Origin of the sequence: Vibrio vulnificus NBRC 15645 = ATCC 27562, from assembly GCF_002224265.1 — a bacterium.
In the GTDB taxonomy this organism is placed as follows: domain Bacteria; phylum Pseudomonadota; class Gammaproteobacteria; order Enterobacterales; family Vibrionaceae; genus Vibrio; species Vibrio vulnificus.
Window position 1 is genome coordinate 807,401 of record NZ_CP012882.1, and the last position, 230,686, is coordinate 1,038,086.

A 230,686-nucleotide genomic window follows, 5' to 3' on the forward strand; every position below is an offset into this window, starting at 1 on the left:
TCATGCTGGACATCCAGCCGTTTGTGATTGGTGATGCTATTGCGGATTTTACTCGAGAAGATCATTTACGAACCTTGGAATACGTGGCCAGTCGTAGTGGCAGCGTAAAGCGTCTCGATGAGGCATTAGATGAAATCCGTTCGCAAAAGCCGCTAACGCTGGAAAAGATCCAGCAGGACGTTGCGACGAGCTTAGGAATACAACCAGACGAGGTTGATCTTGATGAGGATTTAATGTTCGTTGGCTTGGACTCGATGCGGGCGATGGTGCTGGTGGAAAAATGGCATCAACAGGGTGAGAACATTTCGTTTGGTCAATTGATGGAAGCGGCTTCGCTTAGAGAGTGGTGGCTGGTGATTGAACAAGCGAGAAATGAAGAACAAAACATGGCCGTCGCCTAAGTGTGAAGGTCAAAGATAACAACGTCAGCTAGGCAAAAATAACAAAAAAGATTAGGTGAAAGAATGAGTGACAGCCCAGAGCGCGTCTATCCAATGTTGCTGGATTTTGTACGCAAAGAAACCATCTCAAAAAACTTACTCCGAGTAACGTTAACCGGAGAGGATTTAATCGGCTTCCCGGAAGACCAAAATGGTTCGCACATCAAAGTGTTTTTCCCCAACCAAGCAAGTGGCATTCTCCAGTTGCCGGTGCGAGAAGGGGACAACGTCATTTGGCCTGAACACAAACCCGTTCCGAGAGCTTACTCGGTCAGACAATATCGTGCGGCGGTGAATGAGCTGGACATCGATTTTGTGACGCATGGGGAGGAGACTCCGGGCGGTGGTTGGGCACTAAAGGCAGACATCGGCTCGCAGATTGGTTTAATTGGGCCAGCAGGGCCTGATCCGCTCATTGAACCCGCGGATTGGCATATAATCGCGGGTGATCTCTCGGCGGTGCCTGCGATTAGTGCCATCTTGGAAAAGTTGCCCAGTGACGCCAAAGGCTATGTGTTTATTGAGGTGGATGAGATTGAAGATATTCACGATCTTGTTCATCCAGAAGAGATGGCCATCAATTGGTTAATGCGCAATCCTCATGATGCCGAGCCCGCATTAGCTAAGGCGATTAAGCAACTACCCGCCCCGGAGAAATCGACCTCGCTGTCTGCTTTTATCGCGGGTGAAAACCAGAGTGTGATCAACTGCCGTAAGATCTTGCGCAATGACTATCAGATCGCGCGTGACAAGCTCTACGCGATTCCTTACTGGAAAAGAGGTAAGACGGAAGAAGCGTATCACGATGAACGTCATGATGTGATGGATGCAGCGTATTAGTCCACTGCCGTTGTTCATCGATAGCGCCTCGAAACAGAAGAAAGCCGATTTCATTGAAATCGGCTTTCTTTTTATTCCGTTTCTTTTATTCCGTTCTGTTCACGACTTACTTTTCGCTACTAAGCACTCAAACCAAGCTGGGCGTAAGATTCACGTAAGCGTTTCTTGTTGATCTTTCCTACGGATGTTTTGGGCAGAGTATCGGCAAATTGGATCACATCGGGGATCTTATAGTCCGCCAACCCTTTGCTGCGTAAGTAGCGTTTTAGTTCCATTCCTGTGATATTGAGATGACGTTTGGTGACGATCACTGCGCAGCTTCGCTCACCCAACAAGCGGTCGGGAATGGCAATCAACGCCACATCATGAATCGCACTGTGGCCCAGTAAATGATTCTCCACTTCTTCCGCCGCGATTTTTTCACCGCCACGATTGATCTGATCTTTGTCTCGGCCTGTGACGATGATATTGCCTTGCTCTGTTATCTTCACAATATCGCCAGTGCGATAAAAACCGTTGTGAGTGAACGAACGCTGATTGTGCTCCGGTGCTCGGTAGTAGCCGCGAATCGTATAAGGCCCTTGGGTAAGGAGAAAACCTTCTTCTCCGCACGCAACCTCTTCACCAGCTTCATTGACCACTTTCACTTGGTCATGGGCGGATATAGGGCGACCTTGCGTTTCGATGATCACCTCCAGCGGATCGTCTAGGCGAGTATAATTCACTAGCCCTTCTGCCATGCCGAACACTTGTTGAAGCTGGCAATTGAGTGCTTTTGGCAAAGCTTTTGCCGCACTTTGGCTCAACTTAGCACCACCAACTTGGATTAACTGTAAGCTCGATAAGTTGTAGCGTGCGTGTGGCGCCGCATCCATCCACAGCAAAGCTAACGGGGGAACCAGAGCCGATACGGTTACTTTGTGACGTTCAATCAGAGGAAATGCCGCTTTGGGCGTTGGGTCTTGCGTCAGGATAACGGTGCCGCCAGCGAAAAATACCCCAAGCGAACCTGGGGAACTGAGCGGAAAATTGTGCGCAGCGGGTAGCGCGCAAAGATAGCGTGTGTACTCATTAAAACCACAGATAGCGTTACTGCCGACCACACTGTAAGCATAATCATTGTGCGTACGTGGGATCAATTTGGGAGTGCCCGTCGTCCCGCCGGAAAGTTGAAAAAAGGCAACCTGACTTGCGTTACTGACAGGGGGCAGTTCTCGTTCATCGCGAAAGTCGTCAAATGAGATGAAATGAGATTGCAGCAGCTCGGAGTGCTTGGCTCTGACGATAACATGGCGCAAACATGGGTTCTCTTTGAGGAGTTTTTCGGCCAGCGTTTGGTAGTCAAAACCACGAGTTTGGCCATCGATCAGATACGCTTTGGCTTGGGCATGTTGGCAGAAGTAGCTAATCTCAGCGTGACGATGGGCGGGTAACGCCAATATTGGGCGAATGCCTTGATGAATCAGCGCAAAGTAACTGATATAGAACTCGGCGATATTGGTCATCTGCAGAATCACGTTATCGCCTTCAGAGAGGCCCAGCGAACGAAACCCGTTGGCGGCCGCATGGATTTTTCGCTCAAGCTCAGCGTATGTGATGCTTTGTTGGCCGCATACAATGGCAATATTGGTCGGGTAGCGAATAATGGATTGCTTGAGATACTGATAGAGCGTTTTATCTTGCCATAAGCCAAGGCGGCGATAATCGTTCGCCATCTGCTCTGGCCATGGTGTGAAATCAGATTGTACAGAGTTCATGCCGATACCTTACGCCGTTAACATTTCGTTCAGTTGAATCCCTGCGGCTTTTAAGATGGTGTTCATTTTGGCCCCTGTTTCATCAAGTTCACTTTGAGGTTGTGACTCGTTGACGATGCCCGCTCCAGCAAACACCTTCATCCTACGCGGCTGCACTTCTGCGCAGCGAATCGTCACAACCCACTCCCCATTTCCACGCGAATCACACCATCCGACCATGCCGGTAAAATAACCGCGATCAAACTGTTCCAATCTTTTGATCGCTTCATAGGCTTTCTCGCGAGGGTAGCCACAGACCGCTGGGGTGGGATGCAGCTCCGCAGCCACTTGCAACACATTGATGGCAGGATCCAATACTTGTCCTTCGAGTTGTGTAGAAAGATGAAGCATCGTCTGGGTCTCGATGACAGACGGAACCATCGGGGTGTACAAATTGCAGCAATACTTGCTCATGACGCGCTCAACTTCTTCCACTACCAAGCCGTGTTCATGGAGATCCTTGCCCGTATTGAGCAGCGATTGAATGGACGCCTGATTTTGTTGCTCAGACTCTGAACGTGGTCTTGAACCAGCCAGCGGATTGGAAATCAGGTGGCTGCCTTTTTTGGCCACAAGCAGCTCTGGGCTGGCTCCCATCAATTTTTGGTTGTCGCCAATTTGCGCAGCAAAGGTGTAGCCTTTGGCGTTAATGGAGAGCAAGTTTCTTAGTAAGGCTTGCTGTTGAATGTCGGTTTCTGTCGCCACTTCTATCGCACGAGACAGTACGACTTTCGAGAGTTCCTGATTGGCAAACATCCCCAAGAGATCATGCACCCCCTGCTTATAGTGGTGGCCACTTGGCGAAGAAATAAGACGAGCTTGTGGTGCTGAGGTGGCGGACGTTTGCGAAGCGCGGGTGCTACTGGAGATGTACAACGTCTGTGGAATAACAAATCGAGTCATGTTTTCCTGATTAAATGGCACAACACCAAACAAAACTGGATTGTCTGATTCGCTAGTTTTGGCGTTTTTGAGCATGTTATTTGCCACATCAGCCAGTTCAGAAAATGGCAAGGTTTGAAGACGCTCTTCTTGAACACCAATGCCCATCATAGTGTTATTTGGAGAAGCGAAGAAAAATGGCGACGATGGTAGTTCGTTATCCAACAGTTCGTTTGCCATTTTGGTATAGCCAATCACTTCACGTTTCATAACAGATCCCTCTAGATATTTAGATCGTGGTATACGAAAGAGTACTCTTTTAGCGGCGCAAGGTGCGGATAAAGGAGTGCACTCTTTTCCCAACTGAATCGACCTTGCGGTGGTGGCGACGGACTGATCTCAATGCCATAGACTCGTTATGTTTTTGAGTCGACATGTGTGTCTGGCCTGCAATGTCATCGGTTGGGTATAGGTTGCTTATTCAGTGGAGTAAGATTACAGTTATCATGATTTAAATGCTAACGATAATAATTATCATTAATATCTAAGTTTGTTTTTGTGCATTAAATCACGAATTTATAGCATGGGTGCAGATATCCATGACGGGATAAGTGGACACAGATTAAAGAGATAACGTTTTTTATGTTTAACCAATTTCTTGAAAAACAAACGGTTTTTCTGACTGGTGCGGCGAAAGGCATTGGTTTCAGTGTGATGCAGCATCTACTTGAAGCGGGTGCTCGAGTGGTCGCCACGGACATCGATGAAGTACGACTCAAGGCAGACAGTGACGCATTGATGAACCGCTATCGCGAGCAGTTATTTTGCTATCACTTAGATCTTTCTCAGCCGGAGTCTGTTGCTTGTCGTGTGGCGCAAATGGTTGAACAACATGGCCCGTTTGATCACCTGGTGTGTTGTGCGGGCGTGTTGCATCTTGGCGCCATTGCGAGCATGCCTCTGGCTCAAATTGAGCACACTTTCAATGTGAACACGTTTGGTACCTTGGCGGTGATGCAGGTCTTGGCAGAAGGAATGAAAGCACGACGCGCAGGCAGTATGGTGATTGTTGGTTCTAATGCGGCCAATACACCTCGTCCAAATATGGGGGCTTATGGGGCATCTAAGGCGGCGTTGCACATGTTGGTTAAATCGATGGGAATGGAGTTGGCGGAATATGGGGTACGCTGCAATATCGTCAGCCCCGGTTCAACGCGCACAGACATGCAGATGCAATTGTGGTCGGAAGAATACGGTGAACCTCAAGTCATTGCAGGGAATTTAGAGCAGTTTCGTTTGGGAATCCCGTTAAGAAAAATGGCTGAGCCACAAGACATCGCTCGGTCGGTACTGTTTTTACTTTCCGAGCACGCAGGGCACATTACCTTGCACGATCTCAGAGTCGATGGCGGTGCGACATTGGATAATTAATTGCTGGGATAATTAATAACTTGCCGAAGTAAAAGAAAAGGAATGGTGGATGGTTACCATTCCTTTGATATGGTTGCTAGTTTTCTAGTTTTCTAGTTTTCTAGTTTTCTAGTTTTCTAGTTTTCTAGTTTTCTAGTTTTCTAGTTTTCTAGTTTTCTAGTTTGCTAGTCCCTAGTCCCTAGTCCCTAGTCCCTAGTCTCTAGTCTCTAGTCCCTAGTCCCCACCTTCCTACATCTCTATCTCTATCATTTTGACCTAAACCATCTCAACGAACCCGCTGTCCATTGGTGATTTAGGCAACGGTGGAAAAGTGCTCCATCATCACGACATTCACCGCTTCCGCAAAAATATTGAGAATACTTTCCGTCTCTTCCCAACCCAAACATTCATCAGTAATCGACATGCCTTTGACCAACGGACGATCGGAGATCTTTTGTGCGCCTGCAACCAAGAAGCTTTCCGCCATCACGCCAGCAATGCACTTTTCCCCGTCGATCAACTGACAGGCGATGTTTCTCGCCACATCGAGTTGGTTCTTTGCCACTTTCAGGCTATTGCCATGGCTACAATCGATGATCAGGCGCGGGTTAAGATCGTTGGCTTCCAGTTGTTGGCTCACTTGGCAAACATGCTCGGTGGTGTAGTTAGGCTTTTTGCCACCTCGCAAAATGATATGGCCATTGGGGTTACCATGGCTGATGGCGGTGAGAGTACGTGCCCCAAATCCTGGCACACAGATGAGATGGGGTGAGTTTGCCGCGTGTATCGCGTCGATAGCGATATCAACATTGCCGTCGGTCCCGTTTTTGAAACCAATAGGGCAGGGAAGTGCCGAGGCCATTTGGCGGTGAATTTGAGATTCAGTTGTCCGTGCGCCAATGGCACCCCAGCAAATTAGGTCAGAAATATAGGGGTAAGTCGTGGTGTCTAAATACTCGGTTGCCGTCGCGAGGCCGAGCTTGATGACTTGCTGTAAGAATTGTCGAGCGAGCAGCAACCCTTTATTCATGTCGTGGCTGTTATCGAGATCGGGATCGACGATCAGCCCTTTCCATCCGGCGCGTGTGCGTGGTTTTTCAAAGTAAGTACGCATCACAATCAGAAGTTGCTTTTCATGCTGACGCTGAATGTTGGCCAGTTTCTGCGCATATTCAAGGCCTGCTTGTGGATCGTGAATTGAGCATGGGCCGATGATCACCAGTAATCGAGGGTCTTGGCCATTCAGAATTCGAGTGATCTCTTGGCGGCGTTGTCGAATAAACGCTTCGCTCTCTTCGTCCAGTGAGGCATGTTGAATGATCTCTTCCACAGAAGGGAGTGTTCCACAAGGAGTGGAGTGAATCAATTTGCTGAGCGTAGGCATGTTTCCCCCTGAGCCATAATCGGTAACTGAGTTTTAAAAATAAATTATGTAATGATAATTATTATCGTTAATGGCGGGATTATTAAGAAAGAGGAATCGATATGTCAAGCCGAAATCTTGCTCAAGTCACCCTATGCTAACCAGTAAAATCAACAAGATGAACTGACATTCTTTCACTACAAGCACCGTTGTTTGACATTTTAAATGCTTTACATGCAAATGATAATGATTATTATTAATGTAAATTTGGGTGGCAAAATGCTATCAAATTGTGCGCCGACAGACCGACAGGCGAAGTGAATGGACTATGTTTGGATTTTAACATGAAAGAAATGACGGCAATGCAGGCCGCTTATTGGTTAGGAAGGCAAAAAGGCAATGCGATGGAAGGCTTGGCTGCCCATCTCTATGCCGAGTTCGATGGACAAGATTTAAATCGCGAAGCGTTATCAATGGCGGTGCGGGCACTGTATGCGAAACATCCCATGTTGCGTTTAACGATCACTGCAGAGGGGCAACAACACATTCTCCCTCTTTCTGCTTGTCACCAACTGACGGTGGAAGACATTACGCGCTATTCCAAGCAAGAGGCCGAGCAATTCTTGCATAACAAGCGAGAGCGAATGAGCCACCAAATCTTGGATTTGAATCAAAGTAGCCCCATCGAGATCAGTGTGACCTTGCTCGCCAATAATGAGCATCGATTGCACATTGATGCGGATATGATTGCGTGCGATGCGCAGAGTTTCCGAATTGTGGTCGAAGACTTAGCGCGACTTTATCTGTCTGCACAAGAATCCGATTTAGCCGTGAGCGAAGAGCCTCAGCTAACCTATTTTCATTACCTTGACCATCAGCAAACGGATCGCTATTTAGCACAGCGCAAGGCCAGCGATAAACAGTGGTGGCAAACACGTTTATTATCATTGCCCCCTGAACCTCCATTGCCGTATTTGTCCTGCCATGGTAACGAAGCTCGTCCACAAACTCAGCGCTTGGCGCATCAGTTTACCCATCAAGAGCGCGTTGCGTTGGAGGCATTGGCGAAAGAGCACCATCTCACGTTAACACAGCTATTTCTTGCCCTGTTTTCGCAAGTGATTGCCACTGGTGCGCGTGAGCATCGTTTCCGATTAAACGTACCGACTTTTCACCGTGGTATTTATGATCCTCAGATAGAGCAGTGCGTAGGCGATTTTTCCAACTTACTGATCTTTGGTGCTCACGTCGACAAAACACAGACGCTGCTGTCGCATTGCCGCCAAGTAGCGAGCCAACTGAACCTGTTGCTGAGCCATGAAACATACTCAGGTGTGCAGGTCATGCGTGATTTGTCACGCTTGGCGGGTCAGGTGCAACGCTCGCCCGTGGTGTTTACTTCCGGTATGGATATCGACGGTGGCGAGCTCTTTTCTCAGCGAGTGACGGACAGTTTAGGCCACATGAATTGGGTGATTTCGCAAGGGGCACAGGTAACGCTAGATGCGCAGATTGCCCCTGCTTATGGCGGCATTTTGGCTAACTGGGATGTTCGCGCGGATCTCTTGGAGCAAGAGGTGATTGAGCCCATGTTTGCTCATTACGTTGCGTTGATTCGTCGCCTTGCGACGTTCCCACAAATCATGCATCAGACGCTCGAACAGCTAGACGCAGCATTGGGGCTATCCAAGTCGGAAGATATAGCGGCGACGCCATTGAGTAACTTGCAGAAATCGTATTTGTTGGGGCGTTCAACTCAAATTGCCTTAGGTGGCGTTGCGATGCATGAGTTTCGCGAATATCGCGGCAACTTGGCAACTGAGACGGTGCGAGAAAATCTCACCCGCTTGGTTGAACAGATCCCGGCATTGAGGACGCACATCGATCAAGATAAATTGCTGCAGTTTGTTTCTCCCATTATTGAACTCAATTTAAAAACGTTTGATTTTCAGCACCTTTCTCGTGAAAAAGCACTTTTAGCGGTGGAGCCACTTCGCGAGCACTATCGACATAAAATGCACGATTTAAGCGGTTCGCCTTGGGAAGTGTGTGTCGTTCAATTACCCCCAGAGTACGCCAGTCGAATAAACACCATTATTTTCACCAGCTTTGATGCCTTGATTGTTGATGGGCGCAGTCATTCGATCATTCTCGCAGCGCTGCTTGGTCAGCAAGAAGATGGCATTCAAGGTTTGATGGCTCCTCGCTCACCAAAGCGTCAAGGTGCCGTCATAGATACTGCGAAACGAGCGCAAGACGAACGCTATTGGCAAGAAAAATTGCATCGTGACTGCTTGCCTCCAGCATTGCCTTGGAAGCAACCGCTGGAGACCATCCGCACTTCTCGTTATGCGCGAGAAAGCTTGCAAATTCGCCGTTCTGAGCTGCAACAACTGACCCAGATGGGGGCGGAAAATGGTCTGTTCGTCAACTCATTGTTGACTGCCGCTATTGTGCAAGTGTTGGCTTGCTGGACAACCGAAAATGGTATGCGAATTGGTTTTCCGGTGGTGATACCGCAGCAAGATGAGTTGGCGGGCAATGAATCGACTTTTGTGATTTTGGAGCATGACAAATCGGACGCCTCTGTGCTGAGTCAAGCACTTGATTTGCAATCGGATATACTGGAAGCGCTGGAACACCTCGATTTTTCAGGGGTGGACGTAAACCGCCTATTGATGAATGGCTCTTCACCTGCATTAGCTTTGCCTGTGGTGATCACTAATGGCTTATCGTGGCAGACGCTCAAAGAAACCGACGATGTGGCGCTTTTTTCTGGGGTGACTCAGACACCACAAATGGCATTGGACATCCGACTGACTTACGATGAGCAGAAAAATCTCATTATCAGCTTCGATTACGCGGTGGATGCGCTGGAGACGAACGTTGTGTGCGATATTCTCAATGCGCTCAAAACGCTGTTGCGACAACTGTCTGAATCCCAGCAAGGACTCTTGCCAACCTCGTCTTTTCTTGATCTTTCCCACTATCGCCTCAATAGCGATGAAACGCACTGTTACCCTTCGGATTTCTTGTCGCACATTGCGCGTCAACTGTTTGATGAAACCAATGAAAAAACGGCGATCATTTGTGGTGAAACCGCGGTTTCGTATGCAGAATTGGGCTCGAAAGTCACTTGTGTAATGCGCCACCTTAATGCCAGAGGGTTGCAGCAAGGCAGCGTGGTGGCTATCTGTCTTCCACGAAGTGTGGAGCACTTGGTGATGACGTTGGCATGCTCACTGTCGGGCATGGTATGGGTACCCATTGATGCCTCCTCACCTCATGACCGATTGGCTTATTTGCTCAGCAATTGCAACGCGGAACTGGTGGTCACGCAACACGGTGACGTTGTGGAATCCGTCACCTTCTCAGAGCTCCTCTGCCCCATCGCAAGTGAGGCTCCGTTGCCGAGTTATGAACAGTTGTCGCGTTTAAGTCAAAGCACCCAAACGGCCTACTATCTGTATACCTCAGGCACCACTGGCAAGCCGAAATGCGTGGTGGTCAATAATCAAGCGACGTCCAATGTCATTGGTCAAACCTGCCGTGAGTGGTCGATTTCGTCTCAGGATGTGATCATGTCCGTGACACCGTATCACCACGATATGTCGGTGTTTGACGTGTTTGCGGCTTTTAGCTCCGGGGCGACGCTGGTGCTTCCTGGCGCCGATGGTGAAAAAGACGCGTTGAAATGGAACCAATTGATCGAGCAGCATAAGGTGACGATTTGGGTGTCAGTGCCGGCGATTTTGGAAATGCTGCTTTCTTGCACGCAAGGCTCGCAACTGCAATCGCTGCGTTTGGTTGCCCAAGGTGGCGACTACATTAAACCAGCGACCATTGCTCAACTCCGTGCACTGGAGAGTTCGACCCGTCTGATTTCGCTTGGCGGACCGACAGAAACCACCATTTGGAGTATTTGGCATGAACTGACGGATGCGGATGTGTCGACCATTCCTTATGGACGGCCACTGCCGGGGAATCGCTATTTCATTTTGGATGAGAGGCAGCAGCATGTGCCTCAAGGGGTGGTCGGGCGCATTTACACTGTCGGGGTGAACTTAGCGCAAGGCTATTTAGAAAACGGCGAACTGAAGCAGACGGATTTTGTCACCATCTATGATGATCGTGGCGAGCCTGTACGCGCGTTTCGAACCGGTGACCAAGGTTACTACCGACAAGATGGCAACATCATTTTCGCTAGCCGAGTGAATGGTTATGTCAAAGTTCGCGGGGTGCGAGTCTCTTTGCCGGATATTGAAAAAGAGCTGTTGAAGCATCCTTTGATCGCCAATGCGGTTGTCGTCGATCATCTCGATGGCAATGGGGATAGTGCTTTGGCGGCGCTCTTTACTCTGAATTCAGATAAGCCGCTGACTGCTCAGCAACTGCGCCAGTTTGCTCAGCAATGTTTACCTCAATCGCACATCCCAACCCACTTTATGCCGATGACCGTTCTGCCTCTTTCCGCCAATGGCAAAGTCGATAGAAAGCAGTGCCAAGCGCAAGTGGCGGCCTCTTTACTGCCAAGCAAATCCACCATGCATACCAAGCGTGAGCAAGGGGAGGTGCTGAAGCCAACTCTACTTGCACAGATTGAACAGATTTATCGCCAAGTGATCGCGACAGATGAGCCTTTCGATGATGCGCAAGAGTTGGCATTTTTGTCGAGGGGATTACTTCCGTCTCACCTTGTCAGCATTGCTTCACTTTTGAATCAACGCTTTGCTAGCCAGTTGAGCGCCTCGCAGTTGCTTCGCTGTCAATCTGCGCAACAGGTTGCGGCTTTACTCGCATAGCCAGCCTTAATTTATTAACCGATTTTATCGCCGTGAAATGGCGCAATGGCGCCTTTTGGAGAAAGGAATATGACGCTTAACCTGGATGTTTCCAAGCTGGAAGCCTATCGAGACGGTATCCCACAACAAACCATCGAGCCATCGCTTAGCGTGAGCGAGTTTGAGCAACGAGTTTGGCTGTATCACCAACAACATGGTGATGGACGTAGCCAGTATGCTTCCGCTTACTATCTGACTGGTGAAGTGAACATGGGTAAATTGGTGGCTGCGCTTTCTCAGTTGTCGCAAGATTTTCCCATTTTCAATCAGCGCTACCTGTTTAATGACGCGTTAGGTCTGACTAAGCAAGGGGTTGAAGCGAGTTTACTCCGTGTTGATATCGAGAATGTTGTTTCACTCGAACAGGCGATGCAGCATTTAATGGCGTTGCAAAACCAACCCATAGCCCTAGATGACGATGCGCCGATTCGTTTTGTCTTGTACAGCGGTGACATTGACGGTGTCGTGCTTGGCGTCGTGACGCACCAGATCCTCAGTGAGCGAATGGATTGGCAAAGTGTGTTCCAGCGTTTGAGTGCGCGCTACAACCAGCCGTCGTTGAAGCGCGATTGGGAAGGGGCTTCACCGGGCCGAAGTGCTCATGTCGGCTATACGCCTCTCACCCCTCAAAGGGATATCGGCAATACTTGCTTTGCATGGTTGCAAAGTGCGCAGCCTGACATTGTGATCGAGCAAAGTTGGCCAGCGACGCCAACGCATTCACCCGAGCGCTCGTTACTTGCTCGTAAGTATCGTGTTTCTCTACAAGGCAGTGTGCTGGATGACTATGGGGTGTCTCAACCGAATAAAAAAGAGGTGCTTTCTGTCATTGCCGCACTGTTTGCTCGCTATTTAGCGGTCAACGCCCACGCTCAACAGTTCGACTTATATCTGCCTTATGATGTGGAACGTCGAGCGTTTGAGCTTAATGGCGCGATGATTGAAACGGGGTTAATCGCGGTTAAGGTCACTGATGTATTCGCCCCGATTGAGCGCAGCAGTGCGGAAATACTGGCGCAGCTCAACCTAAGCCGCGAACATTATTCAGCCTCCTATCATGGTCAACAAGGGGCAGCCCTCGTTACTTGGCTGGTGGACCCTTCGGTGCATCTGCAATTGGATCAGGTCAACGCCGAAAAGCGTTTGTTTGCCGCGGCACATCCCAAGTTTGCGGTAACGTTAGGTGTGGGTCTCAATTGTCAGGGAGCATTGGTGCTGGAGCTAACACTGGCCGCTGATGCATCGCCACACATTGGCGCCTTTATGCTTGAGCAGTTTGTCGCCCTGATTGGAGGCAAAGCCGCCAGATCGTTGCATTTGCATGAGTCTGACAACCGCGAGCCAGCAAACATCAGTAACACCACGATGCAAACTCATGAGCAAACGCAAGCTGCGGTGGAAGCGGCGATCTTGGCAGAGTTTCGTACGGCGCTTGCGAGTCAAACGATGGCAGCTGACGATGACTTTTTTGATTTTGGTGGCCACTCCCTCATCGCGACCAGAGTGATTGGTCGACTGCTATCGGATCATGGCATAGAAATCCACATCAACGACATGTTCAGCTTCCCGAGTGCGAAACAGTTGGCGCAACAGGCGAGAGTATATCAGGCGATAGTGCATCAGCCGTCTCACTTCGACGCCAAGGCAGCAGTACCATCGCAGCGCAACCCCATCGCATTGGACAAAGCGCCTTTGTCATTGGCACAAAATTCTTTGTGGAAAGCGATGAGCAAATACGCCAGCGTTGGTCTCAACAATATCTTCAATTTGCCGTTTGCGCTGAAGTTTTTGGATCGTGTTGATGAAGCGGCATTTGGCCGGGCTTTCCATGCAATTTTGCTGCGCCACACTGGGCTGCGTACGCGATTTTCCACCGAAGACAACCAGCCATATCAACAAGTGATTCCGGTAGAAAAACTGGCAGACTATCAATGGTTTTGGACCTCGCAGCAAAGTGAAGGATTGCCGATTAACGACCTTTTGGCGCAAGAAGCCGAGTACGCGTTTGATCTGGACAACGAATTGCCCCTGCGGCTGAGGTTTGTGACGGACGATGCTGACGGAGCCCAGTACTTGTCTCTGCTGTTCCACCACATCGTACTGGATGAGTGGTCGTTGAACACCATGATGGATGAATTGGCGCTGGCTTATCGGTGTTATGTTCAAGGTCGCGAACCGCAGTGGCCAATGCAGCCACGACCGTTCCATGAGTTCGCCAGAAAACAACGTGCTTCCGATGTTAACCAAGCGCATTTATCCTACTGGCTGAACAAATTTGAAGGGCTGCCTTGGGCGGAGCCGATCTTTCCCGCTCATCATCCGTTAAGTGTTGAACAACAGGTCGAATGTGGTGAAGGCGGTTGGGTAGAAATAAAAATTCCTCAGCGCGTCAGTCGCCAGCTGTATGTTTTGGCTAAAGCGCGCAGTGCGTCGTTGTTCAACGTGGTGTATGCCGCTATTACCGCTTCATTACGCTTACTGGGTGCGCCTGAAAAGCTGATCGTCGGCACACCTGCCGCTGGCCGTTTGGATGCAGACTATTTTGATACGGTCGGGTATTTCACTACGCTAGGCGTGCAATTGGTCGATTTCGCTGGGGTCAAATCCATCTGGCAGTTGATTGAGCAGGTAAAAAACAGCATCAATGACTCTATGTCTTACACGGATATTCCTATTGATCTGATTGAAGAGGGCTTAAAAGGGGTTGACCACGGCACCGAAGGACATATGTTTGAAGTCTTCATTCAATTGCACGCCAAGAACAAGTTTCATGGTGCGTTTGAACTGTCTGAAAACGAGCGTGTCCGCTTCCAGCAAGTTGATCCAGACAAAAGTGAATCGGGTTTGGGGCTGCAGTTTGAAGTCATGGAAGAGAGCATTGATGGCGAGCAAACTCTGCGCGTGATGATGAGTTACATGAACAAAAATTACAGTCCAGCTCAAGTGACACTGCTTTCGGACGTCAATCGTCGCTTGTTTGAGGTGTTCGCTGAGTGTGTCGCGCAGGATCAGGATTTGGATCAGCTACAAGAACAAGTGGCGGTGTTAGAGGCAACAGCCTGTCTGGCACATAAAGGTGCGTAAACCGATGTGGATCTCAGAACCCACCACATTGAGTTTAGGCGGATACACGGTTTGGCAACGTCAGTTTGAGGCGTCTAGCTTTCTGCCCAACAGTGCGCAAGCGTGGCAGATCGCGTTGCCAGATTCACTGCAGCAGGCAAGTAGCAAGCGTCGGGCGGAGTTTGTGGCTGGGCGCGTGGTCGCGCGTGATGCGTTAGTGGCGCTTAAAAGTCCTTCATATCATGTTTTGGTGGGGGAACACCGAGCACCGCAATGGCCGTCAGGCTGGCTTGGCAGCATATCGCATACCAATCACACTGCGGTTTGTGTGGCAAGAAAAATGCACAAACATGCAAAACTTGGTATTGATATGGAGAAGTTTGTAAGTGAACGTGCAGCAAAGGAAATTATGCCGCTGATTTTGGTGATACCACAAGAGCGGGCTTTGGTGGCATCGACGGATTGGCCAATCCATCGTTTGGTGACCTTGATTTTTTCTGCCAAAGAAAGCTTATTTAAAGCGATTTATCCGACAGTCGGTCGTTACTTGGAATTCGCCCATTCCTACGTAGAGGAGATCGATCTTCATCGCGGTAAGCTGACGTTACGTTTGTGTCGAGGGGCAGAACAAAACATGCTTCAGAAGCGGTTTACGGCTTTTTTTCATCTGTATGATGACAGGGTGGTTACCCTAGTGAGTGAAAACGATCAAACACTTTAAGCCAAAACAAAAACGGCCCATCATGGGCCGTTTCTTCATTCCGCTGCGAATTATAAGTAGTTCGCATCTGCTAGGTCACTTACCAATACAGATTTCACTTCTGCACGTGCGTTCAACCATTCTACAACGGCGGCGCGCTGTTCTTCAGTTGCGCTTTCGTAACGCTCTTTCGCACAGATGAAACCTTCAAAGTGCTCAAGACCGCCACCACCAAAACACAGGCCTTTTGCGTCAATAAAATCAATGAAGTCATCAACGAACACGTCGTAACGATTAAAGTCGTGAATATCGGTTTCACAGCTGATCTCGAAACCGAGAATAGCGAATTCACCTAAAAAGAGTTTTTTACGTAGGCGGCGATTTTTGTTTTCCACTTTATCTAGTTTCATGGTCTTCTCTCGATTTATATTGACTAAAATGTGCTTGCTTGTGTTGCGTTTCACTCAGCAACTCTAGGGGGAAGTTCTAGACTTAAAAGATGACGACCTCAAGCATAGGCGAGCTCTTTATACTCTTGATTGCCCATGAAACCAAATACAATTGCGTCAATATTCAATGAATTGACCAACTGACAACACAAACACAACAAAACATTCATAAAGATAGACCTGTTTTGTCATTTTTCTAGCCTATCTTGGGTCGCGCTCAACTTCATTAACCCAAGAGATAAACATCATGAGTAAGGAAACCTTCGACGCGACTCGCTACAACCAAAGCAAAAACAAACCTTTTGAGGAGGTGTTAGAAGCGAGTTTATCCCGTCGCAACATTTTGAAAGGTGGTTTAGGCATTAGTGCTATGACAGCCTTTGGCGCATTTGGCCTCGCCGGTTGCAACAGCTCTTCAAACAGCGGAAGTGTCGCAGGTGGTGCTTCTGGTACTCAATCTCAAGCTGTTTTGAATTTTGACTCTATTGCAGGATCACTCACCGATGCCGTGAGCGTTCCAAATGGCTACAAAGCACAAGTGTTGGTGCCATGGGGTACACCTTTAAATGGCAATGCCAGCGCGTGGCAAGCGGATGGCAGCAACACCGCAGAAGACCAACTCAATGCATTGGGCATGCACCATGATGGCATGCATTTCTTCCCGATCAATGGCAATCCAAACGACGGTTTGCTGTGCGTGAACCACGAGTACATCGATCTCGCGGCTTTGCATCCAGCGGGTCCGACGGTGCTTAACGGTGCGCGTACTGTTGTTGATGAAGTACGTAAAGAGATCAACGCTCACGGGGTCTCAGTGGTTCGAATCCAACTCGACAATGATGTGTGGAAAATGGTCGACAGTGATCCATTGAATCGCCGTTATACCGGTGCAACGGTCATGGACATCTCAGGCCCAATGGCTTATTCCTCTCACCTCGTTACCCGTTTTTCACCCGACGGCAGTCAGGCGCGCGGCACACTGAACAACTGCGGCAACGGTTATACCCCTTGGGGCACTTACCTTACGTGTGAAGAAAACTGGCCTGGCTATTTCATTAACACAGGAACGCGTACCGCAGAACAAGATCGCATTGGTATTGATGGTTCCGGTACCACTCGTTATGCATGGGAAACGTTGGCAGGCGATGCCGAGGAGCGTTTAGACGAGTTCACCCGATTCAACTTGTTGCCAACGGGCGCCTCTGCGCAAGATGATTATCGTAATGAAGCCAATGGTCACGGCTATATTGTGGAAATTGACCCTTACACCGCCAATTCACGCGCGAAAAAACGCACGGCACTGGGCCGTTTTCGCCATGAAGGGTGTACCTTTGGCAAGCTTGTTGCGGGCAAGCCGGTGGTGTTTTATTCCGGCCACGATTCTCGTTTTGAATACCTCTACAAGTTTGAATCAAAAGCGTTGTGGGATGCTAGCGACGCCAATCCAAGCCACCGTTTAGCGACCGGAGACAAGTACATGGACGAAGGAATCTTGTATGTCGCGCGTTTTAATGAAGATGGCAGTGGCTCTTGGTTGCCACTCACTTTAAGCAGTGTGACCATCTCGGGCGGTACTTTGGCCGACCATTTTTCAACGCTGGCGGACATTATTTTAAACACCGCGGGTGCGGCAGATCTGGTTGGTGCTACGCCAATGGATAGACCTGAGTGGTGCACGGTAGATCCATTTACGGGTACGGTATACCTCACGCTGACCAACAACAGCAAACGTACCGAAGCGAACCCGGCCAACCCACGCCTAAACAACAAGTTTGGTCATGTGATTCGTTGGGATGAAGGGGCGAGTGCCACAGAATTTAGTTGGGATATCTTTGTCTTTGGTTCACCAGCGAACGGCGATGCAGAAACAAACCGTTCTGGGTTAACCGATTTAAACCAGTTTGCCAGCCCTGATGGTTTGGCGTTTGACGGCCGCGGGATCTTGTGGATTCAAACCGATAACGGTGCGGGTGAAGTGACCAGTTATACCAACGATCAAATGTTGGCGGTGGTGCCTTCACGCATGGTGGATGAAACGGGCGCGCAAACACAAGTCAATGCGTCTAACCAAGCGCAGTTGAAACGCTTCTTTGTTGGACCGAATGGTTGTGAAGTGACTGGCTTTGCCATCAGTCCAGATTACAAATCGCTGTTTGTGAATATCCAACATCCAGGCAATTGGCCATACAGCGATAATGCGGCTGAAGAAACGCCAGCAGGTATGACCTTGCGCCCACGTGCAGCGACGGTGGTGATTCGCCGCGAAGACGGTGGTGAGATCGCACTATAAACGTGAGCTTTACTAAGAAGTTCAATAACAGCCCAGAGTGATCTGGGCTGTTTGCGTTTTGTTGGCGTGAAAGGCAAGTTATTGGATGCCGTATTTCATCAGGATTTTGTCAAAGGTGCCGTTTGCTTTGATCTCTGCGAGACCCTTATTAAATGCCTCAATAATTTCACCATTTTTGGCGTTGGCTAAACCTGACGTAACGTGTAATGGATTGACTGAAAGGGCGTTATTGGTAAAGTCAAAATCACTTAAATTCATGCCCGCACCGGACAGAGTGGCTTTAGCCACCAGTTCATCTTCCAAGGTTAAATCAATGCGTTTGGCCAGCAATTTTTTTGCGTTTGCCACCAAGTCGTTCGCTTCGGGTTTGTTGAAATTAGTGGCTTTTAGGAACTCGTCCCCATAACCGTAGTTGCGAATAATACCAACGTTTTTTCCACTTAAACTGTCCATGCCATTGTATTCAAATCCATCACCACTGCGTTTGATAAACTTGAGTGAATTTTCCAGATAGGGCTGACTGTAGTTGAGGTATGAGGTGCGTTCTTGGGTAAACCAAGTGGCGACAAGGACATCAACCCGTCCGTCTTTGACTTCATTCAAGGCTCTGGTCCACGGCATGATTTTAAAATCCACATCGTGCCCTTGGGTTTTAAAGGCTTCGATAACAATTTCCACCGAAATACCTGGGTTGGCGTTGTTTTGTTGCACAAACGGAGCCCAAGGGTCTTGGGCGGCAGTGATGGTTGCTGCGTGACTCAAAAAAGAGAGCAATAGAGTTGTCACAACAAATAAGAGCTTATTCATGAGTTATCCTCTTTGGTTTATCCAATCTGGCCTATTGTTTTGGGGCTTAGGATGTTCCACAGCCATCCATGAGCTAGGTTCTGAATTTTTTCATGTGCTGTGCGATGTTTTTACTCAGGCTGAGCACCTCTTCTGTTCGTTGCGCGGTTTGGACCGCTCCTGAGGAAACATCATTGGAAGCTTCAGACGCTTCGACGATCGCTTGGCTGATCTCTTCCACAGCTTGCCTTTGTTCCTCGGTGGCTTGGGATATTTGCCCATTGCGATCCGAGATAATGCTGATCAACTCCTGTACTTGATTGACCGAGTGTTGCGATTCACTCACACGACTGGCGGTCTTTTCCAGCAACGAGGCGATACGGCTCAGCTCTTGTTCTACCGAGTTGGTGGCGTTGCCCAAAGCAACGATGTTCTTTTGGATCTGTTCGGTGGATTGACTGGTTTTCACTGCCAAATTACGCACTTCATCGGCGACGACCGCGAAGCCTCGGCCCTGTTCACCTGCTCGGGCCGCTTCAATTGCCGCATTGAGCGCCAGCAGGTTGGTCTGCTCAGAAATGTCGTTGATGACATTGAGGACGGTGGTGATCTTGTCACCTTCTCCAACAAGAATGTGCATTTCTTGATTCACGTGATCCATTTCTTCACGCATATTGACAATTTCGCTGGCAGATTTTTCGATCGCCTCATTAACGCTGTGGGTAAGATCGGTCGCGGTATGGGCTTGGTCAGCGGTTTGCGCCGCTGTATCGGCAACGATAGAGACCGAATGGTTTAGCTCTGTCGCGGCGGCGGCGACGGTCGTCAGCTGGTGGCGTTGCTGGTTAAGCTTGTCGGCATTGGTTCTGGCCGCTGTACCGTTAGCGCGGGCTTTCTCTTCCAACGTCACCGATGACAAACTGACGTCTTGCACAATCACGCGAAGCGATTCAGTGAAGGTGTTGATACCATCGGTAATGTCATCAAACTCTTTGAAACGGGCTGGTGCGAGCTTGTTGGATAAATCGCCATCCCCAGAAGAGAGGTCGTGAATGACCTCCGTCAACTGACGAATTGGCCGTAGCACAGTGGCCGCGAGTACCGCGACAATAACGATGGAAATGATCAGATCTAAAACGACGAGCTCAATGATGTTGAGTAATAGGGACTCACGCAGTTTTTGTTCCAAAATGGCCGTGTCAAAAAAGACTTTCACCGTACCGACCGGCTTTTCTTCGCCATAATCGAGAAAGGTTAACTCGCGTGACAAGCTCTGTTGTTCAGAATAGCGTTGTTTGTTTTTGACATCGGTGAGTTTTTTGTTTTCCCCTTGCCCCTCTAATCTCAAAAACAGCAGTTCTGCCCCTTGGGTATCGGTCAATTGAATCGCTGATATTTCAGGAAGATTGAGTTCGGCAGAAATGGCAGTGCGCGCCGTGTCGAGGTCGAAATCCCATACTGCTCTAGGTAAGCTGACGGACATGCGCTGGCTGGTGTTTTGTACACTGGTATGCAGATCGGCGGTGAGGCTTTGCTTAAAATCTTGATACTTGATGAAAGCGGAAACAAGTAACACCAGTGTCACTGCAAATATGACTTGAAGCAGAAAGACGACTTTTAAACTTTTCACTGCAGCTACTCTTCTTTTGGGCGTTAATAATAGAAAAGTAGTAATTGATTAAATAATAATCAAATTGGCCTATTTTTGTGATTGGTGTCTTGTTTGTTCTTGTGTGCGACAAAACAAAGAGTTAGCGCTAAACCTATTTTATTCGTTTATTTTTTGCTTTAACCATAAAAAATAAACAGTTCTTCAGTATCAAATAGTTGAAAGAAATTCATCTTAGTACTCCTGCAATAACAAAAAGGATAAAAAAGCCGGAGCAACGGGTTTTCGGACAAGCACGACTAACAATGCACAATGTTGCTCCGGCAATGTCCACAGATTAATTAGGTATTACGCAACAATAAAATCGATTGTATATATTGTTGATATAGGTAAATCCGATGTAGGGAGATCATCGTGAAAAATAAATTCCTATTGATTATCTCAGTGTGGCTGTCGTTTGGCGCGATGGCGAATGAAAAGCGTGTGTTAGAAATCGTCACACTAGAGTACCCGCCTTACATAGAAACACGAGACGATGTGGTTTCGGGCGTTGCGGTCACTTTGGTAGAACATGCCTTTGCTAAACTGCAACAGCCGATAAAAATCACCGTGCTGCCTTGGGCAAGAGCATTGAACTATGTTGAATCGGGCCAAGCAGATGCCATTTTTACTATTTTTAAAACCGAGCAGAGGGAACGTTTTGCTGATTTCAGTGAACAAGTACTGTTCAGGCAAAATATCAGTTTAATTCAGATGGACAACGGGCCTGTTGATGCTAGCCAGATTGAGCAAAGAGCCTTCAAACAACGGACATTGTGTGTGGTGAACAAAGTCAGCTATGGGGCGATCATGGATGGCGCGATCAATACCAATCAGTTTAAATCGGTGATACGGCAAAATTCCGCTGAGCAGTGTGCGCTGATGCTCAGTGCAGGCCGTGTTGATTTGTGGGTGTCTAATGAGTTTGGTGCGCGAAGCGTGATTGCCTCTTTAGGGCTGTCGCAACAACTTGAGATTCTGATGCCACCGATGCAAACCACCCTCAGCTACATCGCGTTTTCCAAGCAAAATCAGCATAGTGAACTGCGCCAACGCTTTGACTTGGAGCTGCTCAAGATGAAACAAGATGGCAGTTACTTCCAGTTAATTGACGACTATTTTGCGGCTTTAATGGAAAAATAAACTCTTGATTTAGCAGGCTGGTGGTGCGGAGGAGCAGTAAGCTCACAACCACGTCTCTCGCGGCTGTGAGCGTTGATTTATCCATTAGTATGGGGGCGTCAAAAGTGCTTGTTGACGAATAAACTGTGAAAGTTGTGTGGCAATCTCGCGGTGTTCTTGCGCCGTAGGGTGCCAGATGCAGCCTTCAAGTGGTGAAACAAAGGTATGGCTATAAACCTGATGGATCTCTTGTTGTGCCAAGGTTTCTATGGCGTCCTGAGTTGCAGGAATAATGTAGTCATACGGGTACGCAGGACGCGGCATGAGAATGATCGGCGCCTCATGATAGCGGTGTTTCAACTCACTCACATATTCCACCATACGTTCGGTCCACGCTTGTTTGACCTCTTCAATGTTGCTCCAAGGTTCATGGGCTTGCGGATCGGTACTAAAATCGTTGGTGCCCACTTCCACCACAATCAGATTGGGAAACTTGTCTTCATAATCGAGTGTTAGCCCATAGACTGCGGATACTTTGTCTGTGTAGGTGGTGAGGTTATGGTGTGGTTGGTTTCCTCCCCAGTTACGAATTAACCCTAACCCAGAGAACGACACCTGAGTAATGGTTGTGTTGAGCTGCTGGCCCGTTTGGTAAGGAAAAGCCAAACGCGCATTGGAGGTGGCGTAGACTTCTTCCCATGTACATTCCCTTTTTTCTGATTCACTGCCAAAGCCAGCGCTGATGGAATCTCCAATAAAGAGAATATGCGGCTTATGTCCCCACACTCCGTCTAGTGAACCGTTGTGTTCAACCGAGAGAAAACGGCTCATGCTGGCGTAGTTTTCAGTTCGTTTAACCACTTCGAGCAACACATGTTGCGCGCTTTCCGATGCAAAGATCTCGAAGGTTTCCGTCACGCCATTGGGTTGCGTCATCAGTGTTTTGCTCAGCTTACCGTCAACCAATACATCAAAATAGTCGCCATTCCCTTGCATGGTGAGGGCAAAGTGGCTGCCGATGAAGCGTGTTTTCAGCGTTGAACCTGGCCAATTGACCTCAACGGAACCGTCTTGATAATTTTTGCTGTTTCGCCCTTCAAAAGTGAGATTGTGATGAGTGGCTGGCAGTGATTGTGCGAGTGTGCTTGCGGCGCAAAGTCCTAGCGCTAAGCTGCATATGAGTCGATGAAACATGTCCTTTCCTTGGCTGTTGATATACCCAAACAACCTCAAGACGTGAGTTAAGATCTGAATCCTGCATCTTGAAGTTGCTTGGGTATATTGTGCAAATGAGTATGGTCTAGCAATGTGTCAGGTAAAGGCGATGGCAGGGGGAGAGGCAACTTTTGAGCAAGCCTTTCGACATACTTCATACAATACACGTTTTGTGCAACATCCTTGTTGCATCAGAGGATGATCACCTTACGACAAACTCAGTGCTTAAGTTGATTTTGTAAATAGAGTTCTTATTTATAACGTGGCGGTTGCACTTCAACTTGGTTATCATGTGTAAGCATTCATAAGAGGCTAAATCATGCAACCAAAAATAGTAAAACTGCCCAATATTGGGATTGGTGTGGCCGCTTACTTTGCTGTCCTGCTGGCATTTTGGACGTCAAGTCAATTCTCTATTCATCATGAACAGTATCAGTTGATTTCTTTCGTCGCGTCTGTCGTGATTTCGGCTGTATTGGTGTTTCACCTTAAAGTACTGCTGCCGATTATTCTCGCTTTCTTCAGTTATTATTTGCACGTTGGTCGGCCATTCGAAGTGGCACTCTTGTACGCGCTGTTGTTGCCACTTTTGCCGATTGCCACTGCGCTGCTGTTCATCCAAATAGAAAAACGTCTCGAAGGCTATTCAGCCATGAAGCGACTGTTGGCTTATTCGGTGACGTTTGGCTTGTTCTATCCATTGATGAGTACGTTGATGATCAGTGTCATCAGTGCTTTGAGTGAACAACTGCATATGACGCGCGAGTTCTTGCTTTATTCGGTGTTAGGCAGTGCATTGACTCAGCTAACGGTGACGCCAGCGTTGGTGATTTTGCTTGCCATGCTGCTCAAAAATGAACGGCATGAATATCTGATTCTCGATAAGTTACTGCGACGCTCTTCGAAAACATCGCCTTCGTATTGGTTGTGGCTGTTGTGCTGTTTTTCATTGATGGCTGTCGCAATTCAACATCCTAGCTCCTTTACGCTCTATTCTTCCTGCTTTGTCTTGTTGGTACTGGTGATTGTTGGGTTTGGCAAGCACGGCTTGATTCGCCCGTTATTCATGGGAACGTTAGCCATCCTGGTGATGGCGAACGACAGCCTTAATCGGGTGAATACCTATCAAATACTGGACGAGCAGTTTTTTGGCTTATTGTTGATTTTAAATGTTGTCACGGTATTGGGCTATTTTGTCGGTGGGTACGCGATAAAGCACTATGAGCTGGCACAACAGCAGATTCGTGCAGAGCGAATAGACCCTTACACAGGGTTGTTTAACCTCTCTCAACTTGAGGAAGACCTCACGACGATTCCCAAGGCCGTGTTGATTTATCTCGATTTGTCACCAACGTTGTCTCGTTTAAGTGAGTTAGGGCACGATGGCAAAGCGCAACTGATTAGACAGATTTTTCAATTCGTCAATCGAAACCAAGATGAGAACGCCAAGTGTTATCGCCCTCCATTTTCGACTGGCGTATTGGGATTTATTGAAGGTGATGAACGAATGAAACCGTTTGTGGAGGAGATGGCTCAGCAGCTCGACAATTTCCAGTTTTATTGGCGAGGAACGTCGATCTCACTGGTTTCTCCGACACTGCATTGTGTCGTGGTAAAACACGGAGAAGACTTGACCGATGTCGTCTCGCATCTGTGTGAACATCAAGGCAGCAATCAGCAAGTGAACTGGATTGATGGTGAGGCGATCGCGGAATCTCAGATTGACAAACTCGCCTACATTCAGCGCGTATTTAAAAATAACGAGTTTGAACTCTATTGCCAGCGCTACATGAAATTGGCAGATCCTAGTTCTCAGCAATTAAGCTTTGAAGTGCTAACGCGAGTGAAAACGTCGCAGGACAACCGTTTGCTGCCATCAGAGTTCTTTCCTTTGATTAACCAGTTTGGGTTAGAAGTGCAGTTAGATCAGTGGGTGGTGGAGCAGACATTCCGTTTATTGAGCGAGCAAGTGCGTCATTGGTGCCGTGTGGAAAAATGTGCGGTGAACTTAACCGCCCGATCACTGGCGATGGCTGGTTTGAGTACGTGGATTATCGAAAAAGCGCACCAGTACCGAGTGCCCCTAGATAAAATATGTTTTGAAGTGACCGAGTCCTCTGCACTGCAAAATGAAGAGCAGGCGATTGAAACACTCAAAGTGCTGCGAACTGCAGGGTGTAAAATTGCGTTGGATGATTTCGGTACTGGTTACGCGAGCTTTGCTTATTTAAGGCGTCTACCGCTTGATATTGTCAAAATAGACGGGGAGTTTATAAAAGATCTGCCGTTCAATGAAACCGACAGATTAATTGTTGAGTCAATAAGCAATGTCGCCAATGATATTGGTTTGGAAACCGTGGCTGAATTTGTCGAAAGTGAACAACACATTGAGATGCTTAAACAATGGCATATTACTTATGCGCAAGGTTTTGGAGTTTATAAACCCAAACCATTAGTGCAAGTTTTGCGAGAGTTTGAAACATCGAGTGTCGTTTAAATCCTCGACCTCCTCCTCCTTCATTCTTCATGCTTGAGTTATGAGTGTGATAAGTAGGGAAATGCCGAGCCTATTTATCGCCGATTGGCTCGGCTTTTTCCTCTTGTTCATCAAGAATAAATGCTCTAAAAATAGTAAGTTATAGACAGTATTGGTGGTCATTATCAGAACGTTGGATAATCAAGTTGATCATCAATGATTGCAATTCGCCCATCTTGTAACAAAATGTTTCTCTGTAATTTTAAAATGAAAAATAACAATGTGGGAATATTCTTACATTGTTATTTTTCGTTGTCGTTTTGAAATAAATTATTTTCAATCGGTTATCAATTCATTCAATTTATAGGAAGCAATCTCTAAGTTTAATTTTCTATGGTGAGTTTGATGAGAAAATATTAATGAATTACGTTCGATTAAAATGTGTATTTTCAGAAATATTTTGTTACATGCGTTGCGTGCCTTATTTCTTTTGCAAATTTATATAATGAAGATTCTAATTTTTCTTCAATAAAAAAGTTGTCCAATTATGAATAATAAAGCTCTAAGGTTAGTGCCTACTGTCCTTGCGCTCGCAGTGAGTATGGCTTTTCCTGTCGCACAGGCGGCAGTAAACAGCGAGATTTCAATTGTTGGTTCCGAAAGCCAATGGTGGAACACCTACAAGGTTAGCCTTACCAATACAGGCTCGAACGCCATTGAACTTCGCGATGCCAAAATTGTGTTTGATTCAAACCTAACGATGTCCTCGCCTTCTTGGTCGGCGGCCGGAATCAGTTACCCCAATATGAGTTTCACCAGCAATGCGCAAGGTAATGTGTTCAAAAACACGCTGGCTTTGGGTTTCGATAATGGTAGCTGGGTGAAATCTCAACTGCCTTCAGGCCAGAGCATTGTGCTCACAATCGGTGTGAGCGGCGTATTGGATATGACTCTGCTACAGGATACCATTCGTCTGATTGCTGACGATGAAGGTGAAGTGGGGGATCCTGAACTTTCTCTGAAAATCGCCTCACCAATGAATGGCGCGGAGTTTGAAGAAGGTCAAACCGTTACCATGCTCGCAAACGTAACCGCAACCAACACCACTGTTAAAGCGGTGACTTTCTTCGTTGACAACCAACAAGTCGCACGTGTAACACAAGCACCTTTCCAAGCAAATTGGCTGTCAGCGGGTGTGGGGCCACACACGATTAAAGCGATGGTGGAAAGTCACTCTGGTCTAAAACAAGAGCAAGCCGTCAGCATCACGGTGAAAGAGAAGCAGGTTGAGCCACCTGTTGATCCTGTTGTGCGTGAACTGGCGTTTGTCGCACCAACACAAGGTCAAACGCTTACCGTCGATCAGGCGACAACAATCCAAGCGCGTGTTGAAGGCGATTCGATTTCCACTCTTGAGTTTTGGGCAAACGACCGCAAACTTGGTCAACGGAATATCACGCCGACCCAAACAACATACTCGCACTCCTGGACGCCAAGCGAAGTGGGCAACGCAGCCCTCAAAGTGGTGGTGCTAGACCAGAACAACCAACTGGTTGAGCAGCGCAGTATTGCGGTTTCTATTCAAGATGAGCCAAGCTTTGTAAGCCCGGAAGTGAGCTTTATTTCGCCAGCGAATGGCTCTAAGTTTGAAGAAGGCAATACCGTTGCGATCACCGTTCGTGCGACAGACGCAGATGATGACTTGTCACGCGTTATCGTAAAAGCAAACAACCAGCAAATTTGTGCGTTTAACGCGTCAACGGAAAGCCAATACTCATGCAACTGGACGGCATCTCAAGTGGGTGATGTCACTCTTGAAGCGCTGGCCACCGATGCGGAAAACTTAACATCGACTGCGCGTGTGAAGATCACCGTTGAAAAAGTAGAAACGCCGACCCCTCCGCCTCCGGGTGATTTGTGCGCCGATTTCAACGTGTACCCAGATTGGACTCGCGGGGATCACGCCACGGGCGGTGACATCATGGTCCACAAAAACATCGCTTACTCAGCGGTATACTGGACGCAATCTGTTCCTGGCAGCGATAGCTCATGGTCATTGCATCTAAACTGTGATGGCACAGATCCGGGCACTGCTCCAGCACTGTCACTACGTAACCCAATGGACCCAGTACGTCTAGAAGTCGCTGGCTGGCCAAACACATTCGTGGTGGCGAGCCCATCAACTCAGGCACCAAATACTCTGGCGGTCGAAGCAAGCAGCAGTGATGCCCTAGCCGATGTAGAACAACTAACGCGTGCGTTTGTGTCAGTTTTGGAGCAAGCAGAGAATGCAGGTACCGCATCCATCGTGATTCAATCGGATGTTCTGGATCTTGCCACGCGAGACAAAGGTGCATCGTTTGGTACCGTTGCGGTGAAACAAGCCTTGACGAACGCCATTGATATCACGGGTAGCCGTATTGATATTGATGCGATTAATGAACTGAGTGACGATGTGAAAGGCTGGGCGAATGCGCACAACTTGATCTTCACCACGCTTGCACCACAAGCGACATTCGGTTGGTCACTGAGCATTGGTGAATTCGCTTACGATACGCATTCTGGCCGTCAATCGGTATGGGATGAAGCGTCTGTTTTCACGGCGGATTTACTGGATAACTTCGAGCTTTACAAAGTGGATTCTGCAAACAAAGCGGACTTTGTCGCCTTTACTAAGTCGAGCGAGACGGCTGCGCTAACCAGCGAGCAGTGGCATCACGCGCTTGAGTTCGTCAAACAGGTTACAGATTACGTTGAAGCGCCTGCAATGCTTAGCAATATGCCGACTGAGCAAAGCGCTAACTATTTCATGGGCAACACACAAAGTGAGCAGCAAATTCGTAAAGCGGCTTACAGTAACGTGTTTGCACTGATGTTTGACCAAGACTCTCCTGTATTAACCAGCAAGATTGAACTGTATCAAACGGCAAAAGTACCACTGTACTACGTAGGTGAAGAGTTAGAGAAAGGTTCATTAACTCGCATTGAAGCGCTCAACCAAGAGTTGACGAACGCGGAAAATGTCATGAACAACGAAGTCTTCTTATACGAAACGCCTCAATCTCAGTGGGTTCCGTCAACCGTTTATAAGTGGAACGATTTCCTCGATGGTTTGAACGCAATGCACAACATTGGTGTGGCGGGCAACAAGTTCTGGCTAATGAACGATGAAGATGATGACGCGACCAACATCAAATACGCGAAAGTTGCGATTGCTGCGTTCCTTGCACAAAGTATGCAAGAGACGATTCGTTACAACGCCTGTGATGAAAACAACTGGTCTGAAGTGAAATACGGCGCGCCAGCGGATTACCCAATGACAGCCAGCTGTGGGCAACTTGGTCAAAAATACGCAGATTACGGTGTCAACCCAGTCTCCGGTTTGGATTATGCGTACTCTTGCCCTCGCGATGACAAGATGGAAGTGAGTGCTCTGACTCATGCGAAATGGTATGGCGCACCGGCTCCTGTCTTTGCCGCGCCAGATGCTGTGCTTGAAGAGCGCGGTCTGCTGGTGAACGGCGCAGTAGGACGTTGGACCAACAACGGCCACTGTAACGATGTTCCTGAAAGCGTGGATACCTCTAAACAAGTGTGGGAACGCGATGAGTGTAAGACTTACGTTGGTCAGAAAGCCGGTAAGTTCATTTGGGACGGTAGCAGCCAAGAAAGCGTGGAAGGCTGTGGCTGGTGGGGGCGTGGTGTTATCCAAACCACAGGCCGTCAAAACTTTGGTACGCTCAACCACTACTTAGGTCGTTCACACGTTGACCCATCAACCATTGGTAAAACGATTGATGGCGTCACGGTAGAAGCGCCACCGGAGAACCCACTGTACGCAGAGTTGGATTTTTGTTCTAACCCAGGTCTGATTTGTAGCTCGGAAGAGAACAAAGAGATCAAGTGGATCGCAGGCCTGTTCTACTGGGTCACCTCAGTACAAGCCTACAACGATGAGGGCGGTAAGTACGGCGATTGGAACTACTACAATGAGTTGAAGAAGTACGTGGACAGCGGTCTGCAAGGTTCTCAATTTATCGATGACGTTTCAGGTATCGTAAACCGCGGTTGTCCAGATTTGAGCTGTTCAACAGGTGATGTTCACAACGTGAAAGAACGCCGCGAGAACTTCAAACTGGTATTGCAAAAGCTGGGCCTTGACCCTCGATAATTAAGACAGAGTCATCTCGACAAGCGAAGCCACCACTGAAAAGTGGTGGCTTTTTTGCTCAACTATCGATGCCCGTACGAATGACAATTTCCGTTTCAAACCCATCAATACTTTGCTGATTTTTCTTTCGCCAATAGGCCTCAATGCCTTCTTTGCCTTGCTTCTCTGACCATGCTGCAAGTTCGTCTCGATCACCTTGATAATCAAACAATGGGACCGACATTCCACAAGAGGATTGCACGAGGTTGATGTCCAACACAAACAGTTGCCGCGTAGCGACGCTGGCCGGGAAAAGGGCAAGGTACTTTTGCCATTGTGGGTCAGTTTGATGAAGTACGGTGGCGTTGCCGTAAGTGCGAAGAATCAGCGGTGCGCCTTTAAACGCACACCACATGAGAGTCATGCGTGGGTTTTTAATCGTATGAGCCGCGGACTCGTTGCCACTGCCCGTTAAGTTTTGACAAACAATGGTTTTATGGTCGATAACTCTTAGCGAGTCCCCTCCTTTTGGGGAGAGATTGACGCTGCCTGTTTGCGCGGCGGTTGCGACGAAGAAAATCTTTTGCTGTTGAATAAAGTCGATGTGCTGCGGCGTTAACTCCAAATACTGTTTTCCCATCTCTTCTCCTAAAAAATTGGCATTGCGATAGCATTACTGTAGAGCAAAAGATAGGCAACGAAGAGGGGAAAAGTGAGAACGCGGTGAGTTGTCGTCAGAAAAGCGACCGAATAGAACATTTAGCGGCTAAATGGCCGAAAAGATGGAAATTTTTCGGCCGAAATGTGATGCAAGATAGGCTTTTCAGTGTGCTTCAAACGCGAGCGCTTTTTTCTCTACCTGGCGGAAAATCAGCGTCATGATGGCATTGATGGTGAGATAAAAAGCACCCGCCACACCAAATACCGTCAAGGTATCGTAGGTTTGCGCATTAATGCGTTGCGCGTATCCCATCAGATCCATGATGGTGATGGTGCTGGCTAACGAGGTGCCTTTGAACACCAAAATGACTTCGTTGGAATAAGCCGGTACGGCACGGCGCAGTGCGTAAGGTAGCAACACCTTCAATGTCACGAATTTGTTCATCCCAAGCGCGCGACAAGCTTGCCACTGCCCTGATGGAATGGCGTTAAATGCGCCTTTGAACAATTGAGTGCTGTAAGCGGCCGTGTTTAGCGCCAGTGCCAGCATGGCACAAAACCAAGGCTGACTTAGCCATTGCCAAACAAAGCTGTCGCGAATGGCGTCAAACTGGCCTGGGCCGTAATAGATCAGGAAAATCTGCACGAGCAGTGGCGTGCCAGTAAACAAGGTAATCAGGCCGCGGCTGAACCAGTGTAAGAGAGGTGTGCGTAGAATCAGCGTTGCTGTCATCAGCAACGATAAAATACAGCCCACCAACAGTGAAACCGCCGTTAGCTCAAGACTGGTGACTAAGCCTTCTAACAGTTGCCAGAGATGTTGTTCTTTCATGCTTTGGCTCCTTGAACAAGACTCAATCCTTGTGCGGAAAATTTGGCATCGATGATTTTTACCACGCGCTGGGTGACAAGCGTGATGACTAAGTAAATGGCCGCTGCGGTGGCATACCAAGTAAAGGCTTCATGAGTGGCCGCCGAGGTCAGTTGTGCTTGCTTGAGAAGATCCGTCACGCCGATTAATGACACCAAAGCCGTGTCTTTCAATAATACCAACCATTGGTTGGTCAGCCCTGGCAGCGCATGGCGCACCGCTTGTGGTAACACAATTCTAAAAAAAGTCCTGCTTTTGCTCATGCCAAGAGCACTGGCCGCTTCACGTTGACCCTTATTAACGGCTTTCAATGCGCCGCGAATGGTCTGAGAAGCGTAGGAAGCAAAAATCAAAGAAAGAGCAATCACACCAGAAAGAAACGGGCTTACTTCGATAAAATCGCCAGTCAGTAGAAACAGAACTTGTGTTGAGCCAAAGTAGATGAACAGCACCACCAAAAGCTCAGGCAAGCCGCGTAGCACCGTCACCAGTGCGATAGTTGGCCATTTCACTAGGCGATGACGAGTCATCTCGCCCCCGGCGAAAACAACCGCTAACACTAAACCGACGGCTAAGCTGACCAGCGCAAGCTGGATGGTCATCCAGCTTGCTTGGGCGAGAGAAAGAGAGTAACCCGTTAATGCCATATTAGTTACCGAAGTACTTATTGAAGATTGCTTGGTATTCGCCGTTTGCTTTTACCGCTTTTAGAGCGGCATTCAGTTGGTCGACCAAGGCTTGGTTGTCTTTGTTGACCGCAATACCAAAGCCATTACCAAAGTATTGTGCGTTGGTGACGTGCTCGCCGACATAAGCGAGATTGTTTTCCTTCTTAAACCATTCAGCCACAACAGCAGTATCACCAAACACGGAATCGATACGGCCATTTTTCATATCAAGAAACGCATCTTGATAGCTTGCGTATGGTACGGCAGTGACACCGGCCATTTGTTCTAGCAAAAAGCTTTGGTGAGTAGAGCCATTTTGTACGCCCACACGCTTGCCTTTCAGTGCGGCTTGGTCGGCAACCTTGCCTGCAAATGACACGAATGCCGCTGAGTTGTCGTAGTATGCATCGCTAAACGCCACTTGTTCTAAGCGTGCATCAGTAATGTCCATTGCTGAGATTGCTGCGTCATAACGTTTGAATTTCAGAGCAGGAATCAAGCTGTCGAAGGCTTGGTTATGGAAGGAACATTTCGCCTCGATCTGTTTACACAGCGCGTTAGCCAAATCAACATCAAAACCCTGAATTTGATTGTTTTCATCCATGTATTCGAAGGGGGCGTAGGTGGCTTCCATCGCAAATTTAATCTCTTGTTGTGCCGCTGCATTGGCAGAAACAAGGCCGATAAGGGACGCCAGTAAAATCTTTTTCATTGCAATACTCCGTGTCAATTTGTGCGCTGACGTCAAAGACGAACAGTCAGCTTATCGTCATTTCCGTTCTGATTAGGTTGGGCGGAATTTGCCGCCACAAAACTAAACTGATTGGATGGGTTGTTGTTAGTGTTTTAAATATTCGGCAAACGCGCGGGTTTGCGGTTCGCTGAAAGCTTGTTTGGTGCCGTGCTCAACGATATGACCTTTTTCGAGATACAGGACATGGCTTGCGATCTTCTTGGCGAAATCGACTTCGTGAGTGACGACAACTTGGGTGATGCCAGTATCGCTCAGGCCTGAAATGATCTTCACGACTTGATTCGTGATTTCAGGATCCAAAGCGGCGGTGGGCTCATCAAACAGCAGCACTTCCGGTTTCATCATTAACGCTCTCGCGATAGCGACACGCTGTTGCTGACCACCAGAAAGTTGCAACGGCCATGCATCCGCCTTATCCGCGAGCTGCAAGGTCGCCAAAATTTCTTTTGCTTGCTCAACCGCCTCTGTTTTCGCGACGCCGAGTACTCGTATCGGCGCTTCAATCAGGTTCTCAATGACAGTGAGATGTGGCCATAGGTTGTATTGCTGAAACACCATGCCGACTTTTCGACGCAGCAGCAGGCCATCGGCTTCACTTGGAGAAGAAGCAAAATCAAAGGCTTGATTCGCAATGGTCAGCTGACCGTTGTCTGCGGATTCAAGTAAGTTCAGCACACGCAGTAGAGAACTCTTACCCGCACCGCTTGGGCCCAGTAAAACCAATGTTTCGCCTTTCGCACATTCAAAGCTAATGTTGTGCAAAATTTGGTTGGAACCATAAGATTTATTAACGCTTTTTACTTGAATAGACATGCTACTAATCTGCATCGGTTGTCATTTTGGCTTATGCTAGCATTTTTGCAGATCTATGCAATAAAAATGTATAAAAATTTATTTTGTTAAATTATTGTTCACTATTTAATCGCTTTGGTAGTGTCTCCTACTGGTGTGAGCAGTTGGTATTTTCTAGGCAACACAATATTGACATTGCGGAGAATTTCTAACCGGAAACGATCACAGCATGACTTTCTATTGACGTGAAAATTGAAAGGCTCGCTACTATAGAGTGACAGTGATGGATATGGAGAATATCAAATGAAAAAGACAATGTTAGCGTTAGGTGGTGTGGTGATTCTTTTAGCGGGCTGCCAAGATGACAAGCAAGCACAAGCCCCTGCAGCCACGCCTAGCGAAGAGACACAAGCCGTTGTCGTGGTGGAGTCAAACCAATCTGCGGGTACGGATGTTGTAACCACTGAAACGTTTGTCGATAGTGCGCACAATGCGAAAAACGCATTGGACTGGAATGGTACGTATACTGGCACTCTACCTTGCGCCGATTGTAGCGGTATCGATGTGACCTTAACATTGAACAACGATGGCAGTTACGTTTTAGAAGAAACTTACCAAGGCAAACAAGATGGTACGTTCAAGTCTGAAGGCCACTTTAACTGGGATGAGAGTGGCAGTGTGGTGACATTGGAAGGAGAGGGGTCACTGAACCAATACTTCGTTGGCGAAAATACGCTGATGATGCTCGACATCAACGGTCAGCAGATCACGGGTGATTTGGCCGACTTCTACCGTCTTAAAAAACAATAAGCAAAAGTGTACCTGATCCCCCATCAGGATCCATGTTGAATGCTCTAATCTAGTCCGAGGGTGATAACCTTCGGACTTTTCTTTCTCTTGATGCGTATAGCTTTGATGTGGATGATACCGCCTAGATCCCAGCATTTTAAAGTCACTTGGGTGTATACTCTCTATTCATTCACCCAAATTAAAACGCACATCACCCATCGTCACGACAATCTTTGATTCGCCAAGCGTTACACGTTGAACCACGTTAAAAAATCGATGGTAGAAAAAAGCAGGAACACAGAGCATGAAATACGGACTTTTAATCATTTCTCACATCGCGATGTTGGTTTGTGGTATCGGGTTAGGGATTTATCTTCTGCCGATTTTGATTCAACCTACGAGTCCCTCTCAACAGGCGGTTGAAAGCGTCGTGCTTGCTCCAAATTATCAAGGGGAATTTAGCCGTGATCGTGCTGATAGCGATTTCTTACATTGGGGAGAGGGCAAGCTTGTGATTGATGCACAAAGTATTGCTTTTTCGGGTGAACTCGCCCCAGGTCCCGACTATAAGCTTTATCTATCGCCAACGTTTATTGAGACAGAAGCTGACTTCTTAGCCAACAAAGAGCAGTTGGTCCGCGTTGGAGATGTCAAAACATTTGACCGTTTTATTCTGCCCATTCCAAGTGATGTGGACGTGGCAAACTACACAACGGCGATTGTATGGTGTGAAAGCTTCGATCAATTTATCTCGTCAGCCAAATATCGTTAACACCGCGTTGCTTATGGTGACACCAACAAGTGTCAAGCGATGGCGAGATTGACTGATTTTCCCAAAAGTTAACGTTTTTATCACTACCAATTTCCATTAATGTCGGTTTTTTTATAGAGTAGCGCGCTAAAGTGCAGAACATCATTTACACACCGGGGTTTTAGAGTGGAAAAAGTACAGCTGATCATTGAATTCTTATTGCAGCATAAGCTTTTCTTCACAGCATTGATCATCATCTTTGTTGTTCTAGTGAGACAAGTGATCTTGGCTCGTATTCGTGGCGAAGTGGCCTTCATCACGGAAAAGCAACGTAGCTGGATGTCTCGCACCAAGAATGGTGCCTTTGCCATCACCAGCTTAATTCTGTTTGTTTTGTGGCAATCGGAAATCAACCAGTTTGCGCTATCGGTGACCGCCATTGCCGTTGCGATTGTGGTGGCGTCAAAAGAAATTATTCTCTGTTTTACTGGTTCGATACAGCGTGCTAGCTCACGCTCATTTCGTGTAGGGGATTGGATCGAAGTAGGAAAAATATCAGGTCAAGTGATTGATCATAATATGATGGCAACGGTGATCCAAGAAATAGACTTAAACCACGGTCAATATCATTACACTGGAAAGACAGTGACATTGCCCAACAGTATGTTTTTTACTTATCCGGTAAAAAACCTTAATTTTATGAAGCGGTACGTATACCATAATTTTCTAATTGTTGTGCCTGACTTTGTGAATTTATATCCATTATTGCCAGATCTAGAGAATAAAATAGAGGAACATTGTCACTATTTTTCAGACGTTGCAAAACGATATAACGCGATGATCGAAAAACATGCGGGTGTGGATTTACCAGGTGCGGAACCTCATATTCATATCACGAGCTCGGCCGCAGGCGAGCAGGTGGTGAATTTTATGATTTTTTGTCCTACGGAAAAGGCTGTTCATCTTGAAAGCTTGATTCGTCAAGATTTTATGTCCCTTTATGAAGAACGTTATCCTCGTTCAATTAATTGAGAATAGCTATCGTCAGGATTGAAATCTTGAATGGACGATGTCAAATTAGGGGCGTAATGTTCACGCCCATAATTGTGGCGTTGTCATAATTTGGAATGATGATTCATCGCGTAATATTTACCCTTTGTTTATTTTGAATATAAATGTAACACGGGTTGAAATAATAGTGGTGAATGTATTTTGCCTCAGTTGAACGATCAACTTTCTACTGTTTTCAGTTGAACTTAAATGGAATTTCAGGTGGCTAATTCTTCTAAATTTGTCTTGGAATTCAATTCTCTATAAAAATAAAGAAAAGATGACTTAAGACCTGGTGTTTGGAATAATCTGGTCTAATGAAAAAATCACCCTTAATTTCTCTTCTAACAACGTTATCCAGCAATGCTTATTTAAACGGGTTATGTAATACATTTGTGATGCTATTACCAATCTCGTTGATTTCTGCATTTAGCATCTTGATCAGCAACCTGCTCAATATCACTGGATTCACTCAGGCCGCAGAGCACATTTTGGTCGCGAGCGACATTATTTGGCGTCTTTTCCCGATTCTTTTGCTGGTTTACTACAGTTTATTTCTCGCTTCGTTGCACAAGCTGTCAAAAGTCACGGTGATCACGCCAGCCATGGTGATCTATTTTGTCATTTGTCATAACTGGGGTTTGTTGCAAGTAGGCACCATAGTGCCAAGCAATTATCCTCTGGCTATCATCATCCCAACCTTGGTGAGTTTGTCGATTCGTTTTGTCTCCAAGCGCGATTGGTTTGTTCAATCCAAGCTACCGAGCGTTGTCGACCAGTCAATTAACCTCGTACTGTCGACATTCTTGTTGGTGTTGTTCTACACCTCATTAGCTTACGCCTTAGAGTGGTTAGTTGATTTCACCCATCTCTCAGAGTGGGCATTGCCGAAGTTGACACTCGAATGCCTTTCGCACGGCGTGATCTATGAGGTGGTCAGAAATCTCTTTTGGAGTGTTGGCATTAATGGCCATATCGTGCTCGCACCTTATAAAGCGGAGTTGTATGAGTTGACTCACAATGCTTTGCAGGTGAGTGCGCAAACCGGGAGTGAACTCCCCATCCTGACAAGTAACTTCTATGACATTTATGCAGGAATGGGTGGCGCAGGTAATACCTTGAGCTTAGTAATTTGCATGATTTTACTCACCAAGAACAAAGCGTATCGTTCTCTGGGGATCGCGGTATTGGTATTAAGCATTTTTAATATCAATGAGCCTGTGATCTTCGGTTTGCCAATTATGTTTAATCCTATTTTGATCATCCCTTTCCTGTTGGTACCGGTTGTAGGGTTAGTGACCGCATACTACGCCACGTTATTTGGGCTAGTACCACCAGTGTCAGAGATCATCAGTTGGATGAGTCCACCACTATGGAGTGGCTATATCGCAACCGGAGGGCATCTTTCTGCTGCTTTATTGCAAGCCATTATTATCTTGGCGGGTATCTTGATTTATTACCCTTTCTTTCGTCGTATGGACCAAATCGCCAACGCTGATACCACGTTGTTTAAATCCGCTTCGGACGATTTTTTTGACTATGAAGCGTTGGACAATGGCAAAACGGCGGGGGCACTATTTCCTGAAATGATGGAAAAATTTTCAGCACAGCAGCGCGTCGCGAAGTTGAAACTGAATGGTGATTTTGTGCTCTTTTACCAGCCGCAGTTTGATACGGATAAGCAGCAGATCAACTCTGTTGAAGTGTTGATCCGTCATCAAGACCATTTAGGGAAGATCACTCCGCCTTACTTCCTTGATGATTTTCGCTTGTTAGGGCTCTCATCTGAGTTGGATTTATGGGTCGTGAAGACCGCTTTATGCGAAGTGTCACCTTTAGCGAGCAATCCGTGTTTCAAGGTATCGATTAACATCTCACCAGAAACTTGCTTAGTTGCGGATTTCGCCAGTCGCATCATTAACATGATCGAAGAGAGTGCTCTGGATTTTCATCAAGTGGAACTGGAGATCACCGAAGAGCTGCTGATTCAGGATGCCAAACAAACACAACGTGTGTTGGACAAACTAAGAGGAAAAGGGGTACAAATTGCACTCGATGATTTTGGTTCTGGCTACTCATCCATTGGATACCTCTCTAAGTTCGATTTCGACAAAGTGAAAATTGACCGTTCGTTGGTGCTTAATCTTGATAACCATAAGGGCAGAGAGCTCTTTCGTTTGACCACTGAGATCGTGAAAACCACTGGAGCAGAAATTGTGGTGGAAGGGGTGGAAACCAAGATTGAGCTGAACTTTGTCTCCCAACTAGGGATACATCTTGTCCAAGGGTACTATTTTTACAAACCGATGCCATTTACTCAGTTGATTGCATTGACGTTTGAGCAAGATTGTTTACGCGCTTCGTAAGCGCGTGACATTCATCGCTATTAATCCATCGCTATTAATCGCGGCAGTAATGCCGCTTTTTTGTGCGCCTCTCCCCGAGTCTTACTTTTGCTTACGCCTCAAGCTTGCACTTCGCTCATAGACTGACACAATCAGCCAATACTAAGAATCTTAAGGAAAAGCTGTTTATGTTACGCTCAAAGGCGATAGGGTTAGTTTTGGCATCAGTGGCTGGCGCGATGCCTGCCCCATTGTTGGCGGAAGTGGGGAATACGCCGGTGTTCGGTGGGCTGTTTAACTCCAGCGAAGTGCTGAAAAATCAGGTGGTTTCATCGCTCAGTTACTCCACGCGTTTTGCCCGTGATGTCACTCTATTTACAATAGGTGGAATGACGTTAGAAACTTATCTTCTGACGCTTCCTCTTGATGCCTCTGTGAAAGCGCGAGTGATGAAGCAGGTTGCCGATCCCAGCTATGCTATTCCTCTAGGCTACTTCCTTTACCAATACTACGACCGTTACAGCGGCTTGGGGAATGAGGATGAGTTTCGCAACTATCTGTTCCAAGTGTATGACAAACAAGCTCTCACCGGATTCCAGCATTCGTTATTCCAAGTTGAACAAGCTACGTTGGTTGAAACCAAGCAACATGAAAAAGATCAAGCGCACCAAGAAGGCATCAAAGTGGATGGTGATTTTATCGCGGCGTTGGTGACGGTTTATGATGCATTGGTGCAAATTGGCGAGTGGCAAGATCAAGAAACGCTCCCTGAACAATATCGCTACTTAACGCAATCAGCGGAAGATCTAGCGTTGGTGGCGAAGATAGAACCCATTGTGCTGAATATTTTGCAGCAGGTGGCATCGGGTATGGATGAGAGCGAAATGAAACATGCGCTCAACGCCATTATCGAAGATGGGAAACCCGAGCACAAAAACAGGGTCAACAATAAGGCACAAGCGATTACGGTGACCCTAATCGATTTCGTGCGCCTCAATGTACTTAAAGCGTATCGTCAGTTTGTCTATCAAGATGAAAGGCAACAAGCGTTGGATCATTGGCTACAAGAAGCGTTTGATGATGATCCCGAGGTTCTACTGGCTTTTCTCGCTTCTCAGCAGCAACGTCGACTGGCAGTGCAAGTGACGGTGGATGGCCTACAGCAAGGCTTGTTGGAGGGTTTGGTTTCACCAAATAAGCCGTTTGTCTCTACGGCCTATGATAAACATCTTGAGTGGCAAGCGGTGAGTGATCAGCGACCAGCTGGTCAGAAACCTGCCCACAAGCAGCAAATGCGTTTTTTACAAACCCTTGCGACACAACCGTATCAAGATCCTTATTATCTGCCTTTCTTCAAACGTTTATACCAAAACCATGAAGATTCCATCGCCAGAGTGGGTATCTCTTCAACGCCAACCATCAGCGTAAGAAACTTGCCTATCATCAAAACGGGGGCAAGAGTGGAAGGGGAGGGCGGCACTGGCATTCCCAACTTCCACTTTGTTGATCGCCATGAAGATCGCGCGTATTACTTTTTTGGTAATGATGCCCTGCAGCTTGACCGCATAATGCAGAAAAATCGCGTGCAAACCATGTTTGACCGCTTGGTTTACCTGAAAACACTCAATTGCAACGCGCAGTACGACTGGAATGCGCACACCACGTATGATGGCTTGGTGAATCTTGGGGCAGGAGAAGCGTTGCGGGATTTCGGCGAAAAACGTTGCTTACGTGAGCTCAATGAGCGGGCGAAAGTGGAAGTCGTGTTGCAGCAGATGCGCAGTGATTTAATTCGAGATGTTGTGGATTATCAAGAGATACCGTTTTGGGATATCTATACACGTTTAACGAGGAAGTGGAAAATTGAACAAGATTTAACCTTGTTCTCTAAGCTTGATGCGAAAGGGATGCCTGATTACACCTTAGTGTACAACCCATGGCCGGATCATTTCGCACACTTTGTTGGCCCGTTTAGTGATGAAATCATCATGCCGACGGGGGAGCTTAATCGACTTGATTACTGGCTTGGTGCGTTAGAAAACGCCTATCAACAGGCAGGGGTTTACGAAAGAACGTTATGGGGAATGGCTGGCGATCATGGCCTGTCTCCAGTCTACCGAACGCTTAACCCAGAGAAAGCGATATTCGATCCGCTTCAAAGCACTTTAGGCTATCCACTGGTGATGAGAAAGATTTCATCCGATGAGGGAGAAGGGCCGAAGATGACCAATGCTCTGAATTTCCCTTCCAACAAAGGCGTTGATGTGGTGGTGGCTTCCACCGCTGGTGGGAACTTTATGCTCGACTTTTTCAATTCCAACCAGAGCTGGCAAACTCAGCCTCTTTATCAAGAGTTGACCCAATGGCGCCCTGTGAATGCAGGGAGTGAGCCAGTGATTGATATTGTCAATTGGAGCGTAAACACCTTGGCTGACAGCTTAGATTATCTCGCTGTGCGAGAAACCGCTTGTAGTGCAGAGCATTGTAAAGTTCGCCTCATCGCGACTCGCGACGGCAAGCGGGTGGACGAGTTTGTTGAGAAGGCGGGTGAGAAATACGCCTATTTTGCAGCAAAAGGTAAACCTTCGTTATTGGAGGTGTCTACGCTTAATCCCTATTTACCTACATTGAGCGATAATGATGAAAAACAGCGCACTCTAGCACTCCAACGTTGCCTAGACGTTGACAGCCAACGCCCTGAAACATGGTGTGATAAAGCGCAGTGGCGAGCACTAACCCGCTTTACGACTCGACCTGATTCGGTGGTTCAACTGGCGCACCTCTATTTGGAAGAAAGAGCGGGCACCATCAACCTTTTCCCCAAAGAAGGGGTTGGTTACAACACCAAAGTACCAGGGAGACACGCTGGAGAAAGCTATCTTGAAAAAGACGCCTTTATTGGTTTTTGGGGAGCGCCAATTGGCAACAATACGACGCCTTTAACCAGTGAGGAAAATGGTTCTCTCGCACCAACATTATACGAATACCTGACAGGAGAAAGCGTAGCCGTCGGAGAAAATGGTTGGGGATTCCCTTCTTTACTCAACAAGCTTGGTATTGAATCGTTTTGATTGGTGTCTCTCTATCAAACTTCTCTATCAGACCGCTCTACTAAAATAGACAATTGCGGCTAAGATGCCACGAATGAAAAAGGTGCTGAAACGTACCTTTTTCTTTTTGCTTTCTTGCCTGTCGTCAACTCTCATCTAGACTGATTATGTATGGAAACAGATTTCTCGAGGGGATTATGGCAGGCCAAATCATTCAGGAATTTCATCATGTCGCGTCAGGTACCATCAGCTATGTGGTGTCAGATGTCGGGACAAAGCAAGCCATAATTATCGACCCTGTTGCAGACTATTGCCTCGAATCTGGGAGGATCAGTTTTGAATCTGCAGATAAACTTTTGCAATATGTCAGAGAGAATCATCTTCATGTCGTGGCCATTTTTGAAACACACATTCACGCCGATCACCTAACGGGTTCTTTTTACCTTAGTGAATTGTTGCAAGCACCCATCAATGTGGCTGAAGGGGCGAAGAAAGTCTACGCATGTTGGAAAGATGAGTTAGCTCTTAAAGAGCTGTATGAGTTTGAACACTTTCTTATGGATCAAGAACATCTAGAGTTTGGAGAGTCTGACTTAGAAGTGATCAATACGCCTTGTCACTCAGCCTCTGATGTGACCTTCAAAATTGGTGAGGCAATTTTTATTGGTGATGCGCTTATTCCAGAAAGCGATTGCCAGTTATGGGAAGAGAAAACCAATGTCGATCACCTGCTGCACTCTCTTTATAGCCACATTCAAACCAATGGTGTTGAAGTTTATCTAGGGCATGAAGAAGACTGCCATGGCGAGGATCGGGAGTTGATCGACGAACGTTGTGGCCACGCAGTTAGTGAAGAGCTGGTTGCATCGGCGATCAGCTACAATCTCACGGCACGTTTGCCCACTTGAGTGAGTAAACGACAAATAGCAAAAAGCCTCATCAAATGATGAGGCTTTTTAAATGTGGCTCCTCCTGCTGGGCTCGAACCAGCGACCTGCGGATTAACAGTCCGTCGCTCTACCGACTGAGCTAAGGAGGAACTATTCTGTTGTTGTATCTGGCACAACTTAATAAGTGGTGCCTCGAGGCGGAATCGAACCACCGACACGAGGATTTTCAATCCTCTGCTCTACCGACTGAGCTATCGAGGCAAATTGTTCAGCATCAGCTCAACAATGCAATGTGGCGGAGAGATAGGGATTTGAACCCTAGGTACGCTATTAACGTACGCCGGTTTTCAAGACCGGTGCTTTCAACCACTCAGCCATCTCTCCATGGGCCGAGATAATAGGGGGAAGCGTGCTTGATGTAAAGTGGAAAAAGTTCAATCGCTTGATTTGTCGCCGTTTTATGTTTTGTTTGCTCTGTTTTTGCGCGCTCGGTCTCTTTTTTATTCAATCTATTCTTCCAAAACGAAAAATAAAAAGGGCCGTAAGGCCCTTTGAAGAAAGATTGTGCACTACACATTAGAACTTGTACGTGGCACCTGCGTAGAACGCACCTAGGCTGTAAGCAACGTCTTCCGTTACTTTGGTGCCATTTAGGTCATATTCGGTGCTGATACCAAAAATTTCAGTATCGTAACCCACACGGAACGCTAGGCCGTTCAATGCTGGTGGCGCGTACTCTAAGCCCAAACCAAAGTGGATAGCGGCACCACTGTCACTTTCAAGTGTTTTGGTTGACTCGCTAAGATCTAATGCTGAAAGGCCAACAATACCATAAGGACGAAGACCATTCGCAAAGGTGTAGCCAAGGTTGGCATTCAAAGAAAGTGCAGTCGGAGTCCAAGTATTTTGCGGTGTAGAAAATTTCACATCACCGTATTTGCTGTATTGTGCTTCGATACCAACGATACGGTTGAACTGATAACCGGCGATCAGTTTTAGTGCGTTACCATCGGCTTTACCGGTGACAGACTGGTCACTGTCAAATTCCGTAGAACCAGCACCAGCACCAAGGTAGAAGCCGTTTACTTTCGTGTCTGCGTGTGCTGCTGAAATAGCGCTTAGGCTCAATAACGTCAGAGCGATCGCTTTCATTTTCATTGTTATTTCCTATGTTTTATTAGGATGTCAGGCGCTTTTTATAGTGATATGTATTTCAAATCAGAATGACAGCAAGCATTGAGCTTGCGTTTCGATTTGTGGTCTTTTCATGAGCGCTAACAACAGTTTTCTATGCATGGTTTCAAACAACTTAGTTCTTAACTGCTTTGGTCTAGCATTGGTTTTGAACACTGTTTTATAACCGTGAGAGATAATATATAAATTTCATATTTATTGCTAGTGATATATTTGCATTATTGGGCGCTGTTTTTTTGTTTTGATTTTGCTTATTCAGATAACCCTTAATTAACGCTCTCGGTTTGTCTGAAGTGAGAATGCAGGATGAAATGATCGATCTGATCTGGAATATAACGGCTATATATCATGCTGGTGTGGCTATTTTTCGTCAAAACGTGGTCAGTCATACCTGAGATCTTTGTTTCCTCCACCGTGACCGTCCCATCGGACATTGTCTGTGTATCCATTAGTAAGAAGGGTCTTGCACCCAATGGAATAGTGCCTGCAATACTGCCAAGCTTCTGAGGGAAATCCCAAATATCCTCATGCATATTGAGCCCATGTTTTGGCGAATTGCCAAGCATCGCACCTAAACCAAGCTCTTGAATTTTCGTTACGATGGAAGCGCCTTTGAGCGGCGAGCCAATGGCCACCACATGTGAGATCTGCTGAAGGGCAGGGCGACGAGAGGCAAGATAATGTTTGATCATCAAGCCTCCCAAGCTATGGCCAACTAACACATTCCCCGTCGTAGTGCTGAGCGCTTTGTCTATGGATTGAAAAACTTTTTCTTCATCAATATTGACTGTGTTGTAGGTGAGCGTTTGTGTTTGATAACCCAATTTTTTTAGGCGCAAGCTGAGAGGCTGCATCACTAAGCCATGCATATATAAACCGTGCAAAATAATGATTTTCATTGCTTTACTCTCCATCCCTTACTCCCTCGCTACCGGTAATACCAAGCGACTTGGGGCGACCTAATGTTTAGATTATCTCATGAAAAATAATGGCTTACTGTGAACAGGGTACAGCAACCAACTTTTGTACCTCTTGCTGCAGTTGATGTCGGTTGGCTTCTGTACCTTCTATCGCTTCGCCAACGTTAACGCTGATTTTCGACCAGAATCGACGAGGTAAAGAGGTGAGCGCATGTCCATGTTTGTGGCTGAAAAAAGATCCCCACAGTCCAACTAGCCCAACGGGAATAACAGGCACAGGGTTGTCTCTGAGAATGGTTTCCACACCGGGTCTAAACTCGCCCAAATTGCCGTCCGATGTCAGGCGACCTTCTGGAAAAATGCAAACGAGCTCGCCTTGCTCTAATGCTTGAGCAATCTGTTTAAATGCATTTTGATAGGTTTTTTCACATTTTTTCGGAGAGCAGATGGGAATCACGCCTGCATGGCGGAACACATATTTCAGTAGTGGAATCTCAGCAATGCCTTTTGCCATTACAAAGCGAATCGGCCGTGGTGAAATCCCCATTAAGATTAGAGCATCGACGTAACTCACGTGGTTGGCAACCAGCAGCGCAGCTCCTTGTTGGGGAATGCCGCTACGGCCCTTAATCGTCACTCGGTACATTATGTGGCTAATCAGATAGCTAATAAATCGCTGGGTAAACTCTGGTACTTGGCGGTAAACATAAATGGCGACGGCCAAATTCATCAGTGCCAACAAGGCGAACAATTGTACAATGCTCAGTTCTACTACGGTTAAGACAAAAATGGAGAGTGCTGCCGATGCCACCATAAATAGCGAGTTCATGATGTTATTGGCCGCGATTGCTTGCGCACATTCGCCATCCTCTGCACGAGATTGAATGAAAGCGTACAGTGGAACGATGAAAAGCCCACCGCTGACTCCCACCATAAAAAGATCCGCCATCACGCGCCAGTGTTGAGCGTGCTGCACGAAATCAGCCGCTTGCCAATAGGCGGATGGAAACTGTGCCGCGTTAGGCAGAGCAAAAAGTAGGTCACCACCAAACAGAGTGAGGCCGACAATGCCAAAAGGCAGAATACCGAGTTCCACTTGATCAAAAGAGAGTTTTTCACACAGCCATGAACCCGTAGCGACGCCAATGGAAAACAGTGCCAGCAACACAGAAACGACCGTGCTGTCTGCATAGAGGTGCGTTTTTGCGAAGTTGGGGAACTGAGTCAGGTAGGTGGCGCCTAAAAACCAAAACCAACTGATGGCTAAGATCGCCATCCAGATTCCACGATTTTTCTGCGCATTCTTCAGCGTGCTGACTAAGCCGGAAATAGGTTTGAACTGTACTTTTTTAGCAGGCGTTTGCAATGGTAGTGCGGGCATTTTTTGGCTGCTGACAACGCCAAGCAACGCCAGTACCAATACTAAGCCTGCGGTAATGTAGAGCCCATTTTCTAACGCAATCAGCACGCCTGCGGTGAGTGTGCCAAGCAAAATAGAAACGAAGGTGCCCATCTCTACCCAAGCATTGCCTTTGACCAATTCGTTGGCTTTGAGTGCTTGTGGAAGCAGGGAGTATTTAACCGGGCCAAAATAGGCCGATTGAGTCCCGGTGAGAAAGAGCAGAATCAGCATCGCGATGTAGCTTTGCGTCAAAATGGCGATGGCGGCGCAGCCCATCACCAACAGTTCAATCTGTTTTAGGCGCTTAATTAATCGTGCCTTGTCCATATTGTCAGCGACTTGCCCAGCATGGGCTGAAAAAAGAAGGAAAGGTAAGATGAATAAGCCCGCCGCGAGATTCACAAATAAGTCAATGGGCAGTGGAAGCTGTTCCACTTGGCTATAAGTCACCATCAGCAGTAACACATTCTTATAGACATTATCGTTGAGGGCACCCAAGCACTGAGTGCAGAAGTAAGGAAAAAATCGACGCGATAAAAACATGTTAGCCTCTTTGATGTTGTTTAGTGCCTTGCTGAGTTCATTACTATCATGAAGAAAAGAACGAAAGCGCAGCCACAATCCTTTGTGTCTAAATATTCAAAACGAGTACAGAAAAATGCCTCGGTTTCTTTTGTCTTTTGTGAATCAGAGCGGGAAGGTTATTCCCGCTCATATTGTGCTTTTTAAGCGTTTGTTTTACGGCGTAGCATCAATGCACAGCCAAGAACGACGATAAGCCACAGAGTCATTGAACCACCACCGCTACCGCCGCCACCATGCGAAGGAGCTGGTTGGGTGAACATTGGCTGCTGCTTGTCTGCACGGTTATCCGTTATACCTTGTTGTTGGCGAAGCTCTCTTGCCGCTTGTTCTTTTTCTACACGTTGTTGGTTTGTTTTACTGATGCCATTTTTCTCAAACACCGCATCTTCAACCACAAGTAACGAGGTGTAGTCCGTGAGCAAGCCATATTCCAAGGCAATAGATTCGATTGCTTGTTCGCTTTCGTTATCATTTTGCTCCAAGTACTGCATCTTGGACTCAATATCTCTAATGGCTGAGAAGGCCCATAAACGCTCAATTTCTGGATTTTCAAGCTGCTGCTCTGGCAACTGAATGGTCGTTTGGTACTTGCGTGTGATGCCATCGACCTTGGCTGACAGTGTAATGGTGCTGTTACCCGCTTTGGTATAGTGACCAAAGACCGTAAGTTGCTCACCTCGATAAAGAGAGTGGATGTTCTCAGGTGTCAGATCGTTGAGTTTTACCCCATCTACGTCTAAGCGGATGTTGCGATACGCTTGGTGGGTTAGTTTACTGGTGACATTCATAATGTGGCCAAGAATGTCATCTGAATTGGAGATGCTGGTCGCAAAGCCATTGGATACTTGCGTCATTGGTTCAAGCAGCGGTGTGTTGGCACTGTTACCCATGATGAAGGTGTAGAGACGAACGTCGTAGCGCTGCATCAGTTTCAGGAACTGCTTTTTCTCCGTCACACCGACATTGGCAACCCCATCGGTGACCAAAATGATCCCTGTCGTTCGATCACTGTCTAGGCCAGATACTGCGCGCTCCAGTGCATCATAGAGATTGGTGCCGCCGCCAGTGGCGATTTGATTGATGGTCTCAATCGCTTGTGTCACGTTATTTTGATTGACGGCGATGAAACCGTTGGTGATCTCTTGGACTCGATTATCGAACATCAAAATTCGGAATCGATCTCCAGAGGGGAGTTTGCCTAAACCACGTTTAACGCCCTCTGTTAGGGTGGCATGCTTGCCTGACATTGAACCTGACTTATCGAGTACAAACACCCAATCACGACCTTGTTGAATAGCGGAAAGGTCATCGCCTGGGGTGAAGGTCAGTTTGATGGTTCCGCGCTCACTTTGTTGAGGGTCACGATAGCTAACTGCTTCTAAACGACCGGGTAAACCTTCCTGTAAACGCCAATAAACGGTGATGTCTTTGTCGAGTGTAAAGGCGGTTTGCTTGGCGCTAGAGCTCTGTTCTTCGACGTTTTGCTGATTGGTCACACTGGCTTGCCAAACAAGATGCTCACCTTGTGGGGTTTGTGAAATGATGGCGTTAGGATGCGCAGGCAGCCTTAAACCATCAATTGGATAGGCCGAACGTACTTCCAAGTTGAAAGAAAAAGCTTGCTCAACGTGGGTATTACGAGACCAAAATGCATCCGCTGCCGCATCGACACCACCTTCTTCCATTGGGTAAACGTAGCGGCCGATGCCATGATCGATTAAGGCATCTTGAAGATAAACCAGCTTAATTTTCACGCTTTGGTTGGGTAAAACAGGGAAAACACGGATATCAAAGCTTTTGAATTCGTTTTTGTCTGTAATGGCGGTCGAGGCCCCTTGCGCTTTTTGCTCTTGATAGATCGTTTGCGCTTTTGCTTTACTGACGGCTTCTGCAATCACTGGGCGATCATTGATCCAATAGATAAATTCGCCCACCACCGCCTTTTCAGGAATAGGAAAGGAGTAAAGTGCTTCTAAGCTTTGATCGTTAGGGTTAAAGAACTCTTGTTCAATGGATGTCGTAGCGTAACCATCTTCAATGACGACATTAACGTGTTGAGACTGAATGGTTAGTGGTTGAAAACGGCTATCGGCAGGGGTTAACAATCCGCTAGCCAGTAAGCTTGGACTAACGAGCACCGATAAGATGATGACAAGGAATGCCAGCAGTTGTCTCAGTGCCGCTTTATGGTGATGTTGAATGCTCATTTTGTTGCCTCCATGAAATAACGGTGTTGCACCGTTCCTATGGCAGGCAGAATGGCAGAAGTGACCTTTTGAGGCGATTTTAATGATGAAAGTAACGTATATTGTTACCTTTGGTGTAATCGGTGTTACTTTTCTCGCTCGGTTGGTCTGTTTTCTAACTCAGAAAACATGGGAAAGGTCCAACGTCGGATCGCGAGAACCATCGAGGTACCGTGACGATCTTCAATCGCGAGTTCACTGTCATCTTGGCAGGCGGCATAAAACTCAGTGATCAATTTTTGCAGTTTTTGCTGCATTTTTTTGTTGGTCGGCGTCGACATCAATCCGGTTGCCATAACCAATTTTTCATCCGAAGCAGAGAAGTAACTGTGGAAAAACGCCTGTTGTACCTGTTGTTGGAAAAATCGTTGGATAGGACCACCAGCAATCCAAGAAAACTCTTTGGAAATCTTGAGTTTAATTCGGTTGTTTGGTTGTAACTCAATGATACTGAGCCGATCTAACTGCGCGAGTTTTTGAATCAACTCTGGTTGACTAAATTGATATTGTTGGCGGATTTCCTCAAAGGTGTAGCCATTCACCACGCAAACAGAGATCAGCAGCAGGGCTTTGTCGTCGATAAGTTGCTTTTCTTGCTCATAGGTCAGTGCAACAATGCCTTGATCGTGCTTGGCCACCAGTTTAAAAAGCTCACTCATTTCCAAGCCTGCCAACTGACAAATACGTTCCAGCCGTTCTAAGCTAATCTGGTTGCCTTCTGCGAGGAGCCGTTTCACGGAGCCTTCACTGAGTGCCAGTGAGCGAGCAATGTCAGAATAGTGAACGCCTTGCAACTTGAGTTGTTTTTTAAGCTCGGCAATCAATAAGTTACATTCTGACATGGGGGTTTTCCTTTGCGTTGGAGAAGGGCTCAGTATGCCTTGATGAAAACCAAATTGCGACAGGGACGAGTGAAAAGGGCTCCAATAACGGGAGCCCAGAAGAGGAGTAGCTATCCTCGCTATTCTTAACGAGGAGATGAGGCATCATCAACCAAATAGAGAATGGATTGATAGGGAATGCCACTGTGATGCGACAAACCAATTTCACAGGTTCGGCTATTGCTAAAACCCCGTTGGCAATCACTCGGCACTTGCGCTTTTAACGGATGAACCGCGGCTGCGTTGAGTTCTGGGGTGGTGAATCCTTTATCGCCAGCCCAACCACAACATTGAATATGCTCAGGAACAATGACGCGGGATGTGCACGCGTTGGCCAACGTTATCATGGCATTTTCCAGCCCCATGCGCCTTGAACTGCAGGTGACGTGTAACATGACGGTTTCGTTGAGTGGGGTAATATCGAGATGTGGTAAGAGATACTTGCTGACAAAGCCTGTCGGTTCAAGCACTTCTATTGGTTGGCTAAACTGCTCAATGCTGCGTTTGGCACAAGGGCTGGTATCCATCAGCACAGGATAGGTTCCTTCTCGACTCGCCTGCCACAACACTTCTTCCAACTGTTTGGCTTTATTTGTTGCTATTTCGTTCATCCCTTTGCTGTCGTATGGCATGCCACAACATTGGTTGCTCAATTGCGCAGGGATGATCACTTCGTATCCTGCTTTCTTTATAAGTGACAATGTCACCTCTGTCAGTGATCGTTGATCAGGGGCATCTGCCTGTTGCCCCATGTTACGGCTGGCGCATGAAGGCATATATACCACTTTCTTTTCTGTTGCAGTGATAGGAAATGCGGTGTTACCGAGTGAGTGTTGATTTGCCGTGGGGTACTCTGGATACCAAATGGGTGTTGATCCTTTAGTCAGTGAGCGTAAGCCATTAGTCAGTTTGCCCACCGTTGGCGCGCCAATCACCTGACTTGCTAATTGGTTAACACGTAGACCACTTCTGGCAATGGCGGTTGTGGTGCTGAAATGGTCCGCAGTCCATTTGGCAATGGGGGTAAACTTCTCATACTTAGCGGTACGAAGTTTTTTCACCAAATCGCCTGTATTAATGCCAACGGGACAGCGATCGGCACACAAACCGGTTGCGGCACAAGTATCAATACCTTGATATTCAAAAACTTTCTCTAATTCAGAGGCTTGTACTTGTTCTCCCGCACGCACTCGGCGCTGCAACTCTCGATAAAGCACGATGCGTTGACGAGGAGAAAGCGTCAGTGTTCTCGAAGGACAAACGGGTTCACAAAACCCGCATTCAATGCAGCGATCCACCAACGGATCGGCAGCAGGCATGGGCTTGAGGTTTTCTATATGCGAATGGGGATTGTCATTGATGATGACACCTGGATTGAGCAGACCTTGCGGATCGAAGATCGTCTTGATCTGTTGCATCAACTGGTAGCCCTCACGGCCCCATTCTAGCTCAACATAGGGGGCCATGTTACGCCCTGTACCATGTTCTGCTTTGAGTGATCCTTGATATTTAACCGCAACCAACTCCGCAACCTCATCCATAAATTTACCGTAGCGGTCAATTTCTGTTTGGCTGTCAAAACCTTGGGTGAAAACAAAGTGCAAGTTGCCTTCGAGAGCATGGCCGAAAATGATCGCTTCACCGTATTGGTAGCGATCAAACAGGGCTTGTAAGTCACGCACGCCATTAGCTAAGTTTTCCACTGGAAAAGCAACGTCTTCGATAATTACCGTGGTGCCGACTTCGCGTACCGCTCCCACGGCAGGGAACATGCCTTTGCGAATTCCCCATAGTGTCGCAACGGTCGCAGCATCGCTGGTAAACGGCACAGATTCAATGATGGTGTACTCTGCTAGTGCATCCATAACAGATTTACATTGTAAATCTAACGTCGTTTGGCAGCTTGCATGAGACTCAACCAAAATGGCCGCGGCTTCGAGATCCAACGATTGAATAAAGCTGGGCATGCCCGCTTTGTCGGCAACAGAGCGCAGGGCGCGTCCATCCATCAGTTCCACAGCTGCCACGGGTAATTTGGATAGAGTCGTTACGGCGCGACAGGCTTCTTCGATGGTCGCAAAGACCAACAACGCCGAGGCTTTATTGGGGTGCTCAATGACGGTGTTATAGGTGATCTCGGCAATAAAACCTAAGGTGCCTTCTGAACCAATCATCAAGTGTTCAATGACTTCAATCGGATCTTGGTAATCCACCAGGGCATTAAGAGCGTAACCTGTGGTGTTTTTAAGACGATACTTGTGCTTAATTTTATCTGATAATTCTTTATTATCAGCTACTTGCTGGCAAAGTGCTTCGATGCCGGAAATGAGCGAAGCGTGGCTTTGCTTAAAGGCAGCAATGCTGGCTTCATCTGCGGTGTTCAGTATGGTGCCGTCACTAAAAACGATCTTCATACTATCTACGGTGCGGTAGGAATTTTGCGCGGTGCCGCAGCACATGCCACTGGCATTATTGGCGGCTATGCCGCCGATTTTGCAGGTATTAATCGAAGCGGGATCGGGGCCAATTTTGCGCTGAAAAGGGGCCAAATATCGGTTGGCATCCGCGCCGATCACGCCAGGTTGAAGAATGATCTTATTGCCATCGTCGACAATTTCATGGCCTCGCCAATCGTCGGTTAGGGTGATGAGCACAGAGTCAGAGACCGCTTGCCCAGACAAGCTGGTGCCCGCTGCGCGAAACGTGCAGGGAACATGGAGCTCTCGGCAACTTTGAATGGCAAAAATGACTTCTTGCAAATCCTTGAGTCGTAAGACGATCTTTGGCACTAAACGATAAAAACTGGCGTCGGTACCGTAGGCTAAGCGTTTGGCTTCTTGGGTAATGATGCGCGCTTGCTCAATGCGGGTAGCAAACACCGCAGCCAGTTTTTGATAGGTGGCGTTATCTAAGTTATTGACCATCATTGCTTCCTTTGTTTTGCAGCGTTTTTCGGTTTATCCCCTTCCTACTTGAAGCTGCAGCGGCGTTGGCTACGCTCGTTCACTGGCACGCCAGCCCGGCCCAATCACATAGTCTGTCTATGTTCATGGGGATAACCTCACTGGCCGCCTACCTGTAACGCCAAGTAGTTTGGGTATATGTTTTTACATTGCTGCGACGTATTTGCTCTTATTGTTTTCTATTTGGGTTAAAGCATCGTGCCATGTTTGTATGAAAACGTCTCAATGGCTGAGAAACAAAACCTCAACGATGAGGCTGAGGTTACGTTTTTCGCTTATTGATCGGTAAGTAATAGCACCACGAGTTCACTTGGTCCGTGCGCGCCATAGGCCAGCGTTTGTTGGATATCCGCCGTTTTGGACGGGCCAGAAATCAACAGTGCGTTGGTTGGCATGTGATGCGCCCACTCTTGCTCTAGCATGACCTCAAGGAAATTGCACTTAAGAGTCGACTGTTTGATCACCGCGATGTGCTTAGGAGGCACCAAGGACAAGGTTCTGGGCTCATATTCGCTCGGCCACAACACCAAAGCACCAGTGTCGGCAATACCGGCTAAAACATGAGTAATACCGACATCGATTTGGTTAAAAAGCTCACTCTTCCATTCTTCAATGTGGCGTTCAAATTCCACCACTTTCACTTGAGCGAGTCCGTTGCGAAAGGCGTGAATGTATTCTCCATCCGTGCCAATAGCGGCGGTTTGACATGCTTTGTCTGACACAATACGCGCGATGGTGGATTCGAGTTGTGACGCTTCTATGGTGTGCATTTCGGCGTGGCTGGCTTCCATGGCAGTGATGAAGCGGTGCACTTTTTCATTCTGAGTGACATTCTTTTCGTGTCCCCACGGTTGATAACTCAAGTGCGCCGAGCTTTTTTCAATCGCATTGGCGGCTTTGAGGCGATTGAGTATGTTGTTTTTCGCATGGCTCATGATTCACCTCTTTTGCGTTTTTCTGCCATCAATTGGTGTAAGGATTTTTCTGCCGGTTTTGGCGCAGTGCGGCATTGGGTCCAAGGCCCGAGATTTGCCGGAAGCAGGTTACGCATTTTGCTGGCGATGGCCGTGCCAGCATGGTAGAGCGAGGGATGACGCGCCGCGTAAGCAAAGCCTTTCATCGCCGCCGTTTCCAAACCACTGTGCGCCGCGTTTTGGCCGCGAAGTGGTGCATGATCGGGCATGGAATCATTTTTCGCTTCTCGTCGCAGGCGTTGCAACATTTCAGGAATGGGGATGCGTACCGGGCATACTTCTCCACAAGCGCCGCAAAGGCTTGATGCGGTAACGAGATCCTGTGTTTTTTCCAACCCTAGTAAATGAGGAGAGATGATCTTACCAATAGGACCGGGATAGACGGTGCCATAGGCGTGGCCGCCAATTTTGGTGTAAACAGGGCAGTGATTCATGCAGGCGCCACAGCGAATACATTGCAGCGTTTTGCGTAATTCTTCATCTTGGTAAGCTTGTGAGCGGCCATTATCAAGCAGCACCAAATGCACTTCCTGCGGGCCATCTTTTTCACCATTCTTACGTGGTGAGGTAATCATATTGAAATAGGTGGTAATCGCTTGTCCGGTCGCACTGCGGGTTAATGCGCTGTAGAGCGGCGGCACATCGGTCAAAAACTCCACCACCTTCTCAATGCCAGTAATCGCAATGTGCACATTCGGCACGGTCGTGGACATGCGCCCGTTCCCTTCATTTTCCACCAAACACAAGGTGCCTGTTTCAGCAACGGCGAAGTTGACGCCAGATAAACCAATATCGGCATCGTGAAATTTTTGTCGTAAGCGCTGGCGGCCAGTTTGAATCAAAGCATCCACATCGGTTGTTGGCGTGAAGTTGTCGAGATTTTTCTCGAAGGTATCACTCACTTCCTGCTTATTTTTGTGGATGGCTGGCATGATGATATGGGAAGGTTTGTCGCCGTCGAGTTGGACGATGTATTCCCCCATATCACTTTCCAAGCACTCAATCCCCAGTTTCGCCATCTCATGGTTCATCTCAATCTCTTCACTGACCATCGATTTACCTTTGATGATCATTTTCGCCTGATGAGCGTTAGCAATGCTGGCAATGATGCTATTGGCTTCGTCAGCATTTTCTGCCCAATGGACATGAATACCGTTGCGATAGCAGTTGAACTCAAGCTTTTCTAGCAGTTGCGGTAACTTGCTTAAGCAGCGTTGACGAATGGCTTCTGCCAGATCTCGAATCGCTTTTTCCTCGGCAGGGTCAGCAAAGGCGAGTTTACGTTTGTCGCGCAGATAATCCATCGCACCGCGGAAGTTGGCTCTGAGTTGCGGGTCCGCGAGTGCGACTTTAGCTTGCTGATGGAACTGTTGTGGAGTTTGTGACATTAGGCTTTCCCCCCAATTCGTTCGAGTAGAAAACTGGCCAAGTGGCGACCTTTGATCGCTTTACCTTGATACTCAAATGCCCCGTTGATATTGAGCAAGCAGCCCCAGTCTGCGCTGACGAGTGTCTCAGCGGCAGTGGCCTCGATATGGCGAGTTTTGTCTTCCACCATGGCTTGAGAAATATTGGGATGACGAACAGAGAACGTCCCGCCAAAGCCACAGCACTCGCTTTCGTAGTCTTGCATGCGCAGTTCAACATTATCGAGTTGTGAAAGCAGCTCTGTTGCGGTGACATGCACATTCATTTCCCGACGAGCCGCGCAGGACGTGTGCATGACCACTGAGGTTGGTTGACCTTGGTCATTGAGCTTGACGCGACACACATTGACGAGAAATTCGGTGAGCTCAAAAACTCGGTCACAGAATTGGCTCACTTGGGCTTCTTGCGAATCGCCTTTAAAAAGACGGCGGTAATGATGATGCATCATGCCGCCACACGAACCTGATAACACAATCACGGGGTAGCTTTGTGGAAATAACTCAATTTGACTGAGGGCAACTTGCTTGGCTTCCTCATCGTATCCCGAAGAGTAAGCCGGCTGGCCGCAGCAGGTTTGTTTTTCGACAAAGATAACGTCAATGCCTTGTTGCTCAAGTAGCGTCATAGCATCGAGCCCTGCTTCTGGGTCAAACATGTCGACGAGGCAAGTGGCGTAGAAATAAACTTTGTCAGGTTTTGCCGGATAAATACGCATTGGCAGTGCTCCCGTGTAAAGAATGGCGTAGTGGTAGCGGATAGCGCAGTGACTACGCTATGGTTGTCGGGGTATGCGACCGCTACGCCATATTGGTTTGGCAGCAGGTTACGCCTGCCGCTCGTTGTCTTTATGAATCTGGTTATCTACGGTGTCATGAGTGCATCGGTGATCTGCAAACCGTAAATCAGTGTTAAACCGATGATGCCCGTGACTACAAGGTAGTAGAAAGTGGGGATAATGGTTTTGCGCAGTGTCGCACCTTCGCGACCGAGCAGCCCAACAGTAGCGGAAGCGGCAACCACGTTGTGAATGGCGATCATGTTACCCGCTGCCGCGCCCACCGCTTGCAGTGCCACCACAACCGCACTGGAGATGGTCAAGGTTTGTGCCACTTCAAATTGGAACTGGCTGAACATCATATTTGACACTGTATTGGAACCGGCGATGAATGCCCCCAAGGCACCAACGGTGGCACTCAACGCCGGGAATGCAGAGCCAACTAAGTCAGCGGCAAAATTGGCGGTGGTGACGGGCATACTGGCGAGATCCGCCGCATTGACGCCCGAGTTGATAAATATGCGAACCATTGGAATGGTGAAGACAAGTACAAAGCCAGCTCCGACAAGGGTTTTACTGGATTCGCCCAGCGCTTTTGCCATTGGCTTGAGGCTGCCGGCTTGAATGAGCACGGCAAGTAGCGCGACAAACACTAAGATGCCACCAGGTAAATAGAGCGGTTGGAACGACGTACTGATACCAGCTTCGCCTAAGATAGTCCCAGAACTGATGCTGATACCCGTTAACAAAGCTTTGAAGTCAGCACTTACGCGGCTGGCGACGAGAATCACTGCCAAAAGCACGTAAGGTGTCCACGCTTTTACCAGGCTCATCGGTTTGCCTTGCACTTGTTCAAGATCGATTTTGAGTGAGCCTAACCATTCTGCTGGCCATTTGTCCTCGGCTTCAAAATCCCATTGTGATTTTGGCACGAGAAAGCCTTTTTTGGCTGCCGTGACCACAATAGCAAGACCGACTAAACCACCGATCAAAGAAGGAAACTCAGGGCCTAAGAAAACGCCAGTTAACGCATAAGGCACAGTGAAAGCGAAACCAGCAAATAGGGCGAAAGGAAGAATATCTAACCCTTCACTCCAACTGCGGTTTTTGCCAAAGAAGCGTGTCAGCATCATTGCCATCAGCACCGGCATGATGGTGCCAACAGTGGCGTGGTTCAGCGCCACGCTTGAGGTGATTTGTTGTAGGTAAATATCCCAACTTGAGCCGTGAGCGATCAATGCTTCGCTGATGTTATGCGTATCAAGACCTTTGTTCACACCGACAATAATGGGTGTTCCAACGGCACCAAAAGAAACCGGTGTGGATTGGATCATCATTCCCATCAGTACCGCCGCAAGCGCGGGAAAGCCAATGGCGACCAGAAGAGGCGCGGCAATCGCAGCGGGCGTACCAAAACCAGATGCGCCTTCAATAAAAGAGCCGAAACACCAAGCAATAATGATCGCCTGTACGCGGCGGTCAGCGGAGATATCGGTAAAGCCGTTGCGAATGGTGGTGATGGCTCCGGTGTGTTTCAACGTGTTCAACAGGAAAATAGCGCCAAATACAATCCACAACACGGAGACGGTAATGCCAAGGCCTTGTAGCACAGAAGCGATCACGCGGGTAGTGGACATGTCCCAACCAAAGAGGGCAATCACCACAGTGAGTGCGAAGGCAACAGGCATGGCTTTTTTAGCCGGCCAGTTGAGACCGACCAGTAGGATGGCAGCGACCACAATTGGCGAAAAGGCCAAAAGGGCTAACATTGTTTCACTCATAAGTACTTCCTCGTACAGCTTGATCAACCTTGATGGGTAGGGTTATCAGGTTGGTCTGACTTCCAATTGCAGTGTTCAACTGACACGGATAATTGAAAAAAGCTTATTGTTTTTGTAATGGGCTTGTTAATTTGGCGTGAATTTACCCCTTTATTTTTTATTGATATAGGGAAATAATGAAAATCATTCCTTCCAAAAATGACATAATCCAATGCGTGCAGATGACTTAATCTTATTTAGCCAAGTGGTTGAACAGGGCAGTTTTAGTAAGGTGGCTGAAGAAAATAGCCTTACAAATTCGGTGGTTAGCAAAAGAATTGCGCGACTTGAAGAAGAAATTGGCGCTCAATTATTATATCGAACAACGCGAAAATTGACGTTGACCGAGGCGGGCAAGGCGTTACTGCATAGTGCCAAAAATGTGAAGCAAGCCACTCAGGAGGCTATGGATGCTGTTGCAGGCTTTGGAGAGAATGTCAGTGGCCATATCAAAATGTCGGTACCGACGATTTCGGGTGACTTGATATTGGCGGATGCGGTTGCCGAATTTTGTAACCAGCACCCAGGATTAACCGTCGATATGTCGTTAGATAACCGATTTGTTGACCTCGTGTCAGGTGGCTATGATTTGGTCATTCGCACGGGTTATCTTGAGGATTCCAGCTTGATTGCTCGACATATTCTCGATTCCCAATGGGTGGTGTGCGCATCCCCTTCCTATATTGCCAAACATGGAAAACCGCTCGTTCCTACCGATTTAACTCAGCACAACTGCTTGCAGTATGCCTACCAAACCACAGGGGCGTCAGAGTGGGAGTTTAAAGGGGATAAAGGCAACTACATTGTACGTGTAGCAGGGTGTTTTTCGACCGACAACGCGACGGCTTTGCGCAAAGCCGCGTTAGGTGGCCATGGTATTGCCTATGTTCCTCGCTGCTTGGTGTACCACGATTTTCGTAATGGTCAGCTGGTGGATATTTTTCCAGAGCAAGTCGGCAAAAAATTGGGCATCTACGCGGTCTATCCGTTTACTCGCCAGCCACCGAACAAAGTGCGTTTACTGATTGAGCATATTCGGGAGCGTTATCTGACCATTTCCCACTATTTTTGAGTGTTGCTGATGTTGAGAGGCGCTGACTTTGATTGATGATAGGTAATAAATTGCGATTGAGTCATCATTTCAAGAAATGTTGCAATCTTTAGCTTGAAAACAGCGCAGTAAGCCCTAAGTTAAGGGGTGAAAATTATTCTCATTACAACCATAAGCAAACCCTAAAGCATCAAGGCCCAATGGCCTTGATGCTTTTTATAGAAAGTGCTTTACACAAAGAGTCACAAGGACGTTATGCAGTACATCAAAACACGTAAAGACCCAATTGTTGATCATTACTTTGGGCATCAAGTTGCTGATCCCTATCGTTGGTTAGAAGATGATCGTAGTGAAGACACCGCTGAATGGGTCGCTGGGCAAAACTCAGTGACTTTCGATTACTTAGGACAAATTGGTTTTCGCCAGCAGCTCAGAGAGCAAATCGCAGCAAGTCAAGATTACGAAAAATCGTCTCAGCCTTTTGTGCATGGGGAATACACCTATTTTTATAAGAATGATGGTTTGCAAAACCAAAGTGTGCTTTACCGTCGTAAAGGCCAAGAGCCAGAACAGGTGTTTCTTGACCCGAACGGGTTTTCTGAAGATGGCACCACGTCACTTAGCGGTGTTTTCTTCTCGAAAGATGACTCGTTGGTGGCCTACACCATCTCAGAAGGGGGAAGTGACTGGCGCAAGATTTTTGTGATCGATGCTGAAACAGGTGAGCAAATCGAACCTGAAATCGTCGACGCGAAATTCACCGGTGTTTCTTGGCTAGGCAACCAAGGTTTCTACTACTCACGTTATGACAAACCACAAGGCAGTGAGTTGTCAGCCAGAACAGAACAACACAAGCTCTATTTTCACCAATTGGGCACGCCACAATCCGATGATGTGTTGGTTTTCGGTGAAGGTGAGGGTGAAGTACATCGCTACGTTTATGGACAGACAAGCGAAGATGATCGCTATCTCGTCATCAGCGGCCATGAGTCGACGTCAGGTAACCGTTTGTTCTATGTTGATCTGCAAAGTGAAGATCAATCGGTCTACACCTTGTTGGATCATGTGGACTCTGATACTGAACTTTTAGACTCAACAAGTCGCCATTTTATTCTCTATACCAACTTAGACGCACCAAACGGCAAAGTGGTAAGTGTGGATATTGAAAGTGGTCAATGGCGTGATTTAATCGCCGAGCAAGATCAGCCTCTCGAGGTGGTGGCGGCAGGTGGTTACCTTTTTGCGACCTACATGGTTGATGTGCTGTCAAAAGTCGTGCAGTACAGCTACCAAGGGGAAAAAGTTCGAGAAATTACGCTACCCGGTGAAGGCACCGCAACGGGGCTCGAAGGGAAGAAGAGCCAAACTACGCTCTACTACACATTCACCAATTACGTCACACCGCCGACGATTTTCTCATTGGATGTGAAGAGTGGCGAGTCTCAGGTGTTCCAAGAGTCAAAAGCGCCTTTCGATCGCACTCAGTTTGAATCACAGCAAGTGTTCTACCCATCGAAAGATGGCACCTTGATCCCGATGATCATCTCCTATAAGAAAGGGATTGAACTCAACGGTAAAAATCCGACAATTCTTTATGGCTACGGCGGTTTTGATGTCAGTTTGACGCCTGCCTTTTCAGGTATGGTAGCCAGCTGGCTTGAGTTGGGTGGCGTTTACGCGGTCGCTAACTTACGTGGTGGCGGTGAATACGGTAAGGCTTGGCACAATGCTGGAACGCAATTGCAAAAGCAAAATGTTTTTGATGACTTTATTGCTGGCGCCGAGTTCTTGATTGAACAGCAGTACACCAGTTCGGATTTTCTTGCGATTCGTGGTGGCTCGAACGGCGGTCTGCTTGTTGGTGCCTGCATGACTCAGCGACCAGAGCTGTTCAAAGTAGCACTGCCTGCGGTTGGTGTGCTAGACATGTTGCGCTACCACACTTTCACCTCTGGTGAAGGTTGGAAATATGATTACGGCACATCGGCACAAAGTGAAGAGATGTTCCAGTATTTGTTGGGCTACTCTCCAGTACATAACGTCAAGGAAGGCACTGCTTACCCAGCAACCCTTGTGACCACGGCCGATCACGATGATCGTGTCGTGCCTGCGCACTCTTATAAGTTCATCGCCGAACTGCAAGATAAACACCAAGGCGTGAATCCGGTGTTGATCCGAATTGATGTCAATGCCGGACACGGTGCAGGTATGCCGATGAGCAAAATGATCGATCTCTCTGCGGATATGTATGCGTTTACGTTGTTCAATATGGGAATCACCGCATTAAAGTAATCCGTTTACTCATCAAAGTGATGTAAAAATGCCGCGATATGTTCGCGGCATTTTTGTTTGTGACTCTTATTTTAAGCCCAAGTCACTATTGGGTTGGCGGCCAAGCCAAGAACAGCCATGTTCCACTTATTCCATTGACGTTGTATGGTGAACTAGCGAGTTGGTCCTCGTTTGAGTCGATTTAAGCGACTTCTTCAATCATTGGCTCATCGAGATCAAACGACGCGCTGATGAGTTTTTTGGTGTAGTCACTTTTTGGCTGGTGGAAAATATCGTCAGCACTCCCTTGCTCCATCACTTCGCCTTTTTGCATCACCAGTACGCGATCAGACAAGGCCTTAACCACCGAAAGATCATGACTGATAAACAGATAGCCGATGTTGTATTTTTTCTGCAGATCTTTAAGTAAGTCGATGACCGTCAATTGGACAGAGCGATCCAGTGCCGAGGTGGGTTCATCGAGCAGAATAAACGCAGGTTTGAGAATCAACGCCCGTGCAATCGCAATGCGCTGACGTTGGCCACCGGAAAATTCGTGTGGATAACGGTTAATCGACGTCGGATCCAAACGCACTTCTTTCAGCGCTTCACGTGCCATGCTCATACGTTGCTGCTTGCTTAGCTCAGGGCGGTGAACCGTCAATGCTTCGGTGATGATTTCGCCCACTGTCATGCGGGGAGACAACGAACCATACGGGTCTTGGAATACCATCTGTACTTGTTTCTTGAGGTCAAAACGCGCTTTTTCACTTAACTGAGCAAGTGATTGACCTTGAAATTCGATCTCACCAGTGGAAGGCAATAAACCGATGAGCGCGCGCCCGAGTGTCGATTTTCCAGAACCCGACTCACCCACGATACCGAGTGTTTCGCCTTGTTTTAATTGCAGCGAGATGCCTTTGACTGCTTCGAAATATTGGTTTCGACTCGGTAAAAAGTGAGGTTTGACGAGAAACTTAACACGAATATCTTGCGCTTTGAGCAGCATAGGAGCAGATTCATCAACCGCTTCTTTGCTTCCCTTTGGAATGGAATTGATCAGCATCTTTGTGTAGTCGTGCTGCGGGTTGGCAAACAGCGCTTGTGTGCTCCCTTCTTCAACGACTTCCCCTTTGCACATCACCAGCACGCGATCGGCAAAATGTTTCACCACGCCCAAATCATGGGTGATGAACAGAATCGCCATGCCCATCTTGGCTTGAATCTCTTTGATCAGATAGAGCACTTCCGCTTGAACGGTAACATCTAGTGCAGTCGTGGGTTCGTCGGCAATTAAAATTTCTGGTTCATTGATCAATGCCATCGCGATCATAATGCGTTGCAATTGGCCTCCAGAAAATTCATGAGGGAATTTTGTGTACGCCTGTTGCGGATTCGGTAAATGAACGAGCTCGAACAACTCCAGCACTCGGTGTTTCGCCTGTTTTTTCGTCACCTTGCGGTGACACATCATTGCTTCTGCAACTTGGATGCCCACACGCATAAATGGATTGAGTGACGTCATTGGTTCTTGGAAAATCATCCCGATGCGATCGCCTCGGACCTTGCGCATCGCTTGTTCCGATTTCTCAAGAATCGATTCCCCTTCAAACAAAATTGATGATTCCGAATGGACAATCGCGTTATTGGGTAACAGTTTCATCAAAGCACTGGAAGAGACAGACTTGCCGGAGCCAGATTCACCGACAATCGAGAGGGTTTCTCCGGCTTGGAGATCGAAGCTAACATTCTTAACTGCATCGACGATTCCATCGTTGGTCTTAAAACTGACCGAGAGGTTGTTCACCGTAAGAATGGTTCTTGATGACATTGTAATTCCTTGTCTTAGTTAAGGACGCGAGAAGCGTGCTGTGGAGCGCTACCATTAAAAAGCTGTAGCGTTGCAAACTGCGCGTGAGCGCGGTTGACATGATCTAACTCCAGCATCCATTGCGCATTACGTTGTGCTCGGCAAAACGCCGTCATGTACGAGAGCAAATCATCGCAATGTTTGCTTAACATGGAGTGCACACGTTGAATGAGTTCACTTTGCTCAAGTGCCACAAATTGGAACAGAGCATAGGTGTTATTGAGGGTAGAAAAAGCGTCTTGATAGAGCCCCATGCGGTTATACAGTTCAGACTGCATGATACTGGCGTCACGCAATCCACTGAGCAAACAAACGAGCTGACACGGTTTGAGTTCACAGCCATGCGCGGCTGACTGAATATGGGTAGGCAAGTAAGTGAGCACTTCACTAAATAAGTGATGAGCTTCCGGCCAATGACCTTGTTCCATTAACTCTTGGGCTTTAAGAAAGCGCATCCAGCATTGTTCGATGTTCACTTTACTCTCCTGTCTAAAACGCGATTTCTGGAGTTTAAATGAAACTTATTATCAAATGCAAGTTTATATCATTTGCCTTATTTTGTTTAACAATTGCTGCATTTATGCTCACTTGCGCTGGCGTGTTGCATAAGTCACTAAAAATTCTATTATTTCCGACTAGACTTGAGGTAGTGTGGAGTAAAGAACCTCCTGAGAGCTCAATATAGCGAAGAATGGATTGAGCTAACTGGGAAGAATGACAAGAACAATAAACAAGGAGGCAGCTATGGCGATTCAAAGATTATCCGCAGCACAACTCTATTCTGTGGCTGAATTAGAACAACTGCCATGTAAGTCAACCAAGGAGTTGGCTCCGATTGACGAGATTGTGGGGCAAGAACGCGCTCAAAAAGCGGTTGAGTTTGCTATGTCAATCAAGGAAAAAGGTTACAACATCTACGCCATTGGCCAGAATGGCCTAGGTAAGCGTACGATGATTTTGCGCTATTTAAACCGCCATCAACATGACGTGAATGCATTGTATGATTGGTGCTATGTCGCGAACTTCGAAGATATTCGCACCCCAAAAGTGCTCAAGTTACCGCAAGGGGTGGGCGTTCAGTTCCGTAATGATATTGAGAAGCTGATGACCAAGTTGGTCAACGCAATGCCGCTGGCGTTTGATAATGAAATGTATTATTCACGCGCCGATAAGCTGAAAAACCAACTGGTACAAAAGCAGGAACAAGAACTCGAGCGCATTACGAAAGATGCCAAAGAAAAAGGCATTAGCCTGACAATTACCACACAAGGTGATTACCAGTTTGTCGCGTTGAACGGTGAAGAACTGCATACGGAGGAGACTTTTGATGCTCTAAGCCGTAAAGAGCAGGAGTACTTTGGAGCAAGTATCGACGAACTTGAGGTGAACCTTCGTTCGATGGTGCGTAACTTAACCGAATGGGAAGAGTCTTACAGCGAGAAAATCAAAAAGCTCAATGACGATGTCACTCGCGATGTGATTACGCACTTTATCAAGCAACTTAAGCTCGATTATTCACAATATCCAGAGATCAAAACCTATTTAACGGAACTGCAAAAAGACATCATCGAAAACGCCGATATCTTTTTGGAGGAAACGGGTGAGCAAGGTGAAGTGGCCACCGCTTCTCTTGATAAGAAACTGCCGCGCCGTTACAAAGTGAACGTGCTAGTGAGTCGCAAGACGGGTGAGTTTCCTATTGTGGTAGAAGAAACACCAAACTATCACACGCTGTTTGGCTCAATTGAAACCGCGACATTCAAAGGCACGGTATTTACCGATTTCTCCTTAATTCGTGCGGGTAGCTTGCACAAAGCCAATGGTGGTGTGCTGTTGATGGATGCACAAAAAGTGCTAGAGCAGCCGTATGTGTGGGATGGTCTAAAGCGAGCGCTTCGTTCTCGTCAGCTCAGCTTTACCTCGTTGGAGAAAGAGGTGACTCTCACAGGCGCGGTGTCACTTGATCCGGAACCGATTCCGCTCGACATCAAGATCATTTTGTTTGGTGACTATCGCACGTATCAGTTGTTACAACACTACGATCCAGAGTTCAGCGAGCTGTTCCGTGTCACCGCCGATTTTGAAGATGAAATGAAGCGTACACCGGAATCTGAACTTCAGTACGCGCGCTTTATCTCCAGTGTAGTGCACGACAATGGCATGTTGCATTGCGATAAGAAAGCCATTGCGCGCATCATTGAGCACAGCTCTCGTTTGGTGGGCGACCAAGGCAAGCTCTCATTGCATTCCGCGCACATTGCCAATTTGCTACGTGAGTCGAACTATGTGGCCAAGCAGTCTAACTCTAACATGATCCGCATCGGCCACGTTGAGGAGGCTCTGAGCAATCAAGAAATGCGAGTGAGCCGATTGCAAGATGCTGTGATGGAAGGATTTATTAATGGCACCACGTTAATTCGTACCGAAGGCAGTGCGGTGGGCCAAGTAAATGCGCTTTCTGTTTTGAGTACCAGCGATCACGCATTTGGCGCGCCAAACCGTATTACCGCCACTACTTGTTATGGTGATGGTGAGGTGATCGATATTGAACGTAGCGTGGATTTGGGGGGCAGCATTCACTCTAAAGGCGTGATGATATTGTCGGCTTACCTCTCATCGGTATTTGGCCGCAACGCTAAGGTGCCCCTGACGACGACGATTACGTTTGAGCAATCGTATGGCGGTGTGGATGGCGACAGCGCCAGCATGGCGGAGTTGTGTGCCGTCGTGTCGGCGTTTTCTAAACAGCCAAACCGACAGGATATCGCGATCACCGGCTCGATGAACCAATTTGGTGAGTCACAGCCGATTGGTGGCGTGAACGAGAAGATCGAAGGCTTCTTTGATGTGTGTGCTATCAAAGGTCGTCATGATCAACAAGGGGTGATTATTCCACGCTCGAATGTGCATAATCTGATGTTGAGACCAGATATTGTTAAAGCCGTAGAAAAAGGCGATTTCCATATTTGGGCGATTGACCATGTCACCGAAGCCATTGAGATCTTTACCGGCAAATCGGCGGGCGAGCCCACCGATGATGGCAGCTACCCAATTGACACTATCTTTGGTATTGCTCAAGCAAAACTCAACGCGCTGAGAAAGTGATAACGAATAAAATCAATATCTTATGTTTTGATTTTCTAGTAACAAAGACGGCTCCTAAGGGAGCCGTTTAATATTGAATTATTATCATTGATATGAGAGTTGTGAGTGTGACGTTGTTAGTGAATTCTGAAAATTCGCTATCTCTTTTCAGGTTCACTGGGTTGTATTAACACTAGTCTTGATTTTTTAAGTGCGCAAATATTCCACAATTTATTATTAAATTACTTAATATTTATGTGATATTGATTCCATATCAATGGGATTGAATGAAAAAATTGGCCCAATAGGCCAATTTCGTCTTCAATGGCATTTATCACCAATGTTAGCGCTGAAAAGTGACTTGCTCACGTTCACTAAGGTGGATGTGCGTTGTCGCAGGTTGTGTTTCTGCAATCACTTTACCGTGACGAACAGAGTAGCGAACCGGTACTTGGCGACGCACGGCATCAAAACCATTTTCCGCAGGAAGGATCAGTAAGCTCCCAGGTTTACCTGCTTCAATGCCGTGTTTGTCTTGAATGTTCAGCGTACGCGCTGAGTTGGTGCTGATCAGATCAAGCGAGTTGTTGATTTGGTCGTACCCCATCACTTGGCAAACATGCAGACCCATGTGCAGCACTTGCAGCATGTTTGCTGTGCCGAGCGGATACCAAGGGTCGAAGACGTCATCGTGGCCAAAACAGACGTTGATGTTGGCGTTGAGCATCTCTTTTACGCGAGTCACACCACGACGTTTCGGGTAGTCATCAAAGCGACCTTGAAGGTGGATGTTGACCAGCGGGTTCGCCACGAAGTTGATGCCTGACATGCGCAGCAAACGGAAGAGGCGAGAGGCGTATGCACCGTTGTAAGAGCCCATTGCCGTTGTATGGCTTGCGGTTACCTTGTGGCCCATGTTGAACTTGTGCGCTAACGTCGCCAGAGTTTCAACAAAACGTGACTGCTCATCATCAATTTCATCACAGTGCACATCGATCAAACGGTCGTATTTTTGTGCCAGTTCAAAAACGTAATGCAGCGACTCAATGCCGTATTCACGAGTAAACTCAAAGTGAGGAATCGCGCCAATCACATCCGCACCTAATTGAACCGCTTCCTCTAGCAACTCTTTGCCGTTCGGGTAAGAAAGAATGCCTTCTTGCGGAAACGCAACGATTTGGATGTCTACCCACTCTTTCATCTCTTCACGCACTTCCACCATCGCTTTTAAGGCAATGAGTGTTGGGTCCGATACGTCAACGTGAGTACGAACGTGTTGCACACCGTTGGCGATTTGCCACTTAAGTGTTTGCTTCGCGCGTGATTTGACATCTTCAATCGACAACGTCTCTTTGCGCTCAGCCCAACGCTCGATGCCTTCGAAAAGTGTTCCAGAGATATTCCAGCTTGGCTCACCCGCGGTTTGCGTGGTGTCTAGGTGAATGTGCGGCTCACAGAAAGGGGCGACCGCCATGCCGCCCTCGGCATCAAGAACATCACCGGTGTAATTGAGTTCGACATTGTTGTCTTCAATGCGCGTGAATTGACCATCCTCAATCAAAATTTGCTGGAGACCTTCCTGTCCTTTAAGCGTTGCATTCTTGATCAATAGTGTTGTCATGATGGTTCCTTACGCTGGCAGCTCGGCCAGTCTCTTTTTATTTAGAATAGGATTGAGAATTAGGTAGCTGATTGTGCCGCCGAGTACCGCATTGACCGGCACTACACCAGGAAGGAAGTGACCTGCGGCCACACCAATCGCTACGGCGATAATGCCAGCCCAGTTGACCGTTTGGAACTCTGCTGCGGCGAAATTGGAATAACGTTTACGGTTGATAAAGAAATCCGCAATGATGACGCCACCAATGGGTGGAATGGCAAGCGACAGGAAGGTTAACCAGCCGACAAAGTTATTGTACAGCCATAGCGCACATAACGTGCCGACCAAACCGTTCACCATGGAGATGTATTTGCTTGGCAAGCCTGTGATGTTTGAGAAGCCTAGACCGGATGCGTAAAGCGCGTTGTCGTTGGTGGTCCAGATATTCAAACCAAGCACAATGATCGCCGGGATAAGCAGACCTTGCGCAATCATCACTTCAGAGATGTCGGATTGACCAGTGACCGCTGCACCTGCCGCACCAAAGAGGAACATCAGTGAGTTACCGATAAAGAATGCCACCATAGTCACCATCACCGCGCCTTTTGGCTTTCTGCCGAATCGTACGAAGTCTGCGGTTAGCGTCCCTGCACTGATGAAAGAGCCAACCACCATTGCGAGGGCAACAGAGAAGTCCAGCGGTTGCGCAGGTTGTACTTTTTGCAGCTCTGCCACACCACCTACGCTGTTGACTGCTTCGAGCACTGAATATCCGCCGAGCAGGGCAATCGCCGGTACGGCAATGGCAGATAATATCATCAGTGCAGAGATACCGAAGTAAACCGTCGCCGTCATTAATAAACCAGAGATGACGATGAGGGTGTTGGTATCAATGCCTGTCGCTTTGTTGACTGGAATCGCAAACATGGCCACGCCAACACCAAACCAACCGACTTGTGTGCCGCCAAGCAGTGCGGAAGGAAGCCAAGAGCCTTTAGAACCAAAAGAGAAACGAGCGAGAAGGTGAGTAGAGAGACCAGTAGAAGCGCCAATGTAACCAAGAAAAGAAGTGTAAATACCGAGGATGAGGTTACCAATGAGAACAGCGAGGAAGAAATCGTTAAATGAAAGTCCAGTACCGAGTGAACCGCCTGTCCACATACTCGCGGAGAAGAAGGTGAGCCCTAACATCACCATGGTTAAAGACGCGACGCCTTTTCTGGCTGAGTTGGGAACCGGGCCCAAACTGAAGTTATTATCGGCCGCCATTTTTACCTCCACGATACAATAGAATAGTCATTATAGACCCAAATTTTGGGTAAACGGCGCGTATTATGGTGATGAAAATAAGGCTGTCAATGATGTTTTTGTTAATAAAACGTTTGCATTTTACTTTTTTGTTTTTTTATTTAATAAAAACAAACGGATGTGATTTTCAATAAATGAAAAATAAAGAGTGGTATCAAGTTTGTTTTATCGCTTGTTTTTATGAATTATCTGACATTAATACGTTTTGTTTGTGAGCATGGGTGAGCAGTCGCTCACCCACTTTCGATCTAGGCTGTGACGGCAGTGCAGAAACTGACATCCGCGTGCTGGGTCTGCGGATCATAGGAATGATACAACTCAAAGCAAGGACGCTCATCCGACTCCAAGCCACGCTCGACAAGCTGTGCCATCAACTCGTCCCATGCAGTGGCATATTGCGCGTTATCGGTAATGGTTTTACGGATGAACGCATACTCGCCGCCAGGAAAGTCTTTGATTTCGATCTCGCCATTTCCCTCTGCCTTTTCACAGTTAAGCAAGCAGATGTCCGTTCGACATTTGTCCGCAGGGGTAATCTCAGGGTTATCGTGATAAATGAAAATACAGGTGTTGCCCGCCAAACCACGCGGTCCTGCCCATTGATATAACTTTTGTGTGGCTGGTTCGTAGTTTTTGCCGTACTCACCAGTGACACGAATATAGGCAATTTTACTGGCTGGGAATGTTTGAATATCCATTGTGCTACTCCATGTTTGTGATTCCCCTCCAGTGTATGAGGGTTCTGTGAGTGCTTCGTGTCCATTCTTGCGTAGCGTGTGTCCAATCTTGCTCTCTTGCAGTACCAGAGCAAACTGTTCAAGCGTTTCACACTGTCGAATTTGTGAGGGCGTAAGTCCAAAATGCTGCCGAAATGCTTTCGCTAAGCTTTGTGAGCTGGAGAATCCATAGTCTAGCGCCACCTCAGTCACGCTGGGTTTGCTGTAAAACAGCAGATTGGCAATCTTTTCCAGTCGAAGGCGACGCAAGTATTCATTAAGCGTCTCACCAGTGACCGCTTTAAAGATGCGATGGAAATGGTAAGGAGAAAGGTGGGCCAGCCGAGCAACTTCTTCTAGATTTAGAGGCGTGTCAAAGTGGTTCTCGAGATAGCGGATCACAGGGATCAAACGTTGTTGATAATTGGTTTTCATAATCATGACGGATGGATTGCAATGATGGATTTTGAATAATGAATCTTTCGATAGCCTAAGAGAATTTGACAAAGAAAGGAAAGTGTTTCGTAGGGAAGTTAGAGCGGACAGATAAAAAAAGAGCCAACCGCAAAAGGTGCGATTGGCTTATATATATGTGAACAAATCAAGTTCACTAACAACGTCAGTTGGCTAGGTGACCCTCGGCTTAATAAGGGTCGTATTTATATAAGCAGAAAGCGTGCCAACTTTTTTTAGCGCTAAATTCCGCGTTTTTACCATGGTTTCTGTGATATTGGTTGCCTAGCTTGCTGGGGTGGTTGCAAATTGCAATTGCGTTTTGCGAATTATAATTAAAACGCTATTGATAGGGTGGTGTAATAACTAAATCTAATAATAAATCTATTTATAAATTGGGTGAGGTGTGTCGCCCTGCGAGTGTAGTGTTATGTCAGTGTGATTTGGGTTGATAAAGTCAAAAGGCAGAATAACGGAACTAAAAACGGAAGCTTCGAGCTTCCGTTTTCTTTCACCTTGAGGTCAAGGTACTAAATGCGGTGATGGCTGCCTAAAGCAAAACCAAACTGGCTGTGCCAAGAAAGGCAAAGAAACCAACCACATCTGTGACGGTAGTGAGAATCACGGAACCAGCCAGTGCGGGATCCAGATCCAATTTGTCGAGAATGATTGGAATCAGCACGCCAAACATCGCCGCGGTAATAATATTAACGATAATCGCTAATGCGATGGTTCCGCCAAGGAGAGGGGACTGGAACCAAAGAGCCGCAAGCCCACCGATGATGATCGCCCAAAGCAAGCCATTTATCGCACCGATGCCGAACTCGTTTTTGAACAAGGCAAAGCGGTTACCTGGTGTGATCTGATTGAGCGCCATAGCACGAACCATCAGTGTTAAGGTTTGACTACCGGCAATGCCCCCCATGGAAGCGACTATCGGCATCAACACTGCCAGCGCCACCACTTGCGCTATCACATCTTCAAACAGACCAATGGTGACAGAGGCAAGTATCGCGGTGAGCAAGTTAATCCCGAGCCATACACCGCGTTTTTTCGAACTTTTGATGACTGGTGCGAAGAGATCGTCCCCTTCGTCCATACCCGTACCAGCCATTAAACGCGCTTCGTAAATTTCCCTTTGTGTGGTGAGGGCAAACTGCCAATCGACCTCGCCAATCAGTGTTTGGTCTTCATCAACCACAGGAAGTGCAGGTAAGGAACTGTGCTCGACGGCTTCGACGGCTTCCGCCAGCGCCATCTTACTACTTAGCAAAATGACAGGGTCGATCACTAAATTCTTGAGTACGGTATGGCCTTCGCTACGCAAAATTTCGTAGTAATTCACAACACCCCGAAACTGTTTCTTTTTATTGATGAGATAGACTTGCTGCGGCGTGTCAAAACTGTATTTTTCCATCAATCGTTTTGCGCGATCAACGGAGATATTAAACGGTAAGGTAATGATTTTTCGCTCAGCCCAACGGCCTAGCTCGTCATCACCGTATTTGTTCGCCAAGTCGAACAGTTCAAGTTCATCTTTTTGAATCAACGACAGTGCTTCGTTGATGATCTCTTCAGGCAATGAATCTGCCCATTCGATCAACGAAAGGTTATCAAGTTTCGCTAAGGTGAGTTTGAGTTCTATCTCAGATAAGGCATTGATGACGGAATAGCGCGCGTCGGCACGCATATCGGTTAGCACATCAATGTGCATTTCCAATGGCAAAGCACGCCACAAGCGCACACGATCATCAACGGGTTGCGATTCTAAAATCAGTGCAATCGAGCCGGATTCGAGACCATGCTCGATGGAATCGTTGAGCAAAACGATCTGCTCAGCATCTTCTGCTTGTGCAATCTGCTCGATCAGTAAGGGTAGATCCTGATACTCGCTCACAAAGTATCCCCCGAAAAATAAAAACAATGAAAATTATAATGTTGGATAAGGTACTGGAAAGTGCGGGGATTTCAAAGGAGGTCGAGAAAATAAAGTGTTGAGAAGGAAAGAGGTAAGACCGCTCAGGGCGGTCTTAATGGTTAGATGGAGTAGAAAAAGTACAACTGAGACTTCATACGGATAATGATGCCGCGAATCACGTCTAAGAAAGCGAGGAAACCAATGGGTTTTTCACCGCTGACCCATGCCAAGCCCACTGAACCGACAGGCAAGTCGTAGCCTTCTGGTTCATCAATTTTTAAACGCACAAAGTGATGCTTGTTGGCGAGGTTTTTGCCTGTGGTCATGCGCACTGAGTCATCCCAACCGAGCAGGTTGCCTTGCGCTTCTCCAGTCGCCTCCACAATGCCTTCGACTTCTGCAGAGAAAATTTTTCCGGGGTAGACCGAAGATGCGAACTCCGCCATTTGTCCCGGTTTGATATTGCGAATGGCTTGGTGATTAACACGCATCAAAACGTATTTTTCGTTGGTGTACATTTGCAGCCTTGGCATCATGGAAACACGTTGCCCTTCACGCAAGATGAAGTTGGTGACAAAGCCATCGGCTGGGGCGTAAACCAAGGTGCTGTCCAGATCCCATTGCGCGCGTGCAACTTGCTCTTTCGCCTTGGCAAGATCGGCGGTGCGGGTTTCGACGGCTAACTCTGCCTTGGTAATGTCGAGTTTTGCGCGGCTTGCATCGACTTCTTTCTTCTTCAAGGACGATTGCAAGGTCGCAATGTTCTGTTTCGCCAGTTCCACCGCCGTTGTCTGCTTATCGATGTCATTCTGCGTGATGGTGTTCTTCACCACTCGGTTTTGTTCGACGTATCGCGTTAATGTTTTGGCTTGCAACTGATGATCGGCTTTCGCTGCTGCCAACTGACTTTTTGATGTTTCTAGGTCTTGCAACGCCGCCTCATAGCTCGCCTGAGCAATGGCGATGTCTTCTTGTGCGACTTTGAGAGCCACTTGCGCAGCTTGGCTTGTCACTTGGGCTTGGTTGAGCGCAATTTGATAGGGCGTGTCATCCAGTTGGTAAATGAGCTGACCTTTACTGATCTCTTGATTGGGCGAAATGTAGATTTGTTCAACTTTACCGTTGACGTTGCTGGAGTCTGGGCGCAATTGTATGTGTGGCGATTGCACCACCGAGCCGCCAGAAATGTCCATTGGCGTGAAATTGATCAATCCAACCCAAACAAACATCAACCAAGAAGCCCCCCCTAGGTACGCAAACGACTTGGTCGCTTTGTTCCAAGGCATACCCACCATGCGCAGCAAATAGATGAACAGCGCCCATACCGCTAAACCTTCAATCATTGTGCGTTCTCCTGTTGCTGGGCGTCCGTTTCGGGTGTGCCTTTCCAGGTATCACGTAAATGAATGATCGCTTTGTCCATGTCGACGAAAGCAAGGATGACAGCCAATACCCATACCCAATGCCATAAAAATCCAATCCAGGTAAGGGCGGTAATGAGGCCAATTTGATGATGATCTTTGCTGTGTGCTTTGTTGATCGGAAGCTCGTGAATCTTCCAAAAGCCAAATCCTGCTGCCGCAACACTCGCGACCAATACGACGGTTGCCATCACATGTAAGGCAGTATCCGCGCCTGTTCCAACAAAAGGGACACTAAGTAGACTCATTCATTTCTCCTTTAATCTTTTCGCGTCATTGTGATCAGGATTTGAAAGTCGTCTTTCTTTGTGACAGATTAATTCAAAATTTAGCTCTAATTGACGTGATCTGTTTATGGATATCAAATCTGTGCGCTTCATCCGCGCCATTTCTATAGTGAATCTCTACTTCAATGCGAAGCAGATGTATGGCTTGGACAACGAGCAACTGGTCATTCCGCACTCTGTGTTTAAGCAACCGATGAACCTGATCCCGCTTTCTGAAGTGAACCGGATGTACGCCCAGTTGGAGCAGGTGACCGAACCCGATTTCATTCTTAATTTGACCAGTGGAGTGGACATAGCAAAATTTGGTGCGGTAGGGCGTTGGCTTTTTTCGGGGCATGATCTCTCCACAACCATCCGCCGCATCAACTATGGCGTTAGCTGCCTGCAATCGGGGGCGTTTTTGGCGGGAGCGCAGATTGGCGCCATCCTCAAATGGACTTACGACAATCCTTTTATTCACTCCGATGTGAAAGTTCACGATAGTATTCGCACCGCAGTGTTTATGACCAAAGTATTGCGTGAATATCTTGGCGAAGACTTTTGCCCAAAACGGGTGATGATTTCAGGCTCACGACAAAATCGTCAGCGTTATCAAGATTTTTTTGGTTGTGAAATCGGTTGGAATCACAAGCGCACGGAAGTTTGGATTCATTCTGACGAGCGTTTGGCCGTTAGGCAGAAAAAAACAATAGCCAACAAGCGGCTGGCAATGAACTTTGCTGATCTGGATGATTTACTCAACATGCCAGTACCTGACGATGAGCTAAAATCGATTTACGAGCTGGTCAACTACAGCTGTCATTATGGTTTACCAACGCTCAATCGAGTTGCGGAACTGATATCTATGTCAGAACAGCAACTGCAGCGGCGATTGCATGCACTAGGGCTAAATTTTTCGACGGTTTGTGGATATGTTCTTAGTAACCAAGCGGTCAATGCGCTCACTCAAGGGGTTACCATTGAGGACGTTTCTCGGCGATTAGGTTATACCAATATCGCCAGCTTCAACCGCATGTTTAAGAAACATCGTGGAGTGACGCCCAAAGAATATCTGCAGCGTTTCCACGATGTTCGTTAGTCGTTCAACGGGGTAGAAAACCATCGTTTCCCATACGCTGATGCGTAATTTGGTTGTGGAATTAGGCCCTCTTGTTCATCCACACCCACTAATGGCCCCACAACGGTTCGATAGGGTAAGATACCCGCCCAAACGGGGCGATCGAGATCGCTGCTATCGTCATTGACACCAAATGCACTGATTTTCACCGACGCTTCTTCCAATCCGATGGCGAGCAGCTCGGTGGCATTAAGCTCTTTTTCGTTACTTAAGCGAACCTGCTCGGTGCGACCGGGGGCAATCTGCTCAATAAAATGATTCAACAAGCGATCCTTTTCTGTATTCTCTTCTATCACGTTAAATTGACCAAAAACCACCGCGCTTCGGTAGTGCGCACTGTGGTGAAAGGCAGAGCGTGCCAACACCCAGCCATCGAATAATGTAAAGGTGAGGCAGGTGTTTTGCCCTGATTTCAGTGCTTTGATTAAGCGGCTGTTCCGTGCGCCGTGAATATAGACTTGATTGTCGACACGCCAAGCAAGCATCGGGATGACAATGGGTCCCGAGGCATCCGAAATGGCGATGTGAGCGATCAAGCTTTCATCAATGATCCGATGTAACTGCTCGACGTCGTGCACTGCTTTACGTGCCGCTTTTTTAATTTGAGTCCTGTCCGTTGCTGACAACATACTTCTCTCCCTTTAGTGCTCGTGCGAAGTGCTTAGATGACAAGCACAATAAATACAAATTGGTCTAGCTATAAGGTCCAATTTTGATTTATGTTTAGATCCAATTGGAAAAGGGACTGACCATGCTACCGATTGAAATCGGCGATCTGACACTGACGCCAAAAACAGGAGTGTTACAGCAAGATCTTTACGACGCCATTCGAGAAAAAATCACGCGTGGGCTTTGGAATAAGCAGGGGCGCTTGCCTGCCACGCGTAAGTTAGCTCAGGCGCTCAATGTGAGCCGCAACACCGTCATCGCGGCGTACGAGCAACTCAGTGCGGAGGGTTACATTGAAAGCCGAGCTGGTTCGGGCTACTACGTCGCGGTTGAGTTACCAGAGCACTATCTGGGAGAGATGGCGATTTCGCCAGCTCAAGAAAAGAGCATTGCGGAATTCACAGCAGAACTTGAACCCATCAAGATCAACCGAGCTTTTGCGCCCGGCGCGCCGGATCTGGAAAAATTCCCGCTGCCTGAATGGCAAAAATATCTACAACGCCAACATTCGCGGCGCACCATCTTAGGCAATCAAATCGTCAAAGGGGATTACGCCCTCAGGTGCGCCTTGGTGGATTACTTGGCGTCGAGTCGCTCTGTTCAATGCCAAGCGGAGCAAATCATCATTACCTCTGGCGCGCAGCAGGCACTAACCATTGCTATGATGTGCGCAAAAGAAGCAAGCGATCGACTGTTAATGGAGCAACCGGGTTACAGTCAAATACGCAAAGTGGCCTGTTTATTGGGTATGCCGATGGAGCCCCTTAACGTCGCAGTGAGAAGCGGCATTGATGTTGCCGATGTGCTCGCTTCTGAGTGTCGTTTTGTCTACCTGACGCCGAGCAATCAATACCCGATGGGCACCACCTTAAGCACCGAGCAGAGAGTGCAAATCATTGAGTGGGCCCGAGTGAAACAGCGCTGGATTATTGAAGATGACTATGACAGCGAATTCCAGTTTGCGCATCGACCATATACCAGTTTGCAAGGGCTAGCCAGCCAAATTGGCGCCAGTGATCGCGTTATGTATATTGGTTCATTTAGCAAGATCATGTTTAACGGTTTGCGACTTGGCTACCTTGTCTTGCCCCCTGAGCTGGTGGATAGGGGCTGTGAAATCAAAGATGCCTTGAGTGGCGATTCGCCTACCCATACTCAGGCTGCGTTGGCGGAATTTATCGCCGATGGCGCGTTAATGCGTCATATCCGTAAGATGCGTCGCCTCTATGCACAGAAGTACCAAACGATGGTGACGAGCATTGAACGCCATTTTGCTCAGCGCTTGGAAGTGATCAGCCAAGCCGCAGGGTTGCATGTGACCGTACGTTGGTTCGAAGGGCCTTCGGAGCAACAGTGGGCCGCCGCAGGTTTAAAGCAAGGCATTGTGATTCGTCCTTTAAGCTATTATGAAAGTGAAGCCTGCGCGCCACGAGATTGGCAGGGCGCGGTATTAGGATTCGGTAATGTGGCAGAGGAAGAGATTGACGCCAAGCTCGCTCTACTGGCAAGCTTGTTTAAGCAAATATCGTCCCATCAATAAGGAAGCAAATCTATGTGTCGCTGGTTGGCCTACCAAGGAGAGCCTATCTATCTCGACAAACTGGTTTATGAGCCAGAACATTCATTAGTGCATCAGAGCCTTGAAGCGAGAAAAGCGGTGACCCGCGTCAATGCCGATGGTTTTGGTTTAGGTTGGTATACCGAGCGGGCAACGCCAGGGCAATTTCATGAGGTGCTTCCCGCTTGGGGGGACGAAAATCTGCGTTCATTAGCGCATCACATTCGCTCTCATCGCTTTATGGCTCACGTTCGTTCATCGACGGGCACTTCGGTATCACGTTCTAACTGCCACCCATTCATCCTTGAGCAATGGATGTTTTTACACAATGGTCAGATAGGTCAGTTTGCCGCGGTGAAGTTTGCTTTAGAGCGATTACTGCCCGAAGCGATTTACCTCAAACGTCGCGGTACCACAGACAGCGAGCTGATCTTTTTGTTGATGATGAAAAATGGGCTTCAGCATGATCCCTTAAACGCCATTCGACAGACGATTGACGAAGTGAACCAAATCATGCAGGAAAAAGCGATCACGGAGCCGTTTAAAGCGTCGATGTGCATCTCAAACGGTGACGAGTTTTGGGTCGTGAGATACGCCTCGGCAGGCGACCCGCCAACGGTGTTTATTCAAGATTGCCAAGATTCGATCATCCTCGCGTCGGAACCGTTGGACGGTCAGTGCCGTTGGCAAGTGGTTGCGCCCCAAACCATCACCCACATTCAAGGTAGCGCGGTGACTAGCTATCCGGTCGCGTAACTTATTGGCTGAGTTAAACCGACTCAGCCTTGTTCATTTGCTTTTTCGCTTGCAGAAAAAACAGAGCAAAAACGCTCAGTGCATACAGCATTGACCAACCAAGACAAACAAACACCAAGGAGCAGAGTATCAATGAGACGCCTGCAAGCCACTTCGCATGGCCATTCAGCAGTTTGAAGGCGGCCAGCATAGCAAGCAGATAGACTAAGACAAAAACGCTATTGGCCAATTTAAGGAAAAACTCTAAATCGAGCCCAGAGATTTCGCCAACAAGACAGGCGAGTGCCAAAACCAACCCCACCACTAAGGCTGCGTTGATGGGCACGCCGCGACGGGAAATTTTTGCCATTTTTCCACTTGGATTATGTTCTCTTGCTTGCGCCCAGATCATGCGTGAGAGGCTCTGGGTATAGAGATTGATGCTGGCAAAACAGGCGGAAAAGCCAATCACGCTGATCAGTGTTTTGACTTGCGTACCAAACAGTTGCTCACTTAGCCAAGGGATCGAAGCACTGTCAAACTCAGCACTACCGTAAGCGCCAAATTTGAGTATCACCACCGAACAAGCCCAGTACGTCACACCCGCGACAAAACAACCAATGACGATGGCGATGGGAAAATCGCGTTGTGGATTTTTAAACTCTTCCCCCATATGAGCAAAGGCTTCGATGCCGACAAAGCACCAAAACATCACCGCCAGTGCTGCGCTAATAGGCAGGAGCGAGTCACTGGTAAGAATGGGCATGTGCAAATCCTCGATACTGACTTCCCCGCGCTATAAGAAAGCGCCAACAAGCGCGAAAATAGCCAGAGCAATCAGCGTTTGTAAGTGTCCGGAAGAGCGTGCGCCGAGCAAGTTGACCGCCACTAATAACGAGACGGTGATCAACTGAGCCATCAAGGCGTGATTGAGTGCGCTAGGCAGTAACTGCTGCAAAAAGCCAGCGGCGAGCGCAATCGCAGCGGGAACCCCGACGGGAATCACCGAGACAAACAGCCATGCCACCGCGCTTTCTAGGCGTTTATCAAACGCTTGGCGAACAAAATAAGCTGTACCACCGGCGTTGGGGTAGCGCTTGCCAAGTTGAGCAAAGGTGAGGGCCACTGGGCAAATAAGCACAAACAGAAACAACCAAGCCCAGAGGGAATATTGACCGGCAATACTGGCGGCGATGGCGGGGATCATAAACAATCCGGTTCCCATCAAGGTGGTGGATAACTGGCCAATTCCTGACAACAGTGTAATTTCTTGTTTGAGTTCACTCATGACACGCTCCCTGTGCCGCTTCCATAGAAAATGAATAATTATGGAAATGGAAGCGCTAACCAAGCATATCGACTTTTGCAGAAAATGGCAGCTAGCAAAGTGATGTTGCGCACCGACATTTTGACGCTTTTGTTGCCAATTGCCGTCAAAGTGGCGGTTCGGGCAAATAGAGCCAAGTGGATTTTCACTGCTTCACTAATTGAGCGTTGTGAGTAGAATGGGAGAGAGATTAGGGATGCTAACCACAGAGAAGAAATGGATAAATTTGATAAACAGCTCCTCACCATACTGAGAAACGATGCACGTAGCTCTGTGACTGACATGGCGAAGGCGGTCAATCTGTCGCGTTCTGCCGTGACGGCCAGAATCAAAAAGTTGGAAAGTGATGGGGTGATCTTGGGCTACCACGCCGATATCGCGCAGGAGAAGGCCAGCGAAAAAATTGCCGCCTATCTGGCGTTGAAGTTTGATACTTCGGCTTCGAGCCATCATTGCGAAGCGTATGCCAAGGAAATTTATCTTATCGATGGGGTGAAGTGGTGCCACGCGATCAGTGGTGAAACGGATATGATGCTCTATGTGGAGGTGACGACCATGACACGGTTGAACCAGATCAGAGAGCAGTTACAAGCCTTCCCAGAACTGAAACACGTTATTACTCATACGGTACTGACGGAGTTCTTTAATACCACCAAAGTGTCTGATTATGCTTAACAACATCAATCTCAATTTACTGCGTTCTTTGCTCGTGTTGCTCGAAGAGTGTCATGTTAGCCGAGCGGCCGACAGATTACACATTACGCAATCTGCGATGAGTCGTCAGTTGGCCCAGTTACGAGAGCTTTGCGCTGACCCTCTGTTGGTCAGAGAAGGTAACCGACTTGTTGCGACGCCACACGCAGAAGCGCTGCGTCCTAAATTAGTGCAGTTACTAAGTGAGTTTGAACACCTCTTTGATCATCAGGCATTTAACCCGCAAGATTGGCAGGGGCAATTGGTGCTCTCGTCGAGCGATTATGTTGCGCAGTTCATTGTACCGACGCTCTCCAGCATTCTGATAGAGCAGGCCCCGCGTCTGACATTGTCCTACCGGCTTTGGCAGCCACAATATTTAGACAGCCTGCTCGACACGGGCATTCATCTGGCATCGACCATGTTGCCATCTCCTCCCAAAGAGCTTTCCTACACGAAAATCGGTGAAGATTACTCGGTGTGTGTGATGCGTCAAGGCCATCCGCTATCGGGCAAAGTGGCGTTGAGCTTGGAAGAGATGCTGAGCTACTCGCACATTAAAGTGACTGGTGGCGGAGACAAGGACTCGGCAACCGACAGTGTATTAAGAAAACTGGGCAAAACACGTCACATTGCCTTACAAGTGCCTTTCTTTTCCGCTGCGGTGAACGTCCTGATTCAAAGTGATTACTTGATGGTGGTGCCCGAACATATCGCAGTGAACTTGGCGAAGAGTCAACCTATTTACCATTGCCCATTGCCGTTTGAAACGGAAATTCATCAATATTGGTTAATGTGGCACCCTAAATACGATCATGACTCAGCTCATCGATGGGCACGAGAGAAGGTAACCCGCTTCATGCTGAGTTGCGAGTATTCAATAGGTATGATTTCAAATCATGGCAATCATGATTAAGTTTGATTTCAGTTCATTTGAAAATTGACTTACTGTGAATCATCACAGGAGAAGATTATGACATTCACAGTTTGGTTATCACTTTTTACGATCTGCATTTTGGGCGCGATGTCGCCGGGGCCAAGTTTGGCGATTGTCGCGAAGCATGCGTTAGCGGGTGGGCGAGCCAATGGTTTGGCCACCAGTTGGGCACACGCTTTTGGCATAGGGATATACGCTTTCGTGACCTTAATTGGTTTGGCGGTGGTGTTACAGCAATCCCCACTCTTGTTCAAAACCATTAGTTACGCAGGTGCGGGCTATTTAGCCTACTTGGGTTACAACGCGTTGCGCTCTAAAGGTGGTGTGGCGGCCAAGTTGGAATCGGGGGAGCAAACGACGGTTTTGCAGTCGGCCAAAGAAGGCTTTTTGATTTCTATTCTCAGTCCGAAAATTGCGCTGTTTTTCATCGCACTGTTTAGCCAGTTTGTGGCGCTGGGGAATGAGTTGAGTAATCAAGTGATTATCGTCGCGACGCCATTTATCGTTGATGGCCTCTGGTATACCTTTATCACCTTGGTGTTATCGAGCTCAAAAGTAGTGGACAAAATTCGCTCCAAAGCACAGTTGATCGATCGCCTGTCAGGCGTGGTGCTGATTTTGCTGGCAGCGCGTGTGGTGATGACGGTGTAATGGCCGAGTAATCGTTAGCTACCGATGAGCAACAAGAAAAACGCAAGCGTCAGAGCTTGCGTTTTGTTTTGGATTTAAGCGGCTTAAAGCGCGGCTAGAATAGTTTCAGCGTTACTCACTTCAAATGATTTTGGCGCTTCCACATTCAGGGTGGTTACCACGCCGTTGTCGATAATCATCGCGTAGCGTTGAGAGCGAAGGCCACCAAACCCAGCGGTATCCATTTCCAAGCCGAGCGCTTTGGTAAAGCTCGCGTCGCCATCCGCCAGCATCAGAATTTCTTCCGCGTTTTGTGCATCACCCCAGGCTTTCATCACAAACGCATCGTTGACAGAAACACAGGCAATCAGATCGACCCCTTTCGCCTTAAGTTGATCAGCCAGTACGATATAACCTGGTAAATGTGCTTCTGAACAGGTTGGGGTGAATGCCCCTGGTACGGCGAAAAGCACGACTTTTTTGCCAGCAAACAGCTCTAAAACAGGGTGATGAACCATTCCCTCTTTGGTCAGTTGGCTCAGTGTAGCGTTAGGTAAAGTTTGGCCTTGAGCGATCATGTTATTGTCCTTATTTGACGAATTAAGTTCTCAAGCAGTGTAGTACGAAATCAATAAGTTAAACACGGATGAAAAGCGGGGTTAATCGAGATAGTGATCTTCACTTAGTTGAGCGCGTTTGGGGAGGGTAGATATCGGTAGAGACAAAAAATCCGGGCGAGCCCGGATTTTTTAAGTCATTGACTATCGATTAGCGAAGGATCATTTGCTCGCGACCAGGGCCAACAGAGACCATACTCACTGGAACGCCCATCAGTTCTTCAATACGCAATACATATTGCTGAGCGGCTTGAGGCAGATCTTCAAAACGACGGCAGGCAGTGATGTCTTCGCTCCAGCTTGGCATTTTCTCGTAAACCGGTGCTAACGCTGCGGTTTGAGGCCAAATTGGGTTCTCACTGTGATCGCCTTGATAAGCCACACAGATTTTCAGATCGTCGAGGCCAGTCAAACAGTCGAGTTTGGTCAGCGCAATTTCAGTTGCGGCTTGCAGTTCAACCCCATTTTTGGTGGCTACGGCGTCGAAGTAACCCATATCACGAGGGCGGCCAGTTGTTGCTCCGAACTCGTTCGCCGCTTCACGGAACGCATCTTGCTCTTCCATTGCGGTGATCAGCGTACCTGTGCCCACCGATGAGCTGAAGGCTTTAGCAACAGCAATAACACGCTCTGGGCGAAGGGCTGGTAAGCCACTACCAATGCCTGCGTAGGCAGAAACTACGTTAGAAGAGGTTGTCCATGGGTATTCGCCATACACTAAATCACGACCTGCACCCAGTTGGGCCTCGAAAAGTAGATTTTGGTTTTCTGCTTGCAGTGCTTTTAAAGGAACAGACACGTTACAAATCGCATCACGCCAAGGGGCAGATACCTCAAGTAGCCAATCGGCCATCTCTTGCGCCGTTTGCTCAAATTTGAACTCAGGGTAGAGCGCGCGTAGTTGAGGCAGTTTCCAATCCAACATAAATTGCAGGCGATCGACCAACACTTCTGGTTGTTTTAGCCAGCCCAGCAGAATGCCTTTTTTCATCACGCGGTCACCGTAAGCCGGAGCAATACCTTGACGAGTGGAACCGTAAGCCTTGTCGCCTAGGCGTTGTTCTTCTAGGGTATCTTCTAGTGCGTGAAGCGGTAGACACAGCGTTGCACGATCAGAAATGCACAGATTCACTTTCACGCCAGATTGTTCAACTTCCGCCAACTCTTGAGTAAGCAGTGCTGGGCTAATTACCATGCCAGGGCCAAGCACCGCAAGGCAACCTGGGTTGAAGACACCACTAGGAAGTTGATGAAGTTTGAATGTACCAAAATGGTTCACTACGGTATGACCTGCGTTGTTCCCACCTTGGAAACGTACGCTAGCCGCTGCGTTTTCTGCTAGAAAATCAACGATGCGGCCTTTACCTTCATCACCCCAGTTTGCACCCACAACAACGATAGACGTCATGACAATTCCTCCGAAATAAGACCAAAGCATCTTAGGGTGATAGTATTAATAAGAGAAATTAATTATACTCATCAAGTCAATAAGAAACTCATATGGAGTCGGCGGTGTTGGATCTGAACTGGTTGAAGACGTTTATTACCTTGGCGGAAGTGAAACATTTTGGTAAAACCGCTAATGAACTGCACATGACACAACCCAATGTCAGCCTGCATATCAAACAGCTAGAGCAGACAACCAAAGCCAAATTGATCGAACGAAACCCAGTTCAGTTAACGCCAGCGGGGCGTCGACTGTTAAAGTCTGCCAAGTTGATGCTCAATGAGCTGCAAATTTGTCAATCCGATCTCAATGCCATCAATGAATTAACGCAAGGGACACTCTCAATTGCAGCCAGTGACATTGTTTCGCGTTTGCTGCTGATTGAACCTTTTCAACGCTTCAAAAATGACTATCCGGGTATCGATTTAGCCTTGTTTAACACCACCTCTTCTCAAGCTGTCGAATTGGTCAAAAGTGCCCGTGCTGATATTGGTTTTGTGATCGCACAAAAAGAGAGTCAACCGCTACACTTCACGCCTTTGACTCAGATTAAATGGTGTGCGTTTGGTGATGATTTGTTGGATAAAGCATGGGAGGTGCAAGATAAGCCCACACTTATCTTGCTTGGGCACGATACTCGTACACGGGAGCTGATTGATGCCTCTTTGCCGAAATTGAATCTGCCTCGTTTTCGAGTAATGGAAGTGGGGAGTGTCGAAGCGCAAATCGATTGGGCAGAGGCTGGATTTGGTACTGCAATTGTGCCGGATTTTTCTTTGCATACCAAAACCACGTTAAGCAGGAAAGTCACGCACTTGGAGGATTTTCCTGCAACCGACTTTGGCTATATCGTGCGACAAAACCAAGTTCTGTCGAAAGCGGCGAAGCAATTACTTGGGTGGGTTGAAGAGTATGCGCAATCGACCGATTGGCATTAACGCGAGACTTCTTCGAACTCACCATCGATGACTCGGTGCTGCTGGCCGTCATCGTGTTGTGTGCGCTGTGCTTGCGCTTGTTGCGCGGCTTGTTTTAGCTGCTTTTCGATTCTTTTTCCGGTGATCAGAGCGACGATGGTCAACGGAATTGCCAAGAGCAAGCTGAACATGAGCGTGAACAGAGCGGTAATCGCAGTCAGTGCAGTCATAATAATGCGGTTCATAAATATTGCCTCTTTGGTTGTTCTATGGAGTCATACTGCGGTGGTGAAGATGAACGAAATATGAATATGATTCAAAAAGTACAAAGCGCTGACATTTGACCAAGTTGGCTCGTCGATGAGGAAAGCCAATATGTGCTTCCACGGCCACAAGGTAAGATCAACACAACGATATGATGGTTAAAAGGCACCTGTATCAGGGGGTACAGGTGCAATGGGGGAGAGATTATTATTGTCGTTATAAGAGAACAAATATTTGAACCAGCGGCTTTGTCGTAGGTAAACAAACCCGCTGGTGGCTTCGTTATCAAGGTGTCGTTAGTTGTGGAGCAAGCTAATTACACACGAGGGAAAGTCTGATAACGAACACCCATCATTTGTTCCATACAGTGAACAACTTGGCAGCTATAGCCAAACTCGTTGTCATACCATATATACAGCACTGCGCGGTTATCTTGTGCAATCGTTGCTTGACCATCCACAACACCCGCATGACGTGAGCCGACCAGATCGCTAGAAACAATCTCTGTCGAATCGGTATAGTCAATTTGTGCAGAAAGTGGTGAAGCCAGCGCCATTTCACGCAGATACTCGTTAAGTTCTTCTTTTGTCGTACCTTTTTCAAGGTTGAGATTAGCAACTGCCATCGATACGTTCGGGGTTGGGACGCGAATCGCATTACCAGTTAAACGCCCGGCGAGTTCAGGCAGTGCCTTCGCTACTGCTTTGGCTGCGCCCGTTGAGGTCAATACCATGTTCAGTGCCGCACCTCGACCACGACGATCGCCCTTGTGGAAGTTGTCGATCAAGTTTTGATCGTTAGTGTAAGAGTGCACCGTTTCGATGTGACCTGAGATGACGCCATATTTGTCGTTAATCACTTTCAGCACTGGTGTGATGGCGTTGGTGGTGCAACTTGCGGCAGAGATGATGGTGTCGTCTGACTTAATCACATCTTCGTTCACCCCAAATACGACGTTTTTGATATCACCTTTACCTGGTGCAGTCAGCAGGACTTTCGCAGCGCCTTGGCATTGCAAATGTTGGCCTAAGCCTTCTGCATCACGCCACACGCCAGTATTGTCAACCACTAAGGCGTTTTGAATGCCATATGCGGTGTAGTCGACCTCTTCAGGTTTGTTCGCATAAATGATCTGAACGAAGTTGCCGTTGATCACCAATGCGCTGTTTTCTTCATCAATGACGATACTGCCGTTGAATTGGCCGTGTACAGAGTCACGACGAAGCAAACTTGCGCGTTTTTGCAAATCACCATCTCGTCCACCACGGACAACAATGGCACGCAGTTTTAGTGGATAGCCAGGGCCACTCTTTTCAATAAGAAGGCGGGTTAATAGACGGCCAATTCGGCCAAAACCGTACAACACAACATCTCGTGATGCGAGCGAAGAACCTGCATCCAATGCGCCAATTAACGCGGTTTGTAAGTAGTCATCCAGTGCAGACGCATCGTCATGGCTTTCCCAATATTGATGAGCAAGTTGGCCAACATCAACACGACAAGCAGAAATGCTCATGTCACATACTTTTTCGATGATAGGTAGTGTTTGCTCAAGAGAAAGAGGAGTGCCAGTGTAGTGTCGAGCGACACGGTGAGTTTTGAGAATGTCGATGGTGGTTGCATTGATCAGGGTTTTACCAAAAAGAATGATTTCGACACCTTTTTGGCGGTACAGCTTGCCGATAAGTGGAGTGATGGATTCCGCAATCGTTTGGCTGGTTTGCCAGTCTTGGAGATATTTCTCTGGACTCATGTTTGTATTAGACCTTTCACGTTTTTGGGGCTGACCTTACTTTCTGAATGTAGGGGGAACAGAAAGCAGGGATAAGGGTTGTAATAGTCTTGTAATATTTATGTGGCGGGAGTTTACACGGCAAGTTGTTATTCTGCTAGGAAAAATAAAACAGATAAAATGTCTGTAACTGATTGAAATTAAGCCGTAATCTGGTTGGTTTGAACAACGAAATACGTATTGACATTTTCATTCTCAGAAACTTATTTTGTGAAAATAATGTATAAAAGCACTCATGAGTTGTAACGCAATTCAATTATTGCACTTTAAGTAAGACATGGATCTACTTTAACACTCAAAAAGTAAACGATAAGCCGAGGCTAAATAGGTTTACCTCACCAACCAACTCGTTTGGTGGGAGTTGAGGCTGAGTAAAGTGGCCGCTAATCACAGTTTTAGAGCTTTGTATGTAAAGCCATTCGCCATAAACACTCAAATTAGGCAATAGAGAGTATTTCAAGCCTATGCTGTATGTTTCGTTTTCGACAGATTTTCTCCTTTGGCTGTAGGTGATATAGGGTGTGAGATCGTTCCATTGGTAGTTAACGCTGACATACCAATTGGAGTGATAGCGACTGCTTGTAAGCAACTCAGCAATAAATTGCCACTGTTGCCAGTTGTAAATGGTACCTAGACTAAACAAGGTTAACGCTTGCTCACCTCCAGGAATGATGATGCTCGCTGGATAGGTTTGTTCAAACACGGTGTGCATGATTGCAGCCCTAACCAGATTTTCATCAAAATCGATTTCGGTGGTGATGCCATAAGCAATGTCGGTGTCGATGATGAGCGGTTCACCATAAAGCACGTAGTCATCGCGGCTCGACTTCGCAACAAAGCTCGCTAGGCGAATCGGAATGTCTGGAGTGAGCCACTTTTGCATGTCCAGTGACAAGCCATCGTAATTGGAGATGCCTAACACGCTTTCATAGACATCGATAGGAGGACGAAGCCATGGGTAAGCCTGTGAGACAAACAAGTATTCAGACATAAGAAAAAGAGGAATCCGCTGACGGCCTATTTTGGTGCTCCAATCATCCCAGCGATATTCCACAAAAGCCCAAGCCAGTGAGGGCTCAGAGAAGTGATCACGAGGTTGCTTGACGACTTGTAGCGATGCTCGCCAGTTTTCATTCATCGACCAATCCAATTGCAGGCCCAAAGTGGTTTCACAGTCGTAGCACCATTCATCAGTAAATTCTTTTTCTTGGATGATCGGCGTCGTTTGATCGCTTTTGCTCGCAGAAAGTGAGCCAAATCCGCTGATGGTGAGTTGGTCCGACAGCGTCCATTCTCCGTAAGCCGGAGAGCAGAGTAGGCACAAGGGTAAAATAAATTTAAGCCTCATTTATTCTTCCTCAGTCGTAAATTGGTAGAGCACATGTACGTCACTGGGTACCTCATTCGCTGGGAAATAAGCAATGCCGGAAGGAGTAATGGCTAGCCATTCCATTACCTCTTTAATGCTTTGTTCCGATAGCTGAAAAGGTTGTTTTGTGCGTCCTGAAAAGGTTTGTTTGGCCCAAATAGCGGCCATTTGTGACGGAGTTTTGTTCAATAAAATTTGATAAAACTGGTTACGTTGTTGCGACGAAGCGGGCAAATCGAGCAGTTCAAAAGGAATGCCATCGATTTGCGTCATTTTGCCGCGATAAATCATCTTAACTTGGCTGGTGCTTAAGGTGGGTAGCTGAGGGTTGAGCGAAAAAATGATGTACTGGTCTGCGGCTCTCACAGATAAGGATGAGAGCACACTAATTAATACAACAACGATCACCAACAGACTGAATTTAGGCATTAACCTCACACCGTTTCACCGGTTTCCCGCGATTTAATTAACTTTTATTTTGTTGCTATGAAATTGGTCTAGTATTAAGGATAGGCTAGGTCCCAATGCTTGCAAGGACGAAACAAATATGATGAAGATTTCTATAAAAACTCGTCTCGCCCTGCTTTCGCTGCTACCCGCTATTTTTATATTGGGTTTTACAGTGCAGGAGTTATTAAATAACCGTCGTCAGTTAGACTCTCTTGATAAAACCATCAGTCGAATACACATACAAAATGGGATTGCTGAAACGGCTTTTAGGATTTATCAGGGGGTTCAAGGAGAAATGCGTTATTTGGATGAGTTATCGCAAAGTGACTCATTCAACCAGTTTATGTACTCGCTGGATGTTTCATCGGAATTAAGTGGGTTAAAAAACGATTTAATTGAAGCGTTGTCGGAAATAAAAAGTCAACCAGCGCAAGAAAGATTGATTTCATCAGAGTGGGGGTTTGATGTTTTGCGGGAGATGTTGGAGGCCATCGAAAATGAGCATCTTCATTTGTCTCTTAATGATGCAGAAACGACGCAAAAGCTCATTACTCAGCTCATCTCCCTTTCCTATTGGGCGCAAAAAGAAGCGCTGCTCACGTACAAATTACAAACGCAAGGAACGTACAGCGTTGACTATGCTGCGTTTTATCAGGCAATTGAAAGGCAACAGCAAGCGCTTGAGCGTTTTCTTGATTTAGGCGCAAGTCATCATCAAGTTGAAAAGCTATTGCAGTTTTTTTCATCAGAACGTTATCAAAGCAGTGTGCAATATCGAGACAGCATTGCCGCAGGAACGCTCTCTTTGGATCAGCTTAAAGCGTACAGTGTTGAGCTAGATTATCGTTTGCAAACGCTACTGTTGTTGATCAATAGTTTTTCGATTCAAGCGGAAACCAGCCTGCGCAGTCAAATAGAGCATCAACAATGGTATTTCACGGGCATGACAGGTGCGGTATTTGCCATGCTATTCGTGTTGTTTATGTTGGGTACGTCCACATGGCTAAGGGTTTACAATAAGCTCAATGCCATTTTGAATGCGTTACAAAGTTTGACCAAAGAGGATGAGAAAAGTCAGCAAACACGAGTAATCCCTGACGGCAATGACGAGTTCACTGTGTTTGCTAAACAGATAAACCAAATTATTGATGAGAAGCAGCAGCAGATGGTGGAGATTATCCATGCGAAAGAGTCGGCCATTTCTGCTAACCGAGCGAAATCGGTCTTTTTAGCCAATATGTCTCATGAAATTCGCACGCCTTTGAACGGGATTATCGGAATGACTGAAATCTTGTCTCAAAGTGAACTTAGTAGCCAACAAAAGGAGATTTTAGGGGATATTGATACCTCTTCACAATCTCTGCTCATCTTGTTGAACGACATCCTTGATCTATCCAAGATTGAATCGGGTAACTTGAACATTTCACTTCAGGAAGCGGATATTCGAGAAACGGTCTACCAAGCCATGACTCTGTTTCAATCGAAGGCGACAAGCAAAAACATCGAACTGCACATCACGATGGGAGAGGATATTCCTGCCAAAGTAATGGCGGATGATCACCGAATCAAACAAGTTCTGACCAACTTAGTCGGTAATGCAATCAAGTTCACCAAAGAGGGCTACATCTCGACATTCGTCAACTATCAAGCAGATGATCACGATCACCAAGGCTATCTGACCTTCAAAGTGACGGATACTGGTATTGGTATCGATCAAGCAAAACTAGAAACGATTTTCGAGCCGTTTACGCAAGAAGATGACAGCATCACGCGGCAATTTGGTGGAACTGGCTTAGGCTTAGCGATTTGCCGTCAGTTGGTTGCCATGATGGGAGGCGAGTTAACGGCCACGTCAACAAAAGGTTTAGGAAGCTGCTTTTCATTTACGATCCCAGTGGAAACTCTCGATACCGAAAACTGGCGTTCACCAGTGATTAAGAAAGGCTTATTGATCGCGGATAACTATGGTTATACCAACCAACTTATTAATGAAAGCCGGTTATGTGGTATTGAGTTGACGATCGCGGAAGGGGTGGAGCAAGTTCAGTTATTGAAGCCCGATTTTGATGTGGTTTTCTATTGCCACAGCCTGCACCAAAATGCGACTCGAGACTTAGAGCAACTTGAGCAGGTGATCCCTCTTCAACGCGTCGTGGTTTGTCAGCATCATTTGTTCAGCAGTCATATTAACATCGAACGAGTTCATGCTCTTTTGACCCAGCCATTCTTAGGGAAACGATTCAAAGCGTGCATTGAGAGTCTGGCGCAAAACATGTCACATCCCTCCGCTTTCTCAAGTGAGAGAATATCAACCAAACAGGAACGTCCTTTCGACACACGAGTTAGCGCATCATACGGCCGCAACCATCGCCGAATCCTGATTGCGGAAGACAATCTAATGAATCAAAAAATTGCCAGTTTTTTCTTAGAAAAGGCCGGGTTTGACTATTTGATTACCAGTAATGGGCAAGAAGCACTTGATGCTATCACTCAAGGAGGAAAATTTGATGCGGTCTTAATGGACTGTATGATGCCCGTGATGGATGGTATTACAGCAACAAGAGAAATCCGACGTTGGGAAACAGAACAAGGCAATGGAAAAACGCCAATTATTGCCTTAACAGCAAGTGTGCTTGAAGAGGATATTCAAAGCTGCTTTGAGGCCGGGATGGACGCCTACCTACCCAAACCATACAAATCTAACCAGCTTTATGACCTGTTTAGTGAACTGAAAATAGCTTAGGCGTCTCGCCTATTTTTAAAGTGGCCAACCTATGGGGTTGGCCACTTCTTATCAAGAGCGGAGTGATTCTAACTCGGCTAACTGATTGATGGCTGAGCGATACGTTAGCCATGCAACAAGCCCTGCCAAAACATTGCCAATCGCAGCGCCAATAAAGAGACCTTGGATTCCGCCTAGCTCTGCGCCTAACCAAAGCGCAGGAAGGAAAAAGGCAAATAAGCGCAATGCGGAAATACGCAGCGCAGTGTAGGAGCGTCCTAGCGCGTTGCAAATAGAAACCATCAACATGCAGATGCCCAAAGCTCCAAGGCTGATAGGGATAATGGTCAGATGAAGATTGAGGATCTCTTCAACTTGGTTATCGCTGGTCATCAAAGAAGACAACCAAGCAGACACGAATAGACTGATAATGGCTAAGCTGGTTTGAAAAAACAGAATAAAGCGACAAGCAATGGAGACCAAGCTACGAATATCTGCAAAGTTCTTTGCACCGAGAAGTCGGCCGATCATTGGAGGCATGGACATCGTTAGGGCCAATACGGAGACCAGTGTGAAGAATTCAAAACGAGATCCTAGCGCCCATGATGCAATTGCGGCTGTGCCAAACCCCGCGATGAGTTTGGTCGCCAGCATCGAAGAGAGGGGTGGGAGCAACTGGCTGATCATCGCCGGTCCCATAATGTGGCCAACGGCTTTCACACTGTTAACGACATCCAGATCATGACGATCAAAGCTGACCCATGAGTGGCGATGCACTTTCGGAGCGACGATCATAATCCCGACACCAAAAGCCACAATGGTTGCCAGGGCGGCGCCATTGATACCGAGATCGAAAGTAAAAATAAAGAGTGGATCTAGAACTAGGTTTAAGCCGCTGGTGAGCATCATCATGGTGCCTGGCAGCATAGTGTTGCCATTCGAGCGGCAGATACTGTAGAAAAAATAGAGCATAGCGCCGACCCAAGCGCTGATAAGCCAATAGGGCCAATACGCGTCGATGACGGCATAGACACTTTCAGGTGCCCCAAGTAGGGACAAAATCACATGCCGTAAAAACCAGATGATCACACAGACCAGAGCGACCCCTACGGCACCAATGAGCAAAATAAGCCCTGCGAGTTGACGAGCGTACTGAAGTTTTTCCGCACCTAATGCTTTGGAGATGACGGCAGTCGTCGCAATACCTAAACCCACTTGAATACCGATGATGACCATCTGTAGCGGTAGGGTAAATCCTTGTGCGGCCAATGGAAGTATACCTAATTGCCCGATGAAGGCACTGTCAACCAATTGAAAGCTCATTAAAGAGAGCACACCAAATAACATTGGCCATGTCATGGTAAAAAGTTGGCGAGCGAGAGAAGTGTTAGAAGTTGTCATATCGAATGTTTGAATCAGAACCCATCGCTAGTCTAGCGCAAGACAAATTAATAACCTAATAGTTAGGAAAGGTATTCATTGGGGATGAATACCTTTTGGGGTAGCAAAACGCGACAAAGAAAAAGCCCCGCAAATGGCGCAATGTAGTTCACTTAAGCGGAGCTGCTTTGCGATTAACTGGGTAGCGAGTCTTTGACATTTTTACCGCCCTAGGCCGATTAGGCTTAGGGCGTTTGTCTATAAAGAGGATTGATAAGTCTCCCCTGAGACTCTTTAAACGCTTAGGTGTATTACCTAGCGACAACGCTTTACTCATCACTTTCAGTTGACTCGCTATAAACTGACAAGCGTATTTAAAGCTAATTTCATTCGGCATTCTTCCATGCTCAACTGCTGCCTGACTCGCTTCACGTCTTACTAAGTTATAACCAAGCAACAGCCCCCAGAGTTCTTGATAAACAAGGTCTACTGTTTTACTACGTATGCATTGATATAAAACTCACCTAAAGTAAGGCATCACCACGATAAATTGCAGGGAAGGCAATGACGCACAAAGTATTTTGGGATGACCCGTATCAAGTCGAGTTGGAATCTACCGTTTCTCGCGCAGACGGGCCTTGTATCGAGCTAGAAGAAACCATCTTTTACGCCGAGTCTGGAGGTCAAGAAAGCGATGCAGGCACCATCGGTGGTATCCAAGTGATAAAGGCTGAAAAGCAAGGTCTATCGATTGTTTACACTCTGGAACGTGAGCCAAAATTTCAAGCTGGCGCAGTCGTGACCACGCAGATTGATTGGGCGCGTCGTTATGCTCTGATGAAACTGCACTTTGCAGCGGAAGTGGTTCTTGAGGTCGTAACCCATCGTTTTCCTAAGATGACCAAAGTCGGTGCGCACATTTCTGCCGACAAAAGCCGGATTGATTTTGAGTGGCACGAGAGCGTTAAACCATTGCTGCCAGAGCTGCAACAACAAGCTCAAAGTGTGATCGATTCTCACGATGACATCATCAGTGACTTTTCTGATACCAGAGAACAGCGTCGCTACTGGAAAGTTGAGGGTTTTGCGCAAGTTCCGTGTGGTGGCACTCATTTAAAGAACACATCGGAAGTTGGGCGCATTCAACTTAAACGAAAGAACATCGGCAAAGGCAAAGAGCGTATCGAAATCAGCCTAGTAGAAGAGTGATGCTCGGCTCAACAACAGAGTCGGCTGTTGCATCATGATAATAGGCTTCGCTGTTTCGCTCACACTTCTTCTCATCCACTCGTCATCATCTTCCATCCTCTCTTACTGTTTAAACAAAGGTTATCAATAAACAAGGAGAGGATTTTGAAACCGATTCAAACCGCAGTGATTGCACTTTCATTGGTGTTTAGCTCTGTTTGGGCAGACACCCATTTGCCAGATTCAGTAGAGGCTGATGTAGTCCTAAAGACGACAACCAGTTGGGATGGCACTACGTTGCCAGAATACCCAAAAGGCCAACCGGAAGTCACCATTTTGAAAATTACTGTCCCGAAGGGCGTACAGCTTCCCATGCACCAACACCCGGTCATTAATGCAGGCATTGTGCTGAAAGGGGAAATCACAGTCACGAAAAAAGATGACGAGAAGATCGTACTGAAAGCCGGAGATGCAATTGCGGAAGTCGTCGACCAATGGCATTTTGGCGCAAATACGGGTGATGAGCCGGTAGAGATTTTGGTGTTTTACGCTGGAGTGAAAGATAAGCCGATAGCGGTGAAGTGAAGAACCGTGGTGAAATAAAGAGAGTAGGGCAAGGTGACTAAGCTTGCCCTGCCATCAACCCGCGGGAACTTAAGGTGCTAAATGATGGTGTTTGGTTTTCGAAGTCTACTCTGAGTCGAACTTCTCTTTCAGAGCTAGGTATTCCAATCTTCCTAGCTCATATTGCGTTTTAAAGTCTTGCGACACGTCGTCACAAATACCGTGATAGGTGTTGCCACGCATGCCTAGGTTGTAAGCATCTTGAGAACAGTAGGCTTTCTTGCCGATCTCATAGCCTTGCTTGTAGAGTGCAAAATCATCAGCGGAAATTTCGGAATCAGATAACATCACGTTACCTTTGTTTGCCTGCTCAAATCCGTATTTTTGCCAATTAGTAATTGTCGTTAAATCCACGGGTTCTGAAGCACAGCCCATCATTGCCGCGCCAGATACCAATAGTAGTAATTTAATTTTCATTGAATAATCCTTGTCTTATGAGGACAGGCCAAGAAACGCTGCGCCTTTCACTCCGCTGTCGTCACCCAGTTCCGCTTTTAGAATTGGCGTTTTGCAATAACCACCAAAAACGTACTGGGGCAGATAAGCCGGCAAATCATCATAAATAGATAGCACATTCGACATACCGCCACCGAGTACAATGGCTTGTGGGTCGAAAAAGTTGATAACCTGCGAGAGTGCACGGGCGAGTTGATCTAAGTAGAGCTCATAGTGGCGTTTTGCTGATTCGGAGTCACTTTTCAGTGCGATAATTTCTTGGCTGGTGAGGTTGGTCGCGTGCTTGTCGTTGTACTGTTTTGCAAAACCAGTCCCTGATAGGAATAGCTCATTGCACGCATCGCGACCACAGTAACAGTCTTCGGTTTTACCATCTTTCACTTCATCGTAAAAAGCGAGTTGATTGTGTCCCCATTCGCCAGCGACATTATTCGGCCCTTTTACTAACTGCTTATTGTAAACCACGCCACCACCACAGCCTGTACCTATAATGACACCGAATGCTGAGCCATGATTTTTTGCTGCACCGAAAAGTGCTTCGCTCAATGCAAAACAATCTGCGTCATTGGCAATATGTACCGTTGCCTTTAAATGCGCTTCCAAATCTTCTTTTAGAGCCTGTCCGTTTAATACCAAAATGTTGGAGTTCTTGATTTTTTGCGTACCTGGACAGATTGCACCGGGAAGTCCGATACCAATAGAAATCGATTCATCTGCACATGATGCTGCTTGCTCTATGATGGTGATAACGTGAGTTAAAAACGCGTCGTAATCACTCTTTATTGTGTTATGGCGTTGATAATAAAGCTGTTCTCCAGCTTCGTTAAACAACGCTGCGGCAATTTTGGTTCCACCGATATCTAAGCCTAGGTACTGCATAAACTGACTCCTATTTACCTAATGGGACATTAAATGTAAGGATTGCAATCGTCTCGCTACGACCATAGTCGCCACCCACATACATGCTGTCGTTGTAGTGGTAATCCCATAGATCTTGTCCCACCAAGCCTTTAATTGTGACGCCGTTTTCTAGCGTTTTGCTGTAGCTTGCCTCTAAACGTGTGTAGAACTCGACGAACTTATCGCGAAGTACTTCACTTGAATCGTCCATACCTAGATAAAACTCTAACTTGTTATGCCAAGTGACTTTGAATCCACCTTCTTTGTACAAGTCGAGCCACGTTTCGTTTTCTGAACCGTAATGGTATTTGATGCCGTCTTTAGCCATCGTATCTAGGTAGTTACGGAAACTAAAAATAGACGAAAATCGCTCATTCCACTGTGACACAAGGAAGAAGTTCATCACTTGCTGACGATGTCCGCGATAATGACCACCATTGTGGAACTTACTCGTTTCTCCCAGAACAATGTATTCAGTTAAAAGTGGACGGAAGTTAAGTGTGTGTCGACCATTATCCCAAGGCGTTAAACCCTCTGGGAATGAGGTCAGAAGATCGAACTGTAGATAGTAGTCGTTAGAGCTCCAGTTGAGGTCACCACTGGTGTTTTTGAAGTTCCAATCACCCTCCCAAGCTAAAGCTGGGCGGAACTTCCAATCACGGCCGAGGAACTTAATACCGTCGTAGTGAAAGCGTAAATGCGCCTCGTGATCCCAGTGATAACCGTTTTTAAACCATCCATCGCCATTGTCAGTGAAATAATCGATTCGACGTAAATCGAGCCAAAGATCACTGCCTTCGGTGAGTTGCAACATGCCTTGTAAGAGTTTCTTATTTACTTCGACTTCATCACGACTGAAAGGATTAGGAGCATTGTCGTAATCATACCGGAAGTGTCTGAATTCGGTTTCGTTTTGAATCCAGCCTCCGTCTGCCAAAGCTTGAGTAGAAACCACAGAACATAACGATAGAGTAAGTAGGGTAAGTGTTTTATTTCTCATTATTGTCTGATGTCCGTGAATGAATTTCGACACGGATTGTTGAATAAAAATTCTCCACAAAAGGGATTCACACAGAGAATATTTAGAGAAGGCGATTAAAGTCACTCAAAATCGACATTTCAATTCGATGAAATGTGGATGACATCACATTGGATATTTTGTGATCTTGGTTGGTTTTTGGGCTTGGTGGCTAATTTAATTATTAAAATACAGATAGATATAAAGAGTTGGAGGTCATTAGTAAAATCCATTCTGAGAGCGAATCAATTAGTTAACGAGGTATTTTCCATGTTCGATAAAACTCGATGTGATCTTGATCGTTCATAAACGACAAAACTATCAAAATAAAGAGATCGTGATCACATCAATGACAAAATTGGTCACCAAATGACGTTTGCTTGAAAAAAATAATTAATCTGACCTCAACGCAAAAACTTAAACATTTCAAAATTCCGAGCAATCTTTAACTTATTGAATTTCAATGTGTTAATGAGTGTAAGGTAATGTAACAAGGCTCGTTGAGGTCAATATGTTAGTGGCACTTAAAAGCGAACTTATCGCTTCAGTACAAGCATTACCGCATGAACCGTTATTTGGTTCAGACACCATCGTTAAGATGGCAAAAGCCGTTCTTGAAGGCGGAGCAAAAGCACTTCGTATTCAGTCAGTTAATGATATTAAAGCGGTAAAAGAAGCGTTTCCAACCGTCCCTGTGATTGGCTTAATCAAGCAAGATTACAGTGACTCTGAGATCTTTATTACTCCAACTGCAAAAGAGGTACAGGCAATCATCGATTCAGGTGCGGACATGATTGCTCTTGATATGACAGGTCGATCTCGCCCATTTGGTGAGTCTGTTGAAAGCCTGATTCAACAGATTCGCCGCACTTCTTGTTTAATCATGGCGGATATCGCGACATACGAACAGGGTATTGAAGCTGAAAAGCTCGGCGTTGATTGTGTGTCGACCACTTTATCAGGATATACGCCGGATACGGCACACCAAGGTGAAGCGCCGGATCTGCCTCTTATTCGTCGTTTGAGTCAATCACTGGCCATTCCGGTCATTGCAGAAGGTCGAATTTCGACACCTTTACATGTTTCCCAAGCGATGGCTGCGGGTGCATGGACTGTCGTAGTTGGCTCTGCAATAACGCGTCCGCAATTGATCACACAAAAGTTTGCGCAAGCAATTCAAGCAGAGAAGGAGCTGACCTGATGACAGAACTCGCGCTTGGTTTGGATTTAGGTGGTACGAAGATCCGCGCAGGTCTTGTGGATAGTGAAGGGAAGCTCATCGTAGCAAACACCTCAGCGACCAACATTCGTGAAGGTCGAGAAGGAATTATGAATAGCATCATCTCGGCGATTGTGCCTTTGCTTACACGCGCTCGTCGAGAAAAGAAGTTACTACTTGGCATCGGCGTCTCGGCTGCGGGTGTGATTAACGTTCGCTCTGGCTCGGTGTTGGATGCAACAGACAGCTTGCCGAATTGGAAGGGGACGCGTCTGGGTTACTTGCTAGAGGAAGAATTCGGCATTTATGTGGGTACGGATAACGACGTGAACTGCGCTCTTTTAGGCGAGCAATGGCTAGGCGGAGCTGAAAGCTACAACAGTGTTGTGATGCTCACTCTTGGGACCGGTCTGGGCGGAGCAATGCTAACCAATGGTCAAATGCTCCACGGTTCAAGTTACTTAGCGGGTCACTGGGGACGAATGGAAGTTCCTCATCCTTACCGACCACAAATGAACGTGCCGTTGGAATCGCTGCTATCAGGAACGGGGTTACGCGAAACGCTGTTGTTCCAATTACCGGAAACGGAGCATAAAAGATACCCAGATGGTTTGAGTGTTATGCAAGCGTATTCCGAGAGAGATCCAAAAGTGATAGCAACGGTGGAAGATTTCATGCGCTTACTATCACGAACCATCAGCAACATTCGTTGGACGATGGATCCGCAGTTGGTTCTGCTCGGAGGCGGAATGATTAACTCGCGTGAATACTGGTGGGAATTGATGAACCAGTACCTCAAAGAAATGGGTGTGATGACCCCGGTGCGACCAGCCACATTAGGTAATGACGCTGGTATGTATGGCGCTGCAAAAATGGTGTTCAACCATTTTGAAGAACTAAAACAACAACGTGACTAAAGCGGAATGCTGCTTTTAAAGGTCTGAAACTATGTCGAAAAAAATCTGTTCTGTTGTATTTCAAACTCACTGGGATCGTGAATGGTATTTACCATTTGAGACGTTCCGAGCAAGACTTATCCGTGTAATGGAGCGTGTTGTTGATGCGTTAGAAAAGCATGAACTTGAAAGCTTCTTATTTGATGGTCAAGTGGTCGCCGCTGAAGATCTATTGGAAGCTTGTGAACCAGAATTGGCAGAAAAACTCTATCGCCAGATGCAAGAAGGACGTTTGGTTCTGGGCCCATGGTATGTCATGGCCGATGAATTTTTGTGTAGCGGAGAGAGTTTAATCCGTAACCTAGAGATTGGGCGTAAACTGGCGAACTCGTTGGGCAATTATCAAAAGGTGGGGTATCTGCCAGATACGTTTGGCCATATCGGTCAGATGCCTCAACTATTAACTGGTTTCGATATTAACAACATCGTTTTGTGGCGAGGAATTGATGCGGACCAATCTGAACTGCGCTGGAAAGGTGCCGACGGCAGCGAGATTTTCACTCTCTTCCTGACTGAGGGTTATTACCAACACCCACTTAACACAGATGACTTCGCTACCAACATTGATGTGTACCTGAACAAGATCACTAAACGTGCAACAACGGACAACTTATTGTTGACGCAAGGTGGTGATCATCTGCGTCCAGCAAACGGCAACATGGCGGAGCGCGTTGCCGAGTTTAACCACTCTCGTAATGACATTGAGCTTAAACAGAGTGACTTGGCGACATACTTAACTACGCTGCAAAGCGAGGTTTCAAACGATTTACCCGTTGTGAAAGGCGAGCTTCGTGGAAATGACCGCGCATTTGTTTTACCTGACGTGCTTTCCACACGTCGCTACCTAAAGCAGATGAACCAAGAAGCGGAAGACACATTGACTCGCAAAGTCGAGCCGTTACTCGCGATGTCGCCAGTTGAGCACTACCCAACTCGTTTTCTAGAACAAAGTTGGAAAACACTGCTTACCCAGCATGCTCACGATTCCATTTGTGGTTGTTCTGTTGATGAAGTGCATCGTGAGATGGTCACTCGTTACGAGAAACTTGCTCAACGTAGTCAAGCCATGATGGACATGGCATTGCTTTCACTAGGCTGCACAAATGATGAGATGAGCGCATCAAACGAAGTAAATCCGTTCGCTGACCACACTCAATTCTCTATCTTCAACCCTAATCCAAAAGACTTTAATGGTTGGGTGACTGAGCGAGTGTTCTTGAAAGGTGAGGAAGCGTTCGGCTTACAGCTTGTTCTGGAAAATGGCGAGTTGATCGAACCGGTGATCACCAAAGCTGAACCGGGTTTTAGCTTTACGTCACCAATTGATGATTTCCCTGATCGAATTGAAGGCGTTTGGTACAACATTGCTTTCCAGACGGAAATTGAAGGCCTGTCTTTTAAAGCGTTCACAATAGGAAAGTTAGCGACTTCAGAGCCTCTGGTGACCAGTACAATTCGCACTATCGCTAATGATATTTATCGTGTCGATTGGCATGAGGATGCAACCTTCATCGTTACCGATTTACGTACTCAGCAAGTATTCGATGGACTAGGCAGAATCGAATCTTCTCTAGACTGTGGTGATAGCTACAACTTTGCTCCGGCGATGAATGATCGCTTTAGCATTGCTCGCACAGTAGGAGAGGTTCAAACGCGCAATCATTCTAACTACTCAGAGATGAGCGCAAACATCGAGCTTGTTCAGCCTGCTTCCTTATCGAACGACAGAAGAAGCGCAAGTGGTGACAATGTCACGAGCTTTGGTGTGTTGACGATTAAGCTGTACCAAGATTCAGATTTTATCGATATCGACTTGAAGTGGCACAACCAAGCGAAAGATCAGCGCCTATCTATCCATTTCCCGACGGGCGTGACACTAACGGAAACCCAAGCAGACAGTGCGTTTGAAGTCGTCAGTCGCCCAGTTGTTTACCAAGACAATCAACAAGTCCTAGCGAACAAAGAAGCGAAAGTGTCAGTTAACCCAAGCCAATCTTTTGTTGCTGGTGGCGACTTGCAAATTACTCACGCTGGTGTCCCTGAATATCGAGTAGTTAAAGGCCGCAGTGACGAAATCGCACTAACGCTGTTACGCAGTGTTGGTTGGTTATCACGTCGTGATTTTTCTACTCGCGGTAATGGCGCAGGTCCGGATTTACCAACACCAGAAGCGCAATGCTTAGGTGAGCATCAATATCAACTTCGCTTGCACCTTGGTCAAGAGTCCTCAGAGGTTCAATGCCAACGAGCAGAGCAAGTTCGATATGCGCCATTTATGGTGAAAGGTCACAGCGACAAGTGGTGTAAGCCGGTCCGTTTAGACAACGCTTCTCTGCAAGTTTCTTGTGTGCGCCGAATAAAAGGTGAGCTAGAGATTCGCGTCTGGAACCCTTCAGCACAGTCACAACCGATTGTAATTTCTGAGCAATATCGCGTGGTGAATTTCATTGGTGACGAGCAAGCGTACCAATCGAATATCGAACCGAATCAGATTTTAACTTTGCGTCTACCTGCGTAGTAGAGGCTCCAATACAACACGCCGGAGCGTGCTCTGGCCTCATAACCCTACACATATCGAGAATAACCATGACGAATATAGAAATTCTTCGTTTACTGCTTATTTCTGGCGTACTGATATTTTTCGTTTACGCCATGATCACTAAGCGTATCTCCACTCTGATTGCACTGCCAATTATGGGTGTTTTAACCGCTGTAATTGCAAGTGTTGGCGAGCTGCCTTTATTAGGTTTGTTTGCCCATGAGAATGCGAACGGTGAAGAAGTACAAGGCATCATGAACAGCGTACTTGGCGACGGTGCTCGCATGATGGCATCTACCATCGCGGCAACCATTTTTGGTGGTGCGTTTGCAGTGCTTTTACGACGTGTCGGCATCGCAGAAGCCATTATCAAGAAAGCCGCAGAACTAGCGGGTGACCGTGTTCGAGTGATTGCCTTTATCTTTTACGTTGCCACTATGGTGATCTTCTCAGCGATTGGTGGCTTAGGTGCGGTAATACTGATTGGTTCAGTGGCACTGCCTATCATGATGACGGCCGGTATTTCTGGTGTCGTTTCGGGCGCGATTATCCTGCTTGGTCTGACAACGGGTGGGGTGATGAACCCTGCTGGTTTTGCCTTCTTCGCGACCATCCTTGAACCAGTTATTGAAGGTGGCTATGAGGCGGCGTATGAAATTGTGGCGCGCATGGCAATCACACTATTCATCATCTCGTTCTTAGTGTCAGTTGTTTACATCATGCTGAACGTGAAGAACAACCAACGCAGCGCATGGCACGCAAGAAAAACGCAATCGGCTTACGAGCTAAGTAACTGGGCGCTAATTGCTCCGATTATCCCGGTACTGCTTGTTTTAAGTTCTATCTATGTGATGCCACAAGTGATCACGGCGGAACTGGCCATCATTGCTGGCATCATCTACACGGTTTACGTTTGTAAAATCAAAGATAAAGTGAACGCGATTGCTCAATCGTTCGTGCAAGGTACACAAGAAGTCGCGGGCGCAATCGTTCTGCTTATTGGTCTAGGCATTCTGATTCGCGGTGTTCAGTTCTACACAGTAACGCCGGTTATTGCGCCTGCGATTGAAATGCTGGTTTCCATGCTACAAAGCCCAATGACTTATGTAATCGGCTTCACTCTAGCGACTCCACTTGTTCTGTACCGTGGTCCTCTTAATTCTTGGGGGATCGGTGGTTCACTTCCGGCTATCTTTGCAACCGCAGGTTTCTCTCCAATTGCCGTAGTTTGGGTACTTCGCTCTACGGGTATGATGCAAGGCTTTGGTGACCCAACAAACTCTCAAAATATCTGGATTGCCGACTTTGTGCAGGTGGACCCGAACGACATCACGAAGAGCTTATTCTGGGTCGGCCTTATCATTACGTTCATCGCACTTGGCTACGCCATTTTAGTTGACCAAATCCCATTGATTTAACCACGGAGGGTGGGGCAACCCACCCAAATGAAACAAGCGAAAAACAGGTACAAAGTTATGCGTAAAGTACGAATTGGTATTGATGTTGGCGGTACGTTTACTGACGCCGTGGTTATCGATAACACAACGGGTGAAGTGATTGCTAAGGCGAAAAAGCCAACCACTCACCATCACAAAGATGGCGTTGCACAAGGCATCGTGGAAATCATTAACGAAGTGTTGGACAACAACGGTATTTCTCCAGAGCAAGTGGTGTTCATTGCACACGGCACTACTCAAGCAACCAACGCGTTGCTAGAGGGTGATGTAGCGAAAGTTGGCATTATCGGCATGGGTAAGAGTAAAGCTGCGTTAAATGAGCTGGATGTCAAAGACATCGAGCTTGCGCCAGGTAAGTTCCTACAAACCGAGTTTATCTACTTTGACGTTGATGAAATCAACCAAGAAAAAGCAGACAGTGCGATTGATGAACTTGTTGCTAAAGGTTGTGATGTTATCGTCGCGTCAGAAGCTTACGCCGTGGATGACCCACATCTAGAAAAACTGGTAACAGCTCTAGCGAAAGAGAAAGGTCTGTACGCAACAAGTGGGCACGAAATCTCCCAGTTATACGGCCTAAGAATGCGCACTCGTACTGCTGTTGTTAACGCGTCATTGATTCCAAAGATGATCGAAACCGCGAACATGACAGAACAAGTCGTGAAAAAAGTCGGCATCCCTTCAGAGCTGATGATCATGCGCGCCGATGGCGGTGTGATGTCGGTAAATGAAGTACGCCAACGTCCAATCTTGACCATGCTGTCTGGCTTGGCAGCGGGTGTTGCGGGCGCATTGATGTACGAAAAAATCTCTGACGGTGTGTTCTTCGAGGTCGGTGGTACGTCGATTGATATCTCGGTTATCAAAGACGGCAAAGTTATCGTTAACAACGCGCAAGTCGGTAAGCACAAGACTTACTTGAAGGCACTGGATGTACGTACACTGGGTATTGCTGGTGGCTCGATGATCCGCGTCGGTGATGGAAAGATCATTGATGTTGGCCCACGTTCTGCGCACTTAGCTGACAAGCATTATGAGTGTTTTGTGGACGCGCCAGTGACTAATGCGAAGCTTCTACAAATCACACCAATGAAAGGTGATAGCCCTGATCATGCCATCATTACTTCCGACCAAGGTGAATATGCGTACACACTGGCGGGGGCGGCGAATATCCTAGGTTATGTGCCAGAAGACGACTACGCACATGCGAATGTTGAGGCGGCTCGTGTCGCATGGAAGCCACTGGCTGAATACTGTGGCAAAACCGTTGAAGAGGTTGCACGCGACGTGATGGACATTGCGTGTGAAAAAATCTGGAACATTGTCGAACCAATGATCAAAGAGTACGAAGTTAATCCTGAGTACATTGAATTTGTTGGCGGTGGCGGTAGTGCGGCGATTACGACTTTTGCGCTTGGTGAGAAGTACGGATTCAAATCGAAAACGGCAAAAAATGCGCCATACATTTCAACCATTGGTGTTGCGATGGCGATGGTTCGTGAGCAAATTGAACGTTCTGTCGTAGATCCATCCGCTTCTGATATTCAAAAAATTCGTTCCGACATCATGGACCAAATTGTTGCTCAAGGTGCAAAGGAAGAAAGTGTTGAGATTGCCATCGAAGTGGATAAGCAACGCAACATCTTAATCGCGACGGCGACAGGTGCAACGGAGTTTAGCAACAATTCGTCGCAAGATAAGTTGAGTGAGCAAGACATCATCACCAAAGTTGGCGATGTGTTCTCTGTTGAAAAATCGGCGGTGGAAGCCAAAGACGCAGTAGGTGCATTCCAAATCGTTAAAGCACGTAAAGAAAGCCGCAAGTTCTTCAACTTATTGAAGAAAGAAGAAGACCACTTCGCTGTCGTGAAATCAGACGGAATGATCCCTCTTAAAATCAAAAACGCACATCACATCAAAGTTCCACGTAGTGGCTATGGTGAAGCGATGAAGAGTTTGGTGAGTGAATTGTCTTCGTACTCTGATGCGGGTCAGTCGATTCCGAAAGTGTTCGCGTTTACGGGCTCTCGAATGTTTGATTACTCAGGTTTGTTCAGTTCAGAGCAATTGACCTCAATGATCGCGATGGATCTTGACCATCTCGATGCTGAGCAAGAAGTGTTGCTAGTTGCAGCTAAAAAATAACCAAGTGAGGTCACAATGAAGAGCGATATTGAATACGCAAAGATGCAACTGAGCCTAGACAAGTACTTTGGCAAGATTCCTTCGGACATGCATTCGGACATTATCGAGGGCGGTTTACAGCTAGGTGAACGCGTAGCGAAAGAGTATCGCTCTGTCGACCTCAAACAAGCTTTTATTGAAGCGGGCTACCGTATTGAATACACCAACAATGCCAAGCAAGTGTTGAGTCAAGGTTTGCTAATGCGAGCAGAGATCATTGAAGACAACCTTGGTAAGAGAGTGCTGATTTACAAAGATAGCATTGAACAAGCGTTAACAGACTTGAGGCAACAAGGAATCAACTCATCGACATCTCAGATTGAACAACTCTATTTAGCGCATGAGTTCTTTCATTTACTTGAGATAGATGAGCATATCCAAGATGAAGTGCTATCGCTCAAAGTTGAGCGACTCAAAGTCTTAGGAAAAACCTTCTATGGACGACTGCAGTCTCCTTCGGAAATTGCTTCGAATCGCTTTGCTCAGTTGGTATGTGAATGCGAGTTTAACCCGCTTTTGATTGACGAATTATTTATCGGAGGTTGTGATGACTCCAACTAAAACTTATTCAGATTACGATGTTGTAGTGGTCGGTGGTGGCACATCTGGTGTTGCAGCGGCGCTGTCAGCGGCAAGACAGGGCTTGAAGGTTGCCTTGCTAGAAAAGCGCATCGCACTTACTGGCACGCAAGCCAACGCGATGGTCACACCGTTTATGCCTTCTCATGTCCATGGTTCACAAACTGCTGATCTATTGACAGAACGCTATCATCAAATGATGGAAGGGAAAGGCAGGTTAACACTTCCTGGAAAAATGGAGCTTTACTCGCCAGAGTCTTTCAAGTTACTCAATGACCAAGTACTACGTGAGTTTGGTGTAGAGATCTTTTACGACGCGACGTTGGTAAGCACAAAGACCGAACTAGGGAACATCGAATCCGTTACGGCTTTGATTTTTGATGATTTCTACGCATTTGAAGCGAAACACTTTATCGATGCTTCGGGTGATGCGCTACTTTCACGTTTTGCAGGTGCGAAGACAGAGAAGGGCGATAAAGATGGCACTCGCCAATCGGTATCCTTCCGCTTTGAAGTAACGAATATTGACTTCGCTCGTCTGCGTCATTATCTGAAAGAGGCCAATTACAGCTTCTGTGACCCAAGCGACGCCACGTTTATGGAGTTCGTCCATGTTCCGGGTGTTGCTGCGTGTGGGGCTTTATTAGACGTCTTCCAAACGGCGATTGAAGCGGGTGAGATGACACCAGAGATCGCTCGATACATTCAAGGTTTCTCAATGCCGGGTAAGCCAAACACTTTGTCATTTAATAACCCGCAAATGCCAAACCTTGGCAATATTGAGGATCCTAAAACGTTTTCTGAATACGTCCGTTATGGTCGTGGCATGCAGCATCAGTTGTTAGCGTTTTTAAATCGACATATCCCGGGTTTCGAGGATGCTTTCATCTCTCAAGAAGCCAACATGTTAGGTGTCCGCGAATCAAACCGTGTGATGGGTAAATACATTATGACGGGTAGCGATTATGCCGCTCGACGTAAGTTTGAAGATGGCGTTGCGCGTGGAGATTGGTACATCGACATCCATAGCGATGATCTTGAAGTCGAAGATGAATCGTTCAAAAAGAAATACGACAAGGGTGAGTACTACGAAATCCCATATCGTTCGTTGGTTTGTGCAGAAGTAAGCAATTTGATTTTTGTTGGTCGCATCATCTCTTGTGATTTCAAGATGCAATCCAGCATTCGAATTCAGCATACGTGCCGAGATATGGGGGATGCAGCAGGGCGAGCATGCGCATTGGCTAAGCAGCTTAATGTGGCGTTAAACGCTTTAGATGGCTCACTATTAAAACAGGGGGCATGCTAAATGAAGACCTTGTTTATTCCTTTAGATGAGCGTCCGTGCAACTACCTCTATCCGCAGTACATTGCCGAGACATCAGACATTGAACTGATTACACCGAGCATGGAGCAATTGAGCTGCAAAAAACAAGCGGCGAACACAGATGCTTTGTGGAACTTCATGTTTGAAAACATTGAAGGGGCAGACAACGTCGTATTGTCGATGGACATGATGATGTATGGCGGTCTGATCCCTTCAAGACTTCATTATCTAGCGATGGAAGATGTTGCTCGCTTTGAAGATAACCTTCGCAAGCTAAAGCGCATCAATCCATCAGCAAAGATTTATGCTTATAACTGCATTATGCGCTGTCCTAGTTACAGCAGCAGTGATGAAGAGCCGGAGTATTACGATCAATATGGTCATGAAATTTTCCGTCGCAAGTACCTACAAGATAAGCAAGAACGTGAAGAGTTGTCTGAAGAAGAACAAGCAGACTTAGCCCCTTTGGAGCACTTCGTTCCCGCTGATATCCTGACTGATTTTGAATCTCGTAGAGCATTCAATTTACAGGTGAACTTGGTTGTCGCACAGTTAGTGAAAGAAAAGGTACTCGACTTTTTAGTGATTCCGCAAGATGACTCAAGCCCGTTTGGTTATACGGCAATTGACCAACAGAAAGTGATTGCGTTTATAGAGCAAGAGTCTCTGTCCTTCGATATTGCGATTTATCCTGGCGCGGATGAAGTTGGCGTGACGTTATTGTCTCGTGCTTACAACGAATTCAAACAGCGTAAACCGAAGATTTATCCTTTCTATGCATCGACACTAGGCCCTCAGATCGTTCCTTTGTATGAAGATCGTCCGATGAACGAGTCAGTGAAATCTCATATCCGAGCGGCTGGTGGCATATGGTGCGACAACAGTGCAGAAGCAGACTATGTGCTTGCGATTAACTCGCCGGGCAAGTTCATGCAAGAAGCGGCGAAACAGTCCCAGAAAGATCTCACTTACAGCTCTGGACGAAACCTTTCTGATTTTGCACTACGAATCAGTGAGTACATTGAATCTGGAAAGCCGGTCATGGTGGCTGACTGCGCCTTTGCTAACGGTGGCGACCTAGAGCTGGTGAGTTTTCTCGATAAGCTTCAAGTGCTTGATAAACTTGTCTCTTACAAAGGCTGGAACACCAACTGTAATACGCTCGGAACGACATTAGGGGCAGGCATGATTGCCGATGTTTTGAATGCCGCCACGGTAAGAAACCTCTGTTATCACGTGCTTGAGGATGCATGCTACCAGTCAGCTGTGCGAAGCCAATTATTGGAAAAATACTTCGGTGACGCAGCGTTTGGTCACACCAACTATGCAGATCAAGAGGTCGAGCAAGCTATGGTATTTGCTCAGCAAGCATTACAAGCGCAATACCAACGTCTTACTGCAAACTCATTACCGCAAGACATTGAACTAACGGCATTTTCACCTTGGCAACGCACCTTTGAAATTGGTTTGAATTTAAAGGTGAATCGTGATGCATGAATCCACGCCACTGCTTGCTACGTTACGTTTAATTAAGCCGGGTTTGAGCCCAGCATTGACTCAACTTGCGGAATTTATCGAAGACAACTTGTCATCAGTATCAAGAATGACAGTCACAGAGCTTGCGGAAGTTGCAGATGTTAGCGTTTCTAGTGTTAGCCGTTTAAGCCGCGAATTGGGCTACCGCAATTACGGTGACTTTAAGATGGCTGCTCACTCTTCTATTTCCTTTGTTCCCAATGTGAACAGTGGGGCAGAAGTCGATGTGTTAGATGAAGCTGAGCAGTTGTTCTCTCTCACTAAAGATCTATTGCGTGACTTTAACTTTGATGAGTTTGGAGCATATTTGCGTCGTAGCAAAGGCGTGTTCGTGGCTGGTGAAAATACATCGTTAACTCAACTGTTTACCGATGCTTGTCTAAATCACGGTAAACGCGTCGTGCCTTTAACAAGCACCGCGCACTGTGAAGCAATTCAGCCAGAGGTTACGTACAAAGACATCTTTATGTTCATCTCCGATTGTCCGCCTAGTGCAGAATGGCTATCGGTACTCCAAGGTCTATCGCAAAGTGATTGCGTAACCATTGCTGTCTCTCCGATAGTGCCCGAAGCACTTGGCCAAACGTATCTGGATTATTGGGTTCCTATTATCGGTGAAGGGAGTTCAACCTTTTCCAGAATCAACACATTACTGACGTTAGAAGTGCTTACTCAGCAACTCAACCTAGATACCAACGTCAACTAATCACGGAGCGTTGTAGCCATTGTCGTTACGGCGCTCGTATTTACAACACTGGCACGCTGGCTTCTTCTCGCTAAGTCTCAGTTAAATAGTTCGGATTGATGATTAAAACCTATCGCCTTCAGCAAAGAAGGTGAGGGACTTTTGCATCCTGAGTTTGGCTCGTCACCTATTTAATGACGCTAGAAGCGAAGTTTTAGCGACTCAGATTCTCTGTGCAGGAACAAGAAATGGCGCAAACCGTAATAACGAAATCGAGATTCTTCAAACTCAAAAATACGATTCAGAACTACGTTTGGGGAAGCCCAACACTCTTACCTCAATTGTTCTCTTTCAATAATGATAAATCTATCTCTATTGCTGAGCTTTGGATGGGAGCAAACTCGGGAGGATGCTCATTAGCTCTGATAGATGATCATGACGTGCTGCTTTCTGACTTGATTGAACAAGATAAGTCCTCATTCCTATCAGAAAAAACAGCCTTAGAGTTTGGTGAACTCCCATACTTGTTAAAAGTGCTGACAGCAGAACGTGCGTTATCCATTCAAGTTCACCCAGATAAACCCTCAGCTCAAATCGGTTATCAGCGTGAGCAAGAAGCAGGTATCAAGCTGAGTGACTTCAATCGAAACTATAAAGATCCAAACCACAAACCGGAGCTTGTTTATGCGCTTGGTAACTTTCAGGCGATGAACGGCTTTCGCCAGTACAAAGAGATTCTAACTTTGTTCACTCGCGTCGATGTTTCTGTCTTACGCGACTTGATGTTAGCCTTTGAAAAAAATCAAACTGCACAAGGGCTTGAGGCTTTTTTTGTTGCACTGCTGCAGTTGGAAAATGACCAGAAACAACAGGCCATCAGAGAACTTGCTCAAAAGTCAGAAAGCTTTATCGGCGAGGAAACGTTTGAGTTGGTTCTCTCTCTCATTGAGCAATACCCTGAAGATGTTGGTGTGTTCTCACCTTTGTTTTTAAATGTGATTACCTTACAGCCCGGTCAAAGTATGTACTTAACAGCAAGAACACCACATGCCTACATAAAGGGCGCTTGTATAGAGATCATGGCTAACTCAGATAATGTGCTGCGCGCGGGCCTTACCAGCAAGCATATCGACATCACTGAGTTAGTAAGCTGCACGAGTTTTGAACCGAAACCGTTTGATACTTTGTTGTTAGAGCCAGAGAAACATGAGGGGCGATCATACTACCCAGTCACTGTTGATGATTTTGCATTGGAAGTCATTGAGCAAGAAGCCCAAGAAGTCGCGATTGAAGTTTCCAGTGCTGAAATCATCTTGGCATTGGAGGGAGATACGGTGCTATGCGACAGTTCTGGGCAGGCTATAACCTTGCAACTTGGGGAGTCAGCGTTTGTTCCGGCGTACACGAAAAGTTATAAGATTCGCTCCAAAGGTAAAGTGATACGAGCGTTTAACCGTTAGTTTGAACCAAAAAGCCCGAGCATAAACTCGCAATGTAGATCAGATAAGGACCGGTTGACCGATCCTTCTACTGAGAGATAATCGGAAGCCTGTATCTAAGCTTCCGATTTTTTATGTCTATCCAAAACTGTTTTGCCGATTTCCTCGAAGAAAATCCTGTTGATGTAGCTCAACTCACTACTTTCTCTGAACATATTCCAGATTAGTGGATTGTTAAGGCGGCCAGTCTTTCTGATAAAGCGACTATTCGTCGACGTCGATTACCAAGTGACATGGTCTTGTGGTTAATTGTCGGCATGACCTTCTTTCGTAATGAACCTATTGCCGAAGTTGCACGAAGAATGAATGTCTGTACGGATGGCTTAGCTGATGAAGAGTTATTAGCAAAAAGTGCTTTAACTCAGGCAAGACAACGTTTAGGTAGAGCAGCACCAGAGTGGTTGTTTAAACAATGTGGGCGGACGTGGGGTCTTGAACGATACCGTGATGATACGTGGCAAGGATTACAAGTTTTTGCTGTAGACGGAGCTCTTTTTCGAACCGCGGATACACCCGAACTTAGAGAGCACTTTGGTTCAGGTAATACCTCTAGCAACAGACAGACACCGCATCCAGTGCTAAGAGTTGTGACCATAATGAATGTCCGCTCTCATGTCATCGCTGATGCCGCCATAAGTCCCTATCGGCGTGGTGAAATCCCACTTGCTATGCCCTTCATCGACTCTTTGCCAGATAACTCTGTGACGTTACTAGATAAAGGGTTTTACGGTGCAGACTTACTTCTCTCTCTTCAAAATAGCGGTATTAATAGACATTGGTTGAGACCAGCAAGGAAGGGGTTGAAATACACTCTTTTAGATGAAGAAGAAAGTAATGACATGGTCATCGAAATGAACGTCTCACCGCAAGCTCGCAAAAAGAATCCTAGTTTACCTGAAAAATGGCAAGTCAGAGCGGTGACCTATGAAGTACAAGGTAAGCAGAAAACTGTTTTTACCTCCCTTCCTAGGACAAACTACGACGCGAAAGCGGTAGCTGAGCTTTATCACGAACGTTGGGAAATCGAATTAGGTTATCGTGATATCAAAAGCTCAATGCAACACAATGCCTTAGTATTACGTAGTAAAACAGTAGACCTTGCTTATCAAGAACTCTGGGGGCTGTTGCTTGGTTATAACTTAGTAAGACGTGAAGCGAGTCAGGCAGCAGTTGAGCATGGAAGAATGCCGAATGAAATTAGCTTTAAATACGCTTGTCAGTTTATAGCGAGTCAACTGAAAGTGATGAGTAAAGCGTTGTCGCTAGGTAATACACCTAAGCGTTTAAAGAGTCTCAGGGGAGACTTATCAATCCTCTTTATAGACAAACGCCCTAAGCCTAATCGGCCTAGGGCGGTAAAAATGTCAAAGACTCGCTACCCAGTTAATCGCAAAGCAGCTCCGCTTAAGTGAACTACATTGCGCAAATGGCGAGGCTTAGATGTTATCGCTGAAGCGGTGGCTTATTTCTTGCCACTTGCTTGCTTGTCTTCTTCGGTTAGTTCGCGAATACGACGGCTGATGTCACGGCGTGCTTTAGAAATTTCTGCACTTTTGATGATGTGGTCATCAACGCGATCTTCGTAATCGGCTTTCATGTTTTTAATAATGGTCATGATCTCATCTTGAGACATGTTTGGCTTGATGTAGTCCAGTAGGTTCTCAAGTAGCTCAACACGCTTACGGTTATCGCGAACTTTCTTTTCATTGTCTAGTAGTTCACGTTTCAATTTGTTCTTGCGGCGCGCCTGAGAAACAATTTCAAATACGGTATTCATAGGTCCCTTACCTTCAATAAAAGTGAATGATAAATTGCAAAATAACTTCAGGATGCGTGTTTGATCATTCTTATCAGCATCTTGAAGTGACTCTCGAACATACCCTGCAGAGATTAAAGCACATCATACATACTCATAACAGTCTTTAGATCAATCGAATGCTTGTCTGGTCAAGAAAAAACCACTTCAAAGCAAGGCAATTGTCTTTCTGACCCATAAAGAGATATTATCTGCGCCAACTTAGTAAACCTGCATGATAGACAAGTAGTATGAAGTCCGATGGTTCCCAACTTGATGAGCAAATCTTCGATGAGCAAGTGCCCAAAGAGTGCCCCAAAACCAGCTTCAAGCTCAAATCTGCTTACATCGATGAACGAGTGAAGCTCGAAACCATCGAAGTCGAATTGAATCGTTCCAAAATTGTCGTTGTGGATGAAAACGGCAAATTGACCAAGTTCACTCTCATACCCGAGCATTAACCCGTTGCAATGTGGGGTTAGAAACGTGCTATGGTGAAGCAAGAAAATTTATAAGGAGAAGCAACATGAGAACTGAGTTGACCCCCATTGAAGCCCGTGTCATTGGTTGTTTAATCGAAAAAGAAGTCACGACGCCAGACCAATATCCATTGAGCTTAAATGCACTGACCAATGCTTGTAATCAGAAGAGTAATCGCGAGCCTGTGATGTCCTTGTCGGAATCCGAGGTTCTTGATGCTGTCGACCAACTGATTTCTCGTCGTCTAGTCAGTGATGAAAGTGGTTTTAATAGCCGTGTGAGCAAATATCAACATCGATTCTGCAATACGGAATTTGGTGATCTCAAGTTGTCTGCGCAAGAAAAAGGCATTGTTTGTTGTATGCTGCTGCGTGGGCCACAAACACCGGGAGAGTTGAGAACGCGCACCAATCGTTTGGCGACTTTCGCAGATGTTAAAGAAGTCGAAAGCGCACTAGATAAGTTGGCGAGCGAAGAGCGTGGGCAACTTGTGGTTAAGCTACCTATTGAGCCTGGTAAGCGTGAATCACGTTATATGCATCAGTTCTGTGGCGAAGTGGATCTCGATGCATTTCAAGGTTCGGCTCTAATGACACCATCCAGTGCTGCGCAGTTTGATGATGAGCGTGTTGCTCATTTAGAAGCAGAAGTGGAGGCATTGAAGCAAGAGCTTGCTGAACTGAAGTCACTTGTGAACTCACTTCTCTAATGTCTCTTCCTACACCGTGCCCTGATTGGTCCGTTTATCTGATCAGGACACGACTTAACGCGCTCTATTGCGGCATCAGCAATAATGTAGAGCGACGCTTTTGTATGCACCAACAAGGCAAAGGGGCAAAAGCGCTGAAAGGCAAAGGCCCATTAGAATTGGTTTGGAGTGTACCTGTGGGCAGCAAAAGTATGGCGCTGAAACTAGAGCGCCACATCAAAACTTTGCGCAAACAAGATAAAGAGCGCCTAGTAAAAGGTGATCTATTACTGCAATTAGATAAATTTTGCGATTGATATCATTAATCTGAATGTAATTTTGTTAAGTCTTTACTAATATTTAGACGGCAAATAACTACAAGGATTGAATACAATGCAACGTCTGAACAAAATTGCAGTGGCAGTCGGTTTGTCTATGATGGCGCTCCCTTCTTTGGCGGCGAATCATGTTGCAGATGGACGCGGTAGTGGTATGGGAAATACCGGTGTCGCCTCCGCTGATTATCTTACCGCCCCCTTCTATAATCCCGCTTTGGTCGCCAGTTTTGAAGAACATGATGATTTTGGCCTGCTTTTACCCGCTATTGGTGTCAATGTTCGAGACAGTGACGAAAGCTTGGCAACCATTGATGATCTCCAAGACTCAATTGACGAATTTGAGGCGGCCCCCATACCTTCTCCAGGCCAAATTGACCAGTTAAACCGTTATCTTGATGATCTTCAAGGAAATGCTCCTCTTACCGCAAGCAGTAGCTTAGGATTGGCAGTGGCGATTCCCACCAAACGATTCTCAACCAACCTATTTGCACGTGGCTATTTGGAGTTGATAGCGAGGCCAAACATCGCTGACTACGTGGATACTGGCAATCAAGCCACAGATACTGAAACTCGATACAAAAACTCGTCGGTGACGATGGCGGCTTTCGGTTATGTCGAGTACGGTGTGGCTTTGGCAAAAGAGTTCGAGATTAAAGAGCAACGAATCTCTTTCGGTGTCACACCCAAAATCCAACAACTGACTACCTACTATGTTGTTCCAACTGTGGCTGACTTTGAGTTGGACGATTACGAAGAGAGCGAGCATAAAGAAAGTGCTTTTAACTTGGATTTCGGTGTGGTGTGGTTAAAGGACAAATTTCAGGTTGCGCTTGCGGTGAAAGATTTATTGAGCCAAGAGATCGATTTGAAAGACAAAAATGGCCAAAAGCAGGATGTGTATGAGCTGAATACACAAGTTTCTGCTGGCGTGGCTTACCGCTCAGATTTCTTTACCGCTGCGATGGATTTGGATTTGACCAAACAAGAGCGTTTTAAGTCGCTTGATGATGAAACCCAGTTTGTGCGTTTCGGGGTTGAAGGCAATGCATGGGGCTGGGCTCAACTACGCGCGGGTTACGAAATTGACCTAGAAGATACGGTCGAAAACGCTTTCACTGCAGGTATTGGTATTAGTCCCTTTGATGTCGTTAGCCTCGACATTGCGGGTAGCTATGCAGGTGAAAACCAATTTGGTGTATCGGGTAATTTGGCGTTCACTTTCTAAGCAAATTTATGGGTGAGAGCCGCCGAGCAAAACCGTCAATATTTGGCGGTTTTGTTTATTGATAACACTAAGCGTCAAAAACGCAAAAGTTTTGAAACCCAACTGAAATCCAATCTGGTATCGGCTTACAATTCGCGATACTCTTTACACGGTCAGGCTACACAGAAAAAACAAAAAAGATAATTAAATGAAAAAGATATTACTAACTTGTTTATTAGCGTCAGCAAGTTTTCATGTAAGCTCACATACGTCAGAAGTCCTCAGTGGGTACTGGGCTTATCAAGAATTTTTGGAAAAATTTCCTCAACAAGGCGTGCTCACACGAGAACTGTCTCAGGTGGTTAGGAATGCGCCTGTGCCTTTAAAGCGTCATCAATCCAAGCCGATACGAATTTCAGTGGTATTTCCTGGTCAGCAGATCTCCGATTACTGGGTAAGAAATCTTTCCGCGTTTGAGAAACGCATGGATAAGCTGCAGATCAGTTACCAAATCAATCAGGTTTTCACGCGGCCAAATGCCGATGTTAAGCAGCAAAGCGTTTCCTTGATGGAAGCGTTAAAGAGCAAATCGGATTACCTCATTTTTACGCTCGATACGACGCGCCACCGCAAGTTCATTGAGCATGTATTAGACTCTTCCGAAACCAAGCTGATCCTGCAAAATATCACCACACCAGTTCAAGCCTGGGACAAAAGACAGCCATTTCTCTACGTCGGCTTTGACCATGCAGAAGGGAGTATTGCGCTGGCCGATAAGTTTAAACAGCTCTACCCACAAGGTGCAAATTACTCGGTTCTCTACTTTTCAGAAGGTTATGTGAGTGATGCTCGCGGTGACACCTTTATACATCAGATGAATCACAGTGACCGATTTGCCCTAAAAAGCTCTTTTTACACCAAAGCGACCAAGGCCTCAGGCTATGAGTCCGCAATAAACAGTTTAGAGCGCTATCCTGATGTGGATTTTATCTACGCCTGCTCTACCGATGTGGCCCTTGGTGCCATTGATGCATTGAAAGATCTGGGGCGCACAAACATCAAGATCAATGGATGGGGTGGTGGTTCTGCTGAGCTTGACGCAATCGCGGCAGGTGATCTTGATTTGACAGTAATGCGCATGAACGATGATACAGGAATCGCTATGGCTGAGGCGATCAAATGGGACATTGAAGGAAGAACCGTCCCGACCGTCTTTTCTGGCGACTTTGAAGTGGTGACAAAAGAGGATTCGCCAGAACACATCGAACTATTGAAAAAACGCGCGTTTAGATATTCAGATCAGCCATGACAAACGAACAGTTGCCACGCAAGCATCAATCTTTAGCAACGCTGATTACGCGCATCATTTTCTTGGTGCTCGGACTTATTACCATTGGTATCTTTATTCAGAGTTACTACTTCAGTAATAAAATCATCAAGCAGGAAGTGATGCTCACCAAACAGCAGACCTCAGCGTTGGTTAAGAGTCTGTTTAATAATCACCTCTCTATTTTGCAAATTCATCATGACAGCAATTCAAAAAATGAGGCGATACGAAGTTTTTTCCTCGATGGGGACGACGAGACGCTGGAGTACTATTTCCTGAGCATGGATCAGGCCGATCCCACTCATACGCCAGAGTTTCGCTTTTTAACCACTGGAGAGGGGCTGCTGTGGGATGACGGCAATGCGCATTTTTACGGCGTTAATGAAGTGCTGTTGGAAAAAATTTCGCAAAGTGTCCTGTTTGGCAACAACTGGCATTTTATGTCATTGCATACCCTGATGGGGCTACGCAATATGTTGGTGAGACGCTCTCCTGTTATCGATACGACAACGGGCGAAGTGCTGGGTCAGTATTACATTTCAGTGGTATTGGACAATAACTTCCCATTGGTCGAAATGCTGGAGTCTGGCAGCAACAGTGACAATATCGTCATGCTCGTTGGGGATAGGGTGATTTCTCATTCTTTGAGTGGCAATGAGCCGTATGATTTAGACAGCTTGCTCGCCATGCGTGATGAGCCGAGCGCATTTGATGATTGCTTGATTAGCCAAACGCCCATTGAGATCAATTCCACTGATACCTTAGTCAGTATTCTCGCGATCCAAGAAAATAGCCATGTCGCTTCGCTTCAAAGACAACACTATTTGGGGTTGGCCACCTCTGTCGTGCTGATGTTGATGCTTTCCTTAGCCATTCGCTCTTGGATCCAAAATCGAGTTGCCAATGCACTAGAGTCACTGATGGCTTACAGCCGCTTTGCTGGGACGGGGGAAAAGTATGAGCGCTTCAATGGTTCAGACATCTTAGAATTTGCGCATATTGGCGACACCTTGGAAAACACCTTTGAGCAGTTGGAGTCGCAACGTCGCTCGTTCCAAGATTTGTTCAATTTTGCTCTCTCTCCGATGATGGTTTGGTCGGAAAGTGGCCTTCTGATTCAGATGAACCCTGCTGCAATGAAAGAGTTAGGCATTGAACACGCCTCACCTCAGGATTTCTCTAATCCGTTATTTCAACTGTTTAAACTTAAGCTATCACCGCACTTGAAAATGGCCGCTCAAGGGGCAACGTTGACGGGCATTAATGTGCCAATCGGAGAGAAAATTTTTCGCTGGAACTTATCTCCCATTGTGGTGGAAAACGGCATCAGCGGCATCATTGTGCAAGGTCAAGATATTACAACCCTGATTGATGCGGAGAAGCAGAGTAACCTTGCTAGGCGTGAAGCAGAACAGTCTGCCAAAACCAGAGCCGATTTCCTCGCTAAGATGAGTCACGAAATTAGAACACCACTCAACGGTATTCTAGGCATTGCTCAGCTTCTAAAACGTTCGGTGAACGATGCAGAGAACTTAAAACAAGTGGATGTGCTGTGTAATAGCGGAGAACATTTACTGGCAGTGTTAAATGATATTCTAGACTTCTCTAAGATTGAGCAAGGCAAGTTCAATATCAAAAAACGCGACTTTAACTTTTACGATACCCTCAATACTTTGGAGAATATTTATCGGCCAATTTGCCGTGAAAAAGGGGTGAGTTTCGAAATCCATAACCAGATCCCACTCGATTGCCAATTGCACACTGACCAAGTCAGGTTGAATCAAATTATGTTTAACCTGATCAGCAATGCGGTGAAATTTACCCCTGCGGGCCGAATTGAGGTTTCCTTTAAGCTTGAGCAGTTTGCGCGCTCGGAGCACTCCATTTTATCGATACAAGTCAGTGATACGGGCATTGGTATTGACGAAAGTAAGTTAGAAAGTATTTTCGAACCGTTTGTTCAGGCGGACTCACTGTCGACAAGGGAATATGGCGGTAGCGGGCTCGGATTGACTATTGTTAAGAACCTTGTCGAGATGCTGGAAGGCGAAATCTCGGTGCACAGTGAGCTTGGTAAAGGCTCAATCTTCAACCTTTCTATTCCTGTAGAAAAAGGAGAGTGCGAGGAGCAGAAAACACCAACAAATCCTAAACCGGAGAAGTTGTTTGGTCAGGGACTAAAGGTTTTGTTGGTGGAGGATAATCATACGAATGCCTTTATTTTAAAAGCATTTTGCCAGAAGTATCAAATGAGTGTTGAGTGGGTACAAGATGGCACCCAAGCCCTAGAGAAATTAAAAGAGCATGCATTCGATTTGATTCTAATGGATAACCAATTGCCTAAGATGGGGGGCATAGAGGCCACTCGCGAAATTCGGGAAACACTCAAACTAGGAACGCCTATTTATGCGTGTACCGCCGATGCACAGGAAAGTACCAAACATGAGTTTCTGTCGGCAGGAGCCAATCGAGTGATTGTAAAACCCATCAAAGAGCAAGAGTTGCATGATGAGTTATTGCACTTCAAAGCGCACTATTGGGTAGAACATTAGCCTAATAATCCGGCATGAAAAGAGAGTTCAAGTAGCTCTCTTTTCAGCTCTTGGCTAAGTAAAACCGACTTCTCGAACTTAATTCCGATTGACCAACCATTGGCAAGTTTACGAATGCTGGCCACTTTTGCTCCGTTGTCTGCTGAAAGAAAACGATTCAGGGTGGATTCAAGCTTCACGATGTCGCCTTTTTTAAATTCGGGTTCGACAAGCGTGAAGAAAGCACAACCAGAGAGTGAAAAATCACTCATACGGCCTTCATACAAGTTGCCATTGTGATTGAGGGTACATGCAAGATCGATCTTATACCGTTCGTGCTCACGAATGGGTTTGGTTGCCAACGTGGCCGGAAAGCGAAGAAACAGCAAGAAGTCGGGTTTGCTGATGGTCGATAATACGCTGGTTTTAAAGGCAACCACATGGCCAAGTTCTGTATCCGCGATCCCGCGTAAAATCACATCAACGTTGTCGAGTTTCCGTAGGTGCAGTTCTTCTTTATCCGCTAAGTCGATGATCAAATACTGACCGGCTTTTAGGCCAACAAAAAATGCAGGCAAGGTTAATGAGTCTTTTGGGCCAAATTCAAAGGTCGCATTGAGTCGCATCCCCGGTTTTATAAAGCGGGGGATATCATCCTTGGTGTAAGTCGAAGGCATCTTTCTTCACTATCAAAATCAACTTCCTAAACTATAAACCTCGGAACCTGATATACAAAGGCCATCACTGCGATGTGAGTGACTTTTGTTATGTTTCGTGAGCTGTTACGAAGCCGAGAGCTAACAGCTAGCAGCTAAGAGCTAAGGCACCGACCTTTCACTTGATGGCTTGACTTGATGGTGCTGTGGTGGTCGGTAATCCATTGATGCGTCATATCGCATAAATACATTACTTGCAATGAGACTTCCGCAGCTGACCACGAACAGGGCAATCCAAGTTAGGGGATCTGGATACTCGCCAAAAATAGGAATCGCTAAGAGAGTTGCTAATACCGGGGTCGCACTGCCAAATGCCGCACTACGCTCTGCGCCGAGAACCTTAACGGCGTATAGGTAAGTGAACGCGGCTAACAAACCTGCTCCAATACCCTGAACAAGCAGATGTCCAAAGAGTTCATACCAAGGCCATTGGCGGATTGGTGTGTTAAGGAGATAGCTATCCAGCATACCCAAATTAACCAATATGGCTAGTAACAGCATCGAAGCGAAAGCGATCACACCAGATGCAACAAGAGGATTGAGGTTAGCGACTCGAGCGCAAATGGTAAATACTGCCCACATAAAACTGCCAGCTAAGAACAAGAAATGCCCTGTGGTTTCCTGACCGTTGGCGTTAAGCTGATTTTGGTAAAGCCCCAAATGAGGGACAAGAAATAAACCAATCCCAACGATCACCAAGCTAAGACCGATAATACGGTGTTGGCTTAACGGTTGCTTAAAGAGCAAGACAGCAATACCAGTGACAAATAAGGGAAGAGTACCTGGCACGAGCGCGCTGCCGTGGGATACAGGAACGAACTGCATCGCAGTTCCTGCCACAAGCAAATAAGGCAAGCCGCTTCCTATAAACATGCCGAGCCAATAACGAAATGGCACAGAAGCGACGCTTCGGCGTGCTCTAACGACAATTGGCAACAGGCAAATCATAGGAACAACAAAGCGAGTAAATGCGATATCCGCAGGTTGTAATGCAGAGATTGCTCCACCTTTTAGAGAGAGAAAAAAGCCCGACCAAAGTAGTAAGGTGACACCAATAGCCAGATACCCAAGCAACATAAAATACCTTGCGAAGAAACAAGTTAAACAAATGTTAATTATCGGCTATTGTTAGTAATGTTTTTTGGCAAAATATGCCTTTATTTATTTTATAAATGCCAAAAATTGCTAATTTCTCTTGGTTTAATGATGGTAAATGGCAGGACGATGGATAGGATTGATAAACGAATTTTGGAATTGCTGCAAAAAAATGCCCAATTGACGGCGGCGGAAATTGCCGAGGAGGTAGGGCTCTCTCCCTCGCCTTGTGCACGTCGCATTAAGAGGCTAGAGAAAGATAAAATTATTCGTGGCTATCATGCTTCAGTGGCTCGTGAACGAGTTGGGATTGCTATGAGTGTGTTTGTCGAGGTGAGTTTAAACAATCATCAAGTCGCTTCGATTGACGATTTTGAGCAAGCTATTGTGGCCATGGATGAAGTGGTCAGTTGCCATGTGGTGTCTGGCGCGTATGATTATTTGCTGGAAGTGGTGGCGAGGGATCTGGAAGGTTATGAGCTTTTTACTCGTAAGCTACAACGTCTACAAAACGTTAAGGATATCCATACGCATTTGGCTATCCGCAAGGTAAAAGAATCACAACGAGTGCCGATCTATTCATTAAGTTAACTGAGTTGATTGTCGAACCACAGTGATGACGGCATCGATAGACCAATAAAAAACGGAGCCTTTTGGGCTCCGCTTTAGTAACTCTTTCTTAATAGCTGCGAATTTGAGAGATCTCGCAATTGCCGGTTTGTTGATCAATTCGGAATGAGAAAGCAGCTGAATGATATTCGCCCCCATCACTCCAAATAGTCTCGCCAAAGATCTTACATAACTCGAGATCGTTAATTGATCCATACTCTTTGACGTGCCTAACTACTGAAAGTAACTTGCTCTTTGTAACGTTTTGACTATCCATGTGACTCAACCACTTGAAAACCATGTCGTTTTGCATTTTCACCAGCCAATTGTTATGTTTTATGAAAATTTATGAATAGTAAATTACTCAAAAATTCAGCATAAGTAAAGGATTATTGTGAGCTGTGTCGCTATTTTGTATCTGATTGCTTAAATTTTGTACATATTTGGGTCGGTGATCTTCTAAGTTACTTTGCCTGCTCAGCATAGAGTTGTGCGGTCTCTAGTTGGTGTGCTTCTTTCTCATAGATTTTTCCGAGCTGGGTGAATTTTTGTTCTAAATGAGAGAAGTCGTTAGCCAGATCGTTGGACGAGGCGCTATACCATAACGCGGAATTAAAGTTGGCGGTTCTCTTAGCTTGTTTACAGGCGTTGGCCATGGAGGACCACTGGCTTCCTATGTTTAGTGCTTGCGTTTTTTTCTCAATCAACTGATCTTTGAGAGAGCTGACGGCGTTGGCGTATTGCCGCGCGCTACGTATCTGCTGCTCAAATTCACGATAGTGGACTCTGTCCGCATGGTTCCACAACTGGACCAACTCATCTAAGCTAAATTGTTGTGAGAGTAGCCGACGTTGTTTATGGATGGCGAGTAACGTGTTGTATTGCGTGGCTCTTGTATTGTAATAGCCCTCAAGTTCGATTTGATTGTCCTGCAATGTTTTCCAGCCATGCGGATTACACTGACTCGCTGCAGTGAGAGGGATAGAAAACACCATCAATGATAATGCTATCAGAGCACACTTAACCATAATCGAGAGTAAATGGTGGGCTGTGCTATACAGTATATGTGATTTTGTGAGAACTATTTGTGTGCTTAATTAGAACGATACTCAAATAACTGGCAATATAGACATCCGTTTAGCAAGCCCAAACCATTGAGTCATAAGAAGGGTGGTAAGAATTCATGAAGAAAATCATGATCATATTGATTGTTGTTTTACTGCTGATTGGTGGTGGGGCAGGTTACTACGTTTTCTTTATGGAGGCAGGTAGCGAAGAAAACGTTAAAGCGGTAGAGGAGCCAATTGTTCCCGAGAAACCACAGCCAATCATGGAACTGCCAGCCCCCGAGCCTGAAATCACCGACTATTACGTTATTGAGCGCCGAATTGACGTGAGGAATAAACCGGATCCGCAAGCGCTGATTATAGATGCGTTGTATAAAGGCGAGAAGATCACCATTCTCGAAAAGCAAAATGGCTGGGGAAGAATTTCCGACTATCTAGTTTACGAAGAGGGTGGTGAAGAAAGGGCAGAGTGGGTCGATATGACAAAGCTCTCTGATGCGAAACCGATCATCGAAGAAATGGAGCGCTTGGAGATCTTAGATGGTTATCTTGTTAAGTCTGATGATTTAAAAGAGCACCGCGACGTTTATCGAAAATACACGCAGATGTTGCTGAACGATGGTACTTGCAAACCAGAGGATTTTGAGGAGTTAGGCGGTTGGGTGCGATCGGTGACGTTTCAAAATAGGGATGTCTACTTCATCTACTGTGGCGGTTTAGCCCAAGAAAACAAGATTTACCTCGACGTTCAAACAGGTGAGATCTTTTATCGATAATTAACGTACCTTATTGGTCGGTAGGCTTTTATAGGGTTAACTTTTAGAACTTTTTAGTTGAGCTAAATCACATCTGGGCATACTATGCGAGAGCAGGCAAACTTGCCTGCTCTTTTTGATCTTCAGAGAAGAGTTATGCACAACAGCTTACTGCGATTATTTGCTTTACTGCTTACATTGGTGATGATGCCAGTGGAAGTGATTGCATCTATTGCAGAGAGCAATCAGCGTAATCATGCAGCAAATGGTCAATTTACGGTGCTCAAACACCAAATTGGCCCCACAACACAAGAAACAACCCAGCGCGAAGAATCAGACTCTTCACCACTGCCAGTCTCAGAATCCCACTTCAAAACAGACGCTGCAGGTATTCTCAACGCTGGTCGCTGGAACGTATCTCAGCGAGAAGAAAACGCATCCGACACAACGCCTTTGATGTTTGGCGATGGGCACGAAAGCCCAGATGCGCTACCGAACGTTCATGTCAATGTTGTCTGTGCCATAGCTCGTAAAGCTCTACAGACTCAGTATCACTACGTTGCCAATCATCGCTTAGCGGGTTGGAAAGAAACCAATGCCATGTATGTGGCACTTAATAGTCAGTTCTCGTAACTCAGTCCAACAAAAACACATTTTATTTTGACTGTATTAACTCTGTCTTTTGCGACGGAGGGGAACTCTATGACAAAAAAACACAAAGCAGCGCAGAAGTTGCTTAATCACTATTCCGCTTGGAAATACGTGGTGTTGATGACGACACTGGTTATTTTAACGTTAAGCGCAATTCCAACATGGTTTGGTGAACAGCCTTCAATCCAAATTTCTTATCAGAATAATGCCAAAGGGCCGACAAGCGAGCATTACGACGTTGTACAGCTAAAAGGCTTGCTTGAGCATCAATCGGTTTCAGTCGACAAGGTGACAGAAAAAGAAGGCGTGACGACCTTAGTTTTCTCTGATGAAAATGCGCAAAGCCAAGCGAGAAAAATTTTAGACAACACTCTTGGTGATGATGCCAACATCAGCTTTTCTTATGTTTCTGTGGCACCGCAATGGCTTTCTGATATGGGATTCAACCCTATCAAGTTGGGTCTAGACTTACGCGGTGGTGTGCAGTTTTTACTTAACGTCGATGTAGATAAAGCGTTCGACGAACAACGTGATGTTTTATCAGATGAAATTCGTGCAATGCTGCGCACGGAAAAACTTCGTGGTGTTCAGGTTCGCAATACTGGCACTGCCCAACTGGCCGTACAAAGCGATAATGCGGTGGCGTTGGAAAAAGTGAGCAACTATCTACGCAGCAACTATCCTAACTGGCAAGTTCGCACCCATTCCGACTCATTGGAAGTGAAACCTTCGGATGCTTATGCGGCGGAGTTTCAAACCACAACCCTTCAGCAAAACTTGAAGATCATGCGTGGTCGAATTGAAGAGCTTGGTATTACTGAAGCGTTGGTTCAACGTCAAGGCGCTCACAGCATTCGTATTGAACTGCCAGGCGTGCAAGACCCTGCGCAAGCGAAGAATGTGATCGGTGCAACGGCAAGCCTAGCATTCTATTCCGTCAAATCACCAAGTGATGCCAGAAGTGGTGATGATTTGGTACTGCAAGACGCCGATGGCCGTTCCGTCGTGCTTGAAAAGAGACCGGTGTTAACGGGTGAACATATTGTCAATGCACGAGCAGGTGTCGACAAGATGGGCATGTCGGAAGTCAACATCTCTTTGGATCATGCTGGTGGCAAGATGATGAGCGATTTTTCCGCCACTCACATTGGTAAGCCAATGGCGACCGTTTATCGTGAATACACCACCCAAGAAAATGGTGACATTGCTCGTAGTGAGCGCGTGATTAGCGTTGCTACCATTCAGTCACAATTAGGCAGTCAGTTCCGCATTACTGGCGCAGGCAGCATGGATGAAGCGCAACAACTTGCGTTATTGCTTCGTGCTGGTTCGTTGACTGCGCCAGTTTCGATTGTTGAAGAGCGTACCATTGGCGCGTCATTGGGGGCTGAAAACATCCAAAATGGCTTTGCGGCACTTGCTCTCGGTATGGGCTTAACACTGACGTTTATGGCGTTGTGGTATCGCCGTTTAGGCTGGGTTGCAAACGTTGCACTTGTTGCAAACATGCTCTGTTTGCTTGGCCTAATCGCCTTGCTACCGGGTGCCGTATTAACCTTACCAGGGATCGCAGGCTTAGTGCTGACCGTTGGTATGGCCGTGGATACGAACGTGATTATTTTTGAGCGAATCAAAGATAAGATGCGTGAAGGAAGAAGCATGGCACAAGCGATTGATAGCGGCTTTGACAGCGCGTTTGCCACCATTTTGGATGCAAACATCACCACGATGATCACCGCCGTTGTTTTGTATGCGATTGGTAATGGTCCGATTCAAGGCTTCGCTTTGACGCTAGGACTCGGCTTATTAACCAGTATGTTTACTGGGGTATTTGCATCACGCGCCATGATCAATTTGGTGTGGGGTAAAGATAGTCGTCGTAATGTGAGGGTATAACCATGGTTGAATTTATGAAAAAACACATCCGCGCTATCCGCTACCTAACCAGCGTGATTTCCTTGGCGTTGATGGTGGTCTCTTTAGTGGCCTTGGGCCTGCGTGGCTTAAATTTGGGTTTGGACTTTACTGGCGGTATGGTGACCGAAGTCAAGTTGGACACAGGGTTAACCAATCACCAACTTCTGGATCAATTGAAACCCGTATTAGGAGAGTCAACAACGGTCACTAAATCGGGAGAAGAGGGGAGATGGATTATTCGTTACTCCCTGCCTGAAGGGGAAACTCAAGCGCCGAACATTCAGCAAGTGTTAGAGGGTGTGTCCCATCATGTCACCACCATCAGCAACAGCGTAGTCGGCTCGCAAGTTGGCCAAGATCTTGTTGATCAAGGTGGTATGGCGTTGTTGATCAGCATCTTGTGTATTCTTGGATATCTTTGTTTCCGTTTTGAATGGCGCTTAGCGAGTGGTTCTCTACTCGCACTGCTTCACGATGTAGTGCTTGTGTTGGGTTTTTTTGCGATCACACAAATGGAGTTCAACCTAACGGTATTTGCCGCCATACTCGCTATCCTTGGTTATTCATTGAACGACTCAATTATCATTGCGGACCGGATACGAGAATTGCTGATTGCCAAACAGAATGAAACCACGGAAAACATTAACGACCAAGCGGTATTAGGAACCTTCTCGCGCACAATGGTGACATCGGGAACCACCTTAATTACGATTGCCGCACTATGGTTTATGGGCGGTAATGCATTGGAAGGCTTCTCGACCGCGATGTTTATTGGTGTGCTATCGGGTACATGGTCGTCTATCTCGATCGGTACCGTGTTGCCAGAATGGCTGCATTTAAAACCGGAGCACTATTTACCAGTACAAGTGGACACTGCACCATAAAAGAGCAGCATCTTTATTCGAAGTTAATAATAACTTTGGAATAAACCAACAAGACATAAAATAAAAGCCACAGATAATTGTGGCTTTTATTTTATGCGAGCAAAAAAATGGAAATATATATATGTTCCATTGGCATGAAAGAGAACTTAATTTTTTTGTTTATCATTAAATAGCACTGTGCTTATTGATTTATTTATACTTAAGTATAATGTCTGAGTTTCTGTTCATATCTGTTATGTAACACGCAAAAAAGAGAAAATCCCTTTCCTAACAAATGCTTATAATTGCATATCTCAAAATCGAGCCATCGTAAGTTGTTGTTTTAAATTGCTTATTGCAATCGTTAACCTTTTTATAACATTTCATTCCTTATGGGATCTAGCTCAACCTTACGCGCAATTTTTCAAATTTTATTTGAAATGTCACATTTCTAAGTTAGCTTAAATATATAGATAAGTGTCAGTGAAGACACATTGAATAATATTTAATTTGTCAGTTGGTAATTATTTGCCAATGGATGTGCGCTAAATTTTTGCTGTTAAGAATGGAGTTCTTAGATGAAAAAAGTCGCTTTGATCACTGGATCAAAAGGCGGGATTGGTTCTGCAATTTCTTCCCAACTTGTTGAAAATGGTTACCGTTTAATTGCTACTTATTACACGGGAAATCATCAATGTGCGTTAGATTGGTTTAATGAAAAAGGCTTTACCGAAGATCAGGTCCGCTTATTTGAACTGGATGTGACGAATACAGAAGAGTGTGCCGACCGCTTGAGTAAATTACTGGAAGAAGAGGGGACGATCGACGTCGTCGTCAATAATGCCGGTATTACTCGTGATGGGGTGTTTAAGAAAATGACCCCGCAATCTTGGTTTGATGTCATTAATACTAACCTCAACAGTGTGTTCAACGTGACTCAACCGCTCTTTGCCGCCATGTGCGAAAAAGGGGGTGGTCGAGTGATCAATATTTCTTCTGTAAATGGCCTTAAAGGTCAGTTTGGCCAAGCTAACTATTCTGCGGCTAAAGCTGGCATGATCGGCTTTTCCAAAGCCCTCGCTTACGAAGGTGCCCGCAGTGGTGTGACGGTCAATGTCGTTGCTCCTGGTTACACCGCTACACCGATGGTCGAGCAAATGCGCGATGAAGTGCTCGAAGGCATCAAATCTCAAATTCCTATGCAAAGACTGGCAACACCAGAAGAAATCGCCAAAGCGGTTGCTTTCTTGGTGAGCGATGCAGGCGCATACATTACGGGTGAAACGCTGTCGGTAAACGGCGGCTTATACATGCATTAAAGGGATGTTGAGATGGAAAAAGTATTTATTGTTGCGGCCAAACGCACCCCGATTGGCGCTTTTGGCGGCTCGTTGAAAACGGTCGCGGCTGGTGAATTGGCATCTGTCGCCATCAAAGGTGCAATTGAACAAGCCAAAGTGGATGCTTCACTGATTGATGAAGTGATCGTGGGTAATGTGGTGAGTGCTGCACAAGGTATGGGCATTGGCCGTCAAGCCGCAATCCTAGCCGGCATCCCAGCAGAAGTGCCTGCTTACACCCTCAATATGGTGTGTGGCAGTGGCATGAAAACCGTTATGGATGGCGTTTCTCATATTCGCAGTGGTGACGCAAAAGTGGTGGTAGCAGCTGGTGTCGAAGTGATGTCACAAATTCCATTTACAGTGCCTGCAAACGTTCGTGATGGTAACAAGATGGGTCATATGGCACTGCAAGATTTGCTGATTGCTGATGGTTTGACTGATGTTTTCAATCAATACCATATGGGCGTTACAGCAGAAAATGTCGCGAAAGAAGTGGGCATCACTCGTGATCAGCAAGATGAATATGCATTGGCGAGTCAACAGAAAGCCGTAGCGGCGATAGAAGCTGGCAAATTTAAAGACGAAATTGTGCCCGTTGAAGTGACCGTACGTCGCCAAACAGTGACGTTTGATACCGATGAATATCCAAAAGCCAACGCAACACTTGAAGCGCTAAAAGGGTTACGCCCAGCCTTTGATAAAGAAGGCACGGTCACCGCGGGCAATGCTTCTGGCATTAATGATGGGGCGAGTGCCGTCATTCTGGCATCCGAGCAAGCGGTGAAAGAATACGGTTTGCAACCTATCGCAGAAGTGGTGAGTTACGCACAGTCTGGCCTTGACCCCAAAATCATGGGATTAGGTCCCGTAGAGGCCGTTAGCAAAGCGCTTGAAAAAGCACAACTGAATACAGCAGACATTGATGTGTATGAGTTGAATGAAGCCTTTGCTGCCCAAGCACTAGGTGTGATTCATCAACTTGCCGATAAACACCAAGTGCCAGTGGCATCGATTCAAGACAAAGCGAACCCGAATGGTGGTGCAATCGCATTAGGGCATCCGCTAGGTGCGTCGGGTAACCGAATTCTCGTGACGTTAATTCATGAGCTTCAAAAACAAAACGGTCAGTATGGCGTTGCGTCACTATGTGTTGGTGGCGGTATGGGAACGGCAGTGATTGTGAAAGCAGTTAAGTAATACGGATTAAACAACATCTACAATTGTTAGGAGACACACCATGTATACGGATTTTTTCAAAACTTTCAGTGACCAAACAGAAAAAAATCTTCAGCCATACTTCAAGTTCAACAAGCTTGTGACAAAAAATGTTGAAGTACTGACCGAGCTTCAGCTAAACGCTATTCGCACATACAGCGAAATGGGGCTAGCGCAAATGAAAGCGGCATCTGAAGTGAAAGATGTGACGTCATTGGCTTCTTTTAACGGTCAACAACTGAATGTACTGACTAAGCTTTCTCAGCAGATGCTAGACGACAGCAATAAACTTCAAGCGATTGCTAAAGAGTTTAAAGACGACGTTGAGAAGCTAACTTCGGAAAACCTTAAGACTGTTACCCCAGCGTAACTAGTCCCACTATTACGCCGCCAATAGGCGGCGTTTTTTTCCGAATCAGGGAGTACCATTATGTTACAGCACTTCTTTTCGGACTATCTTGTTAAGCTCCAAGAGACCAATCAACAGTGGTGGCAGGATTTTGAAGTTGGCAAGGCAGCCGTCAATTCTCCTTTAAACAAGGCAATGCAAGAAGTGAACTTTGAGGATACCGCGAAATTCTTTGAAAAAGCGGCGAATCAACCACAAGCCATTCTGCAACTGCAAACGCAGTGGTGGGAGCAACAACTGCAAATTTGGCAGAATGTTGCGCTATCTGGCAATACTCAAAGTATCATTGAAGCGGACAAAGGGGATAAGCGTTTCTCAAACGAAGCGTGGCAGTCCGAAGCTATGTATAGCTTTATCAAACAGTCTTACCTTTTATTCAGCAAGACCTATATGGATACCATTGACGCCATAGAAGGTCTGGATGAAAAAACCAAAGAGCGCATTAGCTTTTTCTCTCGTCAAGCCATTAACGCACTTTCTCCATCAAACTTCATCGCGACCAACCCAGAGTTGTTGAAATTGACGATCGAAAAAAATGGTGAAAACTTACTCGCGGGGATGGAACTGCTCAGAGAAGACGTTGAGTCGAGTGCAGACATTCTCAAAATTCGCATGACCAGCAATAATGCGTTTCGCATCGGTGAAGATATTGCGACAACGGCGGGTGACATCGTTTTCCAAAATGATCTGTTTGAACTGATTCAATATCGCCCGTTGACAGAGCAAGTGAACGCAACTCCGCTTTTGATCGTTCCTCCTTTCATTAATAAATACTATATCCTTGATCTCACAGCCAAAAACTCCATGGTTCGCTGGCTGCTAGAACAAGGCCACAGCGTGTTTATGATGTCGTGGAAAAACCCGGGTAAAGCGCAAGCCAATGTCGAGTTCGGGGATTATGTGACCGAAGGCGTCGTCAAGGCTGTGACTGCGATTGAAGAAATTACGGGTCAAGAGCAGATTAACGCAGCGGGTTACTGCATTGGTGGCACTGTATTGGCGTGTACGGTTGGTTACTATGCTGCGAAGCGCATGAAAAAGCGCATAAAGTCAGCGACCTTCTTTACAACGCTACTCGATTTCTCCCAACCAGGCGAAGTGGGTGCTTACATTAATGACACCATCATCAGTGCCATTGAGCTGCAAAATAACGCCAAAGGTTACATGGATGGTCGTTCGTTAAGTGTGACGTTCAGTCTGCTACGCGAAAACAGCCTCTACTGGAACTATTACGTCGACAACTACTTAAAAGGCAGCAGCCCTGTTGACTTTGATTTGTTGTATTGGAATAGCGACAGTACCAATGTGGCGGCGGCAACCCACAATTTTATGCTGCGTGAGCTCTATTTGAACAACAAACTTGTTCAAGACAAAGGCGTGAAAATTGGTGGTGTTTGGATTGATCTCGATAAGATCCGTATACCGAGTTACTTTATTTCAACCAAAGAAGACCATATCGCGTTGTGGCAAGGCACTTATCGAGGCGCGCTTAACATGGGCGGCAATAAAACCTTTGTACTAGGTGAATCAGGTCATATTGCGGGTATTGTTAACCCACCGGCTAAGAACAAGTACGGCTTCTGGGTGAACGACAATCTCGATGAGTCAGCCGACGAGTGGCTCTCCAATGCACAGCATAAAGAAGGCTCTTGGTGGACGCATTGGGATCAGTGGTTAGCGCAGTTTAACCCTGATGAAAAAGTCCTTCCATATCGACAAGGCTCTGAAGCCAATCCGGTTATCGACATTGCTCCAGGACAGTATGTCAAGCAGGTACTACCGATTACAGAGTAACCTTGGTTCTAACCTCAGCGCACTGCATGTAAAACCGGCAGTGCGCTTTTTCTTCTTGTCACCTTTGAAAGACACTCAAGTACTTTTGTGGTGGTTGATAACTCTACGTTGGCATGCACCTGCATAAATCGCGCATCTTTTTCTATTAATTATTCCTATTTTCGTTGCTCGGAATGAGCGACACTGCACGTGTGTTTACCTGATTTGGGTAAAAAGGCTTTTCTTTTTGAACAAAGACGCTAGTCGATCAATGTTCTTACTGTAGGGGACAGCTATTATCTACCGTACCCACTTTCACAGAGGCTCCATCTAGTTGGAGTCTCTGTGCTATTTTAATAACTATAAATTACCCAATGTTTTGATGAGTCTGCATAAAGTGGGAGCAGACACTGACAGGCTTTATGGTCATCTTTCATCCATTGGCAAAACATAAAAAGCTATTGTGAGCGAAATAAATTTAAGACGATTTCATCAGCTGCTGTCGCGATATGAGTTGTACACCTGCCACTCTGTCAATATCGACGACTTGGAAAAAACACTGTCGACTTCAAGAAGAAACACCTCCATTGTGATGAAGAACCTTTCTGAATCGGGATGGATTGAGTGGCAACCTTCAGTCGGCCGCAGTCGCACGAGCCAACTAAAAGTGGTTTCTTCATTTGATGAGGCATTGTGTGATGTCATAGCCGAAGAGTTAAAGCATGGTCGATTTGCACTCATCACCCGTTTGCTTGAGGTCTATGGACAAGCCACGATTCGCGCTCTGACACAAGCGACAGAAAGACAAAATCAAGCGAATGAAGAGAACAATCAATTATTAATCACCCAATATCCTTGGGTCGATACGCTAGATCCACTCTGGACCATGCGTTTGGCAGAGCTACAGGTGATCAAAAGCGTATACGATACCTTGTTTAAACAGGATGAGTACGGAGAACTGAAACCTTCACTTGCGCACGCTTGGCACATTGAAGGAAGAAAACTGCACATATGGTTGAGGCCCGATATTGTGCGTCATGATGGAAAAATACTTTCTGCGCAACATGTCGCGTGGAGCCTAGAGCGACTAAGCCATTCACAAGGGCCGGTACTGCATCTGTATGAAGAGATGGAACAGGTCTTGGTGAAGAGTGCGACACAAATTGAAATATCACTAAGGCATGCGAATCAACTTTTTCCTTATCTTCTTGCGATGCCTCATTCTGCCATTGTCTGTCCTGACTCTGTTAAGTGCGATCAGAGCCATTGCTATTTTGTTGGCACCGGACCGTTTCGCATCGAGCGTTGGAATCGCGACCGACTCATTTTGATGCGCCATAACGAATATTTTGCGGAAAAAGCGTTATTACACAAAGTAACGCTGTCCCATGCTCAAGAGTCTTTGTTCAACGCGATGAGTTTCAATAACGAAGAGGGTGATAAAGAGGTTACTCAAATTAGTGCTTTCTCTTACTTAACCTACCATCGCCGTCAGCAAAGTGGCATCTCATCAGACACATGGCAACAGTTGTACCATTTTCTTGAGCGAGCCAAAGTGCATTTTGATCGGCAAAACGCGGTTGATGGTGTTGATTTTCAGCTGTCTGCTCATCAATCACGGTTACAAAAGGAGGCGTTTATCGCGCCTCCCTCTTTGTCTGGCAAATTAGTACTGGCTGAGCCCAAATGGACCATTCCATATCTCGCCGATATTGCCGCGTGGTTACATGACACGATTCGCTCAACTGGATTGGAACTAGACGTCGTTGAGCTAACAGAAATCAGTAGACCAGAAAGCGTACGCGACATCGCTGACGTATTGTTTATTGAAGAGGTGATTGAAGCGCCTCTTGAATACGGATTGTACGAATGGTTGCTCATCGCATCGGGTCTGCGCTTTGCACTCAATGAGGAACGGTGGCAATCGCACAAAGCAGAGATTGCGTTGGCCGTGGAACAGTCTGAACCTTTGCCTTCACTACAAACTATTGAGCGAGCGTTATACCAAAGCCACCGTTGTTTGCCTTTGTTTGTCGGGCGAGAAGAAATCACCAAAGCCCAGCAAGTCCAAGGTATTCAAGTGCGTAAAACAGGCTACAGCGATTTCTACAAACTGTGGATTGTCGAAAATAGGCAAGATGAACTTTTGAAGTGAACCAGAGCATAAGACGCTAAATCCAGTCTCTTGAAGTTACTAGGGTATAGTTACTTTGTTTGCTTCTTTTTAACGCCTTGAGCCAAAAAGAAAACCCCAGATGGGAAGCCATCTGGGGTTTTGTCATCAACAAAATAGGCAAAAGAGTTGACGAATTCTTAGATGTCTTTGTCTTTACCCAAAGACAATAACCAGAGTGAGACGGCGGCAACGCCAGCAAACCCAGTTAGAATAATGACAGGCATAGCGCTATAACCAAGAACATGCCAAATAACCGATTCCAGTGTACTCATGCTTGTTCTCCTTATTGCCAGCCTTCAACGCCGTGCATGTCAGGCAGTTTGTGAGCGATACCTTTGTGGCAGTCTACACAGGTTTTTTCGCCAGAAGCCAGTGCCGTCGAGTGCTGTTTTGCACTGCGCGAACCTTGTTCTGAGAAGTCCATGTATTCAAACTCGTGACAGTTACGACATTCCAATGAGTCATTCTTTTTCAAGCGAGCCCATTCACGCTCAGCAAGGTGAGCACGACGCTCTTGGAATTTCTCAGGGGTATCGATAGTACCGATGAAGTGGGCAAACAACTCTTTTGATGCTTGCACTTTACGGACGATCTTATCTGTCCACTCATGAGGGACGTGACAGTCGGAACAAATCGCACGAACACCAGAACGGTTAGAGTAGTGAATTGTTTCCTGGATTTCCGCAACAATTGGAGCGTGACAACCAGAACAGAATTCTTCTGAGTTAGTCGCCTCCATACCCGTGTTGAATGCGCCCCAGAATAGAAGACCACCAGCAAATCCCATGAACAGCAAAATACCTGCTGCTGCTTTACTAGGAGTGCTTAGTCGCTTCCAAAACGCTTGAAGTAATTTCATAGATAGCCTCTTTGATTCTGTTGTTGGCTATTACTTGCGCAGTGAGTCAACGCGCTCGAAATCGTTCTCTACAAGCGGTTTAGCATTCGCTTGAGGAACGTGGCACTGCAAACAGAAGTAACGACGAGGTGATACGTCAGCCAATACAGCGTCTTCACGGTTTACAAAGTGAGTCACACTGATTTTGGTTGCGCCCATTTCTTTAGCGTTTTTCCAGCTATGACACGCCAAACATTTGTTCGCGTTGAGTGTTACTTCGTAGCCACGAATATTGTGTGGAATCAATGGTGGCTGATAGATGTAATCACTGTCTAGCGCTTGTTCACGAGGGAACTTCTTAAAATCATCTGCAGGACGCGTGTCTTCAAGGTTGGTTGCACCACGTAGTGATTCTAAACCACCGATGCCGCCTGGGTTATCCAGCTCAGCTTGTGCAACACCTGCTACCAATGTCCCCAATGAAAGTGCACTTACAGATAACAGTGCCATTAATAGTTTTTTCATCATGTAATCTCCGCCTGATGGCTTAATTCTTTTCAAGCTGCCCTTAATATCTAAGAGCAGCCTGTGCATTTCGGTCTGTTAGGCAACTTTGGTGATCTTAACGGGACATTTCTTGAAGTCTGTCTGTTTAGACAGCGGGTCAGTCGCATCAAGGATCAACTTGTTAATCAGAATTCGTGCATCAAAGAATGGTACGAATACCAAGCCTTGAGGTGGACGGTTACGGCCACGAGTTTCGACACGAACACGTACTTCACCACGTTTGTTCGAGATAAGAACCTCGTCACCACGGCGCAGACCGCGTGCTTTCGCATCTTCTGGGTGGATGTAACACACCGCGTCTGGAACCGCTTTGTAAAGCTCAGGAACACGACGAGTCATGGTGCCAGTGTGCCAGTGTTCAAGAACACGGCCAGTACATAGCCACATGTCGTATTCAGCATCTGGAGACTCAGGTGGCGCCTCGTAAGGGGCTGAGATGATCAGTGCTTTGCCATCAGGTTTGCCGTAGAAGTCCCAGCCAGAGCCTTTCTTCGCATATGGATCCGAGCCTTCTTTGTAACGCCAAAGTGTTTCTTTGCCGTCAACCACTGGCCAACGTAAACCGCGAACAGTGTGGTAAACATCGTATGGTGCTAGGTCGTGACCATGGCCGCGGCCAAACTCAGCGTATTCTTCGAACAGACCTTTCTGTACGTAGAAGCCAAAGTGGTGTGAATCATCGTTAAGCTGGCGAGCTTCTGACAGTGGGAACTTATCCACTTGCCCGTTAGCGAACAGCATGTCGTACATGGTTTTACCACGGTACTGAGGCGCTTTCGCTAGAAGCTCTTCTGGCCACACTTCTTCCATCTTGAAGCGTTTAGAGAACTCCATGACTTGCCACAAGTCAGATTTCGCTTCACCGACTGTGCCAACTTGTTGGTACCAAGCTTGAGTACGGCGCTCGGCGTTACCGTAAGCCCCTTCTTTTTCGATCCACATTGCTGTTGGAAGTATTAGGTCAGCCGCTTGCGCTGTCGCCGTTGGGTATGGGTCAGACACGACGATGAAGTTTTCTGGGTTGCGGTAACCTGGTAGACGTTCACCATTGATGTTCGGGCCAGCTTGCATATTGTTGTTACACTGAACCCAGTAACAGTTCAGTACACCGTCGTGCAGCATGCGGTCTTGAAGAACCGCGTGGAAACCTGGTTTTGGTGGAATGGTGCCTTCAGGCAGTTTCCAAATTTTCTCAGCGATAGCGCGGTGTTTTGGATTCGCAACGACCATGTCTGCAGGCAGACGGTGTGCAAATGTACCTACTTCACGAGCGGTACCACAAGCAGATGGCTGGCCAGTCAACGAGAATGGGCTGTTGCCCGGAGTTGCGATTTTTCCGGTTAGTAGGTGGATGTTGTAAACAAGGCTGTTCATCCACACACCACGAGTATGTTGGTTCATACCCATTGTCCAAAGTGACATCACTTTGGTGTTCGGATCCGCATACTGTTTTGCAAGTTCAATCAGCTTGTCTTGCGCAACGCCAGACATCTCTGAGGCTTTTTCAACTGTGTATGGTGCAACCGATTTTTTGTACTCTTCGAATGAGATTGACGTCATATCGCCAGAGTTCGGGTTTTTCGCTTGTTTCTGCAGCGGGTCATCGTCACGCAAGCCGTAACCGATATCGGTAGTCGCTTGTTTGAAGTTGGTATGCTTGTTAACGAAATCCCAATTTACAGCATCGTTTTGGATGATGTAGTTTGCGATGAAGTTTGCGATCGCCAAATCAGATTGTGGATGGAAAATGTAGCCGCTGTCAGCCAGCTCAAAAGAACGGTGGTAGTAAGTAGAAAGTACGTTTACTTTAACATGCGGGTGGCTTAGTCGGCGGTCAGTGATACGAGTCCAAAGAACAGGGTGCATTTCGGCCATGTTCGAACCCCAAAGCACGAAAGAATCTGCGTGTTCGAAGTCATCGTAACAACCCATTGGTTCATCGATACCAAAGGTACGCATAAAACCGACCACTGCAGATGCCATACAGTGACGAGCGTTCGGGTCGATGTTGTTCGAGCGGAAACCCGCTTTCATCATTTTCGCCGCCGCGTAACCTTCCATTACCGTCCACTGGCCAGAACCAAACATACCGATGCTTGTTGGGCCTTTCTTCGCCAGAGAAGCTTTCCACTTCTCAGCCATGGTGTCGAATGCCACATCCCAAGACACTGGTGTGAAGTCACCTTCTTTGTCGTATTTGCCATCTTTCATACGTAAAAGTGGCTGAGTCAGACGGTCCTGACCGTACATGATCTTCGATAGGAAGTAACCTTTGATACAGTTCAAGCCTTTGTTTACTGGTGCTTCAGGGTCACCTTGTGTTGCAACGACTTTACCGTTCTGAGTACCTACGAGTACAGAACAGCCTGTACCACAGAAACGACAAGGAGCCTTGTCCCATGTGATTTTGGTTTGGTCTGAGCTAGCGATCAGGTTTGCTGCTGAAGCAGGCAGTGTAATGCCAGCTACTGCCGCCGCTGATGCAGCTGCGTTTGCTTTCACAAACGCACGTCTTGTCATTTTCATACTTCACCCTCGATTTGGGAATGTTGTGTTCCAGTGTCTTCGTCCGTGTCATCCAGATCGGTTTCAATTTGGTGGTAAACCAGAACCGTGCTGAGAACGTTCGGTAAATTGTTGATGGTTTCAATGGTGTCGGTAACGAAACCTTGGTTTTCGGTTTCCAGAACCACGACGATTTTGCCTTCTGGGCTATCACCATAAATTTCCGCGTTCTCGATGGCTTCGATCTGCGTCTTTATCGTGCCTAAGTGCTCAGGGGCCACGTGTACCACTAAACTTGAAATATGCACTTCATTTAGTGCCATAATTCTCTCTCATTATTCTTTTATTCGTTTATGCTCACATTGATGGATGAAGAGGGGCAAACCGAAACACAAGCGCCACATCCACTACATTCATCAAGGTTTATCTGAGGTTGTGCTACCTTGCCGATTTCCAATTTGAATTGGATAGCCATGGGTTCACACATCTCGCCACAACTGCGACATTCCACGTTGTGGTACGACAAACAGGACTCATTGATTATTGCCCTAGCTTGCCAAGGCTGCGCATCTTTCGCTAAAAAAAGTGACTCGGGACAGATTTCTGCGCAACGGTAACAAAACGTACATTCATCAATAGAGAAATCGACGGTAGGAAAGCCTCCGTCGCCTTTAACAATGATTTGAGTTTCACATTGCTCAACGCATTTACCGCATCGAGTGCATTGATCGGTAAACTGCATGCGATCAGCCAACCAGGGAAGACGAATTAAGCCGTCATCGACTTTTTTTCTGGAAAATAAACGTCTTCTTGAAAGGTCTACCACTGTACTATCCTGAGTTTAAGAAACATGACTTAATGTTAGTTCACATTTCTCATTAATAAACTGTCATTTAAGCGCACATAAATTGTAGTTTTTGACATATTTGTATAAATACCCCTTAGGGGGTAATTAAGCGGCAATGTTGTTTTAGATCAATAAATTCCGGCGAGAGTGATCACATATTGATATTGTTAACAGAAAAACGTGAAACGGAGAGGCTTCGCTGCCGTTTTGTTAGTGAAGAGGTTATAAATTGCTAAAAACGGTGAAAAAGTCGGTAACACGCACGATTGCGAAGGCAATGGGCTTGATCTTGCTGCTATCTATTGCAACAACCAGTTTTGCAATTATCAACCTAGCTTCTAGCTTGAATGATGCAGAGGCGGTTAACGTGGCAGGCTCTATGCGCATGCAAAGTTACCGTTTAGCCCATGATATTCAAATCAATGCACAGGATTATTCCTCTCACATCTATTTGTTTGAGCGTTCGATATATTCGCCGTCCATGAAAGCACTGCAAAATTGGACGGTGCCTGATGATATCACCCACGACTACTATCGTTTGATCATGCGCTGGCACGAATTAAAAGAAGTGCTGCAAAGTAAAGATAGAGAGCGCTATTTGGTTTTGGTCGCTGGCTTTGTTTCACAAATTGACGCTTTTGTTTTTAAGCTGCAACATTTTTCTGAACAGAAACTGATCAAGCTCGCTTGGGTTGGTGGTTTAGGCTTGGGCGGGATTTTATTGGTGAGCATTTTCGTTGTTCACTTTGTGCGTCGTGAAGTGGTTACGCCACTCAAGGCGATGGTCACGGCCAGTGAGCAAATTCAATCGCGCTCGTTTGATGTTTCTCTCAATGTCACCAGTGATAATGAAATGGGTATTCTCACCAGAACCTTCAACAATATGGCGGCTGACCTGGGTAAACTCTACCGAGGGCTGGAACAAGCGGTGAATGAGAAGACGCACAAGCTGCAACACGCCAATCAGTCTCTTCAGGTGCTGTACCATTCTTCTCAAGAGCTGACGGCATCACGCATCAGCCAAGAGAACTTCCAAGCGATTTTGAGACACATTGTGAGTATCGAAGGCATTGTGTCCGCCAAATTAGAGATTGAAGAGATCGGCGAGCGTAACTTGGTGCTCACTGAAGGCCCTAAATGCGTCGGGCGTTGTAATCAAAAAGCGTTAACGCTCGATGGGCAACACTTAGGGTATTTGCATTGGTGCAGCGGTTTGCCATGCCCTGATCAAGCGTTGATCGACAATTTCGTGCAAATCCTATCGCGCGCGGTTTACTACAATCAGGCGCAAAGACAAGCAGAACAGCTGCTTTTGATGGAAGAACGAGCAACGATTGCGCGTGAGTTACATGATTCGTTGGCACAATCTCTTTCTTACCTCAAGATTCAGGTATCATTGCTAAAACGCAGCGTCGCGAAGTTGAACGATGAGCCTCAGTTAGCGCGCACCAATCAAGTGATTGCGGAATTAGATACTGGGCTGTCGTCGGCATACACCCAATTACGTGAACTGCTGACGACTTTCCGACTCACGATTAAAGAAGGCACCTTTGGTCAAGCGCTACAAGAAATGGTGGTGCAACTGGGGGATCAAACGGAAGCGGAGATTCATTTAACCAATGATCTTTCGTCGGTGGAACTGGACGCTCACCAACAAGTGCATTTGTTGCAATTGATTCGTGAAGCCACCATCAACGCCATTAAACACGCCAAAGCCGCCAACATTCGGATCGAATGTTGTGAAGAAGGGGAGTGGGTCACGGTATCCGTGAGTGATGATGGGGTAGGGTTTGATCAGTGTAACCAGAAATTGAATCACTACGGCATGTCCATCATGCAAGAGCGAGCGGCGCGTTTGAACGGATCGTTATCGGTCTCCGCATCGCCACAGAATGGTTGTGCTGTAGTGTTAAAATATCAACGTATTAAGGAAACACGAATTTGACGGTGTGTAGAGTAATGTTGGTGGACGATCATCCCTTGATGCGTCGTGGTATTAACCAACTATTGAGCTTCGAAGAGCAATTTGAAGTAGTCGCAGAAGCCAGCAATGGCACAGAGGCCGTTGCCAAAGCGCATGAAAACGAACTAGACCTCATCTTGTTGGATCTCAACATGAAAGGCATGTCTGGTTTGGATACCTTAAAAGCATTGCGAGCGGATGGCTGTGAAGCAAGTATCGTTATCTTAACCGTTTCAGATAGCCCCGCTGACATCGAAGCCATCGTAAAAGCCGGTGCGGATGGTTACCTTTTGAAAGATACCGAGCCCGATGAGCTGGTGGAGTTGCTTGAGAAAGCGCATTTGGGCGACAAAGCCTACAGCAGCGTTGTCGCGAAATATCTGCTTCAACGTGAAGAAAATACAGATGTCTTTGATGAGCTGACCGATCGTGAGCGTCAGATCTTACAAGAAGTGGCGCGTGGTTTTCGTAACAAGCAGATCGCAGACCGACTGTTTATCTCTGAATCGACGGTCAAAGTGCACATGAAGAGCTTGTTGAAAAAACTCAAAGTGCCTTCGCGCACTGCGGCGACAGTGCTGTTTCTTGAACGCTATGGTGAACTAAAGTAACGCAACATGCTTGGTCGATGTTGACGTTTATTGGGCTTCATCTTGCTCATCAGGTTAACTAAGACTTAAGTCCAAGAGATCTCTTTGCCTCATACCGCTACTATGATACCAAGCAGTAACAATAGCGGTAGATGAGAGGGATCACATGGAAGCGGGTTTATACATGCTTGAAAAAGCCATACTGTTGCTAGGCATACTTTTTGTGCTAACAGGCGTTATTCAGTATGGAAAACGCAGCCAAGATTGGCGAGGAATTGCAACGATGTTCTACAAACGCATTCCGATGTCGATCAGTGAGTTTAAATGGTATCGCCTTGGCATTGGTTTGTGTCTGTTTGCGGTGGTCATGCGTTTTGGCCTAATGATCATTTTCCCTGTCTACACTCTTTAATACATTCTCAATCAAAAGCGCCTAATTCGTTGGGCGCTTTCTCTTTTTGTATGGAAAACGAACAAAAGTTAAACGCTTTTCCTTAACTAATTCTTATTTAAAAGATTTTTGTTACCGAGGCCATAGAAAATCGTTCCCACCCTAGAAGTTATTTCGTATTCTCGTTAAATAACGTTCATACTTATAGCGAACAACAATAATAAATACGTCAGTTTCCGTACGTCATTTAGTATCTATCTGTTAAACTTGTTGCAGTGGAATACCTGTCAAAAGGGTGGTTGAATGTCTTTTCCTGTACTCATCTGTGATGACTCAGCGCTTGCTCGAAAGCAAATGGCTCGCTCACTACCTGCTTCTTTGAATGCGGATATTACATTCGCAGTGCATGGTCTTAACGCGTTAGAAGAACTGAGCCAAAAACAATTTAAATTAATGTTCCTTGATCTCACCATGCCGGAGTTGGACGGTTTTGGAACATTAGAAGAAATGCGAAAACGTGGCGACAATACGCCCGTTATCGTTGTCTCCGGCGATATTCAACCCAAAGCGAAAGAACGCGTTTTCGCGCTGGGAGCCAAGGCATTTATTCAAAAGCCGATTGGCCAAGATGAACTGAAAGCCACACTCAGAGAATTAGTTGAGCCAGCTTCGGTTCCTCAAGTTGTGACGCCTAGAACCATCGAATTGCCAATTTTGCGCCGCCGTGACATCTACATGGAAGTGGCGAACGTTTCCATTGGTCGCGCTGCAGATGCGTTGGCAAGGCATTTTGATGTGTTTGTAAACTTGCCGCTACCGAACGTGAATATCTTTGAGCTCAGCGAGCTGCACATGGCACTGCGCGATTTGGCGGAAAGTGACAACGTTTCCGGCGTATGCCAAGGTTTCAGTGGCGAAGGGATTGCGGGAGAGGCACTCGTCTTGCTCAGCGATTCCAGTGTTGCCGACCTGAAAAAACTGATGAAAGTACCGGCAGACAGCGAAGAACTGGAAGAGCTCGAGCTTCTTATGGACGTTTCCAATATCTTAGTTGGGTCTTTCCTCAATGGCTTAGGGCAGCAAGCGGAAGTGCGTTTTTTCCAAAGCTCTCCTGTCTTGCTAGGTCAGCACATTTCAATTGATTCTGTGATTGAAAATACTACCGGTTCGTTTACCAAAACCATGACGTTTGAAGTGAGTTATACCATTGAAAATACGTCGATTCGTTGTGACTTACTGTTTATGTTTGTTGATGAGTCACTGCCGTTGTTAGACAACAAACTCGCCTATCTGATGGAGGACTTCTAATGCTTAATCTTCCTGCAGAATTTGAACAGTTCCACTGGATGGTGGACATGGTACAAAACGTCGACATGGGGTTAATCGTGTTGGATACCGATTACAATGTGCAAGTGTGGAATGGATTTATGACGCACCACAGTGGCAAACAAGCGCACGACGCCATTGGCAAATCGATCTTTGAACTCTTTCCAGAGATCCCCCAAGAGTGGTTCAAATTAAAAACCAAGCCAGTGTACAACTTGGGTTGTCGTAGCTTTATCACCTGGCGTCAGCGCCCGTATCTGTTTCGCTGCCGCAACGTTCGCCCAGTGACACAGCAAGCGGAGTTCATGTATCAAAACGTGACTCTTAACCCGATGCGCACACCAACAGGGCAAGTGAAATCACTGTTTCTCTCCATACAAGATGCCACCGCAGAAGCGATCATGGCGCAGCAACATCAATAGCATTTTGTCGCGTAATTTGTGCAAACTCTCTTTTAAGCCAAGGTTTTCCTTGGCTTTTTCGTCTACAGTCATCGTAGAGCTTTCAGTAACGCGCAAAATAAGGTGACTGCCATGGATTTACGCAACGCACTGTATACCGCAAAGCAAGTAAGAGAAGGGGAAGTGGGCGCTGCCGCCAACGCGGGCGTGACACTCTATGAGCTGATGGAAAGGGCAGGGCGCGCCACATTTGCTGTGATTCTTAACTATTATCCAGCGGTATCACGCTTATGTGTGGTGTGTGGCAAGGGAAATAATGGCGGTGATGGCTATGTGGTTGCTCGGTTAGCTCTGCAGCAAGGTTTGCATGTGGTGCTGATTCAAAGTGGTGATGCAGAGAGTTTAAGCGGAGATGCCAAACAAGCACAGCAAGCGTGGCGAGATGCTGGAGGAGAGATATCTGACACCACCAGCCTCAACGGGGCACTTTCAGACTGCGATTTGGTGGTGGATGCTCTGCTGGGTACAGGCCTAGCAGGCGCTGTTCGTGAAGAGATGGCCAAGGTCATAGACATGGTCAACCTCGCGGGAAAACCGATTGTGTCAGTGGATATTCCGTCCGGGCTTTGTGCTGATACTGGCCAAGCGCTTCCTGACGCGATTCATGCCGATCACACCGTCACCTTCATTGGCACCAAACAAGGGCTCGTCACGGGAAAAGCGAGAGCCTTTTGCGGATTGATACATTTTGCTGATCTTGGCGTTGGTGCTGAATTTTCCAAATTAGTCCCGAGTTTCAAGATGACGATTGAGCGTGATGAGATTGCTCAATGGCGACTTACCAGAGACCGCTGCGCTCATAAAGGTGATCATGGACGTGTTGTGTTGCTCGGGGGCAACCGCGGCATGTCTGGGGCAATCTCATTAGCGGCAACGGCTTGCGCGCGCAGTGGCGCAGGTTTGATGGCCGCGCTGACGCATCCAGAATCCGCATTGCCGCTGCAAATCCATTGCCCTGAAGTGATGACGCTGGGCTATAACGAAGACAAGAAAGAGCTCGAAAAGAAACTCGATTGGGCCGATGTACTCGTGGTGGGGCCGGGTTTAGGGACCGATGAATGGGCAAAAAAACGTTGGAACGACATTGCCAATTACCAAGGGCCAATGGTGTTAGATGCCGATGGTTTGAACTGGCTTGCGCGCTACCCAAACCACAATGATCAGCGCATTATTACCCCGCATCCGGGAGAAGCCGCAAGGTTGCTTGGCTGTAGCGTCAATGAAGTCGAAGCCGATCGATTTGCCGCGATTTTAGTGCTGCAAAGCCAATACGGAGGCGTGGTAGTCCTTAAGGGGGCAGGAACCCTGATTTGCGATGGTACACAGACTTTCGTGTGTAATGCTGGCAACCCTGGAATGGCTACTGGGGGAATGGGCGATGTGCTTTCCGGTGTGATCGGTGCGTTATTAGCCCAGAAGCTGCCATTATTGAGAGCCGCATCGCTAGGCGTGCTTTTACACAGTTGTGCCGCGGATATTTGCGCGGAGCAAGATGGGGAGATAGGTTTACTGGCTTCCGACTTGTTCGACAAAATCCGTCAGTTGCTGAACGCTGATTGAACCTATCCCGCTGCAACGTATCCTGCTACATTGTGACGGCTTATGTTTCAACGAGTTTACCCCATTTGTCTCTGCGTTAAGGTGAGGCAGAGACAAATGAGGATACGCTCAAACCATCCACGATGGTGGTTTGAGCACATTGAACAGGCAGAAAGTTCTGCCGCTTGGAACGAAAACGGCTTAGAACGAGAACTTCACGCCAGCACTCACTGAGGTGGCGTGCTCATCATTCGGCAGCATCTGATAAGTGACAGCGGCATCTAGCGTTAAGCGTTGATCAAACGGAGAGGCTAAGCTCACCCCTGCACTTGCATAAGGTTTAAAGCTGTCATCCGTGGTGGTTTTTTCCGCAGACGTCACCGTGTCCCACTTCGTCAACTCCGATTCAATGTAACTTGCCCCAGCTTTTCCGTAGATACTGAGCGCGCCAAGGTGTTGATCGACCCTCAAGCCCACACCATACGCGTTATAGGTTTGTACAAAATCTTTCGAGTTGGCCGCCACACTGCTGTTTACCGTTTCTACCTTTTTATAACTCACGTCAGCGGAAAGAAAATCGGTAATGCGGTGGTTGTAGCCGACTTGGAAAAAGTAAGCGAGTTCTTCTTCGTTGCCATTGCTTACCATTGTTGCTCCCACGTTGGTGTACATGGAGCCCATTTCCCCTTTTGCGTATGCCGCAGCAGGAAGCGTAGTCACGAATGCAAGAGTGATTAAAGAGAGTTTTTTCATTATCGACACTGCCTTTGTTGTTCATTTGCCGAGCGGCAAACGTGTTCCTTGTTTATTCCTTAATACCTTACTAAGCAAAAAACAGTCCGCTTTTCATACTAAAAGTTTAGGAGGGTTAACAAAAAAGTGAGAAGGTTGATCGGCAGTGACCACCTTGTTTAGGTCACATCTTGAGAAAAAAACGGACATGGGTGAGCAAATAGCCAAAGCATTGCGCAAGCGTTTGCGAACGATTTCTTTACTAACGGCATGAATTAAAAGATAAAAAAGAAACTAAGGGGAAAATCGAGGGGAGTGGGTATGGAATCTCTGCGATGGTAGCACAAAAAAATTTAAAAAATCAGACTTGTCGAAAAAAAATCGCGACCTATAATGCTGAAAACCGGAGCGTCTGCCAACGCTCCGGTTTTTTTGTGTCCGAAGAACAGTAACCTCGTCTGCCAACTTGGTTACTACGCACTCTGCGATGACACATACAAGTTATGAATCAAGGAATTACACAATGCGTATCGAACAAGAACTTAAGTTAGGTTTTAAAGATGTCCTGTTTCGCCCGAAACGTTCTACCCTGAAAAGCCGTTCTCAAGTAAATTTAACCCGCGAGTTTACATTCAAACATAGTGGTCGTCAATGGTCTGGCGTGCCTGTCATTGCCGCCAATATGGACTCTGTGGGCAGCTTCGACATGGCGAAAGCTCTTTCTCAGCATGGTGTAATGACCGCCATCCACAAACACTATACCGTTCAAGATTGGGCCGATTTCGTCAAAGATGCTGACAGCGAAACCTTGAACAAAGTAATGGTTTCAACCGGCACGTCGGAAGCTGACTTCCAGAAAACCAAAGATGTCATGGCGCTTTCCGATGAGCTGATTTTCATCTGTATCGATATCGCCAACGGCTATTCAGAGCACCTAGTGCAATACGTTCAGCAAGTTCGCGCCGCGTTCCCAGACAAAGTGATCTCAGCAGGTAACGTCGTCACTGGCGATATGGTAGAAGAGCTGATCCTTGCTGGCGCAGACATCGTTAAAGTGGGCATTGGCCCTGGCTCTGTGTGTACTACTCGCGTGAAAACAGGCGTTGGTTACCCTCAGCTTTCTGCCATCATCGAGTGTGCCGATGCCGCGCACGGTCTTGGTGGCCGTATTATCGGTGACGGTGGCTGTGCGTGTGCAGGCGATGTAGCGAAAGCCTTCGGCGGTGGTGCAGATTTCGTGATGCTAGGCGGCATGCTCGCTGGCCATGAAGAATCAGGCGGTGAAATCGTTCTAAAAGACGGCGAGAGCTACATGAAGTTCTACGGCATGTCTTCAAAGAGCGCGATGGACAAGCACTCTGGCGGCGTTGCAGGCTACCGCGCAGCGGAAGGAAAAACCGTACTATTGCCTTACCGTGGCAGTGTTCACGGCACGATTCAAGACATCCTTGGCGGTGTGCGCTCAACCTGTACCTACGTAGGCGCAGCGGAGCTTCGCGAGCTTACCAAACGCACCACATTCATCCGCGTTCTCGAGCAAGAGAACAATGTATTTGGTAAAGAGTAAATAGCTATTGGCTAGCAACTATGTAAAAACAACTAAACGTTGAATTTACGAAGCCATACGTTGAAATAAAAACAACCATACCTTGAAATAGCTTATTTAGTGTACAACACTTAGGTAAGTTTACTACAGGTATGGTTGTTTATTATGAAAAAACGGATTCTCAGAAACTCGTCAGTTAAAAACTTTTACTAAGGCACATTTCGTGTGTATGCAAACAAAGAATCAGTGTTATTGACAATTCAACTGTCGTAGCCAGTTACGCTGTATGGTGTTGAGCTCGATTTGTACTACGCGGAAAGTTTGGTAAGTGCTTGTATCTTTTCTAGCAATCTAGATCTTAATTGCTGGTAGGTGAGAGGCTTGCGTCCACGTTTAGGCTTTCGCTCTGACTCTGCGGCTAAAATTGCTTCTTTATTGCGTTCTAATTCACGCAATTGTTCCTCTAGTTTTTTCCGTTTTCTTAGTGCTTTTTGGCGCTCACTCAATGGTTTTCGGCCCACTTTTTTGAGTTTGCTATGTTGTTGGTTTCGCCAAACTTGTTCTGGTGTCAGTGGTAGTATTTGTAGAGCACGATAAGTTACGGCTAGCTCTTGATAATCATCGATCAAGGATTGCTCCGCCCTAACAAGATCAACCGGCGTTGGTAGCTTAGGGCGACCTGCGGTTTTGGCGCTGTGTATCGGGTAAATCAAACCAATGCGTTTTTCAATGATGTGGCCTAGCCCCTTTCTGATCAATGTTCGCCAAGTTTTAACAGCACACTTCTCTTCATACTCAGCACACTGTGCTTTGAGCCAAAGAGCAAAACCATAGAGCGTAACAGTTTGTTCGTTAGCTGGCTGATAACTTAAATATGAAATCGCCTTATTGATTGTTTCATTGTTAGCATGTCGCCAGTACTTTTTACTGGGTAGGATAGGTTGATTACGCTGACAGAGTATTAACTGATAAGTCGTCTGCAACTGGACTAAGTCCTGCTGGAGTTTCTCCGACTGGAGAAAAAATTGAGTTTCTGGGTCTTTGTGCCTCTGAATGGCGAGCAGCCGATTGTCGATTTCTGACCATAAGCGATATTCTTCCGCGGTAGCAAGAACAAGTTGGGCGACATCGCTGAGTTCCGCAGGATTTAAATCTGGGTAGTGCTGTTTCAGCTCTAAGTTGAATTGCTGACGCACGTTAAGTAGATCTTGATAGCGTTTAGCTACACGACGTTGCTGTTTTATTAATGGAGCGCTTTTGGGCCTTCCTCGTTTATTGTCAGGCGCAGACGTTACCGATACCGCATCCGTCATAGTGGGATCACTGCAGTGGCGCGAAAGCCACCGTCGTCAGGTGTTTCGATTTCTATGTAAATTCGCTGCCCAAGGGCTAATTCCATGTTGGCCAAGTTGATGCTGGAAAGATCAATCAACACATCAATGGGAACGACATCGGGCACCGCAAAGCCAAATTTTTTCTCAGAGTTAAACCAGGTTACTTTCGCTTTCAGTCCCAGCATTTCTAGTGTCTCTCTCCTAATTAATAAGTAATAAATTAAATAACAAAAAAAGCCGAGCGTAGCCACGCTTTTCCTTTCTTACCGCCGCGAAAGCTGATCTGAAACAATTCCTGCTCTTCCAAGCCTACGTTTCGCACTGGTTTCTCAGTAAAACAGCGTCATTAAACACGATTAATCACGTAATTACGTTGTAAAACAGCGAGTAAAACTATGAACAGACTATTGTTATCAGCAGTTGGGGTCAGTTTGACACTTAGCGGCGCGCCCGCAGTGGCACATACTGTTGACTTGCAGCGACTCTATCTAGACTCACTAGAGAACAATCCGATATTGGCTAGTGCGGCACTGGAAATGGATAGTGCGCGTAAAGGCAGCGCCATCATTGATGGTCAATACCGCCCACAGGTGGATGTGAGTGTTCAGTATGGTGCGCTGCGAAATGATTGGACCACGATGAACGAAACCGATGGCCAAGGCGCAGAAGTGTCTGTATCGGTTGGGCAAAATATTTTTAATGATCAGCTTAATCGAGCGAGTGCCATTGCTGAGCAGCAGCATGAACTCAGCAAGGTTAGTTATGATTACGCTCTAGCGACGATGCAGATGAGTGTGGTCAATGGCTATTTCAATGCGCTTAAAGCGCAAGAGAAACAAAAACAGGTTAAAGCCACCAAGAAAGCGATAGGTGAGCATTTGGTTCAAGTGAAGCATCGTTTTAATAACGGCCTCGTGCCAGAGAATGATGTCAAAGAAACCCAAGCGCAATATGACCTAGCGGAAACGGCGGTGATTTTTGCTCACAACGAGGTGGAAAAGGCGCTCGACTATCTGTACGAATTAACGGGTCGCGAATATACACGAGTAGCCTCATTGGGTGCCAATCTGCCTAAGGTTTCGCTCCCCCAACCCAATGGTTACATCAGCTGGCAAGAGCTTGCTCAGCGAGAGAGCCAGCAAATGGAGATTCAACGTCATCTGGTTGAGTTATCGCGAGAGCAGATTTCCCTTGCTCAAGCGGGTCATATGCCGACGATTGGCTTAGTGGCAGAGTATCGCTATGCGTTTGCTACTCAATCCCGTAGCAACGGCCCACAACAAGCCAAAGGCTCGTTTCAAGACCTAGATAACAATGCCACTGTGTTTGCCGGAGTGGCAATGTCTCTGCCAGCTTACCGTGGTGGCGCGACGGAAAATCGAGTCGAACAAGCCAATATTCAGTACCAACAGGCACTTGAACTTCAAAGCCATACTTGGCGACAGGTCGCACGCCAAGTGCGCAGCGCAGAAAAAGATTTAGTGGCACTTGAAAGTGCGCAATCTGCTTATCAACAAGCGGTGATTTCTGCCGAATCAGCTCTAAAAGCGACGGAGCAAGGGCTAGACATTGGCACGCGCACTATCGTTGATGTGCTTGACTCGACGCGTCAACTTTACTCAGCGAAAGAGCAGTTAACTGCCGCTCAGATCGATTTCTTAGTCGCAAATCTACAACTGCATTTCCTAGCAGGTGTTCTCGATGACGACGCGCTAAACGCAATTAATCGCCTGCTAGATGTTTAGTGATTACACCGCACCCACTCAATCAAATTAATTAATAAAGAGAAACTCATGAGAAAATTGCCCTTATACACAGCGATTGCCCTTTTGCTATCTGGTTGTGGTAGTTCAAATGAAAGTGACCAGCAAAACGTGGCTCAAGCAACCCCTGTTAGTGTGGTCACTGCAAAGGCACACCTCCACAGCCCAACTAGCTATTACGTCGGCCGAATGCAAGCGATTGAGTCCGCCAATTTGACGCCAAGAACCACAGGTTACTTACTCAAGAAAAACTTTGAAGATGGGGCTTTAGTCGAGAAAGGTGACGTTCTATTTGAGATCGACCCGACCTCATACCAAGCCGCTTTGGATGCCGCTAAGGCTTCTATGAGCGAGGCGAAAGCTGCGCTAGCACTTACAGAGCTGAACCATCAACGTAATGCAAATATGTTGAAAACCGGTGGCGTATCTCAAGCGCAGTTTGATTTAAGCTCAGCGGAACTCGCACAAGCGAAACACCGCGTTGAATCAGCGCAAGCTAACCTAGTTGTTCAGCAAGATAACCTAGAACAAACCCAAGTAAGAGCGCCGTACAGTGGCAAATTGGGTAAGAGCCTGTTCTCTATCGGCGATATGGTTGGACCTAACTTTGGACCACTTACCGACTTGGTGCAAATCCATCCGATTGAAGCGAGTTTCTCACTCAAGCAAACCGACGTCGCTGTACGTGATTTTTCGCGCCCAGACTCAACACTGGTTTCACTAGAAATTGCTGGTGAAGTTGTTGACAGCGAAGGCGTTCTTTCATTTGTTGACAACAAGATTGATCCACAAAGTGGCACGATAGATCTCGCGGCAACATTCAACAACGAGCAAGGCTTGCTGACAGCGAATCAGTATGTACGGGTTGGCCTAGCGCCGACTCAAGCGCTTACTGGTGTAAAAATTCCGCATGCGGCAATTCACCAAGATTACAAGGCGCAATACGTCCTGACGATTGAAGATGGGATTGCGGTTCGTCGAGATGTGGAAGTGTCAGACCGCATTGGTCAAAACGTCTTTATTACACAAGGTTTGGCCGTGGAAGAGCCAATCATTATCGGTGGTCTACAGCGCATTAGGGAAGGTGCTCAAGTAGTGGTAGCGGAGTAGGTCCATGCTAAGTCAATTTTTCATCAATCGACCAAAATTTGCGTTTGTTATTTCGATCTTCCTGACCTTGATCGGCCTGATTGCGATTAAAACCATGCCTGTGGCTGAGTACCCTAGTGTGACGCCTCCGCAGGTTCGTGTGATCGCCGTTTTACCTGGAGCGAGCGCAGAAACAGTGAAAGAGGTGATTGGTAACCCGATCGAAGAAGAGGTCAACGGCGTGGATGGCATGGTGTACATGCAGTCGCGTTCAACCAACGATGGCCGTTACTTCCTCAATATCACGTTTGATAACAGCGTTGATTCTGACATGGCGATGGTCAACGTTTCAAACCGTGTCGCGGTAGCGGAAAACATGCTGCCGTTCGAAGTGCGTGCCCGTGGTATTCGTATCCGAAAAGCGACGCCTGACGATCTGCTTGCGGTAGCGTTCTATTCTGAAACCCAGTCAATGTCTGAGCTTGAGCTTAACTCTTGGGTGGAATCCAACTTCATGGAGCGTATTGCGCGTATTCCAGGGCTGGCGACCAGTGACCTAATTGGCGCGACGTATGGCATGCGTGTGTGGCTTGATATGGATCGTATGGCAGCTCTAGGTGTCAGCACAGTAGAAGTGAAGAACGCGATTCGCGAGCAAAACGCGGTTGTCCCTGCTGGTCGTATTGGTCAAGGTCCAAGCCGTGAAAATGCCGCACTTCAGTTTAACTTGATCACACAAGGGCGTTTAACCAGTGCTCAAGATTTTGAGCAAGTGATTGTCAAAACATTGGCTAATGGTAACCATATTCACCTTGCGGATGTGGCCGATATCGAAATTGGCAGTCAGTTCTACGATGCGTACGCTAACTATAATGGTCAAGAAGCGGCGCTAGTGATGATGCAAGCTAACCCAGATGCAAACGCATTGGAAACGGGTGAAGCCGTAAAAGCGGTGCTGAAAGACATTGAATCTATTTTGCCAGCCGGCATGTCGTATGCAATCCCTTACGATACAACGCTTGCGGTAGAGGCATCGATTAAGAGTATCGTAGAAACGCTGCTAGTTGCGGTTCTGCTGGTTATCGCGGTGACCTACTTATTCTTGGGTAATGTTCGTGCAACGTTAGCGCCTGTTGTGGCCATTCCTGTCTCTTTGATTGGTACCTTTGCCTTCATGCAAATGGGCGGCTTTAGCATCAACACAGTCACGCTATTTGGCTTGATTCTCGCGATTGGTATTGTGGTAGACAATGCGATCTTAGTGGTAGAAAACGTCGAACGAATTCTCGAAGAACAGCCACAGTGGTCAAGCAAGGAAGCGACCATTCAAGCGATGAAAGAGGTTACGGGGCCTATCATCGCGTCGACGCTGGTGATGCTGGCGGTGTTTATTCCGGTTGCGATGCTGCCGGGTATTGCCGGTTTGATGTTCGCTCAGTTCTCAATCACGATTTGTATCGCGCTGGTGTTGTCTGCGATTAACGCACTCACCCTGTCGCCAGCTCTGTGTGCCATGGTGATGAAGCGCAACAGCCAGCCGGCGAAATGGTTTGTCGCGTTTAACCGCGTGTTTGATCGCGTGACCAACGCTTATGGTAAAGCCGTAGCACTGATGGTGCGTAAGAGCTTGGTGTTGGGTACGGCTTTCATTGTGGCGATTGGTGCTATGGTCGCGATGAACGCTAAGCTACCAACTGCATTTGTCCCTGCTGAAGATAAAGGGGTATTGGCACTGGCGATGTTCTTGCCGGACAACGCGTCTAAAGAGCGTACTCATGCGCTGATCCGTAAAGCGGAAGCGATTTTGAATAACGATCCCGCGATCGAAGATTATGCAGGTGCGATTGGTTTTAACGCCGTAACCGGCAGTGTGGCGTCAAACTCGGCGACCATGTTCATCAACTTAAAGCACTGGGATGAGCGTCTTGAGCTTGAGGGTGACCATACTCAGGCAGCGGTTGCACAGCGTTTGAATCGTCAACTGCATGGTATAGATAAGGCAATGACGTTTACCATGGGTATGCCAGCGATTCCGGGCGTAGGTGCAGGTGATTCACTTGAATTCATGCTGCAAGATACGGGCGGTCGCAGTGCACAAGAACTGGCTCAGATGACTTACGCTATGGTCGCAGCGGCGAACCAAGCACCAGAGATTACCCGTGCGATGACAACTTATCGTGCCAATGTGCCTCACTATCACGTAGACATTGACCGCGAAAAAGCGCGTCAAATGGGCGTAACGCTCGGCGCAATCAATGATGCGATGGCCACGCACCTTGCGTCTTCTTACGTCAATGATTTCGCACTCAATGGTCGTAGCTACCGCGTGTTCGTTCAGGCAAAAGGTGAGCAGCGTAACGATCTGGATGATGTTCTTCGTATTCATGTGCCCTCAAATAGCGGAAAGCAGGTTCCATTGTCAACGGTAGCGACGATTTCACCGACACTTGAGCCAGACTTGGTGACCAGCTACAACATGCTACCAGCGGCGCGTATTCAGCTAAACGCCGCGCCAGGATACTCTTCGGGTCAAGCAATTGAAGCGATGGAACGCATTGCAGGCGATGTGCTTGAGTCGGGTTACACGTTTGAATGGACCAATATGGCATTCCAAGAGAAACAAGCGGGCGGTACAGCACAAATTGCCATGATTCTCGCTTTGGTGTTCATCTACCTGTTCTTAGTGGCGCAGTATGAATCTTGGGCACTGCCAGCAGCAATCATCATTGTTGCGCCAACAGCGGCGGTCGGCACATACGCTGCACTACTAATGGGTGGTCAAGCGCTGTCGATTTACGGACAAATTGGTTTGATTCTGTTGGTATCGCTAGCGGCGAAAAACGCCATTTTGATGGTCGAGTTCTCCAAAATTAAGCGTGAAGAACAAGGCCTGTCGATTGAAGAGGCAGCGATCCAAGGTGGTAAAATGCGCTTTAGAGCGGTGAACATGACGTCGTGGTCGTTTATTCTGGGTATTTTACCGCTTGCGTTTGCACAAGGTGCGGGTGCGACCGCGCAAAACACCACAGGCCTTGCCTTGTTGGGCGGTATGTTGATGGTACTGGCGGTGGGCTCGATTATGACCCCGGGTTTCTACGCCGTGTTCCAAAAACTGCGTGAAAAAGTAAAAGCGTAACAAATAGCAATATTAAGGTGTAAAACGGAGCTCAACTGAGCTCCGTTTTTTTGTGCGTGATATTTCGTTGTCATTGCGGTTGGAACGTAAAGCCGATGGCTCGGTGAGGGGAGTAGACGTCGGGAAGATGGCAAAAAGTTGCTTTATTGCTTGAGTAACTAGATAGGGTGACAGAATCAATGGAAGGTCAAACAACAAGGTTTTTTTGACTAGGCAGGGGGGCGTTGAAAGGAAGAAGAAGCTTATAGAAGATGCAAAAAAAGGTGCGTCCGTGCACCCTACATTTTATTAGTGAGGTAACACTATTTTTCCATGATCTTAAGGATGATGTCTGACGCCACTTTGGTTCCTTTACCGATCGCGTCAAGGTCGACTTGGTAGTCAGGGTTGTGGTTCATAAACGGGAAATGCTGACCATTCTTATGTGCTCGCTCAACCAGCTTAGGCTCTGCTGAACCAACGGCTAGGTAAGACACTTTTACCCCTGGAATATGGTCAACTAAAGTTGTTGCGTCATCCGATGCTGGTGCTTGGAACTGAGGCACGACTTTGTTGACATAATCAGCGTCACGCAGCTCTTTCTGAATCAGACTCGTCAGTTCTGGATCGTTAACCATGGCCGCAGCGAAGCCTTTGTAGGTGATCGTCGGCAGGTCTTCTTCCGTCACGCCGTTTGAGCGAGCGATGTTGTTAACGATGTTGGTGATGGACTCGTGCATCTGCTTGCGAACTTCGTTGTCTGAAAAGTGAAGCTTGAGCTTTAGTGTTGCTTCTTCAGGAATCACGTTGTTGTCGACGCCCGCTTGCACTGAACCAACGGTTAATACCGAAACATCCGTTGGATCTATGTGACGTGAAACCACGGTTTGCAGTTGAACAATCGCTTGTCCAGCCATGAGCACTGGATCTTTTGCTAAATGCGGAGAAGAACCATGGCCACCAACACCGTGGAAAGTGACGTCAATATGATCAGAGCCGGTACTTACCCGACCTGGTGAGGCCAGTACCGTACCCGTTGCAAATGGGAAGGTATGCATCGCGATGAAGTAATCTGGCTCAGGTACGCCATGAGTGGTGTACATGCCATCTTGCACCATAGACTGTGCGCCTTCAATCGGCTCCTCTGCAGGCTGAGCAACCAATACCAGCGTGCCTTGCCACTCAGATTTCATTTCGGCCATCACTTTGGCTAAACCGATCAGCCAGGTGGTGTGTGCGTCATGACCACACATGTGCGAGACGTACGTTTCCTCTCCGTCTAGGTTGGTGACTTTAACGTTGCTGGCATAAGGCAGTCCGGTTTCTTCTTTGACCGCGTTGGCATCCATATCGGCGCGGAACATTACAACCGGGCCTGGCCCATTTTCTAAGATTCCCACCACGCCCGTTTTACCAATGCCTGTCTTTACCTCAAAGCCGAGTTTGGTCAGTTCATCGGCTACCACTCCCGCAGTGCGGTATTCCATGAACCCTAGCCCTGGGTTAGCATGCAGGTCTTTGTAAATTTCTTGCAGACGCTCGGTTTTGCTATCGACAAACTGGGTCATTTCAATAGATGAGGCATTAACTGTTGTCGCGAGTGCCATTGTAACGGCAAGCACTGAAGCTTTTCGAAGAATTTTCATTGTCTTATTCACCTTATTTAAGTGTTGTTTGATAGGTTTTGTTATCTTTCGTGTTGATATTAAGATGGATTGAGAAATCAAAGAAATGCATAATGATAGGGAAGTGCGTACATTTTTGCTGGGGGCGACGATGTTTACTCTTGAACAAATCCATTGTTTTAATCAGGTCTTCGTGACGAACTCTTACAGTCAGGCTGGCAAAGTGTTGGGTAAGACACGTACAACGGTTAGAGAGCAGATCGTGGCGTTAGAAGATTCTACTGGGCTAGCTTTGTTTGAACTTGAAGGTAAGCGATTAACGCCGACCAAAGCCGCAAAAGCCATTTATGAGCGCACAGTGCTTTTGGGCAAGCATGCTAGAGATTTGCAGGAAACGCTTCTGTCACTGCATGATTCGACATTAACGGAGCTGGTTATTTGCCATGACCCTTTGGTGCCTATGAACTTGCTTACTCGCCTCCATGCCGCCATATCGAGTCAATTTCCGCACCTAAATGTCCAGTTTCTTGATCGTGTGCGAGAAAACGCGTTTGTTGAGGTAAAACAAGCAAGGGCGCAAATCGCTTTGATGGCGAGTGAAAACCTGATAGCGACATCCCACGAGTTGGATGTCATCAATCTAGGAACGATGCGATTTTCAGCTTACCTATCAAAACAGCACCCATTGGCGCAGGCGAAGTCTGTTAGCCTCAATGATCTGCGCTTGGTAAAACAATATATGACAGAGAGCGCTGCAAATGGGGGGTTGGGGGCTTATCCCATGTCGGTAAACAAGCAAATTGTTACCGATACCAACCTGTTATTAGAAATGGCCGCACAAGATGGCTGGACCATTATTCCGGAATGGTTGGCAAAATCTCACGCGTCACAAAAAGGACTCATTAAACTTAAGCTTGAAGAAGTTCTCCAGTCACAATCACATAATGTGTGTGCGTTTTTTCCTAATCATTATCGCAGTAATGAGCAGTTACGCGAGATTGCCAATATTGTAGGTCAAGTCGGCAAAAACAACCTGAGTTAAAATAACGCTCCATCGTGTTTGATGGAGCGTTTTGTCGATGATTAAAAGCGAATATTGGTGCGAAGACCTGCCAACCACGCTTTATCTTGTGTATTGAGCGCTGAAGTGACGTATTGAACATCAGCGGTTACTGTTAACCAAGGTACTGGCTCATAAGCATAATAAGCCTCAAACCCTTGTTCATTGCGCAGTTTGTAAGGAGTAGGTAATGCATTGATGCTGTCTTGTAGATCGTCAGACAAATCGTAGTAGTAATAACCTAAGCCCCAAGTATCCATCGGGCGATCGAAGAACAGTGCTTTACCGCCGAGTCCGCCTGCGAAGGTCGCGTTAAAGACATTCGGGTTGCCATCAGCCAGTGAACCGCGCAGGTGCAAGCCCCAAGATTCCGCCGGATTACCCTCTCGCTCAACTAAATTGTGCGATAGTTGGAAACGTGCGTTGTATTTATATTGTGCAGTCGCCTCGAAGTTTAAATCTGGTGTCAGTGAGCTAAAGTCTGCGCCTTTCTCAGTGCTGTAAGCATAGTTAACTGACAGCAGAGTTTGACGGTCAAACAGCTTGGTAAAGTGCACAAAGCCTAAGCTAGCACTGACGCCATCATCAAACAGACCTTTAGCATTCAAGTTTTCGGTGTAGCGATCTCTTGGGTCGAACACCATCGCGTTCCAAAGGGTGTTGCCAACTCTGTGATTCGCAATGACCCCGACAAACGAAGGCGGTACTACGCCACTTGGTGGCGCAGTAAACGCCAAGTTCATAAAGCCATGACGTGTGCCACCACCATAGAAACTGGCTGGGCGCATCATCTCAATCGCATCAAACTTACCGACCATAAGTTGGGTCGAAGGGCTAATCTGATGGCTGTAACTGAAACTCGTTACCATCACTGAATCATCATGGGCGAACAGTGTTGAATTTGGGCTGGAAATCTGTACAAGACCAAACTCATTCGCCTTACCACTGCTGGCAACCACTTGCGTGTTGAGCTTGCCCTCTTGCCAAAGACCAAGTGCCTCAAAATCAAACTGGGTAAATAGATCAAAACGGTGAGAGGTGTTTGAGCGGTCGTTTGGTGTCGAATTAAGCGGTGTTTGATAGACGTTAGTGTACTCCGCGTTCACGATGATTCCGGAGTCGGCAAGATCGGTTCTTACACCGCTCCAATCTTGACTGAGTGTGTTGTCAAAGGTCGAATTAGCGACAGCGTTATAGTTGGCAAATATCGCTGTTAGCGCGAAAGCGATCGGTGAGCGTTTCATAAAAGTTCTCTGTGGTTGCGGTATGGGTTTACGTGCTTTAAGCCGTTTCTGGCCTTTCAAGGTTGCAGTTGAACAAATTGCAAGCGATGCTGACATGCAAACTGTGCGCGATAGGCGTCAATTGCTTCACTGAGGTTGAGCAGACCTTTTCGGTATGCGGTTGCAATGTGGAGGCCATTGCCTTCGGTGAGTTGGGTTGGCTGAGAGACCATTTGTCGGTTCTTAAGGTAAGAAAACAGCAGATGCATTTTCTCTTCATCTTGGCAAGATAGAGGTTCTTCATGGTTAAGCAGATAAGTCGCAATTTTACGAGCTTGCTCAAGTAGTAGATTGAACTGGCCATAGCGCTCAAGGTTGACTACAACGGATAAGCGTTCAACCAATTCAAGCGCTTGTTGAATGTGTCTGACTTCGACTCGCTGCTGTTCAAGCGTATCTGAGATCAACTGCTCGACAAGTTCGATAATACGGTGTTTCTCTTTTGGGAAAATTTTCACTGTGTTGTCCCTAACATGAGCAATAATTTCCTGAAATAGTGTGACAAAATCTGTCAGTTCAGGGTGTTTTATGATCATGGTTTTTGTATTGCCTGTTGGATTAATAATGCTTGCCGGAGTTGTGCGAGAACAATGATGCTCAACGCTCGGACAGTAAGGTGTAAACATGGTTTAGCTCGGTCTGGCTCAACTCTCTTTCAAAAATGGCTGGGCTCACACAGTGGTGAATCAGCCGAGAAAATGCAATTGGTGCTGATAGCACAACAATAAAAACGACTAAAATGGCGACATGGGCATGGAGCATATCTGAACGTGCCTTATGGTGGAGAAAGAGCGTGGCCCCAAAATAAGAGCAGCGTGTTGTATAGTGTTCTTATTAGAGCCACTCTCTTTTGCCTCTAACTAGAAGAACCACTTCATGCCGATTTCGACACGTAGCTCAGGGTCGTTATCAATCGCAGTACCGTCTGGTAGTACTACATCAGCTGAGCCGTATTCAAAACGCGTCATTAACCATTGAGTACGATCCGAGCGAGTGGGTGCGCTAATAAAGAAGCTCATCTTGCTTGATTCCATCGATACCACATCGCCTTCGGCTTTGAAGTACTCTGGAGAGAACTGAATGAAGCTGCCCGAATCACCAATCTCTTTGGTCAGGAACATGTTTAACATGTAACCATCAGCACTTTGACCAAAAACTTTACCTGTTGTGTAAGCAACGTTAGGGAACACTTTGGCACCAAAGGTGTAGGCAGGGTTAATAAGACCGATCACACCCGCTGAAAACAGAGTCGTATCTTTTAAACCAGAATCTTTAGCCGTACCTGCTTCGCCGTTTTGGTGGATCAAATCTGTTGAGAAGCCGACACGTGGCATTAGGTGGTTGTCTAGCGCGTGAACTTGGAAGTACTGCGCGCGACCTTTCTGGTAGTCGGTGCCCAGTTTATGCTTTCCATCAATTTTCGCGTTGTCGTTGCCAAATGTGCCTTCGGCAAAGCCAGCAAATTGAATATCGTCTGACCATGCGCCCGTCATCATTCCCGACATGCGAACGTCGGCATTGGAATCTAGGAAGACAGCCGCTTGGGTATAAACGCGTGTTAAGTCAGAAGGGTTAATTACTTCACTCTGTTGCTCTTGTTCCGAAGCAATGGCAGTGCCGGAAAATGCTAAGAGTAACGCAGTGCTAAGCGTTGCTTTTTTCATGATTTCACCTTGTATCAAGACTGGTCAAACATCCCTTCTGTGAGTAGAGGTGCGTCCCTGCATAGCTTTTTATTGGTTTTTGGAGATAGTACGAACTGAATAAAGTAACGATTGAACATCGCTTTACCTTACGTCGATCAGTGGTACTGAAACCATGGGTATTTAACCAAGACGACATGTCTTTAGCTTGGCATTTTAGGTCACTAGGTTAGCCAGCTAGGACAATGGGTAAATTGTTGATGCAGGTCATCCTTTCTGATGGCGGCAGTTTGCAATGCAGGCAAAGATATTAAGCAAAGTTGAGAAATGCTGGTGAAGAATGCGACTAAAAGAGAGATAGGAGGTTGTTGTGGTATGAAAAAGCCGGCTGAGTAGGCCGGCAGTTGATTCACGCTAAGTACGGATGAGCATGTCGATTAAAGCGATCCAGCGCAAAGCTAATTTCATCTCTGTTTTTGCTGGTTAAGCCAAAAAATAGACAAACACCTCGCATATAATTGCGTGTTGCTTCGTTCAAGGTAAGTTGTCGGAGAACGCCTTGCTCAACTAAGGGGGCTGCTAATGAACAGGACAAGGCAATCCAGCCGCCTTGTGTGAGCAGAGCGCTAGCAAGGCTGAGTGAACTGACTTTTTCAATCGTGTTTGAAACGCGAAAGCACCCCAAGTCACCTTCTTTCGTGTGGGGCAGTTCATACTGGGTTTCGAGCCTGAGTTGCTCAATTGACACGATATCTTGTTCGGCAAGCGGAGAGTCTGGGCTGACATAGGCACCAAGGGCTAGGTTGCCAATATAGTGTGTGTCAATTCGAGCTTGAGTTCTGGGTGAGTCTTCGGTGGCCATGATTGCTATGTGGCATTCGCTCTTTTCAAGGCAATCATAAGCGTGCTCTCTTGACGCGCAGATAATATCAATCATCAGTTGAGGGTACTGCTGCTTAATCTCCAGAATGGCAGAACTCATCCAGCCACTTGGGATCTGGTCATCATGCATGACGATCAGTTTTTCTAGTGGCTCATCGAGCAGGGAGAAAGCGGTGAGCTCAAAATCTTTGGCTTGTTTGCTTAAGTTGGTTGCCCGAGAGATGAGCTGGTGGGCTGCATCGGTGGGCTTTGCTTTTCGCCCTTCAATTTGAAACAACTCTACCCCGACAATGTCTTCTAAGGTCACCACTTGCTCCCTTATTGTGCTGCGCTCCTTGTTTGCTGCGCGTGCCGCTGCACTGTATGAGCCATGCTGGTAAACCAGAGTAAACGCGTGAATCTGTTCAATAGAGATCATAGAGAAACCTTGTCGAGGTATTTTTGTATAAGATACTGGTTTCTTTGGTCATTGTCATGGCTACAACTCAGACTAAAAGGGGCTCAAAGGATCCGGAAAAAAAGCCTAAACGTTTCCGCCTAGGCTTTGGTCTTATCCCGATAAATGTATGTGCTTACTTTGCGTTATCTAATTGCTCAGCTACTTTGCGGAAGTATGCCGGTGCTTTGATCTCACCGTATGGTGGCACATAAGGTGTTGCTCCGAAGTAAACGGCAGCAAAGTCACGCGATGGATCGACGTAGATACCTTGGCCAGAGTTACCGTGTTTGTACATCGCACCGTCTTCAAAGATGAAGTCGAACTGGTAAGCACCTTTTACAGGTTTCTCGCCAAATAGACCCACAGCCTGACCTTCTTTACGGCCGCCTACAAATGCGTCTGCGCTGCCTGCTGAGCGAATACGGTCAAGTAGTTTAGGTGTAACGACTTGCTCGTGTGCCACTTTGTCCCAGCTTGGTGTGTACATGGTGGCGTACTTAGCAAAGTCTTCCAGTGTAGACGAGATAATTGCTAGGTTTAGTGGTGTGCCGTCTGGCGTTAGGTGAACTTGTAGCGGCATACGCGCACCTAGTTTGCCCCAAATGCGCTCTTCAGCAACGTCAGTCCAGCGTTTGTTGGTCACGTTTTGAATCACTTGACCCAGTACGTGTGTATTCAGTGAAGAGTAACGGAAGCGATCGCCCGGCTTTTCGTTTTCTAGCGGTTTTACATCTTTTAATACGTCACGCCATGTTTCACCTGTTTCGCAACGTTCAGTCGTGCCAAGTGCAGAGCTGATGAAGCGCACGAATACGCCTTCTGGATCGAGAATTGACGTGTTGTTCTCTTCGTGGTCAAGGCCTGCAGTATGGTTAACTAAGTCAAGGATAGTCACTTTATCCCATGCTGTGCCTTTGAGCTCAGGGACGTATTTGGTCGTTGAAGCGCTCATGTCGAGCTTGCCTTCTTCAGCTAGCATGGCTGTGATAAGGCCTGTAAGCGTCTTTGATGATGACATCCAGATGTGAGAATCGGTTGGTTTCATACCTGGGTAAGCTTCGTATACCACTTCACCTTTGTGGATCATCATTACGCCTTGGTGGCGGAAGGTTGGATGTACGAAGTAGTCATCCATTTTCAGGTCACCTTCGCTGTCTGTTTTGACCGTGATGTTACCGATTTCGTTGTTGATATTACGTGCCAATATTTTTTGCTCTGCCGCTGGATTAACATTATCAGTGCGCATCACAGTGCTGAAGTTGGTCATGTAATAAAGTGCATGGTCGCCACCCATTTGCGCATGGAAGCTTTCAAAGCTGTCGTAGGCGCCCTGAACGAAATCTAGATCAAAAGACTGTTTTGCTGCAGTCACAGGCAAGTTAACCGACGCACCTGGTGCATTAAGGTACTTAGCCAGTGGGTGTTCCGCTGGTACATTGGCGTGAACAGAAGCTGATGCAAGTGCGAATGTTAGCGTGGTTAAGGCAAATTTTTTCATCATTTTCCCCAAGGGTTGTTATAGGAACAGAATGTTTGTTTCGTTGACCATAATAGCGATTCTAGCGAGGCAAAAAACTCAATTATGTAGGGGATGACCATCCAAACTAGCTGGCGGTAAAAAAAAGAGCTCTGGGTAGGACAGAGCTCTTTGACTTAGGCTGACTTTAATTTTCGTTATTCAATACGTTCAATGATGGTCGCGATACCTTGACCCATGCCAATACACATGGTCGCAAGTCCGTAGCGTCCGCCACGTTGTTCCATGATATTGATCAGAGAGCCGACAATACGTGCGCCTGAACATCCAAGAGGGTGCCCCAACGAAATAGCGCCACCATGGAGGTTAACTTTGTCATCACGCTGCTCCCACAAGCCAAGATCCTTCAAACAAGGAATCGCTTGAGCGGCAAATGCTTCGTTAACTTCAGCAAAGTCGATTTGGTCAATGCTGAGTTCGGCTTTCTTCAGCGCTTTTTGTGTCGCTGGCACTGGGCCGTAACCCATGATCGCTGCAGGAACACCTGCACTGGTAGCAGCAATGACGCGTGCTCTTGCTTTCAGACCGAGTTCGATGGCTTTTTCTTCGCTCATCACGAGTAGACATGACGCGCCATCAGACAGTGCCGATGAGGTACCAGCCGTTACTGTGCCGCGAGGGTCAAACACCGGGCGAAGCGTCGCAAGTGATTCTGCTGTCGTTTCTGGTCGAATCACTTCATCGTGTTGGACTAGAGTAGGTAAACCCGCCGCATCATGACCCATTGTTGGGACGATCTCGTTATCAAAGCGACCTTCAAGGGTAGCTTGATGAGCCAGACGATGAGAGCGAGCGCCTAGCTCATCTTGTTCTTCACGAGACACGTTGTGCATCTTGCCAAGGGCTTCTGCTGTCAGTCCCATCATTGCTGATGCTTGCGCCATATTGCGGTTGTATGGGTTCATGCTGATGCCTTTGGTCATCGGCACGTGACCCATGTGCTCAACACCGCCGACAAGGACCACATCTGAGTCGCCCGCTTTAATAGCGCGGGTTGCCATGTGCAGTGCATCCATCGATGAACCACATAGTCGGTTGACGGTTGTCGCTGGCACGGTTTCCGGAAGGCCCGCTTGCAGAGCAGCAACACGAGCTAGGTTAGCACCTTGCTCCTCAGTTTGTTGCACACAACCCCAAATCACATCGTCGATCAGTGTCGCATCAAGGTTCGGTTGACGCTCAATCATGCTTTTCATTAGGTGTGCAGACAGGTCGTCAGCACGGACGTGGCGAAAAACACCATTCTTTGATTTACCCATAGGAGTACGGATAGCATCAACAATCACTACATTTTTCATTTTAAATCTCCTAATTAGGCGTAAAAGCTTTGGTTGTTATTCGCACGTTCAAGCAGACCTTGAGGTATCGCGTAAAGTGAACCCAGTGCTTCGTATTTCTGCGCGAGTTCGACTAAGTTATCGAGGCCAAGAGTGTCCATGTAGTAGAAAATGCCGCCGCGGAATGGCGGGAAGCCTGTGCCATAAACAAACGCGATATCGCCTTCTTGAGGAGAGCTGATAATGCCTTCATCTAAACAGCGAATTGCTTCAAACATCATTGGCAGCATCATGCGCAAAGTCACATCTTCATCGCTAAATACCGCAGGAGCAGCACATTCGCTATCAAGTAGCACTTGGGTGTCAATGCTGAGTGATGGCTGTAAACGACCTCTACGATCTTTTTGGTAGCTATAGAAGCCGTGTTCCGATTTCTGGCCTAGCTGCCCACGCCCACATAGCATTTCAATCAGGTTGACTTGAGGTTTACCTAGACGAGCAGGGAAGGCTTCATCCATCACATCCATGCAGTGTTTCGCCGTATCAAGACCGATAACATCCGCAAGGTGCGCAGGCCCCATCGGCCAACCAAAGCCTTTGCTCATGACTTTGTCTGCCTGAGCGATGCTGCCGCCATCAACTAACAGTTGGTTGAACGCGAGGAAGTAAGGGGTTAAACAGCGGTTGACTAAGAAACCGGCACAATCGTTGACCACAACCGGCACTTTGCCTAATTGCAGAACATAGTTAACCGCTTTGGCGATGGTTTCTTTTGAGGTTTTTTCGCCACGAATCACTTCCACTAGCGGCATACGGTGTACCGGGTTGAAGAAGTGGATACCACAGAAGTTTTCAGGCTTTTTCAGTGCCTGGGCTAAACCGCTGATCATCAGCGTCGATGTGTTTGATGCGATGATGGCGTTCGGTGCTGTCTCTTCAAGTTGAGCCAGTACTTTCTCTTTCACCATTGGGTTTTCAACCACCGCTTCGATGATCATATCGGTGTCTGCCAGTGTCGCGTCGTGCAGAGTCGGCACGATGCGATTTAGCACATTGCCCATCTCGCGCGGGGTTTTCTTCTTACGTTCAACTTGCTTGGTTAGAAGGTTGTTTGCTTCTGATAGACCTAGGTCGAGCCCTTGCTTGTTGATGTCTTTCATCACCACATCAATGCCACGGTCAGCACTGACATAAGCAATGCCGCCCCCCATGATGCCTGCGCCGATCACGCCGACTTGCGCTGTTTTGCTCACTTCAGACTGTTCAGCGTGCTTTTTCGCTGCCGCTTTTACCGCCATATCGCTTAAGAACACATTCACCAGCGCATCGGCCACGCCGCTTTCTGCACAAGCGACGATGCCTTTTGCTTCGACTTTTAGCGCTTCATCACGAGTACAACGCGCAGCGTTAAATACGGTATCAAGGATAATCCCTGGAGCAGGGTAGTGAGGACCTGCCGCTTTTGCCACCATACCTCGCGCGACATTAATCGACATCGCCAGTTCTAGATCGTTCACTGGAAGTGCTTGACGCTTTTCTGCTTGACGCGCTTGCCAATTCAGTTCACCACGCTGTGCACGTTCGATGACGCGCAGCGCTTGCTCAACTGGGTTATCTTGGCTTGGATCAATGATGCCATCAACCACATGGTCGCTTAGTGCTTTTTCGGCTGAGAAGTTTTTGCCCGTGGTTAGCCAACCCAGAGCAGTATCAACGCCAACAATACGTGGAAGACGCGTAACGCCACCCCAACCCGGCATAATGCCAAGCTTCACTTCTGGCAAACTGATTTTCGCGTCGGCCGTTGCCAAGCGGTAGTCAGCCAATAGAGACAGTTCGACACCGCCACCCGCTGCTACGCCATTGATGATGGCCACTTTAGGGCAATCGAGATCTTCAACACGGTTGTAGATAGAGTGTACCCAGTCAAGGAACGGTGTGATCGCTGCGTCACCGTCTTTAAATAGGCTACGAAACGCTTTAACGTCTGCACCAGCACTAAATAGAGCTTTGCCAGAACGAATGATTAAGCCTTGTGGCTTTTCTTCCTCAAGTCGAGTAATACAGGCTTCCAGCTCAATTAGCGCAGCGTTACGTAGGGTATTCACCGGATCTTTTTCAGCGTTAAAAACCAGTTCAACCGCCTGATTGTCGCCCAGGGTGTTTAGGGTGAAGAATTGACCTTTGTACATAATATGGGCTCCTTATTTAGCCAAACCAAGTTTTGTTGCTTGCTTTAGAAGCTCATCTCTAAACTCTGGGTGAGCAATGTTGATGAGGGCTTTGACACGTTGTGGGGTGGTTAAACCACGTAGGTCAGCTGCACCGTATTCGGTGACAACAACTTGTGTGTCGTTGCGAGGCGTGGTGATCGGTGTACCTGTCGGCAGTGCGATACGAATGTTTGACTCAAGGCCTTCTTTGCCATCACGAGTTGAAGATAGGGCAAGAATGCTCACGCCACCTTTAGACATGCCCGCCGCACGAACGAAGTCAAGCTGACCGCCAGAGCCAGAAATTTGAGAGAAGCCCACACCTTCAGACGCCACTTGACCAACCACATCGACCATCACACAGGTGTTGATTGATACGAAGTTGTCGTTTTTGGCGACTTCATAAGCGTCGACCACATCGGCCATGCCACCCATTTCAATTGCGTCGTTGTTGTGCAGGAAGTCCATCACTTCTTGAGGACCAGCGGCAAACGCAGTCACAATTTTGTTTGGCTTGTAGTTTTTCAGCTTGCCACTCACCGCACCTGCTTTACACATTTCCATTAGAGATTCGGTAAACATTTCAGTGTGAATTCCGAGATCTTGGTGGTTACGTAGTGCCATGCCCATAGCGTTGGAGATGGTGCCAATACCGATTTGCACTGTCATGCCATTTTCAATGAATGGACTAACGTGCTGTGCGATTTGTTGTTCAAGTTCACTTGGCTCGCCCGCTTTTGGCATGGCAATACTGTGGTGACCTTCGACAACAAAATCTGCGTAGTCAATGTGAACAAGGTTGTCTTTGTTGCCAATAAATGGTTGTTGGTCGTTAACCACAAAAAGGACTTTTTTCGCGTACTTCAGCGCTTCTTTGCTGCCCACACCGCCACAAGCACCAAGACTTACATAACCGTCTGAATTTGGTGGCGTCACCTCAATGATGACTGTGTTTGGTTTTAGCGCAGCAAACGTCTGTTTGAAGTTAGAGAAGTGGAAGTTCATCACTTCAATGTTACCGCCATGCTGGCATTTACGCTCAAGTGGGCCCATGAAAAGGCTGATGTGTTTGAAGTTCTCTTTATATTGAGGTTTTAGGAATTCGTATGGGTAAGTCATTAGGCCTGTGTAAAGCTCACAGCCGTGGAATTGAGTTAGGTGTTTGTCTAACTCTTGAAGGAAGATAACTGGCATCGACAACAAGCCACCAGCCCAAATTTTATCGCCCGATTCAATTTTGCCTACTGCCGACTCTAATGAGATTATTTTTTCGGCGAATTTATTTTTCCAGTCAGTCATAGTGACGCTCTCTGTTTTCGCATATTGAACCATTCGACCTCGACTTCTCAACCGTGAAAATGTCCGATGTATCGTGTCCAATGTGATTTATGTAGGGAAGAAAGTCCGTTTCACTGCATACAGCTTACTCTGTTGATGGAGGTCAATATTTGGCTTTTTAAGACAGCTAGTATGCAAGTTGAGACAGTGTCAACCTTTGTGTATTGAGTCACAAATTTAGGGTGTTAAGTGATATGAATCATAAAAAATCCGTTTTTGACAACGCGCTTTCAGTTCATGCTGGCTGGCTAAAGCTATTGAAACCGATAGGTGAAGAGTCTCTAATAGAAGCGATTCGCTGTAATGAAGAAGGTAGGGTTAATGTGCAAGATTTGCGCTCCTTGCTTTATCAAGCTTACGAGCAAAATGAGACACCAATCATGTTGGCTCACATTGCCGATACGGTAGAGTCATTGACGTTTGGCAGCTTTTCGACTGCGTTATGGACGGCGCGAGATCTTGATAGCTTGTTGAGTGTGTTACAAGAATACGTGATTGTATTAAGTGCGCCTGTTCGACTCGTCTATAAGCGAGATCGCCAAGGCAATGCTGAGCTCTGGGTTCTGGATACGGAGTCGCTGGGAAACGATTCAAAAGTCAGTTACCTTGGGATTACTTTGTTTATCGCCGTGGTGATCAAAATCATTCACAAGGTGCTGAGTGATACCAAAGTCACGCTCGATGTTTGTTTAATTGAGCATCGCTATAGTGAGAAGGAAAATGCGTTACTAGAACAGGTAATGCACTGTACCGTTAAGGAAGGGGCACCTATTCGTAAACTGGTTATTCCCAAGCGTTTTCTCCATATTCCTCTCACTGATAGTGACAAGAACCTTCATTTCTCTTGTGTGAATTTATTGCGAGAAGAAGCGGAGCGCCTGAAAAAAGATGACTTGATTCTTCAGATTTATCATTTCCTCAATCAGCAGAGTCACTTAGTTGATATTAATGGCCGTGCCATCGCCGACGCGCTGAATATGAATTTACGCACCCTAAATCGACATCTTTCACAGCAAAACACCAGTTATCGAGGGGTGGTCGAAAAGTACAAGCTTGAAAAAGCGCTACATCTACTTGATGCCGGAAAAGTCAATATGACCGAAATTGCCTACCAACTTGGCTTTTCAGATTTGAGCACTTTTTCGCGTGCGTTTAAAAGGTGGACGGGCGTATCGCCAATGTCTATAAGGCAAGACACTAGGGTAAAAGGTTCCCTAATATGATGCATGTCAAAAAAACTCTGGATGTCTTGAAAGGTTAATGAGATGTCCTGTTTTGCCAAGTAATGAGCGTTGAGGGTTGTTTTAATACTCGCAGATTCTGTCACTAACTATTTTGGTGGCATACCAATAATGTGGAGTGTTCAATGTTAAAACAACAGCACAAAATCCTTTTTGAGCCAATGCAGATTGGTTCATTAAAACTGAAAAACCGTTACTCGATGGCGCCAATGGGCACACTGGGTTGTGTCGATGGTGACGGCGCCTACAATCAGCGTGGTGTCGAGTATTATGTCGCGCGTGCACGTGGCGGCGTTGGCTTAATTATTACTGGCGTACAAATGGTCGAAAACGAGTTGGAACAATTTCCGATGCCTTCTCTTCCTTGTCCGACCAACCACCCTACAGCGTACATTCGCAGTGCCAAAGAGATGACTGAACGTGTGCATACGTACGGTGCGAAAATCTTTGCTCAGTTGACCGCAGGTTGGGGACGTTCTTGTATCCCAGGTTTTACTCCGGAAGATAAATCCATTGCGCCTTCTGACGCGCCAAACCGTTTTGACCCTTCTATTCAGCATAGAGAGTTAACGACGGATGAAGTGAAATACTTTATCGGTAAGTTTGTTGAATCGGCTGCGATTGCGCAAAAAGCAGGCTTTGATGGTGTCGAAATTCACGCGGTACATGAAGGTTATTTGCTTGACCAGTTCACCATGGAGTTTTTCAACCAACGTACTGATCAGTACGGCGGTAGTTTTGAAAACCGCTACCGTTTCGCAGTAGAAATCGTCAAAGGCATTAAAGCAATCTGTGGCGATGATTTTCCAGTTTCACTGCGTTACTCAGTCAAAGGCAACATGAAGGGCTTTGGCCAAGGTATTCTTCCGGGTGAAGTAGCTGAAGAAGTTGGCCGTGATATGGAAGAGGGCCTGAAAGCAGCCAAGTACCTTCAAGATGCTGGCTTTGATGCGTTGAACGTGGATGCGGGCACTTATGACTCTTGGTACTGGAACCATCCGCCTAACTACTTTGCACCTGGCATGTACAAGCCTTACTGCAAGGCAGTGTCAGAGGTGGTCGATATTCCAGTCTTAATGGCAGGACGCATGGAGAATCCAGATTTAGCTGCGCATGCCGTCAACAATGGCATCTCTGATGGTATTTCACTAGGTCGACCACTGCTGGCAGACCCAGATACCGTTAACAAGATTCGTCGCGGTCGTTTTGAAGAGGTGCGTCCTTGTCTCTCGTGTCATTTAGGTTGTTTAGGCCGTATGGCAGAAGTGGGCAACTTGTCGTGCGCTGTAAACCCAAGTTGTGGCCGTGAAGAAGAGTTTCGCTTAGTGCCAACCCATCGCAGCCAAAACGTCGTGGTCGTTGGTGGTGGTGTCGCAGGTATGGAAGCAGCGCGTATTGCCTCGGAGCGTGGGCATAAAGTAACGTTACTTGAAAAATCAAAACAACTTGGTGGTAACGTTATTCCTGGTAGCCAGCCTCCATTTAAACACGATGACAAGCTGTTGATTGAATGGTTTGCAGGTGAGATGGAGCGTAAGAACGTGGATGTGCGTTTCGATACTACGGCAGATAAAGAGACCATTGAATCGTTCAATCCAGACAGCGTTATCTTTGCTACGGGTTCGCGTCCAGTGAAGCCCAAATGGTTATCAGGTCAAGATAAGCCACATGTAATCGTTGCAGAAGATATGTTGATGAATCCAGACAAAATCACTGGTGATAAAGTGACCGTGATTGGTGGTGGTCTCGTCGGTGCTGAAGCGGCGTTGTGGATGGCACAGCAAGGTAAAGCCGTGACCTTAATTGAAGCCAGTGACGACATCATCGGTGGTCCTCACGGTACTTGTTTTGCTAACTATCAGATGCTTAAAGAACTGCTGGTTAAAGAGCAAGTGAGCGTATTGACCTCAACGATGCTGCAAACCATCACTGATACAGGGGTTATAGTTCAGCGAGATCAAAGAGACATGGAAATCTTGTCGGATCACGTCGTATTAGCTTTGGGTTACCGAGCCGAAGATCATCTACATGAAGCACTTGCTAATCAGCTTGATGTCGAAAACGTGTTTAACATTGGTGATAGCCAAAAAGCGCGAACCATCATGACCGCCATTTGGGATGGTTTTGAGGTTGCCAGAACACTTTAATCGTTAAACAAAACAGAGAAGCAGCAATAGGCTGCTTCTTTTTTTCGTTACAGATTGATTGGCGACTCGATCATTTAAGTCGCGCCGGAGATCTGGGAGTCGCTAAGTTTTAATCACAACTAGACTAGTTAGAGGCTTTGATGTGATGGACGCACCTCCCTTCTAGCGTCGTTGTACCAAACTAATAGTACAACCATTGAGAGCAGGAGTAACAAGTATGCCTATTAAAGTTGTCGGTATTGATATAGCGAAAAATCTCTTCCAAGTATGTGTGCTGGGTACAAATGGACAAATTTTATCAAACAGAAAGGTAAAGCGAGATAAGCTTCTAGATACTGTCCGCCAACTACCTGAGCAAACTGCTCTTGCAATGGAGTCATGTGCAACTTCTCATCATTGGGGCAGAATATTTCAAGAGCTAGGATACACAGTGGCTCTTATTCCAGCTCAGCATGTAAAACCATTTGTTGGGCGGCAAAAGAACGATGCTAATGATGCAAGAGCCATTTGCGAAGCCTATTCTAGACCTAATCTTCACTTCGTTCCTGTTAAGTCTGTTGAACAACAAGACCTCAAAGCGATACGCAGTGTCCGTAAACGTTTGGTAGAGAACAGAACTGCCTTGGCGAACCAGATCAGAGGATTGGCTGCTGAATACGGGGTAGTATTTCCTCTCTCCATTAAAGCTTTACGAAGTCATTTACCGCTAGCTCTTGAAGACGCAGAGAATGCTCTTTCCCCAGTAATGAGGAACTTACTGCAAACTTTATACTGTGACTTTGTCAGTCTTAGCGAAGAGATAGATGAAATGACCCAAAGTGTCACCATGTTGAGTCAGCAAAATCCAAAATATGAGGCTATTCGGAATATTCCTGGTTTTGGTCCGATTTTGACAGCGGCTCTGATTAGTGAGGTAGGTGCTGGAAACCAATTCCAAAATGGTCGCCAGTTCTCAGCATGGTGTGGCCTAGTTCCAAAACAAAATAGTACAGGTGGAAAAAGTAGTCTCGGCTCTCTATCGAAGAATGGCAATCGCGAATTGAGAGCATTACTTATCCACGGTGCTCGCGCAGTGGTTCGGTGCGGAGCTAACAAAGCGGATGCTATGGGAGTATGGTTGAGAGGACTCATTGCACGCCGAGGCAAAGCAAAAGCGATTGTCGCTCTTGCAAACAAGCTCGGTCGGGTAGCATGGCACATCTTGGCGAAAAATAGCGAATACGATATTAATCAGGCATTTAAGCCTGTTTGATTAAAAATACTAAGTTCTAAGGAGATATCCTCAAGAAGCAACTGAGTTTGCAATAGCTGATGAATAAACGGTGAACCATCCTTACTACACTCTGATAACGCAACGAGGTTATTGAAACCGAGGCTTTGAAAAGACAGTGAGGAGCGGATTACATCATGGCGCAGGTCACGTAGTAGACCTAGAAAGACGTCGGATATATGTTAGCGACCGTATCATTGAATCAGTCATTGCATCCTGAGGTGCGTCCATATATGTTGCTTAAATCGATGGAACTAAATCAAGAAGCTACGATCTGATCGGCTACACCCATCAGTCCCCGTAGCCTCATGCCTAAACCTTGGTACAAAACAACAAACTGGAAGCAGTACAATAAAGCCTTAATCAACCGTGGTTCTCTGACTTTTTGGATTGATGAGGAAACGATAGCCGAGTGGAAGCAAAACAAACAAGGTAAGCGTGGTAGACCTCGCCGATTCAGCGACTTAGCCATTACTACCGCACTAACGGTGAAACGCGTTTTCTCTATGCCATTGAGAGCGCTGCAAGGTTTTCTAGACTCAGTATTTAAGCTAGCTAACATCCCGCTTGTTTGTCCGCACTACACCTGTATAAGCCGCCGAGCTAAGGAAGTTGAGGTTTCATTTAAAACCAAAACCAGAGGTGCGATACAACATCTGGCAATTGATGCCACGGGCCTCAAGGTTTATGGCGAAGGTGAATGGAAGGTCAAGAAGCATGGAACTGATGGGAAGCGCAGAGTGTGGCGAAAGTTGCATATCGCAGTAGATACAAGCACCCACGAAATAGTCGCAGCAGAACTGAGCTTATCTAATGTAACCGATGCCGAAGTGCTTCCAAACTTACTCAAGCAGACACGTCGTAAAATCATTGAGATATCGGGTGATGGCGCTTATGACACAAGGGATTGCCATGATGCTATACGGATCAAGCAAGCAGCTCCACTTATCCCGCCACGAGAAGGGGCGGCCTTCTGGGAGCAAGGACATCCTCGCAACTTAGCAGTAGGTTGCCAGAAGCTCTACGGTTCCAACAAGAAGTGGAAAAAGCGGTATGGCTATCACAAACGCTCGCTATCAGAGACAGCAATGTATCGAGTGAAACAGTTGTTAGGCGGGAAATTAAGCCTGAGAAACTACAACGCTCAAGTTGGCGAGACTTACGCTATGATCATGGCGCGGAATAAGCTTACAGGGTTAGGTATGCCTGAAACTCAGTGTGTTGTATGAGAATTGTTCAATTTCAGGCAATTTGGCTCTCTGACCAAATTACGCAACATATATGGACGCACCTCAGGATGCAATGACTGATTCAATGATACGGTCGCTAACATATATCCGACGTCTTTCTAGGTCTACTACGTGACCTGCGCCATGATGTAATCCGCTCCTCACTGTCTTTTCAAAGCCTCGGTTTCAATAACCTCGTTGCGTTATCAGAGTGTAGTAAGGATGGTTCACCGTTTATTCATCAGCTATTGCAAACTCAGTTGCTTCTTGAGGATATCTCCTTAGAACTTAGTATTTTTAATCAAACAGGCTTAAATGCCTGATTAATATCGTATTCGCTATTTTTCGCCAAGATGTGCCATGCTACCCGACCGAGCTTGTTTGCAAGAGCGACAATCGCTTTTGCTTTGCCTCGGCGTGCAATGAGTCCTCTCAACCATACTCCCATAGCATCCGCTTTGTTAGCTCCGCACCGAACCACTGCGCGAGCACCGTGGATAAGTAATGCTCTCAATTCGCGATTGCCATTCTTCGATAGAGAGCCGAGACTACTTTTTCCACCTGTACTATTTTGTTTTGGAACTAGGCCACACCATGCTGAGAACTGGCGACCATTTTGGAATTGGTTTCCAGCACCTACCTCACTAATCAGAGCCGCTGTCAAAATCGGACCAAAACCAGGAATATTCCGAATAGCCTCATATTTTGGATTTTGCTGACTCAACATGGTGACACTTTGGGTCATTTCATCTATCTCTTCGCTAAGACTGACAAAGTCACAGTATAAAGTTTGCAGTAAGTTCCTCATTACTGGGGAAAGAGCATTCTCTGCGTCTTCAAGAGCTAGCGGTAAATGACTTCGTAAAGCTTTAATGGAGAGAGGAAATACTACCCCGTATTCAGCAGCCAATCCTCTGATCTGGTTCGCCAAGGCAGTTCTGTTCTCTACCAAACGTTTACGGACACTGCGTATCGCTTTGAGGTCTTGTTGTTCAACAGACTTAACAGGAACGAAGTGAAGATTAGGTCTAGAATAGGCTTCGCAAATGGCTCTTGCATCATTAGCATCGTTCTTTTGCCGCCCAACAAATGGTTTTACATGCTGAGCTGGAATAAGAGCCACTGTGTATCCTAGCTCTTGAAATATTCTGCCCCAATGATGAGAAGTTGCACATGACTCCATTGCAAGAGCAGTTTGCTCAGGTAGTTGGCGGACAGTATCTAGAAGCTTATCTCGCTTTACCTTTCTGTTTGATAAAATTTGTCCATTTGTACCCAGCACACATACTTGGAAGAGATTTTTCGCTATATCAATACCGACAACTTTAATAGGCATACTTGTTACTCCTGCTCTCAATGGTTGTACTATTAGTTTGGTACAACGACGCTAGAAGGGAGGTGCGTCCATCACATCAAAGCCGCTTACAGGTGGCAAAAAACGAGATGTGTTCAGCTAAATCTGACAATAAAGCTGCTGCCGAGTTGAAAAATCTCAGCTTTCCTTAACCCGCAAACGGTTTTTGTTATCGCGATTGGCGATGACTTGCGCGTGGTCGTCTATCGAGTCGAGGGTTTTTGCTAAGCGATCGTACATCACTACATTGACAGTTGCGGCGAGATTCATGCAGCCGTGAGTGGGGATATAGACAACATGATGTGCCTTGTCGACCATCTCTTGCGGCAGTGAACCATCTTCTGGGCCAAACAGATAAATGGCTTTTTCAGGATGGACGAAATGCGGTAGCGCAGTGGCACCGACCACCAACTCGACACAAACGATCTCGACATCGCCGTCAAGGCTGGCGGTGAGGTCTTCCATCTCCACTAAATCAATCCGCTCATGACTATTTTGTGTATCGGTCTGAAACCTTGCCGCTCGGCTATAACGGGTGCCGTTGTAGCGCACCTGAGTGGCGTTGTAGCAACCTGCTGCGCGCATCACTGCGCCGACATTGGTGGGGCTTTTGGGATTGTGCAGTCCAATTATGACTGTTGGCTCAGTTGTCATCGCTGTCTTTCTACTTCTGTATTGCTATCGTTGAGCTGGGTGCTCATAAAGGGCGGGATTATCGCTCTAACAGGGCCGGAGTGCTAGTGATGAATGCACTTCAGGGGATATTCTCGGTGGGGTAGTGAAAGCGTCGTGGCGAGTTTGCCTTCTTTCAACTGAAAGCGATACAACAGCCATTTGGTCAAGAGAAGTCATGTAATACGAAAATCTACACCGTTACCATTAAGAGCCGCTTTTGCGGCTCTTGTCTTAAGCATTACAAATGAAACTCGCCCACGCGCTCTGGCTGGTAAGTTACTTCGAGAATCTCGATGGTTTTTTCTGCGCCGCCGGGCATTGGCCATGTGAGCTGCTGGCCGACAGAAAGGCCAAGCAACGCGCTGCCAACTGGGGCAAAAATAGAAACGTCATCTGGGTTACGAACTTGGTCTGGATAGACCAATGTTTTCTCCATGACTTTGTCACTGCCGACAAACGTAAAACGCACCGTTGAGTTCATGGTAACGATGTTGTCGGGCATCTGTTGTGGCGCGAGCACGTTGGCTCTATCTAACTCATTTTCCAGCTTCTCCAATTCTGGTGATAAGTTCGCCATCTTTTCAAGAAGTGCGCTAATACGATCCATGTCTAGCGTTGATACGCAGATCGATTCAGTGTTGGACATTTTATTCCTCCTAAACGCAATACCGCCCCAACAAAAGTCAGGGCGGCATAGAAAAATCCAGATTGTTGTGCTGCTCAATGGGAGTAACACAAATTTGTCGTGCCATTCTAATCAATATGAATGAAGTTTTCTATGTTTCGGTTGTTTTCATACATGAAAGTGGGAGGTGCTGGGGCAAAACAAGTTGAGTTAACAGTTTGATATCCCTTCCTACTTGAAGCTGTCGCGGTATTGGCTTCGGTCCTTCTCCCTAATCACATAGCCTGCCTATGCTCATGGTGATGAACGCACTTGCCGCCTACCTACAACTCCAAGTAGTTTGGTATTAATAAAATTAAAGGTTTCATCGGCTGCCGTGCGATACTCTGTGCTCAATAGCGGGTAAACAGAAACGAGAAAAAGATGAAGATTGATTTCACGACAGGTCCTTTAGATGAAGGTAAGCAGCGTCAACTCAGTGCTGGGTTTGAATCTCACAGCGAAACGCAATTGGCACCGCCTTACCAAAAAGAACGTTTCAACTGGACGGTGGAAGATGAGCACGGCAACCTCATCGCGGCGTTAACGGCGAACTTACTCTGGGATTGGCTCTACATTGATGAGCTTTGGGTTGATGAGGCATGCCGAGGCTCGGGGATGGGCAAAAAGCTGATGGTTCAAGCAGAGGAGTACGCGAAACAACATTCGCTATCTGGCTTGTGGCTCTGGACACAAAGTTGGCAGGCTCCGCAGTTTTATCAAAGCTTGGGATTTGAAGAATTTACACGCTTTGATGATTTCCCTGCGGGGCATAGCCGAATTGGTTTAAGGAAGCCTTTGGCAAAGCGCTCATAAGAGCCCTTACAGTTGAGAAAAAAGGCACGACGTTAAGCTACGAAGTGCCTTTTTGCTTTTTGATTGGCTTAGGAAGAGAAAAACGTGCGGCGAAATTCACTGACTTGCTGTTGGTAGTAATTTTGCCAGTCAGATTCTGGCCATTCTGCATGGCTGGTGGCTCTTTGCTTGTTAAGGCGCGATTGCAGCTCAGCAAGGGCGGCTTGGTAGTCTTGTACTTGCTGCTGTTGCTTGGCGACCGTTTGCTCACGAGTTTGAAGGTTGGCACGCTCTTCTTTGGACAGATAAGTTTGCTCCAAAGTTTGGCGAATAGTGGATTGTTCTGCATCGCTGAAATGAGTTGGGATGAGCGAAACACCTCGTTCATATTTGGCGCTATCGCTCACTAGCCCAAACGATTGTGCGCGGTTTTGCCACTGCACCATCAAACGTTGAAAATTGGCTACAAATTCTTCGGGGTCGCTTTGGCTAAGGGATTCGCTGTCGAGACTGAAATCGTAAAGCGCGAACTCATCGGCAAACAGAATATCTGCCAACTCACCCCAAATCTCCCTCGCTTGTGCTTTAAGTTGTTCGATTCGAGCGCTTAAGGCTTGCTGTTCGTCAAATTGCAGATCGCCTAATTGGCGTTGCCATTGTGCGTTCAATTCTGGGTATTGAGAGAGTAGCGCAAACAGTTCTGCCGAGAGATAAGGCGATACCGCCATTAATTGTTCTTCGCATCGTTTCTCTGGTTGGCATTCGCGCCAAAAGGCGTCAAGTTCAGCAATCAATTCTCGACCTTGAGCTTGTTGGAGGCTTTCCGCCAGTAACTCGCTTGACGATGTTTTGTCGGTTTGCTTTCGCGCTGAAACGCTATTTACATTAGTGGCAACCATCGTGTCTGTTGGTTGATGATCAATGGTGTCTACACTCTGAGCTGATGTGGCCTCCACTCGTTGAGCAGAAGTGGCGACATTACTCTCGTTACCAGAGAACAGCGTGATAAAACCCATGCCCGCGGCAAGCGCGGACAGGGTGATGACAAAAACAAGGATGATGGTACGCATCATGGTTTGATCACGGTAGAAACCGGGAAGTGGTCTGAAAGGTTATAGTGTTTCCATAAGCTTTCTGCCGTTGAGCGAGGGATGTCTACACGGTTGTTGTTATCGCCTTTCACAGCGTACTCGTTACTCACCATCACGTAGTCGAGATATTCCACGTTCTCGCCACCAGAGAGAGGCTCGCCTGCAAAATTGTTGATACGAGGATCAAATGTTGATTCGGTGTAGCCTGAGTAGTGCGGTTCAATCGCGCTTAAGTTGGCGATCATCTGTTGATAGTCACCAGGAAACTTACGCTTATTGACGTTGAAGTCGCCGCTGTATATCACGGTTTCGTTAGCCGGAATCTTTAATGACTGAGCGAGGGAGCGCATCTGTTTGAACTGACGCTGGCGGTAGTCGCGCGCAGTATCGGTATCGTATGACGCGGTGTGTGTGGCAAACACATGATAGGCTTCACCGCCTTTAATTACTTCAGCGTAGTTTACCCCTTTATCGGCAAAACAATCGGTACCTGTGCAATCAGGAAAGACAAACTGCGCCTGATTCACAATCGGATAGCGGCTAACAATGATCACGCCACCGTCATAAATATTAAAGCCATTTTTATCCAACATTTTGGTTTGATAAGGGTACTCTTTGGCCAGTTCACGCAAAAAAGCATCGCGGCCATTGGCAAAAACTTCTTGTAATGCGAGCACATCATAGCCTTTGACATAGTCTGGGATGAGTTCAAAACGTTCACCAATATGGGACGCAATAGCAGGCAGAGCCCAGATGTTGTAAGTCATGATCTTAAGATGCTGATCGTTGTCATCGACCACCTCATCGACCTTGCTTGGTGTGATGGTGTAGTGAAGATCGTCATAACGAGCGGTGGCCGAGGATTTAAACGCTAACTCCACTTCACGCTCACCAAACGCCAACGTCGGCGAGCGATGAACATTGCGGTCATCTTTAAGAGACAAATTGACGTCGGCTGCGCTAACCCCATATTGAATCGAAGAGTTATACCAGTGCCCCCTCATTACCTGATTGAGGGAAATACTTTCGCCTTTCGGATTAGAGACCACGGTTTCAAAGCGGTAGGTATGATTGGTTTTCACGCCGTCCCAGCGGTTAAAGCTAAGAACTGATTTGGTTTCCCAAGGGCCAAGAGTTTGCACATGCTGTTGCCACTCATCACCATATTTGAGTAAGTCGCTGCCATCGTGTTTGATTTGAATGGTCAACGGTTGATCAGAGTTGTTCGTTAGGTAAACGTCGGTATCCGCCAGAGCAGGCATTGCGATTAAGCCTGTAAGGATCAGACTCCACTGCGTTATTTTCATCTTTCTTATCCATAAGTTAGGTTAGAGCGATTATTCTTATTTATAAATATTACTCACACGTTAAATATGGATGACAGAAGTGTGTTTGCGGATAAATGTTAAATAATTGTGATCTTTGTTCCTTGGCAAGACAAGCAAATCAGAAGGCCTTAATCATGTAGTTAAGCCCTCTAATTTTCTCAAGGGGATAAGATGAAACGGTTATGATGGCATGGCTCAACGCAGACTCTCACTCACAATACCGTACAAATTATTCTCCATACCATAGAGTTCTTTGGTGCCAAGTTGGCTAAAGCCGAGTTTTTGCAATAACCCATTGGAGGCTTGGTTGTCTGGTAGAGTGACGGCCAAAATCTGCTCCAACTGATCACGTTCAAAAGCGTTTGCCAACACGGCTTTAGCCGCTTCTTCAGCGTAGCCTTGGCGCCAATGTTTTTCTAAAAACGCGTAGCCGAGATCTGGGTGTTCCAACTCTGGTCGTTTTAGCACGCCGCACATACCAACAGGCGTGCCACACGCTTTGAGCGCTACCATACTTAAACCAAAACCGTAGTGTTGGTAGCTGGCGATGGGGCCGTTGGTGAGGTATTGAATCGCATCTTCGGTGGTGCGCACGTTTTTATCAGCAATGTAGCGAATAAACGACGCTTGGTTGAGCAGTTGGATGATGAAATCGCTGTCACTCAGCTCAAAATGGCGAACAATCAAACGCTCGGTTTCACACAATAGCGCCATGTTAATCTTCCTCATTGTTTTTAAATGCGTTGGCACTGTACGCCTTCTTACTAATAGAGAAAAGCAGTTTAGTTCTTACCAATCTTTGACAGAGCGGTACAAACGCCAAGTCGTTTTTCTTATACAATTTCGCTGAATGTTTTAGCGATTTTTGCTCGCTTGTTATCACTGAAATAAATGGATAGACCAATGAAAGCGCGTTTTTTTCTTTTGCTCCTCGTTTTAACGGGCTGCTCTGATATAGTTCAAAGCCACTATGACAATTACCAACAGGCTCAAGCAGATCAACTCTTTGAAAGAGGGTGGCTGCCAGATGTTCTGCCTGTGTCGACCACGCAAATTGAAGTGGCCAATGATCTGGACAACAATACCTCTCAAGGTTCGTTTCTCATTGCAGAGAAAGAAATGGGGCAGTTTCTTAGCCAGCTACAGCCTTTAGAAACCGCAAACCAATATCGGTTTGAGTCGGACAACAGTGTCTGGATTTTTACGCTGAATGAAGCGGGTAAGGTAAGCTACCAACTTAGCGAATACCGCAGTGAGATGAAATAACGAGAACAAGATGAACTACTTTGACAGCCCATTTTCGGGTAAGCCAATCCAAGAGCAAATTACCAATCCTAATATCATCGTTGGGCGGCATAGCTACTACTCTGGCTATTATCATGGCCACGGTTTCGATGATTGCGTGCGTTACCTTAATCCAGAGCGAAATGATGTGGACAAGCTGATCATCGGTAGCTTTTGCTCAGTTGGCTCAGGCGCGGTTTTCATGATGGCAGGAAACCAAGGCCATAGAACGGATTGGGTCAGCACTTTTCCTTTCTTCTACCAACAAAATCCTAACTTTTCAGAAGCGAAAGATGGCTTTGTAAGAGCTGGGGATACGCGCATTGGTCACGATGTATGGATTGGCTCGGAAGCGATGATCATGCCAGGTGTGACGATTGGAGATGGCGCGATAATCGCCAGTCGCGCGGTGGTGACCAAAGATGTGGCACCTTATGAGGTTGTGGGTTCAAACCCCGCTAAACACATCAAATTCCGCTTTTCTCCCCAAGAGATTGAGATGCTGCAGGAAATGCAATGGTGGCAATGGTCAGATGAACAGCTTGGCCGATGCATGGCCTTGATGTGCTCGGCAGATATTGAAGGTTTGTATTTGTGGTGGAAGCAAAGCCGATAATGGTGCCACTGTGAGCCGATCAAGGATCCTAAAACATGAAAGCTAAGCCCGTGAATGAACAACTCGTAGTGATTGCTTTGCCGTCCTTGATTCATCGTATTGGTGGGGAGATGACAAAGCACTTGAAAAGCGTGGCGGCGGAGCATGGTTGTGAACTTAAGCGCGTTCGTCGATCTCGCCATTGGCAAATTTCTGGTGAAGCTTTGGCACTGCAGGCGTTTTATGATCAAGTAAGGCGCTTGGAAGAAGACTCGGCCAGCTACTTGGTCAAAAAAATGCAATTGGCGTTGGCTTCACACAGCGAGAAGCTGGAACCGCTGGAAGACAAATTACAGCGTTTGGTGATGGAAAATCCGGCGATTACCTTGGCGGAGTTGATGTCGCAAACGCACTGCAGCTTATCACAAGCAAGGAGTGCACGCTTTTCTGCTGAGGGTTTGTAAGCTGGGATGACGCGAAGAGGAATAAGAGAAGAGCCACAATGTGTGGCTCTTGTCGTTTTAACCGTTAAGCGCTTTGTGGACGTGGCTTACGACGTTGAGCCGAAGGCTTGCCATTAGCAGGCTTGTTGTTGCCAGTTTTCGCTTTGTTTGGCTTGGCATGACTTGGCTTGCCGTGTGTTTTGCCATTTGCGTTGTTCGCAGGTTTCGAGCCTTTTGTATTTGGTCTCTTACCTTTGTTGGCTGAATCATTGTTACCTTCTTTTGGCGCAGAGAACTGACGTTTGGCTTTGCCATTACCATTACCATTACCACGGTTCTGCCCTTGAGGTTTGTCTGCCGCTTTCGCCTTTTGGCTGCCTTTGCTGTTCGCCTCACCGCCTGTTGCTTCCGCATTCGGAGCTTTCGGTTTCTTTGGCTTCTTCGGTTTTTTCGGCTTAATTGGGCGCGTATCCAGTTTAGATTCTGGTACTGCGTTGGTTGGCGCGTGACCTTCCAGTGCTTTACGAGGTAGCACTTCTTGAATCAAACGCTCAATGGCAAACAGTTCAGGCGCTTCGAGCGCACAGACTAGAGAAATTGCCTTACCCGTTTCACCGGCGCGACCAGTACGGCCAATACGGTGTACATAATCTTCCGCCACTTTTGGAAGCTCAAAGTTCACGACTTGAGGAAGCTGAGGAATATCGATACCGCGCGCGGCGATGTCGGTTGCTACCAGTACGCGAACGTCGCCTGATTTAAAATCCGCCAACGCTTTGGTACGAGCACCTTGGCTCTTGTTGCCGTGGATAGCAGCGGCAGTCAGGCCTTGATCGGTAAGGAAAGCCGCGAGGCGGTTTGCGCCATGCTTGGTGCGAGTAAACACCAGTACTTGTCGCCAGTCACCGTCTTTAATCAGCTTGGCAAGCATCGCTGGCTTTTTCTTTACGTCTGCTGGGTAGATACTCTGCTCTACGGTGCGAGCCGTCGAGTTGGCTGGGTTAACCGATATCTCGATAGGGTTATTCACCAAGCCTTTTGCCAGTTCGCGAATTTCGTCAGAAAACGTGGCTGAGAACAGCAGGTTTTGGCGTTTTGCTGGCAGCAAAGCCAAAATCTTGCGGATATCACGAATGAAACCCATATCCAACATGCGGTCGGCTTCGTCCAGTACTAGCACTTCGAGCTGATCAAACTTCACCGCATTTTGGCTGTACAAGTCCATCAAACGGCCTGGTGTTGCCACCAACACATCAGCACCTTTACGCAGGCGCAGCATTTGTGGGTTGATTTTCACACCACCAAACACCACTGCACTGTTTAAATCCAAATGGCGGCTGTACATAAAGACGTTTTCTTGTACTTGCGCGGCTAATTCGCGGGTCGGCGTTAAGATAAGCGCACGAATGTGGTTTGCACGCACACGTGGCCCCTTCGCCAGGCGTTCAAGAATAGGCAGCGTGAAGCCCGCAGTTTTACCTGTTCCTGTCTGTGCCGCCGCCATGACATCTTTGCCTTCTAAAATAGCAGGGATGGCCTGCAATTGGATGGGAGAAGGGGTGTCATAGCCTTTTTCCTGAATAGCTTTAAGGATTGGTGCAGACAGACCTAAGGAGGTAAAACCCATGTATGATTCTCTATGTTGGTAAAGTCAGGGCCGACGATTTCGCTATCGGCCAAAAGTGCGACATTCTGAGGCTTTTAAGGGGGGACTTCAACCGATAATTCTCCTTTCTCGAAATCCGTCATTTGGGAATCTTTGTGTGATCAATCTCTCTTTTCTGATTTCGTCTTTAAAATCGTCCTTTACCTCAATTTAGCTTGAGGTTTTAGGCTGCTCCTTGTTAGTTAAGTGCAAGGAGCAAAATGATGAAAAGTTATGTAGAACACGCCAACATGTCGGTGGTTGATGCGCAGAAAACCATTCATTTCTTAACCAGTGCGATTCCCGAATGGCGAGTACGTGGCTGAGGCAAGCTAGACAACTGGTTTGGCCGCGCGATTGAGTGGTTCCATGTTGGCGATGAACAGAGTTATATCGCCATCAGCACTGGTGGTGAGGGGGATGCCGCGAACTGGACAACGGCTTTCACTGGGGTGAAGCATATTGGCATTGTGGTACCCAATGTGGATGCGGTGGTCGAGCGACTCGCGTTGGCGGGCTACGCTTTAGATCATTGGGGTGGCGATCATCCACATCGCAAGAGCGTTTACTATCTCGAAGATCATGGTTTCCAGTTCGAATTTGTTGAGTACTTCAGTCAAGAAAGTGATCTGAAAAACGATTACACGCTATAACTAAAAATAACCGAAAGGAGAGAAACGTCATGGAGAAGGCAAGGCCGATTCAGTTGCAAGCGATTGATCACATTGTGCTGAGGGTGGTGGATCTGCCCAAGATGTTAGCATTTTATTGCGATATTTTAGGCTGTGTTGTTGAGCGTGAAGTGGCCGAGTTTGGCTTAACTCAGTTGCGAGCAGGCAGTGCACTGATTGATCTGGTCACGGTGGACAGCAAGCTCGGGCAACAAGGCGGCAGAGCACCCGAGCAAGAAGGGCGAAATCTGGATCATTTCTGTTTGCAAATCACCCCTAAAGATGAGCAAGAGATTCTCGATTTTCTGACTCTTCACGGGGTGAAGGTGGAAGATTTCGCCAATCGCTATGGCGCGCAAGGATTTGGCCGTTCCATTTACCTCTCCGATCCTGAGGGCAATACAGTTGAGCTCAAACCTCAGAACTCTTGATTCATCTTCTCAAGGCAAGAGAGCAGCAACGCTTGCTGCTCTTCGTCGATATGGCGTGTGAGCTCGCGAACCAAATCAAGATGCAATTGATTGTGCTGGCGATGAATCACTTGTCCCGCTTCTGTTAGCTTGACGACGATGGCACGTCGATCTTCTGGAAGTGCACAGCGCTCAATCAACTCTGCTTTGACCAGTTTTTCTATCTGCACCGTTAGCGTACCGGTTGTGATGCCTAGTTTTTCTGCCAGTTCCTTCATTCGCAACGCACCGTGACAGCCGAGCACTTCAATGGTGTGAATTTGCGCCAATGAGTAACCGGTTTCTTTCACCACCGATTGCTCCCACGAAGACATCTTGTCGTAGAATTCAGTCAGAGTTTGATTGAGTTTTTCTAAATTTAGCATTACTTGGCCGGTTGCAGTTCCAACGTGAGGTGGTGAATCTTATCAAATTTTTCCAGCATGTGTTTATATTCCTCATACGAGGTTTTGCTGTGATCCACCAAGCTGATGATTGCGCCGTAATGGTGGGCGCTGATTCGCCAAACATGTAAATCAGTCACCGTGGCATAAGGGCTTAACGTTTGGTTAAGCTGTTCGAGATAATTCGATTCAATGCTTTCATCAAGTAAAATAGGCGCGGTCTGTTTCACTAGCCCGAAGGTCCATTTACCGATCACCAGTGCACCGACGATGCCCATCAATGCATCGAGCCAAATCCAACCATAGAACTTCCCAATGATGAGAGCCACAATAGCTAAGATTGAAGTGAGGGCATCCGCCAGTACATGAAGATAAGCGGCACGCAGATTGTGGTCGTGATGGTGCTCATGCTCATGTTCATTTTCGTGGTGATGGTCATGATGATGATCGCCGTGGTCGTGATGATGGTGATCATGCAGCAAGAACATACTGGCGACATTGACGGATAATCCAACCACCGCCACCAAGATCGCTTCATTAAATTGAATACTTTCAGGATTAAATAGGCGGTGAACAGATTCCACCACCATCAGCAACGCGACGATTCCTAAAGCCATCGCGCTGGTAAAGCCACCAAGCACGCTGACTTTACCCGTGCCAAAAGAGAAACGAGCGCTGTGCGCGTGTTTTTTCGCATACCGATACGCAAAGAGGGTGATGCAAAAGGCTGCCGCGTGCGTCCCCATGTGCCAACCGTCAGCCAGTAGTGCCATGGAGCCGTAAAGGGTACCTGCAACGATTTCCGCCACCATAGTAAAAAGAGTGAGTAAAAGGACATAAAACGTGCGTTTTTCACCTTGTTGATTGTGTGTGGTAAATCGGTGGCTTTGAGAGCAAGCAGACATAAAAGAAAATCCATTTGTTTGATAGTCAAAATATTTGAAAATCAATTTAGTTTGATTATCAAAGTAAGTCAACGTTTTGTTGCGTGTAGAAAACGCAACAAGCCACACAGTGTGGCTTGTTGGTCAGGTAACTGGTGGTTGATAGGCAAATTATGCAATAAAGTGCATTTACGATCGCACTCGCATTTATTAATAAATAATCGCCTTTAAAGTGTAGTAACATATTATCTTCAAAATTCATGGAGGATATATTAAATGGAAAGGTGTCCAGCTATCGTAGGTGTTGTTTTCGATGATGAGAGCTTAAAGGCTATAGATCGAATTAATGAATTACATGAATTAGAAAAAAGTGCTAAGTTTTTTATTAGTATAGGTAATTTGTTTAATATATTTGCTGGAAATACTGTTAAAGGTGCTGGTAGTTCAGGTTTGACAAAGGCAATATCTGCAGTCCCATTCGTAAAAAATAGTGATGGTTTTACAAAAGCTAAAGATCTCAGTGTCTCTATTGGTATGGGCATTTCATCTGATGTTGGTCAGACAGCTTGGAATATAACACAGGCGAACTGGGAATATTATTTTAAATCTTATAGTGCACTTGAAACGATTAAGTTAAAGCAAATATATGATATAGCAACTTATCAAGCTGTAATTCACACTTCTGATAGGAAGCAATACAGATTTTGGAAAGCTATTTCTGATGGGTGTAAACTATGAGAAATGTTTTGTTTTTGGGTTTTTTATTGATATTTTTGCCTTTTTTTGCAAAAGCGGATATAGAAGATCAAATGTATTCTGACTTGAATGTATCAATTTCAAATTTAGGTGAACGAATTGAGCATTGTAGAAAACTAGCGTTAGAAAATAAGCCAAGTGAAAGAACTATTTCATACTTAAAAGATAAACCTGATTCTTTCTTTTCAATATTGCCGTATGTTAATCATTTAGCGATGGAAAAATGCACGTTAGAGCAAAAGAAAAATTTGGCCTATGTGCTGCTTTATGTGAAAAACAACTCTTCTAGAGAAATAACAATCAGTCTCATAAAATCGACTGAAAAATTGGCGTTTAGTGTAGACCATTCTCAAAAAGTTAACTTTGAATCACTAGACCCAGAATCCAAAGCGTTTATTTTATCGAATGACTTTTTCTCAAAGCCTTTTGATGTATTAGGCTTATTTGAAAAAGTTACTGAAGAATAATGGCATACAAGGCGTTTCAGAGAGGCTTGGTACGCCTAGCACTCCCTGCTTACGCTTGGCATGCTGGCTAAGGTGCGATGCAGTCACTTTGGTCGCGTGTGCCTGCATCCTCCATGTGTGGCTTTAGCCGTTATCTTCTAACCACCAGGGTTTGAGTGGTGATTCTTCATTAAGCACAAGGCGCTGACCAATCTCTGGGCTGATCATTGTCACGCCTTTTTCTTCGCTGAACTGTCGCGCTTTTTCCATCGGTTCATGCCAATCGTGCATCGCCAAATCAAAGGTGCTGTTGTGAATCGGCATCATTTTCTGGCCTTGCAAATCAAGATGCGCTTGAACGCTCTCTTCGGGGAACATGTGAATGTTCGACCACAAACTGTTGTACGCGCCAGTTTCAATCATGGTGAGATCGAATGGGCCGTATTTTTCCCCAATGGTTTTGAATCCATCAAAGTAGCCAGAGTCGCCACTGAAGAACAGGTTTTTCTCACGGCTACGAATGACCCAACTTCCCCATAAGGTACTGTTGCTGTCCGTCAATCCTCGGCCTGAAAAGTGCTGGGTGGGCGTAAACACGTATTCAACTCCGTTGACTACGTGGCTTTCCCACCAATCAAACTCAACGATTTTGTGCTTGTTCACGCCCCATTCTTGCAAGATCACGCCCACTTTCAATGGCACAAGAAAAACGCCCACTTTGCTCGCGAGGGTTTTGACCGTGTTTTTGTCGAGGTGGTCATAGTGGTCATGACTAATGAGAACCACATCGATGTTTGGCAGCTCATCAAGCTCAATTGGGGTTGGGTGAAAGCGGGCAGGGCCAAAAAACTGTACCGGTGAGGCGCGTTTACTGAATACCGGATCCGTCATCACCAGTTGACCGTCCAGTTTCATCAGCACACTTGAATGACCAAGACGATAGAGCACATCTTGCTGCTCCTCAAGCAACTGTTCTGTCGTGATGTTATGCACTGGCAGCGTAAATGTGGGTTTCGGCGTGGCGCGTTTTGTCGTGAAGTACGCTTTGACGATTTCAAAGAGGTCAGAACCGCCATTGAAATTGGGATCGCTATTGCGAAATGTTTTTGGATAGGCGGATTTCTCTGCTTCAGCAGTCGAGCCGGCGGTGAAGATCGAACTCATGGCAATAGCTCCTAACACGGTCAAAAAAGTGATTTTGATAAGTCGTTTGTTCATTGTGTTTTCATCGTCCTTCTCACCACAACAGAGAGTGATTTAATGTAAACTACTCGGTGTAGTTTACATTTTGAGGGTGAAAAGTAAACTACTTGGTGTAAAATAATCACACCTTTCGAAAACCAGAGCTGTAACACCATGATTGAAAAGAAAAAGACGCGAAGTGAAGAAAAGCGAGAAGCGATACTCACGGCGGCTAAACAAGCGTTTTTGGAATTTGGCGTGCAAAACACCAGTATGGATAAACTGGCCGCGTTAGCTGGGGTATCGAAAAGAACCGTTTATAATCATTTTTCCTCGAAAGAAGCCTTGGTTATGGAGCTGCTATCCGTTTTATGGAAGAGCACGATCACTGAGGATGAGTTGGTTGCGCTCAGTAAACGACCTTTGCAGGACCAACTGGTTAGTTTGCTGTGCCAAGAAATCAGTGTGATTGCTCAGCCCAGCTATTTGGACATGGCGAAGGTGGCATTAGGCCATTTCCTGTTTAAGCCAGAAGAGCTGAAAGCGCAAACCAGCAGCATGTCGAAGCAACATACCGCACTCTACACGTGGCTTGCAGAGCAAGATAAAAAAGGACGTTTGAAGCTAGAGAGCGTAGAACTTGCTCGCACTCAGCTTCACAGTTTGATCAAAGGCAGCGCTTTTTGGCCACAGCTCATTGGCAGCGCCGAACCGCTCACGGCTGAGCAAGGAGAAGCGCTGGCTAAAAACACCGCAGCACTGTTTTTAAGTCATTATGCTGTGAGTGAAGAGCGCGGTAAGTAAAGGCGATATTTCCGCACGTTAAGGCGGCGATACGATCGCCGCAGATTCATCGGGTCAGCAAACTTTAGCGTGTACGCCGTTTTACAGCGCTTTGGCGATCTTTTGGTAGATCGCCTCTGCCAATTGATGGCTAGCGATATTCCGCTCCACAATCTCACTGGCCAGTTGACCACATTCTACCACCTTGACCCAATCTCTGAGCATCGGTGTAAAGCCTTTACTGGTGAGCATTGGTGTCCAATCCTTTAACGCCAACTTAGTTTGCTGGCCTTGCTGCCAAAGGTGGCCTTCACAAAATGAATCAAATTCAACGGCGCGATTTTGATAGCTGGCCGCTACACGTTCTGCGGTGACACCAAACTGACGGTTCATCGATGCGTGCAACAAGGTTTCTCCAGCTTGCCATTGCACATCCACTCGCGCGAGTTGAGTGCCCGCCATTTGGTAGGTCAGATAAACCTCTTGCAGATCGGCTTGGCGACTGAGATTCACGCTATCGAGAGGGTGGATGAAATCATCAAACAGAAAAGTGCGTAGCTCACCTGGAAGATCGAGGCGATGTTTTTCCCAACGCAGCGAACGCAGTGCCTCAAATCCCTGACCTACAGTATTGGTGCTGTCGAGTTCAGGGATGGTTTGATTGAAGAGAGGAATATGGCGACGGTTAAACCCGACATACAGGGGCTGGCCGTGCTGATGAGCGATGTCATAAAGCACTTCAACATCGTGAGCGTTGTCTGCCAGTGGCTTGTCAACAAAAGTTGGGATTCCTTGTTTGAGAAAGTAGCCTGCAATGTCAGCGTGTACACTGGTGGCCGCGTGAATCATCACCGCATCAATGCCCATTTTGGTGAGCTGACGGTAATCGCTACAATATTCCGCAATCCGGTACTGTTTGGCCAATTGTTCAAGCAGCGCGCCATCGCGAGTGCAGAGCACAAGCTCAATATCCGACATTTGAGTGATCACGGGCAAATACGCTTTCTGCGCAATATCCCCTAAGCCAATCATTGCAATTTTCATGGTAATCCTTGTTGTTTGTCGCGATCGTTAGAACGAGGGGAACGAGTGCCCCTCGTGACAATTGAACACCATGTCGCGTGTTAATCCAACGATTTCTTGAAGCGAGTTGAGGCTATGATCAGCCCAAGCAGGGTAAAACCAATCATCCATAAAGTATCGCGCCACAGGTCGAATAAATCTGCGCCTCGCAAGACAATGCCGCGAATCATGCGCATGAAGTGGGTGGCGGGGAGCACTTCTGCAATCCATTGGGCCGCCACGGGCATACCCTCGTAGGGGAACATAAAACCCGAAAGTAGGATGGAAGGCAGCAAGATGAAAACCGTCATTTGCATGGCTTGCAACTGCGTCTTGGCGATGGTGGAAATCACCAATCCCAAGGTGAGGCTGGCGGCAATAAACAACAAGGTACCCAACAATATTTGCGCAACGGAACCATTGATAGGGACGCCAAAAATAATGTGTCCAAGCCCTAAGATGATGAACACCTGAATCAAACCGACAAAAATGTAAGGGACGATTTTTGCCACCATTAATTCAAATGAACGAACCGGTGTTGTGATCAGCAGTTCCAAGTTTCCGCGTTCTCGCTCACGCACAATGGCGGCGCTGGTGAACAAAATCATCGTCATGGTGAGAATGACCCCAAGCAGCCCGGGAACAATGTTCACTGCTGAGCGGCGGCTTGGATTGTAGTAGAGCGCCACTTCAAAGGTTTGTGTCGGTTTTGGGCGGATCTGAAAATCAAAATCCGTCAGCGGCATCGTTTGTAAGCCAAGAATCGCCGCACTGATCATGGTATCGGAACCGTCGACAATCCATTGACCCAACGGTCGGTCTTGCGCCATGCGTTGCGTTAAATCATTCGGCAAAATTAACGCCGCACGTACGATGCCATCTTGAATCGCTTGCTCGGCTTCTTCCGCAGTGGCGTAGCGTTGAGTCACACTGACCACTTGGGTGACTTTGACTGACTCGGTCAGAATACGACCTGCAGTACTTTCGCTTTGATCCACCACCGCGACAGGAATATCGCGAATGTCGGTATTAATCGCATAGCCAAACAACAGCAGTTGGATCAAGGGGATCATCACCACCATGCCAAAGGTAATGCGATCGCGCGAGAGTTGGCGAAACTCTTTGACCATAATCGCTTTCATTCGATAGATCGCATTCATTGGCGGCCTTCTCCTGTTACGGACACAAACACATCTTCCAAACTTGGTCTGGCAAGGTTCATTTCCGCGTGTTGTAAGCGAGGAAAAGTGGCTCTTAGCCACGCAATTGGGTCAGCCACGCGTTGATCGATCAAGACGCGTAAGCGAATGCCCAATTGCGCTGCAGAACGTACTTCTGCCAAAGGCAATAACTGTTCTTTTAGCGCGCGTAAGTTCTCCGCTTTGACTTCAACAATGTTGACGCCCATTTGCGCCATCAGCTCTTCAGGGGCGCCATCTGCGCGAATCAATCCTGCTTCCATAATGGCAAGTCGGTGGCAGCGTTCGGCTTCATCCATGTAGTGTGTGGTCACCAATATGGTGGTTCCTTGGTCGCAAAGATCGAACAATTGTTCCCAAAACTCTCGGCGATTTTCAGGGTCAACCGCCGAGGTGGGTTCGTCAAGAAACAGCAGCTCGGGTTTATGCATGGTCGCCGCGGCCAGAGAAAGGCGCTGCTTTTGGCCACCACTCATGCCTGAAACCCGTTGCTTGCGGCGTTGATCCAAGCCATAAGTGGCGAGCTGCTCATTGACTCTCTGAGTTAGGGTTTTCTTATCCATACCAAAAATCTGGCCAATGAACTGTAAGTTTTCCTCTACGGTGAGGTCATCGTAAAGAGAGAACTTTTGTGTCATGTAGCCGATCTTCAAGCGAAGTGCTTCCGACTGTCTGGGAATCTCCAAACCGAGCACATCAACGTTGCCTTCGCTTGGGCTGAGTAGCCCGGTGAGAACGCGGATGGTGGTCGATTTTCCACAACCATTTGGGCCAAGAAAACCGTAGATGCTGCCTTTGGGTACGTTGAGTGTGATGTTGTCGATGGCGGTGAAATCACCAAACTTTTTCACAACGTTTTGCGCCTGAATTGCGTATTCAACCATGGCTTACTCTCCGTTGAGATCGACCTGAGTTGGCACACCGGAAGGGAGGGCGCGCGCAGCTTCGGTAAGATCCACTTCCGCTAAATACATCAAACGTGAACGCTCTTCTTCGGTGAGGGCGTAATAGGGGGTGAAAGAGGCTTCGTTCGCCACCCAACGTACCGTTCCTTGCAGAGGATCGCTCACACCATCGACATGGACAGTCACTGGCTTACCGGGCACGAAGTTCACTCGATAAGTCGCCGGCACATAGACGCGCGCATAAGGTATGCGATTGGCTTGAATGACCGCCACAATGCCGCTGACGGGCACTCGTTCCCCTAGGTTATAAGGCAGATTATCGAGAATGCCATCTCGGGTCGCGACGATGGTGAGTTCGTCGAGTTTCTGCTGCTGTAAGACCACGTCGGCTTGGGCGGCGGCCAGTTGCGCCTTGGCTTGCTCAATGTCTTCTGGCCGTGAGCCAGCGGTCAGTTTGCTGAACTCTTCGTTGGCGGAATCCAGTTCTGCTCTTGCCGAATCTCGCTGCGCGAGTGCGGTGTCTTTTTCAGACTGACTGATGAGTTTTTTCGCCACCAGCTCCGCTTTACGTTTGAAGGTTTTCTGCGCATCGATCAACTGCGCTTCGGCGCGGGCAACACGAGCTTGTGCTGAAGCGATGTCCTCTGGTCGTTCACCGTTAGTAAGCTTGAGTAGATAGGCTTGCGCTTTGCTCTGTTCGGCGAGGGCGCGGGCTAAGACGGCTTGTTGATTTTTGCTATCGAGCTTAACCAGTATATCGCCTTGCGAAACCATCTGACCTTCTTTGATGGGAAGCTCACGAATGATCTCATTGGCGGTCGCGGTAAAGGTGACGCGGTCACGCTCTAGGGTGCCTAGTGCTTGAGGCGTGGATTCGGTCGTGCAAGCGGTGAGGGCAAGAAGCGCCCAAACGCAGATCAGTCTGTTTCGCATGTGGTCATCCTAACTGTGGCGGCAGTGGTTAATCAATCAACAGTGTAACGCTGGGTGTGGTTGCTGCTCTAGCAACTTAATTCTGCAAATATTCATCAAGTGATGAATTAAATGCATTTGCCGTTGTGAGTATAGTAAGGTTTTGAATTGATGTAATTTTTAAGGTGAGAAACGGGATTGAGCTCGCAGGAGTAATAGGGATCGAGCGACACGGAATGTCGCTCTATCGGATTTGCTGGCTTTGACTAATCACCTAAAGGCTGCCTATCACCGCCGCCGCGATGCGAGTCTAATGCCACTTTTAAGCGGCGCAGTTTGTCACGTGAGCGACGTTTATTTTTCACCGCTAGAGCCATAGAAAGCACATCGACAAGCGCCAGCATGGCGTAACGCGAGGCAGAAGGCTTGTAGATAAAATCTGTTTCGTGATGCTCTATCGGTAAAACCACGTTCGCTTGTTCAGCCAATGGCGTGCCTTTTGGCGTAATCGCAATGATTTTCAGACCGTAATCACGCGCTAGTTGCGCAGTCTCGACGATCACTGGTGTATAGCCGGTCGCGGAGATAAGCACCATGACGTCATTGGCATCAGCAGTGGCGGCGACCATGCGCGTCATCAAACCATCGTGGTAGGCAACAATGGCAAAGCCCAAACGAAACAGGCGATGTTGCAGTTCCTGAGAAGCAATCGTAGAACCGCCACCCATGCCGACACTGATGATTTGTCTTGCACCGTAGAGCCAATCAACGGCTTGATCAATGTCTTGTTCATTGATCAACGCTCGGTTGATATCGAGTGATTGTTTGATGGATTCGTAAATCACTTGGTAGCCACTTTGATCGGGCGGCTCAAGGATAAAACGCTGTCCAACCGTCAGCGACTGAGCCAGTTTGATCTTCATTTCACGAACATTTTTGCAGCCTATTGCTTTGGCAAAGCGCGTGATGGTAGCTTCACTGACGTCTGCACTTTGTGCCAGCTCGGTGATGCTGGCGTTGGCAGCGGTTTCAATGTCATCCGTCACCAATTTGGCGACTTTCTTTTCTGCTTCGCGTAGTGCGCTAAAACGTTCGGTGATTTGAGAAATAATGTCGACTTCTAAACTCAAGGGATTGTCCTACGTTGTCAATGACCGCAGCAAAACTGCGGTCGCAAGAATAGCGTAATTTGTTCTAAGTTGCTGCTTTCACATCGCACAATTTCATCAGAATCGCGTTTCTACCCAGTGGCTTACTTGGTAGTGATCATCACGAATCGCCAACGCACGCCATTTGTCTATGGTGAGGCAAGGGTGAGAGGTGGAGAAAACCAGAATATCGCCGACATCGAGTTCGCACTCCGCTGGGATTTCAACAAACGTATGTTGATCCATGATCGCGGTTGACGTCACGCCAGCAGGTATTGGCAGCGGTTGACCGTCTCGAAACGCGAGTTCTAACGTGGGTAGGCCAGCATCAAATGCGACATCGCGCTTACCCATGCCAACCACAAGACGCGTTGGCTCTGGACGAGAAATAACATGTGCCCATAACTCAAGCGCAGAGAGTAAATCCCCACCAAGATCGCATGCTACTCCCTGATTCTGTCGTGCTCTTTGCATCACTTGTTGCTGCGCAGTTTGGTAGATCCCCGTGTCATGGATGGCGTAGCAGCCAGGGCGAATGACGGGGTTGAGATCGGTAAGGCCGCTAAATTGCTCCGCCACTACGTCATACCAAGCTGAGCCCGCACCAGTGATGATTGGTTGTGATGCGATCAATTGAGCGCGGTTTAGCTCACGAGTTAAAGAGATTGCACCCTGCAAGAAATGGCGGATCTCAGCTTCGGCATTGTCGCCATGAATCACCCCTTCGTACACTTCGATTCCCGCCAACGCTAAGTGGGGCAGTGAGTGGATTTCATTAGCGAGTGAAAACACTTGCGCTTCGCTTCGACAACCGCATCGGCCACCATCGACACCCAATTCAATGAAAAGATGCAGTGTTTGCTGGCGCTGGGCAAAAAAGTGCGAAAGGGCGCGAATGTTACGCGAAGAATCTACGCAGCAGTACAGCTGGATCTCAGGATCTTCAATGAGTCGACTAATAATGGCCATGTTGGCTTTGCCCACCAGTTGATTGGCGATGATAATGTTTTTCGCACCGGCCATGGCGGCGATTTCCGCTTGTGCGGCAGTGGCAACGGTGATGCCCCACGCGCCATGTTCGAGCTGTTGACGGAAGAAATCGGGTGTCATGGAGGTTTTGCCGTGTGGGGCCAGTTTCACTTGGTGGTGATTGGCAAACTGTTGCATCCACTTAAGGTTATTGTTGAGTGCAGACGCGTGAATCACAGCACTCGGCAGGCTCACTTCATCCAAAGATAAATGGCATGCTTGAGGTTGAATTACTTGGCTTTTTTCACCTGCAGCAGGGCGTTGAATTACAAAGTTATGATAGTTTCTATCATGATTTTCATGTGTTTTTTTCATGGCTATCTACTTCTAACATGTTTTAAGTGGTTGATATTTTGAGTTTGTTTGTTTCTAAAATAGATCTTGTGGTAGAAACTATCAAACTTTTCGTGGTTATTTGTGTGTTTTGTCACTGATTAATTTTTACCAAGATTTACTATGGCATCAGGTTAAAGAGTTGAGCAGTAGAGAGACGTAACGTGTTCGATACCATAATTCGAAATGTAGAAATTTATGATGGCACCGGTGGTATGCCATTTGTGTCTGATGTCGCCATTCAAGGGCAGCGCATTGCTCAAATTGGTGATAGTCATAATGCGTCTGCGGCTTGCGTGATTGATGCCCAGGGCTTGGCGCTCGCGCCGGGGTTTATTGATGTTCATACACATGACGATACCAATGTGATTCGTTATCCAGAGTGTTTGGCCAAGATCAGCCAAGGCGTGACGACGGTGATTGTAGGTAACTGCGGCATCAGTGCCAGCCCGACGATTTTGGCGGGTGATCCGCCTGACCCGATGAACTTGCTTGGTGAACAAGCCGATTTTAAGTATCCGACGTTTTCCCATTACGCTGAGGCGGTGACACAAGCGCAACCTGCCGTGAATGTGGCGGCGTTGGTTGGCCACACGACGCTGCGCAATAATGTTATGGATGATTTGCTGCGCACGGCATCCGATGAGGAAATCGAGCAGATGCGACAAGCGCTCGCTTTAGCAATGGAACAGGGGGCATTGGGGCTTAGTTCAGGTTTGGCTTATGCCAGTGCTAAGCAAGCGACGGCTGATGAAGTGATGCGTTTGGCGCAAGTGCTTGGTCAATATAACGGCATTTATACCACCCACATGCGGACCGAGTTTGAAGAAATACTCAGCGCGATGGAGGAAGCCTTTGAAACGGGCCAGTTTGCTAAGGTGCCAGTGGTGATCTCCCATCTCAAATGCGCGGGCGCGGGCAACTGGGGGCGCACTGTTGAAGTGGTGGATCTGATGGAAAAAGCCGCTCAACATCAGGATGTCTCTTGCGATTGTTACCCTTATTCAGCCAGCTCTTCCACTTTAGATCTGAACCAAGTGACAGAAGAGATCGATATTTTTATTACTTGGTCGAAAAGCCAGCCACACTTTGCCGGTAAGATGCTGAAGCAGATCGCCAAGGAGATGGGGTTACCCCTCATGGAAGCCGCCAAAGTGTTGCAACCTGCTGGAGCGGTGTATCACTGCATGGACGAACACGATGTTAAGCGCGTTTTAAAATACCGCTTAACCATGGTGGGCTCGGACGGATTGCCGAACGATCCTCATCCACACCCGCGCTTGTGGGGCACTTTCCCGAAAGTGCTTGGGCACTATTGCCGAGAAGAAAAACTATTTTCCCTGCAAGAAGCAATTCACAAAATGACGGGAATGTCTGCTCAACGCTATAACCTCAATGAACGAGGAGTGATCAAACAAGGTGCATTTGCTGACTTGGTTTTATTTAATCCGAGAACAGTGAAAGATACCGCTACTTTTGAAAATCCCATTTCGTTAGCGCAAGGTATTGAACGGGTATTCGTGAATGGAATACTGGCTTATTTTAATGGTCAGGTTTCAAAACACAGAAACGGTGTTTTTATTTATCGAAATAAATAACGTTTTAATTCAAATAAAGTTATTTGGTAAATAATAAATTGATGAAATTAAGTAAGAAAAGTAATGGAGAAAAATAATGTCAATTAAACGATATGGCGTAGAAGGCGGCGTGGGTACAGGTGGTCAGCATTTACCTTTTGCGCGAGCTACCGAAGCGGGTGGTTTCCTTTACGTCTCTGGCCAAACGCCGATGATTGATGGTGAAGTGGTTGAAGGTGGCATTGTTGATCAATCACGCCTCGCGATTCAAAACTGTGTCGACATCATGAGCGAGGCAGGCTATACGCTAGAAGATGTAGTGCACGTTAAGGTTGTGTTGACCGATGCACGCTATTTCCAGTCGTTCAATAAAGTGTTTAAAGAGTTTTTTGGCGAGCATCCACCTGCGCGGATTTGCATGGTGTGTGACCTCGTGGTGGATGTTAAGGTGGAAGTCGACGTCACGTGTTATCGAGCTGACCGTCGCTAATAAATATCAACGCACTTATTTGAGTTAATCGTCACAAAGACAAACTCACACGGTGCCGAATTTGAACTCTCCCTATGATTCTTATTCGGCACCTTCACTCCCTGAAATAAAAATAATCATGCCTGCCTAAATGGAAGGACGGGGATATTTTATCTGAAAGATGGACTTAAATTACCTGAGAGGTGTTCCATGAATAGCACACTTTTTTTAACCGGATTTGGAATATATGTGCTTTTCCTTATTTGGCTCGGCTGGTTTGTTTCACGTAATCAAAAATCAGGAGAAGATTTTTTATTAGGTGGGCGAGGATTGCCATTATTTCTCGTATTAGGCACCACAGTCGCCACCATGGTAGGAACGGGTTCCAGTATGGGGGCGGTAGGATTTGGTTATGCCAACGGTTGGGCGGGAGCGCTCTATGGCATTGGCGGCGCAGTCGGCATATTGCTTTTGGCTCTTTGGTTTGCCCCTGTTCGTAAACTTAACTTTATGACCATGAGTGAAGAGCTTGCTTATTACGTTGGTGCAAACCGCATCGTCAAAAATGTGGTCGGCTTGTTGATTTTCATTGCATCGATTGGTTGGCTTGGCGCGCACATTCTTGGCGGTGGCATGTACCTCGCATGGATTGCTGATATTGACCTCAGCACCGCGAAAATCGTGATTGCGGTGGCGTTTACTATTTACGTGGTGATCGGCGGTTACACCGCTGTTGTTTGGACCGATGCCATTCAAGCCGTGATCTTGTTTGTTGGCTTCATTCTCATGGCGGTCTTGTCTGTGCAGCACATTGGTGGCTTAGATAATCTCTACAGTGCGATGGATCCTGCGGCAGTCAGCTTTTTAGCCATCGACAAACTTGGTTTACTCCCTGCAATTTCATTGTCTGTGGTGATTGGTGTGGGCGTGTTAGCGACGCCATCGTTCCGTCAGCGTATCTACTCGGGCAAAGACGTTTCAACCATCCGTCGTTCGTTTGTTGGCTCCGGTGTGCTGTATCTTTTCTTCTCTATTATCCCAGCCATTATCGGTATGGCAGCACATGCGATTAACCCAGAATTGGCCAACTCAAACTACGCATTCCCTTACGTGGCTGCCACGGTTCTACCTGTTGGTGTCGGGATGATTGTGCTTATCGCAGGCCTTTCGGCCACCATGTCGAGTGCCAGCTCTGATGCCATCGCGGGCGTGTCCATCCTGCTACGCGATGTGTATGTGATGTTCACGGGCCGAGTGCCAAATAAAGAGTCAATGCTCAACTATTCGCGCCTGGCGTTGGTGGTGGTGATTGGTTTCGCTCTGCTGTTTGCGCTCACCTCAAATGACATCATTGGCTACATCACCAAAATGATTTCTACAGTCATGTCTGGCATGTTTGTCTGCGGTATGTTGGGGCGTTTTTGGCGCCGTTATAACTGGCAAGGGGCTTTAGCCACACTGGCGGGTGCTTCTGCAGCTTCAGTGGCTGTCATGATGAGTCCGAGCCTAACCACATTTTGGGGCAACCCTGTCATTCCATCTTGTATGGTGGCCTTAGGGGCTGGAGTAGTGGTGAGCCTACTAACACCGGCTAACCAAGTTTCTGCCGAAATGGCTCGCGCTATCTTAGACGATGAACGCGCTTTGATGGAAATGGAACTCTCCGACAAAGGTGAGCTGGATCGCGATGAATCGTTGGCAAATCGTCAAGCGGCGCGCGAGCTGTAATCTCCCACTTCTAATCTCTGTTCGATGAGTTTCAGTGATCTTGCTCTGAAACTCATCGTGTTAGCACAGGAACCTCAAGATGAACAAAGCTACACTGGCTCTACTGATTTCAGGCATTTTTATGGCACCGACAACCATGGCTATGGCTCCCAATACCGATTTAGTTTTAATGCCTTACCCGCAAAGCGTTGAGTTAAGCGAAGGCAAGGTGACGCTGGACAAAGCGTTCAGTATTTATATCAAAGGTTACGATTCACCCCGCGTGGCGTTTAATGTTAAGCGCACCATGGAGAGACTCTATCGACAAACAGGCTTGCCGATGCTGAACTGGCAGGCGAAATCTGAACAAGAAGCCACGCTGGTGATTGATATCCAACGTGCCCCAAGCAGTGTGGTGCAAAATATCAACAGTGATGAGACCTATCAGTTGAAGGTCGTAAATGGCAAGATTTTGCTCTCAGCCACTGAGCCTTATGGCGCGTTTCATGGCTTAGAAACCTTACTGCAACTGGTTTCGACGGATGCCAATGGCTACTTCGTTCCCGCCCTCACTATCTCTGATGCGCCGCGCTTTAAATGGCGAGGGGTGTCGTACGATACCGCGCGTCACTACATCGAACTGCCGGTGATTTTGCGTCAGTTGGATGCCATGGCCTCGGCGAAAATGAACGTCTTTCATTGGCATATTTGGGATGACCAAGGCATTCGTATTCAGTTGGAAAACTACCCTCGCTTGTGGCAAGCCACCGCGGATGGTGATTTCTACAGCAAAGATGAAATTCGCCAAGTGGTCGAATATGCGCGTAATCTCGGTATTCGTGTCATCCCTGAAATCTCGCTGCCTGGCCACGCGTCGGCGGTCGCTCATGCTTATCCAGAGCTGATGTCTGGCCTGGGAGAACAGTCTTACCCTCAGCAGCGTGGTTGGGGGGTGTTTGAACCTTTGATGGACCCGACCAATCCAGAACTCTATACCATGTTGGCAAGCGTGTTCGATGAAGTGGCGGCGCTCTTCCCGGATGAGTACTTTCACATCGGCGGGGATGAGCCGAACTATCAACAGTGGCGTGACAACCCGAAAATCCAAGCGTTTATCAAGCAGCATCAATTGGATGGCGAGCGAGGGCTGCAATCGTACCTTAATAGCCGAGTCGAGCAGATGTTGAACCAGCGTGGTAAAAAAATCACAGGCTGGGATGAAATTTGGCACAAAGACTTGCCGAAATCGGTGGTGATTCAGAGCTGGCAAGGGCATGACAGTATTGGCCGAGCGGCCAAAGAGGGCTATCAAGGTATTTTGTCGACGGGCTATTATCTCGACCAACCTCAACCCACCAGCTACCACTATCGTAATGACCCGATGCCGAAGGGGATCACCGTCGATGATCAATTGCATCAAGGGGAAAAATTTGTCACCTACGATTGGGTTAAGCCTCGTAACAAAGGAGGCCCGCGCAAAGGGAACCTCACCATCATTGAGGGTGCAGACGGCAAAGTGCGTGCGTTTACCGATTACAACGGTAAATCGCGTGAAGAAGTGCATGTGTTGGAATACGTGCCCGGTGTGAAGTTCCGCGGCCATTTTGACAACTTCATGTCCTACACCGAGTTCAACTATCAGTTCGCTGGTGATCAACTAAAAGAAGGCAGCTATCAGCGTATTGGCAATGTGCGTTGGCCGGCAACTGGCAGTTTGGTGGCCTCTAGCGGGGGAGAAGTGACGAGCGTTCCGCAACCCAATGGCGGTTACCCCGCTCAACTGACCAAAGAAGAGGAGCCACTGATCCTCGGCGGTGAAGTGACCATTTGGGGTGAAAATCTCGATTCGATGACCATAGAACAGCGCTTATGGCCACGCAGCTATGCGATTGCTGAACGGCTTTGGTCAAGTGAATCTCTCACTGATGAAGCCAGTATGTACCGTCGAATGCGTGCGTTGGATAGTTGGTCGGAAATATCTCTTGGCTTGCGCCATCATGCGGATGCTCGAATGATGCTTCAGCGTTTAGCCAATGGGGCAGATGTTGCGCCGCTCATCACGTTAGCCAAATACACGGAGCCTGCGCAATATTATGCAAGGCACTGGGAAAAATGGATTTCTACGCCAAACAAAGGGGATTTGTACAATCAATATGAACGCTTAAATCGGTTCGCCGATGCCTTAGTGGTAGAAAGCTACGCGGTGTATGACATGGAAGCGTTGGTGCGTGGCTATCAGCCAAAGGGCAATGCGCAAAGTCCGCAAAGCAAGCAGGTGCTTGAGCAGCTTTCTGAGCATTATCAGGTGGTGAAAGCCGCGGCGCGTCAATCTCGTGGGATTTTTGCTGCCAATATCGCTTCGCGTGAGAGTGTGGCGCTCGCAGAGGCAACCATAGCATTAGCGGAACTGGGCCTTGAGTTGGTGGAAAAAACTCAACAGGGACAAGTGCTTTCGGCTGCTGAGCGAGCGACTTATCAAGCGATACTGGATAAGAATGCGGTCATTTTTGATGAAACCATTGTGGCGATAGGAAGACCAACCGAGCAGTTACTTCACAAAATTGCACCTTAATGTAGAAAAGCCGTTGCCGCCTGTGACAACAGGCGGCAAGGTAACAAGATGGCTTAACGCAAAGGAAGCGCACAAAGAATGACACAAGGTCTCTTACATTTTTACGTTGGCACCTATACCGATGAACCCAGTATGAGTGACGGCGTGGCTCAACTGGAGCTGAATACTGAAACGGGTGAGCTGATCCCCTTTAACGAACTGGCGACGCTACGCAATCCGTCTTACCTCACGCAAACTTCCCAAGGCTTATATACCTTCAATGAAGTGGCGGTTGAAGAGAACCCGCAGTTGGTGCAGCTCGGTTGTGTCGACAGCAGTGCGATGGCAATAAACGGCAGTTACCCTTGTCATTTAGATATTGACCCGACGCAGACGTTTTGCGCCGTGGCAAATTATGGTTCAGGTAATACCTCTATATATACGCTCGATGTGTTGGGTGCTCCGTCAGAGTGCATTGCAGAGCTTTATGTGGAAGGTGATGGCCCAAATCGAGAGCGACAAACCTCACCACACGCGCACCAAGCGACCTTTTTGCGTCACAGCCCTTTTTTAGCTGTGGTGGATTTGGGTACCGATCAGGTCCATTTCTATCACATTGATGGTCAGCAGCAAGCGTTTACTTTGCATCAGTCACTCAAACTTCCTGCTGGTAGTGGCCCTCGTCACTTAGTGTTTAATCAGGCGGAAACTCGTGCCTATTTGCTGTGCGAATTGACCGAAACTTTGCTGACGCTTGAACGAGAAAACGAATGTTGGACGGTGGTTTCAGAGCAACCTTTATTGCCGGGCGAAGAAAATGGCGCTGCGGCTTCTGCCATTCGATTGTCTTCCGATGAGCAATTTCTCTATGCATCCTGCCGCCGACAAAATAAAATCACGGTTTTTGATGTCAGCCAAAGCGAACCAAAATGGTTAGAGGCCGTGGATTCTCTCGGGGACTTTCCGCGAGATTTTGTCTTATCACGCAATGGCAAATGGTTGCTGGTGGCAAATCAGCACAGCCACAATGTGGTCAGCTATCGTCGCGATCGCCAGACGGGCCGATTAACCGCAACGGGATTCAGTTGCCAAATTGGTAGCCCGGTTTGCTTAGTTGAGCATCAAGAACCTTTTAAATAAAATCAATCCGATAAAGAGAAAATACGATGACAATTCACCGCATTAACCCATGTAAACGCTGGTCTGATATTACCGTCTTCAATGGCATTGCGCATTTTGTGGAAGTGGCTGACAGTGATACCAACGCGGACATGAAAGGCCAAGTGGAACAGATTTTTGCTCAAGCAGAAGCGCAATTGGCGAAAATTGGCAGTGATCGCTCGCGTATTCTTTCGGTGACCATTTACGTGACTGATTTTGCCAACTTTGATGCACTTAATGAAGTCTGGGACAACTGGTTCCCAGAAGGCTGTGCGCCAAGCCGTGCTTGTGTCAAAGCTGAGCTTGCTGACCCAGACTATTTGGTTGAAATGACCTTTGTCGCGGCCGCGGGTGAAGCGTTTCAATAGTCGCTGAGCGCATACTCAACTAGGCAAAATCCACAAAGGTTTCGCCATGGGAAAAGGGACGGAATATCGTCCCTTTTTCATAGCCCTGTTGCGAGTTCGCCACAGGTTGATTAAGGCAAGCTAAGAGGCGCTTTTGATCTGTTTAGCGCTCAGTTTGTCGACGATTCGGCTTGGTTTCATTGGACGAGAATAGTAATAGCCTTGGATCTGCTCGCATCCCATATCGACCAATTTTTTCAATGCCAGCTCTTCTTCAACCCCTTCAGCGACTAAATTCACCTTAAGTTGTAAGGCCAGTTGTGTGATAAGCCACACTACGCGTTCAGCGGTATCGTTACAAAGCATATTACGTATAAAGCTTGCATCGATTTTTATCGTGTCGATTGGGTAGCTGTGAATGTAATTCAAGCTTGAATAACCCGTGCCGAAATCGTCGAGTGCCACTTTAAAACCGCGATCTCTGAGTGCATCCAGCACCATGTGCTCTTTACCCGTTTGAGTCAGTAACACGGTTTCTGTCAGTTCAATCACGAAATCGCAGGGATCGAGATGATACTTTTGCATCATCTTATTGAGGTAATTAAGGTATCGCTCTTCATCATTCAGTTCATACGCAGAACAGTTGACGCCAAGTTTCACTCGATAACCTAACGACGCTTCCAAGTAGTTTTTTGCTCGGCACGCGAGCTCGATGATCCGCTCTCCTAACTGAACAATGAGTCCTGATTGCTCGGCGGCATCAATAAACTCAACGGGCGAAATTGAGCCATATTCGGCACTGTCCCAACGCGCCAATACTTCAAAATAATCCCAACGTGGTTTATGCACGTTGACGATCGGCTGAATCGCAACGTAAATCTCTGTTGCCTCATCGATAGGCTTCGCCAGTTGCTCGCGTATGGCTTCGATTAACTGTGTTTTTCGATGGTATAGCGCGCTTAAATGGGTGTCATAGCACCGAATACGATTGTTAGGGTGCTTTTTGCACTCTTTCATCGCAAGGCTGGCGTTGAGAAATAACTCATCGCTCGTAATAAGGCGCTGGCTTGCTTTGGCGATGCCGATGCTGATGTCAAATCGAACGTGATTGGCGTTGTCTTGATAGCCAAACGCAATCTTATTCAGAATGTGCTCACACACCTCTTCTGGCGTTTCTGAATAAGTGATAAAGGCAAACTCGTCACCCGCCACTCGGTATGCCAAGGCAGGGGCGGGAAGTGCCGATTGAATGGCATGCGCAGTAAACTTGATGATTTGATCACCAATGTAGGTGCCGTGAATGTCGTTGATCAATTTGAAGTTATCGATATCGATGCAAACGAGGCTAAATGGGCGATCGGATTGCTGGGTGAGGGTTTCCAAAGTATCCGAAAGGCAACTGCGGTTAAGCAAACCGGTCAAATTGTCGTGCGAGACTTCGTAACTGAGTTGATTCACCAACTGATCAGAGCGATCACTTAGCCACTTCTCTCGTAAGCCGTGAATAATGATATTGGCGTATATGCGGTGATATTTGAGTATCAGCTGAGGGTCGTGAGGTATAAAGCCAAAGGTAGAGACCAGAATACCCAAAATATCGCCATTATGGCCGCGCAGTGGAATACCGACAAACGCATGCACACCCGCTTCGGCAAATTCTAGCCCTTCTTCTTGTGAGAAATAGCTGTCAGGCACGTTGTCTTGAATCAGGTGACAGTGCTCGATCACCTTGAGAGCGATGCGTTCAAATGGCGTATTTTCTAAGCTATAACGCGCAGCGTTAACGTTGCTTCCCTCTTTGGCATAAGCCAAGGTATTGGCATGGTTGTGGTGTAGATCTATCTCTACGATACAAGTGCAGTACGAGCTTAAAGTGGAATGCAGCTTGAGCGTAACTTGATTAAGCAGCTCGCTACCGTCGAGAGATAGAGTATGAATAAGCTCATCTAAGTCGATACAAGCTTGAAGCGTTGAATCATTCATCTGACGTTTCTCTACCTGATTATTATAATAGTGACACTTTTGTTGCATAACGTTACGAAAACAACTCCGATATGCATCACGTTAAATATCGTTCAGGTAGTAGAAGTTTGCAATGAAGAAAAGTCAGGTTTGCTAGGAAAGTGTTATCTCATAGCGAGTTACTGAGCAGAAAGAGTTAGCACTTTTTTGCTCTATACGGATTTTTCTTGCTGTAACCGCTCTTTAAGGTAATCCAAAAACAGTTTTGTTCTTGTGTGTTGATAGTCCAGTTTGGGGTAGTAAGCGTAAACGGTGGCTTCGTCTGCGTGCACGTTTGGCAGGACCGGAACCAAAGCGCCAGTGCGCAGCTCTTCTTTGATCATCACGTTATTACTGAACAGAATGCCCATGCCTCGTTTTGCACCGTGGAAAAGCGCTTCTGGATTGGTTGTCGAGAAGTTGCCACGCAAAGTCATGCGTTTACCATTGTTGAGTTTCAGCTCTCGACTTGGTTTTTCTCCCCAGATCAGGATATTGTGATTGACCAACTGCTCTGCATTCTCCGGCATACCGTATTTTTCAATATAGCTGGGGGCCGCAAAAAACGTCGCTTTATGTTCAAACAGTGCAGTTGCTTTATAGCTTAGTGAGTTCAGCTGTTCTAACTCGCGACTGATAAAAAGGTCTAGGCTCAGCTCAGGCAGTTGCCCTGGCAATGTGGTAAAGAGCTGGATTTTAATATCTGGGTATTTTTCTAGAAAATCATCCAGATAGTGAACTAAGAACTTGGAACCGACGGCAAGGGTCGCGCCAATTTTCAGTAATCCGGCTGGGCTTTGGTTGACGGAGCGCGTCTCATCTAAAACCGATTGCCAGCCATCGAGTTGCAACTTTGCACGCTGATAAAATAGAGCGCCCGCTTCGGTTTGGCTGATGGAGCGTGTGGTGCGCTTGAGTAACTGAACACCAATCTTCTCCTCTAACCACTGTATCCGCTTGCTGATGGCGGAACTGGTGGTGTTCATTTTACGCGCAGCCGCATTAAAACTGCCTTCTTCCACCACTCTGATGTAGCTGTTTACGCTTTGAAACCAATCCATATTCTTTCCTTTAGGGAACTAATCTCTTTCCGATTGGGGAGATTATCATCAATCAAAGGCCAATATAAACTGTAAATAATTTGGTGTAAGAGAGGAGAGGGGAAGGAATGCTGAAGTCGTTACAAAAAATGCCATTGCTTTTAGCGATGATGATCATCGCGACAGGGCAAGTGGGTGTGGCCATTTATTTACCCTCTCTTCCTCTTATTAACCACGACCTCGGATTGACGCAAGCTGACGTACAAAACGTCGTGACTTTCTTTCTTGTTGGCTTTGGTGCATCGCAACTCTTTTATGGCCCTTTGTCTGATGCGATTGGCCGACGTCCAGTTTTCATTCTCGGCCAAGGGATTTACTTGGTCGGCACTGTCATTTGCATCGCATTTTCGTCCAATATTGAAGCACTAGAGTTAGGTCGATTGTTGCAAGGATTAGGGGCAGGCAGTGCATCGGTGTTGGGGCGTTCTGTATTGCGAGACAGCTACGAAGGGGCACAATTGACCAAAGCGCTCTCTTATATTTCGATTACCGCATCGGTCATGCCGATCATTGCGCCCGTTTTTGGCGGCTGGATTGCCTTTCATGTCGGCTGGCAAGCGGTGTTCGTTTTTGTGTTGTGTTACTTACTGGCGATATTTACGTTGGGCTATTTTGTACTGCCAGAAACCTTGCCTTACGCCAAAAGACGTTTTCGCCCTTTAACTGTCTTGGCGACTTACCGCACTTTGGCCACGAATCCACAAGTGATCGGCAGTGCCAGTTTTAACTGGATGAGCTACCTTGTTAGCCTTGTTTCTCTATCAGTATTCCCTTTCATGATGCAAGGCGAGCTTGGATTTTCTGCCGCAGATTATGGCAGCATGATGATCATTCCATCTGCCGGTCTTTTGCTTGGTAGTGTGACAGTCAATGTCTTGTTGCGTTATTTCGAGGTGAAAAGGCTGCTTGCCGCCAGTTTTGTTCTTGTAGCGCTGTCAGGTTGTGGGCTAATTTGGGCGCCTTTTAGTAGCGTCAGCTTGATCGCTGCCTTTACCGTGATGAGTTTTGCTCAAGGGATGTCATTTCCTCTGTCGATCAGTTTGCTTCTTGGCCCTCACAAGCAAAATGCAGGTTCTGTTTCTGCGTTGTCTGGCTCAGTGCAGATGGTGATGGCAGCTCTGCTTGGTGGATTTTTGGTTGAACACTGCGTTCGGACTCAAGCGCAATTAGGATTGTTTTATATTCTTGTTGCGATGGGGTGTTTTGCCGTGTTGTTGCTCAAGGGCAAAGTCATGACGACGCCGGAGGTACAGAAAGTCTAACTTGATTATCTCACCCCCCGTCACTACAATGCCGCGCAGCAGTTAATGAGGGTTACCCATGCAACAGAATGAGTTTGAACAGTTAGTTAAGCAGGTTTGCCAGCAAGAGAACTTACCTAAAGCACTAGAGCTTCTAAAAGCGTGTGACGATGAGGAAGTTGCAGAAGCGGCAGCATCGCTTTCAGGGCAATTTGCTTTGGCAGAAGTGGATGGTGAAAAACGAATTTATCACGTGACGTTACAAGAAAACGAAGCGGGTGAAGAGACGGAATACGTTGAGCATGTCATGAACGAAGGTGAGCACTTGGTGAAGTTTGCCGCTTGGTTTTTTGATGTCATGTTCGAGATCAAGGCCAAAGAGACCTATCAAGCTGCCGGTAAAACCTATCAGCAACCGAAGCGTAGCTAACGCTGGCGGAATCGCTTTTTAGAACGAAAAAAACGGCAAGATTACTGCCGTTTTTTTCGTTTTCGCGATAAATGTTTTTTATCTTTTCATGAAATAAAATTACCAAATAAATGTGATCTTCGTCTTGTTATCTGATGGTTTTGTAGTAATATTACGAACGTAAACAGAAGAGAAAACATTGGAGAATCAAGATGGGTTATGAATTAGGCGGTGCTTACATCGGTCAAATGATGGCAAAAGACGCAATGCACAAAGCAATGTATGGCAAGACAACGAAGAAGAAAGCGTCATTTATCAGCCGCATGCTAAAGAAAATGGCAAAATAACAGCAAGCTTAAAGCGTTATTTTGTAATAAAGTTTCAAAAAAACCTGGCATCGCCAGGTTTTTTATTATCTGCTTATCTATGGTCAACGTAATCAGTTTGCCATCTCTACGACATTATTCGGAACGACATCAAGCCCACGCTCTTTAAGATAGACTTCCAGCTTGTCGCAACCTCCAATGTACGATCCATCTAGCCAAATTTGTGGTACGGTGACGGGTGTTTTTTCACCAATGATGGCTTTGACTTCTGGAATCATACGATACAGCGCGGCGCTCTCTTTGACGACGTCGTGATATTGGTAGTGAATGCCCGCCGCATCCAACAGCTGCTTGGCTTTTACACAGTAAGGGCAGGTCGCTTTACCAAAAACAATATTCCCCTTGAGGGTGTCGCGCTTTGTCCACTCTTTGATCACTGATTGAATGAGCACGCCACGGTTAAGGGCTTCACCTTGGCTAACCACTTTACCTTCAACCACCAAAATAGGCGCATGCCAAGCGCCGAGCTTTAACGGCTCCCACCAGTGAGATAGCCAATCTTTGATTTCCAACTCAACAGGAATACCGTTGAGCTCATTGGCAAACGTATCGGTTAAGATATCTTTTGTTAACGTACACTCACCGCATGGGATGTTGACTTTAAATGGTCCCCAACTTCCTGCCCAACGGTACAGGGTGATTTTAATCGCTTCACTCATTAAATATTCCTCAAAATCGCTCTATTAGTGTAGTAGAACGCCCTGGCGATGTTTTCCTTTCACGCTATTTTGTTTTTTTGGTTTCCCAATGGGTAATAAAGGCGACAGAAGCAATAATGATGAAGGCACCAAGCCAAAGTCTGCCCGGTGGCACCCAACCAAAGACAAGCCAACCTGCAAGTACGTTCAATGGCAGTTTTGCATGATCAAAAGGCTGAACAAAGGAGGCATCGGCATTGGCATAAGCTTTGACGATGGCCCATTGCGCCAGTGCAGTCATGCAGCCAGCGGCAAAAAGGATCAGCCAAATGGTCGTACTGCTCGGCATTGTGAAATCGGGAATCGCCAGCATGATGTTGAATGGCGTAATCAACAGCAGTAGATAAACCACCATGGTGGAAGGCGGATCGTTGACCGAGAGCTTTTTAACCATCAGTGAATAACATGCCCAAAAGAAGGCTGCGCCGACAGGCAGTAAGGTCGCGAGATGAAAATCATCCGCCCAAGGCTCGAGAATGATCATCGCGCCAATAAAACCGAACAGCGTCGCGCCCCAGCGTGCCACACCCACCTTCTCTTTCAGAAGCAGCCCAGAGCCGATCGTTGCAAAGAGTGGAGAAGTCATTAATAGTGCGATGCCTTGCCAAATCGGCACCGGATAAGCGAGTGCCCAAAGCCAAAGCTGAATACCGATAACCGACAAAAATACTCGCAGTGCATGCCAGCCAAAATGAGAGGTGCGCAGCGATTGGCGAATGCCCAGCGTTTTTAAGTACGGCAAAATCACAATTAAAGCGATGCCATATTGAATCAGCGCAACAGTGGTTGACGGAATGGCAAATTGAATACTGGCAACTTGCGCTAGGCTGTTGACGATAGCGAAAGCTAAACCGGCGGTCAGCATCCACGACGCGCCAAGGATTGGGTGGTGTTGAGATTGCATAGATAATCGAATTCACAAAAAAGTCCGAGAATCATACGTTTTCTGCATGGCGAAGCCAAATGTTTTGCGGCGTACGGGGTAAAAAGAAGCCCCTGAGTTCAGGGGCGCAAATGCGGATTAAAGGACGTACCTCGGTGAGGAGGATAAGAACGAGAAGCACAAACGCTGCCATGCATTTGTACTTCTATCATTGCAGAAGCTGTGCCAGTTTTTAAGTTGTTGATTTTGTTCGTTTTGTATTTTTGAGTATCCCAGAGTCGCACCATAACCATTCAAAAGGCGACAATCATGGTGCAAGGGAAAGCTAAATTTGCAGTAACTGGTGGTTAAATTCTTCCACATCAAGGGGTTTGGAGTAGAGATAACCTTGGAACTCATCGCATTGCTCGCTGACAAGCAACAAGCGCTGCTCTTCGGTTTCTACGCCTTCTGCGATGACTTTTTTGTCCATGTTGTGGCCGAGTTGGACGATAGTTCTTACTAGCATGTGATCATGATGATTGTCGACACAATCATCAATGAAGGCTTTGTCGATTTTCAACACATCAACAGGCAGTTGTTTGAGATAGTTCAACGAGGAGTAGGCGATGCCAAAATCATCGATTGCAACGGTGACTCCCTCACACCGCAAATTATGACAAATCTCGATGAGTTTCTTCGGCTCCTTCATCAATACCGTTTCGGTGATCTCCAGTTGCAGATAACTGGCCGGAAGATGAGACTCTGCCAGAGCGGTTCTAACTTGCAGTTCGATATCGTCATGAGCAAATTGTACGGTTGAGACATTGACCGAGACAGGGATCTTGTAACCCAAATCCAACCATTTTTTGGCTTGCTGACAAGCCTCGAGAATCACCCAGCGACCAATCGGAATGATCTGCTTGGTTTTCTCGGCAATGGTGATGAATTCAAAAGGCGTTATGGTGCCTAGTTCTGGATGTTGCCAGCGAATTAACGCTTCAGCGCCGGTCATTTCTCCTGTTGTGATGGACACTTTGGGCTGATAAACCAAGGAAAACTGTTTCAGTTCAATGGCTTTGTCGAGCTCTCGTTCAATCTGGTGTTGACGGATGGTTTCGTCCAATAGGGCTTCGTCATACCAACGGACTTGGCCGCGGCCACGTGTCTTGGCTTTTTGCGCAGCAATGTCGCTGTTTCTTAGCCATATATCGAGGTTGGTCATGGACTCGTTAAACAGGGCAATACCGGTCGCGTAGGAGATTTGATAAGAGCCTCGTTCTAGCTCAAACGCTGCTGTAAGTGCTCTTTTGAGTTTATCGAGTAGCGCATCGACTTCATCATTAATGCTGTGTTTCTCGTACACCAGCACGGCGAATTCATCCCCTTCCATACGATAGACTTGGCCAAAGCCAAGGGTGTTTTTTCGCAAACGACGAGAAAAGCGTTTTAACAGGAGATCCGCTTGTTCGTGGCCAAAGCTCTCGTTGATCTCTTTAAAAGCATCAATATCTATTTTGAGGAGGGCACAGTTTCGCCCTTGCTGAGCCAGACTTTCGACTTGATTCAGATCCGTGTAAAAGGCTCGGCGGTTTGGCAGTTGCGTCAAATAATCCGTTCGGCTGTCTTCTCGGTATTTGGTTAATTGCAGGTAGAACTTCTGCTGATAGTAGACCATGACGGACGCAAAGGCGGAAATCACCAACAGTTCAATGGCATCTTCAATGAGCTCATCTAAGCCCTCTGGTGGAACTGTATAAAAATAGCTTGCCGTCAATAATAAGGCGACGACAAATGCCCAAATGGTTCCGGGGAACAACAAAAGATAGCAAAGTGGGAGGAGAATAAACGTCTCTTCAATGACGTCAATATCGAGCGGATCGACGATGCCGCCGACAAAAAGGTAACTCGTGGCGATCAAAGCGCACACATATTTGATTTTGTGGGATGGAGAAAAGAGCGCCACAATCATGGCAATGGCAAACAACACGTAAGACCAAGGTAATAGGGTGTGCTCATCCACCAGGGTTTGCGTGATCAACAATACCGCCACAATATAGGCGGCCTTTAATATCAATACGACTTTCGAGTTTGCCACGATTTTACTTCTGCCATCTACCATAAATATCCTCGGTCTGGATTATACAGTATGGTGTTTTTGTGCGTTATATCAAAACGCTTTTCTCTCTATCTGGCCTGCGCTCAGACAAGATGATTGATAGGTTTCCATTAAGTATATAAAACAAAATGAAAATCACCTCTAAACTAGCATTCTTATTATCGCGATAAATATAATTAACCTCACAATTACAAATTAATTCGAGTCGATTCACACAAGATAAGTCTAGGGATGAAAAAAAGCCGGTAGGGATACCGGCTTGAAATGGCTCGATGAAAACAAGCATTTAGAAATCGTAGCGTACACCCAGTCGAAGTGTGTCTTCACCAGAAGTGACTTTGCCGTTTACGTCTTTTACATCATCAAGCTTATTGAGGTAGTACGACAAGTAAGTGCGGAAGTTGCTGTTTAGCTTGTAGTAACCCACCAACTCGAGACCTTTAGTTGCGTCCGATTTAGTGCCGTTATCGTCTTCTTCAGCGAAGGTGTACATCGCGGCAACGCTAAATGGTTTGCTGATTTTGTACTGAACCGCAAATTCGTAGGCGGTGAATTCTTGTTTCGCTTTGTCATCGAGATCACCCGTCGAGAAAGTCGCACCTAGATAAAGATCGTTTAAGGTATAGCCTGCGCCGACAAGGATCTGGTTTTGGCTGCCTTTACCAGCACCGTTATCACCTGTGGAGTAAGCCAAACCAAGATCCAGACCGATAGGAAGAGAGTAAAGGCCACTAATGCCCATAAGGTCGCTATTGTCAGCGTCGCTTGCTGAATAAGTGGCTTCAATTTGCAGAGCATCGAAGCTACCGCGATAGGCAAACGTGCTGTCTGTTTTGTCTGATGACGCGTCAATGAACTGTTGCACACCAGAAAACTCCGTAATATCCGTTAGGTCTGAAACGATGACAGACGCCATATCTTGTTTACCAACAGAAAACGCACCTGCGTTTGTCTTCACACCCGCGTACATGTAACGGTTTTTGAAGCTGCTTTCGCCTGTTTTCTGCTCTGCTTCGTAAAAACCAAAGGCTTGTAGATCGTTACCAAGGTCAGTGGTGCCTTTTACGTTAAGACGCGCACGAGTGCTGTCTTCCATGGTGCCGTCGATCTCAACGCCTTTGTCAGTACCGATGAAATCACCACGGAACTCAACACGCCCACCAATTTTTAGCTCAGTACCGTCTGTTTTATAAACGGTTGCTGCGAAAGATGATCCGGTGACCACTGCGGATAGAATTGCGGTTGCTAAAGCTGCCTTTTTCATTTCTCAATTACCTTTTTATATTCAATGGGCTTACATGCCCGATTCCTGATGCAGCTAAGGTACTGATTAAAAATGAACAAACGATTTCTGTTTCATGACGCTTTCTTTGTGCTTGTATTGCAGTTCAATGAATGATGAGAACGATAGAGCAGCTAGCTCAACCACAATCTGAGCCATAGGCCAATCGGAGAACTGACGCCTGAGGTAATAAACTCAATTTTGCCATTGCGCACAATCACAACGGTCGGGGTCACTTGTACCCCCCAATCACGGCTAATTTTGCCAGTTGGATCATTGATGGTGTCGTAATCATACTGTTGTGATTGTAAATACTGATTAACGCTTCCTTCGTCTCCCGACTGCATCGCCACACTGATCACGGGGTAGGAATCTGCGATCTGGTTGATTGTCGGGCTAACGAGTTTGCAAGGGCCACACCAGGTTGCCCAAAAATAGACAACCACAGGGGACTCTTGACTGGCGCTCAGTAAGTCAACTTGTTCCCCAAGCGTTGTGATGGCGGAGAGGGGGAGCGCGTTTTCTTTTGGCAGATTTCTCGAATAGTAGAAATCAAGAGCGATGGAGACAATCAATACCACCGCCAGCACGGGTAGCCACTCTTTTAGGATTTTGACGATTTTCATAATGGGTTTCTCATTGAGCTGTTACATGGGCCTCATGGATTGCGTGCGCTTTACGATATGGATTCAATCTCTCTGAAACTTGCATCTCGAGGTTACTTGGGTATAAGACCGGCGTTTTCCAATTTCTCTTCATTAAAGAAGAGAGAAAGTATTTCTGTTTGTAACATCATTATTAACATTTCGGTTGTTTTTCTGATTTTGCCAATCGTTTACTCGGTTTGCTTTTGATGGGATGTAACTATTTGTAACATCAAAACAACTCATTTTGTTTTTGTGTTTTTAAATTTAAATAATTGAAAATTAATGATTTATTATCTTTATGGTCAATTTATATTATTTCACTGGGTGGTTTGTTGTGCCATCGCATAAAGTTCTCGCCAGATGTTAACCAGAAGTAGCTGAATTCTAAGGTTCTCTACCTGGTTGGAATATGCATGTTATGTGTAATAACTAATGGAACTTAAAAATGAACAAAAACATTTTGGCTCTTGCTGTTGCTAGCGCAACATTCGGCACTCAAGCAGTAGCGGTGGAAGTTTACAACAACGATGGTACGACTTTCTCTATTGGCGGCCACGTTTCAGTGGCGTTGGAAGACTCCAAGCAAGGTGACCTAGGTGTGACAGCGGTTTCTCCGCGTATTAACTTCAATGCGACTCAAGTACTTGGCAATGGCTTTACGGCGGATGCAAAAGGTGAGTGGTCTATCAACTACCTAGATGGTGGCGAAAACGCACTGTCTACTCGCTTAGGCTACATTGGCCTGACGCATGAAAACCTTGGCCGCGGTGTTGTTGGTACTCAATGGGCACCTTACTATAGCGTTGCAGGCGTGGCGGATATGCCAATCGCATTCGCGAACGATTTCATTTACCAAGACCACGGTAACCTAGGTACAGGTCGTGCAGAAGAAATGGTCAGCTACGCTAAGGCGTTTGAGCTAGGAGAAGCAGGCAAGATTGGCTTAGGTCTTGGCTGGCAAGGTCGTAAAACAGACGACAAGAACGCTTACGGCAACCGTGCACAAATCGCTTTAAACTACAGCATTGCTGGCGTGACCGCGAACTACGCGTACAACACTGGTGACGTAAACTACACCGCTGGTGTTGGTACAAAAACGTCTGAATCTCATGTTATCAGTGCAACTTACGGTTCATACGGCAAAGGCTTATACCTAGCGGGCGTTTACGCAATGAATGAGTACATGAACTCTGGCGACGGTAACCTACTGAAAGACACGTCAGCTTACGAAGCGCTAGCGGCTTACACGCTAAACAACGGCATCAACCTAAGCGTTAACTACGAATCTGTGATTGATGAAGAGCTAAGCAAGCGTGTATACAGCACGTCAGCGGTTCAAGCTGAGTACAACTTCACGCCGAAGTTCGTTGGTTTTGCTGGCTACCAGTTTGACCTACAAGGTTCTGGTGACTACAAAGAAAAAGCAGACGACAAATGGATGCTAGGTGCGCGTTACTACCTATAAGCGCTAACATTTTTTAGCCGTCCAATTGTCCACTCATGTGGAAAGCCAGCAGCGTCACTGCTGGCTTTTTTGTATGTTGAAGCGCGATTCGCGACGTGTGTCTTACTTAAATCGCGATGCCATTGACTGACAACTGAACGTCAATATTGCCACGAACGGCATTAGAATAAGGACACACTTGGTGAGCCGTGGCGACTAATTTCACCGCCTGATCCGCAGGCAGGTCGATTTCTGCTGCCAGTGAGACCGTTAGGGCAAAACCACCTTGTTCATTCGGGCCAATGCCGACCGTCGCGGTGACAGGCGCTTGTTTAATCGCTATCTTTCCTTCGCGAGCGACATGTAAAATCGCGTTAGAAAAACATGCGGCGTAACCTGCGGCAAAGAGTTGCTCTGGGTTGGTTGCCGCACCGGTTCCGCCCATTTCTTTTGGGTAGCTTAGGTTGAGTTCCAGCAGTTTGTCGTCAGTGCTGACAAGGCCGTTTCGTCCAGCAGAAGCCGTTGCGGAAGTTTGGTAAAGTGTTTTCATTGTCGATGTTCCTTTGTTATTTAGGTTGTGTGCAATCTAATTGTTTGCAATCTTATATCGAACCTTTTGTTGTTTGCAAGTATATTGTGCACAATTTATTTTGTGAGGTGAGTGATGTCTGAACAAACTATCCGTTGCCAAGGGGATTCTGAAGCGCAACTTTTGCTGGAAAATCAAATATGTTTCCCGCTATACAGTGCGGCCAATGCAGTGATCCGCGCTTATCGACCATTACTTGACGCTTTGGATCTGACCTACTCACAATATCTGGTGTTGTTGGTCTTGTGGCAGCAAAACGGCATCAATGTGAAAGATTTAGGCGCCAAGCTTCATCTTGACTCTGGCACCTTAACCCCGCTGTTGAAGCGCTTGGAGGCAAAAGGCATTGTTGAACGTCGTCGCGGCCAAACTGACGAACGTGTGAGAGAGCTGTTTCTCACGGAAGCAGGCAGAGCTCTGAAGCAGCAAGCCCATCAGGTGCCGCAAAACATGCTTTGTCGTATCGATCTCAGCATTGACGAATTGGTGACATTGAAAAGTTTGTGCGAAAAAGTGCTCGAAAAGCTCAATTGATGGATCGAGCTTCTCATTTTGGATGATTCTGTGATTGGATTCTGAGCACTTTATCAGTGGCTAGTTTAGAATCGCGTTTTTGTGTTTGTTCAGGGAAGAGAAATGAGCCATATCCACTTCAGAAACAAAACCTTGCAACCGGGCAAAGTGCTCTGCGTTGGGCGTAATTATGTTGAGCATATTGAAGAGCTGCAAAACGCAATTCCCGATCAAATGGTGCTGTTTCACAAGCCTGCGTCGGCAGTCACCAGCACATTGCATTCTTTCCATCAAGAGCCGCTTCATTATGAAGCCGAGATCTGCTTTGTGATTGAAAATGGCCAGTATGCAGGGGTGGGCATTGGCTTAGATCTAACGAAACGACAGACACAAAGTTATCTCAAAGCGAAAGGCCTTCCATGGGAGCGAGCGAAAGCCTTTAACGGTGCCGCGGTACTCAGTCGCTTTCTCGAACTGAAAGGCATCGATAGTGACGATCTCAACCTCGAACTGTTTATCAATTGTGTCCGCGTACAAAAAGGGCATGTCAATCAAATGCTGTACTCACCGCAAACGGTACTGGAAGAGCTCAAAGGTTACGTGACATTGGATGATGGCGATGTCGTGATGACGGGCACACCTCAGGGAGTGGGCGAAGTGCATAAAGGCGACGTGTTTTTAGGTCGCCTTAAATGTGGTGACACCACCTTATTGGAAGTTGAGTGGGTGGCCTGTTAACGGCCATTGAGTAACGTCAAACTAGAATACCCACAATTTTAAAAGCAAAAACAGGAACATACTGACAATGGTGGTGAGAAGTACGTTTTTGCTGCGCCAAGCGATCAACGCCGCGACGAGCGCCGCCAACAGATAGGGGTTTTGCAGTGAAAGCTGCAACTCACCCTCTGGGATAAACACGATAGGTGCCCAAATGGCGGTTAATACCGCTGGGCTAGCGTAGCTTAAGAATCGTTGGGTTCTGTGTCCCAGCTTCAATGGCAAACTCGGCTCCAAAAACAGATAACGACTTGCGAAAACCAACACGGTCAGCGCTAAGATGGTTAGCATGATCATAATTTGCGCGCTCCCAGCTGTTCTGCCAAGTAGCCGGCACTCATGGCTCCGATGCTGGCCATCATTAATGCCCCTTCAATCTCAAAGAAGTGAAGCACCACTGAAAGAAAGAGTGCCGTCACCACACTGACCAACACAGCAACGCTCTTGATGCTGGGGACCACAATGGCGATAAAGGTTGCGGCAACGGCGAATTCCAGCCCGAGATCGTTAAGTTGCGGAAGAAACTGGCCCGCCAAGATACCGCCAAACGTGGCTGCGTTCCAAAAGAGATAAAAGCTCAAACCGCCTCCAAGGGCATACCATCGGTCGAACTGCTTGTCTTGTTGATGACCGACCAAAGCAAACAACTCATCGGTTAAGAGAAAGCCCAACGACAAACGCCAGCGCAAGGGAAGGGGGGCGATTTTACTGCGCATGGAAACACTATAAAGAAAATGGCGCGAAGTAATAAAGAAGGTGGTCAGCAACATGGTGGCAACGCCAGCCCCTGCTTTGATCATCCCCATCGCGACGAGCTGGGCAGAGCCTGCAAACAAAATAGCCGAAAGGGCTTGCCCTTCCAAAGCCGTGAGGCCGGAATCGATGGCGAAAGAGCCCGCCAGCAGTCCCCAGGGAAGAACGGCAATACTCAGTGGCATCATCGCCATGGTGCCTTGTAGAAAACGCCGAGTTTTCGAGTGGTCGGTGTGAGAAAGTGTGGTATCCATTTTATGACTCATCGTGATGTTTTCTTCAGCCTAAAGTGATGGTGATGTGCAGGCTTGTACAGAATTGCCTCATGCTAAATTTTTCACATATTGTCCAGGCGTCACCCCCATCGCCTTTTTAAAATGGCGGTGGAAATGGCTTTGATCATGAAAACCGCACTCTTGAGCCACATCCAAAATACGCCGGCCTTGGCGCAGTAGCTTTTTGGCGAGCCTTAGTCTTTGCTGTATCTGATAGGCATGTGGCGGGAATCCATAGCGTTTTTGAAACTCGCGAACAAGATGAAAAGGGCTAATGCCGCCTAGTGTTGCAAGTTCTTCTAGGGAGACGTCAGCTTGCGGAAAGTCATCAAGAAATTCTTTAACCAAGGTTAATTGACGCTGCGCTGCCGGGTTGTTTTGAGGCGATATCCGATGGGTACTGTGTTTCGCCGCGAGTTTAATCAAGGTGCCATACACCAAGGTTTCGCGCAGTAAGCGATTGTCCGAATTGGCTAAGGTGTCAAAAACCAGCCGAAGCTGCATGGCTAATTCGGGGTCGTAGACCACAGGCTGCGGAAAATAGGGGATGGCGATATTCGGTGCATTCAATTCTTCACTGAGTCTTTGAAACTGCTCTGGCACTGGGTACATGGCTTTGTACTCCCATCCACCTTCAGTGGCGGAATGGCCGTTGTGCACTTCGTCTGCGTTAACAAGAATGATGCTGTCTTGAGGCGCAACGTGGTTACCCCCGGTGCGGAAAAAACGTTGCGCACCTTTTTCAATCACGCCGATGGTATAGCCTTCATGACTGTGGCGAGAAAAGTTTTGCGTCTCATATTTGGCATCAAGTAACTCCAATCCCCCCAGTTCTGAGGCAATTTGGAAATGCGCGACTTCCTTACTGTTCTTTTTCATTATTTGCCTTGTCCGTTGAGATGATTTGAGTGTACGCCAAACCTTTCCCTCATTTTTGTACAAAATTGCTCTCAATCCTATCGCTCGGCACAATTTAGCGGAACACGCTGGTTGTTTTTGTATGATTGGTTATTAAATCGGCAAATGATGTATGTGGTGGAGGTATATCTGGTTGTTGGGGCGCTGTTTCGGTAAAATCCGCGCCCTTGTTCCAAAAGACCAGAATAAAAATGATCGATATTACTATTTTGCCTGTTTATTTAACGGCAGTGATTGCATTGTTATTGTTGCCAGGGCCAGACATGCTGCTGATTGCCAGCTCTAGCATGAGTTACGGTAAGAAAGTTGGGCTATTTGCCAGTTTGGGCAATGCCACTTCGGGGATCATCTTAACCTTGCTCGCCGCTATGGGCGTTTCAGCGTTGATTGCCATGAGCCCTTTGGCTTTGAAAGCCCTCCATTTACTGGGCGGCGCGTACTTGCTCAAAATGGGTTGGGACTGCTTGCGAACTTCTCCAGCGCAAGCGCCGCAATCTCAACATCACAATGCAATGGCATTGACTTACTACCAACGCGCATTAATGAGCAATTTGCTTAATCCGAAGGCGTTGGTTTTCTTTGTGATGTTTTTGCCTCAGTTTGTGTCGAATAACATCTCTGCCTCTTCTGGTGAACAGATGTTGGCGTTAGGTTTGCTACTCAATGTTTTGGGTTTATTGTTCAATTTTGTGTTGGTTGCTTTGGCAGGCACGGTTGGTAAGAAGCTTTTGGACAATGCGACGTTTCGGCTTTATCAGCACAAAGTGATGGGGGCGGTGTTTGTTTTCTTATCTCTTTGGATGTTATTGAATTTTAACTCGTGATAGATTGTTTGACCTAAAAGCCAGCGCCGCTGGCTTTTTTCTTAACTAGGGCTCGTAATAGCAAAAACCAAAGCATAAAAAACTAAGCAGCAATGCTTACGTTTAGCGTTGCGGGTAACGATCACACGGGAGGAAGGCGCATGGACTTGAAAACAGAATTTACCTTTGACCTACAAAATGAAGAATTTGAAACCATTCGTCAGGGGATTCGTGCTTATAATGCTCAACATCTTCCTGATGGCGAAGTGAAAAAGATCGGCTGTTTTGTTCGTAATGAGGACGGCAAATTGGTCGGCGGCCTAACGGGTGAGTGGTTTACCACCAGCGTCTTTGTGGAATTTCTTTGGTTAGATGAACACTACCGTCAACATGGCTTAGGCAGCCAATTGATGCAGCGTTTAGAACACGAGGTAAAACCTCAAGGGGTGACGGATATTTGTCTTGATACCTACAGTTTCCAAGCGTTGGATTTTTATCTCAAATTGGGGTTTGAGAAGGTTGGCCAATATAGCAATTACCCAGCAAAAGGCATCAATAAGTACTTCTTGCAAAAAGTCATTTAATCATTAGGCAGGTATAGCAAAAGAGCACACTCATACGTCGAGTGTGCTCTTTGTTTTTATGACGATGACAAACTTTGTTGATGGGCTGCAATGAGCGTATTCATTTTGCTCTCGGCCTTAAACTGCGCGGTTTGGTAATCCAACTCAGCAGGAAAATCGCTAATCACCTCGTAGTAGCACTTCAGCTTCGGCTCAGTGCCTGAAGGGCGGACGATAACGCGTGAGCGATCTTCAAGGTGATAGATCAGAACATCGCTGGCAGGCAGGTTAATCGCTTCTGTCACGCCATTGGTCACGTATCGTAACGACGCTTTGAGATCTTCAATCACCGTTACTTTCTGCCCTGCTATGATTTTCGGCGGTTTGGCTCTCAGTTGGTCACCGATGGGTGGCGAATCAGGCGATAAGGCAATACTGCGCTGCGCGTTAAAATAGAAGCCATGTTGACGATAAAGCTGCTCTAATTTATCCCACAAGGTAAGGCCATTTTCTTTCAGTTGTGCCGTGAGCTGGGAAAACGCGACCAGCGCTGATAAACCGTCTTTATCCCAAACTTTATTGCCTACGGTGTAGCCTAGCGCTTCCTCATACGCAAACAGGAACTGCTTGTTATCGCTTTGCTGAGCCATGGCAACATTAGTGAGCCACTTAAAGCCTGTGAGCGTTTGGTAGTAATGGGCACCGTGCTGTTTGGCGATGTCAGCCAACAAGCGAGAAGAGACAATGGTGTTGCCAACCAGTTGTTTGCTAGCATCCACGCTGCTGAGGAGATAGTCGGCGAACAACGCACCCACTTGATCCCCTGTGAGCATTTGGTAGCTGCCATCCGGTTTGCGAACAGCAACGGCGAAGCGGTCGGCATCTGGGTCATTGGCACAAGCAATCTCTGCATCGACGGTTTTTGCTAGATCCATCACCATATCCATTGCCCCAGCTTCTTCTGGGTTCGGGAAGTTTACCGTCGGAAATGTGCCATCAGGCTCTCGTTGTTCTGGTACACTCAGCACATGAGTAAAACCGGCATCGGCCAGCAGTGTCTCGGCCATCTCAGCGCCGACACCATGCATAGCGGTGTAGGCGATGGAGATATCAACCGCATGGCTCGATTTTAACAATGGGTGAGTGTTCATCGCTTGGCGATACGTTTGGTAGTAGTCATCTTTGAGCCAAACCAAAAGGCCGTGTTTTTCCGCATCACTCAATGACATGAGAGGGATAGGTTTGTGCGTCGCTTGCTCAATCTCGCCGGCAATACCCGCGTCATGAGGTGGAATGATTTGTGCGCCATTTTCCCAATAGACTTTAAAGCCGTTGTATTCCGGTGGGTTGTGGCTTGCGGTAACCACTACTGCCGCTGCGGCATTAAACTGTTTGACACCAAATGCCACCACTGGTGTTGGGGCTACTTTATGGGTGAGGTAAACCTTAATGCCCAACGCGGTGAGTACAGCGGCCGTGTCGTGAGCAAATTGCTTCGAATCGGTTCGGCCATCATAGCCAATCACCACACCACGACCAGCCGCGTTACGAATCGTCTCGATGAGATAATGTCCGAGCCCTGTCGCGGTTTCTTGAATGACAAGTCGGTTCATGCGATTTGGTCCCGAACCGACTTTTCCACGTAATCCGGCGGTACCAAATTCAAGCCTGCCGCGAAAACGGTCTTGCAATTCTTCCGTCATCTTCTCATCGATGAGGTACTGAAGTTCTTCACGGGTGCGTGGATCCGGATCTCTGGCCAACCAGTCAGTGACTTGTTTTAGCATACGATTTTTCCTTACTCTCTCTGTTTTCTTTAAATTAAATGATAATAAATATCATTTCCGTGATGCCAAACGATTACTGAAATCATAAAAATTTCATTTGTTCTAAAGATAGACAATTTCTCTACCTTAAGTGTTCTTATTGACAAGATTGTTTGTTGTTTTGTGGATATTTTCTTGAAGAAAGCCATAACTGAGTCTAGCTTTTTAACATAAATATAACAAAGAGTGTTGAAATCAGGGTTTTGCCCTTTTTTTACTGGTTTGTTCGGTAGTTGCAGTCCGAAATGATCAATCTCAACGTTGGCGCGGTGAGTCAGAGGAGACAGCTTTTGAAGAAACGATTTCTCACACTGATGGGGCTGTTTGACCTGATGCTAGTAGGCTTCGGTGCGCCAGCCATTGCATCGCAAACAGAGTTCAATATGACCCAAGGGGTCACACAGATCAGTCAGCAGGTGTATGAGCTGCACATGCTGATTTTTTATATCTGCTGTGCCATTGCACTGATTGTGTTTGGGGCCATGTTCTATGCCATTTTCAAACACCGAAAATCGAAAGGGGCCGTCGCCGCGCATTTTCATGAAAGTACCAAAGTGGAAGTGATATGGACGGTGATTCCGATTTTGATCCTCGTCGCGATGGCGATTCCTGCCACCAAAACGTTGGTAGCGATGGAGGACACATCTCAATCTGATCTGACGGTTAAAATTACCGGTTCTCAGTGGAAATGGCACTACAGCTATTTCGGGGAAGACGTTGAGTTTTTCAGTTTACTGGCAACCTCGCAAAAGCAGATTGATGGTCTTGAAGTTAAAGGGGCCAATTATTTGTTGGAAGTGGATAATCCTCTGGTCGTTCCCATCAATCGTAAGATCCGTTTTCTTCTCACTTCTGATGATGTCATTCATTCGTGGTGGGTGCCCGACTTTGCGGTGAAGAAAGATACTATCCCCGGTTTCATCAATGAAGCATGGACGCGCATCGACAAGCCCGGGGTATACCGTGGCCAGTGTGCTGAGTTGTGTGGTCGAGCGCATGGTTTTATGCCCGTAGTGGTGCATGCCATGGAAGAGAACGATTTTGAACAATGGCTTGCGAGCAAGAAAACCGAGTTAGCCGAAGCGAAACAAGCGGCAGCATCGGCACTGAAGCAAACATTGTCGCTGGATGAGTTGATGGCTCAAGGTGAAGCAATTTACGCCGCGCGATGCGCGGTTTGCCATCAAGCCAATGGCATGGGGATCCCTGGAGCCTTTCCGGCCATTAAAGGCAGTGCGATTGCGACTGGAGATCACGACAAGCACATCGACATTGTTCTTAATGGTAAAGCAGGAACCGCAATGCAAGCTTTTGCCAATCAGCTTTCTGAGCAAGAGATTGCTTCGGTGGTCACGTATCAACGCAATGCCTTTGGTAATGACACAGGTGATGCGGTGCAAGCGGCTGACGTCAACGCCCATAAAGCGCAGAGTCGCGGGGAGGGACAATGAGTCAATTTGAAAAACCGGTCAAATCTGCGTCGGCAGAAAGTGAACTGTCTAGTGCTGTGGTAGTGGAAAGCGATGCTCATGAACATCATCAACCTTCTGGCATAGGCCGTTGGATCTACTCCACCAATCACAAAGACATTGGCACGCTCTACCTTTGGTTTAGCTTCATCATGTTTTTAACCGGTGGTGCGATGGCAATGGTTATTCGCGCCGAACTCTTTCAACCGGGTTTGCAATTGGTGGACCCGCAATTCTTTAATCAAATGACCACAGTTCACGGCTTGGTGATGGTGTTTGGCGCGGTGATGCCGGCCTTTACTGGCCTTGCCAACTGGATGATCCCGATGATGATTGGTGCGCCCGATATGGCGTTGCCAAGAATGAATAACTTGAGCTTTTGGATTTTGCCTTTTGCTTTTTTAATCCTCATTGGCTCGCTGTTTTTGCCCGGCGGCGGTCCTGATTTTGGTTGGACTTTCTATGCGCCACTTTCGACCAAGTATGGCCCCGATAGTACGGCGCTGTTTGTGTTTTCTGTGCACATTATGGGGATCAGCTCCATCATGGGCGCGATCAATGTGATAGTGACCATCGTTAATATGCGTGCGCCGGGTATGACCTGGTTCAAGCTACCTATGTTCGTTTGGACTTGGTTGATTACGGCATTTTTGTTGATTGCTGTGATGCCCGTGTTGGCAGGGGCTGTGACCATGGTGCTGACCGATAAGTATTTCGGCACCAGTTTCTTTGACGCGGCGGGTGGTGGTGACCCTGTGATGTTCCAACACATCTTTTGGTTCTTCGGCCACCCTGAAGTCTACATCATGATTTTGCCGTCTTTCGGTATTGTCTCCGCCATCATCCCAGCGTTTAGTGGTAAAAAGCTTTTTGGCTATCATTCTATGGTTTACGCCACCTGCAGTATTGCATTGCTCTCGTTTGTTGTGTGGGCACACCATATGTTCACCACTGGCATGCCGGTATTTGCCGAGCTGTTCTTTATGTATTGCACCATGCTGATCGCTGTTCCGACTGGGGTTAAAGTGTTTAACTGGGTTGCGACTATGTGGCGTGGCTCGTTGACGTTTGAAACGCCGATGTTGTTTGCAATTGCCTTTATTGTGTTGTTCACCATTGGTGGTTTCTCCGGCCTGATGTTAGCGATTGTTCCTGCGGATTTTCAATATCACGACACCTATTTTGTGGTGGCCCATTTCCACTATGTACTGGTGTCTGGTGCTGTGTTCTCCATCATGGCGGCAGCCTATTATTGGTTGCCCAAGTGGACGGGGCATATGTACGACCAGCGGCTAAGTTTGTGGCATTTTTGGTGCTCGGTGATTTCAGTCAATGTCCTTTTCTTCCCAATGCATTTCCTTGGCTTGGCGGGTATGCCACGACGTATTCCAGACTACGCGATTCAGTTTGCTGATGTGAATCAGATTGTTTCGATTGGCGGATTTGCCTTTGGCTTGTCACAGCTTATCTTCCTCTGGTTGGTGATTAAATGCGTCAAAGGGGGTGACAAGGCCGCAGCCAAACCGTGGGAAAGAGCGGAAGGGTTGGAGTGGACAGTGCCAAGCCCAGCCCCACATCACACTTTCTCGACCCCGCCAAAAGTGGATTGAGGTGACATGATGACGAAAGGAAGATCGAACCACGTTCTGACTCTTAAGCTGACGATGGCGGCTTTGGCGATGTTTGGTTTCGGTTTTGCTTTGGTGCCTCTGTATGACGTGATGTGCGATGTGCTTGGCATCAATGGTAAAACCGATAACGTTGCCGTGGCGGCTCCGGTAGGGTTACAGATTGATACCAGCAGAACCATTCGCGTCGAGTTCATGGCGCATGTTTCACCGGATATGCCGTGGAGCTTCAAACCACAATCGGTCACGCTCAATGTGCATCCGGGAGAAGTGATTCAAACGGCGTATCTGGCGCAAAACCTCAGCCAAGAGATCTTAGTTGGTCAGGCCGTGCCTTCGGTGTCTCCGGGGCAGGGCGCAGCATTTTTCAACAAGATTGAGTGTTTTTGTTTTAATCGCCAACCCATTGAAGGAAATCAGTTGGCACAGATGCCACTGATTTTCTACATCGAGCCTGACTTACCAACCGAGATTCACACATTAACGCTCTCTTATACCTTGTATCGTTTACCCGTTGAACAAGCCGACAGAGAGAAACTCGCGCAATTATCTGGACTCAAGGAGGCAACCAATCCAGTGCCTCAGGGAGCTGAGCTATGAGTAACAAACATCCGTCCTATTACGTTCCTGCCCAAAGCAATTGGCCGATTCTTGGCGCTTTTGCGCTGTTTATGATTGCTGTCGGGGCTGGCATGACCGTTCAGGGTACGCAAATAGAAGGGCCCGTGGGGCCAATCGGCAATGTGATTTTAATCATCGGTTCTTTCACCTTGCTGTATATGTTGGCAGGGTGGTTTAGCAATGTGATCACCGAGTCACTCACCGGAAAATACAGCGAGCAGATTGCCCGCTCTTTTCGACAAGGAATGAGTTGGTTTATTTTTTCTGAGGTGATGTTTTTCGGGGCGTTTTTTGGTGCGCTTTTCTACGCAAGAATGGTGGCAGTGCCGTGGCTTGGCGGGGCAGACAACAATGCCATGACGCATGAGATCTTATGGCCAAGCTTTGAAGCCTTTTGGCCTTTGACCACCACACCGTCTGGTCAAGAAACACAAGCGATGCCATGGCAAGGAATCCCTTTGGTTAACACCATCATTTTGTTGACCTCATCGATTACCCTGCATTTGGCGCATACCAGCTTAGAGAAAAATCAACGTATGGCGTTGATTGTTTGGTTGGAGATCACCATCGTTCTTGCGGGCTTCTTCCTTTTCTATCAAGTAGAAGAATATGCCCATGCTTACCAGGAAATGGGATTGACACTGCAATCGGGCATTTATGGCAATACCTTCTTCCTCTTGACGGGTTTTCACGGCATGCATGTGTTCTTGGGTACGACGTTTTTGATCGTGTTACTCGGCCGCATCGCCAAAGACCATTTTACGCCGAAAGATCATTTCGCCTTTCAAGCGGGTAGTTGGTATTGGCATTTTGTTGACGTGGTTTGGCTCTGTTTGTTTGTTTTTGTCTACGTTCTGTAATGCAATCAATTTAGTATGGTCTTGGGTTGGGTTCTACCCAACCTGTTGTTAATGCAATCAGCAGAAACAGCACGACCAATGCGGAGAGCATCACTCTGCGCCCCAAATAGTGGCTCATGGATTTCCCATTGGGAGAAGAGTCGGCTCGCACCATATGGAATAGGGCTAAACCCAAGTTGGCAATAATGAACAATAGCAAAAGAACCAGTATCAATTTGAATAGAAATATCGGCATAGTGACTCCGAAAGCTGCGTTGATCCGATCGCCCGGCGCCATTGTCGCCGCATTGTTAACTTTGGTCGTATTTACCCTGTTGGTCAAACTGGGTTTATGGCAGCTCTCGCGTGCAGAGGAAAAATCGCAACTTGAAATAGAGTTACAACAGCGTGCTTTGCAAGCACCGCAGCCCTTGCTTGATGTGCTCAATGTGGAACACGCAGCCGCGTTTTCGGTGACGGGAGTGAGAGTGGAAACCAATGTCGCGCCAAGTGCGTTGCCTATTGTGCTGCTCGACAACCAAACGTGGAACGGGCAAGTGGGTTATCTTGCTTATCAAGTGATGGCATTGATGGATGAACCGGGAAGTTATCTGCTGGTGGAACTCGGTTTTGTCGACGGTGGTTTACAACGCCAATTTCTCCCCAAAGTGCAAGGTTTTCGTGAGCCTCTGTTTTTAACCGGGCGGTTGTATCAAAAATCCGTTAACCCATTGAGTGACCAACTCCATTTAGAACTGAGTGATCCCATACGAGTGCAAAACATGGTGATAGCGGATCTCAGTAAACAACTCAACGTAAGTCTCATACCGACATTGTTTCAGCCTGATAACCTCACCCATTGGCCCTATCCTCAACCTTGGCAGCCACTGAATATGGGGAGTCAAAAACATTTTGCCTATGCGATGCAGTGGTTCGCGATGGCTCTGGTTTTATTGTTGATTTCTTCGATGATTTTTGTTCGCTACCTACGCATTCGCCGCAAGGAGGTGTCGCATGATTTCCACACAAAATAGAGGCCGTTTCATTCTGCTGCTGTTGGTTCTCACATTTGCTTTGCCCGCCATTGTCGCGAAGGTGGTATTGGAACAACATTGGTACCAATCCGGTGTTTCAAATAAAGGGGAGTTAATAGAACCCTACACCACCTTACAAAGTCTCGGACAGGAGAACCCATTTCAGGGAAAAGGGTGGCAACTGGCGTATTTGTTGCCCACGTCTTGTGAAGCACTTTGCCAGCAGCAACTTCATCTCTTAGGCCAAAATCATCTCGCTTTGGGCAAATATCAAGAGAGAGTCGAAGCAGTAGTTTGGGCATTTTCTCCAACAACAACTAATCTTAATTATGAGCAGGTTGTGATAACAAAACAGATTGAAAGCGTTTTGAAACCGGGGGATATGGTGATCGTCGATCCACTAGGTCAGTTGGTGATGCGCTACCCACTGAACGCCACCAAGTCACTCATAGAGCAAAACAAAGAAATACTCTCAGATCTGAGGAAGCTGCTTAAACTTTCGCGAGTTGGTTGAAGGGGAGGGAACCATGAATCTTCATCGGATTATGGTACAAATTGCGTTAGTGTTAACGTCGGTGGTGATACTACTTGGTGCTTACACGCGGCTTTCGGATGCAGGGTTGGGATGCCCTGACTGGCCTGGTTGTTACGGCCATCTCACGGTGCCGAATACCGCGGCGGAATTGAGTGTCGTAGAGGATAACTTTCCAGGCATGATGGTTGAGCCAAGCAAAGCGTGGCTGGAAATGATTCATCGCTATTTTGCAGGTAGCTTGGGTGTGCTGATTTTCGCCATTACGTTACTCTGTCTGTTTAAAGCCAAAGCACCGAAGGTGGTGCCGATTGTGCTCTCACTGTTGGTTGTTGCTCAAGCGTTGCTAGGCATGTGGACTGTGACCATGAAACTCATGCCAGTGGTGGTGATGGCGCATTTGCTCGGCGGCTTCTTACTGTTTGTGTTGCTTGCGATTCTCTATTGCCAACTCAAACCAACCGAATTTATGGTGGACTGGCAGTTTGTCGATCCCAGACTGCGGTTTTTCTCATTTTTCGTTATCGCCGTGGTGGCTTTGCAAATCCTTTTAGGCGGGTGGACGTCATCCAATTACGCGGCACTAATGTGCAGTGAACTGCCGATTTGTGAAGGGGATTGGGTAAGCTATCTGGATTGGAAGAACGCGTTCGATTTTTGGAATTTAGGCCACCACACCTATGAGTTTGGCGTTTTGGAATACCCCGCCAGAATGACCATTCACGTCACGCATCGTATTGGTGCGATGGTCACGTTTTTCTGTGTAATGACCTACTGCTTTTGGCTCTATCAACAAAGCGAACCTATCGTTCAGCAACTGGCCATTGCGATTGGGTTGATTCTGTTGGCACAGGTGGGATTGGGCATCAGTAATGTTCTCTATCAGTTGCCACTCTCTGTCGCGGTGGCTCACAACTTAGGTGCCGCACTACTGATTATGTTGGTGAGTGTGAGCAGCTATGTGCTTTGGCAGGAACAGCCGGGTATAGAACTCAATTTCGAGGGATTTAAATATGAGTAAAACGTTATCCGTCGACAAGCCACAAACACGATCTTTATGGAGTACTTACTGGACGCTTACCAAGCCCAAAGTGGTCGCGTTGATGTTGTTGACATCAGTGGTTGGAATGAGCTTGGCGCCTCATGAGCAGTTTACGTGGCATCAGGCACTGATCGCCTTGATCGGCATTGCGCTCATGGCGGGATCGGCGGCAGCGTTCAATCATCTGATTGATAGAAGAATCGATGCCAAAATGGCAAGAACATATCGTCGGCCGCTTCCTAAAGGGGATGTCAGCCCCTTCAATGTGCTGTTGTTTGCGCTTCTGATTGGTTCGTTAGGGTTTCTATCGCTAATGCTTTGGGTAAATAGCCTCACTGCCTATCTCACTTTTGCCAGTTTGTTGGGCTATGCGGTGGTTTATACGCTCTATTTAAAACGAGCGACCCCTCAAAATATCGTGATTGCAGGTATTGCTGGTGCGATGCCGCCTTTATTGGGTTGGACATCGATAACGGGTGAGTTACATCCTCATGCATGGTTGTTGGTGATGATCATTTTCATTTGGACCCCTCCGCATTTTTGGGCGTTGGCGATTCACAGAAAAGAGGATTATGCCAAGGTGAATATCCCCATGCTGCCAGTGACGCATGGCGTTGAATACACCAAAACGTCGATTCTTCTCTATGCCATTCTGCTGGCGTTGGTTTGTATGCTGCCCGTATTGGTTGGAATGGCCAGCTATCTCTATTTATTTAGTGCACTGGTGCTGAATGTCTGTTTTGTGCTGTATGCGATAAAACTCAAGTTTCGAGCTGAAGAACGCACCGCGCTCGAGATGTTTCGTTTCTCTATCTACTTTTTGTTGCTGTTGTTTTGCGCTTTGCTACTTGATCAGCAACTGGCTGGGTAAGTTGCGACTCATCCTCTTTGTCTTGCGATGGAGAAGCATGCTGAGAATCGATGTGATGGTGGTTAAGATGGCAAAAAGGGAGCAACTTGCTCCCTTTTGTCATAATGTCACAGGCTTACTGTGCTGGTTGTTGTAGCTCTTGGTACTCAAAGCTAGGAATCGTCACTTCCACACGACGGTTTTGAGCACGACCTTCAGCTGTTTTGTTTGAAGCAATAGGTTGAGATTCACCGGCGCCACGCACCTTAAGCTGCTCTGCTTTCACGCCTTGCTCGACCAAGTAATCCGCGACCGCTTGAGCGCGCTGCTCAGAGATACGTTGGTTCACTTTTTCAGAGCCGGTTGAATCGGTATGGCCAACAATTTCAGCTTCTGCATCTGGGTATTTAATCAATACTTCAGCCAATGGAGCTAACGCTTGTTTACCGCCAGCAGACAATTTGCTGCTGCCTGTTGCGAATAGCTCTTGGTTGTATTGCTGATTAGAGAATTTGGTCACCCACTCTGGTTTAGGTTCAGGTTTTGGCTCTTCAGCTAAAAGAATTGGTTCAGCAACAGGCTCTTCTTGCTTCACTTCTTCAGCTGGTCTTGGCTCAACTGCCGTTTCATTCGCTGCCGCTGCCGCAGTGGCTGCTGAGCTAGCACCACCAAACAGATAGGTAATACCGATACCAAAGAAATTCGCGTCCATATCTTTCACGATGTCATCGGACATATCTTGATAACGCTGGTACTCTGCACGCGCTTTAAAGCTTTCGGTTAATGCGTATTCAAGCCCCAAAGAGCCAGTCGGAACAAGGTCTT

193 protein-coding genes, 3 tRNA genes and 4 pseudogenes (2 of these 200 cut by a window edge) are annotated in these 230,686 nt (G+C 47.0%); 102 read left to right on the forward strand and 98 right to left on the reverse strand.

The window, feature by feature from the left end; translation table 11 throughout:
• On the forward strand, window positions 1-401 hold the final stretch of the coding sequence (locus AOT11_RS19255) for an isochorismatase (protein ID WP_017421576.1). 487 nt of this gene lie to the left of the window's left edge; the window shows 401 of its 888 coding nt (coding positions 488-888); the start codon falls outside the window, past its left edge; the stop codon is at window positions 399-401.
• Between the two features lie 63 nt (window positions 402-464).
• Window positions 465-1,280: a siderophore-interacting protein gene (locus tag AOT11_RS19260; RefSeq protein ID WP_017421577.1), complete on the forward strand. Its 816-nt coding sequence runs from the start codon at window positions 465-467 to the stop codon at window positions 1,278-1,280.
• 119 nt (window positions 1,281-1,399) lie between these two features.
• Here the strand turns inward: AOT11_RS19260 and AOT11_RS19265 are convergent, their stop codons facing one another.
• Together AOT11_RS19265 and AOT11_RS19270 are read right to left on the reverse strand one after the other, a co-directional pair.
• Window positions 1,400-3,037, reverse strand: coding sequence for a (2,3-dihydroxybenzoyl)adenylate synthase (locus AOT11_RS19265; RefSeq protein WP_017421578.1), 1,638 nt, complete (start codon window positions 3,035-3,037; stop codon window positions 1,400-1,402).
• 9 nt (window positions 3,038-3,046) lie between these two features.
• Entirely contained in the window at window positions 3,047-4,228 is a 1,182-nt protein-coding gene (locus AOT11_RS19270; RefSeq protein WP_017421579.1) for an isochorismate synthase, read from the reverse strand.
• 372 nt (window positions 4,229-4,600) lie between these two features.
• On the opposite strand from AOT11_RS19270, the gene AOT11_RS19275 reads away from it, so the two are divergent.
• On the forward strand, window positions 4,601-5,389 hold the full coding sequence (locus tag AOT11_RS19275) for a 2,3-dihydro-2,3-dihydroxybenzoate dehydrogenase (RefSeq protein WP_017421580.1): 789 nt from the start codon (window positions 4,601-4,603) through the stop codon (window positions 5,387-5,389).
• A gap of 292 nt (window positions 5,390-5,681) precedes the next feature.
• Here the strand turns inward: AOT11_RS19275 and AOT11_RS19280 are convergent, their stop codons facing one another.
• On the reverse strand, window positions 5,682-6,752 hold the full coding sequence (locus AOT11_RS19280) for a 3-deoxy-7-phosphoheptulonate synthase (RefSeq protein ID WP_017421581.1): 1,071 nt from the start codon (window positions 6,750-6,752) through the stop codon (window positions 5,682-5,684).
• 323 nt (window positions 6,753-7,075) lie between these two features.
• On the opposite strand from AOT11_RS19280, the gene AOT11_RS19285 reads away from it, so the two are divergent.
• The 3 genes from AOT11_RS19285 (at window position 7,076) to AOT11_RS19295 (ending at window position 15,356) form a co-directional block, all read left to right on the forward strand.
• Window positions 7,076-11,533, forward strand: coding sequence for an amino acid adenylation domain-containing protein (locus AOT11_RS19285; RefSeq protein WP_017421582.1), 4,458 nt, complete (start codon window positions 7,076-7,078; stop codon window positions 11,531-11,533).
• Between the two features lie 69 nt (window positions 11,534-11,602).
• On the forward strand, window positions 11,603-14,656 hold the full coding sequence (locus AOT11_RS19290; protein ID WP_017421583.1) for a condensation domain-containing protein: 3,054 nt from the start codon (window positions 11,603-11,605) through the stop codon (window positions 14,654-14,656).
• Window positions 14,657-14,660: 4 nt separating this feature from the next.
• Window positions 14,661-15,356, forward strand: a complete 696-nt coding sequence (locus tag AOT11_RS19295) for a 4'-phosphopantetheinyl transferase family protein (RefSeq protein WP_017421584.1) — start codon at window positions 14,661-14,663, stop codon at window positions 15,354-15,356.
• A 50-nt stretch (window positions 15,357-15,406) separates the two neighbouring features.
• On the opposite strand, the gene AOT11_RS19300 is transcribed toward AOT11_RS19295, so the two are convergent.
• The gene (locus AOT11_RS19300) at window positions 15,407-15,745 is read right to left on the reverse strand and encodes a YggL 50S ribosome-binding family protein (RefSeq protein ID WP_017421585.1); all 339 of its coding nucleotides are present in this window, start codon (window positions 15,743-15,745) and stop codon (window positions 15,407-15,409) included.
• Window positions 15,746-16,031: 286 nt separating this feature from the next.
• Between AOT11_RS19300 and AOT11_RS19305 the strand changes: the two genes are divergently transcribed.
• Window positions 16,032-18,074 (forward strand): PhoX family protein, encoded by a 2,043-nt coding sequence (locus AOT11_RS19305; RefSeq protein ID WP_017421586.1) that lies wholly within the window; start codon window positions 16,032-16,034, stop codon window positions 18,072-18,074.
• Between the two features lie 78 nt (window positions 18,075-18,152).
• Here the strand turns inward: AOT11_RS19305 and AOT11_RS19310 are convergent, their stop codons facing one another.
• Both AOT11_RS19310 and AOT11_RS19315 read right to left on the reverse strand, forming a co-directional pair.
• Window positions 18,153-18,881, reverse strand: coding sequence for a transporter substrate-binding domain-containing protein (locus AOT11_RS19310; protein ID WP_017421587.1), 729 nt, complete (start codon window positions 18,879-18,881; stop codon window positions 18,153-18,155).
• 73 nt (window positions 18,882-18,954) lie between these two features.
• Window positions 18,955-20,490: a methyl-accepting chemotaxis protein gene (locus AOT11_RS19315; protein ID WP_017421588.1), complete on the reverse strand. Its 1,536-nt coding sequence runs from the start codon at window positions 20,488-20,490 to the stop codon at window positions 18,955-18,957.
• A gap of 393 nt (window positions 20,491-20,883) precedes the next feature.
• On the opposite strand from AOT11_RS19315, the gene AOT11_RS19320 reads away from it, so the two are divergent.
• Window positions 20,884-21,651 (forward strand): substrate-binding periplasmic protein, encoded by a 768-nt coding sequence (locus tag AOT11_RS19320; protein WP_017421589.1) that lies wholly within the window; start codon window positions 20,884-20,886, stop codon window positions 21,649-21,651.
• Window positions 21,652-21,735: 84 nt separating this feature from the next.
• On the opposite strand, the gene AOT11_RS19325 is transcribed toward AOT11_RS19320, so the two are convergent.
• The gene (locus tag AOT11_RS19325; protein WP_049798001.1) at window positions 21,736-22,824 is read right to left on the reverse strand and encodes an SGNH/GDSL hydrolase family protein; all 1,089 of its coding nucleotides are present in this window, start codon (window positions 22,822-22,824) and stop codon (window positions 21,736-21,738) included.
• A 340-nt stretch (window positions 22,825-23,164) separates the two neighbouring features.
• Between AOT11_RS19325 and AOT11_RS19330 the strand changes: the two genes are divergently transcribed.
• Window positions 23,165-25,342, forward strand: a complete 2,178-nt coding sequence (locus tag AOT11_RS19330; RefSeq protein ID WP_017421591.1) for a sensor domain-containing phosphodiesterase — start codon at window positions 23,165-23,167, stop codon at window positions 25,340-25,342.
• Between the two features lie 526 nt (window positions 25,343-25,868).
• Window positions 25,869-29,492 carry an Ig-like domain-containing protein gene (locus AOT11_RS19335; protein ID WP_017421592.1) on the forward strand — a complete coding sequence of 1,208 codons (3,624 nt, stop codon included), beginning with the start codon at window positions 25,869-25,871 and terminating at the stop codon, window positions 29,490-29,492.
• Window positions 29,493-29,550: 58 nt separating this feature from the next.
• Here AOT11_RS19335 and AOT11_RS19340 read toward each other — a convergent pair whose 3' ends face one another.
• The 5 genes from AOT11_RS19340 to artP all read right to left on the reverse strand — a co-directional run bounded on the left by AOT11_RS19340 (window position 29,551) and on the right by artP (window position 33,237).
• Window positions 29,551-30,111, reverse strand: a complete 561-nt coding sequence (locus tag AOT11_RS19340; protein ID WP_017421593.1) for a pyridoxamine 5'-phosphate oxidase family protein — start codon at window positions 30,109-30,111, stop codon at window positions 29,551-29,553.
• A gap of 183 nt (window positions 30,112-30,294) precedes the next feature.
• Window positions 30,295-30,963, reverse strand: coding sequence for an arginine ABC transporter permease ArtM (gene artM / locus AOT11_RS19345; RefSeq protein ID WP_017421594.1), 669 nt, complete (start codon window positions 30,961-30,963; stop codon window positions 30,295-30,297).
• Window positions 30,960-31,649 (reverse strand): arginine ABC transporter permease ArtQ, encoded by a 690-nt coding sequence (gene artQ / locus AOT11_RS19350; protein ID WP_017421595.1) that lies wholly within the window; start codon window positions 31,647-31,649, stop codon window positions 30,960-30,962. Before artQ ends, artM begins: the two co-directional genes overlap by 4 nt.
• 1 nt (window position 31,650) lies before the next feature.
• Window positions 31,651-32,382 carry an arginine ABC transporter substrate-binding protein gene (locus tag AOT11_RS19355; protein ID WP_017421596.1) on the reverse strand — a complete coding sequence of 244 codons (732 nt, stop codon included), beginning with the start codon at window positions 32,380-32,382 and terminating at the stop codon, window positions 31,651-31,653.
• 126 nt (window positions 32,383-32,508) lie between these two features.
• Window positions 32,509-33,237 carry an arginine ABC transporter ATP-binding protein ArtP gene (gene artP, locus AOT11_RS19360; RefSeq protein WP_026050665.1) on the reverse strand — a complete coding sequence of 243 codons (729 nt, stop codon included), beginning with the start codon at window positions 33,235-33,237 and terminating at the stop codon, window positions 32,509-32,511.
• 282 nt (window positions 33,238-33,519) lie between these two features.
• Between artP and AOT11_RS19365 the strand changes: the two genes are divergently transcribed.
• The 6 genes from AOT11_RS19365 (at window position 33,520) to AOT11_RS19390 (ending at window position 42,109) form a co-directional block, all read left to right on the forward strand.
• Window positions 33,520-34,026 carry a copper resistance protein NlpE gene (locus tag AOT11_RS19365; protein ID WP_017421598.1) on the forward strand — a complete coding sequence of 169 codons (507 nt, stop codon included), beginning with the start codon at window positions 33,520-33,522 and terminating at the stop codon, window positions 34,024-34,026.
• A gap of 283 nt (window positions 34,027-34,309) precedes the next feature.
• The gene (locus AOT11_RS19370) at window positions 34,310-34,777 is read left to right on the forward strand and encodes a DM13 domain-containing protein (RefSeq protein WP_026050666.1); all 468 of its coding nucleotides are present in this window, start codon (window positions 34,310-34,312) and stop codon (window positions 34,775-34,777) included.
• A gap of 165 nt (window positions 34,778-34,942) precedes the next feature.
• On the forward strand, window positions 34,943-35,788 hold the full coding sequence (locus AOT11_RS19375) for a mechanosensitive ion channel family protein (RefSeq protein WP_017421599.1): 846 nt from the start codon (window positions 34,943-34,945) through the stop codon (window positions 35,786-35,788).
• Between the two features lie 335 nt (window positions 35,789-36,123).
• Window positions 36,124-38,172 (forward strand): EAL domain-containing protein, encoded by a 2,049-nt coding sequence (locus tag AOT11_RS19380; RefSeq protein ID WP_017421600.1) that lies wholly within the window; start codon window positions 36,124-36,126, stop codon window positions 38,170-38,172.
• A gap of 167 nt (window positions 38,173-38,339) precedes the next feature.
• Window positions 38,340-41,222, forward strand: coding sequence for an alkaline phosphatase family protein (locus tag AOT11_RS19385; protein WP_026050667.1), 2,883 nt, complete (start codon window positions 38,340-38,342; stop codon window positions 41,220-41,222).
• A 176-nt stretch (window positions 41,223-41,398) separates the two neighbouring features.
• Complete coding sequence (locus tag AOT11_RS19390; RefSeq protein ID WP_017421602.1) at window positions 41,399-42,109, forward strand: MBL fold metallo-hydrolase; 711 nt, start codon at window positions 41,399-41,401, stop codon at window positions 42,107-42,109.
• A gap of 55 nt (window positions 42,110-42,164) precedes the next feature.
• Here the strand turns inward: AOT11_RS19390 and AOT11_RS19395 are convergent.
• The 13 genes from AOT11_RS19395 to AOT11_RS19465 all read right to left on the reverse strand — a co-directional run bounded on the left by AOT11_RS19395 (window position 42,165) and on the right by AOT11_RS19465 (window position 57,240).
• Window positions 42,165-42,240 (reverse strand) — tRNA-Asn (locus AOT11_RS19395).
• A gap of 36 nt (window positions 42,241-42,276) precedes the next feature.
• Window positions 42,277-42,352: transfer RNA gene (locus AOT11_RS19400), tRNA-Phe, on the reverse strand.
• Window positions 42,353-42,384: 32 nt separating this feature from the next.
• Window positions 42,385-42,475: transfer RNA gene (locus tag AOT11_RS19405), tRNA-Ser, on the reverse strand.
• 192 nt (window positions 42,476-42,667) lie between these two features.
• Window positions 42,668-43,249 (reverse strand): porin family protein, encoded by a 582-nt coding sequence (locus AOT11_RS19415; RefSeq protein ID WP_017421603.1) that lies wholly within the window; start codon window positions 43,247-43,249, stop codon window positions 42,668-42,670.
• A gap of 302 nt (window positions 43,250-43,551) precedes the next feature.
• Entirely contained in the window at window positions 43,552-44,184 is a 633-nt protein-coding gene (locus AOT11_RS19420; protein ID WP_026050669.1) for a PGAP1-like alpha/beta domain-containing protein, read from the reverse strand.
• A gap of 94 nt (window positions 44,185-44,278) precedes the next feature.
• Complete coding sequence (locus AOT11_RS19425; protein ID WP_017421605.1) at window positions 44,279-46,150, reverse strand: MFS transporter; 1,872 nt, start codon at window positions 46,148-46,150, stop codon at window positions 44,279-44,281.
• A 182-nt stretch (window positions 46,151-46,332) separates the two neighbouring features.
• Window positions 46,333-48,399 carry a VIT and vWA domain-containing protein gene (locus AOT11_RS19430; RefSeq protein ID WP_017421606.1) on the reverse strand — a complete coding sequence of 689 codons (2,067 nt, stop codon included), beginning with the start codon at window positions 48,397-48,399 and terminating at the stop codon, window positions 46,333-46,335.
• Window positions 48,400-48,524: 125 nt separating this feature from the next.
• Window positions 48,525-49,280 (reverse strand): helix-turn-helix domain-containing protein, encoded by a 756-nt coding sequence (locus AOT11_RS19435; protein WP_017421607.1) that lies wholly within the window; start codon window positions 49,278-49,280, stop codon window positions 48,525-48,527.
• 125 nt (window positions 49,281-49,405) lie between these two features.
• Complete coding sequence (locus AOT11_RS19440) at window positions 49,406-52,246, reverse strand: FAD-binding and (Fe-S)-binding domain-containing protein (protein WP_017421608.1); 2,841 nt, start codon at window positions 52,244-52,246, stop codon at window positions 49,406-49,408.
• A gap of 311 nt (window positions 52,247-52,557) precedes the next feature.
• On the reverse strand, window positions 52,558-53,217 hold the full coding sequence (locus AOT11_RS19450) for a LutC/YkgG family protein (RefSeq protein WP_017421609.1): 660 nt from the start codon (window positions 53,215-53,217) through the stop codon (window positions 52,558-52,560).
• Window positions 53,214-54,644 (reverse strand): LutB/LldF family L-lactate oxidation iron-sulfur protein, encoded by a 1,431-nt coding sequence (locus tag AOT11_RS19455; protein ID WP_017421610.1) that lies wholly within the window; start codon window positions 54,642-54,644, stop codon window positions 53,214-53,216. Before AOT11_RS19455 ends, AOT11_RS19450 begins: the two co-directional genes overlap by 4 nt.
• Window positions 54,644-55,399 (reverse strand): (Fe-S)-binding protein, encoded by a 756-nt coding sequence (locus tag AOT11_RS19460; protein WP_017421611.1) that lies wholly within the window; start codon window positions 55,397-55,399, stop codon window positions 54,644-54,646. Before AOT11_RS19460 ends, AOT11_RS19455 begins: the two co-directional genes overlap by 1 nt.
• Window positions 55,400-55,545: 146 nt before the next feature.
• The gene (locus tag AOT11_RS19465; RefSeq protein ID WP_026050671.1) at window positions 55,546-57,240 is read right to left on the reverse strand and encodes an L-lactate permease; all 1,695 of its coding nucleotides are present in this window, start codon (window positions 57,238-57,240) and stop codon (window positions 55,546-55,548) included.
• A gap of 211 nt (window positions 57,241-57,451) precedes the next feature.
• On the opposite strand from AOT11_RS19465, the gene AOT11_RS19470 reads away from it, so the two are divergent.
• The gene (locus AOT11_RS19470) at window positions 57,452-58,351 is read left to right on the forward strand and encodes a LysR family transcriptional regulator (RefSeq protein WP_017421612.1); all 900 of its coding nucleotides are present in this window, start codon (window positions 57,452-57,454) and stop codon (window positions 58,349-58,351) included.
• 234 nt (window positions 58,352-58,585) lie between these two features.
• Window positions 58,586-60,622: a prolyl oligopeptidase family serine peptidase gene (locus AOT11_RS19475; protein WP_017421613.1), complete on the forward strand. Its 2,037-nt coding sequence runs from the start codon at window positions 58,586-58,588 to the stop codon at window positions 60,620-60,622.
• A 181-nt stretch (window positions 60,623-60,803) separates the two neighbouring features.
• Here AOT11_RS19475 and AOT11_RS19480 read toward each other — a convergent pair whose 3' ends face one another.
• Together AOT11_RS19480 and AOT11_RS19485 are read right to left on the reverse strand one after the other, a co-directional pair.
• A complete protein-coding gene (locus AOT11_RS19480) occupies window positions 60,804-62,432 on the reverse strand; it encodes an ABC transporter ATP-binding protein (protein WP_017421615.1) in 1,629 nt (542 codons plus the stop codon).
• Window positions 62,433-62,446: 14 nt separating this feature from the next.
• The gene (locus tag AOT11_RS19485; protein WP_017421616.1) at window positions 62,447-62,947 is read right to left on the reverse strand and encodes a hypothetical protein; all 501 of its coding nucleotides are present in this window, start codon (window positions 62,945-62,947) and stop codon (window positions 62,447-62,449) included.
• Between the two features lie 268 nt (window positions 62,948-63,215).
• On the opposite strand from AOT11_RS19485, the gene AOT11_RS19490 reads away from it, so the two are divergent.
• A complete protein-coding gene (locus AOT11_RS19490; RefSeq protein WP_011081712.1) occupies window positions 63,216-65,576 on the forward strand; it encodes a Lon protease family protein in 2,361 nt (786 codons plus the stop codon).
• A 322-nt stretch (window positions 65,577-65,898) separates the two neighbouring features.
• Here AOT11_RS19490 and AOT11_RS19495 read toward each other — a convergent pair whose 3' ends face one another.
• The 6 genes from AOT11_RS19495 to AOT11_RS19520 all read right to left on the reverse strand — a co-directional run bounded on the left by AOT11_RS19495 (window position 65,899) and on the right by AOT11_RS19520 (window position 73,219).
• Window positions 65,899-67,176, reverse strand: a complete 1,278-nt coding sequence (locus tag AOT11_RS19495; RefSeq protein ID WP_017421618.1) for a cytosine deaminase — start codon at window positions 67,174-67,176, stop codon at window positions 65,899-65,901.
• 9 nt (window positions 67,177-67,185) lie between these two features.
• Window positions 67,186-68,424, reverse strand: a complete 1,239-nt coding sequence (gene codB / locus AOT11_RS19500; protein WP_026050672.1) for a cytosine permease — start codon at window positions 68,422-68,424, stop codon at window positions 67,186-67,188.
• Between the two features lie 287 nt (window positions 68,425-68,711).
• Window positions 68,712-69,614, reverse strand: a complete 903-nt coding sequence (locus AOT11_RS19505) for an AraC family transcriptional regulator (protein WP_026050673.1) — start codon at window positions 69,612-69,614, stop codon at window positions 68,712-68,714.
• Between the two features lie 568 nt (window positions 69,615-70,182).
• Complete coding sequence (locus tag AOT11_RS19510; protein ID WP_011081708.1) at window positions 70,183-71,529, reverse strand: magnesium transporter; 1,347 nt, start codon at window positions 71,527-71,529, stop codon at window positions 70,183-70,185.
• 140 nt (window positions 71,530-71,669) lie between these two features.
• Window positions 71,670-72,893: an HlyD family secretion protein gene (locus tag AOT11_RS19515; RefSeq protein ID WP_017421621.1), complete on the reverse strand. Its 1,224-nt coding sequence runs from the start codon at window positions 72,891-72,893 to the stop codon at window positions 71,670-71,672.
• Entirely contained in the window at window positions 72,890-73,219 is a 330-nt protein-coding gene (locus tag AOT11_RS19520; protein ID WP_017421622.1) for a hypothetical protein, read from the reverse strand. Before AOT11_RS19520 ends, AOT11_RS19515 begins: the two co-directional genes overlap by 4 nt.
• A 106-nt stretch (window positions 73,220-73,325) precedes the next feature.
• Here AOT11_RS19520 and AOT11_RS19525 point away from each other — a divergent pair, with 106 nt between their 5' ends.
• Entirely contained in the window at window positions 73,326-74,336 is a 1,011-nt protein-coding gene (locus AOT11_RS19525; protein ID WP_017421623.1) for a helix-turn-helix domain-containing protein, read from the forward strand.
• Here AOT11_RS19525 and AOT11_RS19530 read toward each other — a convergent pair.
• A complete protein-coding gene (locus tag AOT11_RS19530; protein ID WP_017421624.1) occupies window positions 74,333-75,004 on the reverse strand; it encodes a pyridoxamine 5'-phosphate oxidase family protein in 672 nt (223 codons plus the stop codon). The genes AOT11_RS19525 and AOT11_RS19530 overlap by 4 nt on opposite strands.
• 122 nt (window positions 75,005-75,126) lie before the next feature.
• Between AOT11_RS19530 and pdxR the strand changes: the two genes are divergently transcribed.
• Complete coding sequence (pdxR, locus tag AOT11_RS19535; RefSeq protein WP_049798003.1) at window positions 75,127-76,584, forward strand: MocR-like pyridoxine biosynthesis transcription factor PdxR; 1,458 nt, start codon at window positions 75,127-75,129, stop codon at window positions 76,582-76,584.
• Window positions 76,585-76,596: 12 nt separating this feature from the next.
• Window positions 76,597-77,358 carry a class II glutamine amidotransferase gene (locus AOT11_RS19540; protein ID WP_017421626.1) on the forward strand — a complete coding sequence of 254 codons (762 nt, stop codon included), beginning with the start codon at window positions 76,597-76,599 and terminating at the stop codon, window positions 77,356-77,358.
• Window positions 77,359-77,371: 13 nt separating this feature from the next.
• Here the strand turns inward: AOT11_RS19540 and yjeH are convergent.
• Window positions 77,372-78,625: pseudogene (gene yjeH, locus AOT11_RS19545) on the reverse strand (L-methionine/branched-chain amino acid transporter).
• 255 nt (window positions 78,626-78,880) lie between these two features.
• Here yjeH and AOT11_RS19550 point away from each other — a divergent pair.
• Genes AOT11_RS19550 through AOT11_RS19560 form a run of 3 tightly spaced genes read left to right on the forward strand, consistent with a single transcriptional unit; the run spans window position 78,881 to window position 80,945 of the window.
• Entirely contained in the window at window positions 78,881-79,339 is a 459-nt protein-coding gene (locus AOT11_RS19550) for an Lrp/AsnC family transcriptional regulator (RefSeq protein ID WP_017421628.1), read from the forward strand.
• A complete protein-coding gene (locus tag AOT11_RS19555; RefSeq protein ID WP_017421629.1) occupies window positions 79,332-80,273 on the forward strand; it encodes a LysR family transcriptional regulator in 942 nt (313 codons plus the stop codon). The genes AOT11_RS19550 and AOT11_RS19555 overlap by 8 nt, the downstream gene beginning before the upstream one ends.
• A gap of 57 nt (window positions 80,274-80,330) precedes the next feature.
• A complete protein-coding gene (locus AOT11_RS19560) occupies window positions 80,331-80,945 on the forward strand; it encodes a LysE family translocator (RefSeq protein WP_026050675.1) in 615 nt (204 codons plus the stop codon).
• Window positions 80,946-81,028: 83 nt separating this feature from the next.
• Here AOT11_RS19560 and AOT11_RS19565 read toward each other — a convergent pair whose 3' ends face one another.
• Together AOT11_RS19565 and AOT11_RS19570 are read right to left on the reverse strand one after the other, a co-directional pair.
• Complete coding sequence (locus tag AOT11_RS19565) at window positions 81,029-81,502, reverse strand: peroxiredoxin (RefSeq protein WP_017421631.1); 474 nt, start codon at window positions 81,500-81,502, stop codon at window positions 81,029-81,031.
• 190 nt (window positions 81,503-81,692) lie between these two features.
• Window positions 81,693-82,949, reverse strand: a complete 1,257-nt coding sequence (locus AOT11_RS19570; RefSeq protein ID WP_026050676.1) for an adenylosuccinate synthase — start codon at window positions 82,947-82,949, stop codon at window positions 81,693-81,695.
• Window positions 82,950-83,053: 104 nt separating this feature from the next.
• On the opposite strand from AOT11_RS19570, the gene AOT11_RS19575 reads away from it, so the two are divergent.
• Window positions 83,054-83,926: a LysR family transcriptional regulator gene (locus AOT11_RS19575; RefSeq protein ID WP_026050677.1), complete on the forward strand. Its 873-nt coding sequence runs from the start codon at window positions 83,054-83,056 to the stop codon at window positions 83,924-83,926.
• Here the strand turns inward: AOT11_RS19575 and AOT11_RS19580 are convergent.
• The 4 genes from AOT11_RS19580 to AOT11_RS19595 all read right to left on the reverse strand — a co-directional run bounded on the left by AOT11_RS19580 (window position 83,923) and on the right by AOT11_RS19595 (window position 87,768).
• Complete coding sequence (locus AOT11_RS19580) at window positions 83,923-84,150, reverse strand: hypothetical protein (RefSeq protein ID WP_011081691.1); 228 nt, start codon at window positions 84,148-84,150, stop codon at window positions 83,923-83,925. The genes AOT11_RS19575 and AOT11_RS19580 overlap by 4 nt on opposite strands.
• 335 nt (window positions 84,151-84,485) lie before the next feature.
• The gene (locus AOT11_RS19585; RefSeq protein WP_017421634.1) at window positions 84,486-85,922 is read right to left on the reverse strand and encodes a glyceraldehyde-3-phosphate dehydrogenase; all 1,437 of its coding nucleotides are present in this window, start codon (window positions 85,920-85,922) and stop codon (window positions 84,486-84,488) included.
• A gap of 334 nt (window positions 85,923-86,256) precedes the next feature.
• The gene (locus tag AOT11_RS19590) at window positions 86,257-87,309 is read right to left on the reverse strand and encodes a porin family protein (protein ID WP_017421635.1); all 1,053 of its coding nucleotides are present in this window, start codon (window positions 87,307-87,309) and stop codon (window positions 86,257-86,259) included.
• The gene (locus AOT11_RS19595) at window positions 87,310-87,768 is read right to left on the reverse strand and encodes a hypothetical protein (protein WP_011081688.1); all 459 of its coding nucleotides are present in this window, start codon (window positions 87,766-87,768) and stop codon (window positions 87,310-87,312) included.
• A 109-nt stretch (window positions 87,769-87,877) separates the two neighbouring features.
• On the opposite strand from AOT11_RS19595, the gene AOT11_RS19600 reads away from it, so the two are divergent.
• Window positions 87,878-90,523, forward strand: coding sequence for a hybrid sensor histidine kinase/response regulator (locus AOT11_RS19600; RefSeq protein ID WP_017421636.1), 2,646 nt, complete (start codon window positions 87,878-87,880; stop codon window positions 90,521-90,523).
• Between the two features lie 51 nt (window positions 90,524-90,574).
• On the opposite strand, the gene AOT11_RS19605 is transcribed toward AOT11_RS19600, so the two are convergent.
• Both AOT11_RS19605 and AOT11_RS19610 read right to left on the reverse strand, forming a co-directional pair.
• Window positions 90,575-91,903: an MATE family efflux transporter gene (locus tag AOT11_RS19605; protein ID WP_017421637.1), complete on the reverse strand. Its 1,329-nt coding sequence runs from the start codon at window positions 91,901-91,903 to the stop codon at window positions 90,575-90,577.
• 148 nt (window positions 91,904-92,051) lie between these two features.
• Window positions 92,052-92,387 (reverse strand): annotated as a pseudogene (locus tag AOT11_RS19610) (IS4 family transposase); the annotation flags it as partial.
• A gap of 59 nt (window positions 92,388-92,446) precedes the next feature.
• Here AOT11_RS19610 and AOT11_RS19615 point away from each other — a divergent pair.
• Complete coding sequence (locus AOT11_RS19615; protein WP_017421639.1) at window positions 92,447-93,091, forward strand: alanine--tRNA ligase-related protein; 645 nt, start codon at window positions 92,447-92,449, stop codon at window positions 93,089-93,091.
• A 144-nt stretch (window positions 93,092-93,235) separates the two neighbouring features.
• Entirely contained in the window at window positions 93,236-93,655 is a 420-nt protein-coding gene (locus AOT11_RS19620; protein ID WP_017421640.1) for a cupin domain-containing protein, read from the forward strand.
• A 105-nt stretch (window positions 93,656-93,760) separates the two neighbouring features.
• On the opposite strand, the gene AOT11_RS19625 is transcribed toward AOT11_RS19620, so the two are convergent.
• From AOT11_RS19625 to AOT11_RS19635, 3 genes are read right to left on the reverse strand one after another with little or no spacing between them, the layout of a single operon-like run.
• Window positions 93,761-94,111 carry a DUF2799 domain-containing protein gene (locus AOT11_RS19625; RefSeq protein ID WP_017421641.1) on the reverse strand — a complete coding sequence of 117 codons (351 nt, stop codon included), beginning with the start codon at window positions 94,109-94,111 and terminating at the stop codon, window positions 93,761-93,763.
• Window positions 94,112-94,126: 15 nt separating this feature from the next.
• Entirely contained in the window at window positions 94,127-95,029 is a 903-nt protein-coding gene (locus AOT11_RS19630) for an ROK family protein (protein WP_017421642.1), read from the reverse strand.
• A gap of 10 nt (window positions 95,030-95,039) precedes the next feature.
• A complete protein-coding gene (locus AOT11_RS19635) occupies window positions 95,040-96,050 on the reverse strand; it encodes a hypothetical protein (RefSeq protein ID WP_017421643.1) in 1,011 nt (336 codons plus the stop codon).
• Between the two features lie 529 nt (window positions 96,051-96,579).
• On the opposite strand from AOT11_RS19635, the gene AOT11_RS19640 reads away from it, so the two are divergent.
• The 11 genes and pseudogenes from AOT11_RS19640 (at window position 96,580) to AOT11_RS19690 (ending at window position 111,461) form a co-directional block, all read left to right on the forward strand.
• Window positions 96,580-97,269, forward strand: coding sequence for an N-acetylmannosamine-6-phosphate 2-epimerase (locus tag AOT11_RS19640; protein WP_017421644.1), 690 nt, complete (start codon window positions 96,580-96,582; stop codon window positions 97,267-97,269).
• Complete coding sequence (locus tag AOT11_RS19645; protein WP_017421645.1) at window positions 97,269-98,204, forward strand: ROK family protein; 936 nt, start codon at window positions 97,269-97,271, stop codon at window positions 98,202-98,204. Before AOT11_RS19640 ends, AOT11_RS19645 begins: the two co-directional genes overlap by 1 nt.
• Before the next feature lie 31 nt (window positions 98,205-98,235).
• A complete protein-coding gene (locus tag AOT11_RS19650; protein ID WP_080581978.1) occupies window positions 98,236-100,761 on the forward strand; it encodes a glycoside hydrolase family 38 N-terminal domain-containing protein in 2,526 nt (841 codons plus the stop codon).
• 68 nt (window positions 100,762-100,829) lie between these two features.
• A complete protein-coding gene (locus AOT11_RS19655; RefSeq protein ID WP_005442946.1) occupies window positions 100,830-102,200 on the forward strand; it encodes a V-type ATP synthase subunit I domain-containing protein in 1,371 nt (456 codons plus the stop codon).
• Between the two features lie 57 nt (window positions 102,201-102,257).
• Complete coding sequence (locus tag AOT11_RS19660; protein WP_223848377.1) at window positions 102,258-104,384, forward strand: hydantoinase/oxoprolinase family protein; 2,127 nt, start codon at window positions 102,258-102,260, stop codon at window positions 104,382-104,384.
• Window positions 104,385-104,399: 15 nt separating this feature from the next.
• Window positions 104,400-104,984, forward strand: coding sequence for a hypothetical protein (locus AOT11_RS19665; protein WP_017421648.1), 585 nt, complete (start codon window positions 104,400-104,402; stop codon window positions 104,982-104,984).
• Window positions 104,971-106,311: an FAD-dependent oxidoreductase gene (locus AOT11_RS19670; protein WP_017421649.1), complete on the forward strand. Its 1,341-nt coding sequence runs from the start codon at window positions 104,971-104,973 to the stop codon at window positions 106,309-106,311. The genes AOT11_RS19665 and AOT11_RS19670 overlap by 14 nt, the downstream gene beginning before the upstream one ends.
• The gene (locus tag AOT11_RS19675) at window positions 106,312-107,826 is read left to right on the forward strand and encodes a DUF4127 family protein (protein WP_017421650.1); all 1,515 of its coding nucleotides are present in this window, start codon (window positions 106,312-106,314) and stop codon (window positions 107,824-107,826) included.
• Window positions 107,819-108,571, forward strand: a complete 753-nt coding sequence (locus AOT11_RS19680) for a MurR/RpiR family transcriptional regulator (RefSeq protein ID WP_017421651.1) — start codon at window positions 107,819-107,821, stop codon at window positions 108,569-108,571. Before AOT11_RS19675 ends, AOT11_RS19680 begins: the two co-directional genes overlap by 8 nt.
• A gap of 227 nt (window positions 108,572-108,798) precedes the next feature.
• A complete protein-coding gene (manA, locus tag AOT11_RS19685; protein WP_017421652.1) occupies window positions 108,799-110,010 on the forward strand; it encodes a mannose-6-phosphate isomerase, class I in 1,212 nt (403 codons plus the stop codon).
• A 113-nt stretch (window positions 110,011-110,123) separates the two neighbouring features.
• Window positions 110,124-111,461, forward strand: a pseudogene (locus AOT11_RS19690) (IS4 family transposase).
• 50 nt (window positions 111,462-111,511) lie between these two features.
• Here the strand turns inward: AOT11_RS19690 and AOT11_RS19695 are convergent.
• Window positions 111,512-111,826, reverse strand: coding sequence for a DUF496 family protein (locus tag AOT11_RS19695; RefSeq protein ID WP_011081685.1), 315 nt, complete (start codon window positions 111,824-111,826; stop codon window positions 111,512-111,514).
• A 269-nt stretch (window positions 111,827-112,095) separates the two neighbouring features.
• Here AOT11_RS19695 and AOT11_RS19700 point away from each other — a divergent pair, with 269 nt between their 5' ends.
• From AOT11_RS19700 to luxQ, 6 genes are all read left to right on the forward strand, one after another.
• The gene (locus AOT11_RS19700) at window positions 112,096-112,305 is read left to right on the forward strand and encodes a hypothetical protein (protein WP_017421653.1); all 210 of its coding nucleotides are present in this window, start codon (window positions 112,096-112,098) and stop codon (window positions 112,303-112,305) included.
• A gap of 65 nt (window positions 112,306-112,370) precedes the next feature.
• Window positions 112,371-113,033 (forward strand): YceH family protein, encoded by a 663-nt coding sequence (locus AOT11_RS19705; RefSeq protein WP_026050678.1) that lies wholly within the window; start codon window positions 112,371-112,373, stop codon window positions 113,031-113,033.
• A complete protein-coding gene (locus AOT11_RS19710; RefSeq protein WP_017421655.1) occupies window positions 113,033-113,329 on the forward strand; it encodes a GIY-YIG nuclease family protein in 297 nt (98 codons plus the stop codon). Before AOT11_RS19705 ends, AOT11_RS19710 begins: the two co-directional genes overlap by 1 nt.
• A gap of 76 nt (window positions 113,330-113,405) precedes the next feature.
• A complete protein-coding gene (locus tag AOT11_RS19715; protein ID WP_026050679.1) occupies window positions 113,406-114,575 on the forward strand; it encodes a conjugal transfer protein TraF in 1,170 nt (389 codons plus the stop codon).
• Between the two features lie 187 nt (window positions 114,576-114,762).
• Window positions 114,763-115,863 carry an autoinducer 2-binding periplasmic protein LuxP gene (locus AOT11_RS19720; RefSeq protein WP_017421657.1) on the forward strand — a complete coding sequence of 367 codons (1,101 nt, stop codon included), beginning with the start codon at window positions 114,763-114,765 and terminating at the stop codon, window positions 115,861-115,863.
• Complete coding sequence (luxQ, locus tag AOT11_RS19725) at window positions 115,860-118,433, forward strand: quorum-sensing autoinducer 2 sensor kinase/phosphatase LuxQ (RefSeq protein ID WP_017421658.1); 2,574 nt, start codon at window positions 115,860-115,862, stop codon at window positions 118,431-118,433. Before AOT11_RS19720 ends, luxQ begins: the two co-directional genes overlap by 4 nt.
• Here luxQ and AOT11_RS19730 read toward each other — a convergent pair.
• Both AOT11_RS19730 and AOT11_RS19735 read right to left on the reverse strand, forming a co-directional pair.
• Window positions 118,430-119,089: a PilZ domain-containing protein gene (locus tag AOT11_RS19730; RefSeq protein WP_017421659.1), complete on the reverse strand. Its 660-nt coding sequence runs from the start codon at window positions 119,087-119,089 to the stop codon at window positions 118,430-118,432. The genes luxQ and AOT11_RS19730 overlap by 4 nt on opposite strands.
• A gap of 141 nt (window positions 119,090-119,230) precedes the next feature.
• The gene (locus AOT11_RS19735) at window positions 119,231-120,205 is read right to left on the reverse strand and encodes a DMT family transporter (protein WP_017421660.1); all 975 of its coding nucleotides are present in this window, start codon (window positions 120,203-120,205) and stop codon (window positions 119,231-119,233) included.
• A gap of 147 nt (window positions 120,206-120,352) precedes the next feature.
• Between AOT11_RS19735 and AOT11_RS19740 the strand changes: the two genes are divergently transcribed.
• A complete protein-coding gene (locus tag AOT11_RS19740; protein WP_011081676.1) occupies window positions 120,353-120,814 on the forward strand; it encodes an Lrp/AsnC family transcriptional regulator in 462 nt (153 codons plus the stop codon).
• A 482-nt stretch (window positions 120,815-121,296) separates the two neighbouring features.
• Here the strand turns inward: AOT11_RS19740 and AOT11_RS19755 are convergent, their stop codons facing one another.
• Window positions 121,297-121,827 carry a hypothetical protein gene (locus AOT11_RS19755; protein ID WP_017421663.1) on the reverse strand — a complete coding sequence of 177 codons (531 nt, stop codon included), beginning with the start codon at window positions 121,825-121,827 and terminating at the stop codon, window positions 121,297-121,299.
• A gap of 188 nt (window positions 121,828-122,015) precedes the next feature.
• Between AOT11_RS19755 and AOT11_RS19760 the strand changes: the two genes are divergently transcribed.
• The 9 genes from AOT11_RS19760 (at window position 122,016) to AOT11_RS19800 (ending at window position 132,980) form a co-directional block, all read left to right on the forward strand.
• Complete coding sequence (locus AOT11_RS19760; RefSeq protein WP_017421664.1) at window positions 122,016-122,675, forward strand: SH3 domain-containing protein; 660 nt, start codon at window positions 122,016-122,018, stop codon at window positions 122,673-122,675.
• A gap of 135 nt (window positions 122,676-122,810) precedes the next feature.
• Window positions 122,811-123,287, forward strand: a complete 477-nt coding sequence (locus AOT11_RS19765) for a hypothetical protein (protein WP_017421665.1) — start codon at window positions 122,811-122,813, stop codon at window positions 123,285-123,287.
• A gap of 69 nt (window positions 123,288-123,356) precedes the next feature.
• On the forward strand, window positions 123,357-125,201 hold the full coding sequence (gene secD / locus AOT11_RS19770) for a protein translocase subunit SecD (RefSeq protein WP_026050681.1): 1,845 nt from the start codon (window positions 123,357-123,359) through the stop codon (window positions 125,199-125,201).
• Window positions 125,202-125,203: 2 nt separating this feature from the next.
• Window positions 125,204-126,106, forward strand: coding sequence for a protein translocase subunit SecF (gene secF, locus AOT11_RS19775; protein ID WP_017421667.1), 903 nt, complete (start codon window positions 125,204-125,206; stop codon window positions 126,104-126,106).
• A 557-nt stretch (window positions 126,107-126,663) separates the two neighbouring features.
• Window positions 126,664-127,404, forward strand: coding sequence for an SDR family oxidoreductase (locus AOT11_RS19780; RefSeq protein ID WP_015728153.1), 741 nt, complete (start codon window positions 126,664-126,666; stop codon window positions 127,402-127,404).
• 12 nt (window positions 127,405-127,416) lie between these two features.
• A complete protein-coding gene (locus AOT11_RS19785; RefSeq protein WP_011152463.1) occupies window positions 127,417-128,625 on the forward strand; it encodes an acetyl-CoA C-acetyltransferase in 1,209 nt (402 codons plus the stop codon).
• A gap of 40 nt (window positions 128,626-128,665) precedes the next feature.
• A complete protein-coding gene (locus tag AOT11_RS19790) occupies window positions 128,666-129,013 on the forward strand; it encodes a phasin family protein (protein WP_011081668.1) in 348 nt (115 codons plus the stop codon).
• A 60-nt stretch (window positions 129,014-129,073) separates the two neighbouring features.
• Window positions 129,074-130,846 (forward strand): class I poly(R)-hydroxyalkanoic acid synthase, encoded by a 1,773-nt coding sequence (gene phaC / locus AOT11_RS19795; protein WP_017421668.1) that lies wholly within the window; start codon window positions 129,074-129,076, stop codon window positions 130,844-130,846.
• 442 nt (window positions 130,847-131,288) lie between these two features.
• On the forward strand, window positions 131,289-132,980 hold the full coding sequence (locus AOT11_RS19800) for an ABC transporter substrate-binding protein (protein WP_017421669.1): 1,692 nt from the start codon (window positions 131,289-131,291) through the stop codon (window positions 132,978-132,980).
• A gap of 158 nt (window positions 132,981-133,138) precedes the next feature.
• Here the strand turns inward: AOT11_RS19800 and AOT11_RS19805 are convergent, their stop codons facing one another.
• The 6 genes from AOT11_RS19805 to napF all read right to left on the reverse strand — a co-directional run bounded on the left by AOT11_RS19805 (window position 133,139) and on the right by napF (window position 137,737).
• Window positions 133,139-133,273, reverse strand: coding sequence for a TIGR02808 family protein (locus AOT11_RS19805; RefSeq protein ID WP_011152451.1), 135 nt, complete (start codon window positions 133,271-133,273; stop codon window positions 133,139-133,141).
• A gap of 11 nt (window positions 133,274-133,284) precedes the next feature.
• A complete protein-coding gene (locus AOT11_RS19810) occupies window positions 133,285-133,860 on the reverse strand; it encodes a NapC/NirT family cytochrome c (RefSeq protein WP_017421670.1) in 576 nt (191 codons plus the stop codon).
• A 30-nt stretch (window positions 133,861-133,890) separates the two neighbouring features.
• The gene (locus AOT11_RS19815) at window positions 133,891-134,364 is read right to left on the reverse strand and encodes a nitrate reductase cytochrome c-type subunit (protein ID WP_026050682.1); all 474 of its coding nucleotides are present in this window, start codon (window positions 134,362-134,364) and stop codon (window positions 133,891-133,893) included.
• A 78-nt stretch (window positions 134,365-134,442) separates the two neighbouring features.
• Window positions 134,443-136,932, reverse strand: coding sequence for a periplasmic nitrate reductase subunit alpha (napA, locus tag AOT11_RS19820; protein WP_017421672.1), 2,490 nt, complete (start codon window positions 136,930-136,932; stop codon window positions 134,443-134,445).
• Entirely contained in the window at window positions 136,929-137,234 is a 306-nt protein-coding gene (locus tag AOT11_RS19825; protein WP_011152448.1) for a chaperone NapD, read from the reverse strand. Before AOT11_RS19825 ends, napA begins: the two co-directional genes overlap by 4 nt.
• A 20-nt stretch (window positions 137,235-137,254) precedes the next feature.
• On the reverse strand, window positions 137,255-137,737 hold the full coding sequence (napF, locus tag AOT11_RS19830) for a ferredoxin-type protein NapF (RefSeq protein ID WP_017421673.1): 483 nt from the start codon (window positions 137,735-137,737) through the stop codon (window positions 137,255-137,257).
• Between the two features lie 250 nt (window positions 137,738-137,987).
• On the opposite strand from napF, the gene narQ reads away from it, so the two are divergent.
• From narQ to AOT11_RS19860, 6 genes are all read left to right on the forward strand, one after another.
• Window positions 137,988-139,703: a nitrate/nitrite two-component system sensor histidine kinase NarQ gene (gene narQ, locus AOT11_RS19835; RefSeq protein ID WP_017421674.1), complete on the forward strand. Its 1,716-nt coding sequence runs from the start codon at window positions 137,988-137,990 to the stop codon at window positions 139,701-139,703.
• The gene (locus tag AOT11_RS19840) at window positions 139,700-140,332 is read left to right on the forward strand and encodes a response regulator (protein WP_017421675.1); all 633 of its coding nucleotides are present in this window, start codon (window positions 139,700-139,702) and stop codon (window positions 140,330-140,332) included. Before narQ ends, AOT11_RS19840 begins: the two co-directional genes overlap by 4 nt.
• 145 nt (window positions 140,333-140,477) lie before the next feature.
• A complete protein-coding gene (locus AOT11_RS19845; RefSeq protein ID WP_011081649.1) occupies window positions 140,478-140,723 on the forward strand; it encodes a hypothetical protein in 246 nt (81 codons plus the stop codon).
• Window positions 140,724-141,005: 282 nt separating this feature from the next.
• Complete coding sequence (locus AOT11_RS19850) at window positions 141,006-142,010, forward strand: response regulator (RefSeq protein ID WP_017421676.1); 1,005 nt, start codon at window positions 141,006-141,008, stop codon at window positions 142,008-142,010.
• Complete coding sequence (locus AOT11_RS19855) at window positions 142,010-142,450, forward strand: PAS domain-containing protein (protein WP_011081647.1); 441 nt, start codon at window positions 142,010-142,012, stop codon at window positions 142,448-142,450. The genes AOT11_RS19850 and AOT11_RS19855 overlap by 1 nt, the downstream gene beginning before the upstream one ends.
• Window positions 142,451-142,552: 102 nt before the next feature.
• Complete coding sequence (locus AOT11_RS19860) at window positions 142,553-144,049, forward strand: bifunctional ADP-dependent NAD(P)H-hydrate dehydratase/NAD(P)H-hydrate epimerase (protein ID WP_017421677.1); 1,497 nt, start codon at window positions 142,553-142,555, stop codon at window positions 144,047-144,049.
• 180 nt (window positions 144,050-144,229) lie between these two features.
• Here the strand turns inward: AOT11_RS19860 and AOT11_RS19865 are convergent, their stop codons facing one another.
• Window positions 144,230-144,781, reverse strand: a complete 552-nt coding sequence (locus AOT11_RS19865; RefSeq protein WP_017421678.1) for an outer membrane beta-barrel protein — start codon at window positions 144,779-144,781, stop codon at window positions 144,230-144,232.
• Between the two features lie 502 nt (window positions 144,782-145,283).
• Between AOT11_RS19865 and AOT11_RS19870 the strand changes: the two genes are divergently transcribed.
• A complete protein-coding gene (locus tag AOT11_RS19870) occupies window positions 145,284-146,327 on the forward strand; it encodes a GMP reductase (RefSeq protein ID WP_017421679.1) in 1,044 nt (347 codons plus the stop codon).
• Between the two features lie 287 nt (window positions 146,328-146,614).
• Here AOT11_RS19870 and AOT11_RS19875 read toward each other — a convergent pair whose 3' ends face one another.
• Both AOT11_RS19875 and AOT11_RS19880 read right to left on the reverse strand, forming a co-directional pair.
• Complete coding sequence (locus AOT11_RS19875) at window positions 146,615-147,619, reverse strand: hypothetical protein (protein WP_017421680.1); 1,005 nt, start codon at window positions 147,617-147,619, stop codon at window positions 146,615-146,617.
• Window positions 147,616-147,825, reverse strand: coding sequence for a cold shock domain-containing protein (locus AOT11_RS19880; RefSeq protein ID WP_017421681.1), 210 nt, complete (start codon window positions 147,823-147,825; stop codon window positions 147,616-147,618). Before AOT11_RS19880 ends, AOT11_RS19875 begins: the two co-directional genes overlap by 4 nt.
• Before the next feature lie 210 nt (window positions 147,826-148,035).
• On the opposite strand from AOT11_RS19880, the gene AOT11_RS19885 reads away from it, so the two are divergent.
• From AOT11_RS19885 to AOT11_RS19895, 3 genes are read left to right on the forward strand one after another with little or no spacing between them, the layout of a single operon-like run.
• Window positions 148,036-149,385: a TolC family outer membrane protein gene (locus tag AOT11_RS19885; protein ID WP_017421683.1), complete on the forward strand. Its 1,350-nt coding sequence runs from the start codon at window positions 148,036-148,038 to the stop codon at window positions 149,383-149,385.
• A gap of 48 nt (window positions 149,386-149,433) precedes the next feature.
• Window positions 149,434-150,513, forward strand: coding sequence for an efflux RND transporter periplasmic adaptor subunit (locus AOT11_RS19890; protein ID WP_017421684.1), 1,080 nt, complete (start codon window positions 149,434-149,436; stop codon window positions 150,511-150,513).
• A gap of 4 nt (window positions 150,514-150,517) precedes the next feature.
• Entirely contained in the window at window positions 150,518-153,628 is a 3,111-nt protein-coding gene (locus AOT11_RS19895; protein WP_017421685.1) for an efflux RND transporter permease subunit, read from the forward strand.
• A gap of 302 nt (window positions 153,629-153,930) precedes the next feature.
• Here AOT11_RS19895 and AOT11_RS19900 read toward each other — a convergent pair whose 3' ends face one another.
• Window positions 153,931-155,253, reverse strand: coding sequence for an amidohydrolase (locus AOT11_RS19900; RefSeq protein WP_017421686.1), 1,323 nt, complete (start codon window positions 155,251-155,253; stop codon window positions 153,931-153,933).
• Between the two features lie 85 nt (window positions 155,254-155,338).
• Here AOT11_RS19900 and AOT11_RS19905 point away from each other — a divergent pair, with 85 nt between their 5' ends.
• The gene (locus AOT11_RS19905) at window positions 155,339-156,274 is read left to right on the forward strand and encodes a LysR family transcriptional regulator (protein WP_017428814.1); all 936 of its coding nucleotides are present in this window, start codon (window positions 155,339-155,341) and stop codon (window positions 156,272-156,274) included.
• A 41-nt stretch (window positions 156,275-156,315) separates the two neighbouring features.
• Here AOT11_RS19905 and AOT11_RS19910 read toward each other — a convergent pair whose 3' ends face one another.
• The 8 genes from AOT11_RS19910 to AOT11_RS19945 form a co-directional block, all read right to left on the reverse strand.
• The gene (locus AOT11_RS19910; protein ID WP_017421688.1) at window positions 156,316-157,536 is read right to left on the reverse strand and encodes a carbohydrate porin; all 1,221 of its coding nucleotides are present in this window, start codon (window positions 157,534-157,536) and stop codon (window positions 156,316-156,318) included.
• 56 nt (window positions 157,537-157,592) lie between these two features.
• Window positions 157,593-158,033 carry an acyltransferase gene (locus AOT11_RS19915; RefSeq protein ID WP_223848378.1) on the reverse strand — a complete coding sequence of 147 codons (441 nt, stop codon included), beginning with the start codon at window positions 158,031-158,033 and terminating at the stop codon, window positions 157,593-157,595.
• Between the two features lie 402 nt (window positions 158,034-158,435).
• Window positions 158,436-159,239 (reverse strand): hypothetical protein, encoded by an 804-nt coding sequence (locus AOT11_RS19920; protein WP_017421690.1) that lies wholly within the window; start codon window positions 159,237-159,239, stop codon window positions 158,436-158,438.
• A 388-nt stretch (window positions 159,240-159,627) separates the two neighbouring features.
• Entirely contained in the window at window positions 159,628-160,518 is an 891-nt protein-coding gene (locus AOT11_RS19925) for a LysR family transcriptional regulator (protein ID WP_017421691.1), read from the reverse strand.
• Window positions 160,519-160,672: 154 nt separating this feature from the next.
• Window positions 160,673-162,037 (reverse strand): serine hydrolase domain-containing protein, encoded by a 1,365-nt coding sequence (locus tag AOT11_RS19930; RefSeq protein WP_017421692.1) that lies wholly within the window; start codon window positions 162,035-162,037, stop codon window positions 160,673-160,675.
• A 176-nt stretch (window positions 162,038-162,213) separates the two neighbouring features.
• Window positions 162,214-163,374, reverse strand: coding sequence for an acetyl-CoA C-acyltransferase FadA (gene fadA, locus AOT11_RS19935; RefSeq protein WP_017421693.1), 1,161 nt, complete (start codon window positions 163,372-163,374; stop codon window positions 162,214-162,216).
• A 14-nt stretch (window positions 163,375-163,388) separates the two neighbouring features.
• Complete coding sequence (fadB, locus tag AOT11_RS19940; protein ID WP_017421694.1) at window positions 163,389-165,545, reverse strand: fatty acid oxidation complex subunit alpha FadB; 2,157 nt, start codon at window positions 165,543-165,545, stop codon at window positions 163,389-163,391.
• 12 nt (window positions 165,546-165,557) lie between these two features.
• Window positions 165,558-166,865 (reverse strand): acetyl-CoA hydrolase/transferase family protein, encoded by a 1,308-nt coding sequence (locus AOT11_RS19945; protein ID WP_017421695.1) that lies wholly within the window; start codon window positions 166,863-166,865, stop codon window positions 165,558-165,560.
• 233 nt (window positions 166,866-167,098) lie between these two features.
• On the opposite strand from AOT11_RS19945, the gene AOT11_RS19950 reads away from it, so the two are divergent.
• The 4 genes from AOT11_RS19950 to AOT11_RS19965 all read left to right on the forward strand — a co-directional run bounded on the left by AOT11_RS19950 (window position 167,099) and on the right by AOT11_RS19965 (window position 172,791).
• Entirely contained in the window at window positions 167,099-168,127 is a 1,029-nt protein-coding gene (locus AOT11_RS19950) for a helix-turn-helix domain-containing protein (protein WP_017421696.1), read from the forward strand.
• Window positions 168,128-168,270: 143 nt separating this feature from the next.
• Window positions 168,271-170,292, forward strand: coding sequence for an FAD-dependent oxidoreductase (locus AOT11_RS19955; RefSeq protein WP_017421697.1), 2,022 nt, complete (start codon window positions 168,271-168,273; stop codon window positions 170,290-170,292).
• Between the two features lie 217 nt (window positions 170,293-170,509).
• Window positions 170,510-171,544 (forward strand): IS110 family RNA-guided transposase, encoded by a 1,035-nt coding sequence (locus tag AOT11_RS19960; protein WP_017420759.1) that lies wholly within the window; start codon window positions 170,510-170,512, stop codon window positions 171,542-171,544.
• Between the two features lie 326 nt (window positions 171,545-171,870).
• The gene (locus AOT11_RS19965) at window positions 171,871-172,791 is read left to right on the forward strand and encodes an IS5 family transposase (protein ID WP_017420755.1); all 921 of its coding nucleotides are present in this window, start codon (window positions 171,871-171,873) and stop codon (window positions 172,789-172,791) included.
• Window positions 172,792-173,092: 301 nt separating this feature from the next.
• Here AOT11_RS19965 and AOT11_RS19970 read toward each other — a convergent pair whose 3' ends face one another.
• The 3 genes from AOT11_RS19970 to rnk form a co-directional block, all read right to left on the reverse strand.
• Window positions 173,093-174,127: an IS110 family RNA-guided transposase gene (locus AOT11_RS19970; protein ID WP_017420759.1), complete on the reverse strand. Its 1,035-nt coding sequence runs from the start codon at window positions 174,125-174,127 to the stop codon at window positions 173,093-173,095.
• Window positions 174,128-174,283: 156 nt separating this feature from the next.
• On the reverse strand, window positions 174,284-174,799 hold the full coding sequence (locus AOT11_RS19975; protein ID WP_017419569.1) for an RNA methyltransferase: 516 nt from the start codon (window positions 174,797-174,799) through the stop codon (window positions 174,284-174,286).
• A 259-nt stretch (window positions 174,800-175,058) separates the two neighbouring features.
• Window positions 175,059-175,466, reverse strand: coding sequence for a nucleoside diphosphate kinase regulator (rnk, locus tag AOT11_RS19980; RefSeq protein WP_017419570.1), 408 nt, complete (start codon window positions 175,464-175,466; stop codon window positions 175,059-175,061).
• Window positions 175,467-175,868: 402 nt separating this feature from the next.
• Between rnk and AOT11_RS19985 the strand changes: the two genes are divergently transcribed.
• Window positions 175,869-176,300, forward strand: a complete 432-nt coding sequence (locus AOT11_RS19985) for a GNAT family N-acetyltransferase (RefSeq protein WP_017419571.1) — start codon at window positions 175,869-175,871, stop codon at window positions 176,298-176,300.
• A gap of 68 nt (window positions 176,301-176,368) precedes the next feature.
• Here AOT11_RS19985 and AOT11_RS19990 read toward each other — a convergent pair whose 3' ends face one another.
• From AOT11_RS19990 to AOT11_RS20000, 3 genes are all read right to left on the reverse strand, one after another.
• The gene (locus AOT11_RS19990) at window positions 176,369-177,352 is read right to left on the reverse strand and encodes a hypothetical protein (protein ID WP_017419572.1); all 984 of its coding nucleotides are present in this window, start codon (window positions 177,350-177,352) and stop codon (window positions 176,369-176,371) included.
• Window positions 177,349-178,677 carry a sphingomyelin phosphodiesterase gene (locus AOT11_RS19995; protein WP_026050211.1) on the reverse strand — a complete coding sequence of 443 codons (1,329 nt, stop codon included), beginning with the start codon at window positions 178,675-178,677 and terminating at the stop codon, window positions 177,349-177,351. Before AOT11_RS19995 ends, AOT11_RS19990 begins: the two co-directional genes overlap by 4 nt.
• A gap of 216 nt (window positions 178,678-178,893) precedes the next feature.
• Complete coding sequence (locus AOT11_RS20000; RefSeq protein WP_172840618.1) at window positions 178,894-179,412, reverse strand: GNAT family N-acetyltransferase; 519 nt, start codon at window positions 179,410-179,412, stop codon at window positions 178,894-178,896.
• Window positions 179,413-179,601: 189 nt separating this feature from the next.
• Here AOT11_RS20000 and AOT11_RS20005 point away from each other — a divergent pair, with 189 nt between their 5' ends.
• From AOT11_RS20005 to AOT11_RS20015, 3 genes are read left to right on the forward strand one after another with little or no spacing between them, the layout of a single operon-like run.
• A complete protein-coding gene (locus tag AOT11_RS20005; RefSeq protein WP_472575223.1) occupies window positions 179,602-179,964 on the forward strand; it encodes a YbbD-related protein in 363 nt (120 codons plus the stop codon).
• A gap of 10 nt (window positions 179,965-179,974) precedes the next feature.
• The gene (catB, locus tag AOT11_RS20010) at window positions 179,975-180,598 is read left to right on the forward strand and encodes a type B chloramphenicol O-acetyltransferase (RefSeq protein ID WP_017419576.1); all 624 of its coding nucleotides are present in this window, start codon (window positions 179,975-179,977) and stop codon (window positions 180,596-180,598) included.
• Window positions 180,599-180,633: 35 nt separating this feature from the next.
• On the forward strand, window positions 180,634-181,041 hold the full coding sequence (locus AOT11_RS20015) for a ribosome recycling factor family protein (protein ID WP_017419577.1): 408 nt from the start codon (window positions 180,634-180,636) through the stop codon (window positions 181,039-181,041).
• Window positions 181,042-181,105: 64 nt separating this feature from the next.
• Here the strand turns inward: AOT11_RS20015 and AOT11_RS20020 are convergent, their stop codons facing one another.
• Window positions 181,106-182,647, reverse strand: coding sequence for a DEAD/DEAH box helicase (locus AOT11_RS20020; RefSeq protein WP_017419578.1), 1,542 nt, complete (start codon window positions 182,645-182,647; stop codon window positions 181,106-181,108).
• Between the two features lie 242 nt (window positions 182,648-182,889).
• Between AOT11_RS20020 and AOT11_RS20025 the strand changes: the two are divergent.
• Window positions 182,890-183,318 (forward strand): annotated as a pseudogene (locus AOT11_RS20025) (VOC family protein).
• A gap of 29 nt (window positions 183,319-183,347) precedes the next feature.
• Entirely contained in the window at window positions 183,348-183,767 is a 420-nt protein-coding gene (locus AOT11_RS20030; protein WP_017419580.1) for a VOC family protein, read from the forward strand.
• On the opposite strand, the gene AOT11_RS20035 is transcribed toward AOT11_RS20030, so the two are convergent.
• Together AOT11_RS20035 and dmeF are read right to left on the reverse strand one after the other, a co-directional pair.
• The gene (locus AOT11_RS20035; RefSeq protein ID WP_017419581.1) at window positions 183,755-184,171 is read right to left on the reverse strand and encodes a MarR family winged helix-turn-helix transcriptional regulator; all 417 of its coding nucleotides are present in this window, start codon (window positions 184,169-184,171) and stop codon (window positions 183,755-183,757) included. The genes AOT11_RS20030 and AOT11_RS20035 overlap by 13 nt on opposite strands.
• Window positions 184,171-185,094, reverse strand: a complete 924-nt coding sequence (gene dmeF / locus AOT11_RS20040) for a CDF family Co(II)/Ni(II) efflux transporter DmeF (protein ID WP_026050212.1) — start codon at window positions 185,092-185,094, stop codon at window positions 184,171-184,173. The genes AOT11_RS20035 and dmeF overlap by 1 nt, the downstream gene beginning before the upstream one ends.
• 255 nt (window positions 185,095-185,349) lie before the next feature.
• On the opposite strand from dmeF, the gene AOT11_RS20045 reads away from it, so the two are divergent.
• Together AOT11_RS20045 and AOT11_RS20050 are read left to right on the forward strand one after the other, a co-directional pair.
• Window positions 185,350-185,811 carry a hypothetical protein gene (locus AOT11_RS20045; protein WP_017419583.1) on the forward strand — a complete coding sequence of 154 codons (462 nt, stop codon included), beginning with the start codon at window positions 185,350-185,352 and terminating at the stop codon, window positions 185,809-185,811.
• A complete protein-coding gene (locus AOT11_RS20050) occupies window positions 185,808-186,296 on the forward strand; it encodes a hypothetical protein (protein ID WP_017419584.1) in 489 nt (162 codons plus the stop codon). Before AOT11_RS20045 ends, AOT11_RS20050 begins: the two co-directional genes overlap by 4 nt.
• A gap of 123 nt (window positions 186,297-186,419) precedes the next feature.
• Here AOT11_RS20050 and AOT11_RS20055 read toward each other — a convergent pair whose 3' ends face one another.
• Window positions 186,420-187,439, reverse strand: a complete 1,020-nt coding sequence (locus AOT11_RS20055; protein WP_026050213.1) for an MBL fold metallo-hydrolase — start codon at window positions 187,437-187,439, stop codon at window positions 186,420-186,422.
• A gap of 192 nt (window positions 187,440-187,631) precedes the next feature.
• Here AOT11_RS20055 and AOT11_RS20060 point away from each other — a divergent pair, with 192 nt between their 5' ends.
• The gene (locus tag AOT11_RS20060) at window positions 187,632-188,261 is read left to right on the forward strand and encodes a TetR/AcrR family transcriptional regulator (protein ID WP_017419586.1); all 630 of its coding nucleotides are present in this window, start codon (window positions 187,632-187,634) and stop codon (window positions 188,259-188,261) included.
• An 81-nt stretch (window positions 188,262-188,342) separates the two neighbouring features.
• Here AOT11_RS20060 and AOT11_RS20065 read toward each other — a convergent pair whose 3' ends face one another.
• From AOT11_RS20065 to AOT11_RS20090, 6 genes are all read right to left on the reverse strand, one after another.
• Complete coding sequence (locus AOT11_RS20065; protein WP_017419587.1) at window positions 188,343-189,284, reverse strand: Gfo/Idh/MocA family protein; 942 nt, start codon at window positions 189,282-189,284, stop codon at window positions 188,343-188,345.
• 80 nt (window positions 189,285-189,364) lie between these two features.
• Complete coding sequence (locus AOT11_RS20070; RefSeq protein ID WP_026050214.1) at window positions 189,365-190,462, reverse strand: ABC transporter permease; 1,098 nt, start codon at window positions 190,460-190,462, stop codon at window positions 189,365-189,367.
• Entirely contained in the window at window positions 190,459-191,385 is a 927-nt protein-coding gene (locus AOT11_RS20075) for an ABC transporter ATP-binding protein (RefSeq protein WP_017419589.1), read from the reverse strand. Before AOT11_RS20075 ends, AOT11_RS20070 begins: the two co-directional genes overlap by 4 nt.
• Window positions 191,386-191,388: 3 nt before the next feature.
• Window positions 191,389-192,339 carry an HlyD family secretion protein gene (locus AOT11_RS20080; protein WP_017419590.1) on the reverse strand — a complete coding sequence of 317 codons (951 nt, stop codon included), beginning with the start codon at window positions 192,337-192,339 and terminating at the stop codon, window positions 191,389-191,391.
• 245 nt (window positions 192,340-192,584) lie between these two features.
• Window positions 192,585-193,448, reverse strand: coding sequence for a MurR/RpiR family transcriptional regulator (locus AOT11_RS20085; RefSeq protein ID WP_017419591.1), 864 nt, complete (start codon window positions 193,446-193,448; stop codon window positions 192,585-192,587).
• A gap of 96 nt (window positions 193,449-193,544) precedes the next feature.
• Window positions 193,545-194,810: an amino acid deaminase gene (locus AOT11_RS20090; RefSeq protein ID WP_017419592.1), complete on the reverse strand. Its 1,266-nt coding sequence runs from the start codon at window positions 194,808-194,810 to the stop codon at window positions 193,545-193,547.
• Between the two features lie 233 nt (window positions 194,811-195,043).
• Here AOT11_RS20090 and AOT11_RS20095 point away from each other — a divergent pair, with 233 nt between their 5' ends.
• The 6 genes from AOT11_RS20095 to AOT11_RS20120 all read left to right on the forward strand — a co-directional run bounded on the left by AOT11_RS20095 (window position 195,044) and on the right by AOT11_RS20120 (window position 202,661).
• Window positions 195,044-196,426 carry an N-acyl-D-amino-acid deacylase family protein gene (locus AOT11_RS20095; protein WP_049797938.1) on the forward strand — a complete coding sequence of 461 codons (1,383 nt, stop codon included), beginning with the start codon at window positions 195,044-195,046 and terminating at the stop codon, window positions 196,424-196,426.
• A 76-nt stretch (window positions 196,427-196,502) separates the two neighbouring features.
• A complete protein-coding gene (locus AOT11_RS20100; protein WP_011081536.1) occupies window positions 196,503-196,895 on the forward strand; it encodes a RidA family protein in 393 nt (130 codons plus the stop codon).
• Between the two features lie 189 nt (window positions 196,896-197,084).
• A complete protein-coding gene (locus tag AOT11_RS20105) occupies window positions 197,085-198,602 on the forward strand; it encodes a sodium:solute symporter family protein (RefSeq protein WP_017419594.1) in 1,518 nt (505 codons plus the stop codon).
• 79 nt (window positions 198,603-198,681) lie between these two features.
• Window positions 198,682-201,153, forward strand: coding sequence for a family 20 glycosylhydrolase (locus AOT11_RS20110; RefSeq protein ID WP_017419595.1), 2,472 nt, complete (start codon window positions 198,682-198,684; stop codon window positions 201,151-201,153).
• Between the two features lie 78 nt (window positions 201,154-201,231).
• On the forward strand, window positions 201,232-202,272 hold the full coding sequence (locus AOT11_RS20115) for a lactonase family protein (protein WP_017419596.1): 1,041 nt from the start codon (window positions 201,232-201,234) through the stop codon (window positions 202,270-202,272).
• Between the two features lie 26 nt (window positions 202,273-202,298).
• A complete protein-coding gene (locus AOT11_RS20120; protein WP_011081532.1) occupies window positions 202,299-202,661 on the forward strand; it encodes a RidA family protein in 363 nt (120 codons plus the stop codon).
• Window positions 202,662-202,781: 120 nt separating this feature from the next.
• Here the strand turns inward: AOT11_RS20120 and AOT11_RS20125 are convergent, their stop codons facing one another.
• A complete protein-coding gene (locus tag AOT11_RS20125; protein ID WP_026050215.1) occupies window positions 202,782-204,623 on the reverse strand; it encodes a putative bifunctional diguanylate cyclase/phosphodiesterase in 1,842 nt (613 codons plus the stop codon).
• Window positions 204,624-204,814: 191 nt separating this feature from the next.
• Window positions 204,815-205,702 (reverse strand): LysR family transcriptional regulator, encoded by an 888-nt coding sequence (locus AOT11_RS20130; protein ID WP_017419598.1) that lies wholly within the window; start codon window positions 205,700-205,702, stop codon window positions 204,815-204,817.
• 107 nt (window positions 205,703-205,809) lie between these two features.
• Between AOT11_RS20130 and AOT11_RS20135 the strand changes: the two genes are divergently transcribed.
• The 3 genes from AOT11_RS20135 to AOT11_RS23995 all read left to right on the forward strand — a co-directional run bounded on the left by AOT11_RS20135 (window position 205,810) and on the right by AOT11_RS23995 (window position 207,738).
• Window positions 205,810-207,003 (forward strand): multidrug effflux MFS transporter, encoded by a 1,194-nt coding sequence (locus AOT11_RS20135; RefSeq protein ID WP_017419599.1) that lies wholly within the window; start codon window positions 205,810-205,812, stop codon window positions 207,001-207,003.
• Between the two features lie 58 nt (window positions 207,004-207,061).
• Window positions 207,062-207,412, forward strand: coding sequence for a hypothetical protein (locus AOT11_RS20140; RefSeq protein ID WP_011081528.1), 351 nt, complete (start codon window positions 207,062-207,064; stop codon window positions 207,410-207,412).
• A gap of 191 nt (window positions 207,413-207,603) precedes the next feature.
• Window positions 207,604-207,738 (forward strand): hypothetical protein, encoded by a 135-nt coding sequence (locus AOT11_RS23995; RefSeq protein ID WP_017419600.1) that lies wholly within the window; start codon window positions 207,604-207,606, stop codon window positions 207,736-207,738.
• A 92-nt stretch (window positions 207,739-207,830) separates the two neighbouring features.
• On the opposite strand, the gene AOT11_RS20150 is transcribed toward AOT11_RS23995, so the two are convergent.
• The 5 genes from AOT11_RS20150 to AOT11_RS20170 all read right to left on the reverse strand — a co-directional run bounded on the left by AOT11_RS20150 (window position 207,831) and on the right by AOT11_RS20170 (window position 213,364).
• Window positions 207,831-208,436: a glutaredoxin domain-containing protein gene (locus AOT11_RS20150; RefSeq protein WP_017419601.1), complete on the reverse strand. Its 606-nt coding sequence runs from the start codon at window positions 208,434-208,436 to the stop codon at window positions 207,831-207,833.
• Window positions 208,437-208,500: 64 nt separating this feature from the next.
• Entirely contained in the window at window positions 208,501-209,379 is an 879-nt protein-coding gene (locus AOT11_RS20155) for a DMT family transporter (RefSeq protein ID WP_017419602.1), read from the reverse strand.
• 304 nt (window positions 209,380-209,683) lie between these two features.
• Window positions 209,684-211,459 (reverse strand): putative bifunctional diguanylate cyclase/phosphodiesterase, encoded by a 1,776-nt coding sequence (locus tag AOT11_RS20160; RefSeq protein WP_017419603.1) that lies wholly within the window; start codon window positions 211,457-211,459, stop codon window positions 209,684-209,686.
• Between the two features lie 283 nt (window positions 211,460-211,742).
• Window positions 211,743-212,720 (reverse strand): porin, encoded by a 978-nt coding sequence (locus AOT11_RS20165; RefSeq protein WP_017419604.1) that lies wholly within the window; start codon window positions 212,718-212,720, stop codon window positions 211,743-211,745.
• A 152-nt stretch (window positions 212,721-212,872) separates the two neighbouring features.
• Window positions 212,873-213,364 (reverse strand): protein disulfide oxidoreductase, encoded by a 492-nt coding sequence (locus AOT11_RS20170; protein ID WP_017419605.1) that lies wholly within the window; start codon window positions 213,362-213,364, stop codon window positions 212,873-212,875.
• Window positions 213,365-213,830: 466 nt separating this feature from the next.
• On the opposite strand from AOT11_RS20170, the gene AOT11_RS20175 reads away from it, so the two are divergent.
• A complete protein-coding gene (locus AOT11_RS20175) occupies window positions 213,831-214,850 on the forward strand; it encodes a porin (RefSeq protein ID WP_017419606.1) in 1,020 nt (339 codons plus the stop codon).
• 106 nt (window positions 214,851-214,956) lie between these two features.
• Here the strand turns inward: AOT11_RS20175 and ohr are convergent, their stop codons facing one another.
• Window positions 214,957-215,379: an organic hydroperoxide reductase Ohr gene (ohr, locus tag AOT11_RS20180; protein WP_017419607.1), complete on the reverse strand. Its 423-nt coding sequence runs from the start codon at window positions 215,377-215,379 to the stop codon at window positions 214,957-214,959.
• A gap of 114 nt (window positions 215,380-215,493) precedes the next feature.
• Here ohr and ohrR point away from each other — a divergent pair, with 114 nt between their 5' ends.
• Together ohrR and AOT11_RS20190 are read left to right on the forward strand one after the other, a co-directional pair.
• Window positions 215,494-215,952, forward strand: coding sequence for a transcriptional regulator OhrR (gene ohrR / locus AOT11_RS20185; protein WP_026050216.1), 459 nt, complete (start codon window positions 215,494-215,496; stop codon window positions 215,950-215,952).
• Between the two features lie 102 nt (window positions 215,953-216,054).
• Window positions 216,055-216,669, forward strand: a complete 615-nt coding sequence (locus AOT11_RS20190; protein ID WP_026050217.1) for a fumarylacetoacetate hydrolase family protein — start codon at window positions 216,055-216,057, stop codon at window positions 216,667-216,669.
• A 21-nt stretch (window positions 216,670-216,690) separates the two neighbouring features.
• Here the strand turns inward: AOT11_RS20190 and AOT11_RS20195 are convergent, their stop codons facing one another.
• The 3 genes from AOT11_RS20195 to AOT11_RS20205 form a co-directional block, all read right to left on the reverse strand.
• A complete protein-coding gene (locus AOT11_RS20195) occupies window positions 216,691-217,005 on the reverse strand; it encodes an AzlD domain-containing protein (protein WP_017419610.1) in 315 nt (104 codons plus the stop codon).
• Window positions 217,002-217,715, reverse strand: a complete 714-nt coding sequence (locus AOT11_RS20200; RefSeq protein WP_026050218.1) for an AzlC family ABC transporter permease — start codon at window positions 217,713-217,715, stop codon at window positions 217,002-217,004. Before AOT11_RS20200 ends, AOT11_RS20195 begins: the two co-directional genes overlap by 4 nt.
• A gap of 69 nt (window positions 217,716-217,784) precedes the next feature.
• Entirely contained in the window at window positions 217,785-218,615 is an 831-nt protein-coding gene (locus tag AOT11_RS20205; protein WP_017419612.1) for an AraC family transcriptional regulator, read from the reverse strand.
• 230 nt (window positions 218,616-218,845) lie between these two features.
• On the opposite strand from AOT11_RS20205, the gene AOT11_RS20210 reads away from it, so the two are divergent.
• Both AOT11_RS20210 and AOT11_RS20215 read left to right on the forward strand, forming a co-directional pair.
• Entirely contained in the window at window positions 218,846-219,478 is a 633-nt protein-coding gene (locus AOT11_RS20210) for a LysE family translocator (RefSeq protein WP_017419613.1), read from the forward strand.
• A gap of 140 nt (window positions 219,479-219,618) precedes the next feature.
• On the forward strand, window positions 219,619-220,041 hold the full coding sequence (locus tag AOT11_RS20215; RefSeq protein WP_017419614.1) for a GNAT family N-acetyltransferase: 423 nt from the start codon (window positions 219,619-219,621) through the stop codon (window positions 220,039-220,041).
• A gap of 56 nt (window positions 220,042-220,097) precedes the next feature.
• Here AOT11_RS20215 and AOT11_RS20220 read toward each other — a convergent pair whose 3' ends face one another.
• Complete coding sequence (locus AOT11_RS20220; RefSeq protein WP_017419615.1) at window positions 220,098-221,807, reverse strand: phospho-sugar mutase; 1,710 nt, start codon at window positions 221,805-221,807, stop codon at window positions 220,098-220,100.
• Between the two features lie 371 nt (window positions 221,808-222,178).
• Between AOT11_RS20220 and coxB the strand changes: the two genes are divergently transcribed.
• From coxB to AOT11_RS20240, 4 genes are read left to right on the forward strand one after another with little or no spacing between them, the layout of a single operon-like run.
• Window positions 222,179-223,297, forward strand: a complete 1,119-nt coding sequence (coxB, locus tag AOT11_RS20225; RefSeq protein WP_086016729.1) for a cytochrome c oxidase subunit II — start codon at window positions 222,179-222,181, stop codon at window positions 223,295-223,297.
• Window positions 223,294-224,925: a cytochrome c oxidase subunit I gene (gene ctaD, locus AOT11_RS20230; RefSeq protein ID WP_017419617.1), complete on the forward strand. Its 1,632-nt coding sequence runs from the start codon at window positions 223,294-223,296 to the stop codon at window positions 224,923-224,925. Before coxB ends, ctaD begins: the two co-directional genes overlap by 4 nt.
• A gap of 9 nt (window positions 224,926-224,934) precedes the next feature.
• Window positions 224,935-225,543 (forward strand): cytochrome c oxidase assembly protein, encoded by a 609-nt coding sequence (locus tag AOT11_RS20235; RefSeq protein WP_026050220.1) that lies wholly within the window; start codon window positions 224,935-224,937, stop codon window positions 225,541-225,543.
• Window positions 225,540-226,424: a cytochrome c oxidase subunit 3 gene (locus tag AOT11_RS20240; protein WP_017419619.1), complete on the forward strand. Its 885-nt coding sequence runs from the start codon at window positions 225,540-225,542 to the stop codon at window positions 226,422-226,424. The genes AOT11_RS20235 and AOT11_RS20240 overlap by 4 nt, the downstream gene beginning before the upstream one ends.
• Before the next feature lie 10 nt (window positions 226,425-226,434).
• Here AOT11_RS20240 and AOT11_RS23495 read toward each other — a convergent pair whose 3' ends face one another.
• Window positions 226,435-226,659 (reverse strand): DUF2909 domain-containing protein, encoded by a 225-nt coding sequence (locus AOT11_RS23495; protein WP_015728103.1) that lies wholly within the window; start codon window positions 226,657-226,659, stop codon window positions 226,435-226,437.
• Between AOT11_RS23495 and AOT11_RS20250 the strand changes: the two genes are divergently transcribed.
• From AOT11_RS20250 to cyoE, 4 genes are read left to right on the forward strand one after another with little or no spacing between them, the layout of a single operon-like run.
• Window positions 226,658-227,437, forward strand: a complete 780-nt coding sequence (locus tag AOT11_RS20250; protein WP_371287092.1) for an SURF1 family protein — start codon at window positions 226,658-226,660, stop codon at window positions 227,435-227,437. The two genes, AOT11_RS23495 and AOT11_RS20250, sit on opposite strands and share 2 nt — an antisense overlap.
• Window positions 227,418-227,951, forward strand: coding sequence for a hypothetical protein (locus AOT11_RS20255; protein ID WP_017419621.1), 534 nt, complete (start codon window positions 227,418-227,420; stop codon window positions 227,949-227,951). The genes AOT11_RS20250 and AOT11_RS20255 overlap by 20 nt, the downstream gene beginning before the upstream one ends.
• 13 nt (window positions 227,952-227,964) lie before the next feature.
• Window positions 227,965-228,990 (forward strand): COX15/CtaA family protein, encoded by a 1,026-nt coding sequence (locus AOT11_RS20260; RefSeq protein WP_039447301.1) that lies wholly within the window; start codon window positions 227,965-227,967, stop codon window positions 228,988-228,990.
• Complete coding sequence (gene cyoE / locus AOT11_RS20265; RefSeq protein WP_017419623.1) at window positions 228,983-229,882, forward strand: heme o synthase; 900 nt, start codon at window positions 228,983-228,985, stop codon at window positions 229,880-229,882. Before AOT11_RS20260 ends, cyoE begins: the two co-directional genes overlap by 8 nt.
• 115 nt (window positions 229,883-229,997) lie before the next feature.
• On the opposite strand, the gene AOT11_RS20270 is transcribed toward cyoE, so the two are convergent.
• Window positions 229,998-230,686 carry the 3' portion of an OmpA family protein gene (locus tag AOT11_RS20270; RefSeq protein WP_017419624.1) on the reverse strand. Its footprint extends 385 nt past the window's final position, so 689 of the gene's 1,074 nt are visible here — the last part of the coding sequence; its start codon lies off the right edge, out of view — the gene reads right to left on this strand; its stop codon occupies window positions 229,998-230,000.

What these genes read in the sequence shown, in the direction of transcription:
- AOT11_RS19260 (WP_017421577.1), top strand. Translation starts at nt 465, where the DNA reads ATGAGTGACAGCCCAGAGCGCGTCTATCCAATGTTGCTGGATTTTGTA.
- AOT11_RS19265 (WP_017421578.1), bottom strand. Translation starts at nt 3,037, where the DNA reads ATGAACTCTGTACAATCTGATTTCACACCATGGCCAGAGCAGATGGCG.
- AOT11_RS19270 (WP_017421579.1), bottom strand. Translation starts at nt 4,228, where the DNA reads ATGAAACGTGAAGTGATTGGCTATACCAAAATGGCAAACGAACTGTTG.
- AOT11_RS19275 (WP_017421580.1), top strand. Translation starts at nt 4,601, where the DNA reads ATGTTTAACCAATTTCTTGAAAAACAAACGGTTTTTCTGACTGGTGCG.
- AOT11_RS19280 (WP_017421581.1), bottom strand. Translation starts at nt 6,752, where the DNA reads ATGCCTACGCTCAGCAAATTGATTCACTCCACTCCTTGTGGAACACTC.
- AOT11_RS19285 (WP_017421582.1), top strand. Translation starts at nt 7,076, where the DNA reads ATGAAAGAAATGACGGCAATGCAGGCCGCTTATTGGTTAGGAAGGCAA.
- AOT11_RS19290 (WP_017421583.1), top strand. Translation starts at nt 11,603, where the DNA reads ATGACGCTTAACCTGGATGTTTCCAAGCTGGAAGCCTATCGAGACGGT.
- AOT11_RS19295 (WP_017421584.1), top strand. Translation starts at nt 14,661, where the DNA reads ATGTGGATCTCAGAACCCACCACATTGAGTTTAGGCGGATACACGGTT.
- AOT11_RS19300 (WP_017421585.1), bottom strand. Translation starts at nt 15,745, where the DNA reads ATGAAACTAGATAAAGTGGAAAACAAAAATCGCCGCCTACGTAAAAAA.
- AOT11_RS19305 (WP_017421586.1), top strand. Translation starts at nt 16,032, where the DNA reads ATGAGTAAGGAAACCTTCGACGCGACTCGCTACAACCAAAGCAAAAAC.
- AOT11_RS19310 (WP_017421587.1), bottom strand. Translation starts at nt 18,881, where the DNA reads ATGAATAAGCTCTTATTTGTTGTGACAACTCTATTGCTCTCTTTTTTG.
- AOT11_RS19325 (WP_049798001.1), bottom strand. Translation starts at nt 22,824, where the DNA reads ATGTTTCATCGACTCATATGCAGCTTAGCGCTAGGACTTTGCGCCGCA.
- AOT11_RS19330 (WP_017421591.1), top strand. Translation starts at nt 23,165, where the DNA reads ATGCAACCAAAAATAGTAAAACTGCCCAATATTGGGATTGGTGTGGCC.
- AOT11_RS19335 (WP_017421592.1), top strand. Translation starts at nt 25,869, where the DNA reads ATGAATAATAAAGCTCTAAGGTTAGTGCCTACTGTCCTTGCGCTCGCA.
- AOT11_RS19340 (WP_017421593.1), bottom strand. Translation starts at nt 30,111, where the DNA reads ATGGGAAAACAGTATTTGGAGTTAACGCCGCAGCACATCGACTTTATT.
- artM (WP_017421594.1), bottom strand. Translation starts at nt 30,963, where the DNA reads ATGAAAGAACAACATCTCTGGCAACTGTTAGAAGGCTTAGTCACCAGT.
- artQ (WP_017421595.1), bottom strand. Translation starts at nt 31,649, where the DNA reads ATGGCATTAACGGGTTACTCTCTTTCTCTCGCCCAAGCAAGCTGGATG.
- AOT11_RS19355 (WP_017421596.1), bottom strand. Translation starts at nt 32,382, where the DNA reads ATGAAAAAGATTTTACTGGCGTCCCTTATCGGCCTTGTTTCTGCCAAT.
- artP (WP_026050665.1), bottom strand. Translation starts at nt 33,237, where the DNA reads ATGTCTATTCAAGTAAAAAGCGTTAATAAATCTTATGGTTCCAACCAA.
- AOT11_RS19365 (WP_017421598.1), top strand. Translation starts at nt 33,520, where the DNA reads ATGAAAAAGACAATGTTAGCGTTAGGTGGTGTGGTGATTCTTTTAGCG.
- AOT11_RS19370 (WP_026050666.1), top strand. Translation starts at nt 34,310, where the DNA reads ATGAAATACGGACTTTTAATCATTTCTCACATCGCGATGTTGGTTTGT.
- AOT11_RS19380 (WP_017421600.1), top strand. Translation starts at nt 36,124, where the DNA reads ATGAAAAAATCACCCTTAATTTCTCTTCTAACAACGTTATCCAGCAAT.
- AOT11_RS19385 (WP_026050667.1), top strand. Translation starts at nt 38,340, where the DNA reads ATGTTACGCTCAAAGGCGATAGGGTTAGTTTTGGCATCAGTGGCTGGC.
- AOT11_RS19390 (WP_017421602.1), top strand. Translation starts at nt 41,399, where the DNA reads ATGGCAGGCCAAATCATTCAGGAATTTCATCATGTCGCGTCAGGTACC.
- AOT11_RS19415 (WP_017421603.1), bottom strand. Translation starts at nt 43,249, where the DNA reads ATGAAAATGAAAGCGATCGCTCTGACGTTATTGAGCCTAAGCGCTATT.
- AOT11_RS19420 (WP_026050669.1), bottom strand. Translation starts at nt 44,184, where the DNA reads ATGAAAATCATTATTTTGCACGGTTTATATATGCATGGCTTAGTGATG.
- AOT11_RS19425 (WP_017421605.1), bottom strand. Translation starts at nt 46,150, where the DNA reads ATGTTTTTATCGCGTCGATTTTTTCCTTACTTCTGCACTCAGTGCTTG.
- AOT11_RS19430 (WP_017421606.1), bottom strand. Translation starts at nt 48,399, where the DNA reads ATGAGCATTCAACATCACCATAAAGCGGCACTGAGACAACTGCTGGCA.
- AOT11_RS19435 (WP_017421607.1), bottom strand. Translation starts at nt 49,280, where the DNA reads ATGTCAGAATGTAACTTATTGATTGCCGAGCTTAAAAAACAACTCAAG.
- AOT11_RS19440 (WP_017421608.1), bottom strand. Translation starts at nt 52,246, where the DNA reads ATGATGGTCAATAACTTAGATAACGCCACCTATCAAAAACTGGCTGCG.
- AOT11_RS19450 (WP_017421609.1), bottom strand. Translation starts at nt 53,217, where the DNA reads ATGAGCCATGCGAAAAACAACATACTCAATCGCCTCAAAGCCGCCAAT.
- AOT11_RS19455 (WP_017421610.1), bottom strand. Translation starts at nt 54,644, where the DNA reads ATGTCACAAACTCCACAACAGTTCCATCAGCAAGCTAAAGTCGCACTC.
- AOT11_RS19460 (WP_017421611.1), bottom strand. Translation starts at nt 55,399, where the DNA reads ATGCGTATTTATCCGGCAAAACCTGACAAAGTTTATTTCTACGCCACT.
- AOT11_RS19465 (WP_026050671.1), bottom strand. Translation starts at nt 57,240, where the DNA reads ATGAGTGAAACAATGTTAGCCCTTTTGGCCTTTTCGCCAATTGTGGTC.
- AOT11_RS19470 (WP_017421612.1), top strand. Translation starts at nt 57,452, where the DNA reads ATGCGTGCAGATGACTTAATCTTATTTAGCCAAGTGGTTGAACAGGGC.
- AOT11_RS19475 (WP_017421613.1), top strand. Translation starts at nt 58,586, where the DNA reads ATGCAGTACATCAAAACACGTAAAGACCCAATTGTTGATCATTACTTT.
- AOT11_RS19480 (WP_017421615.1), bottom strand. Translation starts at nt 62,432, where the DNA reads ATGTCATCAAGAACCATTCTTACGGTGAACAACCTCTCGGTCAGTTTT.
- AOT11_RS19490 (WP_011081712.1), top strand. Translation starts at nt 63,216, where the DNA reads ATGGCGATTCAAAGATTATCCGCAGCACAACTCTATTCTGTGGCTGAA.
- AOT11_RS19495 (WP_017421618.1), bottom strand. Translation starts at nt 67,176, where the DNA reads ATGACAACACTATTGATCAAGAATGCAACGCTTAAAGGACAGGAAGGT.
- codB (WP_026050672.1), bottom strand. Translation starts at nt 68,424, where the DNA reads ATGGCGGCCGATAATAACTTCAGTTTGGGCCCGGTTCCCAACTCAGCC.
- AOT11_RS19505 (WP_026050673.1), bottom strand. Translation starts at nt 69,614, where the DNA reads ATGAAAACCAATTATCAACAACGTTTGATCCCTGTGATCCGCTATCTC.
- AOT11_RS19515 (WP_017421621.1), bottom strand. Translation starts at nt 72,893, where the DNA reads ATGATTGAAGGTTTAGCGGTATGGGCGCTGTTCATCTATTTGCTGCGC.
- AOT11_RS19520 (WP_017421622.1), bottom strand. Translation starts at nt 73,219, where the DNA reads ATGAGTCTACTTAGTGTCCCTTTTGTTGGAACAGGCGCGGATACTGCC.
- AOT11_RS19525 (WP_017421623.1), top strand. Translation starts at nt 73,326, where the DNA reads ATGGATATCAAATCTGTGCGCTTCATCCGCGCCATTTCTATAGTGAAT.
- AOT11_RS19530 (WP_017421624.1), bottom strand. Translation starts at nt 75,004, where the DNA reads ATGTTGTCAGCAACGGACAGGACTCAAATTAAAAAAGCGGCACGTAAA.
- pdxR (WP_049798003.1), top strand. Translation starts at nt 75,127, where the DNA reads ATGCTACCGATTGAAATCGGCGATCTGACACTGACGCCAAAAACAGGA.
- AOT11_RS19540 (WP_017421626.1), top strand. Translation starts at nt 76,597, where the DNA reads ATGTGTCGCTGGTTGGCCTACCAAGGAGAGCCTATCTATCTCGACAAA.
- AOT11_RS19550 (WP_017421628.1), top strand. Translation starts at nt 78,881, where the DNA reads ATGGATAAATTTGATAAACAGCTCCTCACCATACTGAGAAACGATGCA.
- AOT11_RS19555 (WP_017421629.1), top strand. Translation starts at nt 79,332, where the DNA reads ATGCTTAACAACATCAATCTCAATTTACTGCGTTCTTTGCTCGTGTTG.
- AOT11_RS19560 (WP_026050675.1), top strand. Translation starts at nt 80,331, where the DNA reads ATGACATTCACAGTTTGGTTATCACTTTTTACGATCTGCATTTTGGGC.
- AOT11_RS19565 (WP_017421631.1), bottom strand. Translation starts at nt 81,502, where the DNA reads ATGATCGCTCAAGGCCAAACTTTACCTAACGCTACACTGAGCCAACTG.
- AOT11_RS19570 (WP_026050676.1), bottom strand. Translation starts at nt 82,949, where the DNA reads ATGACGTCTATCGTTGTTGTGGGTGCAAACTGGGGTGATGAAGGTAAA.
- AOT11_RS19580 (WP_011081691.1), bottom strand. Translation starts at nt 84,150, where the DNA reads ATGAACCGCATTATTATGACTGCACTGACTGCGATTACCGCTCTGTTC.
- AOT11_RS19585 (WP_017421634.1), bottom strand. Translation starts at nt 85,922, where the DNA reads ATGAGTCCAGAGAAATATCTCCAAGACTGGCAAACCAGCCAAACGATT.
- AOT11_RS19590 (WP_017421635.1), bottom strand. Translation starts at nt 87,309, where the DNA reads ATGAGGCTTAAATTTATTTTACCCTTGTGCCTACTCTGCTCTCCGGCT.
- AOT11_RS19600 (WP_017421636.1), top strand. Translation starts at nt 87,878, where the DNA reads ATGATGAAGATTTCTATAAAAACTCGTCTCGCCCTGCTTTCGCTGCTA.
- AOT11_RS19605 (WP_017421637.1), bottom strand. Translation starts at nt 91,903, where the DNA reads ATGACAACTTCTAACACTTCTCTCGCTCGCCAACTTTTTACCATGACA.
- AOT11_RS19615 (WP_017421639.1), top strand. Translation starts at nt 92,447, where the DNA reads ATGACGCACAAAGTATTTTGGGATGACCCGTATCAAGTCGAGTTGGAA.
- AOT11_RS19625 (WP_017421641.1), bottom strand. Translation starts at nt 94,111, where the DNA reads ATGAAAATTAAATTACTACTATTGGTATCTGGCGCGGCAATGATGGGC.
- AOT11_RS19630 (WP_017421642.1), bottom strand. Translation starts at nt 95,029, where the DNA reads ATGCAGTACCTAGGCTTAGATATCGGTGGAACCAAAATTGCCGCAGCG.
- AOT11_RS19635 (WP_017421643.1), bottom strand. Translation starts at nt 96,050, where the DNA reads ATGAGAAATAAAACACTTACCCTACTTACTCTATCGTTATGTTCTGTG.
- AOT11_RS19640 (WP_017421644.1), top strand. Translation starts at nt 96,580, where the DNA reads ATGTTAGTGGCACTTAAAAGCGAACTTATCGCTTCAGTACAAGCATTA.
- AOT11_RS19645 (WP_017421645.1), top strand. Translation starts at nt 97,269, where the DNA reads ATGACAGAACTCGCGCTTGGTTTGGATTTAGGTGGTACGAAGATCCGC.
- AOT11_RS19650 (WP_080581978.1), top strand. Translation starts at nt 98,236, where the DNA reads ATGTCGAAAAAAATCTGTTCTGTTGTATTTCAAACTCACTGGGATCGT.
- AOT11_RS19655 (WP_005442946.1), top strand. Translation starts at nt 100,830, where the DNA reads ATGACGAATATAGAAATTCTTCGTTTACTGCTTATTTCTGGCGTACTG.
- AOT11_RS19660 (WP_223848377.1), top strand. Translation starts at nt 102,258, where the DNA reads ATGCGTAAAGTACGAATTGGTATTGATGTTGGCGGTACGTTTACTGAC.
- AOT11_RS19665 (WP_017421648.1), top strand. Translation starts at nt 104,400, where the DNA reads ATGAAGAGCGATATTGAATACGCAAAGATGCAACTGAGCCTAGACAAG.
- AOT11_RS19670 (WP_017421649.1), top strand. Translation starts at nt 104,971, where the DNA reads ATGACTCCAACTAAAACTTATTCAGATTACGATGTTGTAGTGGTCGGT.
- AOT11_RS19675 (WP_017421650.1), top strand. Translation starts at nt 106,312, where the DNA reads ATGAAGACCTTGTTTATTCCTTTAGATGAGCGTCCGTGCAACTACCTC.
- AOT11_RS19680 (WP_017421651.1), top strand. Translation starts at nt 107,819, where the DNA reads ATGCATGAATCCACGCCACTGCTTGCTACGTTACGTTTAATTAAGCCG.
- manA (WP_017421652.1), top strand. Translation starts at nt 108,799, where the DNA reads ATGGCGCAAACCGTAATAACGAAATCGAGATTCTTCAAACTCAAAAAT.
- AOT11_RS19695 (WP_011081685.1), bottom strand. Translation starts at nt 111,826, where the DNA reads ATGAATACCGTATTTGAAATTGTTTCTCAGGCGCGCCGCAAGAACAAA.
- AOT11_RS19700 (WP_017421653.1), top strand. Translation starts at nt 112,096, where the DNA reads ATGAAGTCCGATGGTTCCCAACTTGATGAGCAAATCTTCGATGAGCAA.
- AOT11_RS19705 (WP_026050678.1), top strand. Translation starts at nt 112,371, where the DNA reads ATGAGAACTGAGTTGACCCCCATTGAAGCCCGTGTCATTGGTTGTTTA.
- AOT11_RS19710 (WP_017421655.1), top strand. Translation starts at nt 113,033, where the DNA reads ATGTCTCTTCCTACACCGTGCCCTGATTGGTCCGTTTATCTGATCAGG.
- AOT11_RS19715 (WP_026050679.1), top strand. Translation starts at nt 113,406, where the DNA reads ATGCAACGTCTGAACAAAATTGCAGTGGCAGTCGGTTTGTCTATGATG.
- AOT11_RS19720 (WP_017421657.1), top strand. Translation starts at nt 114,763, where the DNA reads ATGAAAAAGATATTACTAACTTGTTTATTAGCGTCAGCAAGTTTTCAT.
- luxQ (WP_017421658.1), top strand. Translation starts at nt 115,860, where the DNA reads ATGACAAACGAACAGTTGCCACGCAAGCATCAATCTTTAGCAACGCTG.
- AOT11_RS19730 (WP_017421659.1), bottom strand. Translation starts at nt 119,089, where the DNA reads ATGCCTTCGACTTACACCAAGGATGATATCCCCCGCTTTATAAAACCG.
- AOT11_RS19735 (WP_017421660.1), bottom strand. Translation starts at nt 120,205, where the DNA reads ATGTTGCTTGGGTATCTGGCTATTGGTGTCACCTTACTACTTTGGTCG.
- AOT11_RS19740 (WP_011081676.1), top strand. Translation starts at nt 120,353, where the DNA reads ATGGATAGGATTGATAAACGAATTTTGGAATTGCTGCAAAAAAATGCC.
- AOT11_RS19755 (WP_017421663.1), bottom strand. Translation starts at nt 121,827, where the DNA reads ATGGTGTTTTCTATCCCTCTCACTGCAGCGAGTCAGTGTAATCCGCAT.
- AOT11_RS19760 (WP_017421664.1), top strand. Translation starts at nt 122,016, where the DNA reads ATGAAGAAAATCATGATCATATTGATTGTTGTTTTACTGCTGATTGGT.
- AOT11_RS19765 (WP_017421665.1), top strand. Translation starts at nt 122,811, where the DNA reads ATGCACAACAGCTTACTGCGATTATTTGCTTTACTGCTTACATTGGTG.
- secD (WP_026050681.1), top strand. Translation starts at nt 123,357, where the DNA reads ATGACAAAAAAACACAAAGCAGCGCAGAAGTTGCTTAATCACTATTCC.
- secF (WP_017421667.1), top strand. Translation starts at nt 125,204, where the DNA reads ATGGTTGAATTTATGAAAAAACACATCCGCGCTATCCGCTACCTAACC.
- AOT11_RS19780 (WP_015728153.1), top strand. Translation starts at nt 126,664, where the DNA reads ATGAAAAAAGTCGCTTTGATCACTGGATCAAAAGGCGGGATTGGTTCT.
- AOT11_RS19785 (WP_011152463.1), top strand. Translation starts at nt 127,417, where the DNA reads ATGGAAAAAGTATTTATTGTTGCGGCCAAACGCACCCCGATTGGCGCT.
- AOT11_RS19790 (WP_011081668.1), top strand. Translation starts at nt 128,666, where the DNA reads ATGTATACGGATTTTTTCAAAACTTTCAGTGACCAAACAGAAAAAAAT.
- phaC (WP_017421668.1), top strand. Translation starts at nt 129,074, where the DNA reads ATGTTACAGCACTTCTTTTCGGACTATCTTGTTAAGCTCCAAGAGACC.
- AOT11_RS19805 (WP_011152451.1), bottom strand. Translation starts at nt 133,273, where the DNA reads ATGAGTACACTGGAATCGGTTATTTGGCATGTTCTTGGTTATAGCGCT.
- AOT11_RS19810 (WP_017421670.1), bottom strand. Translation starts at nt 133,860, where the DNA reads ATGAAATTACTTCAAGCGTTTTGGAAGCGACTAAGCACTCCTAGTAAA.
- AOT11_RS19815 (WP_026050682.1), bottom strand. Translation starts at nt 134,364, where the DNA reads ATGAAAAAACTATTAATGGCACTGTTATCTGTAAGTGCACTTTCATTG.
- napA (WP_017421672.1), bottom strand. Translation starts at nt 136,932, where the DNA reads ATGAAAATGACAAGACGTGCGTTTGTGAAAGCAAACGCAGCTGCATCA.
- AOT11_RS19825 (WP_011152448.1), bottom strand. Translation starts at nt 137,234, where the DNA reads ATGGCACTAAATGAAGTGCATATTTCAAGTTTAGTGGTACACGTGGCC.
- AOT11_RS19845 (WP_011081649.1), top strand. Translation starts at nt 140,478, where the DNA reads ATGGAAGCGGGTTTATACATGCTTGAAAAAGCCATACTGTTGCTAGGC.
- AOT11_RS19850 (WP_017421676.1), top strand. Translation starts at nt 141,006, where the DNA reads ATGTCTTTTCCTGTACTCATCTGTGATGACTCAGCGCTTGCTCGAAAG.
- AOT11_RS19855 (WP_011081647.1), top strand. Translation starts at nt 142,010, where the DNA reads ATGCTTAATCTTCCTGCAGAATTTGAACAGTTCCACTGGATGGTGGAC.
- AOT11_RS19865 (WP_017421678.1), bottom strand. Translation starts at nt 144,781, where the DNA reads ATGAAAAAACTCTCTTTAATCACTCTTGCATTCGTGACTACGCTTCCT.
- AOT11_RS19870 (WP_017421679.1), top strand. Translation starts at nt 145,284, where the DNA reads ATGCGTATCGAACAAGAACTTAAGTTAGGTTTTAAAGATGTCCTGTTT.
- AOT11_RS19875 (WP_017421680.1), bottom strand. Translation starts at nt 147,619, where the DNA reads ATGACGGATGCGGTATCGGTAACGTCTGCGCCTGACAATAAACGAGGA.
- AOT11_RS19880 (WP_017421681.1), bottom strand. Translation starts at nt 147,825, where the DNA reads ATGCTGGGACTGAAAGCGAAAGTAACCTGGTTTAACTCTGAGAAAAAA.
- AOT11_RS19885 (WP_017421683.1), top strand. Translation starts at nt 148,036, where the DNA reads ATGAACAGACTATTGTTATCAGCAGTTGGGGTCAGTTTGACACTTAGC.
- AOT11_RS19890 (WP_017421684.1), top strand. Translation starts at nt 149,434, where the DNA reads ATGAGAAAATTGCCCTTATACACAGCGATTGCCCTTTTGCTATCTGGT.
- AOT11_RS19895 (WP_017421685.1), top strand. Translation starts at nt 150,518, where the DNA reads ATGCTAAGTCAATTTTTCATCAATCGACCAAAATTTGCGTTTGTTATT.
- AOT11_RS19900 (WP_017421686.1), bottom strand. Translation starts at nt 155,253, where the DNA reads ATGAAAATTCTTCGAAAAGCTTCAGTGCTTGCCGTTACAATGGCACTC.
- AOT11_RS19905 (WP_017428814.1), top strand. Translation starts at nt 155,339, where the DNA reads ATGCATAATGATAGGGAAGTGCGTACATTTTTGCTGGGGGCGACGATG.
- AOT11_RS19910 (WP_017421688.1), bottom strand. Translation starts at nt 157,536, where the DNA reads ATGAAACGCTCACCGATCGCTTTCGCGCTAACAGCGATATTTGCCAAC.
- AOT11_RS19920 (WP_017421690.1), bottom strand. Translation starts at nt 159,239, where the DNA reads ATGAAAAAAGCAACGCTTAGCACTGCGTTACTCTTAGCATTTTCCGGC.
- AOT11_RS19925 (WP_017421691.1), bottom strand. Translation starts at nt 160,518, where the DNA reads ATGATCTCTATTGAACAGATTCACGCGTTTACTCTGGTTTACCAGCAT.
- AOT11_RS19930 (WP_017421692.1), bottom strand. Translation starts at nt 162,037, where the DNA reads ATGAAAAAATTTGCCTTAACCACGCTAACATTCGCACTTGCATCAGCT.
- fadA (WP_017421693.1), bottom strand. Translation starts at nt 163,374, where the DNA reads ATGAAAAATGTAGTGATTGTTGATGCTATCCGTACTCCTATGGGTAAA.
- fadB (WP_017421694.1), bottom strand. Translation starts at nt 165,545, where the DNA reads ATGTACAAAGGTCAATTCTTCACCCTAAACACCCTGGGCGACAATCAG.
- AOT11_RS19945 (WP_017421695.1), bottom strand. Translation starts at nt 166,865, where the DNA reads ATGACTGACTGGAAAAATAAATTCGCCGAAAAAATAATCTCATTAGAG.
- AOT11_RS19950 (WP_017421696.1), top strand. Translation starts at nt 167,099, where the DNA reads ATGAATCATAAAAAATCCGTTTTTGACAACGCGCTTTCAGTTCATGCT.
- AOT11_RS19955 (WP_017421697.1), top strand. Translation starts at nt 168,271, where the DNA reads ATGTTAAAACAACAGCACAAAATCCTTTTTGAGCCAATGCAGATTGGT.
- AOT11_RS19960 (WP_017420759.1), top strand. Translation starts at nt 170,510, where the DNA reads ATGCCTATTAAAGTTGTCGGTATTGATATAGCGAAAAATCTCTTCCAA.
- AOT11_RS19965 (WP_017420755.1), top strand. Translation starts at nt 171,871, where the DNA reads ATGCCTAAACCTTGGTACAAAACAACAAACTGGAAGCAGTACAATAAA.
- AOT11_RS19970 (WP_017420759.1), bottom strand. Translation starts at nt 174,127, where the DNA reads ATGCCTATTAAAGTTGTCGGTATTGATATAGCGAAAAATCTCTTCCAA.
- AOT11_RS19975 (WP_017419569.1), bottom strand. Translation starts at nt 174,799, where the DNA reads ATGACAACTGAGCCAACAGTCATAATTGGACTGCACAATCCCAAAAGC.
- rnk (WP_017419570.1), bottom strand. Translation starts at nt 175,466, where the DNA reads ATGTCCAACACTGAATCGATCTGCGTATCAACGCTAGACATGGATCGT.
- AOT11_RS19985 (WP_017419571.1), top strand. Translation starts at nt 175,869, where the DNA reads ATGAAGATTGATTTCACGACAGGTCCTTTAGATGAAGGTAAGCAGCGT.
- AOT11_RS19990 (WP_017419572.1), bottom strand. Translation starts at nt 177,352, where the DNA reads ATGATGCGTACCATCATCCTTGTTTTTGTCATCACCCTGTCCGCGCTT.
- AOT11_RS19995 (WP_026050211.1), bottom strand. Translation starts at nt 178,677, where the DNA reads ATGAAAATAACGCAGTGGAGTCTGATCCTTACAGGCTTAATCGCAATG.
- AOT11_RS20000 (WP_172840618.1), bottom strand. Translation starts at nt 179,412, where the DNA reads ATGGCGCTATTGTGTGAAACCGAGCGTTTGATTGTTCGCCATTTTGAG.
- AOT11_RS20005 (WP_472575223.1), top strand. Translation starts at nt 179,602, where the DNA reads ATGAAAGCGCGTTTTTTTCTTTTGCTCCTCGTTTTAACGGGCTGCTCT.
- catB (WP_017419576.1), top strand. Translation starts at nt 179,975, where the DNA reads ATGAACTACTTTGACAGCCCATTTTCGGGTAAGCCAATCCAAGAGCAA.
- AOT11_RS20015 (WP_017419577.1), top strand. Translation starts at nt 180,634, where the DNA reads ATGAAAGCTAAGCCCGTGAATGAACAACTCGTAGTGATTGCTTTGCCG.
- AOT11_RS20020 (WP_017419578.1), bottom strand. Translation starts at nt 182,647, where the DNA reads ATGGGTTTTACCTCCTTAGGTCTGTCTGCACCAATCCTTAAAGCTATT.
- AOT11_RS20030 (WP_017419580.1), top strand. Translation starts at nt 183,348, where the DNA reads ATGGAGAAGGCAAGGCCGATTCAGTTGCAAGCGATTGATCACATTGTG.
- AOT11_RS20035 (WP_017419581.1), bottom strand. Translation starts at nt 184,171, where the DNA reads ATGCTAAATTTAGAAAAACTCAATCAAACTCTGACTGAATTCTACGAC.
- dmeF (WP_026050212.1), bottom strand. Translation starts at nt 185,094, where the DNA reads ATGTCTGCTTGCTCTCAAAGCCACCGATTTACCACACACAATCAACAA.
- AOT11_RS20045 (WP_017419583.1), top strand. Translation starts at nt 185,350, where the DNA reads ATGGAAAGGTGTCCAGCTATCGTAGGTGTTGTTTTCGATGATGAGAGC.
- AOT11_RS20050 (WP_017419584.1), top strand. Translation starts at nt 185,808, where the DNA reads ATGAGAAATGTTTTGTTTTTGGGTTTTTTATTGATATTTTTGCCTTTT.
- AOT11_RS20055 (WP_026050213.1), bottom strand. Translation starts at nt 187,439, where the DNA reads ATGAGTTCGATCTTCACCGCCGGCTCGACTGCTGAAGCAGAGAAATCC.
- AOT11_RS20060 (WP_017419586.1), top strand. Translation starts at nt 187,632, where the DNA reads ATGATTGAAAAGAAAAAGACGCGAAGTGAAGAAAAGCGAGAAGCGATA.
- AOT11_RS20065 (WP_017419587.1), bottom strand. Translation starts at nt 189,284, where the DNA reads ATGAAAATTGCAATGATTGGCTTAGGGGATATTGCGCAGAAAGCGTAT.
- AOT11_RS20070 (WP_026050214.1), bottom strand. Translation starts at nt 190,462, where the DNA reads ATGAATGCGATCTATCGAATGAAAGCGATTATGGTCAAAGAGTTTCGC.
- AOT11_RS20075 (WP_017419589.1), bottom strand. Translation starts at nt 191,385, where the DNA reads ATGGTTGAATACGCAATTCAGGCGCAAAACGTTGTGAAAAAGTTTGGT.
- AOT11_RS20080 (WP_017419590.1), bottom strand. Translation starts at nt 192,339, where the DNA reads ATGCGAAACAGACTGATCTGCGTTTGGGCGCTTCTTGCCCTCACCGCT.
- AOT11_RS20090 (WP_017419592.1), bottom strand. Translation starts at nt 194,810, where the DNA reads ATGAAAAAAACACATGAAAATCATGATAGAAACTATCATAACTTTGTA.
- AOT11_RS20095 (WP_049797938.1), top strand. Translation starts at nt 195,044, where the DNA reads ATGCCATTTGTGTCTGATGTCGCCATTCAAGGGCAGCGCATTGCTCAA.
- AOT11_RS20100 (WP_011081536.1), top strand. Translation starts at nt 196,503, where the DNA reads ATGTCAATTAAACGATATGGCGTAGAAGGCGGCGTGGGTACAGGTGGT.
- AOT11_RS20105 (WP_017419594.1), top strand. Translation starts at nt 197,085, where the DNA reads ATGAATAGCACACTTTTTTTAACCGGATTTGGAATATATGTGCTTTTC.
- AOT11_RS20110 (WP_017419595.1), top strand. Translation starts at nt 198,682, where the DNA reads ATGAACAAAGCTACACTGGCTCTACTGATTTCAGGCATTTTTATGGCA.
- AOT11_RS20115 (WP_017419596.1), top strand. Translation starts at nt 201,232, where the DNA reads ATGACACAAGGTCTCTTACATTTTTACGTTGGCACCTATACCGATGAA.
- AOT11_RS20120 (WP_011081532.1), top strand. Translation starts at nt 202,299, where the DNA reads ATGACAATTCACCGCATTAACCCATGTAAACGCTGGTCTGATATTACC.
- AOT11_RS20125 (WP_026050215.1), bottom strand. Translation starts at nt 204,623, where the DNA reads ATGAATGATTCAACGCTTCAAGCTTGTATCGACTTAGATGAGCTTATT.
- AOT11_RS20130 (WP_017419598.1), bottom strand. Translation starts at nt 205,702, where the DNA reads ATGGATTGGTTTCAAAGCGTAAACAGCTACATCAGAGTGGTGGAAGAA.
- AOT11_RS20135 (WP_017419599.1), top strand. Translation starts at nt 205,810, where the DNA reads ATGCTGAAGTCGTTACAAAAAATGCCATTGCTTTTAGCGATGATGATC.
- AOT11_RS20140 (WP_011081528.1), top strand. Translation starts at nt 207,062, where the DNA reads ATGCAACAGAATGAGTTTGAACAGTTAGTTAAGCAGGTTTGCCAGCAA.
- AOT11_RS23995 (WP_017419600.1), top strand. Translation starts at nt 207,604, where the DNA reads ATGGGTTATGAATTAGGCGGTGCTTACATCGGTCAAATGATGGCAAAA.
- AOT11_RS20150 (WP_017419601.1), bottom strand. Translation starts at nt 208,436, where the DNA reads ATGAGTGAAGCGATTAAAATCACCCTGTACCGTTGGGCAGGAAGTTGG.
- AOT11_RS20155 (WP_017419602.1), bottom strand. Translation starts at nt 209,379, where the DNA reads ATGCAATCTCAACACCACCCAATCCTTGGCGCGTCGTGGATGCTGACC.
- AOT11_RS20160 (WP_017419603.1), bottom strand. Translation starts at nt 211,459, where the DNA reads ATGGTAGATGGCAGAAGTAAAATCGTGGCAAACTCGAAAGTCGTATTG.
- AOT11_RS20165 (WP_017419604.1), bottom strand. Translation starts at nt 212,720, where the DNA reads ATGAAAAAGGCAGCTTTAGCAACCGCAATTCTATCCGCAGTGGTCACC.
- AOT11_RS20170 (WP_017419605.1), bottom strand. Translation starts at nt 213,364, where the DNA reads ATGAAAATCGTCAAAATCCTAAAAGAGTGGCTACCCGTGCTGGCGGTG.
- AOT11_RS20175 (WP_017419606.1), top strand. Translation starts at nt 213,831, where the DNA reads ATGAACAAAAACATTTTGGCTCTTGCTGTTGCTAGCGCAACATTCGGC.
- ohr (WP_017419607.1), bottom strand. Translation starts at nt 215,379, where the DNA reads ATGAAAACACTTTACCAAACTTCCGCAACGGCTTCTGCTGGACGAAAC.
- ohrR (WP_026050216.1), top strand. Translation starts at nt 215,494, where the DNA reads ATGTCTGAACAAACTATCCGTTGCCAAGGGGATTCTGAAGCGCAACTT.
- AOT11_RS20190 (WP_026050217.1), top strand. Translation starts at nt 216,055, where the DNA reads ATGAGCCATATCCACTTCAGAAACAAAACCTTGCAACCGGGCAAAGTG.
- AOT11_RS20195 (WP_017419610.1), bottom strand. Translation starts at nt 217,005, where the DNA reads ATGATCATGCTAACCATCTTAGCGCTGACCGTGTTGGTTTTCGCAAGT.
- AOT11_RS20200 (WP_026050218.1), bottom strand. Translation starts at nt 217,715, where the DNA reads ATGGATACCACACTTTCTCACACCGACCACTCGAAAACTCGGCGTTTT.
- AOT11_RS20205 (WP_017419612.1), bottom strand. Translation starts at nt 218,615, where the DNA reads ATGAAAAAGAACAGTAAGGAAGTCGCGCATTTCCAAATTGCCTCAGAA.
- AOT11_RS20210 (WP_017419613.1), top strand. Translation starts at nt 218,846, where the DNA reads ATGATCGATATTACTATTTTGCCTGTTTATTTAACGGCAGTGATTGCA.
- AOT11_RS20215 (WP_017419614.1), top strand. Translation starts at nt 219,619, where the DNA reads ATGGACTTGAAAACAGAATTTACCTTTGACCTACAAAATGAAGAATTT.
- AOT11_RS20220 (WP_017419615.1), bottom strand. Translation starts at nt 221,807, where the DNA reads ATGCTAAAACAAGTCACTGACTGGTTGGCCAGAGATCCGGATCCACGC.
- coxB (WP_086016729.1), top strand. Translation starts at nt 222,179, where the DNA reads ATGCTAGTAGGCTTCGGTGCGCCAGCCATTGCATCGCAAACAGAGTTC.
- ctaD (WP_017419617.1), top strand. Translation starts at nt 223,294, where the DNA reads ATGAGTCAATTTGAAAAACCGGTCAAATCTGCGTCGGCAGAAAGTGAA.
- AOT11_RS20235 (WP_026050220.1), top strand. Translation starts at nt 224,935, where the DNA reads ATGACGAAAGGAAGATCGAACCACGTTCTGACTCTTAAGCTGACGATG.
- AOT11_RS20240 (WP_017419619.1), top strand. Translation starts at nt 225,540, where the DNA reads ATGAGTAACAAACATCCGTCCTATTACGTTCCTGCCCAAAGCAATTGG.
- AOT11_RS23495 (WP_015728103.1), bottom strand. Translation starts at nt 226,659, where the DNA reads ATGCCGATATTTCTATTCAAATTGATACTGGTTCTTTTGCTATTGTTC.
- AOT11_RS20255 (WP_017419621.1), top strand. Translation starts at nt 227,418, where the DNA reads ATGATTTCCACACAAAATAGAGGCCGTTTCATTCTGCTGCTGTTGGTT.
- AOT11_RS20260 (WP_039447301.1), top strand. Translation starts at nt 227,965, where the DNA reads ATGAATCTTCATCGGATTATGGTACAAATTGCGTTAGTGTTAACGTCG.
- cyoE (WP_017419623.1), top strand. Translation starts at nt 228,983, where the DNA reads ATGAGTAAAACGTTATCCGTCGACAAGCCACAAACACGATCTTTATGG.